Consider the following 230,686-nt stretch of genomic DNA (forward strand, 5'->3'; position numbering starts at 1 on the left):
TGAGCAAGTCTAGCTGTTCCTTGTCGAGCGTGACCTGGTTTTTCTTGCGGACTTTCGATTTATAAGCCACAGCAGTCTGCACCTCCCGTTCAACAGTAATAAGCGCCATTATTACCACTTCCCTTCATCTTATTCAATGATATTCGGAAAGTTGAATAGTTAGAATATCCAACTTTCTAACTTTCCAACTTTGAATTTAGTATAGCATAGAAATTTTATCTGGTAATAGTCAAAATTTGTCCGATTTTTAGTTGGAGACCGCGAATATGCCGGAGGGTGACATTTTGATATCGATCCCGATTTCCCCTTCCATTTCGCCGATCGGCTTAAGAGCTTACGATGTATGGATAGAGCCCGAAATCGGCAACGTAAATAGCTCTTGAGCTTAAGTCTAATAGCCTATGACGAAAGAATAATATAATATCTCCGCGCAAAACGACACAAAAACCGCGCACCATCAAGGCTTCACGGTTTTATCACTTATCAAAAATATTTATTTGCCGCCTTCGGATAATCCGCTGACAAGAGAATCGTATAACAGAAGCAGTTCTTTCGACGGACGAATGCCGAGTTCCCTCTTCATGAGCTTCACGTAGTCGGTGTATTGGGCGGTTAGCCCCTTCTTGTCTCCATCCTGCCCGTGCTTCTTCATTAGCAGCCCGACGACCGATTCGTCCAGCGGATTGCGGGCATGCAGCTTCAGCAGCAGCTTCGACGCGGCGGCCGTGTTCGGAAGGGCGAGGAGCGTCTCGGCCAGATTTCTGACGAAGGAAACGTACCGTTCTGCCAGCCGTTCCGTCTCGTGGATTGCCCATACGTACGCTTTACTTCCGAACAGGTCTCCCGTATAGAGCCTTTCGACGTTCAGTGCTTCTTCCACGTTGGCGGCGCCGATACTTCCCAGCTTCCCTGCTTGACGCTCGAATTCCTCGTAGTCGATGATGGCATCGTCCAGTTCCAGCGCGTAGCCGTCGTTCTCCGATCGGATCGCCTCCCGAAGCCCTATTGGCTCGAGCGACTTGCGCAGCTGATAGACGGTCGTATTCAAATATTTTTCGGCATTCGCGCTCGCCATCCCCGCGAAAATATCCGCGACCAGACGGGAGCGCGAAATCCGTCTGCCCCGGTTCAGTAACAAGTAGGCGAAGAGTTCGGCACTCTTGCTGGAAATCCACTTCACGCGTCCTGCTTTCGGACTGGGGCGACTCCCCGTTTCTTTCCATACAAAAACCCGACCTCATGAGATCGGGTTTATCATAATTTGGTGGAGGCGAACCGTGGATGGGCAAATCCACAATTCGCCGCCGCGTGTTGCTTAGATTGTTTGATGATATGGTCTAGCACTAACACTCGACGCTATCGATCGTTGCGGGTTAACTATTATTGCTTAGCTTCAACTAATTGTATTAGCCTTGTCAACGCACTTGAGTAAATCGAGTCATGTCTATGCACAAACCATACCTGCAAATCTCGGTACTCTTCAGGCAAGCGGTGGGAAGCGATTATGCCCTTCTCTTCCGCCTTGGCAATCGATGATCGTGGTAGCATAGACACACCGAGCCCAGCGGAAACCCCATCTAGAATAACTGCTAATGTGCCAAATTCCATAATCTGATATGTAGTCAGTCCAGTTCCTCTCAGTAAACTCTCCGCTTTTGCCCGATGCGTACATCCAACATCGAAAAACAACATCGGCTTCGAAAGCAACTCGTGCATGTCGCTTTTTCCCGGCTCCGAGATCAGCACCAACTCCTCTTCAAAAGCCGCGACATGTTCTATATCTGGATAGTCAATGGGTCCATAGACAAAAGCTCCATCAAGCTCGTAATCCAACACCTTTTGTAAGAGAGCATGTGTCACACCCGTAATGAGCGATAAATTAACATCCGGATATCGTGATTGATATTCGGCCAATAGAGGAGTCAGATGAATGGCCGCAGTCGTTTCAATGGAACCTATCCGAAGTGGCCCTGCAGCATGGTCCGAGTATTGTGTAGATTTCACAGCCTCGTCCATCAGAGTCAGTATTTTATCAGCATATCCCAGTAAATTCTCGCCAGCCGGAGTTAGCGTCATCCCTCGATTGGATCGCCGAAAAAGGGGGGTTTTCAACTGAGCCTCAAGATACTGAATTCGGGTCGTCACATTAGACTGTACATAGTTCAACATTTGCGCAGCCTTGGTTATGCTCCCCTCTCGAGCTACAGCTTGAAATATTCTTAAATCTCCGCTTTCCATTTCTATGTCACCTGCTTGGTATGATCATTTATGATACTCACATTCGGTTTTGTTCATTTTACTGTATGATTCCCACTCTGTACAATTCAAAATAGATTCATCGAAATACGAATTACTGGAGGAGTTAGGATGAAAGCGATCGTACATGCTGGGATGAACGGCTTGAATGGCTTGACATATGAAGACGTTATTGACAAACAGCCAGGTTTCGGCGAAGTAAAAGTAAGGCTGAAAACTGCAGGGTTGAATCATCGAGACTTATTTCTCATGGCGGATCGAACAAATAAGGATGCTCCCCTGATTATAGGTTCTGACGGCGCGGGTAGAATTGAAGCGGTAGGTGAAGGCGTAACAAACCTTACAGTAGGTACCGATGTAATCATTAATCCGTGTATCGGATGGGAAATCACCCAAAATGTCCCGACCGTTCCAGCCATAGTGGGTGGTCCTTCGGATGGTACATTCGCCGAGTCTATCATCATCCCTGCGCAAAATGCCGTCAGCAAACCAGCTTACTTGTCTTGGGAAGAAGCTGGAGTGTTGCCCTTATCTGCCTTGACGGCCTATCGGGCTTTGTTCACGAGAGGTCGCTTACAGCAAGGCGAACATATCCTTATTCCAGGTATTGGTGGCGGTGTGGCGACTTATGCCATGCTTATGGCTTCAGCGGCGGGTGCACGAGTCAGTGTCACATCACGCAGTGAAACAAAAAGGCAAGCTGCTCTTGCACATGGGGCAGATCATGCCTTTGACAGTCATAGTGATTGGAAGGAAAGTATGAAAGGAGAAACAGTGGATCTCATCCTGGACAGTATCGGGCCAGCGACGTTCCAACAGTACTTTGATATCATTAAGCCAAATGGCCGTATCGTGACGTTTGGAGCAAGCTCAGGAGATCGAATGGAAATAGCAGTACGATCCATATTTTACCCCCAAATCAGTATCATCGGCACCTCAATGGGAAGCAGTGAAGAGTTTATTGCTATGCTTCAATTTATGGAACTCCACTCGATACGCCCTATCATTGATAGTGTCTATCCTTTACAAGAAACCCTTCAAGCCTTTCAGCGAATGCAACAAGGGGAGCAATCTGGGAATATTGGAATAAGAATAGATTGAGACACATGCAATGTGGATAGGCCGGGAAATTGTTCCCCAATTCCTTGAATAAACGCTTCGTAGTTCAATCCCATAAAAGTAACGGCCTGTATCTCCGCATTCGTCGGGGTCAGCTTGCTCTTCGTTTCTCTACAAACAACAAAATCCACAACCTCTTGCGGTTGTGGATTTACATGGTGGAGGCGAACCGCGGCTGTGCAAAACAACAATTTGCGCTGCGTAATGTGGAGAATGTTAGGGGAGGTTACTTATATTTTCTTATATTTAAAAAATACTTAAATCCTGCTCTTCTTGGTGAAAACCGTAGGCGACATTTCTTCCCCTGCCAGCTTATTTCCACGTGTGACATATACCTCTTTATCGAGGATGACGTGATCCAGACAGGAGTCCTCTTCGATCACGCATTTCTGCATTAGAATGCTATTCCTAACAACCGCTCCTTTTCCGATTCGAACCCCACGGAACAAAATGCTGTTTTCCACAGTTCCCTCAATGACACAGCCATTAGCCACCTGCGAATTTGTTACATTGGCGCTGCGGGCATATCTGGCGGGTGGTTCGTCCTTGATTTTGGTATAAATCAACCCAGGCTCGTAGAAGAGGGAATTCCATACCGTGGGATTTAATAATTCTTTGCTGTACTTATAATAATTTTGGACAGAATTGATGATGGCGAGATATCCTTTGTATTCGTAGCCGTACACTTTCAATGCGTTCAGATTCCGGATAATCACATGCCGCACTAGATCGTAGTAATTTTGATTCACGCTTTTCTTGACCAAATCAATCAGCAGTTCTTTCTTAATAATGATCATTCGCATGTATACTTTGTTGCTTTTTTTCGTCTGCCGGTTCTCTGTCATACGTACAACCCGCTCATTCTCGTCTAAATCCAACGTAATGAGGTTAGCGAAATCCTCGCTGTCATCGTCCATTTCCTTGTAGATGACGGTGATATCCGCTTTTGTCCTTTGGTGATTCTCCACCGCTTCGGTATAGTTGATATTGCAAATCATGTGACTGCTTGAAACGACTACGAATTCTTCACTGCTGCGGGCAAAATATTCGAGAGAACCGTAAAAATTTTGCAAATCACCGTTAAAACCCGGGGCATGACTATTATTGGGAGGCAAAATGAACAGCCCCCGGTATTTTCTATCCAAATCCCATTCTTTACCGGAACCCAAATGATCGATGATGGAACGGTAATTGTTATGAGCGAGTACCGCTACATTGTTAATCCCTGAATTCACCATATTGGACAACACGAAGTCAATCAGGCGGTATCTGCCTCCAAAGGGTACAGTTGCAGTGGCCCGTGAGTATGTCAGTTCATGCAAGAGCGGCTGGTTAATGCTGAGATTGATGACGCCTAATACATTATTCATCGCAATCACTCCTATATCAATTGAGAAGAAATGACCATGTTCTCACCGATTAAGGTGATTTCCGCCGAATCTTCCGGGCTTCCGACATATGCGCCGTCTTCGATAACGGTACCCGAGCCGATTATGGCTTTATGGATAGTAACGTTCTCCCCAATTTGGGCATATGGCATAATGACCGAGTCTTTGATCAGACTGCCTTCACCGACATGAACACCGTAAAATAGAACGGAATGGTCAACTTCCCCAAATACCATACATCCTTCATTCACAAGGGAACCGGTAACTTTGCCGGTAGACGCGATATGATGCGGTGGCTTATTCGGGTTTTTCGCGTAAATCCGCCAATTATCATCATGAAGCGTAAACGGCGGATCCTCCATAAGCAGGTCCATATGCGCTTCCCATAGGCTCTCGACGGTTCCGACATCCTTCCAGTACCCGTTAAAACGGTAGGCAAAAAGCGAATTACAATTATCCAGCATCGATGGAATGATGTCTTTACCGAAGTCATTGCTTGATGCGGGATCTTGTGAATCAGCGATTAAGTATCTTTTTAATACATCCCAGGTAAAGATATAAATGCCCATGGACGCAAGATTGTTTTTCGGTTGCTTCGGTTTTTCCTCAAACTCAATAATCCGATCGTCTTTGTCCACATCCATGATGCCGAATCGACTGGCTTCTTGCATCGGCACTTCAATAACCGCAATGGTGGCGTCGGCTTTTGTTTCCTTGTGCTGCTGAAGCATGAGGGCGTAATTCATTTTGTATACATGGTCGCCGGAAATAACTAACACATATTCGGGATCATATTGCTCGAGATAATGAATATTCTGGTATATAGCGTGTGCCGTTCCTTTATACCAGCTGCCGCCTCTTTGTTCCATAAAAGGGGGAAGCACGGTGACCCCGCCGTTTTTTCGGTCCAAATCCCATGAACTACCAATTCCGATGTAGGAATTCAGTACCATCGGCTGGTACTGGGTCAGTACTCCAACCGTATGTATACCTGAATTACTGCAATTGCTCAAGGTAAAATCGATTATCCGGTATTTACCGCCGAAGGGTACAGCAGGCTTTGCCAGCTTTGTCGTCAGATGACTTAGTCTTTTACCCTCACCACCTGCAAGCAGCATAGCTACACACTCTTTTTTCTGCATTCGGCTCGCCCCTATCTCCTTAGAAATTTCCGTCGTTTACATCAGGTTTGCGAAATCAAAGGTAGAAGCCCCTCTGGATCCCTCTTCCCAAGAAGATGAATCCGCTTTCAAAAAACTGTTTAAACGCTAACTCACATCTAGTAAATAGAATATTCAGATAATTGATTCGATATGATATTCACCCCTCTACAATTTAGATAAATAATTGAATTGGTAATCTAAGCAAAGTTATGTAAGCGCATACATTATTGTAAAGATATGATACCTTGCTGGGATAGGGATGTCAACAACCGTTGGCGTTTTTTTAGGAGGGCAAAATGGTGTCCCCCTTACATGTAATAAAAGGCCATCGTCCCGATGAACGATGACCTTCTTAATGCTATGCTGCTATGTTCTTTATTATTGCTGCAGTTTAAACAATTTCCCTTCTCCAGGTGAGAAGGATACTGACATTTGCCCAGTGCCCGCCTGATAATTTGTAACAATCAATTGCCCGTTTGTCTTTGAAACTTCTTTAACGTTCGAATATCCCGTCGATATTGTGAATGCTGCGGTTTGTGCGCTGCTCGTATTCTTATTGACCACCATAATATACTTCTCACCCGCTTGGTTCTCGAAATAACCAATTAACAGCGGCAACGAGCTATTGTTCGGCTGCCAGAAGAACGAAGCGGGAAGCGCTGCAGCCATTGAAGGCAAGCTGCCTCCTGAGTGGTATACGGCAATCGATTTCAAATTCATTAATGTTCCACCCAATTGCTGAACGTCCGCATTAATGTTCTGCGCCCAAGTGTAAGAATTGTTCTTCGTGCCATTAGGCAATATGATGCCATTATTAAAGCTTTCTCCACCGCTTGATGCCGGCGTCCAATACGTGAAGTAAATATATCCTTTCGCGCCATAAGCCAAATTGGAGTATATCTGATATCTCATTTCGCTTTCAGAAGGTACTCGCCATACGCCATTCACTCCAACGGATTGAATATAGGACCAAAAGTCGATTCCACCTAGTAACGCCTGCCTGCGAATAACCTCCAGATTGGCGTAATAATCACTTCTGAACCCTCCATCGGCCATGTATGGATAGTGATCAAATACGAGAACGTCAGGTGCGGTATACATCCACCTGTACACATAGTCTTCGTAGCTCCCGCCTATAATGTTCTGATTGATCGTGAACCAGAAATCTGACGCAATTGCGCTCCCATTCAAATATGCCGTGCCGTCATTGTACCAATTGTCATTTGTATTGGAACGGATAACCCAACCTACGGAATTGTTCCCGCCGCCATTATGCGTCAGCTCCATATAGTAGGCTGTGCTTCCATTAACAGCCGCATTTAAATTAAATTGCGGCCATTCCGTCGATGGAGTCGTTAACGTATTTTGTGCAATTAACGTCGTTTTCGCAGGGGAATTCCATAGTTTAAGCGTTAATTCCTCCCCTGCGCTCCATGTGTTCTTGTCAATCCACCATTGCACGGTATTAATCATCGTTTGCCCAGGTTTAGTCGTGAAGGATTGGCCTAACGGGGATGAAGAGGTTACATATACGCCTGTTTGCTGATCCAAGCCAAGCTGGGTGGAGGAAGCATAGTTAGGAAATAAATTAACGAAGGCCATATGATTCGAGTCGCCTAACTTCATTCTACGGATGGTATCTTGGATTCTAGTCATTTGAAGCGCCGAAGGCTCATCCAACACATGGTAGCCCTGTAATGCCGAGTGAGTCTTATAGTGATTGGTAATATTGTCAATCACAGAATCAGCAGGCTTATTGCCATCATTATACGCTCTTTGCGAGAAACCAAAATCAAACCAGAAATCAACGGCCTGTGCCACGCCATTCTTGTACGCTTGCCCATCCGCGTAAACGTTGGACGAGCTTGTTACGACCCAGCCGACTTGAGACGGGCTGTTGCTTGTCAGTTCCACATAATAGGTGGAGTTTGACTGTATCGCGGTGTATAGCCCAAACGTCGGATAATACGTGGATACCGGACCTGTGATGGAATTCGATGCAATCGCATTATTCTTCGCTGGACTGTCGTAGAGAGTCAGCGTTAATGTCGTTCCGGCGGGCCAGTTCAGCTTATCAATATATAATGTAACGGTATTCAAACCCCATCCGCTGCCTGCAGGTGATTTGAACGTTTGGCCCAAGGAGGAAGAAGATGAGACAAATTGGCCGTGCCCGGTTAACGGCTGAGACAGCAGTTGATTCCGCCAGGCTAGCTGATTGTCATCTATAAGCATCGTAAGACCATTGCTAGCCGCGTAATTCAATGCCGGATCATTCGATGCAAAGTCGCTAACGCCATTCCCTCCCACTATGAAATTGGCATGCATAGCGGCTATATCCGCATAGCTCCCGTTCGACGTATTGGCAGGAGAAGGCGGCCAGAAAATACCAATTGGAAATGGCTGGATTGTCGGACTATACGCCATACCGCTATTGGAAGATCCTAAAACAAGAAACAAGGTCGCAAGCACGATCACAATTGCCTTTTTATACATACATAATCCCTCCGCGTTCATATTAAATATGATTACCGCAATATGGTATGCATTATTGACTGACTAGAAACGAATATTGGTCGGCTCAATCTAAAGAATGGCAGTTCGTTTATTCGGACAGCAATTTCAAAAAAGCTTGTTCATATACGGAATGGCCATAGTCGTTCGGATGATTGATGTTGTTCAGCAACAAGCTTTCGTACGACTTGCCTGCCTCAATTTCCTCCATCCATAAGCGATAGACATCGGCAACAGGCAGGTTGTACTCGCGACCTAGATTTCTTAATGCCTCTGCATACTCTCCGATTTCACCGCTGCTAAATTTCCATAAAGGATTTGGAGCACATGGCGTCACAAGAATGATATCGACCTCTAATTGCTCTTTGAGCGTGTCAATCATCTTCCGAATATTAGAGACGTACTCATGTACCGGCACATCATTACGATCAGGCAGCATACGATTCTGATCATTCATACCATACGCCAGCGTCACCAACTGCGGTTTCATTGGAACCACATCCCTAAGCAGTCTGTTCATTCCGTCTCTGCTCGTTTCGCCACCGATGGCTTTCATATGGTATTCGACACTACTGTTTAGGAATAGGCGCTGCAGATGTTGATAGAGTCGAAAGGAATAGGCGAAACGATGCTCACTCGCCTCAGCTCCAGTGCTGATACTATCACCGTATACCACATAAGAAATCTGTTCGCGCTGCTCATGACGAGCGCTGCATGCTGGCAGAATGGCAGCACAAGCTCCCGCCTTGCCATTGTCGGCTGGGGTTAGAGAGGCATACGAATAATCCGCATAGACCGTGTAAGGTTCATTGCTGAATTCAGACATTCCCGTCTGATCAAAGCGGTTCTTTCCATAGAAAATATGACTCGACCAATCCGGAATGCGGCTGTTCTCCGTTCTCCATACCGTCCCTTCTTGCCAGTCCACTCCATAATCGAGACCTTCCTCGAAATACGATAGGATCGGAATGCCATCCTGATCCAATCGTCTGCTATACAGCTTCAAGCTGCCACGCTGCACATTGCGGTAACGCAGGCTTTGTGACCTTTCCTTGAGCATCACAACCGCCTCACCGGTTTGATTGTACATAATCATCACCATCCCCTCCCAACTATTTCTTAATATTCTACTGTCGCGGTCCTATCGAGGAAAAACTTGATGACCCATGTCGCGGCCAAACCTACAAGGGCAAGCAGAACGCCGAAAGCAGAGGCTGATCCATACTGTCCGTCCGATACCATGTTGACGATTTGAAGCGCTGCCGTATTCGTCGAGAAGTTAGGGCCACCACTGGTCAACAGCTTGGATTGAAGGAAGATTGTGAACGCTCCACTAGTCCCAATAATAACAAGAGTGGAAATCGTCGGCCAGATCATCGGAACCACAACCTTTGTCAGCTCCTTTATCTTGGTAATGCCTTCTAACTCTCCCACTTCATATAGGTCATTAGGGATGCGCCCGATAGCTCCCAGAAGGATTGCCGCATTAAATCCAATTCCTGCCCAAACGCAGAAGAAGAAGACAGTGCCAAGCGCCGTTGCCGGATCGCCAAGCCAGGAACGCTGCAAACTCTCTAATCCCCCCGCCTCCAGAATCGCATTCACGACTCCGTTATTTGGACTTACCATAAAAGAGAAGACCATAGCGATAATGACGATTGATAGGATGGAAGGAAAGAAGTACACAATACGATAAAAGTTGTGAAACCTTATTTTTTTGGAAAATATATAGGCCACGTATAGCGCAAGTGGCAGCAATACTAGCACATTCAGCGGAATCCAAAGCAGCGTATTTCGCAGAGCATACTTAAAGGGCGCTTCTGTGAACACTTTTTCGATTATTGAAGAGAAATTGTCAAAGCCAACCCAATCGATAGCTCCGGTCGTGATATTCCACCGTTTGAATGCATAAACAATCGTACTGATATTCACATAAACAGTAAAAAGAAAATAATGCGCCACGGGATAGATCGTCATAGATAGAATAAATAACAATCGCATTCTCTTCGAGCGGTTAGACATCCATTGCAAAGTTATCCCCTTCTTTCGTTGAAGCTTGGAGAAGCCGGCTCAAGAGACCCTCGACCCAAATAGCAATCGATAGCCTCCTGACCTGCAGCCGACACCTGAAGTGAAGTCTTCTTTACTTCATGCCAACTTCTTTCTTGTACTCTTCCCACTTGTCTTTAGCAAATTTAAGGTCATCATTATACTGCTGCTCTGCTGTTTTGGATCCGAATACGATATTTCCGTAAGCATCGCCGGAAGGATACATTTTCATCTTGATGAACATCGGATTATTCGTATTAAATGTGAAAGGTTTATTATTCTGCATAATATCCATAACGCTTTGTGAGAATTCCGATACTTTCAAGCCTTCAAGCGAATAGTTAAATGGTCTGAAGTTGCCCGTTAATTCCGTGAATTTGCGATTCATTTCCTTAGATGAAGCAAAGATTATAAACTCTTTTGCCAACTCCTGCTCCTTTGCTTTCGCTGGCACGACTGTGATATCGCCAACCATGCTGAAAAACACGTCTTTTTCCTTAGCGTTGTCCACCGCCGGTACAGGCATCATCGCCATTCGGAAGCCTTCTGGCGTAGACGCTTTCATCTCGCTCTCCAGCCAATTCCCGTTCGGAATCATCGCGGCTTTGCCGTTAACGAACTCCATCTGTGCTTCGGTATGGTTTAGAGCTTCAGAGCCTTTCAGCGTCCACTTATTTTTGAATATCGCTTCGAACTGCTGCAGCGCCGCCAATCTTGCCGGATCCCCGTACACATCAGGAGAATCCACATTCAGCAGCTTTTCAAGGAATTCAGAGCCGCCCGCTTGAACCATCATCGGCTTCACGACAAAGTCCCAATAACCCACAACTTTGCCGGGATATACGATCGGTGCAATGCCTTTCGCCTTGATTTGTTCAGCTAGTACTGCGAACTCCTTCCAAGTGGACGGAACTTTCCAGCCATTCTCTTCAAACATGCCTTTGTTGTAGGCCATGCCAAGCAAACCATCGGACCAAGGAATGATGTAAGCTTTATCTTGGTAGAGCGCATATTGCCGTGCAGCGTCATTTAATGATTCTTTAATGGTAACGCCATCCAGGCCTTGCCCCTCGTATACATCCGTTAAATCAGACAAGAAGCCTCGAGCAGCCCACATTTGCCAGTTTGTATTGGTCAGGAAAGCCACATCCGGAAGGTTGGCTCCGGATTCAAAGCGTGGACCCATCTTCTCCATAATGCCGGGATCGCCCTCAAGCTCTACCGTCACGTTCTCATGCTTGGCTTCAAATTGCGTCTTTAATTCCTTGAACCAAGAATCGCCGAACCCTCCTTGGAAGAAAGCAACCTTCAGAACCTTCTTCTCGCCCTTCTTCTCAGTGTCACCCTTCTTCTCAGTATCACCCTTCCCTTCTACCGTCTGATTCACATTTGTTTTGCCATTACCGCTAGAATTAGAGCAAGCACTTACCAGCAGAACCAGTACAATCAATACTGCCGTCAATAAGGAAAATCCATTTCTTTTCACCGTTAACTTCATTGCGATACACCCCTTGTATAATTTTTTTTCATTTATATAAGAATCAATTTCATAATTAGGACAACAATTATGAAATTGATTCATAAAACAACAAGATCTAAACGCACTGGCGTGTACTCCTTTAGACTGCACAAGCCAGATCAGCAATTAGGAGCTTGTTGTCTTACTCCCGAAATTCAAGCCAGACGCCTTGACCAGGCAATAGCTGTAACTCCACCTTGCCGCCGGTCACCTCTTTATCCTCCAGCGCGCCGTTCTTCCACAATGTAACCTTCTTCACTTCAGACTTTAATTGAAGAGAGGTAGTACCGGACTCACGGTAGCTGGAATTGACGACCAATACGCTTCTTCGTCCATTCTCAGTGCTGAAGCAACCAATAATCGCAGGGTCACCCGATATGCTGGCTATCGGTTCGAAAGCCTGCATTGGATTCTCTATCAATGGCGGTTCGGATCCATAGTGGATCACGCCTTCCGACTTCAAATCGAGCAGCCTGGAACCTATATCCTGTACCTCCTTATTCAGCCGCTTCACTTCTTCGTAATGCTTTGTCTTATTACCTTCCAGATCGATCATGCCGCTGCCAAACGTTTCTCTTCCCGATTCGGGTGTCCAATACGTGAAGTATTGAATTCCCTTAGCTCCATAAGCCAAGCTTGTATATACCTGCCAGCGTATTTCCTCTTCGGTCGGGTCACGATGTGAGAGGTTAAACGATAATGTCTGGATGAACAGCCAGAATGGCACATTGTGCTCCACCGCCGCAGTCCTAATTTGCTCCAAATTATAGAAGTAGTCTTCTGTAATGCCCCCGGAAGCATCCTTGGTTTCGGTCAGAAACGGATAGTGATCATAAGACAACACTTCAGGCTTGAATTGCTCGAAATACTGCTGCACATACTCCGTATATGTCCCCCCCTTTTGTTCCAGTGAGGCGTATGTAGGAAAGAGATTTACATAGGCGAGTCCATTCGGAGCATACTTCTGATATTCTGCTTTCTTGGCCGACAATTCTTCATACTGATTTATAGAAGGCTCATCATAAAACACATGTCCCATGTAAGCAGGATGGCTAGTATAGGGAGCAATCATATCCTTTATTTGTCCGAGCTCCCCCTTGGATAACGCATTGATCTTAGGGTCACGTACCAGTACCTTCAACCCATTCGCATCTGCATAATCAAGGGATTTTCGAATCGCTTCTGATCCGCCCTCATACTCTCTGAATCCGATTATAAAATTGATGCCGGCCTCACTTATTTCCCGGTAACGCTCCATCGTGATTTGTTCCACTGGGGGAGATACCCACATCCCAATAGGAAACGCTTTCAAATCGGGTTCTATTTCTTCATGCTTTTTATCACTGCAAGATGTAATCATCATAGACACCACCACTACTAGTATTGGAATGAATCTTTTCCTCATCCTTTAAGTCCTCCTGTCGTTAATCCGCTGATCAAACGATCTTGAAGGAAGAAGTAGACGATCAAAATTGGAATTGTGGACAGCGTCAGTGCAGCGAATAATGTCGTCCAGTCAGCGGCATATTGTTGTTTGAGCACCAAGTCGTATAAGCCCACCGAAATCGTAAACAGTTTCTTATCCTGCAAAAAGATATAGGGTAGAAAATAATCGTTCCATATGCCAATCATCGTGACAAGCCCTACGGCAGCAATGCCCGGTTTAGCCATTGGAAGCATAATTCGGAAGAAAATTTGCCAGTCATTCGCTCCATCCATATAAGCCGCTTCCGCGTATTCCCAGGACACACCTTTGAAAAACCCGTATAGAATAATAAAGTTCATGCTCAGCCCGGCGGAATACAGAACTAGCAGGCCAATATGCGAATTAAACAAGCTTAAATCAATCATCAACTTATAGAGTGCCGCCAAAGATCCGACAGATGGGATTAAAAAGGTTGATACCGCAAAAAAGAAGATTATATTGCTGCCTGGAAATTTGTATTTGGCGACGACATACGAAGATGTTGCTGCGGATAACACCGCTAATGCGCTTCCTACTCCCGTTACATAAACACTATTAAGAAAGTAAGAACCTAACCCCGTCTCATTCCAAGCCTTCGAATAATTAGACCATCTCCACTGCTCGGGAAGCGACCAGATATTCTGGTAAAATTCAGGACCAGTCTTAAATGAGTTAAGGAACATCCAGACAAACGGGTAAATAATCGAAACTGCGTAGACCATAAATCCCAACTGGATCAGCGCCGTCCCCAGCTTAGATTTGAACTGCATGGTTGACCCCCTCTGAAGATATTGAACGCGGGTATTAAAGCGATTTCATATTTATTAATACCCGACCGCCGTACTTACATTTTAAACACTTTTTGTTTTTTAATTAATTAACTTAACTTAATAATAGGTCGGGTAACATAAAAAGTCAATCGTTTATTTTCAATTATTTGAACAGACTACTCACTTAATATGTTGGACATCACATGGTCCAATGCCACCGCAAATCCGCCATGTATTCCCGAATGTTCGCCGTGCTCGGCATATACAATCGTTGTTGTCAACGGTACCATTTTATTGACCAATTCTCTTAAAGGTTGAATAAACAAATATCCCAGTTTTTTAATATCTCCACCAATCACAATAAGCTCCAGATCGAGCAATAGACTCATATTGACCAGAACAACCGAAAGTGACTGAGCTAATTCCTTTGTTTTTCTCAAGCAATATGGATCCTGATCAGCTGCAGCCTTGCAGAAAGCTTCAAAAGTAACTTTTTCGAGATTGTTTTGGCAGTAATCTAATATTTTGCTGGTTTGACCATTTCGCAAATCTACTCTCACCTTATGCATTAAAGCATGAAGAGACAAATGAGAATCTAAATAATAATCCTTCAATCTGCTAGGCTCGTCAAAATCGGGGGTTCCGCATACCCAGTATCCAACTTCTCCCGCAGCTAATCGGCTGCCCTCATATAATTGCCCTTGAATGATTATCCCAGCACCAATACCGATATCCACATTGATTCCAAGCAAATTAGAGAACCCTCTACCTGCTCCATATCTGCTTTCCCCTATTATAAATAAATTCATGTCATTTATTACCATTACGGTAGTATTGAATTCTTTTTTCATTATTTGATGAATGTTAATCGTTTCCCATTCTTTAAAACGTGGTGCTGCCTGAAAATAACCTGTTTCTTTATTTAGTATGCCTGGTGTACCTATGCATACAGCCATTAGCTTCTCATTTGGAATTTTATTAATCTCTAGTAATTCCTTAATATTAGTGATGACTGCGACTAAATCATCGCTTGTGATATACTCCTCCAAAGTAAACATAATTTCACTCTCGGCAACAACATTCCCCTTCAAATTACCTAGTGCCAGTCGAATTCTCTCTCCTGCCAAATCCACTGAGACAATGTAACCGTAATTTTCATTAAAGCTTAACAGAATCGGTGGACGTCCACTGCCAACCAAATCACCCACTCCAACCTCTTTGAGTATCCCCTTGGACAACAACTGCTCTGCATTGGAAGATACACTTGGAGCGCTCAGCTTTAAAATTTTCGCTACGTCAGCTCGAGAGATTGGTTCCTGCCTTCTAACCAAATCAATGATAAGGTTTAGGTTGGTCGAACGGATTAGCTGTTGATTTCCCTTTATAATTTTCAAAATAAATGCCACACCCATCTTTTAATTAATTAATTGGTTTAATTAATATAATAACAAAAAAAAGCAGATTGTAAAATCATTTTCTCCTCTTACCCGATGTATTCGCTCCGTCAAAAATAAGTTTGACAAACAACGTATTAGTACCATATAGTACTAATATGTTAAAAAAAGCGAAGCCTTCTAACCGTGATACCGTAATGCGAATTGCAACAGCCCTCTTTCTAGAAAAGGGCTATCAAGTCACCAGCATGGATGAGATCGTTGCTGAAAGTAAAGTATCCAAAACCAATATTTATTATCACTTCAAAAGCAAGGAGGAGCTTTTAACCGCCATTGTCAATCAAATGATAGGCCATTACAATCAGATCATTGATGAGATTGTTTTAAAGACACATCTTTCGGTAACAGAACGGATAGGCGAATTTACTGTGCTGCTTTCCGAGCGCCAACCCAATTGTTTAGGCGGATGCCCATTTCTTACGATTTACGTCCAGACATCGCATGAATCCGATTCTGTTAGAGAGGTAATTGGACGCTTTTTCCAAAATCAAATCATTACGTTAGAGAACCTGCTCCAAGAAGGAATTGCCAAAAAAGAATTTAATGCTCATTTACCCGTCTCACAAATCGCTGCACTTATCGTATCCACTATTGAGGGCGGCTTATTCCTACAACATACCATAGAAGACTCCACACTATTGCCTAACATTCTACAAGCTTTGGCTTTCATGCTGAAGTAATTTTTTTGCTCATGTTTAGTACTACTTAGTACTATTAATACTTTAAATGAGGAGAATACACGACTATGAGTTCTATATTTATCACAGGTGGCAGCGGGTTTATCGGACGGCATGTTCTGGCGGCATTAGCGAAAGCAAATCATAAGCTGTATGTCCTAGTCCGATCCAAAGAAAAGCTAATCGAAACAATGAGGGGGATCGGATGGAACGACTTTTCATTGATAACGCCTTTACAAGGCGATCTCACCAAGCCTTCTCTTGGTTTAAATCCAACCGATTTGCAGCATTTGCTGAACGTAGACATCATCATTCATGCTGGCGGTCCAATGGATATTCTCTTAAAAGCAGAAGAAGCGCAACAAGTGTTTCTGAATGCCGCACACGAAATCGCCGGTCTTGCCAAAATGATTCACGATTCGAATCAATTAAAGCATTTTATCCACGTTGTCGGGTACAAGTCGCCTTATTCGGATCAGGATAACGACAGTAAGCAGCATAGCGATCATGATCATAAAGAACCTCCATACGAAAAAATGAAGTTTGATGCTGATCTCTTCATTCGGCAAACCCTGCGTACTTGGGGAATCCCCCTTTCTGTAGTTAATCCAAGTGTGGTCATAGGTGATTCTTATACGGGAATTACCGAACAACTTGGAGGATTAGGCATTTTGGTGGATGCCGTGCGTAGGAATCTTATGGCCCTAACTCCTGGCGGGAAGGATTACTGGCTTCCATTGGTACATGTCGACCATGTTGCGGCGCTTATTTCTGCATTAACGGAAGAAGAAAACCCAACAAACAATACCTACTTTTTATTGGACAACAAAATAAACAGTCCCAACATAATAGAGCTCATCCAACTTATTTCTAAGGAAGTTCGTGTAAACGGCCCTTTGGGTTCCGTTCCCTATCGTCTCATAAAAAAACTGCTAAACCTTGGCGTGGGCAGATTACTGCAGCTTCCTAAGGAGTCCTTGGATTTTATTGTAACAACAGAATTTCCGACAACATCCAAACTTGCCATAGAGAAAAAACATAACCTTAACCTATCTATATCCAAATCGACCTTGCCCTTTGTCATTTCGGATTTGGATTATCGGATTTCTCATGGAACAACTCATGCTGGAACAACTCATGCATCCCATCAATTTCAATTTAACAGAAGAGCAAACCTGGCCACGATAGAAAGCGAAGGGAAAGGAACTCCTATCCTTATTCTTCACGGCACCTTCAGCACATCATTTAATTTATTGCCGATGGCACAGCAATTATCCAAACTAGGCAATCCAATTTATCTCGTTGATCTTCCTGGATTTGGCCGTTCTCCCTTTCACCATAACCACTCCATCATGAAAGGTTTTGAACAATCAATCGTTGATTTGATACGCGGCTTAGAATCGAAAGTAATTATCGTGGGCCATTCGTTTGGGGGATATCTTGCGGCAAAAATGGCGGAAACCTTACAAGACCGCATTGAAAAAGTCATTCTGCTGCAACCCGTACTGCATCCTGTAAGTTCAGTTTATAAATCTTCTCTTTTGACTCGAACCATTTTGCGTTTCATGTCTAAGGCTGCATTGAAGAAAAATATGTTGAATGCAAAGAGCTTCAATAATCAAGAAGAAATTCCTGAGGATTATATCCTTTATATGTACAATGAATTGAAGTCTTCTCGTGTTAGAAAAACGACAGCTGAAGTCATGTCCGCGCTCTCCAAATCGAATAATATAAAGCTAAATCCGAGCAGTTGGGACTATGACAAAGTCTCCATTGTATGGGGAACAAAAGATACTAAATCCGATATCCCAAACCCGTTCAGAAATTTCAGTATTACTCACTTGCCCTATGCCCATCAGTTCCCAATTTCTCATCCTGAAGCTGCTGCGCACTGGATAAGTAAGTTGATTAACAAATAAACGAAAACTTGAAGTGCAGTAACAAAAATCCCGATCTCGTGAGGTCGGGATTTACATGGTGGAGGCGAACCATGGCTGCACCAAAGAACTCTAATCAATACTGAATATAGGCTCTAAGGCTGGATAAAGCATACTATATTTTTTATATTTTTTCTTATAATGAGAGGTGTTCTTCTCGTTTGGTACATATCGGATTGAATTTTGAAGTGAAAGCGAACTTTGACAAAATTCGAAATAGCTTTGTTCCCAACCTATATGAATAAAACCTAGTGCTGCAGCTCCCATAGAAGGAAGGTATTGTGAATCCTGCGGGACAATGACCTCCATGTCGAATACATCTGCAATGATTTGGTTCCAAATTACACTTTTGCTTCCTCCACCGATAAGAGTTAATCGATTGTTATCTACATCTGTGGAGATAAATTCCATTACCTGTCTCATACTCATTGCAACACCTTCTAAAACAGCACAACACATTTCTTCCTTAGTGGTGGTTGGTCGAATTCCTATATAACATCCAGTTGCATCTGTATTTTGAACAGGACAGCGCTCGCCGTTTAAATAGGGTAAGAAGAGGAGTTCACTTTTGCCACGATCACAAGACTTCATGAGATTATCCAGTTCTTCAAAAGCTAAATCATCATTTAATCTTAAACTATCGCCGAAGACTGACATCACCCATTTATGTGCATTCCCCGCATTCATAAGCGGAGCGATCACAATGTAAAGTTCCTTATCTACATGGGCAAGGTGGAATACACCTTCTGAAGCTTGAGAAACTTCCTTGGTTGGTGTTGCAACCCAACCTGTTGTGCCTAAATAAGCATACATTTCTCCTAAACAGGTAATACCGGCTCCCAACGTTGCTGCACCAGCATCTCCGATACCGCATAAAACTGGGGTTCCCACTATATATCCCGTTATTTGGGCAGCATGCTCAGTAACTAAACCAACGACTTCATCGGAGGGGCAAATAGCTGGGAGCTTACTCGATGCTATCTCATACCGATTAAGCCAATCCGTCTCCCATTGTCTCTGACTTAAATTCATTAATCCAGTCGTCGCTGCAGTCGTGGGATCCGTAACTAGTTTGCCAGTTAGCTGATATATGACATAATCTTTTGAACCTATTAATACCGTTGAAGTTTGATGGTAGTTGTCTGGCTCTTCTTCCTTTAGCCATACTATTTTTGGAAATGTTAGAGTACCATCCATATGATTTCCTGTTACATCCCGTATATGCGATATTCCCAAATCTTGTTTAATACGGTTTCCTTGCTTGGCAGCTCTCCCATCTGAATATAGAATAGCTGGCCGAACCGGATTTCCATTAAGATCTATGGGAATACAATCTTGCATTTGACCACTAAACGTAATCAAAGCGATGTCTTCTGCCAGAATCCCAGCAGATAACCATTCTTTAGTTATTGTTACAACAGCTTCTAACCATTGCGAAGGATCTTGCTCCATATGATGGTCAGTTTGAATTGTAGTCAAAGGTTTGTTTTTTTCTAAGATAGGCTTAGAACCATGAGAGACTAGCAGCCCCTTTACATTTGTTGTCCCAATATCAAAGGATGCAATATACTTATCAGCGCGGATCACCGAGAATCACGTCCCAGTCTTTGTAAGATTACAGCAGCTATTACAATCAGCCCCGTAATCACATCTTGCATAAATGTGGGCACTTCGAGAATCGTCAACCCGTTTGCCAAAACTCCAATTATTGCTGCCCCTACAAAAGTACCCCAAATATTAGGAATACCTTCTTTAAATGAAGTCATTCCTAGAAAAGCTGCCGCATAAGCAGGTAAAAACAATCCGTTTCCGCTTGTCGGTTGAGCTGACCCAAGCCGTGAAGCCATAAGGATTCCAGTTAAACATGCGAGTACCGTACATAACGCAAATGCCGTATTTTTGTTCCATTTTACGTTCACACCAGCTATTCGAGAAGCCGATTCATTGCCGCCTATGGCATAAAGTCTTCTACCAAAAGAGGTTTGAGACATGATGTACCAAAATATGATAGTTAATAGCACCATGATAATCGATAATAGCGGGATGCTGCCCCATTCCGTTTGACCGATATACCGGAAGGAATCGGGGATATTTTCGAACACAGTCGCACCACCCGTAAGCCAAAACGTAATTCCACCCAAAACAGTGCCCATGGCTAGTGTAGTAACAAACGACAATACTCGAAAACGAGTAACGAGCCAACCGTTCACATAACCTATCAGAAAAGAAATGGCTAGAGGTATGAGAAATGTACACCAAATAGGTAAACCCGAAACTGCAAGTTTCGCAGCCAGAACACCTCCGAAGCTAGCTACAGAACCGATCGAAAGATCAAATTCCCCAACTGACATAACCAAAGTTGCTCCTAATGCGATAATAACCAAAAATGAAATTTGCCTACTAATATTAATCATGTTTTCAAGCGTGGCGAATGAAGTGGGGCTAAGTATGCTGAAGCAAATTACAATAAGCACACCTGCCATTATAGTGCCGTATGTTTTTAACAAGCGACTCATATTAGCAGATGGACGATATAGACTTTTATCCATATGCAGGTTCACTTTCCTTTCCCTTGTTATAACAAATCTGTAGAATTTGGTCTGGAGTGACATCGTCATTGATGAATTCAGCTACAGTAACTCCATCGTGCAGCACATATATACGATCAGAAATATCCAATACATCTTTCAAATCAGAAGAAACATAAAGCACACAGCATTGTTTATCTGCCTGTTCTTTTAATAATCTGTGAATTTCATCACGGGTCATTACATCAACCGCTTGGGTAGGCTCATCACATAAAAAAAGGACGGGGTTAGATAGAAGCGCTTTCGCAAAAACGACCTTTTGCTGATTTCCCCCGCTTAGTTCATGAATAGGCTGTTCGGAGCTGCTCGCTTTGACGTTCATATATTCCATCCACTTGGCTACTTCTGATTTTTCTTTGCGATCTGTAATTTTCAGTCCATTTGAAAATTGTTTCAAAACAGGTAATGTCATGTTTTCGCGAATAGACATTCCCATAATTAAGGCATCGGATCTTCGCTCTTCTGGTATTAGAATCACACCGCTGTCTAATGAATGCCTCGGTGATAACTTATGAACTCGCTTATTTGATAGATGAACTTCTCCCTTTTCAATGGGTCTTGTCCCATAAATCGCCTCAAGTAATTCCGTTCGCCCTGAACCTGCAAGACCAAATAGTCCAACGATTTCGCCTTGTCTTACATTTAAGCTTGCTTTCTTTACTTTACCGTCTTTAGTTGCCACGTTCTCTACTTTCAAAACGCTAGAAGCACTTGAAGGTACAAATTTCTTCTCGATAATGGAGTTCTTCACTTCCGCGTTCGTCATAAGGCGTATGATCATTTCTTTATCTGCTTCGGATTTATTTACTGTACCTGCCAATTGTCCGTTACGTAGAACAGTAATTCTATCCGCTAACCGAAAAATTTCATCCATCCTGTGCGATACATAAACGATGGATGTACCCTGAGATGCAAGCTTGTGAATAAGCTGGAACAAAAGCTCCGATTCTTTATCTGTTAATGAGGCTGTTGGTTCATCTAATATGAGTAACCTACAATTCATCATCATAGCTCTCATGATCTCTAGCAATGTTTTCTCAGGAGGGGACATTTCCATAGCCGTTTTTCTTAAATCAATCTCGATTCCCAGATTCTCCTTGAGCTTTTCTGCTTTCTGTCTCATCTCACTCCATAAAATCCCTCTAGTCAGCTTTCTTTTCGGATAATCCGTACCAAGAAATAAATTTTCAAGACCCGTAAATGACGGGATCAGATGGCGATCTTGATGTACAACGTTAATGCCAAGCTCTCGCGCAGCCTTTGGACTCGAAATCATTTCTTGCTTTCCCGACCAAAAAATGCGGCCGCCATCTTGAGGATAAACACCCGTAATAATTTTAATAAAAGTAGATTTACCGGCGCCATTTTCTCCAACAAGTGCATGAATTTCACCAGGGTATATTTGCAGCGAGATTTTAGAGAGTGCATAATGCGGCCCAAACTTCTTTTCTAGTTCCTGTACTTCCAACAATGCCATGGGCGTACCTCCAAACTTTAAAGATAAAAGAGAAAGCGGCTGGGTAGCCGCTTTTCATTATTTACCTGCGTTTTCTTTTGTAATAAGAGAGGCTGGAGCGTAAAGCTCTGTTCCTTCCGCTGCTTTCCCTTGAAATACCAAATCGATCTGCTTAGCGACAATTTCAGACATACCAACGAAGTTTTGTTTTACCGTTGCAATTAACGGTGAGCCTTTTTTAATCATTTCTATGGCTTGGCTATTCCCATCAATTCCAGTTACTACAATATCTTTTCGTCCAGCAGCCTCAATTGCTTGAGCAGCACCAATAGCCGGTTCGTCCCAGCCTGTCCATACCGCGGTTATGGCACCATTATCTTTATTAGCCAAAAGCAGGCTCTCCATTTGTTTTCTGGAGTTTTCAATAGGTCCCGGAACGATTACCTGCTGCTCCGTTATCTTTTTAATATCGGTAGATTGTTTTAACATATCGTCAAGTTGAAGTGTTCTTTTTAAAACCCCAGGATGAGCACGATATGTTAACACAACTAAATTCCCTTTATTACCAATCGTTTTGAATAAATAATCCGAAATCAATTTCGACATTTCTACATTATCGCTAGTAGCATTCGTAACCATTCCAGTAATATATCCAGAATCGATACCAAATACAGGGATTTTATTCTCAGATGCTTTTTCAATCTGAGTTTTCACTTGATTAGGGTCTGTACTAACAAGAATGATGGCATCTGCTTTAGTAGAAATCACATCCTCCATGCGACTTGCTAGTTGACCCATATCCCCTTTAGTATCCACAACATTCGTTTTCCATCCACGATCTTTTGCTTGTTTTTTGAATGATTCAACCATTTCGTTGGTTGTAACAGAGGAGAGAAACGGAGTTAAAATAGCTACTGATTTGGTTGCAGCTTCTGATGTTGGTGAATCTGCCGATTTCCCTCCACAAGCGGCTAAGCTTGATATGAATACAATCGCAATCAAAACTGTGAATAATTTTTTCATCTGATTTTCTCCCTTTTCTTTTTATGAATTGATTATAAATTTATGGAGTTTTATGCGAGAAGTTCCATTCCAGAACCCGCTTACATTTACTAATAATCTGGTCTTCTCTTCTGCGATATTAGCCATAATCTAAATCCCTTCGCACACATGTTCATATCAGAATTATTTTATTTCCCAGTATAAAGCACGGATATTTATTTAGCAATTAAAGGTTTAATATATCCTTATACCTATTAGTAGCTTTCATTTCCAATAACGATCGCAAGACTGAGATTTTCCAATACGCATTCAATAGGTTATTAAGTCACCCATGTCCGAACTTGAGTTTACACAAAAAACGACATGATCGTACTTCTTCGTTAAATGATCTCATCAATTCCTTAGTCATGTAATCCTCCTTCTCAACGAGCAAGCAAACTCACGAGGCTCACATGCCTTTCTATAGGAGCCCTTCCACTGCATGGTAATCGCCTACCCTCGCAACACCATACATAAAAACACTGACCTTATGCGGTCAGTGTTCTTATGTTGGAGCGAATCGTGGCTGTGCAAAACCACAATTCACTGTTTGTTATAGGGAGCTAAGTCTGACGAATTACTATTCACTCACCGCTGGTTCTGCGAATAAATGCTGGTATCTCTCATAGTCCGCTTTTTTGCATTCCATCGTGAGCCGAGTTCCGTTCGGCTCATAGGAGGTTGCCTGAACATGTGCATTGGCATTGAAATAAGCGACTAAACGGCCTTCCGCGAAAGGAATGATGACCTCGCACTGCATATAACCTTGGAAGATCCTATCCTTCACAAGCGCAATCAGCTCATCCACCCCCGCCTCTTGCTTGACGGAGAGGTACACCTTGTCTCCATTCACATGCGGATATCGCTCGCTGGTAAGATCGGTCTTATTGTACGCATAGACCATCGGAATATGATCGGCGCCCAGTTCCTTGAGCGTCGTATTAGTCACTTCCATGAGCCGTTCGTACTCCTGATTGGAGTAGTCGACGACCTGTATTAGTAGGTCGGCTTCGGTGACCTCTTCAAGGGTTGAGCGGAACGCTTTGACCAGATAATGCGGCAGCTGGCTGACGAATCCTACTGTATCAGTGAGCAGAAAAGACTTATTATCTGGCAGTTCGATGCTGCGTACCGACGTCTCTAATGTGGCGAAGAGCATATCTTTAGCCAATACCTGTTTGTTCAAATCAGGCATATATTGATTCAGAATCCCATTCATGAGACTGGATTTACCCGCATTTGTGTACCCAACGAGACAAACAACAGGCACACCCGTTTTCAGGCGCTGTTTGCGCTGAACCTGACGCTGTGCAACGAGCTTCTCCAACTCGTTCTGCAGAGCGGAGATTCTATCCTCGATGCGCCGGCGGTCAAGCTCTAGCTTTGTTTCGCCCGTTCCTTTGTTTTTCATACCGGAGCCGCCGCCTTGACGACCAAGCGATTCACGTAGACCGACGAGCCGTGGCAGCATATATTGCAGCTGAGCCACTTCCACTTGCAACTGAGCCTCACGCGTTCGAGCTCGTTCAGCAAAGATATCTAGGATCAGAATCGTTCGATCGATAACCTTCTTCTGCAGCGCGCTTTCCAGATTGCGGATCTGCGATGGAGACAGCTCATCGTTGAAAATGACAGTCGATGCGTCGACCCCTTGCACAAGTGCGGACAGTTCTTCGACTTTGCCGGTGCCAAGGTAACGGGAGCCATTGATCTTTGCCGCCTTCTGGGTCAGTTCCCCGACCACCTCGATGTGGCATGCGTCCGCAAGATTGCGCAGCTCCTCCATGGAATAGGCAAAATCAGGCCGATCCTGTAAATTAACACCGACGATAACGGCTTTGTTGTTCGTTTGTTCCATATGAAAATTCCTCCTTCAAGTAAAACGATAGTGAATAAAGACAAAAAAACGCACTGGCGCTCTGGCCTGTGCGTTCGGTTTACGAATAGAGGAGTTTGGATAATACCCTAATGGAAGCCGAAGCTTACCGACTAGAGGCAAAGAGGTCATTTCGGTTAGCGACAAGAAAGAAACCCACCACGTTGGCGAGTAACAATTATATACGCTTCCGAAAGCTTTCTTCCTTAAAGGCAACATGAGACTTACATCCCGATTCATCTCGTAGTAAATTAATGCATATGGGTTACCTTTAATGGGGCAGACCTATCCTGAGTCCTCTGCACACAGGCAGAGACTTGGCGCTATTCAATTAGCCGCGCAAAGTTCTAACTCGGATGAAGTCTATCACACGTAACCCTCCGTTCCATTTTAAGTAAGCTCATTCTAACATACGGCATAGCAAAAATCCACAACCTCTTGTGGTTGTGGATTTACATGCTGGAGGCGTACCGTGCTGTGCAAAACCATTCACCGCGGCGCGATGATTCGGATATTTTCGCATGTTCCGTTTATGGTTTCGCGACGTATTGGTCACGATGACGCAGTCCACGATCATCCTGCCGACCCTGCGGTACTAAGTCGAGAAACTGGTACGTGATGTTCATCATGTCAATGCCGCGGGCATAGGTAGAGTATGTGTGAAATATATTTCCTTTTTCATCCCTGTAGAAAACGCTCACACCTTCCCTGTCCGTACTCATTGGATTCTGCAGTGTGTAGTTGTAAAATGCTTCCTTATTCGACGTTTTTTCTTCCATGAAAGATGCTTGAAAATCAAAATTAAAATCCGTATGTTGTGAAGAAAACCAAGGAAACGACCAACCCATTCGTTTTTTAAACGCTTCCAGCTTTTGCACCGGTGCGCGGGAAATACAGACGAAAGAGACATCACGGTGATTCAAATGTGGAATCATCCCACTGTAGTGATCTGCCCAGAAGGAACAATGTTTGCAGCCTTGATCCCAACTCGGATCGAACATGAAATGGTACACAACCAGCTGGCTTCTTCCGTCAAATAGGTCTGCAAGTGACATCTTGCCTTCAGATCCGTCAAACGTGTACGACTTGCTGACTGCTTCCCACGGCAGATCTCGCCTCTGCTGCGTGAGTTCATCCCTCAACTTCGTGAATTCCTTTTCTTTCCGTAGTAGTTCTTTCCGCGCTTCGATCCACTGGTCCCTTGGTAGGACTCTATGATTTTCCATAATAACACCTCATCTGTGCCATTTTACCATTTATTCTATCCGATATCGAAATCCGGTATGCTTCAGCTGCTTCCCGCTCCTTCAATAAGCAAAGAAAGAGACCATGAACAAATGACCCCAGTACCGTTAGCGCCACTCTCACCAGTGTGAGCAAGCTTCTCTCAGCATCTAAATAATGAGTCAGTAACTCGGTGAAATCATGACCTTTGGGGAAGAACTCCCGAAGGAGCCCGTTTTCTGGTATGTAAGTCTTAGTTACTTTACAACAGCAGCCAACTGGTTGTTACTTTACATCTACATAAAAGAATGAAAGTGCACCCTTAGAATTCATCGGTTAACCCAACTGGGCTTTGCCAAATGATTATTCTAAAAGGTGCACTCTTGTAGATTTAAAAATTGTACTTATGATTACATGTTGAAGGTAACCATAAAACGATTAATAATAGCTGCGGCTTCAGCACGTGATACAGCACCCGTTGGATCAAGAATGCCATTACCCTCACCAGAAAGTAAATGGTTGCTTACGGACCACTTCATCGCATCAACTGCCCAAGTTGAGATTTTGTTCGCATCTGTGAAAGCCACTAAGGATTGGTTAACGTTGACATTCAATTTGTTTGCTTTTGCATAATTGAAGATCATCTGAGCAAGTTGTTCACGAGTAATAGATTGATCTGGAGCAAAGTGAGTACGATCAACCCCATTGACGATGTTATTCTGGCTTGCCCAAGCTGCCGCATCACTGTAATAGGCATTCGCATTAACATCTTTGAATTGATTTGACCCTGCTTCAGGTTTACCAGCTAAGCGGTGCATAACAGTGACCAGCATACCACGAGTCATAGTTTCGTTCGGGCTGAACGTATTTGCCGCGGTCCCCGTGAACAACGCATGTTCCACAACATAGTTAATGGATGAAGCCGCCCAGTGATTCGAAATATCACTAAAAGTGACAGCAGGTTGAGCGGGCTCAGTCGGCTTAGTCGGCTCAGTTGGCTTACTTGGCTCAGTTGGCTTCTCCGGAAGTTTCTCGAAGGTCACAACAACTTGATCAGAAGATTTCAGACCCGTCAATTGAGTGAGCGCTCCCTTAGATATCCCATTGATCGTAACATCTTTAACCTGGTAACCTTTATCAGGTGTTATTGTAACATTACCATTTGAATCAGCAGCAGCAGTCCCTCCACTACCAGTGACGGATACATTCGGCTTGCTGGAGCTGTTGTCTGACGAGCTATTAGAAGGGTATGCTCTCACGATAAAGGTATAAGGTTTATCTATACTTTGATCGCCGCGAGATATCGTTGCAGTCAGTGTGATAGAAACATCCCCCATGCCAGAGGATGGACGTGTGACAATCGCGTTATTCTTGTCGATGCGAATGATATTCACATTACTGCTCTTCCATTCAATCCGGGTGCCATGCAGCCCTTCAGAAGGTAGGGGAATGTTAGACATAATCGCACTCGTATCACCAAGTGTTGAAGTTACATTAGCAATCGTATCGGTAACTGCCTGCTCGTCGCTGAGCGCCGCGACATTAACAAAGATCGGGTTGGAATAAAACCACAAGCCTGTATAGTTGCGGTCATTAATATTATTGAAGCGTTCCTCGTCGTTCTGTTCCGAGTTAAATGACTGATCTTGTAGTGGCTCGCCGTTAACTGTGAAGCCTGCGACGTCTGTACCAAGGTTCGTACCACGCAAACGATAATAACGGTTAGTATCCGCAGGCACCTTATAGGAGACAGTGTAATAGCCGTCGGCATCTGGTTGTCCCCAATCGTCTTTCGTAAAGCGTTTAATGACTTTCGTCGTGGCATTGGTTGTATTACTGGCATATTGACTTTCATCTATCTTGCCAGTCACTTCTCCAGAGATCAGATCGACATGATCGACCTTGACATCATTAGTGACTGATGTAACATGCGAGCTAATTGGTGCATAGTTGTTGTGCTCTGGGCTCTTGAAGCGAATACTTATCGTTGTAAGATCCCCTTCGGTCACTTGTAGGTTCTCGCCCATTTCAGCCTGATTGCCATTTCCAGTTGCTTTAAAATCAAGCGCATTGATGAGATCGCCATAAACGGCATAGGATTTACCTGAACGCATACCCTTTACAATATCTTTGAAGGTATTACCTTCAACCCAAGTATTGTTTCGCGAGTACTCGCTAGGCCAGTAACCACTTGAATAATTCCGATTGCTGCTCACCTTAAAATGAAAGTCGGAATTTGTGAAGTTCCAGAAGTGGCGGCCTTCACCAAGCATGGCATCCCACATTCCGCCGACCTTTGCGACCATGACGTCGGCTCCGCCGTATATGTCAACTAATTCCGACCTGTTCCCACCGGCCGCCATCTGGTTACCCGGCAACCCTTCCATACCAAACACAATTTCAGGAGCAAGATCGTTCATCTTGCGAATGTCTTCGATAGTGACAACACCCGTGCCGCCGTTATGTCTAGACGGATGGTTAAGCAATACATAACTCTCCGGGTAATTCGTTTTCAGCCACTCAATGGCTTTAAAGGTTTTATTTTTATCGGGTTTCAACGTATTCTTATCAGGCCTTGCTCCCCAAAGCTCTTCCTCATTTGAATGAAACATGCCTGGAGTTGTATCGTAGCTGTACAACCATTCGAATTGATGAATAGCTTCGATGGGCACTTTATTACTTTCGGAATCAATAATGCCGACAGAACCATGATCCAAACCCATCATGTCCCATTCAAAACCAGAATAAATGGATTTACCTTTGTATTTGCCAGCATCTTGGAGTGATGTAAACTTATCAAGTTGATCTTTAATCGCTTCCCAACGTGCAGTAGGCTTGTCTCTGCCATCTGGATCTCGCGGCGAATTGCGTAGATGATCAGATAGTACGATGAAATCAAAGGGATCACCGTACGTCAATGAAGTGACTGTTTCTGCAGGCTTATTGCCAAGATCCTCTCTAAACGCAGCATCGAGTACATTTTCCAATTTCATAAAAGATTCGGATGCATCACTTGATTGTATGGTATGTGTGTGGTACTCACCGGACATCCATTTCCCAGTTAAATTGGAGGAAGGTGTGTTCTCTGCTGCAGACACCGTCGCCGCACTCTGTGCGAGCATTAAAAAGGCGCAAGAGCTACAAATTAAAGACTTCAGCTTACTGTTCATGTAGTTGTAATTCCCTTCGAATGAAATATGGTATCGATTCCAGTATAGAGATGAAGTGTAAATTCACATGTTGAATATTTAAAGATATTTGTAAAAATTGAAAAATAGACCTCTTTTCTTCTAATGTCTATAGTCTACAATTCCAGGCACATGAAAAGCTCGGGCCGCGTGAGGTTGGGCTTTTCATGGTGTGAACAGTCTCGGTCTCCCCTCTCGAAAAGAGAGCATAAAAAAGAGAGACCTCCGTCTCTCTGTCGGTCAAGCCACATTTATCGTATTATCCCCCAGCCATGTTTGAAGAAGCGGCTCCGCGTCTACGCTCCAATTCCCGCTCAAGCCCCTCCAGTCCTTTTCTCATCGCCCAGTAATGGTTCGACCGAAATATCGGTTTCATCACCGGGGACAAAAATTTGAGCAGCGGTTTTTCCGCGTTCACATACCAATCGTATCGCAATTTCACATACTCGCCATCCTGCTCAAACATCCACGTGCCGTGTCCAGCCAAATCTCCCGAAGCCTTGAGCGACAAGGAATATGGCGCATTTTCAGCCGTTTTGCACGAGTTCCAGCGCAGCTTGTACGGCAGTTTGCCCTTCGTTAGAAGGGCGAACACTTCATTCCCCGTTTCCTTATCTCGGCCTGTCGTCTGAATATCCAGATACACTTCCGGCCACCACCGCTTGTAGTCCATGAAGTTCGAACAAACCTCGTACATTTCCCAAATGTCTCCCTTGATTCTCCACTCCGTTGGCATATAATACTCGTTTACACTCATGATATCCACCCGTTCCTTAGTTGATATTACATATTATCGCAAGGATAACGATCGATGCTCACAAAATGCTCCCAAGCGTTCGCTCCGCCAGCGCCCGAATGTCTTCCGCCGGGCCGACCCCGAGCTCCGACGAAATTCTTTTGGCGTATTGCTCATAATGGTTCTGAAACGAGCCGAATTCTCCGAGTTCCGCATAGAGCCTGAGAAGCTCCGCGGTGATTTCTTCGTCGAGCGGCGCAAAACCCAGATAGGTGAGCAACGTCTCCTTGGCGGCCTGGTCATCCCCGGCACCTCGGTAATATGCCGCGAGCATGCGGGCAAGAGAGGCCTGCTGCGCCGATACCTCGGCCGCAAGCCCCGAGCTCCATATGTAGTCCTTGCCTCCGAACAAGACTCCGCGGCAGTACCGGAATAGCTTCTCTCCCTCCGCCACATTCCGATCATCGATCGCCGGCGTCCGGCTCAAGAAATCGCGCAACCATTCCAAATCCGACAATTCCGAAGCGCCTGGAAAATGATACCCTTCGTTCGTATGCGTCAGATCGACCGCGATTCCCGCTTCCTTCAGTGCCTTCTTCAGCCGGTAAACCGTGTTGTGAAGATTGTGGAGGGCCCGGTCTTCGTCCAATTCCGGCCACAGCAAGTCGGCGAGCTGCCACTTGCCGGCAAGCCGGTTCGGATAGACGAGCAAGTAGGCGAATAGTTCTTCCGTCTTCCGTGTCTGCCAACTGACGAGCTTGCCGCCCTTCCCCCTCGTCTCGTACGTTCCCAAGCAGCGGACGGGCGGCGGATCCCCGACGGCAGGCGGCCGCAGCGAGGAGCGCAGCATGTGGTTCTTCATGAGCCGGGATACAACCCTCTCCAGCGAATCCGGCATAACCGGTTTGAGCAGGTAATCGACCGCGTTTACGCGGAACGCCTCTACCGCGTACCCCGGATAAGCGGTCGTGAACACGACCTGCAGTTCTTCATCTTGTGAACTTAGCCTACCCGCCAACTCGATCCCCCCCATCTTCGGCATCTCGACATCGAGAAAGACGGCGTCGGGCTTCAGCTCCCTGAATTTTACGAGCGCTTCGAGCGGGTCGGTAAAAGTCCCTGCTAATTCCAGTAACGGATGACGTCCAACCAATATCTCCATCAAATCAAGAATCGGTTTCTCATCTTCCACGATCATAACGCGAAGCATGCGATTTCAACCCCCTGCATCTTCAAACTGCAATTGTATGTAGCTCAAGCCAATCCGTGAACGGCGACGATTATTCCTTTGGCAGATTCTTTTTGGATTACTTTCCTTTCGTGACGATCAATTGGATTCCCCCACAAAGATGTCTTCGCCTTGCGTCGGTAAGAAGACGGTAACTCTCGTCCCCCGACCCAGCGCGGAATCTACCGCCAAGCTTGCTCCCTTAATCGAAGCAAGGCGCTTGCGTACGTTCGACATGCCGATACCGGCGTCGTCCGGTCGTTCGCCCGCCCGGATAAGGTAAAGCACGTCATCTGCCATGCCGATGCCGTCATCGACGATGTCGAACCGCAAATAGCCGTTTCCGTCCGACACCGTCAACGTTACGGTGCCGATTCCCTCTTTCTCGAACAAACCGTGTCGGATGGCATTCTCGACAAAAGGCTGGATCGTGAGCGAAGGAACGACGACGGCTTCGAGTCCGGGATCCGCATGCAGCTTGAAAATTAGACGATCGCCGAACCGAGCCTTCTCGATTTCAACATAAGCGTGGATAAGCTCCAGTTCTGTATGCAAAGGAACTTGCAGCATATATTGATCCCGCTCAAACACGAACCGCAAATAGCGGCTCAGCATGGAGAGCAAATGAGCAGCCTTCTCCCCGTTGGTATAGCAGTAAGAGATGATGCTGCTAATGGCGTTGTAGAGAAAATGCGGCTTGATCTGAGCCTGGAGAAACGCCGCTTCGTTCTTCACGGCTTGCTCCATCGCCGTTTTCATCAACAGCAAGGTCCGTACTCTCGCCACAAGCGTCTTCGCATCGAACGGCTTCACGATAAAGTCGTTTCCGCCTGCCTGGAAGCAAAGTTCGATATCATGCCGGGAATCTTTGACTGTGGCGAACAGGACGGGCAGTTCAAGCACCGAATGCGTCTCCCTCAAGGTCCGGCACAGATCGATGCCTGACATCTCCGGCATCATCACGTCTAAGATCATGAGATCGATCCTAGGGTGGTGTTGCAGCTTGCGGAGGGCCTCCTCGGCCGAGAATGCCGTCAGCACATTATAGTCGTCGCCCAGTAGATTCAACAGAACCCGAATGTTCGCCGGCTCATCGTCGACGACCAGGATCGTCTGATCGCGCCGGTCGTCTACGACATCCAACTTGGCGGTGAACGCCGCGATGCTATTTTCGGCTGCAACTGCGACTTCGGCGAAGGCGAGGGCGTCCCCCACCTCCCAGCCTGCGCTCGCAGCAGACGGCAGCGTGAACGTCATCTTCGTACCTACACCCGGTTCAGACCGCTCGACGAAAATCTTACCGCTCATCCGTTCCACCAGCTGTCGGCTGATATACAAGCCAAGCCCCATCCCTGTGTACCCGTCTTGCGGCATCGGACGCTCCGCTTGTTCGAAATAACCGAATATCGCCTCATGGCTTTCCTGGGGAATTCCGATTCCCGTATCTTCCACGGATACGATCACTTGGTTTTCCACCGTTATCGCGCTGATTGCAATCCTGCCTTTTTTCGTATGCTTGATCGCGTTATGGATAAGGTTATACAATACCTGGCGCACCCGGTTTTCGTCCGCGAGGACGAACGTTCCCGCCCCGATCCGATTGTCCCAGCGCACGTCTTTGCCCGATAGTTCGAATTCCAGCACCTGGAACGCAGTCTGCGCCGCCACGCGCAAATCGAGAACCGTTTCCGAAAGTCGCAGATCCCCATGTTTCACCCGGACGACGTCCAGCAGGTCGTTCACGAGCATCGAGAGCTTCGTCGAGGTGTCCTGGATGAGAGATAGCTCGCTGCGCTGCTTGTTCGTAAGGACGCCAGCCTTCCCATTCAGCAAGAAGGAGGCCATGTTCTGAATGCCATGGAGCGGCGTCTTGAGTTCATGCGACGTATGAGCCAGGAATTCGTCCTTCAACTTTTCCCGCAGCAGCAATTGCTCCGTCAGCCTCTCCGTGCTGTCTGTGGCGCGGGCGAGACGAAAAGCAAGCAGCGTATTCATGAACGCGATGACCGCGAGAAACGCAATCCGACGGCCAATGTCGGTCTCGACCCAACTGAGAGAATAGAAGGCTCCAAACAACGAAATCATCATAATGGACACAAGCATTCCGCCGAGTAATGCGGTTTCCTTGCGATCCAGTTGTCCGTCCGCTTTGACATAGAGCCGGATGGCACGACAGAGATAGAATAGAACCATCAGCGCGGAATAATACCAGGGCAGATCGCCTAGGACCGCATAGACCGTATAGGGGAGCGTGGCGACAGCCGCGAGATAAGCGGCAAGCGGCGTGAACAGCACCAGGAGCATCTTGCGCGACAGCAGCTTGCCATCCAAGTAGTGGAGGAAAGTGCCGAGTACCGCGAAATTTAACAATCCGCCAAAGTAAACGATATCCTTCGCCAACTCATAAGAAAATCCCGGGAAGAGCTGGAGCAGCAGCTTATCACCAATCATCGCAGCCAGGGATATAAGCGTGAGGAAGTAAAGGGCGCTGTAGAGGTAAGCCTTGTCCTTGAGCCTCATGACATAGATGCTCAAGTGATACCCGCCGAACAGCAGCAGGATGAACAGACCGGAAAGATCCACGCCGAACTCAATCCGTTCCTTACGAAGCAAGTCGTCCTGAAAGCCAAGCTGCAGGTCCTCGAAGCCCCCGGAGTTCTCATAGTTGTCATTTGCAACCTGAAGCACAATGTCCATCTCCCGGCCTTCCGCTCGGATGAACGTCGTGTACGGTTTGTTTTCCGTTACGTAGTCATCCGGATTATTAGTCGGATTGCCCCCGGTCCCGATCAACGCACCATCGGCGTAAAGCCGGTGCGCCCTATTAATGTTGTTCACCCGGATGCCGTAGCTGTCGCCGCTCTCCTTGAGCTTCACAATCAACCGATACGTACCGTATGGGCTTCGGCTCGCCTCGCCCAAAGATCTTCCGCTATACCAAGCATTCGGAATGTTGGCTGTGATCGTTCGGGCGTCGTCGGCTGCACCATTGCGAATATCATCTGGCGACAGCAGCTTGTTTGGATAAAACATCCACTCCCCGTCGAGATTGACGAAGCCTCTCCCTCCGAAATCCCATCCGCTTAAATCCAGCACGCCGTGCCGGGCCTCCGGGGCTGCCCGGTTCGGTACCGCATAATCGTATAACCCCACTAGGAGGACAAACGAAAGCAGAGGAATCAAAGTCAGGCCTGCAGCCCGGGAACTGAACCGCATTCCTTTTCGCAACCTTCGCTGCCATCTCCCCACCGCCGTCACATCCCGCTCTCTCTTTTTCGACAGCATAACCGCCCCCGCTCCCAAAATTCTCTTAAGGAGATTATGACAAAATTTCCTACAGCTCGCTATAGTAAAGTATCGCAGGGCGAGGCTCAAGGTACGATACGGACAAATGGTTCTAAAGCAAAAATCCAGAACCTCATGAGGTTGTGGATTTTCTGTAATAGAGTATTAGTTTATTAGATTTAAAATCTGTAACATCCGATATAAAAATAAAGCACTCTGAGCACGGTCCGCATTCATACCAGGAGCCAGTTGACCATCCGCTATACCGCTCGTAATACCTATCTTAATCGATACAGCGATCGCTTCTTTCGCCCATCCTTGAATTTTGTCATGATCGGCATAGGGGGAGAGAATTTTGTCGATATCTGCTGGGGATATCGTCTCCTTCCAGATGCCACTCGAACACATCGCATTGTAGATCATTTGAAGCATTTCCATTCTACTGATCTCTGCATTCGGTTTAAAACTTCCATCGGAGTAACCTCTGATGAGATGTGCTTTCACCGCAGCCCCAACGGATTGCGCGAACCAATCACTGGACTTTACATCTGTAAAGCTGTGCTGGTTATCACTATCGGGTATGACACCGAGCGCTCGCGTAAGCATCGTGATGAACTCAGCACGTGTCACTGTATCAGTTGGCTTAAAACTTCCATCTGCATATCCGTTCAGCACATATTTGGAAGACAGTGTATGAATAGCTTCTTTCGCATAACTGTTCTCAACATCGGGGAATTTTTTGCTATTCTCGACTACAGCATATACCGCATTATTCTTCCCATAGATTTGTGCCTGAAGGCTTCCATTCGAATCTTTCATAAATACTGCTGGCACAGGATAATATTTACCTGTTATCGGATCAATCATCACGCCGGCAAGATGATTAAACGCTACATTGCTAAATGAATTTGGCACGGTTAAGAAGTGTTTCGTATAAGAATCAAACTGATTCATGGTATGATCCGATCCATTTTTTTCGATTAAGCTCATTTTATAATCAATTGGCGTAGTAACAGACGATATTCCTAATTGACGCAAGAGCCCTTCGCTTACCAGACTCTTCTTTGACATACGTAACTTTACATGTGCGCCGGTTAACGGTACCCCAAATTGTTCAATCGATTTTTGAATAGCGCTGGCGGGGAAATGGAATTCCGTAAACTTTGATTGGATGACAAGTACCATAATCGGGTTTTTATCTAGAAGTTTTTGAAAGAGTTCCGCTTCAAAATCGAGCTCGAAATCATCCCATCCCTCTGAAGGGATTTGCAATACCAGCTGATTTTTATCGTTAGTTGATGGCAGATGATCCAACGCATCCAGAATAATGTTCGTAGCTACACCCGCTTGCGCAACCTTGCGCCCATTGGAGTCGGTAACTATAGTCGGGTTTACGGTTAGGCTACCATCAGGATTCTGTTGCACTGGTGATGGCTGTGTGGTGCCACCTGTATTACTGCCAGTACCGCCAGTGCCGCCACCTGTATCGGGTGAATAAGGATGAATCTCAACATCCGAAGCATAGGGAACAAATTGGTGATCCGAATTCAAATATCCTAACAATTGTCCCATCGCATTTTTTACACCAATCATGTATTGGTTGGCATATGGCGGGGAGTTATAGTCATCCAACGGCAGGAAATTAGACAAAGTATACGAGTATGCGCTAGCTCCGGTTGCTGGAATCTCCGCAATTCTACTTTCGTTACGTTCATTATCGCCATTAATCGTCTTTAAGTCAGGCATGATCACATAGCTTGATATCCCTGCCTCATTCGATGCAGCTTTCCACTTGATGGTCCCGCTCAGATTGTTTCCGGTTGAATCCGTGCTTTGCATAGTGGCATCTAAAGGCAGCATGGAATCCTTCCAAAGACTAATGAAATCCGGCGTGATATGCTCGGAGGTGCCGTCAAAGGTGTATAAACGAATTCCTAATGCGCCTGTTGGGATTATGCGACGTTTTGCCGATCATGTCGCCCAGCTTGTTCCCTTGGCCATCTTCGAAATAAAAACGATATTCCGTCAGCTGCGATGGTGTTAACGAGGGATTCCAGTAAAACGAACCGCCAATTTTCCCTGTCGGTGTCTCAGAATCCGGCCGATAAATAAAATCAGTCGGTTGTGTATCTGAAATAATATGAAGCGTATGGGTAACTTGGCTGCCGAATACATACACTTGGTTCTCTACAAGAGTTATTGGCATCTCGTCGGACGTGTCTTCCGTAATCTCTACATGATAGAGACCAGGGTACAAACGATCGAATACTGCAACTCCGTCCGCTGAGGTGATCGCTGTCATTTTATTTCTAAAATCATCATCAGGTACAATCGTAACGGTAACGTCGGCAGCGGGTGCGCTGTAAACAGAGCCGTAAACGGAGTTCGAAACAGATGGATCGGCAGACGCTGACGCATTCCACTCCTTAACCAGTACTTTTAACGTAACGGAACCCGGATGTACCGTGTAGCCTGCTGCGTTATTATCGTAGGTTACGGTATCCGACACACTATGATCGCCAGTATATTCAGTATGGATTTTTACGTTGTACGTTCCAGGCGGCAAATAACCATTCAGTGTATGGGTTACGCCAGTAACACCCTGCCCTGAGCCGTAACTTGTCGACTCGCTCAGACTAGCGGTGCTTCCTCCCTGCAGATACACATCGAAATAAATCTTGTCGAAATTCGACAAAGTCGGAATATCATACGTAAACTTTAATTGATCGTTATTAACAACTTGGATGGAAACGTTGCTCAATGGCTTTGGCCCTACTTCGTATGATGACGCCAATGGAATCATCGGCAAGGGGATTCTAGCATTATCTATATTGTAGCCGACACCCAAAAGTCCATACATTCGTGTGTTACGATCATAGTTCGATCCGCTTGCAACGACGGTCCCATCCTCATGGATGAAAAAGGAGTTGTTATAACCTGCATAAGCAGCTTTTACTTTGGACACGGTTGAGATCTTCTTGAATTCGGTTGCTTGCCAATAGATTTGAGGATCGGCCAGTTGTCCTTGCGTCGTATCGCCTATCCCCCATACAGAACCATCGCTCATTAGCGCAAGCGCATGGGAATTGCCGACACTTAACAATTTCACGCTTTTGCCATTCAAGGATGCCACCTGAACGGGCGTATAGGAATCACGGGTATCCCCTGTGCCCAATTGCCCACGGCTGTTTTGCCCCCAGGCAAAGACACCATTGGTCGTTAAGGCGTAAACAAATGCTGCATTCGGGTTAGATACGATTGCGGTTGCGCCAGTAATGCCGCTGACAACAGATGCAACGGAGGATGTTGTAGTTGTATTTTGCTGAAGATCTATAAGACCCCATTGATATACGGTTCCATCATCCTTCAAGGCATATGATGCCAGACGGCCTTTTGCAATTTCCTTAATACCGGTCAATACCGTGTCGTTCTCGTCAGTAACAACCGGTGAGGGCGTAGGATTCATAGATACTTGACTTCCTTGCCCCAGCTCTCCTTCAAAATAATTACTGCCCCATGTCATTACTTTTCCATCAGAAGTTAATGCCATAGCCATCGTTTGGCCTGCTGCAATCTGTTGGATGCCGCTCAGACCATTCACTAATGTCGGAGTGGAAATGGCGGAATTGTTGGGAGGCAGCATCCCCCATTCCCACACATTACCTTGGCTATCTAGAGCCAAGGTGTAATCCGATCCGGCGGCAATATCCGTGATCTTCGGCGAACCGCTAATCGTAACCTGGCCCGGATATTGGCGATCGGCGGAATCGCTCGTACCCAGCTGACTATGGTTATTTTTTCCCCATGTCCACACTGCTCCGTTGGCATCTAAAGCAACTGTAAAGCTCTCTGCTGAAACAACCTTAACCGGATTGACTCCTGCAGCACTCATCTGCGAAGCATCCGTTGTCGCGAACGAAATCGAAGGGGAAGGAAATAAAGATAGAATCATTGCAAGTAATGTTATAATCCGCAAGTACTTTAATTTCATAAAAACTCTCCTCATTTAAGAATTTAAATAGATTCGTCATCGATTCCAGGGTCAGAATAAACTGTACATGCGTTCCAGACTCCTTTTTCTTCATAATTGCAACAGCATAGTCATCTTGCATAGTCAGTCTATAAGATCGCTCTCCCAAAATTCTCACAAAAGGGATAACCGAGGGGAAGCCGGTTATAATCTGGACCTCGTATTCCAACTGGGACTCGAGTAACAGAATTACAGCTGGATGGCTGAGCATGAAAATAATTCACGGAGACCTTAATCCGGCATTCCCGATATGCACTGCTTACTTTAAACAAAGTAAACGGCTAAAATTTATTGAAGCCCGCTCTAGCCTCTGAAAATGGCTAAGCGGGCTTCAATGTATCATCGCTTGGGCGCGCCCCAAGGATGCCAAGTATGGAAACTATTTTTCTTTTTGTATGTTTTAATGTCGTAAGACTTTAGCTTAGGCATCGTATAGTGCACCGTTGCTATTCATTAATTTCACACTTTAAACTTCATAACGAGAGCTTCCAAGCTCCGAGAATCTTTACTAAGCAAGTCCGTAAGTGAAGCAACCTCCTGAACTAAAGAGTATTGCTTTGCAGTCATATCGTTCACTGCTTTAACTCCTGCAAGCGATTCTTCAGCTACAGTTGCCATTTCGGAAACAGATGCTGCAATTTCTTCCGAGCCTGCCGCCATTTGTTCGCTGACCGCAGAAACCTCGTGAACTTGCAAAGACACTTTCTGAGTGGACTTCAAAATGTTTTCAAAAGATTCGATTGCTTCTTCCATCTTCTTTTGGCCCGTCAATACTTCTCCCGTCACTTGCTGCATCGCATGTTCAGTTTCTTGAGAGTCTTTCACAATATCTTGCAGCAATCCGAATACTTGCCCTATTGAAGTAGAGGAATGCTCTGCTAATTTTCGGATTTCGCTGGCCACTACGGAGAAGCCTCTTCCCTGTTCGCCTGCTCGTGCCGCTTCGATTGAAGCATTTAACGCAAGCAAATTCGTTTGACTCGATATTTCCGTGATGGCGCTAACAATTTTCTCAATATGCGAAGAGCGTTCTTTCAAATTAGATACAATTTCTACTGTAGAACTTACAGAATCGCTAATTTGGGCCATCTGCTTGCTAACTTGCTGTATAAAGTTCACGCCGCTTACTGCCTCTTTCTCCGTCTCAGTTGCGGCGTTAGCAAGATCCTCGGCGGATTCAGCGACACGCTGCACACCTGTAGACATTTCATTGATTGCATGAGAAGCATCGAGTGTACTTTGCACGGATGTTGTCGCCCCTCGCTCAATACTGGCTCCCTGCCTCGTAATTCCCTCTGTCGCACTTGCAGTTTCTTTCGTATTTTCAACCAGTTTACTCGACGAACTCAATACACTACGGGAGGTATCACGGACATCTTTAATAATAGATTGCAGGGTTTCCAACATAGCATTTAAGGATTTCGAGATTTCTCCGATTTCATCCTTGCCGGAGTAATCCAGTCTTCCGGTAAGGTCACCCCCACTCTGCGCAAGTTCGGCGATTTTTTCATTGACTAACTTAAGCGGTTTCAACTTAACAAAAATAATAATAAATATTGCTAGTAATGCTGCAAATGTAATTATAAGCAAAAGCACAGTTACCGAAAGCATCAAGCTTGCTTTTTGCTTTGCAACATTTGCTTCATTTTCCGCTCTCGTGTTCATCTTTTTTTGAAACTGCTGCAGCGGCTCCATGATCGTCTTTTTGTTTGCATCGTAATTGCTGTCAAACATGAGTTCCCGGGCTTTGGTAAAATCTTTGCCTTCCACAGCTTTCATTGCCGCATTTTCCGTTTTGACAAGAGCATCCGAATTTTGTTTTGACTGTGATATTAGATCCAGCTCTTCTTTAGGCGCACCCAATTCAGTTAATCTCTCCACTACATGATCTCTCGTTTTGGTCTCGTTTACTTCCTTCCAATAGTTGTCATAGTGGTTTTTGTCTCCGAACTGCACGAAAATTCTTGCTTCGTTCGTTAAATAGTCTGAGGAGTTGGCTAAATCGATACCTAATTGCTTGAATTCTACTTGCCTTTTTACAACGACGCGTTCCTGAGCTACGCTCTTTTGAAGGTTATAAATACTAATTCCGTTCAGGACCGTCAGAAGAATAAAAACGCCACTCATCGTCTTAAGCCAGGTAGAAATCTTCATGATTAGCCCCACTCCTTTGTTATGAAAAAAGTCCTTATTTCATTATATCGGTTGACTTTATTCGACAAAAAATAGGTCTTTATGCCCATTTCATAAGATGTGATTTTGGAGCCTATTTACATTTCGTCGTCTTATTACTTCAGGGATAAATTGTCATAATTCACAGTTTTGATGTCGCCTAAGGTTGCTACTGAACATGAATAATTTACAATATTTTTTATAAATCAAGCAGGAAAGGAAACCATAATAAAAGAAAGAGGTAAAGAAATCAAATCATAGGAGGAAAATCATGGGCAGATTAGTTCATTTCGAGATTCATGTAGATGACATGGAGCGTGCCAAGAAGTTTTATGGAGAGATATTTGGATGGACATTCGAGGATTGGAGTACTTATGCTGGAATGCCCTATTTTGGAGCTGTGACGGGCAACGCAAATGAACCTGGAATCAACGGGGCTTTGATGCAACGTCAAGGTACCTCCCCAGAACCAGGTCAAGCTATGAATGGTTATGCATGTACAATGGGAGTGGAGGACTACGATTCTACTGAAGAAAAAATTGTGAGTCTTGGAGGCAAGATTGCATTACCAAAATACGCACTACCAGGAATGGCGTGGCAAGGGTATTACATTGACACTGAAGGAAATGTATTTGGCATTCATCAGCCAGATGAGAACGCAAAATAATTTTTCATTGCATAGACAAAAGCCCGACCTCACGCCTCACGCGGTCGGGCTTTTTATGGTGGAGGCGAGGGAAATAATACTTTTAGACGCCTATTTGCAGTATTCATAATAAATGCCCACACAACCTACACATGCTTACAATACTATAGCTCAGAAGATGCACTTGAGAAGAATACGAACGAGTGAATATTGATTGTAAATATCTATTTTCGACTAACCTATTTGCATGGTCTGTATGATTATGAGTAGGGAGAGTGTTATTCTTATGCTCTATACAGCTCTTGGAGATTCCATCACATTCGGTGAAAATGCCTCCTCTTTCGCAAAGGCTTATCCCCAATTAGCCATAACCAATTTAAATTCACACTCCCGCTCCCGCAGGGTTACTGGATATGTTTTAGCTCATCCGGGTTGGAGCAGTTCTGATCTATTAGATGCAGCGATATGGCGAGGTTCCTCAATAATTAGCCAATCTGATGTTGTTTCTGTTTGGATCGGCGGAGTAGATTTAGTAAATGCGGCACTCATTTCGCTTAAAAACCAGCAACCCATAAATTCAGTTCAACATACAATCAACTATAGTCGGAATCTACATGCCCTTTTCACTCAAATAAAAAGAGAAAGTGATGCCCGAATCATTTGCTGTACGCAATACAATCCATTCCCGAATAGCCCTCTTTCCGCTGAGTCGATAAACCGCTTAAATCATACGACGATCGAGATTGCCCAAAACTGTAATATCAATATCGCTCCCGTTCATACGTGGTTTGAAGGAAAGCAAGCAGACCTTATCTATGGATATCGAAAAGGAAAGATTGAAGATGCGTTGAGCGGATCTCTGCCTATTCATCCCAATGATCAGGGACATCGCGTTATCGCAAAGAGATTGACCCCCTACCTTTTCCCACGCAAATCTTCACGTTAAATCTAGATGAGAAAATGAAAATGGCACCAACCTATCTTAGGTTAGTGCCATTTTATTTCTAGTGCTCTGCCTTCAATATATATATACTGAACCCGATGCTTAACGGCTACAGCTTAAAAATGGTGCAAATTCGATTTCATTATAGTAGTAATACAGCAAAAATCCACAACCTCATGCGGTTGTGGATTTACATTTGGTGGAGGCGAACCATGGCTATGTAAAACCACAATTCGCCGAAGTGTGTTGCTACAATTGTTTGGTTATAAGCCACTATAACATAGCTTAATACTCCCAATCGATACTCTGGAGTTTCTTCAATAGATCATCCCCTAACGATTTATCCACCATATTAATAAAATATGCTCTTCCAAACAGATGATCCTTATAGTTGGATTTTCTTATTCCAGTTCTTAAAATATGATTTGAAACACCAAAACGTAAACAAAAATGAATCTCCTGGCTTAACTTACGTATGAACTCTTTTTTTACAGATACCTTATCGTTAACCACCAAGCCCGTAACTTCTTGCCGCTGACCACAATTTAAAATTTTCGTCTTATCATTATTAATTAAAAAACCCTGTTTTGAGATAATTTTATAAATTTGAGGCAAGACTTTAACAATCTCTTTTCCCCCGGAGAAAGTCATGTCATCTGCGTAACGAGTAAATCTTATTCCCAATGATTGGCAAAAATCAGCTAATTCTTGGTCTAGCTTTATGCAAACTAAGTTTGAAAGGTAAGGGCTTGTCGGAGCACCTTGAGGTAAGCAGTTATTAACTGTACATATTTTGGTAAAGAGTGTAGCTAGCTCTTTAGTATATCCAGCAACTCGAAATACTCTATGCACTTTTACCGCTGAAATACTATTGAAGAAGTTTTTCAAGTCTAGATTAACAACACATTCCTGCCCTATATGTATAGCTGCATTCTTGATTATAGAAGTTCCTGGAATGTATGCTGTTGCCCAATCAGAGACTCTAAGTGGTTTAAGAATATATAACTGAATCCATTTTTGCAACTCTTTTAAAATATTATTGGGAGCATGAATTTCTCTTTTCCGATTATTAATAATAAGTTCAAACTCCCGATAATAACCTGCTCTATTATTTAAAAAATCGTTTAATTGACTGCTTTTGAGTTCTGTTAGTACAAGAAAATGTATCTTATCAAAAATTATCGGGACGTGACTTTTTTCAAGCTTTCGGGCGTAGTTTATGCACAATTCTATGTAATCGTTAGAATTCCCTAGTTCTAACATACTCTTGCGAAGATTATCTGTATATTCACTCATTGTGCACGCTCATAATATCAAATTGACAATGCAATGGTTATTACATGATTTTAATAAAACATAAACTTTAGAGCCGTTAATATTTTGGAAGTCGACATCGTCCCCCAACTTACCTAATCAACCTATTGCATTGTCGATCTAATAATATCATAATTTCAAGTGGAAATCCCTAGGAATATATATTTCTGAAAAGTTGGAACCCATCTGTATATATTTGCGATTTTCTTCATTTAATAATTTGATAACAGATATATCTGAGAGATCATGTTGTAGTAAGAACTCTTTCCCTTTATTGGTGACTAAGTAACCACTAGAGCTCGTATACTCGATATAATCGTCCTTCCGTAAATTTTGTATAATTCCATCTAGTTCACGAAAATTCAATGATAGTAATGTTTGTAATGACTTATGGGCGTAGTCGGAGCCCTTTTCATGTAGATATATCAATACAATCATTTCTTTAATTTTCAGTTTTGGTGCTTTTTTTCGACTCATTTCGCCACGTTCATCCATTAATAAGCCTCTCTCTAATTTTATTAAAAATAAATTTTGCTAAATTATTTTTCTTGTTTCCTCTAGTCTTTATAGCCTCTAATGTAACGTCTGTATTATCTAGTGGAAGTTCGTCTCCCCTAATTGTCCGCGGGAAAATAGGGTGCCATGTTACTCTTGCTTCCTGTTCCCAAAATGTCGACAATGTATTATTGGGTGTATTATGAAAAAACGCTACCAGTCCCTCCGATTCTTGAAACCCCATTATATCGTCGTCACGTTTGGCAATTTTACTCTCATACTCTCGAACAACTTGTCTTGCTTTAATTCTATCTTGTTCCTTTTCAAAGAATCTACCTTTAGAAAAGGCTTTAGTTAATTCGTATCCATATAAACATTCAATTTCCATACCTAAATCATTACGCATCTTTTCAATTTTCTTTAGTCCTTTAGGATGAGCAACTAAACACAGTATATATATTTTTTTGTCTTTGATTTTATTAGAGAAATCATTAATCAGTGGATGCAAATAATCCCTCAGTGTTGTTCCAGTTCCAATAATATCATCCACTAGCACAATATTCGATATCTCCGATGTATTATATGTCTTAAGATAATCTCGTAGCTGAAATGCAATTCTTGTAGTTTTCACCTGATCACTGCAAACTTCCCTAAATATTGAAAAAAACTCGTTGGTTCCATTGTAAATAGGTCTTTTAGGGGTAATTGGAGCATAAATAGTAGACTCGTGCTCAATTTCGAGTGATGTGTATTGTTCGTATAATTTTGCAAATGTATCATGAACTTTCTGACGATTGAAATAATTAAAGTACTTCAGTAGTATTAAAAATGTTGTTCTATGCTGCTCATCAATTTCGCCGAGCCACTGAGTTACTTTCTCTGACAAACCCTGAAGTTTCTGATCCACTTTCAATGCATTCTCGGATAGGTTATTGATGTTTAAAAATTCTTTTAGATATTCCTCCACTTGTCTCCTCCAAACTTATTCATTATTAAGTCATTGTTCTATCAGTACAATTTAAGTAGATTAATTCACAACGACTAATGAATAAACGATTATATCTTTTATTATAAAGCTTTTTAATTTCCATTTTACAATAAAATACATCAAAATTTCTGGGGATAGTATTTTGACATCCGTTGTATAAACAGCACAAATCCACAACCTCATGCGGTTGTGGATTTACATTTGGTGGAGGCGAACCGTGGATGTGCAAAACCACAGTTCGCCGAAGTGTTATGATTAGGTTGTTCGAGAGATGACTGTCATCCTCTCTAAAGATGTGTCTTCCTCTCCGTAGGCACTTCGAACAATCAGCCAGAAACTAATTTAACGATTTTGAAAAACGATGCCTAGTTCTTTTAATTTAGATTTTATTTCAGCATCGATCTCTGCTGTTTTTCGATCAATTTCCCCTAGCTGCCGTTCGACAGTTTTAATGTCGATCATCTCTTCCTCTATATCCTTATCGATATACCTCGAAATATTCAAATTATAGTCGTTATCTCTCAACTCATCCAACGTAGCCAGATAGGAGTAATGTTCGATTTGTTTCTTGTTAATATAGGTATCGGCAATTTTATTAACATCCAAGTCCCTCAGTTGGTTCTGAGGTCTTCCACTCTCATAATCATGAGAAGCGTCAACAATCAGGATCTTCTCATTCGTTCCACGACTCTTTTTCATGACGAGTATACATACTGGAATTGTTGTACCATACATAAGGTTAGGGGGCAATCCAATAATCGCATCCACATAATTTTGGTTTTCAACGAGAAAACACCGTATTTTCCCTTCTGAGCCTCCTCTAAACAGTACTCCATGCGGTAATACGGCGGCTAGTGTACCCTCATAATCCAACTGATAAATCATATGCTGAACAAATGCAAGATCAGCCTTCGATTGGGGGGCCAACACACCATACGAACCAAAACGCTCATCATCTAAAAAATGCGGACCTGCACTCCATTTTGCGCTATAAGGGGGGTTAGCCACAACCGCCTCAAAACGTATGTCCATATGCCTAGGCTGCTCCAACGTATCATCGTTACGAATATCAAATCGATCAAACGTAACCCCGTGTAACAACATATTCATTCGGGCTAAATTATAAATCGTACTCATTTTTTCCTGACCGTAAAAATGTCCAACCTTCACTTCCTTCGCAATACTTAGAAGAAGCGAAGCAGAACCGCAAGTCGGATCATAAACATTCCTTAGTTCGTTTTTCCCTGTCGTTACTATTTTAGCAATGAGTGCAGAAACTTCCGGGGGGGTGTAGAATTCCCCTGCTTTCTTACCTGCGTTCGCTGCAAACCGAGAGATTAGAAATTCATAGGCCTCTCCAAAAAGTACCGGGCTTATACTGTCATCTGAGAATAGAATTTCGTGAATGGCTACCATAATGTCAGGGATAAAATTAGATTCCGATTTCACATGACGTTCTAATAGGGAAGCGGACATGTCCATATCAATAAATAGTTGCAGACTGTGCTCGCTGTCAGCCCCCATTATAGAGCGATTAAGACAATCAATGCCTGACTGAAAGCATTCGACATTGAATAAACTTTTCTTAATCTGACTAACCATGGTCGAGAATAAGAACTGAGGTTCAATAACGTATCCTAGAGCCGAAATAAGCTCTTCCCTTAAACCATCATGCATTTCCTCATCTTGCCACGCTTCCTCAAATGAACGTTTATCATGTCGCAGCAAATGACTAACTCGATCTTCAATATTCCGCGATAGGTATCCATAACATATAATTCCCAAGAAATAATCACGTATAGCTGATTCTTCCAAATATCCGCGCAAATAATCAAGCCGTGACCATAATCGATTAAGAAGTTCGAATCGCTGTGCAGAAATCATCTCAAACCCTCCTGCAGGTAAGACCACAATTGTTGATTAATACTTTTCTCTTCAAGGTAGATACGCTGCATCAATAATCTTTTTTTATTCAATAAACTTCTATATACATCTCCTATAATCTTCTGTTCCTTCAAAGAAGGTACCACCATAGGTAATGCCCGAAGTTTTTGAATTGAGAGCGCTGCCACGGTTGTTCCTTGCGTCGCTTCACTCAAATATTTTCGGCTCTCAGGAGATTCATTCAAATACCACTCCAGATAAGGAGCATATAATGCTTCATTCACTCTAATAATGGCAAAGTTCGACGGCACGAGTCTACCCATATATTCCAGTCTTACAGTTGCCGCACGGTGTGATATTAAGTTAAGAAGAACCATGTTCTCATCGGTTACAGGCAGTTCTTTTGCCTTGTTTTCCGATACAAGAATTTCTTGAGGTTTATCATGACTTCGATTTTCATTCCCCAAGCTTTCGTTCATTTCTTTCATCGAATAAAGCATTAGCATAACCGAACTTAAGCCCGGTGTAGCCTGTACACGGGATAAGTTAGCTCCTTGAACAACATTCCCGTAATCAGCGAGATTTAACAATCCCCCCCACCTCACAATAACTTAAACTTCAATCCTCTTGTATTCGTCAAAATGTTTAGCGATAAAAAGGTTGATATAGGTTTGGAAGTTTCTCTCCGTAAGAATGGATTGGCCTGTCCATTCATAAAGAGACAAGTTCTGAATGAAGGATTCCAGCAACCCCATCTTGTACAATCTAATAATCAGATTCCGTTGTTCACGTTTAGTCCTTGTGGTCGATCCGCTATTTTCCATTATTGTCCTTATTATTCCGAGTAACAGATCTGTAAGTTCTACCCCAATTTCCTCGCCTTTACGTTTGTAACTGCATTCTGAAACGAAGTAGGGTTCGCCCCTATAGAGGGCATGAGCGTTTAGTTGTTTCTTCAATGAGTTTGCTAAATCAAGCCGTTCATACTCATATGCATGTTCAATATACAGAGCTGCGTTCAACTGAGAGGATTTATCGTATTCTCTGAGCAATCCGTACATGATCCTCTCGGGGAATTTGGTATATACAGTATACTCTGTAATCTCGGCTTTTAATCCTGATCCAAACCGGATTGCGTCTGCTTCGATTTGGTTATAATGATAATGAAGAATATTTAATTGAGCGTACGGTGCAATTTGCACTGCCACCTGGAATAACTTGATGATACCATTGCGCATCTTGGCATCACCCGAATAATCAGTCCAATGAAATGAATATTCGTTATTCAACTCGTGCATCATAATTAATGCATCATTTTTATAAATATCCGTCGGGAAGCAAAGTGCGCCCATCAATTGGACTGCATTATTCTGTTTTCCACTTTCATCAAAGAAAATGGAAAGAGTCGTATTATTCGCGGCAGTTTCCATAGCTCAAACCTTCTCTCTGTACAAAAACGTTGGTTTATGGCATACTTAATTAACAATAAATATTATCCACAGGATTCACTCGCAGCGCCTGAGATTGCGCGTGATCCACTCTTCCAAAGGGAACTTGCACTGCTTGATGTGCACGTTCCCTTTTTGCTATTACAAATAATTACCTTATAGTCCCTATAATACACTTATATCAACAATAAATCAATTGCTATTTATTGCAATAGCAATTGATGTTGGATATACTCATTATAAGATCTACAATAAGCAACGAGACTAGTCTGAATTTGTCAAAATAATTAAAGGATTGGGTGAAGGGCAGGACGTAGGAAATCGGCTGCAATTGAAAGATTTGAAGGCCTAATATTGCCACGATGATGAGAAAAAATTGGCAGATTAGCGGATACTTAAAACATTTCACTAGTCAAGGCATTGGGCGAAGTAAAAGACTGCAGTTTTTGAGTATGTAGAAGTCATTCTTCGTTTGCAGGTCATAGAAAGCAAACACCCCGACCTCTTACCTCTTGCGGTCGGGGTTTTACATGGTGGAGGTGAGGGGAGTATCCAATTCCTGATTAAATTTACTGACGAAGAAAACTCGACGATGACGTTCTTATCGATAGAATGAGATGCCGTGCTCGTCCGCTTCGCTCCTGCGCGCGGAACATACCCCAATGTCCTCCTTCGGATCGGAGAGACTTCCCATTTCTTTCCGCACAAAAACCCGACCTCGTGCGGTCGGGTTTTTCGTGGTGCCAGCCTTTCCAAGAAAACCGACTATTGCATGTCGATTTTCCTTGGCGGCGGCGAGGGGGTATCCCATTCTTCATTGTAATGGCTGACGAAGTCGGTTCGCGGATGACGTTCTTAGAGGTAGAATGAGATGCCGTGCTCGTTGCTCTGCCCACAAAGTGAAGAGTTGCTCCGAAGCTTATTCCGAGTACTTTGCGGGGACCCCGAGAGACGCACCTGCGCGCGGAACGTACCCCATTGTCCTCCTTCGGACTGGATCGACTCCCCTCTTTTCCACGCAAAAAAGCCAGCCTCTTGCGGCTGGCTTTGACGATGGTGGAGGCGAGGGGATTTGAACCCCTGTCCGAAGACATCGCCACACAGGCTTCTACGGGTGTAGTCACAGTTTTGATGTCACCCGAGCATCGCCCCGTAACCGGCTATGCGTTGGGTCAGCCTGATTGTCTTCTTCAGCTCACCGCAGGCGGAGATGAGACAGCGTATTCCACTACTTGTTAGCCCCTATTCCAGTCACATGGACGATGCTGGGTAGAAGCACGCCAACAGTTTCTTAGGCTGCTAAAGCGTAGTTGTTTTGAGTTTTGCCGTTTAATAGGCTTTAGCGTTGATGAAGCGGACGCGTCCCCACTACCCGCAACCCGAGCTCGAACTATCCCCGTCGAATCCATAAACGCCCCCAATATCGCATAAACGGCCTATCGGATCATCCGTTTAGCAGGTAAGACGCTCATTCGACTTACAACCAACTACCTAACTTGCGCAGAAGGTTCTAAATGAATCGAGCACGTGTTGATTTAAAATCATTTGTTTCGTTACTGCTTCATTAGTATAACACATCAACAGCTGCGAATAACTAATGTCTTACTGGAAGCGCTGGCCTCGTTCTCCACATCTACCAGTAACATCTTGCACTAGCGAGCAACCTTTTGTTTCTCACGCAAAGCACGTTGGATATCACGCTGAGCATCTTTCTTAGCTGCAGTCTCACGTTTATCATACTGCTTCTTTCCTTTACCCAGTCCAATCAACAGTTTGGCATATCCATTCTTGATGTAAATCTTAAGTGGAACAATGGAATAGCCATCTTGCTTAGACAATCCGAGCAGCTTATGAATTTGGGTCTTATGCATCAAAAGCTTACGCGTTCGTGTGGGATCAGTAGGATTACTGCGGTTGCCTTGTTCAAAGGGGCTAATATGCATGTTATGGATGAAGATCTCACCATTCCGAATCGTTGCAAAAGCATCACCAATATTCGCTTTTCCCATTCGAACCGACTTAATTTCACTACCCATAAGCACCATACCAGCTTCAAATGTTTCTTCGATGAAATAGTCATGGGAAGCCTTCTTGTTCTGGGCAAGCTGTTTCCCTTCACTCTTCTTAACCATGCTAATCACCTCATATCCATCTGATAGTTGAACGCAACCTAACTTGCATCAGCGAACCTTGCCCTTAAAAGCAACAATGGACTCCTAACAAGTGCAGTCAGGAATCCATTGTAACAACTTTATTAAACGAAATCAAGATTTGGTAAAAGAGACCTCTGTAGTCTCTTCTCTACGTCTGTTTTTTCCTTACAAAAGCTGCCGTCGCGCTGCTGCTTTTCTTCTTCTTACGCGGCAGTGGGCTTCCATTCGATGGAGCAGCGGAATTTGCTGTATTCGTGGCACCGTTATCTGCTGGGTTCTTCTGGTCGGAACTGCTATTGCCTTTAGACTGACCACCTCGGCCCGATCCATTACGACTTGTACCTGAGGAGCTCCTGCGACCGCCGCCCGAACGACCGCGATCAGAGCCGCCACTTCTATTCCTGCTTTTGGAGTGATCTTGATCTTCTCCGTCATCAGTGGTTGTGCGGGTTCCGTTAATCGGCAGCCCCCACATATCTTTACGTACACGTGCCGGAGCAGCTGATTGTGCCTCACCGCCACCTGAACCCTCACTATCATTACCTAGTAAACGGTTCAGGTTAAAATCATCCTCAGGCTTCCAAGCGCGTGCATCACGCGTTTTGCGTTCACCAGAACCCGATTCGGCAGCACCATTCCCAACATTTGATGTAGCCGTATTACGACTAAGTGAATCACCATCTCTTCCGCGTGCTCCGCTTCTTTCACTGCCGCGGCCACGCGCGCCAGTTGCAATACGCTCGCCTCCAGCTGCGCTCGCTCCGCCCGCGCCCAGCGCGTCGCTTCCGCTGCGCTCGTCGACCGCTGCGCTGCCGCCCTTCGCGCCGCGCAAACCTTTCGCTCCGCGTCCGCCGCTTCGCTCACCGACCGCTGCGCCCACGCCGCGCTCGCCGCTCTTCGCTCCGCGCAAACCCTTCGCTCCGCGCCCGCCGCTGCGCTCGCCGCTCGCTCCACCCGCGCCGCGCTCGCTGCTCTTCGCGCCTTGCTTGCCGCCGCGCGCACCACGCGCTCCGCGCTCGCCACCGCGAGCCGCGGCTCCGCCGCTGCGCTCACGCCCGCTGCCGCCGCGGCCAGCCCCGCGTGGCTTCGCAAGACCGAGCTCGCGCCCACGCTCCGCACGTTCAGCGCTCTGCGCCTTCGTCTCCATGATCGCAAAGTCGATCGTATGCTCATCCATATTGACACGCTCGACGCGCACCCGAAGCTCATCGCCGATGCGATAAGCTTTGGACGTCCGCTCGCCGATCAGCAGCATATGCTGCTCATGGAAATGGTAATAATCATCCGTGAGCTCGCTCAAACGAATAAGTCCCTCGACCGTATTCTCCAGCTCGACGAAAATCCCAAAGCTCGTAACACTGCTAATAATACCGTCGAATTCCTCGCCGACTTTATCGAGCATGTACTCGCATTTCTTCAGCTTATCCGTATCTCGCTCCGCCTCGACGGCCACACGCTCGCGCTCGGACGACTGCTGCGCTATATCAGGCATCTTGGCCGCCAAGGCTTCCATACGCGCCTCTGGCAGCGTGCCGCCATGCTCAAACACCTCACGCATCACCCGGTGGATAACCAAATCCGGATAACGACGGATCGGCGATGTAAAGTGCGAATAGAACTCCGCTGCAAGTCCAAAATGTCCCGTGCTCTGCGCATCATACTTCGCCTGCTTCATGGATCGCAGCATAACCGTCGAGATAACGGTCTGCTCCTTCGACCCACGAATATCTTCAAGCAGCGTCTGCAGTGCTTTCGGGTGAATTTCGCTGCCACCCTTGCCTTTAATCGTATAGCCGAAATTCGCTGCAAACTGCACAAAATGCAACAGCTTCTCTTGATCTGGATTCTCATGAATCCGATATAAGAACGGCACCTTCAGCCAAAAGAAATGCTCCGCTACCGTTTCATTCGCCGCCAGCATGAACTCTTCAATAATTTGTTCCGCCACGGAACGTTCGCGTTTCACGATATCGATGGCTTTCCCTTCCGCATCGACGATCACTTTGGACTCCACGAAGTCAAAGTCTATCGCGCCCCGCTTCATGCGGTGCGAACGCAGACGCATTGCAAGCTCCTCCATCAGGTTGAACGTATCCACCAACTCGGCATAACGCTCCATAACTTCAGGATCTTTATCGGCTACGATTTTTCGAACGTTCGTGTAGGTCATACGTTCTTTGGTGCGAATGACACTCGTAAACACATCATGACGCACGCGTTTCAAGGTGGCCCCGTCAAACTCCATTTCACAGGACAATGTCAAACGATCCACCTGCGGATTGAGCGAGCAGATACCGTTAGACAAGCGGTGCGGCAGCATCGGAATAACCCGATCCACCAAATACACACTGCACCCGCGGCGATAAGCTTCCTGATCAAGCGCCGAATTCTCGCGTACATAGTAACCAACATCAGCAATATGCACACCAAGCACGTAATTGCCGTTCTCCAGACGCTCGATATTTACCGCATCATCGAGATCCTTCGCATCCTCGCCATCGATCGTTACGATGACTTTATTGCGCAGGTCGCGTCGTCCTTGACGAACGATCTCATCCTCCGTAATGGCATCCGGCGCTGCTTCCGCTTCCGCGATCACATCGTCAGGGAAGCTCTCCGGCAGCTGGTGCTTACGAATAATCGACAAGATATCGATACCTGGGTCATCCTTATGACCAAGGACTTCAATAATCTCGCCTTCTGCCGCAGCACGTCCTTCTGGGTAGGATACGATGCGTACAACAACCTTTTGTCCAGAGACTGCTCCCTTGAATTGATCCTTCGGTATGAAAATATCACGGTTGATCCGTTTATCATCAGGCAGCACGAATGCATAAGCTTCATGATGATCGAAGGTTCCCACAATCTGTGTAACTGCTCGCTGAACGACTCGAACAACCTCGCCCTCAAGTCGTCCGCCGGCGTCGCTTCTCGATGTCACTTTAACGAGCACCGTGTCCCCGTTCATCGAGCTCTTCAGATCATTTGCACTTATATACACATCCGGATGCTCTTTATCTTCCGGTAGTAAGAAAGCAAATCCCTTCGCATGCGCCTGAATGCGTCCGCGTATTAAATCCATTCGTTCCGGTACGCCATAACGATCGTTAGGCGTACGAAGAATTTCCCCCTCATCCTCAAGCGTATTCAATAGGATTAAGAATGCCTTGTAGGACTCAGCACCGCTGCTTCCAAACTGCTTGTCGAGCTCTTGATATGTCATTGGCTTATAAGCCGTCTCACGCATAAATTCGAGCAGTTGCTGCTCTGTTACCATTATCCTTCACCTCATGTACCGCGATGCCGTCCCAATATTCTGTATTGCAGCAGTCGGTTGATAGATTGCTATATACCATATAGTATACACGAAACGAACGAACACCATCCGCAGATGCCCTTTAAATTAGGGAAAATTTCGGACTTCCCCTTAACCAGCAGTAATATTATTCCAACTTCAATGGACATAAAAAAAAGCGGGACTAATCCCGCTCTTCATTCCAGACCTATTCGATTACGCTTTTACGAGGTATGCAACAATTAGTGCCGTTACGAAAAATCCAGTAGCGACGCCAACAGTCAGACGCTGCAAAAACAAATCCAATCCGCGAGCTTTCTGTTTACCGAATAAATGTTCAGCACCACCGGAAATAGCACCCGACAACCCAGCGCTCTTCCCTTTTTGAAGAAGAACAACAGAGATCAAGCCCAACGCGAAAATGATAAGCAAAATTTTAAATGCAATTGCCATAGTTCCACCTCCTGCACAAGGAGCAAGTTATTGTACGCCGCTGCCTTGCCAAGATAGGACAAGACCTAGAAACAGCATTCTCATTGTACCATAGGAAACACCCAATTACAAGCTATTCCCAGCTTACGCAAAACCATTCTTATGGAAGAAATCGAGGCTAATTTTCGCGCTCTCCAGCGATGAAGAAGCGAATTCCTCTTGTTCAACAACAAAATACTCAATTCCCACTTGCTCTGCAATAACCAGTACACTTTTCAGATCAACAACACCTTTACCTACCTCGGTATCACTGCGGCCTCTTCCAAAATCCTTAAAGTGAACGAGGGGTACTCTTCCTGCATAGCGTGTAACATAATCGATCGGCTTTTTACCGCCCATATGGATCCAGCCCAGATCAAATTCAGCAATCAAAAATTCAGAAGGTACACGCTCCAAAAGCAAATCAAGCGCAGGCTTCCCATTCACAAGCTTTAACTCAAAATCATGGTTATGATACCCATATTGAATTCCCGCCTGTTTAGCTTGTTTGCCTGCTTTTTCAAGGATCTTTGCCAATGACGTGATATCCTCATCAGTAGGATTCTCCTGAAGCGGTGCCCATGGCGTTACGATATATTTCAAACCCAGCTCTTGGGCATATTCGATTTGTTTCGCAAAATCAGATTCAAGCTTGTTAAGCTCTCTGAAGTTTAAGCCAATATGAGCGGATGGCGCTTCAATTCCTACATCTTCTAAAAGCGCTTTCAAATCTTTGGCAGGTGTGTCATAATATCCAGCAAACTCCACTGCTTTATAGCCTATCTCCGCTGCCTTACGAATCGTTCCTAGAAAATCTTTCTCTGTTAGATCACGAAGCGTATATAACTGCAGGGCAACAGTCGGTTTAGCCAAGCTCTTCACATCCTATTCGTTTTTTGTGCAGAAAACTTAAAAAGGGAAGAGTCACGAGTCTTGCGCCTCGTATCTCTTCCCTTATTATAACCAATACCCAAATGAGAACTACCTCACCATATGGGACATTCTTTTGTTAATTTGGTTTGCTTGTCCGTTTAGCTTGCTTGTCCGTTTAGCTTGCTTGTCCGTTTAGCATGATCGGTCAGCCCAGCTATCACATCTTACTTGCTGAAGTTTTTCAGGTTGTAGAATGCGCTTTTTCCTGCATAGATTGCTGTGGAGCCCAGTTGATCTTCGATACGAAGCAATTGGTTGTATTTTGCTACGCGATCCGTACGGGACGGAGCACCTGTTTTGATTTGACCCGCATTAGTAGCAACTGCGATGTCAGCAATTGTGCTATCTTCGGATTCACCGGAACGGTGGGAGATAACAGCTGTGTAACCAGCGCGTTTAGCCATTTCAATGGCATCAAATGTTTCAGTAAGTGAACCGATTTGGTTTACTTTGACAAGGATCGAGTTACCTACGCCTTTGTCGATACCATCAGAAAGACGCTCTGTGTTCGTTACGAACAGGTCATCACCAACGAGCTGTACTTTGCCGCCCAATTTCTCAGTAAGCAATTTCCAACCTTCCCAGTCATCTTCGGAACAACCATCTTCGATGGTGATGATTGGGTATTTATCTGCCCATGAAGCAAGCAGGTCTACGAACTCAGCGGAAGTAAACGATCTGCCTTCGCCTTCAAGGTGATATTTGCCGTCTTTGTAGAACTCAGTAGAAGCAACGTCCATACCAAGGAATACGTCAACGCCTGGTTTGTAGCCAGCACGCTCAATTGCGGAGATGATTGTTGTGATTGCTTCTTCGTTGGAACCAAGGTTAGGTGCGAAACCGCCTTCGTCGCCTACAGCTGTGTTCAGGCCTTTATCTTTCAGAACCGATTTCAGGTTGTGGAAGATTTCTGCTCCGATGCGAAGAGCTTCTTTGAAGCTTTCTGCGCCAACTGGAAGTACCATGAACTCTTGAACATCGATATTGTTATCGGCATGCTCTCCACCGTTAACGATGTTCATCATTGGTACTGGAAGCGTCTTAGCATTGAATCCGCCAAGGTAAGTGTAAAGTGGAACATCAAGCGCATCAGCAGCTGCACGTGCAGTTGCCATGGATACCGCTAGAATAGCGTTAGCGCCCAATTTGCCTTTGTTATGCGTTCCATCCAATTGAATCATTGTACGGTCGATTAGTACTTGATCAAGAGAATCAAGACCAATGATTTCTGGCGCGATAATGGAGTTTACATTGTCAACAGCTTGCAGAACACCTTTACCTAGGTAACGGCTTTTGTCGCCATCGCGAAGCTCAACTGCTTCATAGGCACCAGTGGATGCACCAGATGGTACGATTGCGCGGCCTTTGCCACCGGATTCCAAAATAACTTCTACTTCTACCGTCGGGTTACCGCGGGAGTCAAGCACTTCGCGTGCATAAACGTCAGTAATGATAGACATGAACGAAACACTCCTTTTATTATGGTTTTGTTTGAATTGAGGATCAGCATCAGCCGTTCCCATTTATATTCAGCTTCTAACGATAGCCGTCACAAGCGTCAATGATTCGTAGCCTGCAAATTATTCTTTAATGAGTGAGCTGCCTGTCATTTCGACAGGTTTGGTAAGCTCCATCAAGGCAAGAATGGTTGGTGCGATATCGGCAAGAACACCATCATCACGCAGTGCAGCGCCCTGCTTGGTTACGATGAATGGAACCGGATTTGTCGTATGAGCCGTGAATGGACGGCCATTCTCATCGATTACCATATCAGCATTACCATGGTCAGCCGTAATCAGACATACGCCGCCTTTGGCAAGTACAGCTTCCACTACTTTACCAAGACATTCATCAGTAGCTTCTACCGCTTTGATCGTAGGCAGCAGCATACCGGAATGTCCAACCATATCCGGGTTAGCAAAGTTCAAGATAATCGTATCCTGTGTACCCGCTTCAATTTCCTTCACAGCCGCAGCTGCTACTTCAGGCGCACTCATCTCAGGCTGCAAGTCATAAGTAGCAACCTTTGGTGAGCTAATCAGAATACGCGTCTCGCCAGGCAGTTCTTTATCACGTCCACCGCTGAAAAAGAACGTTACATGAGGATATTTCTCTGTCTCTGCGATCCGAAGCTGTTTCTTGCCGTTCTGCACAAGAACTTCACCCAGCGTGTTATCGAGATTCTTCGGTTTGTAAGCGACATAGCCGCCAACTGTTTCACTGAACAACGTCAGGCAGACATAATACAGATCCTTCGGTGCTTGAGGACCACGGTCAAAGCCTTGGAAATCCGTGTTTGTAAATACCTGCGACAGCTGAATGGAGCGGTCAGGACGGAAGTTGAAGAAAATAACAGCATCTTCGGATTCAACTAAACCAACAGGCTGACCATCTTCTTTCACGATGACCGTTGGCATAACGAACTCATCGAACACCGATTGCTTATAAGATTCAACAACAGCTTCCACTGGATCCTTATACTGTGGGCCTTCGCCATAAACCATGGCGCGATACGATTTCTCCGTACGCTCCCACCGTTTATCGCGGTCCATCGCATAATAACGACCTTGTACGGTAGCAATGTGACCTACACCAACCTCTGCAATCTTCGCCACAAGCTGCTCCAGATATCCCTTTGCACTATCAGGGGAAACGTCACGGCCATCAAGGAAGGCGTGAATATAAACCTCACTCAATTCTTCCTTCTTAGCTAGTTCAAGCAGAGCAAACAAGTGGGAGATGTGGCTATGAACGCCGCCATCTGACAGAAGACCATATAAATGCAGCTTCTTGCCATTGCTTTTGGCATGACGAACAGCACCAAGCAGTGTTTCATTATCAAAAAATTCTCCATCGCGAATGGACTTACTAATCCGCGTCAGATCCTGGTAGACAATCCGGCCAGCACCGATGTTCAAATGACCAACTTCGGAGTTGCCCATTTGACCTTCTGGCAAACCAACCGCTTCACCGCAAGCCGTTAAGGTTGTATGCGGATAGGCAGCCCAGTAACGGTCATAGTTCGGTTTGTTTGCTTGTGCAACCGCATTGCCTGTTACATCATTACGAAGACCAAAGCCGTCCAAGATAATAAGTGCTACTGGTTTTGGAGCTGACATTTACTTCGCCCCCCGGGCTAGCTCAATAAAGGAAGCAGCTTCCAAGCTTGCTCCGCCTACCAAAGCGCCGTCGATATTAGGTTGACCTAAGTATTCTGCTACATTATTCGGTTTTACGCTGCCGCCGTATTGAATACGAACCGCTTCAGCTGTTGCTGCATCATACAAGCCAGCCACTACGCTGCGAATGTAAGCAATAACGTCTTCTGCATCAGCAGATGTCGAAGATTTACCTGTACCAATAGCCCAGATCGGCTCGTATGCGATAACAACTTCAACTGCTTGTGCAGCGGATATGCCTTGGAAAGCTGCTTCTGTTTGCACTTTGCAAACATCCTTCGTTTGTTCCGCTTCGCGCTCTTCAAGCTTCTCGCCTACGCAAACAATCGGAGTCAAGCCATGCTTGAATGCAGCATGAACTTTCTTGTTAACGATTTCGTCGGATTCCGCGAAGTACGCACGGCGCTCCGAGTGACCGATAATAACATATTTCACGCCAAGATCCTTCAGCATGACGCCGCTGATTTCACCTGTGAACGCACCATTGTCTTCGAAGTGAAGATTTTGAGCGCCAATTGCAATTGTTGTTCCTTTAGCCGCTTCTACAAGCGCCGGCAGCGTCGTGTAAGGCGCACAAATAACAGCTTCAACGCCATCAACCTCTGCTTTGCCCTTCACGTCTGCGAAGAAAGCTGTCGCTTCGGAAACCGTTTTGAACATTTTCCAGTTACCTGCAATAATCGGTTTACGCATGATCGTTCCTCCTAAAACTTTGTGTAGCAAAGTTACTTCGTAAGCATAATCTTTAACTTTGTGAAGCAAAGTTACTTCGTAAGCATAATTTTAAACTTTGAGTAGCAACGCTACTTCATAAGTTTAACTTAAACATGGTGTCCAAGCAAAGCTGCTTCGTACCTATAAGCTTTACTTACTTATCGTTAAGTGCAACAACGCCCGGAAGCGCTTTGCCTTCCATGAATTCTAGGGATGCGCCGCCACCAGTAGAGATGTGGTCCATCTTGTCTGCAAGTCCGAATTTCTCAGCTGCTGCTGCAGAGTCGCCACCACCGATAACGGTGTAGCCAGAAGTTTCTGCACAAGCTTGTGCAACCGCACGTGTACCGTGTGAGAATGGCTCGATTTCGAATACGCCCATCGGTCCGTTCCATACAACCAACTTGGAGTTTTTGATAACATCCGCATAAAGCTCACGTGTTTTCGGTCCGATATCAATGCCTTCCCAATCTGCAGGGATGCCATCAACATTAACGATTTGCGTGTTTGCACTCGCGCTGAAATCATCCGAAATGACGATATCAACTGGAATAAGGAAGTTTTTGCCCAGCTTCTTCGCTTTCTCGATGAATTCAAGAGCCAGGTCAAGCTTACTGTTGTCGACCAAGGATTGACCGATTTCATGACCTTGCGCTTTGAAGAATGTATAGGACAAGCCGCCGCCAATAAGAATGTTATCTGCGATCTCGATCATTTTATTGATAACGTCGATTTTGTCCTTAACTTTGGATCCACCAACGATTGCTGTGAACGGGCGTTCTGGCTTCAGAAGCGCACGGCCAAGCACGTCAAGCTCTTTCTCCATCAATAAGCCGGATACAGCTGGGAGGAAGTGCGCAATGCCTTCTGTCGAAGCATGAGCACGGTGAGCTGCACCGAATGCATCATTAACGAACAAATCAGCAAGCTCGGCAAAAGCTTTTGCCAATGCTGGATCATTGTTCTCTTCGCCTTCATTGAAACGAACGTTCTCAAGCAGCAGCACGTCGCCTTCTTTCAAAGCTTCAACCTGTGCAGTTACAGCAGCGCCGATCACTTCATCTGCTTTCATTACTGGCTTGCCAAGCAGCTCAGAGAGACGCGCAGCAGCTTTAGTTAAGCGAAGCTCTTCAACAACTTGGCCTTTAGGACGACCCATGTGGCTAGCCAAAATAACCTTTGCACCATTCTCGATCAAATACTTGATCGTTGGCAAGGTTTCGCGAATACGAGTATCATCTGTAATTGCGCCGTTCTCCATCGGTACATTAAAGTCTACACGCACAAACACGCGTTTCCCGGATACTTCAACGTCACGTACACTCTTCTTATTCATTCATGTAGCCTCCCAGTGTAGACGACCTTCCAAGGTCCGAAGGTCTTCTTATATTCAAAGCTCTCCATGCTATCCATACCTACTATCCGGGCAATTCTTCAGCAATCGCCGCCAGTAGGTTTATATAAGTTAAGGGTCTCCGGGCATAAAGCGTACCCGCCACAAAGTGCCGCAAAGGAGCTACCACAAGTAGCTCCTTCGGGGGTATGGGGTGTTCAGAAAAAGGAACTCTCTAGACCAAATGAACAAAAGTTTAGCAGAGCATCTTTCCCGAAGCACCCGTCAAAAAACGAGGAGGTTATAGTAACCTCCCCTTTATTTACTTACAGGCCTTTTGAAGCAACGTAACCACAAAGGTCTACAACACGGTTCGAGTAGCCCCACTCGTTGTCGTACCAAGAAATAACTTTAACCATGTTACCTTCAACAACCATAGTCGACAAAGCGTCGATTGTGGAAGAAGCTGGGTCACCATTATAGTCGCTCGATACAAGCGGCTCTTCGGAGTAGTTAAGAATACCTTTCAAAGCACCTTCAGAAGCTTCTTTGAATGCAGCATTGATTTCTTCAACAGTAACGTTGGATTTCAATTCAGCTACAAGGTCAGTAACGGAAACGTTAGGTGTAGGAACACGCATAGCCATTCCGTTTAGTTTACCTTTAAGCTCAGGCAATACAAGGGATACCGCTTTTGCAGCGCCTGTGGATGAAGGAATGATGTTTTCTGCAGCAGCACGAGCACGGCGCAGATCTTTATGTGGAACGTCAAGTACGGATTGATCGTTTGTGTAGGAGTGAATAGTAGTCATCATTCCTTTTACGATTCCGAATTTGTCGTTAAGAACTTTTGCGAAAGGAGCAAGACAGTTTGTTGTACATGATGCATTGGAGATAATTGTGTGAGCAGAAGCATCATATTTATCTTCATTTACGCCCATAACGATTGTGATGTCTTCGTTAGTTGCTGGAGCGGAGATGATAACTTTTTTCGCTCCGCCTTTAAGGTGAAGCTCAGCTTTTTCTTTCGCTGTGAAGATACCTGTGGATTCGATAACGATTTCTACGCCTTCTTGTCCCCAAGGAAGATTCTCTGGGTTACGCTCAGCAAATACTTTAACTTCGCGTCCGTTTACTACCAAAGCGCCTTCTTTAGCTTCAACAGTTGCATCAAGAATACCATGAGTCGTGTCATATTTAAGCAGGTGAGCCAGCGTATTAGTGTCTGTCAAATCGTTAACAGCCACCACTTGTACGTTCGGGTTGTTCAGAGCTGCGCGGAATACGTTACGACCGATACGACCAAATCCATTAATACCAACTTTTACCATTTTATTCTTCCTCCTAGTCATGATATCTTCTTACATTTATCTCAAAACGGATTAAGCAGCGGCATAGAGCCACTAGCATCCGTCATGATCAACATTATGGTTACTGTTTTTCTTCCCTATCCATAATAGCAGCTAATTCCATAGCAGCAGCCTCATCTGTGACAAGCACGTCATCATGTCCGAATCTCATAACAGCAGCAATGGCTTCGGCTTTGTGCTGACCGCCTGCTATTGCAATAACCACTTCGGTTTCCATGATGTCTTCCAGCCTTAGACCGGCTGTCAGCATTTTACGTACAACGGCACCCTTCCGGTCAAAATAATATCCAAAGGATTCAGCCAGAGCACCTTCTGCTTTCATCGCTTCGATGACAGTTGCATCTACACGCCGCCTGCGTGCCATTACTATAGCGTCCCCGATCCCATGGATGACAATGCGGGCCTTTCGAATAACTTCCACGATTTCCCGAACATTAGGCTCCTGCATCAAGGAGGTATAAGCTTCCTCACCTAGATGATCCGGTACATGAAGCATCCGGTATTGTGCGCCTGTTCTTTTTGCCATCGTAGATGCAATCGTATTCGCCTGATAATCAAGACTCTCACCAAGACCGCCTCGTGCCGGGACAAACCAGTTGCCCTTAAGTGGCGTCTGTGAGGTCAATTGACTCGCAACCTGAGCGATCGTTGAACCACCTGTTACGGCTACTACATCATCTTTGCCCATTGCTTTACGCAAGGCCGTACAACCAGCTCTGCCGAGCTCTCGCTTAGAATGAAGTGAATTCTCCGAATCACCAGCGACGACTACGACCTGCTTCAGCCCAAAATGCTTACGTATCCGCTCTTCGAGTTCCGAGAGCCCAAACATGACTTTGTAATAAGGCTCCATGTCCTCGAGCAGTCGCTTTCCCGCTTCGCTGATCCGCATTCCGGCGGCATCAATGAGAAGAAGATCCTGCGACTTCAGAAAGTCTGTCTCTGCACGTAATACCCGCTCCGTCATATCTAGAGAAGCGGCAAGCGTTCGACGGCCAATCATATCCGAGAGCATAACCTGACGGAGAATAAGGTACCGTTTCCTCATAACTACAAGCATATCTGGCAAAAGCTGCTGTTGTATTTCGATGAGAGACTGCATCTTTCAACATCAACTCCCGCTGACGAACGAGCTATCATGCGTTGTGGACGTATTATGTCCCGCATGCGCTTTTTAAGTCCCACACTTATTGTACTCCAAACTTCAGATAGGAGCAAGTCAGCTTTTGTCAATGAAATCGCTTTCTGTCACGATTTACACAAATTTTTCTTTGTGAAGGCTCTTGCATTTATGATCTCCATCACATATACTTATCTTCGCTGTCACATGCGCCCGTGGTCCAATGGATATGACGCAAGCCTCCGAAGCCTGAGATCCAGGTTCAATTCCTGGCGGGCGCGCCATAATAACACAAATAACTGCTTCTATACATTCAGGACCATTCGATTACATCGAATGGTCCTTTATCTTTCTCCCCACGTAGTTTAGGCATATATCACGGCTCTTATTGCAGCTTATCTGTATAAAAAAGCCCTCGTCAGAACCCTTCACACCCTTCGTTTGACCATCTTTGACTTTTAAATTGCAATCCGTTATGATGGGTTTACAAGGCTCATTATTATTTAGGAGGGACTTACAATGGAAATGAATTTCGTACCTATGGTTATTGAGCAAAGCAACCGCGGAGAGCGGGCTTACGACATTTACTCCCGACTGCTGAAGGATCGGATTGTATTCCTTGGAACACCGGTTAATGATATGGTCGCAAATTCCATCATCGCTCAGTTCTTGTTCCTTGCAGCCGACGATCCCGAGAAAGACATCTCGCTTTATATTAACAGTCCTGGCGGTTCGGTTTCATCTGGTCTCGCCATTTTTGATACGATGCAATTCATTAAGCCGGATGTTTCGACAATCTGCGTAGGTATGGCAGCTTCCATGGGTGCTTTCTTACTTGCAGCAGGTGCGAAAGGCAAACGCCTCGCATTGCCCAACAGCGAAGTGATGATTCACCAACCGCTTGGCGGCGCACAAGGGCAGGCAAGCGATATCGAAATTCGTGCTAAACATATTATCAAAACACGTGATACTTTGAATAAAATTCTGGTAGAGCGTACCGGTCAATCTCTTGAGAAAATCGAACGCGACACAGACCGTGATTATTTCATGTCTGCTGCCGAAGCCCAAGCTTACGGGCTTGTAGATAAAGTGATTGAGAAACTGTAAACAAGAATAAGAACCGTCCAAAGAGCGCCAATCCGATCATCGGATTGGCGCTCTTTTTCAACTCTCCTCCACATCATCGCCTAGCTTTTACCATATATTTTACATAGTGTCAAGAACAATTCAGCAAGCTGAATCGCTAAGGACGGTCTCTTCATTTCATGTTAATATGTACTAAATGATTCCATATTCGCCGTCCCTTGGGTTGAAATTAAAAATTATTATAAATCTAAAAAAACGGAGTTGCACACGCATGAAACTATCGAATCCATTCGCAAGCGTGCGAAATTTCATTCGGTCCAGTGAACCCGGTACGGTATACACTTCATACGCGCCAACGTACGAATCATCATACAAGCAGCCAATGACTGCTTCTGACTCTAATAATTTGTTCCTACCCATGCAAGACAAGTCACTCCTACTGCGTCCCCTTAGCGATACTCATTTAGTTGAAGTATACAATGAGGCGGTTGCCATGCGACTTTCCGAAGAATTCATTTTGCTTATTAAGCAAGCCATTCAGCAGCGTGGTCTTTCCACTAACGACAATCAATCACCTCTCGCACAATAATAGCGGTAAGGAAAAAGGCATCCATTCCTCCTACTCAGGAGAATGGATGCCTTTTGTATTTTTATTGCATTTCGTACACAACCGTGATATCCGTTGACAATGTTATTTGTCCTGTCTCCACTGATGTATCCATGCCACCTGATTTATCAGGAGCAGCAGCTAAATTCCTCTGATTAAAGATCGGTGTGCTGCTGACACCATTTTGTGAAATCGTGATGACATCCTTCAATTGCTTTCCTGCAGCTTTAGCTAGTGCTTGCGCCTTAGCTTTTGCATTGGCCATAGCCTTATCCAGTGTTTGAAGCTCGTATTCATCCTGTTTCTCGGTATCAAATTGCACGCCATCTATCCGATTAGCACCTGACACTGATAGAGCATCAAGTAATTTGCCGATTCCGTCCAGATCACGTGTTTTAATCTGTAAGCTGTGTGTAGCTAGATAACCCTTTACTTTGCTTGTTCCATCCGTGTTATTGTACGTGTATTCCGGCTGTACATAGAAGCCTACTGTTTGCACATCCTTAGATGCCATCTTATAAGTATCAAAGAGAAGCTTCTTAATGCCTGCGAATTCGACAGCATTCTTGGATTGCGCTTCTTTAGCCGTAAGTGCACGAGTCTCAACAGCTACATTCACAATAGCTACATCTGGTGCAGCCTGCAGCTCACCTTTACCATTAACGGTGATGGTTGATTTTTGCTGCACATTACTTTCCCCCAATGCATAAACAGCATTCTTCCCACTTCCACCGACACCCGTCAAAGCACCCACGCCAATGGCAATTGCAAGTGCTGGCACAACAATTAACAAGTTACGACGACGTTCTATCCAACTTTTACTCATAGTCTCAACTCCCTTATGTTCTTGTCTACTATAACGTACCAGTTGCTGTAATTGTTGCATGTTAGTATAGGTCCTGAAAAAAGAAAAAACTCCCAACGGGAGCTTCTCTAAATAGGTAACCAGTTAGCGGATATTCTTCCTGTTATTGGTTTTCCAATTCTTCCTTGCTGACCAAATTGACTAAAGCGGTTACAGCTTGGTCGGCATCCGAACCTTCCGCACTGATCGTCACCTCTGTACCTGAACTAATGGCTAAGCTCATAATGCCCATAATCGATTTTGCATTTACTTTTTTATCGTCTTTCTCGACGAACACTTCGGAAGAAAACTTATTTGCTTCCTGAACAAAAAGTGCGGCCGGTCTTGCATGGAGACCCGTTTTCAGTCGAACGACAACCGGATGCCTAGTCATGGAAACCTTACCCCCTATAGGAAATTCAATCGTACGATTGACAGTACAAACTTTATTTTATTCCACTATTATACCACTTTTGTGAGAACTGCACTAGCCTTATGCTAACCGTTCCTCAACTTTTCCGCAAGTTGATCAATTTTTCTTAGCCGATGGTTGACCCCAGACTTGCTAACTTTACCCTTTAGCATCTCACCGACCTCAGTCAAATTCAGATCCGGATTCAAAAGTCGCACCTCTGCGACTTCTCGCAAACGGTCTGGAAGCGTCTCAAGGCCCACTTCGCGCTGAAGCAGTTTTATATTATCGATTTGGCGGACAGCGGCTCCAATCGTCTTATTCAGATTAGCCGTCTCACAGTTTACGATCCGGTTGACGGAATTCCGCATATCGCGCATGATTCGAACATCTTCAAATTTAAACAAAGCCTGATGGGCGCCAATGATACTTAAGAGCTCGATGATCTTCTCGCCCTCTTTCATGTAGAAGATAAAGCCTTTCTTCCTCTCAATGCAGCGGGCGTTCAGGTCGAAGCGATTGGCGAGATCCACAAGGGATTTGCAGTGCTCTTCGTACATCGTCGATATCTCCAAATGATAAGAGGAGCCTTCTGGATTATTAACAGAGCCGCCTGCCAAGAAGGCGCCGCGCAAATAGGAACGTTTGCAGCATGGCTTGCGGATCATATCTTTATCAATGCCCTGATTAAACATAAATCCTTCCGATACAATTCTAAGCTCGCTCAATATTTCCTGCACTTTGGCTGGAATGCGCACAATATAGACATTGTTTTTTTTAAGCCGCATTTTTTTACGAACGAGCAGCTCCGTATGCACATCGAACTGCTTCTTCAGAAGCGTGTAGATTCTCCGAGCAATCGCGGCATTTTCGGTAGAGATATCGAGAATGATTTTGCGGCTGGACACCGAAACAGAACCGTTCATTCGAATAAGGGCAGACAATTCTGCTTTTTCACAGCATACGTCCGCTTCAATGAGCGTCAATTCCTTTTTCGTTTGTCCCGCAAAAGACATTTACCCTCACCTCTTTCGTTCCATCCAGCTTTCTACAAGCTGATAAATATGATGGCTTAATCTCATGGCGTCGTGACGCAGAAACGTCCTAAACAGAACAAGTCGATCTGCTATTACTTTGTATCCGCGCCGAGTCACTTCGTCCAAATCCAAATGAACCGCTTTGGCACCGAGCTCAGCGTATTTCAATTGAACCTGAGGTGGAATTTCACCATCATTTACTATAACATAATCAAACAAGTGATGACCAATATGGTCATGAACCGCCGCAAGATGATCGCTAACGCTATAATTATCCGTTTCACCTGGCTGCGTCATCACGTTGCACACGAACATCTTAACCGCACTGGAATCGACAATACTCTGTGCAAGTTTCGGAACAAGTAGATTGGGAATAATACTCGTATATAAACTACCCGGTCCAATGAGAATAGCATCCGCTTCTTGGATCGCTTGAACGGCCTCATCTAGAGGCTCCACATCTGCGGGCTCAATAAATATACGCTTTATAGGCTGACCGGCCTTCGGAATATTGGATTCTCCTGAAACAATAGTCCCATCCATCATTTCTGCATGAAGGTTAATCGCCTGACCGGCTGCAGGTAGAACTCTCCCACGAACAGCCAGAACACGGCTTAACATCCTCACGCCTGAAACAAAGTCACCGGATATATCCGTCATGGCTGCAAGCATAAGATTACCCAAACTATGCCCCGCGAGTCCAGTACCCGCGTTGAAACGATACTGCAGCATATCCGATAACAGAGGCTCCACATCTGCAAGTGCAATCAAGACGTTACGAATATCACCTGGAGGCGGCATCTGAAGCTCGTTACGAAGAATACCGGAACTTCCACCATCATCCGCAACCGTTACAATTGCTGTAATATCAAGCGGTTTTTCCTTCAGTCCGCGCAGCATAACGGACAACCCTGTACCGCCGCCAATTACGACGATACGAGGCTGCTGCTCACTTCTCCGTTGTTCGCTCATCAGCTAACCTCAATTCCGATCGCGATCAGAATCGCGATGACTCACTCGAACGAACTCTGTATCACTGCTGCCAAGCATCCGGCCCAGATATTCAGCAATCGCGACCGATCGGTGCTTACCACCTGTACAGCCAATGCCGATTACCACTTGGCTTTTTCCCTCTTTCCGATAAAGAGGAATAAGGAATTGCAGCATATCAAGCAGCTTTGAGAGGAAGGTTTGCGTTTCTGGCCATTTCATTACATAATCATAGACATCTGGATCTTGGCCCGTATTTGGGCGCAAGTGGTCTATATAATGTGGATTTGGAAGAAAACGAACATCATAGATCAAATCTGCATCAATAGGAATCCCATATTTGAAGCCAAATGAAGTCACATTTACAGAAATCGTACTCAAATCGGTGTTGGTGAAACGAGACATGATACGTTCTTTAAGCTGACCTGGTTTGAGGCTGCTCGTATCAATAACCTGCGTAGCCCAGCCCTTCAAGTCCTCCAGCATACGTCGCTCCAGCCTAATGCCCTCAAGCGGAAGTCCCTCGGGTGCAAGTGGATGACGACGTCTGCTTTCTTTATAACGCTGAACGAGTACACTATCAGTTGCATCCAAAAAGAGAATTTCATAGCCGATCGTATAGTGATCCTTCATATAATTAAGAGACTCCGACAGCGCAGTAAAGAACTCACGTCCTCTGAGATCAATCACTAGCGCTACTTTACCGATCTTACCGTTCGATTGCTCGATGAGCTCAGCAAACTTCGGAATAAGAACCGGTGGCAAATTATCGACGCAGAAAAAACCGAAATCCTCTAAGCTTTGCACTGCAATCGTTTTACCCGCACCGGACATCCCCGTGATGATGACCAGCTTTGCCATTGCTGTTCCCGCATCCATCGCTTACCCTCCTTACCGACTGTAACCGCATAATCATGCGCTTCGGTTCTTATTAAACATGTCCCCGTAATCACAGAACTATCCGCACCCGGTTATCAGTAACAATCCAAGCTAAAAGCTATAAAAACCAATTATGAACGAATAATTAGGCCGGCTGCACCGACAATACCTGCGTTATTGCCAAGAATAGCGGGCACAATTTCGACGCCTTCTTGCGCAATTTCAGGAGTCATCTTTTGGAATACTTCACGAATCTGCTCGAACAGAAACTCACCAGCCTTGGAGACACCGCCGCCGATAATAAACCGTTGTGGATTCAATACAACAGCTACTGCAGCTAATGATTTACCTAGGTAAAAGGCTGCACGATTGACGATACGAATAGCAACTTCGTCGCCAGCTTTGGCTGCATCGAAGACTTCCTTCGCCATAATATTCGGCTCAAATGATAAGGATGTGCGATCACCGCGCTCTACTGCATCTTTTGCCATTCGGATGATGCCCGTTGCAGAAGAGACAGTTTCCAAACATCCCATTTTGCCACAACCACATTGGATGGCTTCGAGATCAGGTACGATCGACATATGTCCAAGCTCGCCTGCCATACCGCGTGATCCTTCAACAATCCTGCCATTTATAATTACACCGCCGCCTACTCCGGTACCTAGTGTATAGCATACACAGTCTGCAATACCACGACCTGCGCCTGCCCACGCTTCACCAAGTGCTGCGACGTTTGCATCATTATTGACGAGAACTTTCCTTCCCAGCTTTTCTTCCAAAATCGTTTTTAAAGGTACGTTGCGAAAATGTAAATTAGGTGAGAATTTCACGATTCCTTGAGCCATATCAATGAATCCCGCGATTCCAACACCAACACCTTCAACCTGCTCCCACTCAAAGGAGGATTGTTCCACGATCAGTTTTGCATAATCCGCTATATTTTGACATACCGCATCTGAACCATGTTCAACACCCGTCGGTCCTTCATACGTATGCAGCAATTCACCTTCGATGCTACAAATACCTACTTTAATTGCCGTACCGCCGATATCAACACCAATAACGATCTTCTCTGACATGAATGGGCCACCTCGTAATATGAAATTGGGGTGTTTCTGTTCCAACTATAAGCGAACGCTTCTAACTGGTCAAGGGAATAGAGACTTGCTGAACCTAGCTGCGCGTCCTTTATTTCCCCTAGTAATTACTCACTTTATGAATGCTATTACTAGCATAATCGTATTGTTATGGACTGACGCGAAGCGACGCTGCCCAGTACTCTGGACAGCGTCACCACTTGTCAATTACCTTAATCACTCTGCTTGCTGTTATAAAGTTTGACTCCAGTCATGAGTGGGATGACCTTCAATAAATTTCTCACAATCAAGGGCAGCCATACAACCACTGCCTGCTGCTGTAATGGCTTGACGATATTTATGATCCTGCACGTCTCCACAGGCAAATATACCTTCAATGTTCGTTTCCGAAGTTCCTGGCTTCACGATCAAGTAACCCGTTTCATCCGTTTCTAGTTGTCCGCCCAGGAATTTGGTATTCGGTGTATGACCGATCGCTACGAAAATTCCGTTCGTTTCGATGACTTCTTCTAGGCCTGTCTCGTTATTACGAACTTTAAGCCCAGTAACGCCGAGCGGACCCGCTACCACTTCAAGCGGTGTACGGCCAAGCGCCCAAGAGATTTTGCTATTCTCGCGCGCACGATCCTGCATAATTTTTGAAGCGCGCATCTCATCTCGACGATGAACAAGAACGACTTCGGAAGCAAAACGAGTAAGGAAGCTCGCTTCCTCCATAGCAGAGTCTCCTCCACCAACAACGATGATTTTTTTACCACGGAAGAAGAAACCATCACATGTTGCACATGTACTTACGCCACGTCCGATATTCTCACGTTCATTATCAATACCCAGATATTTGGCTGAAGCCCCAGTTGAGATAATAAGCGATTCAGCTTGCAGCTCACCTTGTCCTTCTACCTGTAGTGTAAAGGGACGTTTAGAGGTATCAACTGAATTTACCCAGCCTGTGCGGAACTCAGCGCCAAAGCGTTCTGCTTGTTTGCGCATATTAGCCATTAAATCAGGTCCCATAATGCCCTCTGGAAAACCTGGGAAGTTCTCAACTTCCGTCGTTGTTGTAAGCTGTCCACCTGGCTCTGGACCTTCGATAACAAGTGGGTTCATGTTCGCACGAGCTAAGTAAATGGCAGCTGTTAAGCCGGCAGGACCTGTTCCAATAATAATCGTTTTGTACATAATCGTTAGCTCCTTTACAGTACGTTTTCCCACTTACTCACGATGATCCGCAAGCGCCGGGAAAATCATTTTCATTTTTTCTTTAATTCCACATATCTCGTCAATACGTTTTGCGCATTTACTCACCGTTGCGATCGAAGTCCCATAACGCACGGCTACTTCATGATACGATATAGCGCGTCTATGCATTTTGGCAGTCAAATATTCGAGAGCAGCCGCCCAGCCTTCCACTTTGCCAAGCTTCGGAGCATCCGGGTAGATCCGCGATAGAAACTCAATCCAAAGTGTTAGTAGATCATGCTGCTGCACCAAATCGTAATGCTTATTCATTCGAACTAGCGCAGCTTCAAGGACGGCCTGCCACTTATCTTCCCATACCGGCAGCCGGGATGGCATGCGGCTATGTTCGATAATGGTTTCTTTTCCTTCCAGAATCGCCTTCAACGACTCATGAACACCGATAGAGCGAAGAACAAAGATGGCGATTCTCTTCAGATAATCATCCTCTTGCGGCTCTACGATAAACTCACGAAGCGCATCCTTTACTTCATTATCTGCAATCAAGCCAAGTGCCTGAATTACCTGCAGCTTCGTATGGCGATCTCCGTGACGAAGTGCCCAGAAGAAGGAAGAACGAACAAGTGGATCCCGTTTCATATGATCCGGCAGTGCATCCGTGGACTTCTCCCACAATTTGAACTGTTCCTCAAACGGAAGGTGGTAATGGTAGCTGGTCGGTGCAGGATTATTCCCACTGCGCATAAGCTCCAGCTGTTCCAAATAATAACCGGGAACATTAGATCCGGAATCCATCTTATTGGTCTGCTGCCACATCCGCTGTGCCTCATCATATCTGCCTATATTACAAGCCGCGACCGCTGTATAGTGATACAGACAAGGGTCATCTCGCAAAGTGCTATCTTTAAGCAAACGAACGAAGTGACGATGAGCCTCACCATGTTCCCCTAGAATTCCCATAGTCGTAGCTAATTTAAACACATGCTCCTGATGAAAAGGAACAGTCTTCGCAAGCAAAGCAACAAGAGGCTCCAATTGTTCTTTATCCCCGGAATGCTGATAAAAAATGGCCAAATTGCACAAGGCATGCAGATTCCCTGCTTCAATATCCAGTACTTCATAAATCGCGGTCATCGCTTTATCGAACATACCCATGTAGTAATAGGCCAAGGCCAGATTATTGCGAGCTGCAAGAAATTCACCGTTCTTCTCAACGATACTCTCTAACAGTCTCACCGCTTCTACGAACTTACCTTCTTCAAGCAAGCTACGAGCTTGATCATGCTCGAAGAATCCCTGTCTTGCCTTGATAAAAGCAAGCTTCGTCGGACGCTCCAGCTCGAAGTGAAGAAGCTCCAGCATTTCTTCTGCTTCCTCCAGAAACTGCCCATCGTTATCTTCCTCTAGGTAACGAACGAGCGAATCCTCCGCAGATTCATACTGTTCCATATTGGCAAAATTATTTGCCATATAAAAGTGACATTCCGTCATCTCTGAATCCAGTTCATCTACAATCGATCTTAGAATTCGATTTGATTCTTCATAATTACCCATTTCCGACAAAATGCCGGCCATATTGCAATGGTTGACCGGATTATCCGGTTCGTACTCGGCAGCACGCCGAAAATACTTTAGTGCCTTGTCATAATGATAGCGATCCAGCGAGCGCACGGCTCGCTCGAAGAAGAATGTCGCGTCCCATTGAATTGGTATTACTTTTGTTTTATGACTAGCAGCCGCAATTTTCTTTTCTTTCATCTGCAAGGCACCTCCCCGGTACATCAAAGTTGCTACGATTATACCATAGCACGGTCTATCCATAAACGAAAGAATATGTGGCAAATCGCGGACTTTCTGCGTAAACGGTTGCACGATCCATAACTGGATAGGCGGTTGTTGACGCAACGAAAGCCCGCGATTTCAGGTAAAATGCCATTAATTTCGGCCATATGTTGTTGAAGCGTACAATCTTTCTAGCGCTCCAAGTTTTTATCCTACACAGAATGTGCAGGATATAAAGCTTGCCTGGCAGCAGATTTATACGCCTGCATTTTTGAACAAAGTACTAATCGAGCCGCCTTGCATAATAATACGAGTCGCTTCAGCAAGCATAGGTGCTACCGATAGAACGGTAAAGCGATCCGAGTGCTTCTCAGGAAGCGAGATAGAGTCGGTAACGATTACCTCTTTAATATTCGGATGATCCAATCGCTGAAGGGCCGGACCAGAGAACAACGGGTGTGTAGCACAGACATAAACATCTTCTGCACCGCGCTCTTTAAGACCTTCCACAACATTTACAATCGTCGTGCCTGTATCAATCAAGTCCTCGATAATAATCGGCGTTTGTCCGGTTACATCACCAATAACATGAGTGATAATCGACTCATTGTGCGCTGGACGCTTCTTAATCATGATAGCAAACGGCGAATCTAGGTAATTAGCCAGTTTCTCCGCTGTAGAGGCTCGTCCGGCATCTGGTGAAACGACAACCGGGTTCTTAATATCTTTGGCTTTCAAATAGTCGCTGATCAAATCCAGCGCCGTCAAGTGATCGACAGGAATATTGAAGAAACCTTGGATAGCCGGTGCATGAAGATCAATCGTAATGACGCGGTTCGCGCCGACTGTCGTCAAAACATCCGCAAGCATTTTAGCCGAAATCGGTTCACGCGGAGCAGCTTTACGTTCTTGTCGAGCATACCCGTAATACGGCATGATAATGTTGACGGTTCGTGCAGAAGCACGCTTAGCTGCATCAATCATAACGAGCAATTCGACAAAATGATCGTTAATCGGATGGGAAAACGACTGCACGATGAAGACGTCACAATTTCGGATCGTTTCCTCGTAATGGACATAGATCTCGCCACTTTTGAAACGAGATAATTTAATCTTACCTAGCGGCAGATCCAGTTCTTCACTAATCTGCTGGGCAAGTTTGGGATTCGATGAACCCGAGAAAATACGTAGCTTGTCGCTAAACATGATACCCTCCTGAGCGATTAGAACACTAAAGTTTGCCTTGTTATGGCCGCTTGTTTCGACAACTTTCATTATACATGGATTCATGGATAATTCAAAAAACTTTCCTAAGCCAATTATCGTCATCAACTGGCGCAAATAGCTGGTTTCCGGCGTCTTTCAAGTGCTTACACGAGCTTCGTCCAAATTTTATGTCACCAATACGACACACCCTACTCTGTCATACGTTACTAGCAAGAAGACGTCTCAGTAAATCCATTTGAAATAACTGGAACACCGGATACCATACAGCAGCTAGAGCTGTATAACGTCATGAAACCGAGCACCACATTAGCGGGCTCGGTTCTGGTTTGAGACATTAAGACTGCTTTGATTTGTTGTGGCGGCGTCCAAGCTCCGTCATCAAGTCATCAAGTGGTAGCCCACGTTCACGAAGCAGTACCATCAAGTGGAAGATAAGATCGCTCGCCTCGCAGCGAAGCTCATCGTTATCTTGATTTTTAGCTGCAATGATGACTTCTGCTGATTCTTCGCCAACCTTTTTAAGAATTTTGTCGACACCCTTCTCGAATAAATAAGTGGTGTAGGCACCTTCTGGACGTTCTGCGTAACGCTGAGCGATAACAGCCTCCAGCTGGTTCAGCATCGCGAATCGATCACTGGAAAGTGTGGTACTCGCAGCGCTATTGTCGTTTGCTGCTGCGCCTGTAATTCCCTCAATTTGGTTAGAGAAACAGCTGTATGAGCCTGTGTGGCAAGCTACTCCAGTCTGTTCTGCACGAACGAGCAGTGTATCACCATCGCAGTCGTAATGCATGGAAACAATACGCTGGATGTGACCACTTGTTGCTCCTTTATGCCATAGCTCATTGCGCGAGCGGCTCCAGAACCATGTTTCACCCGTTTCTACTGATTTCGCAAGTGAATCTTGATTCATATAAGCCATCATCAGTACTTCCTTGCTAATTGCATCCTGAACAATGACAGGAACTAAACCTGCCTCATTCCATTTAATATCCGTGATCACTGTTTCCAAAATTTTGCTTGAGCTCATCGTATTTCGATTCCTTTCTGCCGCAGGTCTTCTTTCACGTCGCGGATCGTCAATTCTTTATAATGAAAAATCGTTGCTGCAAGTCCAGCGTCCGCATGTCCTTGCTCGAATACATCGTAAAAGTGCTCAACCTTACCAGCACCGCCTGATGCTATGACAGGTATGCCAAGCGCATCCGACACCGCTTTTGTCAGCTTAAGATCAAACCCATCCTTCGTTCCATCCGCATCCATGCTCGTAAGCAATATTTCTCCCGCTCCAAGCTGCTCTACTTCCTTCGCCCAAGCCAGTGCTTTCATGCCAGTCGCATTACGGCCCCCGTGAGTGAAGACTTCCCATTCGCCCCATGCCGGGTTGAATTTCGCGTCAATGGCTACGACAATACATTGTGAGCCGAACTTCCGTGCGCCATCTTTGACTAATGTAGGATTCTTAACGGCTGCGGTGTTAATGCCGATTTTGTCTGCACCAGCTCGCAGCAGCCGCTTCATATCATCTACATGCGAGATGCCCCCGCCAACTGTGAATGGAATCGTAATCTCTCCAGCTGTCCGTTTGACGACTTCAACCATCGTAGCACGACCTTCGATCGATGCCGATATATCAAGGAATACTAGTTCGTCTGCGCCTTCTTTATCATAAATAGCCGCAAGTTCGACAGGATCGCCTGCATCACGCAAATTGACGAAATTGACACCTTTCACAACTCGTCCATCCTTGACATCGAGACAAGGGATAATCCGTTTGGCTAGCATAGGGATGCCGCCCTCCTTCTACACAACTTTCTTACTACCTTGCGACGTCGCGAGCATTGGCAAGTGCCAAGAAATTACCTAACAGACTCATGCCAAGATCGCCGCTCTTCTCTGGATGGAACTGCATCCCATAGATGTTACCTCGACCTACAATCGCAGTAACTTGCTGATGGTAATCCGATGTAGAGAGCAGATCCTCCTTGCGCTCAGGCTTCGCATGAAAGGAATGGACAAAATAGACATGGCCTTCCTCGAGCCCTTTAAACAAAGGACTTTCCTGCAAAAAAGAGAGCTTATTCCAGCCCATATGAGGGACCTTATAATCACCTTTGAATCGGACGACTGTTCCAGGGAGAAGGCCTAGGCCTTGATGAGAGCCATATTCTTCGCTCTCGCTGAATAGCAGCTGCATCCCCAAGCAAATGCCCAGCAGCGGCTTTCCAGAGGCCGCATAATACTTCGTAACCTCTTCGAGTCCGGTGTTTTTCAAATTTTGCATCGCGTCGCCAAAAGCACCAACACCTGGCAAAATCGCACCGTCCGCCTCCATGATTTCTTTGGCATCTGCTGTTACGATTGCTTCGTAGCCTAGCCGTTCCACGGCCTTGCTAACGCTGTGGAGATTACCCATGCCATAGTCGATGATCGCGATCATCTTACAGCACTCCCTTCGTGGAAGGTACTCCTTGTACGCGCGGATCGATACTTGTCGCCTCATCTAGAGCGCGACCAAGTGCCTTGAATACCGCTTCAATCATATGATGGGTATTCACGCCGTAATGAACGATGACATGAAGCGTAATCCGAGCTTCTAGCGCAAGCTTCCAAAGAAATTCATGAACAAGCTCCGTCGAGAAGCTGCCCACCTGTGAGGAAGGATATTGCGCACGATACTCAAAATGCGGACGGTTACTAACATCAATAATAACCTGTGCTAGCGCTTCATCCATCGGAACAAATACAGAGGCATAACGCTTAATACCACGTTTATCGCCAAGTGCTTCTCGAATCGTTTGTCCCAGACAAATTCCGATGTCCTCGACCGTATGATGATCATCAATATCGACATCCCCGCGTGCTTCAACCGTCAGGTCGAATTGTCCGTGCTTCGCAAATAAATCCAACATATGATTCAGGAAAGGCACATCTGTCTCAATCTTCGCGCTGCCCGTACCATCGATGGCAAAAGCCAGCTTAATATCCGTTTCGTTCGTTTTGCGCGCCACTTCAGCTGCGCGATTAACGTGATCTGCCATGGTAACCCTTCTTTCCATAAAAATAATATCACCCGCAAGCAAGTCATTTCTGACGTGCTTGCTATTTATTTCTAGCCTCTAGCAAAGCTGCTCAGCTTCTAGAAGCTCCAATCTGCTGCTACTCTGCTTCTAGAAGCTTGCATCTGCTGCTATGATGCTTTTATTCCCGTTCTTGTTCCAGCCGGATCTCAATAGCGCGAGCATGCGCCTCAAGCCCTTCGTGGCGGGCAAGCGTCATTATTTTATCCCCGTTCGAGAATAAAGCTTCTTTGCTGTAGTAGATTAGACTCGATTTCTTCACGAAATCATCTACATTTACAGGCGATGAGAAGCGAGCCGTTCCATTCGTCGGCAGAATATGATTAGGACCGGCAAAATAATCACCTACCGGTTCTGAGCTGTAGGGGCCCACGAAGATGGCTCCAGCATTCTCAATTCGGCCAAGCATTGCCATTGGTTCTGCCACCATAATCTCGAGATGCTCTGGCGCCATTCGATTAATAACCGCTATGGCTTCCGCTGTCGACTGGGCAATCAAGACGGCTCCATAGTTATCGATAGATTGCCGAGCAATCGTCTCCCTAGGAAGCGTTGCTAGCTGTCGCTGTACTTCAGCGGAGACAGCCTCAGCCAGCTTCGTTGACGTCGTTACCAGAATAGCAGAAGCCATCTCATCATGCTCTGCTTGAGATAGAAGATCAGCAGCTATATAAGAAGGGTTAGCTGTCTCGTCCGCTAGAACAACGATTTCACTCGGTCCAGCGATGCTATCGATATCAACCGCACCAAAAACTAACCGTTTAGCTAACGCTACATAAATATTGCCGGGACCGCAGATTTTGTCTACCGGTGGAATGGATACTGTGCCATAAGCAAGCGCGGCAACAGCCTGTGCGCCTCCGACACGGTACATTTCCTTCACTCCCGCCTCAGCTGCAGCGACAAGAATGTAGGGATCAATCCCTGACTTGCCGCCTGTTGCAGGCGGTGTAACCATGACGATCTCTGGCACACCCGCTACTTGTGCAGGAATAACGTTCATCAGCACGGATGATGGATAAGCCGCTTTACCTCCTGGTACATACACGCCAACCCGCTTCAAAGGCCGAAGCAGCTGGCCCAGCATCGTTCCGTCAGGCTGAACATCTACCCAGGATTGGCGAAGCTGCTTCTCGTGAAACTTACGAATGTTCACGGCTGCTTCTCGAATGGCCGTCAAGAATGCATCGTCCACCTTCTCGTACGCAGCCTGAATCTCGGCATCAGTCACGCGCAGTGAAGCGGCGTCCAGCTTCATGCGGTCATGCTGCTCCGTATAGCGCAGCAATGCCGAGTCTCCCTCCGTACGGACCGCTTCAACGATCTGCCGGACCGCTTCATTTTGCTCCGGTGTCCCGTACTCTACCTCGCGGGTCAAACCAAACTCCTCCGCACGCAGCATTCGCATGCGCCTCGCCACCTTTCCTTCGCGCTGTACTCGTTATAATACGTCGCTATATTTCATACCTTGCTATACACTCGCTTTGGCAGCAATCGCATGCTGAAGCTTGTCACACAAGCTTTGAATCTCTTCGTTCTTCATCCGGTAGCTAACACGGTTGGCAATCAGCCGACTCGTAATACCGAAGATAGTCTCCATCTCTACGAGTCCGTTCTCACGCAATGTTTGACCGGTTTCAACCATATCCACTATACGATCGGCTAGACCAATAAGCGGCGCCAGTTCAATCGAGCCATTCAGCTTAATAACCTCTACCTGCTGCCCCAGCTCACGGAAATATTGTGAGGCCACACTCGGATATTTGGTCGCTACACGAGGATTAATAGCTGGCTTCCAGTCCGGCATCCCAATAACGGACATGCGGCATTTGGCGATACCTAGATCGAGGAGCTCATAGACATCCTTGTTCTCTTCCATAAGTACATCCTTGCCCACGATGCCGATATCCGCTACCCCATATTCAACATAAGTAGGCACATCAACCGGCTTAGCCATAATAAAAGACATGCCTACTTCCGGCAGTTCAATAATCAACTTGCGCGTATCATCAAAGTCAGTTGGAATCGGAACGCCTGCTTCACGAAACAGCTTCGATGCCACTTTGTAAATACGTCCCTTCGGCATAGCTACCTTCAGCAGCTCGCGACCAGACTGGTCCGGAGCATATAAACCGTTATCCAAGCTCATTACGCCGAACCTCCCTGTTCATGATGATTGGCGAAGAAAGTCAATAGTTTCGTAAAAGGTACCCCTTTATAAACAACAACTTTCCCCTTATCACCAGTCTCTCGCGCAATTACAACATCATTGGTAATAGCCGCAACCGCTGCACGTAGAACCCTGCGCTGCGCTTCTGTATCCATTTTCTCTGTTACGATTACAGCCGTTTCACTTACACGGAGCCGCTGTGCTTCTGCTAATGCCTCTGCACGGCCGCTGGCATCATAACCAATAAGAATCCGCTCGCGCTCAGGCTTATCACCCTCACCATCACCAATAAGCTCCAAGATACGTGTCGTCTTAATTGCAAAGCCTGTAGCAGGTGCTGGGCGGCCAAATTGCTTCAACAAATTATCATAGCGCCCGCCACTTGCAACTGGGAAGCCTAGATCGGCTGCGTAGCCTTCGAAAGTCATTCCCGTATAATATTTAAAGTCACCGATCATGGTTAGGTCGATCATCACATGCTCACATACACCGTAAGCCGTCAGCACATCCCACATCTCGCATAAATGGCGAATCGATGCCTGAGCGGTTTCGTCCTTGCTAAGCTGAAGCGCCTGGTCACAGATCTCCTGCCCGCCGCGCAGCCTAAGAATGCCTTCAAGCTCACGCTGAACGGGTTCTGAAAGGGATAGCTCACGCAGCTTTTCCCGATAGCCGACATAGTCTCGGCCAAGTAAGCAGCCCTTAAGCTCCTCTTGCGCTTCCGCGCGTCCTTCCAACGTTTCCCCGAATAGGCCATTCAAGAAGCCCACATGACCAATCGCAATCTTGAAGCGCTTAACGCCAGCCGCTTTCAGTGAAGCAATTGCCAAAGCTACAACCTCAGCATCTGCTTCAGCCGAAGCATCTCCTACAAGCTCAACGCCCGTTTGAAAAAATTCCGCCTCGCGTCCTGCTTCCTCTTCAATCGCGCGAAAGATATTCGAGTGATAAGAAAGCCGTATCGGGAATTCCGATTCTTGAAGCAGCGAAGATACAACACGCGCTATCGGCGCAGTCATATCAGAGCGAAGTACTAGCGTTGTACCCCGATTATTCAGCAATTTAAACAGCTTCTGATCCGACGTGGAGCTCGCCACGCCTACCGTATCGTAATACTCCATTGTAGGGGTCATAATTTGTTCATAGCCCCAAGAAGCCATACAATTAAGCACTTGATTCTCAATTTGACGCAGCTTCGTGACTGCGTGTGGCAAATAATCTTTCAAACCAATCGGTTTTTCGAATACTTTAGGTTTCGACATTATCATTTCACCTACACACTTTAGTTTGTTAACGTGTTACCATGTTACCATACTGCCAAAATAAAGGATTAGTCGTAATAATACCATGCGTATCTCTATTCGTCAATCCAATATATCGCTTTTTACTACTACTTCTACCCCTACCATGATCCTGCACCATTAAGCCTTCTATCGACCTAAATAAAAAGGGGAGGCCCCTTCCTCCGATACGCTGGAGTGGGCCTCCTTCTTCACTTCTTACGAATGATTTCCTTAATCGGGTTGCCACCAACAAATGCCCCTGCCGGAACATCCTTATGTACAATAGATCCTGCCGCAACGATCGCGCCATCCCCAATCGTCACACCAGGTAAAATGGTCGTATTCGCTCCAATCATCACATTCGCACCTATACGAACATCCCCTAGGCGATATTCATGAATTAAATACTCATGCGTCAGGATCGTCGTGTTATATCCAATGATAGAGTTATCCCCTACTTCAATACGCTCTGGGAAAAAAACATCTACCATGACCATAAGTGCAAACGCAGAATGAAACCCTACCTTCATCCCAAGAACGTGTCGGTAAATCCAATTTTTCACTGGCAAGGAAGGGCAATAGCGAGTCACTTGTATGAAAATAAAGTTTCGAACCGCCTTAAACCGACTTACCGTTCGATACATTTGCCAAAGAGCGTTAGGCCCTTCGACTGGATATCGCTCCACATTCCTCAAGCGTCCCTACTCCAATCCGACAATGGCGTACAAATCACGCATATCGTGAATAATATGACGCGCTCCACTCTCCCGAAGCTTTGCCTCACCCTTTAGCGACCAAGCAACTCCCACCGAGATTACACCTGCGGCTTCGGCAGACTCAATATCAACACCACTATCACCCACCATCAAGGTAGCTGCTGGATTAGCGCCTAGAGCATCAACGGCCTTCTGGACTGGTTCAGGATGAGGCTTCGCATGCGCAACATCTTCGATCGTCACAATAGCATTTGGCACGATATACTCGTACAAGCCCACATATCGCAGGCCGCGTTCTGTGGTCAGCCTCATTTTGGTCGTAACTATACCCAGTTGGATGCCCTCTGCTTGAAGTCTCGCCATAACCTCCTGTACATAAGGGAAGGCTTTCACATAATCATCATGAAGACGCAAATTTATTTCACGATACGCTGCAACGAGTTCCGTAACATCCTCTATACCTGAGAATAGCTGCATTTGGTCCGTCAGAGGCAGCCCCATGCTCGGAATGATATGCTCTCTTCCAAAATCCGAGGGGACTATACCCTTCAGCGCATGCATAAAGGATTGAATGATAAGCTCATTAGTGTCCATAATCGTGCCATCCAAATCAAACAGTACGGTTCTAATCTTCGTTGTCATCTTGCACTCTTACTCCTTCATTGATGAATCTGCGTCTTGAGGAGGATCAATCTTTGCACGAGCGGTTTCGCTTGTCTGAACGGCGGTCTTCTCTGGAGCTTGGACACCTGCAGGTAGTCCCGTTTTATAATTAATAATCGGGTCCGAATAATGCTCTTTAGCTGCTCCGTTCTTACGACGTACAATGATAAGTGTAACCGCCACAATAATAAGTACTACTGAGATGAGCTGCGAGATTCGAACGTTCCCTTCAGCTGGGTTCAAATAACCATGCTCGAATACGATCGTCATCGGCGACCACAGTCCATTCATCAATGACTCCACCCATGAAGCGCCTTGGAAAGCGAGACTATCCGTTCTCAGACCTTCGATGAAGAAACGGCCGATGGAGTACCAGATAAAATACGACAGCAATATTTCCCCCACACGTACAAAAGAACGGCGACGAAGCACGAGCAGTACAATTAAACCAACCAAATTCCATAACGATTCATATAAGAAAGTGGGGTGATGAAAAACCCCTTCAACATTCATTTGATTAACAATCCAGCTAGGAAGATGAAGCGTATTGCGCAGGAAACTCTCTTCAACAGGTCCGCCATAGGCTTCCTGATTGACGAAGTTACCCCATCGACCAATTAATTGGCCAACAATGAGACCGGGCGCGCAAATATCCGCAATTCGCCATAGGCTGTATCCCTTTATCCGAGAATAGATATAGCCACAAATAAAAGCACCGATCAAGGCACCATATATAGCTATGCCACCATTCCAAATTTTGAATACATCAACTAGATGGTCTTTATATTCATCCCATTTAAAAGCGACAAAGTATATTCTCGCTCCAATAATAGCTGATGGTACGCCAAACAGCACCAAATCCATAAAAAAGTCCGCCGACAACCCAAATCGCTTACCCTCCTGTACAGCAAGCAGCAATCCAAGGAGCGCGGCAGTCCCTAGGATGATTCCATACCAATGAACAGAAATTGGGCCTAGCGAGAATGCAATCGACTCTAAACGTAATCCATACATGTGTCAATGGCTCCTTTTATCAATATACACTCTTCCCTTGCAGCTGCTCGGGCTGAGCTCGGCTAGATTCGACCCTTAAGTTCAATTTATCTTCCAATAAAAAATCTTTGATCCCTTTATTTTCCACCAAATCTTGATCCCGTATCGTCAATCAAAATCATCCGAGTCATCTGCAATCGTTTCAGTCAGCTTATTCGTGAATTGCAGGGCAGCATTATAGCCCATCCGTTTGAGCCTGAAGTTCATCGCAGCAACCTCAATAATTACAGCCAAGTTTCGTCCAGGGCGAACAGGAACAGTCACAAGAGGTACATCCGTATCAATAATTCGCGTCGTCTCTTCATCAAGGCCAAGTCGATCATATTGCTTATCTGCCTGCCAATTTTCCAGCTTAATGACAACGCTAATCCGTTTCATGGTCCGAACCGCACCCGCACCGAATAAGGTCATAACATTGATAATACCTAGACCGCGAATTTCTAACAGATGACGAATAAGTTCAGGTGCACTTCCATGTAATTGTCCATCCGAGGTTTGGCGAATCTCAACCGCATCATCCGCAACAAGTCGATGACTGCGTTTGACAAGCTCTAGCGCTGTCTCACTCTTACCAATGCCGCTGCCCCCTGTAATGAGGATACCCACACCATAGATATCAACGAGAACGCCATGAATCGTCGCGGAAGGAGCAAGCTTACGCTCCAAAAAGTTCGTTATTCGGCTAAGAAAAATCGTCGTCGCTGCGTTACTGCGCAGCACCGGAATCTTCTTCAGGTTAGATTGGTCAACAAGCTCCTGTGGTGCTTCTAGACCACGCGTAATTATAAAACAAGGTGTCTCATCATCGCATAACCGCTCGATCCGATCTATTCGTTCCTCTTTGCTTAGCGTCTCCATGAAAGTAAGCTCTGTTTTTCCGAGAATCTGTACACGCTCTTTTGGATAATAATGAAAATATCCTGCCATCTCAAGACCTGGTCGTGATAAATCATCAACCGTAATATTCCGACGCAAACCATCTTCGCCGCTCAATATTTCAAGCTGAAACTGTCCGACAAGCTCGGACACCCTTACTTTTTTAGGCATTGCAAGGCCTCCTCCAAATCGTCATCAGCTATAATTTCCACTACTATCTTTCAATTTTTCCAATGTACTCATCGTATAGGAATTAAGCACCAAAATCAACGTCTCTGCCGATTCGTCTTCTATTTTGAAATTAAAAACAGCCGCCCAATGTACGGGCGGCTGTTACAAAAGGCTAGTGCCTATGAATTAAACTTCAAATACGTTCAGTTCGCTCTCTTTGTCGAAGATATGAACTTTGTTCATATCGAGGGCTAGCTTCACATTTGTACCTTCTTTAACACCTGAACGGCCATCAAGACGAGCGATAACTGTATCCTTGCCAAGACCGGTTAGGTACAAGTACATTTCATGTCCAAGGTTCTCCGAAACTTCAACGTGCGCGTTAACGATCGTTTGTGGTGAAGCTTCGTGGAATATTGGCTCTTCGTGGAAATCTTCCGGACGAATACCAAGAATGATTTCTTTGCCAACAAGACCTTTTTCGCGAAGTAGTTGTGCTTTACCCGCTGGTACAAGAACATCAACGTTATTTGCTTTGAATCGTACTACTCCACTTGTTTCAGACAGCGTACCTGTAATAAAGTTCATGGAAGGAGCACCGATGAAGCCTGCTACGAAAATGTTTACTGGGTGGTTGTAAAGCTCTTCCGGTGAAGCTGCTTGTTGAATGATACCGTCTTTCATAACGACGATACGGTCACCCATTGTCATTGCTTCGATTTGGTCATGCGTTACGTAAATAACAGTTGTTTCTAGACGTTTAGCAAGCTTGGAAATTTCAGCACGCATTTGTCCACGAAGTTTAGCATCCAAGTTGGAAAGCGGCTCATCCATTAAGAATACTTGCGGTTCACGAACGATCGCACGGCCTAGGGCAACACGCTGACGTTGACCACCGGACAACGCTTTAGGTTTACGGTCTAGCAAATGCTCAATATCAAGAATTTTAGCGGCTTCACGAACACGTTTGTCGATTTCCGCTTTTTTGAATTTACGAAGTTTAAGACCAAATGCCATATTTTGATATACGTTCATATGTGGGTACAAAGCGTAAGATTGGAATACCATTGCAATGTCGCGGTCTTTCGGAGCTACGTCATTAACAAGACGCTCACCGATGAACAGTTTACCCTCAGAGATTTCTTCCAAACCTGCGATCATACGTAGCGTTGTGGATTTACCGCAACCTGATGGACCGACAAGAACCAAAAATTCTTTGTCTTTAATGTCGAGGCTGAAATCTTTTACGGAAGCGAGATCAGTACCCGCGTATTTTTTGTAAACATGCTCTAAGCGTACACCTGCCATTTGTATTTCCCCCTATACGAATATTGTTCTTCTGCTTTACTTCTTAATACTATCTTATATTAGTGCTGCCTAGATGACTATGCACATACTTTACAAAAAAACTACTTCCTTTTCGTCACTTTGTACAATAGCAAAATAATTTTGACGAGTACCGCATCACGGAATTGTCGAACATCCAATTCGGTCTCCTGCTTTAGCTTATCAAGACGATATAATAACGTATTCCGATGGATATAAAGTTTTTTTGCTGTCTCACTCACGTTGCAATCCAACCCAAAAAACGTCTCAAGTGTCGTTAGAATTTCCGGCTCCAAAAACACATCCGTTCTCTTCAAAGCTTGTTCAACAAATCGAAGACGCTGCATCTCAGGAATGGTACTAAGCAGTCGTTCTAAATGAAGCAGCCAAGGCAAATGGATATTTGATCCGACATGGAACGCCCTTCCTAGCTGCACAGTTTCGCGAAGGAGCGCTGTTACACTAATAATTGAATTTACAGGTGAAATTGGTTGTGACACAGCCAAGTGGCAGTCACCGATCCATTCACTTGCTAACATTTCATGCAGACCTAAAGCGATTGACGCAAGACTTTCCTCAACTGATTCTTCTGATTCCTCATCTCGTTCCTCTAACTGAGCATCGTGAATAAGTGATTGAGGACCCAGAATAAGCCACTCTTGTTCCTTCAAAGGAATAATAATAACTTCCTCCGCTAGAAAGGTCTTCAGTAATTTCTCAAGTTCGCCATAGCTAGAGCGGCCTGATTCCGCTTGTTCACAGACGAGTAAAAATGGAATCATGCTTGAAAACAATCTTCCTTTAGTTCGAAGTCGATCAGGTAAGGATTGCTGAAGATCATTGGAGTCCAACTGCTCCGAAATCCAAGAACCCAATTCCCTTGCATATCTCTCACTTTCCGAATAGCCGTCATAACTCTCCACGCCTGCCGAACGCATTTGTGACAACGTCCATCCAATCAAACGAATTTCCATCTCTGTGAGCTGCCCACGTTCTACCTCAAGGACATTAACAGTATGTTGATCTCCATGCAGAGCAAACCAAAGCGGCCCGGTCGGTAACACAACATAATCACCTGTAGAAACCGTATTCAATTTCCTAGGTTCTACACCCGATATGCGTTTGATTTCATCCTTATGGAATTCCCACGTTTGAAGAGAAAGCTGAAGTTGACGGACCGGGCAATCAAGAACTGCTTGCAATTGCACCAACCATTTTGCTTCGCTCATCGTCTTGCCCCTATCCTGTCAGCGCTGAAACGCTGCTTTTTCTGTAAACAATGCTTAACTTGCAACTGTAAAATGATGTAGATCTTGTCTTCTTGTAGCACATTGTATCATACATTGTTTCTGATTTCAGCCTAGCAGCATCAACAGGACAATTGATAAATGTGGCCCCCCAGTATTTGAGGCACACGTTTCATTGTCAAAAGAAATCAAAAAAACCTATGGACAGTAGTGTCCATAGGTTTGAAATTTCACAAAATGGTGAGTCATGTAGGATTCGAACCTACGACACCCTGATTAAAAGTCAGGTGCTCTACCAACTGAGCTAATGACTCTGGTTGTGTAAAGAATGGTGGAGGGCGATGGATTCGAACCACCGAACTCGAAGAGAGCAGATTTACAGTCTGCCGTGTTTAGCCACTTCACTAGCCCTCCGGACAAAACACTCAAAAGACAATACTGTCTTTTGGGAAAATGGTGGCTCGGGACGGAATCGAACCGCCGACACGAGGATTTTCAGTCCTCTGCTCTACCGACTGAGCTACCGAGCCTTACAAATAATGGCGGAGCCGACGGGATTCGAACCCGCGGTCTCCTGCGTGACAGGCAGGCATGTTGGGCCACTACACCACGGCTCCGCAATTGTAATTATGGTGGAGGCTGACGGGATCGAACCGCCGACCCTCTGCTTGTAAGGCAGATGCTCTCCCAGCTGAGCTAAGCCTCCATATTAGGTTGGTAGCGGCGAAGGGATTCGAACCCCCGACCCTCCGGGTATGAACCGAATGCTCTAGCCAACTGAGCTACACCGCCACGAATTGCCCTGAAAAGCTTGTCCTTACAATGCCGGGCAGCAAGTAAGTCAGGTTAAAGGCGTCGCCAAACGCCGTGCCATTATATATTAATGAGCCGCACTTGTCGGCGATTTCAATATAATTACGCCCTGAAAACTGGATACGAACATTTGCGAAATGTTGTCTTAGCTTTGTTAACTGTTACACGTAAGTCCCGAAGCCTTGCTCTCACCTAGGGTGAGAAGCGGTAGGATAAGCCCTCGACCGATTAGTATTCGTCAGCTGCATGCATTGCTGCACTTCCACCTCGAACCTATCAACCTAGTCGTCTTCTAGGGGTCTTACGAATTGGGAAATCTCATCTTGAGGGGGGCTTCACGCTTAGATGCTTTCAGCGCTTATCCCGTCCGCACGTAGCTACCCAGCTATGCTCCTGGCGGAACAACTGGTACACCAGCGGTGCGTCCATCCCGGTCCTCTCGTACTAAGGACAGCTCCTCTCAAATTTCCTACGCCCACGACAGATAGGGACCGAACTGTCTCACGACGTTCTGAACCCAGCTCGCGTACCGCTTTAATGGGCGAACAGCCCAACCCTTGGGACCTACTTCAGCCCCAGGATGCGATGAGCCGACATCGAGGTGCCAAACCTCCCCGTCGATGTGGACTCTTGGGGGAGATAAGCCTGTTATCCCCAGGGTAGCTTTTATCCGTTGAGCGATGGCCCTTCCATGCGGTACCACCGGATCACTAAGCCCGACTTTCGTCCCTGCTCGACTTGTAGGTCTCGCAGTCAAGCTCCCTTATGCCTTTACACGCTACGAATGATTTCCAACCATTCTGAGGGAACCTTTGGGCGCCTCCGTTACTCTTTAGGAGGCGACCGCCCCAGTCAAACTGCCCACCTGACACGGTCCCTGTACCGGATTACGGTACCAGGTTAGAACTCCGATACGATCAGGGTGGTATCCCAACGGTGCCTCCACCGAAGCTGGCGCTCCGGTTTCTTAGGCTCCCACCTATCCTGTACAGATCGTACCAAAGTCCAATATCAAGCTGCAGTAAAGCTCCATGGGGTCTTTCCGTCTTGTCGCGGGTAACCTGCATCTTCACAGGTATTAAAATTTCACCGGATCTCTCGTTGAGACAGCGCCCAAGTCGTTACGCCATTCGTGCGGGTCAGAATTTACCTGACAAGGAATTTCGCTACCTTAGGACCGTTATAGTTACGGCCGCCGTTTACTGGGGCTTCAGTTCATAGCTTCGCCTTGCGGCTAACCACTCCCCTTAACCTTCCAGCACCGGGCAGGCGTCAGCCCGTATACTTCGCCTTACGGCTTCGCACAGACCTGTGTTTTTGCTAAACAGTCGCTTGGGCCTTTTCACTGCGGCCCCCTCGGGCTATTCACCCTACCGAGGCACCTCTTCTCCCGAAGTTACGAGGTCATTTTGCCGAGTTCCTTAACGAGAGTTCTTCCGAGCGCCTTAGCATACTCTGCTCGCCTACCTGTGTCGGTTTGCGGTACGGGCACCTTCACCTGGCTAGAGGCTTTTCTTGGCAGCGGGAACACATGACCTTCGGTACTATAATTTTCCCTCCCCATCACAGCTCAGCCTTATAGTGTGCGGATTTGCCTACACACAAGCCTTACTGCTTGGACGAGCTATTCCATCAGCTCGCGTCACTATCCTTCTGCGTCACCCCATTGCTCATAACGGCTTACGGTGGTACAGGAATATCAACCTGTTGTCCTTCGACTACGCCTTTCGGCCTCGCCTTAGGTCCCGACTTACCCTGAGCGGACGAGCCTTCCTCAGGAACCCTTAGGCTTTCGGCGGACAAGATTCTCACTTGTCTTTTCGTTACTCATACCGGCATTCTCACTTGAATACGGTCCACCAGTCCTTACGGTCTGACTTCAATCTATATTCAACGCTCCCCTACCACTGATACCAAAGGTATCAATCCATAGCTTCGGTGGTGTGTTTAGCCCCGTTACATTTTCGGCGCAGAGTCACTCGACCAGTGAGCTATTACGCACTCTTTAAATGGTGGCTGCTTCTAAGCCAACATCCTGGTTGTCTGTGCAACTCCACATCCTTTCCCACTTAACACACACTTGGGGACCTTAGCTGATGGTCTGGGCTGTTTCCCTCTTGACAATGGATCTTAGCACTCACTGTCTGACTCCCGGATATAAGTACATGGCATTCGGAGTTTGGCTGGACTTGGTAACCCTTGGCGGGCCCCGCACCCAATCAGTGCTCTACCTCCATGACTCTCAATTCCGAGGCTAGCCCTAAAGCTATTTCGGGGAGAACCAGCTATCTCCGAGTTCGATTGGAATTTCTCCGCTACCCCCACCTCATCCCCGCATTTTTCAACATGCGTGGGTTCGGGCCTCCAGTGCGTGTTACCGCACCTTCACCCTGGACAGGGGTAGATCACACGGTTTCGGGTCTACGTCCACATACTATGTCGCCCTATTCAGACTCGCTTTCGCTGCGGCTCCGGCTCTTCACCTTAACCTTGCATGGGAACGTAACTCGCCGGTTCATTCTACAAAAGGCACGCCATCACCCCTATAACGGGCTCTGACTTTTTGTAAGCGCACGGTTTCAGGTTCTTTTTCACTCCGCTTCCGCGGTGCTTTTCACCTTTCCCTCACGGTACTGCTTCACTATCGGTCGCTAGGGAGTATTTAGCCTTGGCAGATGGTCCTGCCGGATTCCCACGAGGTTTCACGTGTCTCGCGGTACTCGGGATCCGTCTCGGAGAGTGTCGACTTTCAACTACAGGGCTTTTACCTTCTTTGGCGGGCCTTTCCAGACCTCTTCGTTTAACCGGCACCTTTGTAACTCCATGTGAGACGTCCCACAACCCCAAGGAGCAAGCTCCTTGGTTTGGGCTAATCCGCGTTCGCTCGCCGCTACTGACGGAATCACTATTGTTTTCTCTTCCTCAGGGTACTTAGATGTTTCAGTTCCCCTGGTATGCCTCTGTATCACCTATGTATTCAGTGATAAGTAACTGTGCATTACCACAGCTGGGTTTCCCCATTCGGACATCCCCGGATCAAAGCCTGCTTACGGCTCCCCGAGGCATTTCGTTGTTCGCCACGTCCTTCATCGGCTCCTAGCGCCTAGGCATCCTCCGTGCGCTCTTACTAGCTTAACCAAATGCTCCGGTTTTGGCCTTTGTGCTCCCGTGGTACTGCGTACCAAAGTCGCTCAAACGCTCAAAACCTACGCTACAATAAACATTGTTAGTTTGAATGTCGCTCAAAACGAAGTTTTAAGTTCAAAACCAACTACAGTACTTATTGCCAGTTAACTCAGCTAAGAGTTTATTTCGCAAATTTCATATCCAGTTTTCAAGGTGCAATCACCTGTAAAGATTACAATTGAGAATCCAATTGTTTCTTATCGGCAAATTATACATTTCATTCAACATCGCGTAGTTCTGCTGCGATATTGGTGGAGCCAAGCGGGATCGAACCGCTGACCTCCTGCTTGCAAGGCAGGCGCTCTCCCAGCTGAGCTATGGCCCCATGTGAAGTTAAATGGTTGGCCTTAGTGGACTCGAACCACCGACCTCACCCTTATCAGGGGTGCGCTCTAACCAGCTGAGCTAAAGGCCATCGATCTTTAATTTCGATGAATGTTCCAACCTACAGAACCTTCACCTCAATGGCTTAACTTTGAAAGAGACTTGCTCTTTCAAAACTGAACATGAGCGATACCTGTCAAGTATCTAACCCTCTACGGGGCTAGGTAATTCCTTAGAAAGGAGGTGATCCAGCCGCACCTTCCGATACGGCTACCTTGTTACGACTTCACCCCAATCATCTACCCCACCTTCGGCGGCTGGCTCCCTTGCGGGTTACCCCACCGACTTCGGGTGTTGTAAACTCTCGTGGTGTGACGGGCGGTGTGTACAAGACCCGGGAACGTATTCACCGCGGCATGCTGATCCGCGATTACTAGCAATTCCGACTTCATGCAGGCGAGTTGCAGCCTGCAATCCGAACTGAGACCGGCTTTTAAGGATTCGCTCCACCTCGCGGTATCGCTGCCCGTTGTACCGGCCATTGTAGTACGTGTGTAGCCCAGCTCATAAGGGGCATGATGATTTGACGTCATCCCCACCTTCCTCCGGTTTGTCACCGGCAGTCACCTTAGAGTGCCCAGCTTAACCTGCTGGCAACTAAGATCAAGGGTTGCGCTCGTTGCGGGACTTAACCCAACATCTCACGACACGAGCTGACGACAACCATGCACCACCTGTCTCCGATGCTCCGAAGAGGGGCACTATCTCTAATGCTTACATCGGGATGTCAAGAGCTGGTAAGGTTCTTCGCGTTGCTTCGAATTAAACCACATACTCCACTGCTTGTGCGGGTCCCCGTCAATTCCTTTGAGTTTCACTCTTGCGAGCGTACTCCCCAGGCGGAATGCTTAATGTGTTAACTTCGGCACCAAGGGTATTGAAACCCCTAACACCTAGCATTCATCGTTTACGGCGTGGACTACCAGGGTATCTAATCCTGTTTGCTCCCCACGCTTTCGCGCCTCAGCGTCAGTTACAGCCCAGAAAGTCGCCTTCGCCACTGGTGTTCCTCCACATCTCTACGCATTTCACCGCTACACGTGGAATTCCACTTTCCTCTTCTGTACTCAAGCTTTGCAGTTTCCAGTGCGAATCGGAGTTGAGCTCCGAGATTAAACACTAGACTTACAAGGCCGCCTGCGCGCGCTTTACGCCCAATAATTCCGGACAACGCTTGCCCCCTACGTATTACCGCGGCTGCTGGCACGTAGTTAGCCGGGGCTTTCTTCTCAGGTACCGTCACACGAGGAGCAGTTACTCTCCTCGCTGTTCTTCCCTGGCAACAGAGCTTTACGATCCGAGAACCTTCATCACTCACGCGGCGTTGCTCCGTCAGACTTTCGTCCATTGCGGAAGATTCCCTACTGCTGCCTCCCGTAGGAGTCTGGGCCGTGTCTCAGTCCCAGTGTGGCCGATCACCCTCTCAGGTCGGCTACGCATCGTCGCCTTGGTGAGCCGTTACCTCACCAACTAGCTAATGCGCCGCAGGCCCATCTACAAGCGGCAGATTGCTCCGCCTTTCCCAATTCGGCCATGCAGCCAAATTGTGTATCCGGTATTAGCATTCGTTTCCGAATGTTATCCCGATCTTGTAGGCAGGTTGCCTACGTGTTACTCACCCGTCCGCCGCTAATTTAATCGGAAGCAAGCTTCCTCTTAAATCCGCTCGACTTGCATGTATTAGGCACGCCGCCAGCGTTCGTCCTGAGCCAGGATCAAACTCTCCATAATAGAAGTTCTTTGTCACCGAGGTGACTGAAACTCCAATGCTTCCATCCCGAAGGATTTCGGCGTTACAGAAGCTTAATTGCTCAAGCTTTTGCTAGCTTTTAAAACCTTTATGACAGGTCGCTCATTGTTCAGTTTTCAAAGAACAAATACCGTTTAATTACTGCTAAGTTACTGCTTGTTTATCGCCAATGTCTCAGCGGCGACTTGATTAATATATCACATCCGCCTAATCAATTGCAAGTGTTTTTTTAAAATTTGTTTTCTGTAATCGATTGAACCTCATGTGACGCGAGACCTAATTTAACATATAGATCCTACCAAGGTCAAGTGTATTCAAGATATTAGTACGATTCCTTCCCCCTTCTCTAGAATAGCACTCGCTGTAGACTCAGCACCAATGCAATACCTGGTAGTCCAAGGAGTACGACTGTACCTATCGTTGTTGGATTAAGGGGGACTTCGAATCCTTTCGTAATGCCGGAGTAGTTAAGTAAATATAACGCAACAGCAGCAGTTATAAGATGAAGCATGAATCGTGTTATCCACCGCCATGACAGTTTGTTCCTGAGCATAACAGCTGCAAGCATTGTCAATGACCCTATCAATAGAACTACCCAAATTAGCTTCATACAACATCCCCCCTTAAACGGCAGTTAATCATACTTGACCACTGCGAGGAATCTCCCTGCAGCACCTTCGCTTTGCGGAGCAGCATTTCGTATCGTTTTTCTGCTGCTTCGATGGCAAAGATCGCATAATCAATCTGATCTTTTCCAAGTGCATACTCGAAATGCCTTAAAGCGTTGTCCCAATCTCTTTTAGCTACAAGGATTTCATTATATAGATCGAGCATGTCCTTCAAATTATTACTATTGTCAGAGGCCTTCTTCTTACCGCCATACCTAAAGCTTCTCCACATTTAACTCACTCCTCCTCGGCTTGTCCTTTGCACGTACGCACCAAGAACATGTAGTACAAATTTATGAAAAACTCCGAGAAATAGAACGAATATATGAAGGAAAGACAGAAAAAGCCCTGCGGGTTAAAACCCACAGGGCTGATCAAATCTTATTAACTAAGCTCTCTTCTGCCTTCCAATGCTTTGGATAGAGTCACTTCATCAGCATACTCCAGGTCGCCACCAACCGGCAGTCCATGCGCTATACGCGTCACTTTAATACCGAAAGGCCTGACGAGTCTAGACAAGTACATCGCGGTTGCTTCGCCCTCAATATTCGGGTTCGTTGCCAGAATCATCTCCTGGATACGTTCATCACTAAGTCTTCTGAGAAGTTCAGCAATGCGAATTTCATCTGGCCCGATACCTTCCATTGGCGAGATCGCACCTTGAAGTACATGATATTGACCTTGGAACTCTTTTGTCCGTTCCATTGCTACTAAGTCTCGCGATTCCTGCACAACGCAGATAACGGAATTGTCCCTTGACTTATCCTGACAGATCCGGCAAGGATCAATGTCTGTGATGTTACAGCAAACGGAACAAAAGTGAAGGTTGCGTTTCACACTGACGAGCGCTTTAGCAAAATCGATAACGTCGTCCTCTTTCATCTTCAGCACGTGAAACGCAAGCCTCGCTGCCGTTTTGGGACCGATGCCCGGCAAGCGACTAAAGGCATCTATTAGTTTGGCTATCGGTTCAGGGTAATACAAGGCGCAACTCCTCTACATCAAACCATCAAGATGATATATGGCAATTCAATTACCATAATCGTTATAGTTAGGCTATACTCTTCCGTTCCCAGTCTCTAGAATAAGCCTGGAATTTTCATACCATTCGTATATTTGCCCATATCTTTATTAGCAACCTCATCCGCCTTGTTAATGGCATCATTAACAGCAGTTAGGATCAAATCCTGCAGCATTTCAATATCCTCCGGATCAACGGCTTCCGGCTTAATGACAATGCTTTGCACGTTCTTATGACCGTTAACAACAACAGTAACAACTCCGCCGCCAGCAGATCCCTCGATTGTTTTGGTACCCAGTTCTTCTTGTGCTTTAAGCATTTGCTCCTGCATTTTCTTTACTTGCTTCATCATTTGGTTCATGTTATTCATTGGTAAGTCACTCCTTGAATTTAGTTGGTTTTAGTTATCTTCTACAATGACGAGATCTTCCCCAAACAGCTTCACCGCTTCTTCAACCCATTCCGGCTGCGGCGGCGGGCCGCCTTGTCCGTCGGGAGTCAATGTTAACAGCTCGGCCGCAGGAGGCGGTCCAGCCTCTGCTGCTGTCTGCCATTCTTTAAGCATGACCGTAGCTATGTGCACCGGTCTAGCAAATACCTCCTGTAAAACAGCTTCGATGACTTCTCGATTTACCGGTTTCTCCGTTGTCTCACGATGAATGGCATTTTTGAAAGCCACTAGAATGGTGTTATCAGCCGCAGCTACGAGATCTCCGTTAACAAACCAAGCGTGCGTAGAAATGTTATGGCTCTTCACCCTTTGCAAGATGTCAGCCCATTTCATACGTATCTGCCCTGTTGCCGGACTCTCTCTGGCAGCCAAGAATGGATCAAGCTTCACAGTGGAACGAACGACTCCACTATTGCTCGCTCGAGTCCCACCTCCAGAGCCAAAGCCCGCAGCTCGTCCTCCACCTTTAGATCCGCTTGTTGTATCTGCTGCACTGGAACCCGCATCACCTTCTGCCCGAAGTCCATTACGCATCAACTGTTCGATTTTCTTCTCTAGTGAATCAATTCGCTGCTGCATTCGCTGCAAATCCCCTGAAGAAGCTTTGCTCGATGATGCCTCTTCAGTAAAATTCTGAGGTTGGGCAGCTGTCGCTAGCTCGGCAGTAGAATGGATACCGTCTTCGGGCAATGAGCATATTTTCATTAGAGCAATTTCTAAGATAGTCTGCGGTAACGAAACATGGCGGATCTCCAGCTGATATTGATTTAAAATATCAATCATTCGAAACAGCCGTTCTGAACTGAACGCTTCCGCAATGGAACGATATTTCTCATGATCGACAATACGTTCTGTCGAAGCCCGGCTTTGCGGCGCTAGCTTCAACACAAGCAAGTCTCGGAAATAGTATACTAAGTTCTCCAGACATTTGTCTGCACTCTTGCCTGCTTGCATGAGTCCTTCCACAAGTGGCAGAATCGCACCTGTATCACGCTCCCGGACAGCCTCCGCTAACTCTTCGAACTGTTCTGCAGCTAGACCACCTGTTACTTCTATAGCTTCATTCAGCGTTATGCGCTCACCACTATAAGCCGATACCTGCTCAAGCAAGCTTATTGCATCACGCATACCGCCATCTGACAGTCTGGCGATGTAAGCCAGAGCATCATCCTGTGCTTCAATGCCTTCTTCTGTACAGATCTTACGCAGTCGCTCCGTCTGTTCCGTTAAAGACACTTGCCTGAAATCAAAGCGCTGACAGCGCGAGATGATCGTTGCTGGTAGTTTATGCGGCTCTGTTGTCGCTAATATGAATATGACGTGACCAGGTGGTTCTTCGAGCGTTTTGAGTAAGGCATTAAACGCTTCTGTTGTCAGCATATGAACTTCATCAATAATATACACTTTATTACGCACTTCAGAAGGTGCATAGCGGACTTTGTCTCTTATATCACGTATTTCATCGATACCTCGATTAGAAGCGGCATCGATTTCGACAACATCCATGATTGTACCTGCCGTAATTCCACGGCAAGCCTGACATTCATTACATGGCTCAATGGCTGGACCGCGCTCGCAGTTAATCGCTTTTGCTAAAATCTTCGCTGCTGTCGTTTTCCCAGTTCCCCGAGGACCGTTGAATAAGTACGCATGGGATACACGCTGCTCACGTATGGCATTTTGCAGCGTCTGAACAATATGTTGTTGGCCGACCATATCCTGGAACGTCTGCGGACGCCAGGCTCTATATAATGCAATATGGGACACGAGGACCGTTCCTTTCGGCTCGTCTGACATCTATGGGGCTGACCCTGTTCTCTTATTATACACGATGACGTTCCCAAGAAGAAACTCGTTTATCCCCCTTTTAAAGGTTCAATACGTTTCTTTTCTCCGTATACGCCATCTAATTATAAACCATAATTAATCCTGAGTGGTATACAAGATGTCCTGTCAACAAGGAAGGATCGCGGTAAAGCATGCACCATTCTCCGTGGTAGTCGCACGAATTAGCCCTCCAAAATCATGCATAATCCGCTGGCAGACAGATAAGCCTAGGCCTGTTCCGTTCGTCTTGGTCGTTACAAACGGATCGAAGATCTTGTCCAGCATAGCATTGGGGATACCTGGTCCGGTATCCTCCATATCAATAAAGAGTTTCCGCCCTTCGCTTTCCTCGCTTATATGGCTTTTTACCGTCAATGTCCCTCCCTTGCTCATCGCTTCGATTCCGTTCTTGCAAATATTGAGGAATACTTGCTTCAGCAGCTCCCGATCAGCCATAACCAGTGGCAGCTTCGTCTCCATACCCCAGTTAACAGTAATCCCATTCAGAAGCGCTTCACTAGCTATCATAGGCATGATCTCACGCAGCACAGCATCCATATCGATCCACTCATTCTTCGTCTCCCGAGGCTTGCTCAGCATGAGGAATTCACCTACAAGATTATTAATTCGATCTAACTCAGTTAGCATGATTTCCGTATACTCAGTTTCTTTATTCATTCCGCGATCGATCGTCGTTTTGCGGAAAATTTGTAAAAATCCCCTGATAGCCGTGAGCGGGTTACGAATCTCATGAGCTGCACCAGCAGCCACTTGTCCAATCATCGAGAGTCTATCACTTCGCTGGACTTGTTTTTCCAAAGAACGAAGGTTGGTAACATCTTTGAAAATAATGTAGGCACCTTCCGTTTCGCCCGACGGACTATGCAGCAAGCCGATATCCATAAGCAGTTCTGTTTGCCCCTCCTGCAGAGCCCAGGTTAACGGATAATTACGTACGGGCTTCCCATTCGCTAATGATTCGCAAATGATCCTATATTCATTCGGAGCATTAATAAAGAACTTAACTATTGGCCCATTCATGATCATTGCCTTAGAAACGCCGAGCAACTGACAAGCAAGCGGGTTAATATCAATGACGTTCGTTTTATCGGAGTCAAGGAGAATAACGCCCATATAGTCATCATGGAATATCGTTTCACCAAACCGCTGAACGAGATTGGCGCCGCCTCGCGCCAGCTCTTCACTACGAATAAGTAATAAATAAACCTTACCGGCCCCTGTCTGAAGAGGAATGGGCATAACCGATACAGGCAGCCGATCTCCATCTGCTTTGTTAAGTAGAATGGCAAAAGACTCCTGTAAGCGTTGATCCAGCGTTCCCCTTGTATGGGCTGTCTCTAAACTAACTCCATTAAATAATGGACTATTCGTTAGTACTCGTAAGGGTTGCTGAAGAATTTCATAGATGACATAACCAGTTCCCTTCAGAAACAATTCGTTACATTGAATCATGATTGATCTCTCATCTATGGCAAGAATCATGGTGCCCGGAAGGTGTTCGGAATAAGCGTTAATTTGTTGAAGACTTAGCTGTACAGCTGATGCTGGTGGTATTTCGTACATAGCGATCTCCTCTTCATTAAAACCGTTCCTACTTCTTTCGCGCCAAAAATATAATAATCCTGCCAGAAATGAAAAAAACATCCAATTAGACTCTTCTCGGAGTCGTAATGGATGTTCATCTGTTGTTTATTAAGTTATAGTACCGTGCACCTATCTCCGATATATGCCACACAAGCGGAAACTTTAATTCCAGCTCAGGTCAGGCACTCCTCCGGCACATGAGCGTACCTGCTTATGGCTGCTTCCTTCCGGACCTGACCCGTTCACAAGCGCCCATTGCGGAGGACCCGTCCGTCAACACTGTTCATAAAGACCAGCCTCGCATGAACATAACCTCGAATAGGAATTCAACCTCGCTACAGCGGATTGCGAGTTACAGGGCACCGCTACCTCCCCGTCTAGCACGGCAGAAATAAGTATAGCTTTTTCTGCTGCAAAGTGCAACTGGATATATTTCACCGAATTGAATTCACATGAACCGTATATCTTGGCATGTTGTATCGAAGCGTTGAAATAGCCTTGGATCGAACTTTCGCTTCATCATAGCCCGGCTTCGGTTTAATGGTTACGTATAGATTGGGCCCTTGAAACATCATCGTAGCCTTAGCAATACCATCAACCTTTTTAAGCTGCTGCTGCGCGAACTTACCATCGGAATCATAATTCAAAAATTGTCCGTTACGGTTAGGCAGATGAGGGTTGCTGTTAGACAAACCCAAATATCCATCATTTCCGTATGAATTGGTATTGTAATTGTTCGTACTGTCTTTATTACCGCCACAGGCAGAAAGTGAGATTGCAGCAAGCACAGATAGTGCAGTCAAAAGGAGCTTCCTTCGCAATCGCTGTTGATTTATGTCCATAAAAAAACCTCCCTTAACCATTAGGATGGCTGTGGGAGGTTCTTGTATTCTGCCAATTTGTAGCAGAAAGGGTTTATTAAACTTAGATACCGTATTTCTTTTTGAATTTGTCGACGCGGCCGCCAGCATCTAGGAACTTTTGCTTACCCGTGTAGAATGGGTGGCATTGGGAGCAAACCTCTACGCGAAGGTTCTGTTTAATGGAACCAGACTCGAAAGTGTTGCCACAAGCGCAAGTAACCGTAGTGATGTGGTATGTCGGATGAATACCTTGTTTCATTGCGTTCACCTCTTTTTCTGCCCTGAATCAACATGTGGACTCAGAGTTAAATACATGCTATTTGAGTATATCATGTGTTGCCTAGCCGTTGCAATGTATTATTGTTATCTCACGGGCGTAGGCGGAACATGCGTGTAGGAACCAATAACAACATCTGGTACCTCGTCCGCAAAAATCTCCAGCATTTGCTTCATACCATATATCTCACCCTGTGCCTTTGGAATTAATGCCAAATAGCTCTCGGGATCAATGTTCAGATTGCGCATTTGAATAAAGCGCAGTCCTGTTCTTTTGACAAAACCGAGCATGGCTTCAATTTCTTCCTCACGATCTGAAACACCCGGGAAAATAAGATAATTAATAGAAGTGTATACACCTTTATCTGCTGCATACCGCATTGATTTCTCTACGTTAGCAAGCGTATAGCCACGCGGCTTGTAATAGGCATTATAATGGTCATCCAAAGCACTAATCGTACTTACCCGCATTAAGCTAAGGCCTGCATCAACAATACCGCGAATGTGATCCGTTAAGCCAGCATTCGTATTAATATTAATATGGCCGAGTGATGTCCTGCTGCGCACTTCACGCATCGCATCAATAATAATTTTGGCTTGTGTGGAGGGCTCGCCCTCACAACCTTGGCCGAAGCTAATGATCGAATCGGGCGCATTAAGATGCTCAAGCATGATCTCTACAAGCTCAGTCACAGTTGGTTTGAAATCCATTCGTGTCTGCGGTGCAGGAAACCCGCTGTCATCAGGCTGCTCAGAGATACATCCAAAGCAACCAGCATTACAGGAGAAGGAAACAGGGACTGCACCCTCCCAACGCTGTAGAAAGGTATTCGATGCGGTTAAGCACTCATACCCAAGCGCACAGTTAGAAAGATGTTTATATAACCGGTTCTCCGGATATTTGTTCAATAAGCGATCAACTTGAAGGTTCAGTTCCTTCGGGTCACAATTAAGCGGATTCCATCTCTCCGGATCATCGCTTTTGTGAGCCGCTACATAGAAACCATCCTCTTTCCAAACGACTGCAGAGTAACCGAATAACGGCAGCTTCTGTGTCTTATCCGTCTTGACATAACTTGGAATACAAAGACGGGTAAACCCTTGTGGCAATAAAGCGCCAACTGCCTGTACATCACCAGGTAGAGGCCGCATTTCGCCTGAGGCTGCATGTATACCAATCGGCCGAGTAAAAGGCAAACCCACCAACGTCGCCCCTTCAGGCAGTGGAATAAGCTCATCCTCCATCAGCTCGACGATCATATCGCCGCTTCGTCCAAGAGCAAGCCAATCCGGATGATCAAATAAGTTGCCTTGTTCATCTGCGTATACTAGATTCATAATGCTCCTCCTACAAGTTTTGCGTGAGCAAAACTACTTCGTAAGCATAAACTCAAGTTTTGCGTGAGCAAAACTACTTCGTAAGCATAAACTCAAGTTTTGCGTGAGCAAAACTACTTCGTAAGCATAAGCTTAAGTTTCGCGTGAGCAAAACCACCTCGTAAGCATAGCTCAAGTTTATGAGCAAAACCACTTCACAAGCATGACCTAAATTATGCGCACTACGCTCACTCTAAACGCCGCCTATGCTTACTTATGTTTTTACTGTTCCGTTCGGAACGGATGCTGTTGACCGAGTCGGGCGTCTACCTGCACTCGAACTTCCTGTACTTTGACTTCCATTACTTGTGGCATTCGTGCTTTGTGAGGATCTGCTTGCACTCGTGCTTTGTGAGGATCTGCTCGCACTCGTGCTTTGTGAGGATCTGCTTGCGCTTGTAGGCGCCTTCGGTGGTGGCGGCAAATCAAGCACAGCAAGGAATTCCTCGTTTGTTTTGGTGTCCCCAATTTTCTTCAAGAATCCATCCACAAACTCCATGGAATCGTTCATATTTTTACGAATCGCCCAAACTTTATCAAGCTCTTCCTTTGACAAAAGCATTTCTTCGCGTCGCGTACCGGATCTGCGAATATCGAGTGCCGGGAAGATACGACGTTCTGCCAGCTTACGATCAAGGTGAAGCTCCATATTGCCTGTACCTTTAAACTCTTCATAAATGATATCATCCATACGTGATCCTGTTTCAATTAATGCAGTGGCCAGTATCGTTAAGCTGCCACCCTCCTCAACATTACGCGCAGAACCAAAAAAACGTTTAGGGCGATGGAATGCTGCCGGATCAATACCACCACTGAGTGTCCGTCCTGATGCAGGCACAACCAGGTTATAAGCACGAGCAAGACGCGTTATGCTATCTAGCAAAATAACGACATCTTTCTTATGCTCCACAAGCCTTAGAGCGCGCTCAAGAACAAGCTCAGCTACTTTGATATGGTTCTCTGGCAGTTCATCAAACGTAGAAGCAACAACCTCACCTTTAACCGAACGAGACATGTCGGTTACTTCCTCTGGCCGCTCATCGATAAGAAGCACAAACAATTCAATCTCCGGATGATTCGTCGAAATACTATTCGCAATTTCCTTTAACAATAAGGTTTTACCTGCTTTGGGTGGTGCAACGATAAGACCCCGTTGACCAAGTCCGACAGGTGCTAATAGATCCATAATGCGTGTTGAGATTTTCGATGATTCCGTTTCTAGCTTAAGCTTCTTTTCGGGATAGAGAGGAGTAAGGGCAGGAAAGTGTAGACGTTCAGCAGCAGTTTCGGGGCTTTCTCCATTGACGGCGTTAACCTGTAACAAACCAAAATATCGTTCGTTTTCTTTGGGTGTGCGGCATTTTCCTGAAACAAGATCACCAGATCTTAGATCGAATTTGCGTATTTGTGAAGCTGAGATATAAATGTCTTCCTTACTTGGCAAATAATTAATCGGTCTGAGAAAGCCAAAGCCTTCAGGTAAAATCTCAAGTACACCTTGCATAAACATGAGGCCGCTCTGTTCGGCTTGCGCACGCAGAATGGCAAATATCAATTCTCTCTTCTTCAGCTGTCCATAATAGGGAATCTGATGTTGTTTGGCCAGCTTATAAAGCTCTGTGAGCTTCATCACTTCAAGATCCGTGATCTGAAGTTCGGACATATTATCACCACTTTTTTATCAATGTTCATTCGACCAACTTGTTCCATCATTGCCTGAATTGGCCCGATCTATTCTCGGGCCAATTCATTACTCTTTAAATTAACTAGATTTATTATTCCTGCTCCCGCCATACATCGGCGCCAAGCATCCTTAAATTGTCTACCAAGTTGTCATAGCCCCGATCTATGTACTCAACTCCGGTAATTTCTGTAACACCATCTGGTATGGTAAGTGCAGCCACAACAAGCGCAGCACCAGCACGCAAATCTGCTGCACGTACTTTGGCCGCAGTGAGCGGTCCGCCTTCGACGATAGCTGAACGACCTTCCACGCGAATGCTAGCACCCATACGAGTAAGCTCTGGCACATGCTTAAACCGGCTACTATATACATAATCGCTCAAAATACTAACCCCTTGCGCTTGAGTCAGCAGGCTGGTCATCGGGGATTGCAGATCCGTGGCAAAACCGGGGTAAACTAGTGCTTTTACATCAATAGCTTCATAGTGAGGTTGACCTACTATACGAATAGATTCATCCATTTCGTAGACGTGAACACCCATCTCTTGAAGCTTTGCAGTCATCGCTTCCATATGCTTTGGTATTACATTATCAATTAAAATATCACCGCGTGTTGCTGCTGCAGCAATCATGTATGTTCCTGCTTGTATACGGTCGGGAATAATGGAATGTCGGCATCCGTGAAGACTGTCGACTCCTTCAATACGAATCGTCTCCGTCCCGGCTCCTTTAATTTTCGCGCCCATTGCGTTAAGAAGAGTGGCTACATCTATAATTTCAGGCTCTTTTGCCGCGTTTTCGATAATTGTGGAGCCCTTTGCCCGAGAGGCAGCAAGCATGATATTAATGGTTGCACCGACACTGACGACATCAAGATAAATCTTGGCACCACGTAATTCTTTGGCCACGATTCGCACAGATCCATGGTCATTCGTTACTTGTGCACCAAGCGCTTCAAAACCTTTAATATGCTGATCAATCGGCCTTGGCTCAAAATTACAGCCACCAGGCAAGCCAATTGTTGCCTCGCCAAAACGACCCAGCATAGCACCCATCAAGTAGTAAGAGGCACGCAATAATTTCACTTTTCCATTTGGCATCGGGATCGACTTCATGGCAGATGGATCAATAACGATTGTATCGCCATTCCAAGTCACCGTTCCGCCAAGCTCTTGCAGAATATCACTATATACGGCGACATCACTCAAATGCGGCAAGTTATCTAACGTAACTGTCGACTCCGCCAAAATGGCTGCAGGCAGAAGAGCAACAGCGCTATTCTTTGCCCCGCTTATTTGCACGGTGCCGCGCAGTGGAATTCCACCGCGAATCATCAATTTTTCCATCAAAGTTTTATCCTCCCATTCGGAAGGGAACAAAGGAAAAACCGCTAGCAAGCCTGAAGGAAGATTCCTCACTTGGTAGTAACCAGGTGACGGCTCCATGCCACAAAGCAAGCGCTACATCTCCCGAGCATGCTCGGGTAAGGCAGCGCCGGCTTTGGTCAGAGCTTTACATGGCGGTTTATTACTTGTTCCGATTATTACGCTTGATTGCTGCTACCGAACAAACGGATTTTCTCTTGAACGACTGCTTGCATCGCTGCACGAGCAGGTACAAGATATTTACGTGGATCATATATGCTTGAGCTACCAGCAAGTACTTCACGAATTGTGTTCGTGCAAGCTACTTGGTTCTCTGTGTTCACGTTTATTTTACCTACGCCAGCTTCGATCGATAGACGAATCGCTTCGTCTGGAACGCCAGAACCGCCATGCAATACAACGGGTACTGGAATAGCTGATGCTACTTTTTGAATGATATCATAGTGGATTTTTGGTTCGCCTTTGTACATACCATGAGCAGTACCAACTGCGATTGCCAAGCAATCTACGCCTGTTTCTTCGTAGAAGCGAATAGCCTCTTCAGGCTTAGCCATCGATGCATTCTCTTCGTCTACACTGATGTCATCCTCAACGCCGCCAATTGTTCCAAGCTCACCCTCAACGGAAACGCCCATTGCATGTGCTGCTTTAACAACTTCTTTCGTAATAGCGATGTTCTCTTCTAGGCTGTAGTGCGATCCGTCAAACATAACGGAAGAGAAGCCTGCACGGATACATTTCATTGCAACTTCAAAGCTGCTGCCGTGATCAAGGTGAAGTGCGATTGGCAAACCGGATTTTTTCGCTGCTGCTTGAGCAATAGCTACTGTAAACTCGATTCCCATGTACTTCAGTGCGCCTTCAGAAACGCCAAAGATAAAAGGTGATTTCTCTGCGATTGCGGCCTCAACGATCGCTTGCGCGAACTCAAGGTTGTTCATATTGAACTGTCCGACCGCGAATTTGTTCGCTTTTGCTTTAGGCAAAAATTCGTTCATCGATACGAGTGGCATGGTTCTCTATTCCTCCTAAATTTTTACGAAGAAGTTAGTCTACCTTCGTAATCTCTACTTGTTTCCCGCGCAATGCCCGGACTAAACCTTCCACGAAGGAAGCCCCGTAATGCTTACGCCGAAAATTAATAACTCACGCTTCTGCTCTGTCATACTGTGCTATTATACCACATTCAAAAGTTGTTTGGTACAGGTCTTTAAAACCGCGTGATTGCGGGAAATAAACCCTTTTTCTCACAAGTAGAAACGGCTGTCGCTGTCCTCTGTAAGAGAAGCAAATTCTATAAAAATATCTGAAAAAGATAGGCGAATGTTGTACTTTCTGACAAAAAAACAGGGCCCTTGTTAGGACCCTGTTGCATACCAGTTATTCGACTCTCCGCCACGCAATTGTAGGTTTACAGCCATTCTCATCTCATCGATGTCGAAAGGTTTCGTAAAGTGCATCAATGCCCCATGATCGGTTGCTTCCTTAATCATGTCTAGCTCACCATAAGCAGTCATCATAATAACCTTAATCTCTTTATTAATCGCTTTGACATGCTTCAGAATTTCAAGCCCATCCATACCGGGGATTTTCATATCCAGTAGAACAAGGTCAGGCTCGTCCTGTCTTACAATCTCAAGCGCCAATTTACCGTTGGACGCTTGAAAAGTCTCATATCCCTCACTACTGAACACTTCCATTAGCAAGACACGAATACCGTTCTGATCATCAACGATTAACACTTTATTCTTATCCAACTTGAAGCCCTCCTAGGATACACGAGTCTCCGGAACAATTATCGGTCTAAATACCCATATACAAACAACTGGGTATCCTTCCCATATCCGTATACCTATTCGAGCCTCGTTATTCATTATCCTGCTTCTTGCTGGAAAAAAGTTAAAAATTTTCCTTTATATCTTGCTTTCTGCATTTTTTAGCGCCGCTCTTATGAAACCGCCGAATAGCTTTTGCGGCCTATTGGGACGCGAGGTGAATTCCGGATGGAATTGCACAGCCAAAAACCAAGGATGCTCTGGATATTCTACCATTTCAACGAGACGACCATCCGGTGATGTTCCGCTAATACGCAAGCCAGCAGCCTCGATCACTTCACGGTATTCATTATTGAACTCGTACCGGTGACGATGACGTTCGTAGATAAGCTCATCATCATACTCACGCTCAGCAAGCGAGCCAGGAACTAGCTTGCAAGGGTATAGACCTAGACGCATCGTTCCGCCCATATCCTCGATATCCTTCTGATCCGGCAGCAAATCAATGACCGGGAAAGGCGTAGATGGGTTAATCTCCGAGCTGTTCGCATCTTGAAGTCCAACAACGTTGCGAGCATATTCAATAACAGCAACCTGCATACCCAGACATATGCCGAAGAAAGGAATTCGTTTCTCACGCGCGTAACGGATTGCAGTGACCTTACCTTCGATACCACGATCGCCAAAGCCGCCTGGAACCAGAATGCCATCAATACCTTGCAGCCTGTCAGCTACATTCTCATCCGTCAGCTCTTCTGCACTGACCCAGCGCAGATTCACTTCTGCATCCGCATCAAACCCTGCATGACTTAGCGATTCTACGATACTAAGGTAAGCATCATGCAAAGCGACATATTTACCAACAATCGCAATTTCCGTTGTCCGGCTAAGCTGCTTCACACGTCTAACTAGATCTTCCCACTCCGTCATATCTGGTGGAGTTGTTGTCAGCTTCAGATGATTGACGACAATGTCGTCAAGTCCTTGCTCACGTAAATTAAGGGGCACTTCATAGAGAGTCGGCGCATCGCGGCATTCAACCACTGCATTAGCATCGATATCACAGAAGAGTGCAATCTTACGCTTCAAATCATCGGCAAGCGGGTATTCCGTACGGCAAACGATCACGTTTGGCTGGATTCCGATGCTTCTTAGTTCCTTCACACTATGTTGCGTCGGTTTTGTTTTCACTTCACCTGCTGCTTTAATATAAGGGATCAAGGTAACATGAATGTACATGACATTTTCCCGACCAATGTCACTCTTGATTTGACGAATCGCTTCGAGGAACGGCAAGCTCTCGATATCGCCAACTGTACCGCCGATTTCAGTAATAACGACATCCGCACCCGTTTCTTTTCCTGCACGGAAAACACGGTCTTTGATTTCATTCGTGATATGCGGAATAACCTGTACGGTACCGCCAAGATATTCACCACGACGCTCTTTGGTAATAACGGTAGAGTAAATTTTTCCTGTCGTAACATTACTATTCTTTGAAAGATTGATATCGATGAAGCGCTCATAATGGCCTAGATCGAGATCTGTTTCCGCGCCATCATCGGTTACGAAAACTTCACCATGCTGGTAAGGACTCATTGTTCCTGGGTCGACGTTAATATAAGGATCGAACTTCTGGATCGTTACTTTCAGTCCACGGTTCTTAAGCAACCGACCAAGGGAAGCAGCCGTTATCCCTTTACCAAGTGATGAAACAACACCGCCTGTTACAAAAATGTACTTAGTCACTGATAATACCCTCCACGCTAGTAGGTTAAAGTATAGGGTTGCCCAATTTAGAGAAAGCGGTTCATACGCTTATACTTTCCCAAAGTTAAAAAAAATGGCTTGTAAAAAAGAAAAAAGTGACACCCGTATACACGGGGCACTTTCGTTGATTGGCTATTTCCATACATGTCCGAACTTAAAGCCCATGCAATAGTTTACTCCGCAGGACTACCCCCTGTCAAGTGAACAAGACAGGAGGTTTATAGTCTGATTAATGGATTGGAATGCTGCTTGATTATCCGCGAGGACGTTCAAACAGACCATTCATTATTTAGTGTCTTCATCTTCATCATCGTCATCAAAATCATCGGAGGAATCTTCGTCGTCGCCATCAACCTCAGCTTCGCCTTCAATCGCTTCTCCCTCAAGTTCATCGTCGTCAATTAACACTTCCTCGTCAACCTCTGCTTCTTCCTCCGCTTCATCGAAGAGCTCTTGATCCTCATCGTATGTATCGAAGTCATCTTCATCGGCTGCGTAGGTTTCTTCTTCCTCGTCCGGATACGATTCCTCATCATCATCTTCATCATTGATGATACGCGTACGCTTGGCATTACCCACCGGATCCTCGTTCTTCTCAACTGGATACCAGCGCTTCAGTCCCCACATGTTACTGCCAACACAAGCGAACCGTCCGTCGATATTAATTTCTGTATATACTTGCGCAATCACTTGGTTGATTCCATCTTGGGACAAGCCCCGGATTTTTGCAATTTCAGCCATTAAGTCACGATAGTAGAACGGTGTATTGACCGCTTTCAGCAATTCAAACGCCAGATCAACCATCGGCATTTCCTTAATGCGCTCAGGGTCGATTTTTAAAGTAATCTCGCTGCTCATTACGGGACACTTCCTCTCATGCGAATCTGCTTAACCATCAAGCAATCCATTATCAACCTATAGTAAAACCTATTTCCATTAAAAAAGCAAGCTTGCTCTTTACGCAAAAAGAAACGGTGAACAAAAAGAAAAAGCGAAGAGAGATCCCCTCGCTTTGACTGTATCCTTCCGGATAAGGCTTTGCGGGCCGTTCCGGGGTTAGGAGTCGTTAACCGACTCTTAGTGTATAGTATGTCTTCGCACGGCGAATGACACGGTTTTGCGCCTAATTATGTGAAAAAAGGCCACTTGCTTATACAGCTAGATACGCTCGTTCATATAATACCTCAGCATGAACTGCTTGGAGGGGACGCCAAATTTGGACAGAACCGCAATTCTCCGATGTCTGCATAGCGCTATGTCGAGCCCAGAAACGAACAAGAAGCGCCAGATCGTCCGCTTCCAGCAGCGTAGCGATTACGAGCGATTTCTTCATGAATGGTCGAAAATGAACACGCCCCCCGCCTCCTCGCAGGCCGTCAGACATATGCCTTTAATTGAGGCTTTTTCGCTCCCAATGCTTAAAAAACCGTTATCGAACTTCCTACCAGGCAGTATTTGGTCAGAAGAGGATTCCCTCTTACATGTGCACGGTATGGTATTCAAATCAACTGCTCGTGAAAAAGGCATCCCTTGGGGTGTACAAGAAATTAAAGCACCTCAAGCATGGAGCTTAACGACCGGCCATCGCATTAAAGTCGGTGTCATTGATACGGGTGTCGATTTCAGTCACCCCGATTTGAGGTACTCCCTTGCTCGAGGGATTAATTTATTGAATCGCGCAGCTCTTCCACACGACGACAATGGTCACGGCACCCATATCGCGGGCACGATTGCTGCCGCTAATCAGCTGCGTGGAATGATCGGTGTTGCACCGCGGTCGATCATTTATCCAGTAAAAGCATTCGATAATAACGGGAGCGCCTTCGTATCTGATATCGTACTCGGTATCGAATGGTGCGTTCGTAATCGAGTGGACGTCATTAATATGAGCTTTGGTATGAAAACGCGCAGCAAATCGCTGCTAAATGCCGTCAACAATGCCTATAACGCTGGAATCATTATCATTGCCTCATCCGGAAATGACGGCAAGCGCAAATCAATCGATTATCCAGCTCGCTATCCGCAGACCATTGCTGTCGGTGCGACGAATCGCCTGCGCCGAGTTGCACCCTTTAGCAACCGCGGGCATTATATTGATATTTATGCGCCGGGTGATAAGATTTTATCTTCTTGGCTGCGCGGCAAGTACAATGAAATGAGCGGCACTTCCATGGCGACCTCCCATGTCAGCGGTGCTATTGCTTTGCTGCTGGCACATAGGCCGGGATTGTCACCCGGTGAAATCAAGTCCATTCTGAAGCGGTCGATGCTGCCGCTTCGAGGCACAAAAACTCCCCGAGTAACCGGGGAGCTGGATGTATTGCGTATGCTGCAGGCCGTGGACCGATAAGTTCACGGTCTACTGTTTGGCTAGAGTTGCAGACAAGCCACTATGCTTGAAGCTTGAACAACTTCCTATGATCGATTACATACGATCTGGCGCGGAGACGCCGACGAGCCGCAGTACATTGGCTATGGCCACGCGCACAGCACCTAGCAGTGCAAAGCGAGCTTGCGTCTGAGCAGCATCGTCAGTAATAACGCGATCTGCCTTGTAGTAGCTATGGAAGAGGGAAGCCAGCTCATATACGTAGCGAATTAAGCGATGCGGTGCATATTGCTCAGCAGCTTCTGCGATTTCCTGCGGCAGCTCCCCCATTTTCCGAAGGAGATCATATTCATGCTCGGTAGTTAGCTTGTTCAGATCAACAGATGTCAGAGGTACAAGCTTAATGCCCTGCTCCTCCGCTTGACGGAAAATGCTGCAAATCCGCGCATGCGCATATTGCACATAGAACACCGGATTCTCGTTCGATGTCGAAATCGCAAGATCCATATCGAAATCCAAATGTGAATCCATGCTCCGCATCGTGAAGAAATAGCGAATGGCGTCGAGTCCGACCTCTTCCATTAAGTCTTCCATCGTAACGGCTTTCCCTGTACGCTTGGACATTTTCATCTTCTCGCCATTCTGGAATAGGGAGACCATCTGCGCAATGAGCACGACGAGCTTCTTCGGATCATTACCAAGCGCCTCCATCGCCGCTTTAACACGGGGGATATAGCCATGGTGATCTGCGCCCCAAATGTTAATCATCCGGTCAAAGCCTCGGCCGTATTTGTCACGGTGATAGGCAATGTCAGGTGTCAAATAGGTGTAAGAACCGTCATTCTTCACGAGCACGCGGTTTTTGTCATCACCGAATGTTGTCGTGGATAACCAAGTTGCGCCCTCTTCTTCATACACATGACCGCTTGCGCGGAGTGCTTCGAGCCCCTGCTCCACTTGACCGCTCTCATAAAGTGCCGTCTCACTGTACCACACGTCAAATTCAACCCGGAACGCCTGAAGATCACGCTTGATCTTGTTCAGCTCCCGCTCCAAGCCGTACTCACGGAAATAGTTAAAACGCTCATCATCACTAAGCGACAGCAAGCGATCTCCCTCAGACTCAACAAGCGCTTTAGCAAAACCAACAATATCTACACCGTGGTACCCATCTTCTGGCATAGACACATCTTGACCAAGCTCTTGCTTGTAGCGCGCCTCGATGGAACGAGCCAAATTGGCGACCTGGTTACCTGCATCATTAATATAATATTCTCTTGTAACGTCATAGCCTGCAAAATCAAGCACATTACATAGGACATCACCCACAGCTGCTCCCCGAGCATGCCCCAAATGCAGGCTTCCCGTCGGATTGGCACTTACAAACTCCACCTGCACACGCTGATTATTCCCAACCTCGCTGCGGCCATAATCCGCTCCTTGCGTAATCACTTCTTCAATAACGGGATAAAGGTAGCTTCGATCTATACGGAAATTGATAAAACCCGGTCCGGCGATTTCAGCCGATTGAATGGATGCTTGCTCCGTATTCAAATGAGCAATAATAGCTTCAGCGATTTGGCGCGGATTCTTCTTCGCCAGCTTCGTCAGCTGCATCGCTGCATTCGTTGCTAGGTCTCCGTGTGCCTTCTCCTTGGGCACTTCCAATATAAAGACAGGAAGCTCCTCGCGGGCAGCAAGTCCCGCAGCAACAACTGCATCAGCAATTGCCTCTGTTACTTTCTGATTCAACTGTTCAATGACATTGGTTTTCATCCTTAGTCCTCCTGAAATGTAGTTGCATCCTCCGCGCGAAGACGGAGTATAAAATCATCGGTTTGCTGTTCTTCCACCCACAGCGTGTAGTGCCACTCCAGCAGCATAGGCAGCGAAGGCTTAGGCTGCTCCTCATTAGCGTCGTCTTCTGGCTGACCCCCGAACTGAACCCACAGCAGCTTCGTCTCAGTCTCCAGTCGAAACCGTGCATGTGGGGATTCATATTGACCCGATCGGCGCTCCCCTGGAGCAAACGTCTGCTCAGACACGACATCCCCGCGCCTTGTGATACTTAGCTCTCCAGCTCTCCAGCGGACAATCGTTCGAACCTTACTGCCTCCCTCATCCGTTTCTTCATAACGGACATAGATGGAACGATCCTTGCGAAACCATTCTCCGCTAAACACATTAGATTGCTTCTCTCCGTCGATCTCGCTCTCCAGCGTTACCCGAACCTTTATTCTGTCATCCATAGGGTAGTCTCCCGTCGGTAAGTCTTATGTCCCCACTATATACAGGAAAACCGCCAATATCAACGTTTACATTAACGTAATAGAGGGCTAGGCGACTTCTAATCTAGCCCTGAGGACTCTAACCATCATTCGCTTACACAGCTGCTTCGAGCGCTTGCAGAGCCCCCAGACAAGAAGAAACGGCTAACGCCTTCCTTGGCGGTGAAGCAAGTTTCTTCCCTCTGAAATATAAGCAAAGTATGGAGAAAACATATATTTTCTTATATTTGGACAAAAAAACCCCGTCTCAATAAAGAGACGGAGGTATATGTCCGCGGTACCACTCTTCTAGCATAATGATGAGTAGATGTGCGCCCTAAGCGGAGCAGCATTACGTCCATCGAGATGCCTCTTGAACACGGTAACGGAGTGACCGGACTGGCCTACGGCGGCTAACCGCTTTCGGGCAATCAACTCGTGGGCCCGCTTCCCTTACATCGCTGCACCGGCTTACACCATCCCGGCTCGCTATAGCATCGATCTGTAAGATACTGTCCCGTTCATCGTTTGTAGCGTTATTGTCCCTATTATAGGCAACCTGCGAAAAAATGCAAGCGAAATCGGCGAGTATATAAGAGCTTAAGTTACGAATTGAGGAAGGGCAGTAATATACGCCATGCTTCAATCCGGTCAGCTGTCGTACGCATCCGGTTATTGGGAATTGGGCTTGAGGAAGGCAGCTTCAGCAGCTGCAGGTCATTCCAAATCGGCTTTCCGCCAAAATGCTTCTTAAATGTGTCATACGCTTTATTGCCATTGAACGCAAGACATTCGATTGCGGGATAAAGAGCATGTAAACCTGCCAAATCATTGGGCTCAGCATTGCGTATATTAGCATCCAGACTGCCCTCTCTCTCACAAGAACCAATAACATCCCACAGAGCGACCCCTCGATCCTGAGCAAAAGCAATCCGTTTCTCGTATTCCGCATCAGGCGTCCGGCCAAGCAGTCCATACAGAATAGGCCAAAAATGATTACGAGGATGTCCATAATATTGATGCTTCTCCAAAGATGCCGTCCCCGGCATGCTTCCGAGCACAAGCACACGCGCATTAGCACGAATAATAGGAGGGAAAGAATGAACAAGCAAGTTAGGCACCTCCTACAAGTTTTATGAAGCTGAGCTTCCATCACCTTCACAACGACAACGACAACGACATGATAACGAGAACCTCCTCAGAAGGGCTTAAGTCTGTGGAGAAGCAGGCGGTCTGCCGTCGAACTTTTCGATTTTACGGCAAATATCATGCTGCCATTCGATATCACTTGTCATGGAAGCAACCAGTGAAAGATTATATAAATTCGCCAATTGGCGGCAGTACTGCGCGTTAACCTGTAAACAGTGCTCAAAATCCATCTCTTCATCGGCAGTCAAACGATGCCGGCTCTTCTTCGTCCAAAGCTCTGCGAGCCGCTCGTGAATTGGTAAAATCGCCATTGTTTTCTACCCCCTTCATTGTCATTATGACCAAAAAGAGTATAAACCAACGCAATTTCCCCCCAAAATTAGAAACAGAGCGCCTTTGATTCTCTCACGTTCTTCCTCACGTTCTTCCTCTGCATAAAAATCATCGCCTCTGGCATTCGCAATCAAAAAACGGACCATGCACGGTTATTGCCCGCATGGCCCGGTTGTTACACGAGAGAGATCTTTGATCTTTTACTTAATGAAGCCGAGCAGCATCTCACGAATGACTTTTGCCGCAACGATTTGCGTTTGTTCTGTCGGATCATAAGCCGGTGCTACCTCAACAAGGTCACAACCAACGATATTAACGCCAGAGCGCGCGATCGCATGTACAGCATCGATCAATTCCTTCGACGTGATGCCGCCTGCTTCCGCCGTACCTGTACCTGGAGCAGCAGAAGGATCTAGCACATCAATATCGATTGTCAGGTAGACAGGGCGTCCTTCGAGCTCTGGAAGCACCTTTTTCAAAGGCTCCAGTACTTCGAACGGATGGAAATTGATGTTCTCCTTCGCATACTCCCACTCTTCGCGTGAGCCGGAACGAATTCCGAATTGATACACATTCTTACCGCCAATCAGTCCTGCTGCCTTACGCAGCGGAGTTGAATGGGACAAAGGCTCGCCTTCGTACTGCTCACGAAGGTCAGCATGTGCATCAAAATGAATGATAGCCATATCCGGATATTTCTTATAAACCTCTTGGAAAATCGGCCAAGATACGAGATGCTCGCCGCCGAGTCCAACTGGCATTTTGCCATCATCTAGAATGCCGCGCACGAATTCACCGATAATATCAAGCGAACGCGCTGCATTCCCGAATGGCAGCAGTAGGTCGCCTGCATCAAAGTATTCGATATCTTCCAAGCTGCGGTCGAGATAAGGGCTGTACTCTTCGAGCCCGATGGATACCTCACGGATACGCGGCGGGCCAAAGCGCGAGCCCGGACGGAATGATACGGTAAAGTCCATCGGCATACCGTAGATAACAGCTTTGGATGATGAATAATCCTCAGAGCTGAGAATAAACACGTTACCGGAATATTTTTGATCAATTTTCATGGTTGAGCTTAGCCTCCTGTAACGGTTCTCTTATTTCACAAGATCTTCTACGAATTTAGGAAGAACGAATGCCGCTTTGTGAAGACGCGGGGAGTAATATTTGGTATCCAGCTCAGGAATCGAAGACTCGTCCACTAGAAGCGGATCATGCTTCTTGCTGCCCATTGTGAATGTCCATAGACCACTTGGGTAGGTAGGCACGTTCGCCCAGTAGACGCGTACAATCGGGAATACTTCCTTCACGTCGCGGTTAACGCTGGCAATAAGCTCGGAGTTGAACCAAGGGTTGTCCGTTTGAGCAACGAAGATGCCATCTTCCTTCAAAGCATCATAGATGCCTTGGTAGAAACCGCGTGTGAACAGGTTCACCGCTGGGCCAACTGGCTCTGTGGAATCAACCATAACAACGTCGTATTCGTTCTTGTGATCATGGATGTGCATGAAGCCATCATTCACGATAACTTCCACGCGCGGATCATCAAGACCGCCTGCAATGTTCGGCAGATACTTCTTGGAGTATTCAATAACTTTGCCGTCGATGTCGACAAGAACGGCTTTCTTCACTTGCGGGTGCTTCAGAATTTCGCGAATAACGCCGCCGTCACCGCCGCCAACAACCAGCACATGCTCTGGGTTCGGATGTGTATAAAGCGCAGGGTGCGCTACCATTTCATGATAGACGAACTCGTCTTTATCGGTTGTCATAACCATGCCATCAAGCACGAGCATCGTACCGAATTCTTCCGTTTCAATCATATCGAGCTTTTGAAATTCTGTTTGCTCGCTCACGTATGTTTCTTTGATCTTTGCCGTGATGCCGTAGCTGTCCGTTTGTTTCTCGGTGTACCACAATTCCATGGTTCATATCCCTGCTTTCGTTTATGTATAGTTGCTATTGATCATTAGGTCAGTGGTTCAATCTGTATTATAAGTTAACGGGGGGAAAATGCAACCTTTTGCAGGATCTACACGAAAAATTCACACGCCGCTTCTTAACCTTGAATAGGTTCGCCCACTATTTTCCATACTAGAGGAATAACAAGGCTGCAGGGTAAGGGGACTTCCAACATGAGAATACCTAAATGGCGGCAGAACGGCGCTAAACGCCGGCTGCCTTTTCGCGTAAGTGCTGAACTATGGATGCCTAAGCTCCGGCTGCTTAAACGACTGCTCATTTATACCGGGTCTGCCATGGCGATTATGTTCTTGACGATGTTCGGCTTTCTATTCTACCTGCGGATGCAGGCACTGCCTGTGTCTTCCATAAGTCAATCCTCACAAATGCTCGATTTGCAGGGCAATGTCATCGATTCATTTCACGCTGGTGAGAACCGTCAATCCGTTCCGCTTAAGGACATCTCGCCTTATTTAGTTGAAGCGACGCTGGCGATTGAGGATCAACGTTTCTATGATCATCTCGGCTTTGATATAAAGGGAATGGCGCGTGCTGTTATCGTCAACCTCGAGCATCTCTCCACCAAGCAAGGCGCGAGTACATTAACGCAGCAGCTTGCTCGCAATCTGTACTTGACGCATGAGCGGACATGGTCACGCAAGCTGAAAGAGGCCATGTATACCCTTCAGCTCGAAATGCATTACTCCAAGGATGAGATTCTATCCCTGTATCTGAATCAAATCTATTACGGTCACGGAGCCTACGGTGCAGAAGCAGCAGCCGAGCAATATTATGGCAAGCATGCCTCGCAGCTAACGCTCGCAGAGAGTGCGATGCTCGCAGGTATTCCGAAGGGGCCCAAATATTATTCACCCTATATGGATATGAAGAATGCGAAGGATCGGCAGAAGACGATTCTCTCTACGATGGCGGATCAAGGCATCATCCAGCGTAGAGATGCCGATGCAGCAGCGTTGGAATTACTGAAGTTCCAGCCGCTCGGTTCAAGTAAACAGGATGGTATTGCTCCATTCTTTCGTGATTATGTGCATAATATGGCTGTTGAAAAGCTCGGTATTGATGAACGGCTGCTGAGCGAGGGCGGCATTCGCATCTATACGACGCTCGATCCAAACACCCAACGAGCAGCCGAGCAAGCGGTTAACGAAGGTTTCCCTGGAGGATCAGAGCAGCAGGCCGCTCTCGTATCCATCGACCCTCGCACGGGATATATTAAAGCGATGGTAGGCGGACGGGATTACAAATCTAATCAGTTCAATCGCGTATTCGCACAGACTCGCCAACCCGGTTCTTCCTTCAAGCCAATCGTCTATATGACCGCGCTGCAGGGAGGAATTATGACACCTGTCTCCAAGTTCAAGAGCGAGCCGACAACCTTCACCTATGATGAAGGCCGACAAACTTACGCTCCAAATAACTACAATGACAAATACGTCAATGATTTCATTGATATGCGGCAAGCTATTGCAAGCTCCGATAATATCTATGCCGTGAACACGATTATGAAAGTCGGCCCCGATAAGGTCATTGAAATGGCGCGTAAGCTCGGGATTGAGAGTCCGATGAAGCCGCTCCCGTCGCTCGCGCTGGGAACCTTCCCTGTCAGCCCCTTCGAGATGGCATCGGCCTTCGGCACCTTTGCAAATGGCGGCAAGCATGTGGAGCCAACCGCTATATTACGTATCGAGGATAGTAAAGGGGCCATCCTTTATCAAGCACAGCCTGTCACAACGCAGGTTGTCGATCCGGCCTACGCTTATGTGCTTACCAGTCTTATGGAAAGCGTATTTGAAACTGGCGGTACAGGAAGTCGTGTATCAGCAATGATCAACCGACCAGTCGCAGGTAAAACAGGCACGACCGCAGCTGATGCTTGGCTCGTTGGCTACACACCTGAGCTGACGACAGCCGTTTGGGTCGGCTACGACAAAGGTCGCAAGCTAACCCAAGCCGAGGCGCACCGTGCTGCGCCGATCTTCGCTTCTTATATCGAGAAGGCTCTATCGGCCGTTCCGCCGAAGATTTTCCAAATTCCAGATGGTGTCGTCTCGGTGTATATTGATCCGAAGAGCGGCAAGCTTGCCGCTTCCACTTGTCCATCTAAGCGGCTTGAGTCGTTCGTTAGCGGTTCACAGCCAACTGAAGTCTGCGGTGAGCATAAAGACGCGCCGGCCGCAGCGGATGGAACTGGCGATGCGCAGAAGGAGCAATCCAGCACGTGGTGGAATCAGCTTCGACGGTGGTGGAGGAATTAATCAGCATTAGAGCATTAGGCTGCAACTTTAAAGAGGCCTTTCGCATGAACGGGGTTAACCGAGCGGGCGAAGGCCTCTTTGCTGAAGCGTTAGGAGCGTTCATCTCCATACCACAGCTCTTGAAATGTTGTGCTTGTCGACAGCAGCTGGTCGACGGTTCCTTCCGTCTCCACCCGACCATCCTTCATCACAATGATATGATCCGCATGAGCGAGCGCCGTTCTACGATGAGAAACAACGAGGCAGGTCGCTTCACCGCGCTCATGGAACAGCCGCTCCCATAGCTTTTGCTCCGTCTCCACATCCAGTGCGCTCGATAAATCATCGAATACGTAGAGCTCCGCATCACGAACGAGCATGCGGGCGGCTGCCGTCCGCTGTGCTTGCCCACCTGAGAGCTTCACACCACGCGGGCCGATTACCGTCTCCAGCCCATTGGACAAATGATCAACATCATATTCCATCACGGCGGCATGCAGCGCTTGCCTTAATCCCCCTGCGTCAGAAGGATGTCCAAGCAAAATATTATTGCGCAGCGTATCGCTGTACAAACGCGGAACCTGCGCCGTATAGGCGCTTTTCCCAGGCACAAAGAACGTACTTGGATCATCGACCAGTTGGCCATTCCAAGTTATCGCACCTTCATCCTTGGGGAGAAGACCCAGCAGCGTTCGGACTAATGTTGTCTTACCTGAGCCAACCGTTCCCGTCACGACGGTGAACGAGCCCCTCTTCAGGCTAAGCCGTACATCCTCAATACCTCTACCCGTATCCGGAAACCGATAGGACAGTCCAGTTACATCCAATTGCTGCAAAGGCTCGGTAGCGGCATTCCTCTGTGCTTCTTTGGCTTCTTCCTCTGCCGAGCGGTTGTTTTTCCCTAATTGAATGGAGTTCTTAAGAGTCAGCATCCCAGCGGGCGCACCTTGCAGCATCGTAGTCAAGCGACTAAGCGCAACGCTCATTTGCTTGAAATAAGTGAGAAATTTACCGAAGTTCGTAATAAACTGCGTGACAAAGGTGAGGTAGTAGACGAATAGGGCAAAATCGCCGACAGAGAAAGCGCCTGCTCGCATCTTCTGACCTGCAAGCAGCAGAATCAGACCAGTTCCGATATTAACCGAATTGGAGAAGACGGAGTCCAGCATCTCGCCCATTAGTCGATCTTTAATCATCGTCTTGCGGCGGTCCTCATTGAAATGCTTGAACCGCTCGATTACTCTCTCCTCAGCTCCCGCCACTTGAATCGCCTGCACATTGCTGAACATCTCACTGATTGCGCCCGTTACACGGGATGTTGATTCCCGACTGGCCGCCCGATACTTCTGAAGCTTGGATGTCGCCAGTTGGGCTGCAGTCACCACCACCACGAGCGGCAGAAATACAAGCAAGGTCATCTGCACATCGATTTTGATCAAAATATAGCTGGATACAGCAGCAAAGCAGGTCATGCCGAAAGCATCGACCGACCAGCTCGCAGCCTCCTCCGTCTGATCCACATCATCGCGAAAGTAACTGATCGCCTCACCTGGCGAGCAAGGAATTGCCCTTGCCCCAGGCTGCTTCAATATATGTCTCAGCAGGTTGCGTCTGAGCATCATCCCAATGCGGAATCGAAACTGAATATCGGTCACAAATCCGATATAGATCAAAGCTATTCGAGCTAACGCCGCTCCGATCAGTAGGGCAATAATCCCCCAAACGCCATTATGAAGAGCAGAGTCACCCGACAGCGCATCAAAGAATTGCTTCGTAATTAAACCTGGCGCAATGGGCGCTAGGTAAATAAGCGTCCACATGATCGCATTTAACCAATAGCGAAATGGACGATACATCGTCACCTGCCATAGAAACTGAAAAGTCGTCATGCCAGCACCTCCTCTAGCCCGGTTGCCAGCATACGGCTGAACCGGGATTCCGGGTCCGCCGTTAATTGTGTCCGTTTCCCGGATTCAACGACAAGCCCATTCTCCAATATCAAAATATAATCCGCACGCTGAACCGTTGCAAGGCGATGGGCAATAATAATGCAGGACCGATTGGTAAGCAGCTTCTCAATTGCTTTCTCGATTCGCTGCTCGGTCAGCGGATCAAGCCTGGAGGAGGCTTCATCCATAATGACAAGTCCTGGATTCGTTAAGAATACACGGGCAAAAGCAAGCAGCTGCGCCTCACCCGCAGACAAGCTGCTTCCTCCGGAAGCCAGCTTCGTATTCAGCCCATCAGGCAAGGAATTCAACCATTTCTCAAGTCCGAGCTCCCCCATCACCTCAATAATGCGAGCATCCGGTATAGAATCATCGTAGAAGGTCAGGTTATCCTTAACCGTACCCTCCATAATCTCAATACTTTGAGTAACCATCGCAACACGTTTTCTCAGCTGCTGGAGCGTTAAGTCACGAATGTCGGTGTTCCCAAGTGCAATCGCCCCGCTTTGCGGGTCATAGAAGCGAAGGAGCAGGCGAGCAAGCGTCGTCTTCCCGCTCCCCGTCCGCCCAAGCAGACCAAGCACCGCGCCTGGCTCCAGCTTGAACTTCAGCCCGTCAATTGTGGGTTGACCTTCTTGACCATCCTCATAGTGGAAGACGACATCTTGAAAATCAACACCAAGCGGTCCATCCGGAAGCAAAGCCCCAGGTCCATCGACAACAGCCGAGCGAATCTCGAAGAGCTCGCGGATACGAGAAATACTCGTATCTGCCTTTTGCAAATCTTCAATTTGTGTACGAATCTTCTCAATAGGCTTGGCTAGCAGTTCTGTATAAAAGAAAATAAGATACACCGTTCCGATTGAAATTCCGCTCGTCTTCCATAAATAAGCACTAATCGCAAATGCCATCGCATTGCCAAGTGCGAACACAAGAATGGTCGTACTCCACATCGAAGCAAAACCAAAAAAAGCTTTCATCCGAAGCGGAAGCATCCGGCGCAGCAGTACATAGAAGCGGCTCATGACATAATTCACGGCACCATTGGCGCGAATATCCTCAGTTCCTTCCACCTGTTCACCGATAAATCCGTAAAACTCCGCGTTCACCTGACGCCACTGTCCCCATAAAGGCGCCACGATTTTACGAATCTGCTGAATAACAAATACCGCAAAGAAAAGGAACACCATCATTCCCACGCCAATCAGCCAATTTTCCCGAAACAGCAGCACAATGATCCCGATCATCAGCAGTAGATTGCCGAATAAATGGATGATCATGCTCGAGAAGAAATTAGCAAGCGCATTCACGTCACCATCAACACGCTCTATAATGGCACCAGATGTGTGGGATTTATGAAAAGACATGTCCAGCGACAAGCAGTGTGCTGCCAAATCACCGCGCAGCGTATTAGTCGTCTTCCAGCCGATATTCTCGCTCAGATACGTGGCTACGACGGACACAACCTGCTGAATAAGCGAGAAGCCCATAAATAATCCCGCGGCGATATATAAAGGTGTCATATCGCCTTGCTTACCTGCCGTATCTATGAAATAGCGGATAATTTGTGGATTAATAAGCTGCATCCCAATGGAGACTAACAGCAATACCGTTAAGCCAATTAAAATCTTGCGCTGGGGAAGCAAATATTTGCCCAGCAATTCAAAATAATGTTTACGGGTGTTTTTTCTCTCCTGCTTCATTACCTGGTAATTCCTCCCATGTTTAGAACAAATGTTCTGGTTAGATGAATATACCATACGGCGCTTTATTCGAATAGTAGAACAAAGTAAATAGTTACGATTTGTCAGGAATAAGCTTCGCCAAATTCTCCATAATAGTGAAGTACACCTAACGAATGGAGGATACACCATGATCCATAATCTCGAAAGCAATTACAATTGCGCTAATGCCGGGGAAGATCTCCACCAGCTTAAAAATGAACTCGCTTCGCTTCGCAGTTCGGGCATCGAGGACGAGGAATCGCAGCAAACGATTAACCGTCTCGAGAACCAAATCTCTTTCATTCTGAATAAATGCGATATCAATCATTAACATGTATTCGAATGCATGCCAAAAAAACACCCTCATTACCCGGGTTTCCCGTGAATGGGGGTGTTTTGCCTCTGCTGCGTCTTGCTAGCAGACTTGCTTGCATAGTCGGAGGATTCGTGAATCTGATTGCAGCTAGTTTATTGCATACAAGAAACTCCAGAGAGACAGCTGCCTGTCTTTCTGGAGTTTCTGTTTATACCCATTTTATAGGATTATTTCAACGCTTCCTTCAGAACATCTGGAGAGCGATCCCACCATTCAGCGTTATGAACAACAAGCAGGCTCTTAAGCGCCGCTTTCTCTTCTGCGCTAAGCTCATCCAGCACATATCTACGTTTAATCGCGTAGTCGAGATTATTCACGTGCTGAGCAAGGATCTTCCAGCCCCGGCGCGCTTCGGTATCCACCAGCATCGGGCAAGCTGTTGCCCCCGCATAAAATGAACCTTCCTCGTTACGATCAACCGCCACCCAAACGATCCAGCAAAGCCTACCATTGGGAACATCCTCTTTATTCGTAGAGAATTTAATGCCCTTCTCCACCTTGCTCTTCGCATGCATCGCGCCTACATCTATATAAGCTTCGCCATTATCAATGATAACGCAGGATACCGCACTAAGATCAATAGTCCCTGCTCCGAAGCCTTTATGCTCCTTATTGCTGACCACATTGAGTGAAATCGACTTCTTCTCTTTCTTCACCGGGACTTCCGCCGCTTGATCCTGGCTTTGATTCTGCCCTTGTCCTTGATCCTGATCTGTCATCTTGTTCACTCCTAACTTCCTGTTTACTAGTGTAAATACGCATCTTTTCCGCCTGTCCACAACTTAATTCCATTTTAGCTAATAATCCGTGAATTGCAAACATATACATGCTTTAGATGCTTGTCAATGGGAGGTAATTGTTCCATGAAGTCACGTCAAACCAAACATTTACTGCTCTTTGCGCTTATCGCCGTGCTGCTTGGCGTGACGGCCCAGCTTGGGTTCGGGGATGCCTGGGTTTCGCAATATACATTCGCCTCCGCCCCCTCCGTCAAACCAGATACGTCGCCGAAGCCAGCAGCACCGCAAGGAACACAAGAGCCCGATTCCGTCATGCAGCCTAAGCCCGTAGAGCTCAGCAATCGCATCGCCGAGTACCACATCGATGTTCAGCTTCAAGAGGACACACATATGCTGCTGGGCGTTCAGACTATCACTTGGACAAACCCTGGTAAACAACAGGTGTCCGAGCTGTATTTTCACCTCTACCCCAATGCCTTTCAATCCATGAACTCCACGTTCATGCGTGAATCAGGCGGACAACTCAGGAACGACAAGGCGACTGAAGCCAGCATCGGCTATATGCGTATCCTGTCGCTGGAGACTACCGAAGGCGCCAGCTTGCTGCCAAGACTTCACTATGTACAGCCTGATGATGGGAATACGAATGATCTCACATTGGCCAAGCTCCGTCTACCTTACTCAGTCGCTCCTGGTACCAGCACGACGCTTAAGATGAAGTTCGAGGTAAAGCTGCCTGAGGTATTCGCACGCATGGGTTATTCCGGCAACTTTGTAATGGCTGGTCAATGGTTTCCCAAGCTCTGTGTATATGAGCAGGTCGGGACGCGTGGCAGAACAACGGAAGGCTGGAATGTTCATCAATATCATGGAAACTCCGAATTCTATAGCGACTTCGGCATTTATAGTGTGAAGATCAACGTTCCCACTTCCTATAAAGTGGCTGCGACTGGCTTCCAAACGAAACCAACAGTCATTGCCAGCGGAAGGAAGACGTATCAATTCTACGCAGATGATGTGCATGATTTTGCCTGGTCCGCTTCACCAGACTTTATCTATGCAGAGGAGCCCTTCTCCTCAGAGGGCGTTCCAGGCGTTCGGATCAAGCTCTATCTCGACCCCCTGCATGCCAAATTTAAAGATCGTTACATGCATGCTGCTAAATCCGCGTTGGCTAAATACGCGCAGTGGTACGGCAGCTATCCGTACTCCACTCTCTCCATTGTCGTCCCGCCAAAAGGCGGAAACGGCGCAGGGGGGATGGAATACCCGACACTTGTTACATCATTCGCTGCCGAGAACGACAAACCCGGGTACGATCTGGAGCGGACGGTCGTCCACGAGATCGGCCATCAATATTGGTACGGCATGGTCGCCTCCAATGAATTTGAAGAAGCCTGGCTGGACGAGGGATTCACCTCTTATTCAGAGGATAAGGTGATGGAAAGTGAATACGGTGTTGAGCCGAATTTACCGGTCGAGGCTAGCTATATGACAGATCCCGCACCACTCAAGCAGCTCTCCTGGAGCTATCACAATAACAATAACTATGCTGAAAATGTGTACATGCGCGCTAAGCTCGTCCTATTCGGTATTGAGAAGCAGGTTGGAGCTCCGACAATGCGTAAGATCATGCGAACTTATTTTCAAAAATATAAATTCAAGCATCCTTCCACTGCGGACTTCCAGCATATCGTGGAAAAGGTCACCAAAACGAAGTGGACCGACTACTTCAGCTCTTTCGTCTATGGCAATCAGATGGCTGACTACTCGGTTGAATCGATTCATCTGCAGCCCGTTAAGCAGAATGGGAGTACCCAGTATGAATCTACCGTACTCATCCGTAAGCAAGGCGGCAGCTTCGGCCCTGTAACGATCGTATTCCAATTCGCGGATGGTACGACTATGCCAAAGGTGTGGGACGGTCAAGAAGCACATATTCAATATAAGATCGTACATGCTTCCCCGCTCGTCTATGCGGTGGTCGATCCAAAGAACGCTAATATGCTCGATAACAAGCACATTAATAACTTCATGAAGGCCGAGCTGCCAGAGAAAACAAGGACACGCTGGAACATCGGAGTCACTAAAGTATTGGAGGGTATTTTCTCGGCTCTGGCTTGGTAGTGGGGTTAGGAATCGCAAAAACTAGCTTATGCTTCCGAAGTGTTTTTGCTCGCTGGGGAGCTTACTGGAAGTATCACAAAAACTAGCTTATGCTTCCGAAGTGGTTTTTGCTCGTTGGGAGCTTATCGGATGTATCGCAAAAACTAGCTTATGCTTCCGAAGTGTTTTTGCTCGCTGGGGAGCTTATCGTTTTACGTATCGCAAAAACTGCAGGAGGTGCAAAAAATGAAAATTCATTTGAAACAGGGCTGGCGGCTGACGATAAAGCATTTTTATATCATCATCTTCTTGTTCCTCTATGAACTTGTCTGGGGCTTCTTCCTGTATCGGTCAATTGATGGAATCATGGTGCCGTTGCTGAAAAGATACCCCGGTGGCTACGGTACAGAGGGTTCCGTCCAGCTCTTCCTGACCGAAGCTCAGTTTCGGCTGCTGAAGACGGATCTCATCCACCCCTATCTATGGCTATTCGCTGGATTGCTTGCCGCACGAATGTTGATTACGCCTTTTCTCAATGCCGGCTTGTTCCACTCCCTTTGTTACACGACCGACAATGAAGGTACACGATTCCTCCATGGTATCCGCGCCGCTTGGAAGCCAATCGCGCTGCTGTATGTCATCGAAATGGTGCTTGCGCTCACTCCTGGAATTTGGCTGCTGCCGCGAGCCCTGCACACCCTGCTTAACAGTGGTAATATGACTGAGCTTCTGCAGATGGCCGGTCCTTGGGCGGGCGCCTGGCTGGCATGGGCCATATTGCTCCACCTCCTTTTTCTTGCGATGCAGTTTGGCTCCGTCTATGGGAACGGCGCACTCCGCTCACTCTGGAGTGGAGTGCGGAACTTCCTTCCTTTTGCCGGAATATCTATTATCATGTGGGGGATTACTGCCCTGCTCAGTATGACGTTCGTATCCGTCTCGATGCTATGGGCCGGGCTTATTGCCCTCATCCTGCAGCAAAGCTACCCTTTCATCAAAACCATTATGAAGGTATGGACGGTCGCCTCCCAATACGATGTGTGGCAGTCCAAACGCACGTAGATATCGAAAACCAGAATCTCTCCGCTTCCGCTTAACTTTACAAATCTACTTCTTTTATTCCTATTCTCCCAATCAAAAAGCCAACTTCTTTCATTAAATGAAAGAGGATGGCTTTTTTGCACGTTTTTTGATGAGAGCCTTCTCATAATCAGACACACTTAGTGAATTCCTGCAACAGGTAAATCCATGAAATTTTATCTTTAGTAAGCCTGATTTCGCGGTCTTCTAAACGAATTGAACGCAAAAAAAGTTTCACTCTAAGAATTCTAATTTGTGAACAAATTGTGAAGTTGGCAGGAGAACTGTGGAAAAAGACGAATTAGTAGCAAGAATAAAAAAAATGCCGAATTCCCGTAAAAAGGAAACGGGGGAACCATCTTGGGTGAATTGATCCCGACGTTCGCTAACACGGACGCCAGAGGTGATCATAGGGAGCCTTCAACCGAACCCCACAGCTAACCTCGCAGGCACCGGAAGGAGTTTCCCGCTTTGAAGAAGATTTCTGCAGTATTGATCGGTCTAGCGATGTTACTTGTTTTCCAAGCTGGTAGCGTTTTCGCAGAATCCAAATTGGATGGCGTCGTTAATGATTTGATCGGAGCACCTTATGTAACAGCCGGCACGACCACAAAAGGATTTGATTGCTCTGGATTTACGATGTACGTGTTTAATAAACTCGGCGTCAGTATCCCGCACGCTTCCCGGTCGCAAGCAGGTCTAGGCAAGAAAGTCGCAAAGAGCGATTTGATTGCTGGTGATCTCGTATTTTTTAATACGAACGGCAAAGGTATTTCGCATGTAGGCATTTATGTTGGAGATGGCAAGTTTGCACATTCTTCTTCCAGCAAAGGCGTAACCATTAGTGCCCTCAGTGACTCCTACTACGTTAAACGCTATGTGACTGGGCGCCGCGTTATGAGCCAAGATACGTTTGAGAAATATGCAGATGACCCGTCTGACGAGACAGACGGCGGTAATGAGTCCGACTAAACCTGCTCGACATCGTTAGCGCGATGTACATAGGCCGTAGATGTTTGTCCTCTGGGACAAGTGTCTACGGCTTTTTCATTGGAGCAGGAAGCCTTTACCTTTGGAGGGAGCTCATATCTCGCCCACCAAAATGTCCGCCCGACTCGGACATCAACACTTGTCCCTAGCGCTGCGAACAGCTCATGAAGCTCGAATGCCGTGCCGCAGCCCTCACTGCGGCGGTCCGCAATTACAACCATAGCCCCCGTATGAAGCCGTTCATGCCAAGCTGCCAGAAAGGCAGACCGCTCATCTGGCGAAAGCTCTCCAAGGCAAAAGCAGGCAAGCCCCGCTTCGAATGAGCCAGAGGCATGGTCAAGCTCGGATGAGCGCACCATTTTGACTGCAGGCGTGGCAATTCGTGGTGTTCGTGGCCCTGAGACGCGAAGAACTTTCCTTCCTGCGAGCGTGTCGGTCACCTCGAACTCAACCCGCTTCCACTCGCTCCATCTCTTATCCAGGCTCTCCCGCCATCTCACCATAGCCCTACCTCCCGATGTATGCCCCAATGCTGCTTCGTTCTATACCTATGCCTCTCCACTCGCAAACTTTCCAGTAACAGGTATAATAAAACCATAAGTAGTTAACCATTTTTCTTAACTATGGACTTATTCAGCTTATCCCATTAATCTGACGCCTCATCTTACCTACAAAGGAGCTGTTGCTTGAATGTCTCAGCTTTCTCAGGCGTTAGCCGCCTTTCACCCGACACTTGCCGGCTGGTTCATACAGGCCTTTGGCGAGCCAACACCCGTCCAGGTTGAAGCATGGGCTTCGATTATGGACAATCAACATACTCTTATAGCCGCTCCTACGGGTTCCGGCAAGACCCTCGCTGCCCTGCTCCCCTGCTTGGATAAGATAGCTCGTGACAAAATAAAGCTCAAACAGTCATCCAATCTAAAAGCGACTCCCGGTGTCCGTGTGCTGTATGTCACGCCTCTGAAGGCACTGAACAATGATATTCAGCATCATTTGCTCGGATTTATCGACGCGATTGAGCGGCACTCCGCCAGCGAGCAATCCAAGCCTAGCGATGATGAATGGCCAGGCATTCGTTCTGCCGTAAGAACAGGGGATACCCCTTCCCATGAACGCGCGAGAATGATTAAGCGGCCGCCTGACGTGCTCGTCACAACACCAGAATCCCTATACCTTCTCCTTACCTCTGACAAGGGTCGAAGCATGCTGCATACGGTGGAGACAGTCATCATCGATGAGATTCATAGTCTAGCAGGGGATAAAAGAGGCGCCCATCTATCGCTCACACTAGAGCGACTATCCGCTCTTGCACGAAAGCCCGTTCAGCGTATCGGTGTATCTGCGACGCAAAAACCGCTCGAACGCGTCGCCTTATTCTTAGGTGGCTGGGAAAAGGATTCCTCATGCAGCAGCGGGCCAACTCCAATTACTCCAATTGATCAACAATATTCATCCGCTTCTGCCGAGGAAGCTTTATCTTCATCCATAAACTCTAATGTAACGCGATCCACTGCTTCACAGCCGCTTAACTCCGTGTCGCATCCGTTGGACTATATCCCGCGCCCGGTCCAGATCGTGGAGAGCGCAATGGTCAAGACGATACAAGTACGCGTCACCATGCCTGATCTTAGCCGACCAGCAATGACGCGCGATGGCGTCTGGGTGCCGATCATCGAGCGTCTCATGCAGCTCATGGACGGCTCACGTTCGGCACTTCTGTTCGTGAACAGCCGCCGTCTATGTGAGCGGCTTGTGCTGCGCCTAAATGAACATGCGGGCGGTGAAATGGCGCGCGCCCATCATGGCAGCTTATCGCGCGACCGCCGGCTTGAGGTCGAGCGGATGCTCAAGGCCGGCGACCTGCGCTGCTTGGTCGCCACTTCATCCCTTGAGCTTGGCATCGATGTTGGTCACATCGATGTAGTCATTCAAGTCGATTCGCCGAAGGCTGCTGCCGCAGGGATCCAACGTATCGGTCGCGCCGGTCACGCCGTGGGCGATGTCAGTCGCGGCTACATCGTCGCTAGGACACGCGGCGATCTGCCGGAATCTGCGGTATTATGCCGCAGTATCGCGCATCGCGATATTGAAGAAATTATGCTTTTGCATGAACCGCTCGACGTCCTGTCGCAGCAGGTCACATCCATTGTGGCTGCAGCTGAGGTAACAGTCGACGATCTATATGCGCTGCTTCTACGCAGCGAATGCTATCGTCACTTCCCTCGCGAACGATTGGAGGCGGCGCTGAAAGTACTGGCGGGCTTTTATCCTTTTGCCAAGCCTCTTCTGGAATGGGATCGCAAGAGCGGCCTTCTCTCCAAGCGTGCCAATACCGCCATGGCTGCAATTACAGGTGCTGGTACAATTCCGCAAAGCTCCGCCTATCCCGTTCATCATGCGCAAAGCCGCGTCCATCTAGGAGAGCTTGATGAAGAATATATTCAAGAAAGTCGCGTCGGTGATGTGTTCCAGCTTGGAACAAGCTCGTGGATGATAACCAGTATGGAGAATGACCGGGTATACGTGAATGAAGCCCCGAACCGCTTCAGCGAGATACCCTTCTGGCGTGCAGAGCCTGGCGGTCGCAGCTATGAGCTTGGTCGTAAGCTCGGACAATTCTTCCGTGATCTAGTCGTTAGGCTTCGCCTAGATAATGACGGCAATGATGCCCTTACTGATGACCAAAACAAACATAATGAGCAAAGAGTTGTAGATTGGCTCGACATGGAGTATGGACTAGACCTGCTTGCTGCGAAGGAGCTTATCGAGCTCATTCAAGCCCAACACCTTGCAATCGGGCTGCCCACCGATCAGCAAATCGTCATTGAGCATTACAGCGACCTCATGAATCAAAAGCATATTATCATCCACAATCCATTCGGTCGGCGCATCAATCGGACCTGGCTGCTCGCAATCGAGAGGCAATTTGAACGCGTACTCCCATATAAAATGTACGGTAACGCCAAAGACAATGGTATCGAGCTCGTTCTACCCGAATGGGATGCCTCTTGGCTGCAGACACTGTGGCATCTTACGCCAGAGAGTCTCCACTCGCTGCTTACGGAAGCTATCACGGGCTCACCGCTGCTTGCTGTTGCCTTTCGCCGCATAGCCGAGACCTCGCTGCTGCTCTCCCGCAGCTTCACGAGAACACCCATGTGGCAAAAGCGAATTCGATCGGAGGAGCTTCTTAAGCAGTCCCTGCCTTATGCGGAGAACTTCCCTTATCTGCATGAGGCAATGCGCGAGTGTCTGCATCTTTTCCTCGATGCGAGTGGTCTTAGACAACTGCTTGAAGCAATCGCCGCTGGTGAAGTCGAAATCATTGTGAAGGAGACCAAAACGCCTTCTCCTTTTGCCGTACAGTTCTTAGCCGATTATGCCAATATGCAGCTTTATGAAGGTGATGGGCTAAGCGAGAGTACACAGCTTCAGCTCATGAGTATGAGCAAATCCGCTGCAAGCGAGTTGTTTGGCGAGGATGCCGTGCGGCAGGCCATTGATCCGATCCTTGCACGCAGCGAAGCTGAACGCTTAGAAGTCGGAGACACTCTCCCTGCAACAGCGAATGAGCTGTATGCACTGCTCAAACGGCGAGGGGATCTGAGTGAAGACGAAATGAAGGGTATTGCCGGGGATGATGCGAGCCTGTGGCTCGCTGATTTGCAGCGGCAGGAGAGAGTTGTTCATCTTTCCGAACGATATTCGCAAAGATGGATATGCGCCGATGAACAGGAAATGTATGATACTTTTCCAGCGGAGGACCATGCAGTTGCATTCATTGCAGGCCGGTATGCTGATCATCGTCTATCTTTTACGGAGGAGGAACTGCGCAGTCGATATCCCGCTCTCTCATCGCTTGAAGCCGAGCGCATTATTGAGGGTCTTCTGGCTTGGGACCGAATTGAGCAGGCTCCCTTCGCGGCGAATGAGAAGGAACGCATTTGGACCAGCCGCAATGTCGCAAAGCGACTCATTCGTCTGACAATTGAGCAAGCGCGAAAGCAAGCAGAGCCCATCGAGCCCATTCGTTGGTGCGCCCATATGTCGCTGCTTCAACACACTCTCTCCGGCACGCAGCTCAGTGGCATCGATGGACTCCGTTTGATTATTGGCAAGCTGCAGGGCTTTTACTTACCCGCTTCTCATTGGGAGTCCATCATCTTCCCTGCCAGATTAATAGGCTATCGTAAGGAAGACCTCGATCTGCTTTGCGCTTCGGGCGAGGTCATCTGGCTTGGCCGCAAGGAAGAGAGCGAGAAGGAAGGCAAGATCGCCTTCTTTCTTGCCGATTCGAAGCTTCTCTATGCGCCCTATGTGAACCAGCAAGCAGATGAGAGCACATCCAAGCACCCTGCTTTGCTGGCTCTTTTGCGGGAAGGCGGTGCAAGCTTCTTAACCCGATTAAGCCGTGACTATGGCAAATTGCCCTCTGAGGTGCTTGCTGATCTGCTAGATCTCGTCTGGGAAGGCCGCGTCTCCAATGATCAATTCGCACCGCTGCGCCTGCAGCTGCTCACCAAAGGAAAGCAGCTGGCCAAGACGGGCTCTGGCCTTGGGCGCTGGTATTGGACGGGATCGCTTGAAGACAAGAGCAGCAGCGAGGATGACCGTTCCACTAACGACCGAACCGCAGGAGCGCCATCTTCCATAGCCGCCAGGTCGAACAAAACTGATCTGTCCGAGTCTGCCCTTCACTGGACACAGCATCTACTCGATAGCTATGACATTCTGTCAAAGGATTTGATCTCCCATCTATCACCATTCAGCTGGGATGAGCTGCTGCCCGTCCTCAAACAGCTGGAGCATTGGGGAGTCGTCACGAGAGGGTTATTCATTCGCGACGTTCCGACGCTCCAATTCGCCAGGCGCGAGCAGATTGCTGCCGTACGACAGCCTTTTCCTGGACAAGAGGGCGGAGCGGTAACAATAATTGCCGCGGTCGACCCCGCTAATCCATATGGACTGGCAATCGATTGGCCGTCAGCGCCTGGAGCATCCTTCTCGCGCAAGAGCGGCAATTATCTAGTCCTCTACCAAGGACAATGGCGATTATGGATCGAGAATAAAGGCCGTAAAATCGTGGAGATCGGCCCGGCCATTCCTATTGAAAATGCCGCTACTGCAGACCCCGATGACCAGAAGCGTCTCAAACAAATTTTCAGCACTGTACTCCGTCAACAGCATTTGAGCAAAATCAAAATCGAGCATTGGAACGGGGAACCTGTTGTTGAATCCACCGCAGCCTCTCCACTACTGGCAATAGGTGCTGAGCGAGATAATCGCAGCTTCGTCCTCTGGCCCAGTCAGCTGCAATAATCGGGTAACCATCGTAGACCGGTGATTTACATTGAAGCCGGAATCCGTCAAAGCTACTCGCATGAAATGCTTTTATAAGAAAGAACCTCCACTTCCACTTTGTCAGACATCACATGTGGTTTTGGAGGTTTTTTGTGCATCCTTAGAAACTCTCTATCCACAAGCTATTGACTAGCATCTCCTATCCATACTTTATATTTTACCAATTCTCCACATGAATAAAAGTCTCACTTAATCTTCCGCTAATAAATAAAAACTAACATAAAGATAAATCCCATATAGCAGGAAGGTCGTGTCATTAATGAAATTGAGAAAACGTATATCCGCTCGTTGGATCGCACCCGTGCTAGGACTAGCTCTTGTTATTCCATCTGTACTGCCAGTGCCAGTTTCGGCGGCCTCACTCAAGGCATCCGTTCAATCCGTGGAGTTCGTAGGTATGCCAGCACCTGCAACAACCCAAGACATGGCTAAAATCTATTCGTCTGCGTCCTTAAAAGTCACGTACTCCGACAATTCAGTCAAGCTATTCCCGCTTTCCTATACGACGATGTTCAAAACCACCGATTCCATTGGCGGCACTATCGCTGGTGTTTCGGTAGATGCAAAGGGAAAACCGATACTCGATACGAGTGTTCCGAATGATCCGAAGCCTTTCGTTTCTGACGGCCCTGATGCCAACAGCCTGTTCCAAGTACAAGGTGCAGCAGCAACTGGACTTGGCGGCAATCCTTTGTCAATGGTTACGCATTATGAATACATCACGACGAATAATGCCGGTAAATCGGCATACGGTCTCATTCCGGCCAGCATGAGCTACACAACGATTGATCAGAACAAAACAACTGGCGAGCTTCACCCAGTGACATTGTCCAAGATCGATTTCTCTAGTGTCGACGGGCTGTGGATTCCATGTAACGGATCACTTTCACCATGGAATACACACCTTGGCAGTGAAGAATATGAACCCGATGCCCGTGCCTTTGAAGCCGATCCGAAGCAAACCTACGTGAATCCGTTTGTCCAGAGCTACTATCAAGATCCGACAAAAGTCGGTAACCCTTACAGCTATAACTATATTGTAGAGGTTACAGCCCACCCCGATAATTCCACCTCAGTGGTTAAGCATTACAGCATGGGACGCTTCTCCCATGAGCTGAGTAAAGTGGCGCCTGACCAGAAAACGGTTTATTTCGGTGATGATGGTGGTAATACCATGCTGTTCATGTACGTGGCTGACCAAGCAAAGAATCTCTCTGCTGGTACGCTGTATGCAGGCAAATGGATTCAGAAGAGCGCAGACAATGGCGGATCGGCTGACTTGCAATGGTTCAAGCTTGGACATGCGACGGATAACGAAGTGAAATCCTATATTGATAAAGGTGTTAAATTCAGCGACCTGTTCCAATCCTCAGAGAAAGCCGCTGACGGATACACAGCCATTAAGTCGTATCCAACAGGCAAAGTGGAGTATTTGAAAGTGAAGTCTGGCATGGAGCAAGCCGCTGCTTTCCTCGAATCTCGCCGCTATGGCGCTATTCTTGGCGCAACAGCCGAATTTAACAAGATGGAGGGCGTTGCTCTAAACGCCAAGGACAAGAAGCTTTACGTGGCGATGTCTTACGTAGAGAAAGCGATGGAAAAAGACACGAAGGGTACCGATCCAAGCGATGATATCCAAGTGAACAAGCTCTCCGCCGGCGTAACCTATGAAGTATCTCTAACCGATGGGCAAAAAGATCGTGACGGGCAAGCGATCAACAGCCAGTATGTGCCTACTTTCATGAAAGGCCTTGTCTGGGGTGAGGACCTATCCGCTGCAGATAGCAAAGGTAATTCGGCTGCTGAAGATAAAGTTGCCAATCCAGATAACCTCTCCTATTCGGAGTCGCTTCGTACGCTCTTCATCGGTGAGGACAGCGGCAAACATGTCAATAACTTCGTATGGGCGTACAATACTGATACCAAGAAGCTATCGCGTATTCTAACGACACCTGCTGGCGCGGAAGCGACAGGCTTGCAGGCAGTCGATAATTTGAACGGGTTCAGTTACATTATGAGCAACCTGCAGCATCCGGGCGACGAGATGATTGTTGCAGAGAGCTTAAAGCCTGAAGTCGAAAAGTATATCAACCAAAATTTCGATAATAAGAAAGCAGGTATGGTTGGATATATTTCTGGTCTTCCAAGCCTTCAACAGCTGGAGCAAGCAGCGCCATCTATAACTCCGGATACGACATTAATCCCGCTCCGCGAAACGGCACAAGCGGCAGGTGCCAAGGTCGTATGGCATGGCATCAAGAAAGAAATCGTCATTTCTTATCACTCTCACACCCTTAAGGTGCTGGTCGGATCGATGATAGCGGATATCGATGGAACAATGGTTGATCTTCCCGCGCAAACGGTGCTCAAGAACGGCAAAGTTGTATTCTCTGCCAGTGTATTGCATAACTTCCTGAGTATGAATTAAAAACACCATCAAGGGGGACCGCTCAATTATATGGGCGGTCCTTCGGTTTATAAGTACATATGAAGCAAATCTGCGGCGGAATTAAGAAAAATCCCTTCAGAAATTTCAGAAGGGATTTATTCTTCTCTTGCTGTCTCCTGCATGAAATTGTTGTATGCATTGGTCAAGCGCTTGCGACCTCTACTGTTACCTCTTCCTTCACCGAATTAGCTGCATGCAGCAGCCAAGCTTCAACCGCCTTTGCATCCATAGGCTTACCGTAATAGTAGCCCTGCATAACACGACAGCCGCGCGACTTAAGGAAACCAATTTGTTCCTCAGTCTCTACGCCCTCGGCAATGACTTCAAGGTTCAACAAGTTCGCAATCGTAATAATCGTGCTAATGATCGCTTGCTTAGAGGGCAGGCCGCTTTGCCGGATAAAATTCTGATCAATCTTAAGCGCATCAATCGGCAATTCATCCAGACTTCCTAAGGAGGAATACCCGGTACCGAAATCGTCCATCGATACCCGTACACCAAGCTCCTTGAGCTTCCGAAGCTGCTGAATCGTATCCTTCAGGTCGTACATCGCGATAGACTCCGTTATCTCAAGCTCCAGATCACCTGGCTTAATCGCAAATGCTTTCAGTGCTTCTACAACCATCTCTGTAAGCTCTCCACTCTCGAAGACTCGTACAGACATATTGACAGAAACGCAAACATGCACGAGATTATGCAGCTGCCATTCCGCATTCTGTTTACATACTTCCCGAATCATCCAACGAGTCATCGCTACGATTAAACCCGTTTCTTCAGCAATCGGTATAAATTCAATAGGCATAATCGTACCCAGCTGGGGGTGATGCCAACGCATCAAAGCTTCCATGCCTGATACACAATTGCTCTCTGCATCCCACTTAGGTTGGTAGTAGATAACCAGCTCTTCATTGATTAGAGCTTTACGCAGATCTCGCTCCAGCTCCAGCTTACGGACGAGCAAACGGTCGGTTTCCTCATCGAAAAACTGGTATTGGTTCTTCCCTGCTTCCTTGGCGCGATACATGGCCATATCAGCAGCCTTCAAGAGTGCCGTTCTAGTCATTCCGTGATCTGGCGCCAAGCTTATTCCTATGCTGGAGGTCATATAAATTTCATTGCCCAACACCGAGTAAGGCTTCTTAATTACGGCAATGATCTCATCCGCAAGCTGAGCAGCCTCCTGCAGTCTCCCTTTCGAGGAAGCAATCAAGAACTCATCCCCACCTAGACGGAATACGGTCTGATCACCAGATATCGCAGCCTTTAACCGCAGTGCTACTTCTTTGATGAACAAATCTCCTGCATCATGACCAAGCGTATCATTAATCGTCTTAAACCGATCCAGATCAATAAACAACATAAAGCCGCTATCCTTGCCGGGGAAGGAGCGTTCAAAATATTTGGCCAGCTGATGGCGGTTTGGCAGCGTAGTCAGCGCATCGGTATAGGCCATACGTTCCAGCACATTACGATCGAAGAATATCGCCCCAGAAGAAACTGCCAGCATAACAAAGGTAACAATGGCTACACCTACGAGCAAAAAGGATTCCGATTGCACCATCTCGTTCAGCATTTGATTCGTATGTATCTTGTCCACCCGAAAAGAAGCGGCTTGCATCCCCATATAATGCGTCCCGCTTATGGCAAGCGCCATAACAGCCGCATAAAGGATCTTCAACCCTACATTTAAGTCCGTTATAGTCCGCTGCTGGCGAAACAAATATAACGCGATAAAAGAGGCGGCATACGCGATTAAAATAGAAAGACCAAAATAAAAATAATCATAGGAGATCTGAATAGGCGCTCTAATCGCCTGCATACCGATATAGTGCATAGCTAGAATGCCGCTTCCCATAAACAAGCTAGCTGAAGCAATTTGTCGAATACCTGCATCGATAATCGTTGTAACGCGAAAAGCAATGAGGGAAGCTACAATACTTGCAAGCATAGATACAACTGTAAGTAACGTATTATACTGCATCGCGGTTTCCAAGTGAAAGGCCATCATCCCCACAAAGTGCATCGACCATACACCTACACCCATCACACAGGAACCTACAAGAAGCCAGATCAGCTGGCTTTTACCAGAGACTCGCGAAATTTTATGGGCTAAGCTGAGTGCAGAATACGAAGCGGCCAATGCGATCAATAAAGAAAGCAGGACGATCACACCGCTATAATGCCCACTCATCTGTGCATACATAGAATTGATACTCTATCACCTTCTTGGTTGGTTTCATCTCGTTATAGAGTCGTAATACTTAATTATAGGTGAATAAGTTTCAAATATAAAGTCATCCTCGACCTATTTCGACATCTTGCTTTATCAGGATTTATTGGAACGCACCTAATATTCTGAACGTGAATGTAGATATTTTATCGTTCTCTCCGTCAATTTTATGGTACAGTTAATAGCGAATTTGATAGATAGGGAGAGATGAAAATAATGACCCGGCTAATCTTCTTGGGTTGTATCGCATATTTGGTCGTCGGCCTTGGTCAGATGGTCGTAGGATCTGTGATGGAGCCTATGGTGCATGCTTATGGTATTGAGTACGGCGATGGTGGACAACTCGTTATGAATCAGTTTCTTGGTGGTCTATTCGGAATCATATGCGCCCCTTGGTGCATGCAGCGATTTGGCAAAAAAACGGTACTGTTGACGGCTCTCGTGTTCTTGTCAGCAGCAGAACTCCTGTATACGTTTCTCCCGCCATGGGGCATCATGTTAACCATTGCGCCGATTGCTGGCATTGGATGCGGTCTGACGGAATCTGTCGTTGGTTACTTTATTATTAGCGCATCAGGCGAAAGAGCGAACACCGCCATGAGCCGCGTAGAGATTTTCTTTGGCGTGGGGGCGCTGCTCATTCCTTTTGCTGGATCTGCTCTAATAGAAGCTGGCTATTGGAAATTCTCATTCGGTATTGTCGGTATACTCGCAACGGCAACTGTTATTCTATGGGGACTATGTTGGCCTAACATCCTAGATCAACCCGCACAGCTTCCTCCTAAGGATAAGGAAGAAACCAAACATAAGCTTAGTGGTCCACCGAAATCGCGAACCATTATGATCCTTACAGCTTGTACGCTCTTTTTTGCGGTCTATGTCGGATTAGAGATGAGTTATGTTCACTATTTGCCATCACTTTTAGTGAAAGACAATGGCCTGGATGAATCCACAGCCACGCTTACAATAAGTCTCTTCTGGGCAGCCATGGTTATTGGACGGATGTTTGCTGGACAAATTGCCGACCGGATCGGTGGATCCAGCTACCTCTTCGCGACTTGTTTGATCACAGGTGTATTATTCATTCTAATGACGATTCTAACAGGAGTTGTGCCCATACTTATCCTTACTTTCTTAGCTGGACTGTCTATGTCAGGTATGTTTGCCATTGCACTAGTCTTCGCTAATCGGGCTGCACCAGGTAGGGCGGAACGAACGACAAGTCTTTTGATGGCATCTGGGGTTGTCGGCGGAGCCCTCCTGCCTAAGGGAACAGGCTGGCTCATTGATCAGCAAGGACCCGAGGCTGCACGTTGGTTATTCGCTGCTGCTGCTGTAGTTCTACTTGTTGCCATCCTATGGGCAGCTGCTGCTGCCCGGCGCCGCACTGTAAAGACTGTGGAATTAGGTATGTAATCACTAGCTGGTGGAAGTGTTCACCTGTATGCAGGAACCATGCCTTACAAGGAGTTATAATGTCATCATGTGGTGAAAAGCGAGCCGCGCGGTAAGCGCCAGCAAACGGAGGCTAGTTATTATGAATAACGAACGCCAAGTGGAGTCTGAAATTGTTGAACTTTATCAACAGCTCATCGGAGGTTGGAACGACCGCCTTGCAGATGGCATGTCGGGAGCATTCGCTGAGGACGGCGAGCTTATCGGATTCGATGGAATTCAGATCATCGGACGCGAAGCCATCGCTTCTCATCTTAGGCTTATCTTCTCCGAGCACGCCACCCCACCCTTTATCTATAAAATCAAAGAGATATGCTTGTTAGCACCTGAGGTCGCACTCTTGCGAGCTATAGTAGGCATGGCGCCTCCTGGAGAATCCGAGCTTGATCCTAAGCTCAATGCGCACCAGAGCCTTGTCGCCGTGAAGCATGATGGCTCGTGGCGTACAGCGCTATTTCAAAACACCCCTGCTCAGTTTCATGGAAGACCGGATTTGGTGAAACAAATGACCAAAGAGCTGCAATCGTAGCTCCTTTGGTCTTTTTTTATTTCCGTTGTTAGTGAAAATTAGATTGCAAATAGGAATAGATTGCTATATATTTGCTTTACGCAAACAAATAAAATGGAGGTACATGCATCATGGCTGATCCCAATGATATTCGGAATATCGCACAGAGCACTTTACAGCTTATTCAGGAATTCAAGAAGGCACAAGATATAAGATCTGATTTGGACCGGGTTTCTTTTGAAATTCTGATGCTGGTGAAAATGAAGGATCGTATCCGTCCTTCCGATCTTGCAGCCGAGCTTGACGTTAATCCCTCTTCCATTACAAGGCGGCTTCAGCCCTTGCTGCAAGCTGGATTAGTAGGGATATTAACAGATCCGGAGGACCTCCGCTCCAGCCTTATTAGCCTCACCGCTCAAGGAGATGAAGCGTTGAATCGATTTCTTGAGCGAAGCGTAGACGGCTTAGGTATTATTTTGAAAGAGTGGGGGGAGGAAGATATTCACGTACTTGCTCAAACTCTCGGACGCTACGCGGAATCGATGAAAGATTGGCGGCTTGCATACATGAAGAAGAACTCGTAAACAGCTTTTCTGTAGAAAAGAAAGGAAGATGACGAATGTCTCCTACTTTGCGTAACGGTTCACTTAAGGATAACCAATACGGAAATGCAAGTAACTTCAACGCCCGCATTTACCTGCACGCCAAATTCAGTACGAATGCTTACCCATGGCCATGCTGGATCTGGGACCAGTGGGGGAAGCTGGATCATGCTAATGTCCTCGAGCTTGGATGCGGAAGCGGACTAATATGGAAGGCCAATGGACCGCGTATTCCCGCCAACTGGACGATTACGCTCTCCGATTATTCGGAAGGGATGTTATCGGCTGCACAGGCTGGACTGGAACCACTGGGCTTCCCATTTCATTATGAGGCCATTGATGCCATTCATATTCCATACCCTGATGAATCCTTTGATCTCGTCATCGCTAATCATATGCTTTATCATCTTAACGACATGGATCGCAAGCGGGCTCTGGAGGAAATTCACCGCGTTCTGAAGCCTAGCGGCTTCCTATGCAGCTCAACAATTGGAATAGGCAATATGCGTGAGATGAAGGAGCTTGTTCATGCCTTCGACCCACAGTCCTGTTACGAGCGGGTACTTGGCGCAATAGAGTCGCGTTTCTCTCTGGACAACGGAGGGTCGCAGCTGCGGGAATTGTTCGAGAACGTAGAACTTCGTCGTTACGACAATAAATTGATCGTCACAGAACCAGATGCTCTCGTGAACTACTTACTCTCGGTCAACGGCTTAGAGGCAGACACCATCGTGCTGCATCCGGATAAAGCCTCCGCATTTCGACAATTCGTGGAGAGTTATTGGGTTGATGGATCATTCACAATCGCAACAGAATCCGGCCTATTCCTAAGCTATAAGAACCCTGTATAATGCCCAATAGAAGTGATCGGTAGAATAGCAGCCAATCCCAGGCAGGATAGCTAATGTTCTGCCTTTTTCTTTATTTTCCATTCACCCTGAGAAGGATTTAGATTATGTTTGGTTGATTTCGATCGTGCAATTTGGAGGGAATTTAACAATTGTTGTCGAATCTCATTCAGACACAATATATCTTCCAAGAATGGAAAAAGGTGATTATTATGCATGCTCCTCAACAAGCAGCGAAGAAACGGCGGTACCTTCCTGAAATTATCATCACTTGTATCATTCTTCTCATTCCTATAAGTGCTGTAACCTATTGCTTTATTCCTCGTTATTACACCTACATAGCACCCGGAGAAATTGTATCCGTACGAGATATTGGCGTACATGGCAGCGTACATTTTTGTTATGTACGGGAGGGCCTTGTTAGTAACTTATTTGAAAAATGGTCAGCCGAGCTAGCTTCACCCGATGCAGAATTTGAGCCAACTGATGCTTCTGCCGAAGAGGATTTTATCTCTATGGAGGAGACTGGGGCAGATGATCGCGATGATACGATCTACAATGCGCTAACCTCAGCTGCTGACCAAGCACAGACACCCGTATCCGATAGCGAACTAGAGCAAAGATGGGATACAATCATAGCAGAAGCCTCTAACTATTATGGCGATTCCTTAGGACTGATGCTTAGCATCGGCTTGGTTGAGGAAACGCAGCATCAGGATTTTTCCAAGAACGGCAAGTATATCATTGCCGGCACGGGGACCATTGAAGCGGATCATACGGTAGGTTCGGTCGGAGCTATTCGGACTAAGCTGCTGACAGCGGAGCAGTCTGATGCAGATTTCTTCTTCGTCCCAAAGGATAAGGACAACTTTCAATATGAAGGCTTGAGTAATGAAGAGGAAGCCGAGCAGGTTAAACAAGAGCTGGACCTGAAGCTTCAAGTGGTCCCTGTCGCAACGATAGAAGAAGCTCTTTATTTCCTGGCAGGCCTGAATTCCTCTCAGCAGAACTTGAATGATCATGCATAGCAACTCCATTAGTTATTCCTATTAGTTGGTTAGGTTCAACAGAAACGGCTTGAGCTCGTCATAAGCATGCTTCCAGCCCATCTTGGCGAAGAAGCGGAGTCCATCTAGACCTTTATAGTAATAAGCCCCTATTAATCTTTCTTGAAAATTGGGAAAGGGAATGCCCCTCTGTTCCTGCTAGTCACGGAATGCATCAATTCCTTTTTTCATTAACCAAGAGATGCTGATCCACCCTCTCTCTGTTCGTTTACGTGATCTCAATCGTTTCTTCACTGCCAACGCTGGGAGATGTCCCGACTGTGCGATTTAAGACTTCACATCAGTTGGCCGCTCTCCCCGCTTCAGCTCCCCAATTGTATAGCCGAAATCCATTTGAAGATGAGGATAGTCCTTGAAATTCTTCCAATCTCCGCCCCAAGTAAATCCAAGGCGCTTGGCAATTGCAACGACCTCCATCCAATCCGATTTCCCGTTATGATTCCCATCATATTTCAGATCCCAAACGACTTTTCCCTTTAGGGTACGAAGCGCAAAATCGATGGCTAAGCCGTAGTTATGATAAGAGTCTCCACCTTGGACGGTTGTCACGATCTGCCCCTTATCACTTCTTCCTTGCCGATATAAGGCATCCTGCTCCACCGTGCTGCGAAATCCATCTGTAATTAGGATGGTTATGCCGATCTTCTTCGTCTCTTGGATCAGAGTCATCTGCTTAGCGGCTACGATTGGATGTAACCCCGTTACAGGAGGGACATCGTGGTTCTTTATATGGGGCCAAATACGATTGAGTAAGGGGTTGTTTATAAGAAGTATGAACCCCACTGTTATGATAAGAGCAGCGACTAGCAGTCTTCTTCGTTTCGTTCTTTTGTTCCCACTCTGGACAGGGACGATAACATGCATATTAGTTTTAAGTCCTCCAATGGTTAGAGTTACTCTATCAGTATAGCTTTTTTCTGCTGAATCAAAACATAGAGTGCTTCTTCATATAGAAGAACGACGGATTGATATGGTTTTAACGAAAAACCCCGCTCCACATTTTGTAGTGAAGTCGGGGTTTCCAAACGGAAATATTCGATGTTTAAAGCATGCTACTTCTTGCTGTTCCTCATTGCCGCCAATACTTTCACATTTCCTTTGTCACCATCAATGAAATGCTGGTAATCCGCAGATTCTACCGGTACCAGCGCCAGCTTGCCCTCTGCGTTAAAATGAATGCCCCATCCATATTTCTTAGGGAGCATAGAAGCTCTGAGACAGGCCATCGGCTTCTGGAAGAATTCGTCCCGCACCTGCGTCCCTTTTGCAGCCAGTTCCTCTTCGGGAATTCCCTTATGCCGAACATGCACTTCAAACAGAACATCCTCTTGGGTATACGTATAAGGATGCTTGGATACTAATTCAAACTCTATACTCGGCTTCGTTCTCCCACTCTTCTTGTCCGGCGGCACGATCCCTCTATCTACTGGACAATCTGTTGAAACTGTAATGAAGGTATCGTAATAATTCCAGTTCATACTTATCCCTCCTATGTAGGTTCATATATGAATAGTTTACCCTGTTTTCCTGACAGTAACGATCCGAACAAATAGTACCCAAAGAGCCAGAGAAAGCTTTCTTCATCCTTTTGCAAAATACTTCTCCGTTGGAATCACAAACTTCCATGGTCCTCTAAGAACCACTCTTCACAGATTCCTTCATCTGCCCGCGGAGTGCGAGTGGTGGAATAATAGCAGCTGCACTGAGAATAAATCCGAATAAGAAGAGGTTACCCATACCAACAAAGAAGTTATCTGCCTTCGTAATGAACGCCCCCATAAGGGTGACGCCGACAGCGGTTCCGATGTTGCGAGCAAACATCTGCAAGGATGTAGAAATCCCCTTCTGATGCGGCTCCACAAGCTGCTGTGAGCCAATAATCGACACGGTAGAGAGCAATCCATACGCCAACCCGAACACGGTCATAACTAGAAAAATGTAACTGAGCGGCGTACTTTGTTTCAATATGAGCATTAATACCGCAGTAAAGACGAGAATGGAATTAGCTATGATAAGCAATCGCTTGTAACCATAACGGAGCACCCATTTGCCAGCTGGGACCGACAGAGCCATCCAGCCAGCAGCCACAAACAACAGGGCAACCCCGCTGATTAGCAGGGAATAGCCTTGGTTCTGCACGAACAGCGGTATGAAGCTGGAAGCGCCGAATAAAGCCGCATAAGAAAGGAATGACCCGGCCAGCATCCATGCAATCGGCCGATTACGCAGCAAGGACAGCGGCACGATTGGTGATGGATGCGACTTCTCATAGAAAAAGAAAGCAACAATAAGCGCCGCTCCGCCCACTGCGTATAGGATGATGTAGTGACTCACGATCGTCGTAGCTAGCAGTAGAGATACCCCGCCGGCAAAAAGCAGAGCGCCCAGAATGTCGATCGATGATTTTTTGGGCTGATAGACTTCCTTGTACGGAAGCAAGGCTAGGAATGAAATGAGGCAGATCGGAATATTCACGAAGAAAATCCAATGCCAATTCAAATATTCCACGAAAAAGGTGCCCAGCAGTGGAGCAAGTACCGCGGAGAGTCCCCACATTGCCGTGAAGAACGCTTGAATTTTGCCACGCTGCTCGACCGGGAACAAGTCACCCGCGAGAATGGCGGGGAAAGGTAGCATGATCCCCGCTCCGATTCCTTGAATGGCGCGATAAATAACAAGCTGCACCATCGTGTGGGAGAACCCGCAAAGCAAGGACCCACCCATGAAAAGCAGGATCCCAATCCCAAAAATGGTTTTACGGCCAAAAAGATCTGACATTCGCCCAGCTAGCGGTGACAGCACGGTAGAAGCTATCATGTAAGCTGTAAATACCCATGCATACAGCTCCCGCCCACCCAAATCCTTTACAATAATCGGCATTGTCGTATTGATAATCGTGGAATCCATAGAGGCAACAAGCATGGCAAGCACGATGCTTATCATAACGACTAATCGGTTGTTCATCGCTTTAATCCTCCGTCCGAGTAGCAATTCTTACGTTCTTTTTCTCGCTGTGATAATAAACCGCGCTGCATTCGTCCGAATGCCCTTCTCACTCTTATTCGCTTCAATAAACGACTGGAGTTTAATAAAGTCCGCTGCATCTATCCCAAAGTCAGGAATAATCGGTGTGTGCTTCAGCAGGAAGATTAAATCTTCGGCTGTTTGATAATATTCCGTCGTATTGTAATTTCTAACCCGTACATCGGTGAAGCCAGCAGTCGTTAATTCACGAACATACTGATCACGAAGTGTTCCATCTGACTTTCCATCATGTTGTCCTCTGCTAAATGACTGGGTGATGTTCAACTTGTCGCCTTCGCTTACCTGCTGCGTTAGGAATATACCGCCTGGTGATAATACCCTAGCGATCTCCTCCACGTTAAAGGGCGAATGACGACAGGTAACGATCTGGAAGAACGCCTTGGGAAAAGCAAGCTGCTCCGCATTCATTTGCATAAAACGAACATTAGAAGCCTGCAATCTCTCCAAATTACGTTGAGCCGTCGCAATCATTCCATCGGACTGATCGATTCCGACTACAAGCAAAGCAGCATCATGGAGCCCCAGTATAGCTTCACCGCCGCCTGTCCCAATATCAAGCAATAGGTTGAATCTGCTGCATACCTTTCGTACCTCTTTATAGAGGTCTGCCGCCTCACCCAGAACCCGACATTTCACCTTGCTGAAATCCCAGCCATTCCGCTCCCCAACTCTATTGTAAAAATCCTTATATTCCATTTCATTCATGGTAAAAATCCACCTTCCCATTCTTATTCGATGCTTCATTGTCTGCTGATCACGGGACAGACTTCTCCCGTAATAGCTGGTACGCGTTTTACCCAGCCCGACAATTAGCTACTTCGAACGAAATGGAACAGCATCCCTTCACCCCACTTGTAAAGAATACCCTTTATTGTATACGAGGATTATATCTTTGAATAGCAGACCAAACCAATTGTATGTATCACGGATAGCGAACCCGTCTCATTTTGGGGAATAAAGCCACAAAGGCTGGGATGCCTCCTCTTCAGGAAGATTCCCAGCCTTTGTAGATGATTTTGGTCAGTGACTCTCTATTACACGATACCTTGCGCCAACATTGCTTCTGCGACCCGAAGGAACCCCGCAATGTTCGCACCCGCTACTAAATTGCCTTCAGCACCGTATTCCCTTGCTGCATGAACGCTATGATCATATATATTTTGCATGATGACATGAAGCTTAGCATCCACTTCTTCAAAGCTCCAAGATAGTCTCATGTTGTTTTGAGCCATCTCTAGCGCCGATACAGCCACGCCACCAGCATTAGCTGCTTTGGCTGGCCCAAACAATACTTCATTGTTCAGGAAGACTTCTATCGCTTCTAAAGTCGAAGGCATGTTTGCGCCTTCGCTTATTGCTTTAACGCCATTGGCAACCAAAAGCTTGGCCGCATCCTCATCAATCTCGTTCTGCGTTGCACATGGCAGTGCGATATCGCAAGGAATGCTCCAAATACCTGTGCAACCTTCCGTATAAGTCGCTTGTGGATGCTCGATGATGTAATCGCTGATGCGTTTGCGCTCAACTTCTTTTAGACGTTTAACGGTATTGAGGTTGATACCGCTTGGATCATAAATATAACCGTTCGAGTCGCTGCATGCGACAACTTTCGCACCGAATTGTTGAGCCTTCTCAATCGCATAAATCGACACGTTGCCTGAACCAGACACCACAACGGTTGCGTTATTAAAGTTCGTGCCCTTCGATTTGAGCATCTCATTCGCAAAATACACGCAGCCGTAGCCAGTCGCTTCTTTCCTTGCGAGACTGCCTCCATAAACAATGCCTTTACCAGTCAATACGCCTGCTTCGAAGCCGCCTTGAAGGCGTTTGTACTGTCCGAACATATAACCGATTTCCCTAGCACCTACACCGATATCACCAGCTGGAACATCGGTATCAGGACCGATATATTTGGATAGCTCCGTCATGAAGCTTTGGGTAAAACGCATAATTTCGTTATCGGATTTGCCTTTTGGATTGAAATCGGATCCGCCTTTGCCGCCACCGATCGGTTGGCCAGTCAAAGCATTTTTGAAAATTTGTTCAAAGCCGAGGAATTTGATAATACTTGCATTAACGGAGGGGTGGAAGCGCAGACCGCCCTTGTATGGACCCAGTGCGCTGTTGAATTGTACGCGGAAACCACGGTTCACTTGAATTTTGCCACTGTCATCAACCCAAGGTATACGGAAAGTGACCATACGTTCTGGTTCTACAAGCCGCTCCAGGATACCATGCTTAATGTATTGTGGATGCTTTGCAAAAACAGGGACAAGAGAATCTAAAATCTCTTTGATGGCCTGGTGGAATTCCTTTTCATGCGGATTTCGTTTAATAACCGTCTCGTGGACGGATTGGACATATTCTTTAGCAAGGCTGTACTGCTGCTCTGAAATAGCTGTTAACATTTAAGCATAACACTCCTCTTTGTTTTATGAACTTGTAGTTTTGGTATAATAGCTTGCACTTTGTGTATATAAATACTAAACAATGTATGATTAATACGCAAATAAAAAATATTTGAGCGGGTAATTAATAAAACCGATCACCCAAGGATGAACGGCAAAAACCTGGTTATACAGGTTTGGCGTTCCTCCAAGGGTGATCGGTTGAAGACGAGCTATTTCGGCTAAACTAGCAATATAAACAACTATCTACAGCAATTCGCGGCGAAGCTCTTCCGCGGATTTAGGAGAAAGATGACCAAGTGGAATATCGAATACGGTTTTCGCTCCGCTCTGGCCTTCCTTGCTTAAGCGGTATGCCGCTCTTGCATAAGCTACCAGTACACTTGCTGTAAATTCAGGATTGCTCTCCAGCTTCAATCCGAATTCAACGATTTGCTTCGTTCCTGCGCCTGTAACACCGCTCCGGATAACAAATCCGCCATGCGGCATACCTTCATGCTCAGCCTTTAGTTCTTCTTCTGAGATGAAATTCACCTTCGTATCATAGTCGGCAAAATAGTTCGGCATAGTCACGATTGTTTCACGAATTTGCTCTTGATCTGCGCCTTCTTCAGCTACGATAAAGCATTCACGCAAATGTTTCTCACGCGTAGACAATTCTGGCGTTTCACCCGAGCGAATACGGTCGATGACCGCTTGAACAGGAACTGTATATTGAACGCCTGCTTTTACACCAGGAACACGGCGAATCGCATCGGAATGGCCTTGGCTGACGCCTTTGCCCCAGAACGTATAATCCTTACCTTCAGGAAGGATCGCTTCCGCAAGCAGACGGTTAAGGGAGAACAAACCCGGGTCCCAGCCCGTTGAGATTACGCTGAGCGTACCTGCTTGTTTAGCAGCAGCATTAACCTTATCATAGAACTCTGGAATCTTAGCATGCGTATCAAAACTATCCACTGTGTTGAACATGCTTGCAATAGCAGGCGTTTGTTCAGGAAGATCAGTAGCCGAACCTCCGCATAGAATCATGACATCAATGCTGCCCTTATGCTGTTCCGCTGTGGAAATATGCTCGAAACGAACGCCCTCTTGTCCAGCTTCTAGCTGTCCTGGCTCTCTTCTAGTAAATACAGCTACCAATTCCAAATCTGCGTTTTGCTCAATCGCCTTGCGAACGCCTTTACCCAAATTTCCGTAACCTACGATACCTACTTTGATCGTCATTGTGAGTCACTCCTAAACGTTTATAGTGAAACTTCTTGCGTATTTTCATACGGATGAACAATAGCTTTAAAACCGCAATCCCGAGAGACCTAAATAAAAGTATATCGATATAACATGAAATGTAAACTATAAATCTAATAAGTTGTCGATATTACTTGAAAAACAGCAAAAAGAGGAGAAAATAGAAGTTGTTTTTGAATCATTGGAATTGCTAAATCCACTCACAACTTTTACTCTCTAGCGGCTAATAGTTTCCGTTTCACCAAAAATTCGTTAAAATAAGAGTACTGTCTGCAAAAGGACGTCCAAAAAACTGTAATTGAACGAAGAAAGGAATGATCGAGATGATTATTAAACCTAGAACACGTGGTTTTATCTGTACGACTGCCCACCCTGAAGGATGTGCTGTCCAGGTTCAAGAGCAAGTAGAATACGTACAAGCACAGCCCGCTATTAAAGGCCCTAGCAATGTACTTGTCATTGGAGCATCCGCCGGATACGGACTAGCTTCACGCATCGTGGCGGCTTTTGGAGCAGGCGCTAATACAGTTGGTATTTACCGACAGGGCGAGCGCGGAGGAGGCAGACCCGCTTCAGCTGGCTGGTACAACTCGGCCGCATTTGAAATAGCCGCACAGAAAGCTGGGCTTACGTCCTACAGCCTTACCGGTGATGCCTTTACGGATGAGACCAAAGCACGCACAGTTGAGCTCATTCGCCGCGAGCTGGGACAGGTTGATTTGGTTGTCTACAGTGTAGCTTCCGCTCGCCGTACGAATCCTCAAACAGGTGTAGTCTCTAATTCGGTCCTTAAACCAATTGGTCAATCCTATACGAACAAAACCGTAAACTTCCATACTGGCGAAGTGAGCATGATTACCATCGATCCGGCAACAGAAGATGAGATACAGGAAACCGTCGAGGTGATGGGTGGAGATGATTGGCAGCAGTGGATGGACGCCTTGCAAAAGGGTGGCGTATTAGCCGATCATGCAACAACCGTCGCCTATTCATACATCGGCTCCAAAATTACACAAGCCATTTACCGGGAAGGAACAATCGGTCAGGCAAAGGATCATCTTGAAGCGACTGCGAAGAGCTTGAATGAGCAGCTGGGCGCTACTGGCGGCCGGGCCTATGTGACCGTAAGCAAGGCATTAGTCACTCAATCCAGCTCGGCTATTCCGGTTGTACCGCTTTACATCTCCGCCCTATACAAAGTCATGAAAGAAAAAGGGATCCATGAAGGCTGCATTGAACAAACCTACCGTTTATTCTCCGAACGTCTATATACTTCGGGTGGGGTAGCGGTTGATGAGAAAGGCCGCATCCGAATTGACGATTGGGAGCTGCGCGAGGATGTACAGGAGGAAGTTGCGAAGCTGTGGGCCGAAGTGACAACCGAGAACATCGCACAGTTAACGGATCTCGAAGGCTACCGCAAAGAATTCTTCCAGCTGTTCGGTTTTGAGATTGATGGTGTCGATTATGAGGCTGATGTGGATCCGAATGTCAACATTCCGAATGTGCATAACGAAACCGAATAAGAAGAAACGACTGACGCTTTCCTCTGGTAGCGGCGCAAGTTTCTTCCACAAAAATATCAGAAAAGGATAGACGAATTTGTATACCTTCTGATATTTTAAATAAATTAGGCCGGGTTTCCTGCTAAGCAGAGAACCCGGCCTTTCTATGTGCATGCAATAGCGATCGCTGCTATACCTTCACTTGCTGAATCGCTTCTCTCATCTCCGCCGTGTTGCTGCTCAGCTCTGTAGAAGCTTCATACACCTGCTTCATTAACGCCAGCTGCTGCCCTGTTAATTCTTGAATTTGCTGAGTCTCTATCGATACCTCACCTGCAATACTCGCCATACTGCTAACGGTAGCTGCAACCTCCTCAGAACCGGCTGAGAGCTCTTCGACAGTCGCGGATACCTCCATAATTTGCTGCGTCACAAGGCGAAAGGCGGCAACCGCATGGACGAAGGACCGCCCAGCATCCTCGGATAAACGACTGCCTTCCTGAATTTCCATTGCAGCATCGTCCATATGCTCACTAATTCTTCCCGCTTCCCTGCCGATATTACTCAGCAGCGCGGTGACCTGCTCAACCGCAGCAGTTGAACCTTCAGCCAGCTTCCTTACTTCAGCAGCGACCACCGTAAAGCCTCGCCCATGCTCACCAGCTCGAGCCGCTTCTATTGATGCATTCAGCGCAAGCAGCTTCGTCTGATCAGCAAAATCACGAATTCCCTGCAGCGTACCTTCAATCTCATTGGTGTAATCTTGTAGGAGCTTGGCAATGTTCAGCGTCTGCTGGGCGGAAGATGAAATATTATTCATCTGTCGACTCATATCATTGATAGTCTCCTTACCCGCTTCAGCTGTGTCTACCGCTTGAGCAGCAGCTTCCGAAACGGTAGCAGATGACTCTGAGATACGCATAATCCCCTGTGTCAGCTCCTCAAGAGCAACCGCATTATCCTGTGCACCTTGTGTCTGCGTATAAGTCCCTTCAAGAATATGCTGCACAGATTCACTAACGGTCTCGCTCATTACTAGCATATGGTTGGTGTGGCTTGCGAATGTCTCGGAAGAAATACTGAGTACATCCGAAGTCTTGGCGATTCTAGAAACAATATTGCCAACCCTATCATTGAGATGATTGGACATCAGGAGCGTCGCCTGATAAGCCGTACCAATCTCATCTATGGACTTGACGGGGTGAGCAAGGAGAATCTCATTGGCTTCACTAAGGTCACCAGAGGCCATTTTGCCTGCGCTAGCCGTAATGGTGCGCAGAGGTCGCAGAGCGTTAGCCACATACCACATAATTACGACAAGCGCTGCCAATGCAAGGACCAACATAAGGGCGTATAGAGGTATACTTTCCTTGATGACCTGCATCGTAAGATGATCAAGTACTGCAGCATCTGTATCGATGCCGAGTGCACCAACTAGCTTCCCATCTTTATCTTTCATTGGAACAAAGGCGGATATATAAGTCCCGTATTCCGGGTTAACAATCAAATCGGAGGACGCACGCTGCCCATCCAGGACAAGCTTGACTGCAGCGGAAGGCATGTCCGTTTTTTCATTAATTGGCGAGGCCAGTGAGTCCCCTTTGGGCCTGCCGTCAATCATAAGCAGAGGGTCTGAGGAGGGGGCGACTTTTACAAAATAAACAAATCGCGCGCCAATTGATAATCGGAATTGATTAAGCTCCTTCCGCAGTGTCCAGTACAGATCAGTTTCTTGCGGGTCTTTAAGGAAATCAGCATACTTGGCTGTATCTATTTGCTTCACGTAGCTCTCGGCAATACTCATATTATAGGTACTTATCGCACCTTCAACTGCCGATCTTGTGTTATGGAGCTGTATAAGGCTGTTGCCGACTACGATAAGGATAATAACCAACGCCATTACAAACAAAATACGTGCAATCAGCCTCTTTTTAATCCAAGTAATCATATTCCTAATCCCTCTCCTACTTGAGCTAGCCTCTTGTTAAATCCACTAAGAAGCAAATCTTGATTCGATCAATTTCGACAAATTCAACAAAAAACCTCTTTATTCCAGCGCCAAAACAGCCGAAAATCTTCCAATGTGCACGATGCAGCACAGCCTACCACCATAAAGGGAGGATTTTGGAAAATTATGTCGAACTTGTCCAGAAACATCTATGCAAAAGGGCGGGTTGAATGAAAAAAGTAGAGATTGTAGAAATCGGCAAGAAGAGCGCTTTTAAAACAACGATGTATATCATGATCATTCCCATGGCATTTATGATGCTGATCGGATTATTGCTCTTCGTCATCGGAATCGCATTGGGTAGTGGAACAACGGCTCTTATTGGACTGCCGTACTTAATAATGCCGGTATTCCTTATCTTCGTTTATGGAGGATTAAGTGCTCTTGCTGCATTAGTGTATAATCTGTTTGCCAAAAAATACGGTGGATTAGAATATACCTTAAAAGAAATCGATACTGAACCAGTAGACAATCGATACAAACCAACTCTTTAAACAGATCGGCCGGGTTCTAATTCTGCTCAGAATGACGAGTTTCTATGATACACTTAGTAGAAGAAAATATGCTGAGCAGCAAGGAGATCATCCATAATGAAACTAGTATCCTGGAATGTGAATGGTTTGCGGGCATGCGTAACCAAAGGATTTAACGATTATTTCAAAGAAACGGACGCCGATATATTTTGTGTGCAAGAAACCAAGCTCCAAGAAGGACAAATTAGCCTGGATTATGGCGAGGCGTATTCGCAGTATTGGAATTATGCGATCAAGAAGGGCTATTCGGGAACCGCTGTCTTCACTAGAATCAAGCCTCTTTCAGTACGATATGGGCTGGAAGAGGATTCGGAGGACGAGGGACGGATTCTAACACTAGAGTTTGATGGCTTCTATCTTGTTAATGTTTATACACCTAATGCAAGGCGAGATCTATCCAGACTTGCGCTTAGATTGGAATGGGAAGATCGGTTTCGCAACTACCTGCAGCAGCTGGATGCGAAGAAGCCCGTCATTATATGCGGTGATTTGAACGTTGCCCATCAGGAGATTGATCTGAAGCATCCGAAGCCCAACCTAGGCAATTCTGGGTTTACATTGGAAGAGAGAGGGAAGATGACTGACTTGCTGGCTGTGGGCTTCATTGATACCTTCCGCCATTTGTACCCGGAGCGAGCAGATGCCTATAGTTGGTGGTCTTATATGCCGAAGGTAAGAGAGCGGAATGTGGGATGGAGAATCGACTATTTCCTCATTTCCACAAGGCTGAGCCCTTCTTTGATTGATGCGCAAATCGATCATCATGTAATGGGCAGCGATCATTGTCCGGTTATTCTGAATATTGCAGAGACCTTATTCGCACAGCTCTAATGAATGATTTTATTAAAAAAGCCTGGTCCCATTAAAATAAAGGACCAGGCTTCTTATCATGATTCATTCATTCATTCATGAAATGGCATGCGAATCAACCACTTGATTATCCACTACAAATGCTTTTCAAACCACTCGCATGCTTCCTCCATCATAGCGCTAGTTACAAAATGTCCGACTCCATCATGCACGGATAGCTTCAGTCTATCTGGGCAATCCCGGTAAGCCGGCTTTAAAGTCTTGTATAAGTTGATCGTATATTTTTTGGGCTGTTCCACATCTATATCTCCGATGCTGATGAGTAAAGGTTTCGGGTAAAAGCTTGCCAGCTTATCATACGGATCTATGGATTGCACAAAGGCTGTTCTTAGCTTTGTGTGCTCCTCCGACTCCTTCAGTGCTTCGGCCCATCGCTCATAAGTGGAGCTTTCAAGCAGGACATCCTCCCACCGCTCTAAGAACGAAGCTAATCCGATTATAGGTACGGCCACTTGTACTCTCGGATCATTCGCAGCAATAAAGTAAACTGCATAGCCTCCCATAGATAAGCCGGTAACTCCTAATCGCTCAGTATTAACCTTGGGATCGTTCATAAAATGTAAAAGCAAGGCATCTATATCCTCGGTTGTCTTGGCGATCACTTCAAGCATATGAAGCCACGTATCTAATCCTGTATCCGGTGGATAAACGCTACTTTCCTTGATCAGAGAGTCCCTCTCATCCTGCTTCCTTTCTCCATGCCCCGCAGCGTCGAAAGCAACAAAATACATCCCTCGCTCCACTATTTTATGCCCGAACTCCAGTCCGTCCTTCTTACTCCCTCCATAGCCATGTATATAGATGACCAAAGGCAATCGACTAGCCGATTCCTCATAGATAGACAGAATCGGAATGCCCTGTACCACGAACTGTTCGGTAATTATTCTGTTCATACGAGCCACTCCTTCCCTATGGACTCCGATGATCTATTACCCATGCCGGAGGCATGAACGACTTACTGCTTGAATAGCTGCTTCTTCTGCCCCATTAGCAGCTTAAACTCCAGATCTAACACCTCATACTGGGAATCGCCAGGTGAGTACCTGCTTATTTCGCCAATTAAATAGGCCAGACGGTTCTCTATAATCATCTTCTGTTGCTGCTGGTCATGCTGCTGCTCCTTGCTGCCCTTCAGCGCCGCTTTCTTCTGAGCCTCTTTCTCCATAATCTCCTTGAAGCCGCTCTCGACTTTTTGAATCCTATCGTTCGTGAATATGAGCAGCTTGCTGCATATTTTCTCAAGGAAATACCTATCATGCGATACAACCATCAGCGTTCCGCTGTAAGAAGCCAATGTCTTCTCAAGCTGTTCTCGGCTTGCCAGATCCAGATGATTGGTCGGCTCATCAAGAATGAGCAGGTCCTGCTTCTGCAGCATTAATTGAGCAAGCTTCACCCTGGTTCTCTCTCCAAGGCTCAACTGTTTGATCGGCTTCTTCAGCATGGTGTCAGTGAAACCCATATTCGCAAGTAAATTACGAGCCTCAACAAATTGACTTCGAATAACCTGGGTCTCCTGAATAAGATCCAGAACGGTTCGCTCCGCAGCCAAATCCGTGACATCTTGCGTCAAGTAAGAGATCGCAGCAGCAGGACTTACCCACATTTGCCCCGAATCCACAGTCTGCTGTCCCATAATCATCCGTATAAGCGTTGTCTTACCGCAGCCATTAGGTCCAATTAATCCGATTTTCTCCCCCCGCTGAACATAAAAGGAGCTGTCACGGAAAAGCACTCTGTCTCCGTAGGCCTTACTAATCCGCTCGGCTTCTACAATACGCCTACCGCGCTTCTGAGGACGATCCCACTCAAATCGGACCCTTGCTTCTTCTTTGGGCTTCTCTACACCTTCCATTTCAATTTTCTCTAGTCGATGGATGCGAGATTTGATTTGTTTATCCATTGCCTTCGCCTTGCTTCTGTAAAACTCTTTGACGCCCCGCATTTCTGCCATCTTGCCGACCTTTCCGGCTTCACGGTGCGCCTTGTTCGACCAGTTCTTCAGCCGATCGATCTCTGCTTCAATCTTTTGCTCGTATTTCTGCTGCTCCGCATACTGATGGATCTGGCTTTGGTGCCTTCTGGCTTTTTCCTCACGATAGAACGTATAGTTCCCCGGGTAGCTGCTCAAAGCGCCATCATCAAGCTCGATAATTCGTTTCACCGTGTGATCGAGAAAATAACGATCGTGAGAAATAATAATTGTCGTGCCGCTATAGGTGTCTAGTTCCTTAATCAGCCACTCCACACCTTCGATATCCAACTGATTCGTAGGTTCATCTAGGAGGAGAATATCCGGTTTGGATGCCCAGATATGGGCAATCGCTAGCTTCGTTTTCTCCCCACCGCTTAATCCATCCAAACGGTCTGAATTCCATTCCTGAACCTTTTTCAATCCAAGATGACTGGTCAGCTCCAGCAGCTGATCTTTCACCGTTTCTTCGTCACTTGTAGTGACCATACTGGAAAACGCCTGAACCGTGTAGGAGGTGGATTGCAGCAGATAACCAATTCTTAACTGCTGCCGGTGATAGGTAAGACTACCTCCATCAGGCTGCAAGCTGCCAGAAATAATATTAGCAAATGTCGTCTTTCCCGCTCCATTCCTACCTACCAGACCCATTCGTTCTCCACTTGCGATATCCACATCAATATTCTTCAGAACGGATAGATCGCCAAAGCCTTTTGTAAGGCTGCGAGCGCTTATTAATGTCATACAATCACCACTTTGCGTTTATTTTACAAGCTGCAAGGGGGGCGTCGACATTCGAAGACAACAAAAAAACCGCAGGCTTCACCTGCGGCATTGGAATGCGGAAATTAGAAATAATATACCTCTTTAAGTTGCCAAGGGATTGGCAAAGAGGCATGTCATTCGTTGGCCGATAGCTTAATAAGTAGCAGCTAGTGAAAAAGTAAGAACGGCCTACGTGTCCTTGACGGAGTAGAGCGTTCCTTCCCACATCTCAACGAAAAAGGAGTATCCTCCTTTAGACATAATTATCCTATTCCGCTCCGCACGCAGGCAGAGCATCTCTGTCATCATATCGAATTCATGATTGACTCGGAATTAGGACCACATGATGTCTAAATTGGATACCTCCTAGAAATTCACAATTAAGGCCATTATAGCACGAATATGTAATTGTGCAACTGATCCTATATCCGCTTATCCTATATCCGCTGCAGAGGATTAGTGATGCCCCTTCAGAAAAGCAATGATTGCCGGTCCAACTTGCTCCGGCATTTCGGCATGAGGGTAATGACCCGCGCCTTCAACCATGAGTAAATCACCATGCAGATGCTCCTTCAGCCATGCCACCTCTTCCTCAGGCTTCGGGAAGTCTGGATCCTTCGTCCCCATAATGATCAGAGTGGGTGCCTTCACCGAATTGATGCGCGCTTCTGTCGCAGCTTGAGAACCAGCTAGCATCTTCTTCAGAGCAGTGAAGCGCCCTGATTCACGTAAATTAGCCTTAAGCGCACCGATATAAGTTGAGATATCTACAGGAGGCTTGGTTGGATATAGGGTTTTATAGTACATACTCCATACCGACTGCCCCCAAGGCCCGCCAGAACCTAATTTAATTATAAGCTTATCCATAAACGTCGACGGGTGGTCACGAACAAATGCATCGATAAGCACCTGACCCGCGATTAAATTCGGTGCTTCCGCTGCAGCCCAGACAGCTGCGCCTCCGGCCATTGAAGTGCCAATGATATAAGCCGACCCCGCATTCAGCTCAGCAGCGAGTGCAAGGATATCAGATCCGACGGCAGCAGCCGAGTAGTCTGACCAACCCACACTTGATTCCCCATGCCCACGCACATCCATTGTAACAACACGATAACCAGCAGCAGCCAACTGTGGGGTAAGGTAACGATACTCCTGACGCAAATCCCCCATAGAAGGGACACAAATAACAAGGGGACCGGGTGTGCCGCTGTCATCAAAGGCGATCTTACCATCCGGACGCTGCAAGAAGCGCGTTGGCAGCACTTCCTGCCCTTTCAAAGAGACACTATTGGGAAGAATACCAAGTGGTTTAGCCGTCCCATCGAGACGATCGAGCACAAAGGGAAGGAGGATATATAGAAATACGACTAAGAAAAGAAGGAGCGCTACAATAATTCTGAAAGCCTTCCGAGAAACCAAACGTCTCCATATTGAAACCGAATCAGTGAGTCCTGTTCGCTGCATGTTCATACAATCAACCAACCTCTCTCTTACTAAACTTTTACATAACCAATGGTTACTAACCTATGGTTATTTTATAACCATAGGTTCAATATTGTCAATGGTTTCCTTTCTAAAGAAATTATTTACCTGCTTCAATGCATGCTAAGCCTTTGTCCATGGTATACATTCCCCATTGGGGCAATACAAAAAGCCGACAACCTCCTGCAAGGGGGTTATCGGCCTCGAATAATTATTATTTATTTATGGTCATCAATGTTCTGATAATATCGCTCCCCGTTAACCGGGTTAAACCAGACCTGCTGCCGGATCCCAGTCGTTGGATCAATACAAATTTCATCGGTTTTCTGAAAATCGAAGGGTGGTTCAGCTGTAAGCTGCTTAAGGCGACCACGACGATAAATGATTGTGACAATAACCGATACTATTGCGATTAACGGAAAGAGGATGAAGTATATGCCCACGATTACGGACATATCCTACACCTTTTCAACAAAAACTGCTGTCCCGTAAGCAACGATCTCCGACATCGTCTGACCAATTTCACCGGAATCAAAGCGCATCATCACGATTGCATTAGCGCCCATGGCATGAGCATTCTGAGTCATACGATCGATCGCCGTCTTGCGCGCATCCTCAATCATTTCTGTATACTCCTTGATCTCTCCTCCGAATACACTGCGAATAGAAGCTGTAATATTACCTCCGAGTCCGCGGCTTCTGACCACAACTCCAAATGCGTGCCCCAACACGCGATCAATGCGATATCCCGAAATATTCTCAGTCGTAACAACCAACATAGTAATCCCTCCTAGACATTTATTGATTAAAATATAACATAGTTATCCTTGAAAGGCTTCCTCTTCTTACTAATCTTCTCAGCTATACGTGCATGCCAGTAAGGCCCAGCTTCTGCTTGTGTCAAACGCCCACCCCCATAATTCCAGTAAGGACCACAACTCTACCTTGTCTAGCGGGCATGTATCATGCTATATTTAACTTGAATTTTTTGGAAATATTGTATGCCATTAAACAAGAAAGTGTCCATCGGATTGGAGAAAATATATACGTTTTGTCTGGAATGCGGGCATGTACTATTGTAAAAAAAACATAACGGAGTGATTTCTTTTGCCTTGGCCGATGGTGCATTTTGCAATAGTAGAACGACTTTATAAGCATGAGCCTTCCCCTGAATTTATACTTGGGAGCCTTGCTCCCGATGCCATACACGTGCGAGAACAGGCAACAAGGGAAGATAAGAATAGAACCCATTTAGGTAACGCGGATGGTTCGATGCCCACCCTACTTACGTTCAGCAATTTTTGTGCAGCAAACCTGAATCAATCAGATGAGAAGGGCTGGAAGGAATTTGTCTTAGGGTATATCACCCATGTATACACTGATTTAAGATGGACCGAAACGGTATGGGAAGATTACACGAGGAAAATAAAACAGTCGATTGCTAGCCATGAACCTATAAAAGACAGATATAATCTCGAGGTATGCCAGATTGATTGTGACCTTTATAAAAAGGAAGAATGGACGGGGAAAATACTTTCTTTATTAAATGAATCTAGAGCGTATTCAATTGCAGATTTGCTTGATGATAACGAAATCAGTCTGTATAGAGATAGAACGATTCAATGGTTAAGAGATGACAACAATAATCCTCACATTCAACCTCTATACATAACAGTGGAATCCGTAACCGCATTTATAATTAGAACAACAGAGGAATTAGATCCGCTCATTAAAGAATGGGAGCATGTTTAGAATATCTAATCACTATAAACAACAGCAAAGGCCTGGAATCCTCGTAGTAGAGGGTTCTAGGCCTTTCACTCGACAATTTACTTCTTATTCTCTTCGCTTCGCTTGATTAGCATGTCAACGAACAAATCGATTTGTGACGTAATAGCAATCGGATCATAACGATAGAAGGTGTCAAAATCATTAAAAAAGACGTTGTTGTTTTTAACGGTTTTTACATTTTTCCAGATTCCAGACTCTTTCAGTTGTTTGAGCTTGTCACCCTTTTTCTCTGGATCGTAAGTTGTCAGGAACATATAATCGGCAGCGTAATCAGGCAATAACTCTAGCGATATCTCTAGCGATATCTGGGTTGTTTGATTTGTTGTCTTTAACTTATCAGGCATTTTCAGCTTTAATGCGTTATAGAGCGCTTGTCCACCCCGACCAGCATTGTCTCCGAAGATCCACAGTTCACCTTTGTCAGTAAGCTCATAAATACCAACAGTAGCGTTCTCGTCAATTATACCCTTTAGCTTCTCTCGACCTTCAAGAGCCTTCTTATCGAAATTCGCTAGAAACTCCTCCGCCTTATCCTTCGCTCCTACTATGTCTCCGAACAATCTCACGGTTTCATAAATATTAGTGGCTGTTCCGTAGGGGATCAAAAGAGTGGGAGCAATTTTGGACAAAGCATCATAGTTCGTATCGTACATGACGATTATCAAATCAGGCTTTAGAGCCAACGCTTTCTCGGGATCAACGGATGCTCCCACATCCTTCGCACCTTTAAGCAAATCCTTGATGAATGGATTGTCGAAGGCAGTCGGTTCAACACCCACTACAATCTGTAACTATTCTAAGCGGCTTGACTGGAATTTCAACGGTTCCCTTGTCAGTCTTATAACTGCGGAATTGCTGGGCGAAGGCTTCAGTATCTGTTGCTGCTGCATCTTTCGCTGGTGTTTGTTGATTTGCTTCTCCTGATTTCTCAGGTGCTTTATTGGTAGTTGCGGTATTAGATGCACCGCATCCAGTCACAATTACAGCTAGTACAATCATAAGAGCAACTACAATAAAGCTTGATTTTCTCTTAAACATGGTATCTTCATTAACTCCTCTATTAAATAAAATTTATTGATATTTATATTGATATTGATAATCATTATCAATAATATAATATAAGATTCTCACTGTCAACCGTCCTGAGGAACTTTGTGGGAAAGCGTGAGCGCCACCGGCTGCTGGAACAAGACTATAAACTGATAGCCGCTGAACTGCTTGTTCACTGCCTCATACACGAGGTTCTTCCACTCAGGGCCATTAACAACGCGCTTCCAGTGGAACCTACTCTGGAACAAAAGTAAACCCCCACCCTGAACCCAAGGTGGAGGCTATATGATGCATCACTTACTCATAAAAGCTGAAGAAGGAACTCAGAACGTTATTTGATAGCAAGAGGAATCACCATATTCCAAGTATGGTCGAATTCCCATGCTTTTTCTCCGGTGCCGGTAGCAGCAAACAAATGCGTGGGCTCGCCATCCTGAATTAATAAAAAGGGTCTTTCCAGATTGCACATTTCTTTCATGGTGCCGTCATCCCATTTGACGGTTCGAGAATAGGCTTTTGGATCCGGATGTATCGTCCAATTAAGGCAATCTGGGCTTGTTGCATATACACCAGCTCCCCATTCACCCGTCAATCCAGCACAATCATTTTTATAATCATCCTTAATTAACAGATGGAACTGTGAACCGTCATGCCATAAATAGGGGTCCTCGACATGCATGTCCGGGTCGGCAAAGTTCAGTATTGGCTCATCGGACAATCGGCGAAACGGTCCAGCCGGATTGTCAGCCACTGCAACCCCTAATTGCAGCGTTGAACCGGCATATTCCCTCGATTTGTATATCATGTAGGTTGTACCATCGGCTAAGATGGCAACCGTAGGATTCGTCGTCACTGTACAGTCCCATTTCCCGATACGAGGTTCCAGTAAAGGAGTATCTATACGCTCCCATGGGCCAAAGATGGATTTGGATGTCGCCAGGCCGATCCGCTTGTTATTCCATACCTCTGTCCCGCGCTCAGGGGAGACCGAATCTCCCGGCCCAGGAATCGGACCTCCGAAGGTCGTGCCCATATAATATAGATAATACATGCCATTCCAGTGTCGGACATGGGGGTTATGCTGATTCATGCCGTCAAAGTAAGTACGTTCCCGCCGTCCCAGCACCACCTCTTCAAATTGATAAGGACCCTCGGGCGTTGTGCTGGAAGCTCTGACAATCTCGCAATTAAACAACCAATTCAAGCCAAAGCCTAATTCCTTTTTCCAACGCGAGGCAAATAAATGGTAGCGTCCATCTTCTCCTCGAACGCATGATCCGCACCAAATATAATGATCTTCTTCATAGTACCCACCCTTAACGGGAGCTGGTAGCAGGCGGTCATATATTGGATTACTCATCTGATTGATCCACTCCTATGGTATAGTGTTATCCTCCGGTACTACTGAGCATGATGCCCGCCATACTCTAGTTCTGCAAGCGGATACATAAATCCTCTGTTTAGTTGACTAACACTTCCACTAGAACTAGAATAATTAGAACTAGAATGGTTACAACATTGCAGCAAATCGTGTCCGAATTACATCAGAAGAAACAATCTCGTTCTTCTGAAAGTTGAACAGCAAAGAGGCCACATGAGATGCGACCTCTTTGTGTTTTAGCATATGGAGGAATAGAATTAGAATTTAATTCTCGATAATGATACGATCTAATTTAACATTAACCGGGTTTGCAATTGTATCTCCCACCGGGCATTTGCTCTCCAAGAATCGTACAAATTCTTCAACCTTCTCTTTCGGTGAGTCGGTTTTGATTATGAACGTATACCGGATATCGGAGTAACCAGGACGGACATCGGATTTGTTGAAAAATCCATCAAGGTCAAGATCGCCTTCAACCTCAACGCGGAAATCGTCAAGTTTTACCTCAAACTTAGGTGCATAGACTCTGGCAACAATCGACTGACATGCGCCTAATGAAGCAAGTAGAACTTCGACCGGATTCATCCCAGTATCCGTTCCACCCAAACTCTTTGGCTCATCAATAATTAACTCAAATTGTCTGGAGTTAGTGATAACTTTAACTCCATCTTGTAAATGTGCAGTCGCTTTGAAGGTTTGAACAGCCATTGTTTAGTCTCCTTAAATCATATTTGTACGTTCACTATGTTCAATCTTTAAAACAAACTTAACAAGTAGGAATAATGTAAATTATACTATTGGAGATGAATGCCTGTCAATAAAAACCAAGTGAACAAAGGAAATCCAGCCCTTAGTTAATCTTAAGAATGGAGGAGAAGAATGGACAGTACTGTTAAAGCTGCTTTTAATGATGATATCGTTAAAGAAGCCTGTCGAAAATTCAGAGTAAAACAAGAAGAACTGCAATTCATCGGTGGCTTTCAAAACTTTGTTTATGAATATAAGAGGAATAATAAAGCATATATTCTACGATTCACCCACAGTTCCCTACGTACAACTGAAAGAGTAGAAGGCGAGCTAGAATGGATTCTTTACTTGTCAGACCATGGCGTAGCAGTTTCAAGACCGATCTATTCTGCCCAAAGCTGTCTGCTCGAGATTGTTCATTGCGGCAGCTCATTTTTCATTGTTACCTCATTTGAGAAAGCCCCCGGGATCCGATCGAATTATCCCGAGTGCTTGCATGACGTGGATCTGTTTGAGAACTGCGGCAGGCTTACCGGTCAAATACATAAACTTACTAAGGCTTATAAACCTGTTCATAGAAGGCATGAATGGAATCAAAACTACTATTTATTAAACGCAGCTCATTTCATCCCGCCTGCACAGACTTTGGTCATGGGAAGCTATAAAGGCCTTATCAAAAGTATAGAGAATCTCCCTCGAGACAATGAATCATACGGCCTCATTCATGGTGATATCAATGTTGGCAACTTTATGGTGAACGATGGTGCTATAACTTTGTTTGATTTTGATGAGGGTCAATATAGTTGGTATGTTGAGGATCTTGCCATTCAGCTCTATTACATGGTCTACGTGTATGGTGATGATAGTATCGAAGAGCGTAAACAGCAATGTCAGCTTTTTATGGAGCATTTCATGAGGGGATACATGAAGGAAAACACGATCTCGAATGATTGGTTGAAACGAATCCCTCTCTTCCTAAGACTTCGGGAGATTATTGTTTATACTGGCATGTACCGCAGTCTAGATATGTCCAACCTTGATGAATGGACACAGGATTTTTTAACTCAAAGTAAGGTGAGGATTGAGAATGGTATTTCCGTAATTGAGGGCTATTTTTAAGCTGCAATGATCGTGAAAAAATGTTCTTCACTCTATCTCTCTTAATTGATAATAAAGAAGACCATCACCATTACCTACCCATTCTGCGTTTTCAGGGATCGTCTGCTTTGTTCGGCTTCCATCCTTTAAATTAACAGTGAAATACTCATGATTATTCGTTATCCAATTATACTTATCCATCCATACTTTATCCGGCGACAGAGCCACTGCCATATATACAGAGCCTTCATGCCCCATAAGTTTGATCCGCTTGCCTGTATGCACGTTCAATAGCTCGAAGCTATTTACGTGACGATCCTTAGGACCGTCGTTCGGATAGACAAGCAACCATCCGTATCCTATAACGGAATCCATATTCAGTTGCTGTAAATCCAGCTTCGTTTGAAGACCCGTTTTTATATCCAATAGATACCCGTTGTTGTTGGTACCGCTATTAGACTGAACAAGCAAAGTATCCGCATCGATGAAGGAGACATGTGTTTGATCAAATAATGCTATCGGCAATTCCGTTTGTTTACCCATTGTATCGTTTGAGAGATCCACTGCCATGACTTTTTTCGAATTCTCTTCAGTAATAGCAATAATAGCCTGACTTTTGTATGGGTTAACCAAAAAGAGTGATAAATGTTGTTGATCATGCTGAGGACTCCAAATTACTTGATCCAAATGATGTTTCAAGTCAAAAGCATGCAGTTTATTGTTACTATAATCCATATACAGGAGAGATGAAGTGTCTGCCAACCAACCAAATTCCATATAAGATAATTCGGTTGCATGGCCCTGTCGATCAACAAGCGTGAGAATACTAGTACTCTCCTCATCATACACCTCTTCTTTCCCAATAAAATAATTGCCATCTGGGGAAGGTATTAAGCTCGAATATTCAGCCATGCTTGTGAATAACGGTTTGAACTGACCGGTTCTGGAATCAAAAATGTCGTATTGGGCAGCCTCATCCTTAACATGAACGATCAAATAATTCCACCAATTGCTAATATGACGGCCATTACGATCGATATTCGTTAGATCGATCTTGTAATCTTCTTGTGCCTTTACACGAATTTGAAGCTCCTTATCGCTCTTCCATTCCACGTAATGCGGATTCTTTCCTAATTGGTCATGTAAAACCTTTTCTACTTTTCCTCGATTGACTGAATCGGAAAAAACAATTGAATATTGCTGCACTTTTCCTTTCAGAGCTTTACGGTCCAAATCACTATTATGAAAATAAATCGGCACCGAAGGATCAGTCGCAGAATTGAGATCATAAGTGAATATGTCGGCGTACCGGAGTGTAAATTCCTTGGTTAACCCTTCTGCTTGAAGTCGAATAACTAAATCCTCGCGCGGTGCGTTTTGCAAAGTGAAATGAATATAATTTCCACTCTCATAAACTTCCAACTTAGCAGCTACTGGTTGGCGCGATGCAGAGGTCAGGACGGTGGAGTGACGAATAAGGTCAGTATATTCAGCGTATTTGAATGCAGGCATATTTATCAGAAATGTAACCTGGTCTTCCCCGCTGCTAAAGAAAAGATATTCATTCGGTGCATATTGATGCGAATCATTGAATTCTTTAAACACCTGCTGTTCTTTGGCTTCTTGAATCTCAACCGTCGTCATCTCCGGTACACTTAATGCTTCGATAAGCCGCGTACGGTGAAGCGTTACCGTTTGCTTGTTTTGATTCCAACTTCCCAGCCAAGGTGTCAGCTCATTAAAATAATGAAGCGAGATATACAGTCTATTATTCTTTATGAGGGAACGACCATAATCCCCTTCATAGTTTACAGTAGAAATCGAATAGGACTCCATCCCGATTTGGGGTTTTTTATCCTTCTCGAATAACAGAATTTTATCTTCACTCCAAATGACTTTGTAACCCATGTAGCTAAACACAGCTCTGGCGGGCAAGTAAACATCGCCGTAATCGACAATCGGCCTTGGCTGCATATTAATTGGAAGCCCATCCTCGAATAGCTGTACTGTCGGGTTTGCAGCCTCTTTACTGAATGCCGTACCTGGAAAACTTGCTGCTCCTATTAAAATCAAAAGAGCAAGAACGAGCCTCAGCGGTCTATACATATGTTATCCCCAATACTGTATAATTTTTCTATCATTATAGCAGCTGTGAAATTTTTCTGTTCGTTTTTTTCAATACGATCTCTCCACCCGGCGAGTCATACATCTTTGAGCTATAATTCTGCCGCCACGCGATTTGGGAGTAGAAGCCTCGAAATAGCGCCCAGACTGCTGAATGAACTGACGCAAATAAAGAAGCGGCACCCGCACATTATGTGGGAAATGCCGCTTCTCTTTTCTACCTTCCTCGCCTAGCCCTTGTTTGTCTTAGCTGTCTTATTAATTGAGGAACTTCATAAGACTGAGAAGATTGTAAATCATTGTTGCAGTTTCTGCACGTGTAGCAAAACCTTGCGGATCTAAGTTCCCTTGGGTATTGCCGTTAATAATTTTAAGTTCAACAAGTGCTGCAACAGAAGATTTAGCATATTCAGAAATAGAAGTACGATCACGGAATTTATCAAGAACGGATAGGCTCGGTTTCACATCTTTATTCAGATAAGTAAGCACACGGCCGAGAATAATAGCTTCTTCTTCACGGGTGATTTTTTGGTCAGCTTTAAAGCTACCGTCTACGTAACCGCTGATAAATCCACGGGAAGACATTGCACCTACAACACCAGCATACCATGCCTCTTTGCTAACATCTGAGAACTTTATTGCGCTAGAATCAGCATTCAAGCCCAGACCCTTCGCAATTATAAAGGCAAATTCTGCACGAGTTACATCACCATTTGGCTTGAACGTACCATCTTCATATCCATTGATAATCTTTTTGTTAGCCAAAATCTTGATTTTGTCTTTTGCCCAAGAGGTGCCAATGTCAGAAAGTGTGCTAGTGTGCTCAATGATTGTATAAGTGGAGTTGTGATCTGCTTTAAGAGTTGCTACCGACTTACCATCAATTGTAGTGAAAATAGTAGGTACAGGTGTTACAGAACCATCCGAATTAATGACGACGCCTACGGCATTCGTCGAATCTACGGATTTATTCAAATTAAATGAACGGTTGATATAAGTTCCTCGGAAATCATTGAAATCATAGGTCTTATTCGGAGTTACAACTGAAATAGAAAAGCTTACGACAGAAGCAACAAGGGTGCCACCCGCATTCGTAATCTGTTCCTGCACAGTAGCTGAAGGTACGATTTCAATGGATATTTGAAGTTCTGCATCCTTAGCGACTGCATCCGAAAGTCCAAGAGCTTTCACTATAGCAGATGTATCAGCCAATGCAGCAGGGATCTCATAGGTTACACCATTGCTTTGAATCACTACTTTCGACTGTACATCTTTCTGTTTCAAATCAGCAAGAAGTCCAGGTGTCAAAGAAACAACAGATTTACCCTTCGTATTTGCTACAGGAATAATAACAGCTTTGGCATCGGTACTATTCATTTGTTTAAGGAGATCCGCTTGTTTAACTTTAGTTATGGTATCTCCTGTGCTATTGGTAGAAGTTTCTACAGGAGCTACTATAAAGCTAGTGCCTAGTGATTCAATTAACGATTTTGTTGCACTTGTCATTTCAAAAGCGGGAGTCGGTGGTGTGTAAACTGGAATAACTGTGGGCTCTATGCCCTTAACAGTCAAAGTAAATGCAGCTGTATCCTTTTCTACACCCTTCGTAACAGTAGCTGTCAAAGTAACAACTGCATCTGCACCTGTAGGTCTATTAACCACTCCCGCATTTGAAATGACTGTAGGATTATTCGAAGACCAGGTAACGGCTGAACCGTGTGCACCGTTAGTGTCCAGAGTCAGATTACCCGTTACGTGACTAACGGAGTCACCCGCTGCATACCCCACTACGATATGGCTTTTAGCGTATGTAACAGCTTCAAGGTCAGTCTCGGCCTTTGGCAAAATTTTAATATGAAAAGATTTCGTGTCAACAGCAGCACCTTTCGTAAGAGTGGCTGTCAAAACAACATCGGCCGGACCATCAGCAAAATTAGGACGTGTCACCTTGCCATCAGTACCAAGATACGTTGTGTTAGAAGAGCCCCATTTAATCGATACATCATTAGGAGTACCGGGAGGAAGCTGTAGATCTTGCGTCACCGAAGATTCTGAGTCGCCGCTAGCATAGGTTGGATAGAGCGCTGCTTTTTCTGTGTTTATACGTTCTGAATCAATACCGATTACAGAAACAGTAAACGATACTTCTTTGGATTTTCCGTTTTTGGTAACCGTAGCTGTCAAAGTGACAGGCGTAGTGGCTGATTGTCTGATAACAGTTCCAGCAGGAGTAGTAATGCCATCAGTAGTAGTAATAGTAGTAGTAATAATAGCTGGATTACTTGAAGACCAAGAAATGATGGTTCCATTTATTTCATCCAACAGTCGGAGTAATATGCGCCCTTTAACATAACCTTCTGATTCATCTGTATCATATATGGGAGTCAAGCCTGCTGCTGTATTAGCTACGGCTTCGGAATCTGTTATAACCACAGTAGGCTTAGTTCCAATTACAGTAACAGCAAACGTTTGCGTACCTGAAGCTGAACCCTTGGTAATCGTAGCTGTGAGAGTTACGATCGTGTTATTGGTCGGTCTTTTGACTATACCATTATTTTCAATAAAGTCAGTATTATCAGAAGACCAAGAAATCGAGGTTCCATTTACATCGGAAACTGGAAGTCTCATGTTGCCGGTTACCCACCCTAAACTATCATCTGCATCGTATAAGGGAGCTAAAATTTCTTTGGTTTCTGCAACGCTTTCAGCATCAGTAGCTGTACCATTGTACTGCGCTTTGGCAAAAAAGCCGGCTGCGTCTGAACCAGAGATGGTGATAAGACTGTGCTTCCCAATTACACTGGACGTAAGTCTAAACGTATTTGTAGAAGATATCTCGGTGGCAGTTATTTCGTTACCTGTATCTGCAAGCAGTGAAGCATTTATTGTATCCACAACTTCCTGGATACTATTCAGGCTCTTATCCAGAGTAATGGTTGCCGTATGTCCGGATCCATCACCGATAGTAAACGTTTTGGCATTGCCCCCCGAATAATCGAAATTTGAAATGGGCTGACTTATTGCCTCTGCTGCAGTACCATCCACCGCAATTGCAAAGACCATTCCGCTAAAACTGGAGAATATTAATGTTAGTGCGATCAAACTGGACAAAGCTCTTAAAGCTCTTCTTCGTATTGCACTCATGTTGGTAGCTCCTCGTATAAGTTGATATGAAAAGGATTAGAGAGATTCCCTTTTCTACTTATTCAAGTATAGCATGCTGCATTTTAATATTTCATTCACTTTATTACAAATATTTACGATTATTTTGCCTTACCGCAAGATAGAAAGTGATGATACCCCATGTATCATAAAAAGAGCCACTGCCAGCAATACTGGGCGGCTCTCTTGTTGACTTTACTTTGATTCAACGGTGAACTTGCTCTTCATTCTCAATACGCCGATCCCTTTACAACGAAACTTTTTAACTTACGACTCCATACCGATTTCCGTCAGGGTCTATTAGTGAAAATCCTCGTATGCCATCAAAATCATTAACATTCCCGGTATTGGCTCCATTTTGCTTTAGCATTCGGTGCACGTTTCCACATCTTTTGTGTCGAAGTTAAAATACTGCTCTGGCTATCGGAATCCCTTTGGAAAGATATTTATCATTCGGGTGTTACCCTTATATACGACATGATAGTGCGATACATCGACTGATCCTCCAAAAACCGGAATGGGAGAATCATCGGTTTATAGTTTGCTTCAATGATCCAGATTGCTCTACTGCTATCTATGCCGAAATCAAAACCTACTTTTGTAAGCGTGGGATTCCCTCGACTTAATCGTTCGACCGCTCTTATTGCGACCTCTTCGATTTCGGCGAGTAAATTCTCGGAGGGAATCTCAGATTGCTTAAGCGCTGTTGAGACAGGCAGGATACGGCTAGATACATTCGTAATAAAATAACCCTTCGTCGCCACCTTAGCATATGTTCCCGTAACTTGCCACGCCGAATCTTGTTTGCGTTGCACCATAACACGAATGTCGAATGGATGGCCGTCGATTTGAGCCAATCGTATTCGGCGTTGGACCACGTATTTACGTTGGCCAGTTTCCTTCTTTATGCGAGCGTAGAGTTGCTTTCGGCCTTGCACGGTTACTATTCGCTTTTTGACATGGATGTCAAACCGACTTTTTCCTTTATCCGATAATAAAATCACACCTCTACCGAAGCTTCCATTGCAAGGTTTAAGCACCACATCTTTATATTTTAGCTGTAACATTCTTAACGTTTCATTGTTTAGCATCTGAGTCTCGGGCAGATATTCGGCTAGTTGAATCGAGTCTTTCAGCGTTTGATATTGTCTCCACTTGTCTCTCTTTGCCGCCAATTGCAAATTCCTCCTACAAGCGGATTAAGACCCCCTTTATCTGACATTAACTCTGACACATATAAATCGTGCTTCTGCTCCCCCCACAACATTAGCAGTCACGGTTGTGTTCCCACAGCAGATACCTGAGATGGAGATGGATCTTTTCGTAGATTGACACCTTGCAATTCTTTCATCATCCGAAAAGCATATGCGTACAACTTCTCCCTGGGTTAAACCAAGATCGTTTGCGGATAAATTTCGAGTGGAATTAACCCGAACTTCAATGTTGATTTCTGAGCTGCACATTATCCCCATATATTGGCCTCCTACACCATAGTCACTACCTAAATTAGCTAGTACTTATTTATATTCCTTTAAGTTAAGGGTTGACCAAGTCAAGAGTCATAGAGATAAAGCCCCTTTATTGCCCGGAGGTTCCAAGCAAGTCGAGGCACATAAATAATTGCTTCGACTCGGATAGTTATAGACGATATAAAGACTTATCTTCATATTTTTGATGGGTTAGGTAGAGGATGTAAGCAAGTAACAGCTGTTTCGAATGAAGACGGGGATTTGATTGTCGGAGAATGGTTCAATGGAAGAATGGGTACTCTTCGCGGCGATCGGATTTAAAAGAATCGACTTTAGATACTAAACATGGTTAGAGGTTCCTCGATAATCTTTATGCATTATCGAGAAACCCTGGCCATTTGTATTGTGTACAGTATGCCTGAATGACCTCACCAACCAAAGCCTCTTCTTGTGGTTTACCCGGTTCAGAATTGGTCATCACTACAATACCACTTTGTAGGCGAGGGTATGCAGCCAGCATACACTGAAAACCAACTCCCCATCCTTTGGAGACCAGATAGGGTTCTCCATCATCAGCTTTTGGGAGAAAGACTCCCAGGCCTACTGTTTTATTGCACCCATAGCCTGTAAGCATCATCCGGGCTATATCTGGCTGCAGAATAGAAGTAGTATCGCCATTCCAAGCTTTAATGACCTCATTCGTTAGTATTGCTAGTTCTGTCGGTGTAGACCATAAACCGGCCCCGGACAAATTGGGATAATGAGCTCGCTTCCCTTCTACAATACGACCTAATTTATTATGCCCTGCCACAGCTCCCTCTCTTGCCTTGAAATCAGTCTCTCCTGCCCCATATTGAATAGAGCCATCCCAGAAAAATGTTCGACTTAAACCTAAGGGTGCCATGACAAGTCGTTCCATAACAGTGGCAAAAGACTCTCCCGTTACATCCTCAATAAGCTGCTCTACAACACTATAGCCAGCATCTGAGTATGAAAATTGACTCTCCGGTACGCATGTAACTTGAATAGGCTGCGAGATGTACCTAGTTTGTCCGGAAAGTAACTCTTTTGGAGTTGGGAATGAGTCCTGCTTTTGATAGACGTCAAAACTGCCCTTGGGATCAACGAAGCCTGCCTGATGTGCCAACAAACTGCGCAGTGTCACCTTCTTTAACTCTGTGTATGGATTGTCTGGAATACGCCATGAGACTAAATAGCGGTTGACATCCTCATCTAGGTCTAGTACACCTTCTTGAACTAGACGAAGTATGCCAATAGCAGTGATCATTTTGCTTATTGAGCATGCATGGAAGAGACTATCCGCTGAAACTTTCTGTTCCGTTTCAGCTTCCATTACCCCGTAACCCTCACGGTATTCCATTTGACCCTGATGGAACACAGCAATTCCGATTCCAGGAACTGAATAATGACGCATCCTTACTTCGAGTTCGAACGGCAGTCTTGTTTCTTTCTTCATTAAGAAGCTCCTTTACTTACAAAGCAAATATGGAACATGTGTTCTTAATTTAGTATAGCAAAACAAAACAATAAAATAAAAGATTGAAATTCCAAAAGATCTGGCACCTATCATGCCCCCATATTAATTGGAGTTGTCTCCTCTTTTTACGATTGGAGTTTCCCAGCCATCATAGTTCCCACCGACTTTCATAGCTGTCCTAATCAAATCGGTTGTTACTTTATAGATCGTATCGAGATCAACGGCACTGAACTTAGAAATAGATAATTGATACGGATATTCTGTTTCCTCTTCATTCATGCATTCCTCTACAATTTTGAGATATGCGCTATAGGAAACAAAAGAAAGAAGACCACCGAATGATCGGCAATCTTCTCTTGAGACTCTGAAAAAATTAATTCATCGATTTAGTCAAAGTGATGGACCAGTCTGAACTTTTGAAGTTTACATCCCTTCTAAACTGCAAATATACCTATTTACTAATAAAGCTTAACTGCTGCAGCATTCGTTTCAAGGCAACAACAGCATTTGCTCTTGTGACAGGTAATGCAGGCTCGAACTTTCCATCCATCCCGCTTTCCATTATCCCGCGCTCGAGCATGTCCTTGATATCTTCTGCTGCCCATTTTGGTATTGATGTCGAATCCTTTAATGTATCGGTGTTGATCGCCTTTTTATCCGTATTTTCCAAATTCCCATTCTCTCTTACATATTTTATAGCTCTACCAATCATAACCGCCATCTCTTGGCGGGTAATGATTCCGTCAGGAGCAAATCTACCCTTGGGGTCTCCAGTAATCAAACCAGTTTGAGCGGCTACACTAACGGTACGGGCATACCATGCCTTTTGTTCCACGTCTATGAAACGTAAGGAACTGGTTTGTGGGATCGCTAAGCCGAGTGACCGTACTAATAAAGCAGCAAATTCTGCTCGAGTAACCTTCTTATCCGGATTAAATTCGGTGTCGGTAATGCCAAGAACAATCTTTTTGGATGCCATGATCTCGATATCGTTCTTCGCCCAATGTCCATCCATATCCTTGAAGGATTTGAAAGAACTCGCAACGGTATAAATGCTGTTATGCGGGGCCTTGATATCAAGAATCGTTTTTTCCCCTTCCTTGCGTACGAACGCAGGGACGAAACCAGAAGTCTTCGTTTCTGCATCATAGACAAGAGCTGTGATATGACTAGCGTCGTCCTTTGTATTCAAAGTAAACGATCGGGTAACATAGATTCCATTAAAATCGGTCATTTCCTTGGAGATCCCTTGCTTATCCAATGTGATCGCAAAGTTGATAGAATCTGTCAATGCTTTGAACCCCTCTACCACCAACTGTTTCCGGATTAAGTCACTTAAGGATGAGTCTATTTTCTCTATTACTAGTTTTATCCGAATAGAGTCTAGATTGACATCACTTCCCCATGCTTTTATCAGGTTGTCCCCGTTTAAGGCTTGTACCGGCAATTCATAGGTAATATCACTAGACTGAACCACAATAATCGCCTTTGAAGCTATTTTATTGGCTTGAATAAAAGTGCTTGCTGGCAATTCAACAGTCAGGCTATGGTCAAGCCCCCCAACTGGAATAATTATCTTCGGAACAACAGTCCCTCCATGTTCTTTCTCGTACAGATTCACGCCTTTCTGTGCATCCAGGAACGCTTGCTGTAATTTATCTGGATCGGGCTTGAAAAAGATCTCCGTATTCCCTTTTGAATCTACTCCTTTTGTCACAGATAAATCATTCGGGTCTAGCGTAACTGTAGGTTCGATAGTAGGCGTAGGTGTAACGACAACCATACCGCCTCCGCCGCCTCCGCCAGGGATGAATCCACCTCCACCGCCAGTAGAACCTCCACCTCCGTTAGAACCGCCGCCTGTCGTAATAGGACAAGCGTTTATCGTCACGTTTGCCGCTGCCGCAGCCACTGCCGGCTGCTCTGCTATTGATTGACTTCTTGCAATAGTCGGGGAGCTCTGCTTAAGCGAATATGTCACTATGGTTGTACCACCATTTTCGCGATAAGCAACTAGTAATTCGTCTGACTTATACCCCGGTAAAATATTAAAAGCTGTATAAGGCATAGCAATCTGCTTTTCAAGTGCAAAAGTTGCATAGTTATAGATTCTAAGCGTTTGTCCACTCAGCGTATAAAACTTCGTCAAATCATCGGAGAACACAATACTGTTAAATGCTTCAATGGTGCGTACATATATCATATCGTTTGCTTTAACAGGTGCACTTGTGAATATAGTACCCGCCCCGTTAAAGAGATACTTATTATCCGGTGATATTTGCAAGAATGTCGACATTGGATAATCCCCATGATAGGGGGAGTCGTATCCTCCGATGATCGATTTGGGGTCTGTGAATTGGCCCGAGCTATTCAAGTTATATGCACTAATGTCCCTCGGTGAACTATCAGTATCAATAGAATATATCCGATTTGGGCTGCTATATTGTAAATAAGATCTCTGACGGATAGTTACATTATCAATCAGAGATTTGGTTATAGAAGAGAAGGAAGTGAAATTCGTCCATTGGCCGGAACCCGATGAAACGTATATAATCCCGTTTGCATCTACGACGATATCAAATGGATCAATCGGAACGTTAAATTGATCCATCTTCTGTAGTGTCTCTTCGTTTAGGATCGCGATACTTCCTGTTTGGTCTTTCTTCCACCAGTCATAGCTGTGAGGTTGATCGACTAACGCCACATATAGCTTCCCTCCGGATACATAAACCCTTTCCGGTTGGCGATCAAGTGTAATGGTTTTCGTAGCACCCGTTTCAATATTCGCCGCGACGACCTCATAGCTATTTCCGAAAATCGCATAGATAACCGGTTTTGTCGGGTGCTTTATTATTTGCTTGGTGCTGTTATTAATCTGTACCCAGCCTGCTCCAGCTGATGGCTTGGAACTATTCGTTCTATTAATGACTTCCAGCTTACTGAAAGAAGGAATGATGTTCCCACTTAAATCGGTGACCTCACCAACATAGGGGGAGGGAACATAGGAGACATTGACCCTATCTGCCTGAGAAACTTCTTTACTCAATGTCAATAAAACCCTTCGACCAACAGAGGTTATACTATCTACCTGTACAACCGCATTGTTGACTTCAACTTTAAAAGTGGAGATAGATGCACCATATGCACCTTGAATATATTCATTAAAGGTTAACGCCAATTGCTTTCCCTTAATCCTCGCGGTGCTTATTACAGGCTGTACGGTATCATCCGTCAAGAAATAGCCCATCGTTGAATCCGGTCGAATTCCATAGCCGTTGGTACCTTTTAAGTTAGTTACCGTTAGTTTGTAACCATTTTGGGATACAAGAGCCGAAGTCGTTAGATAGACGATATTCGACTTCTGGCAATCCACCTCAACCTTCGTAATCTGTGGATTCGAGTAGCTGGAAATCAAGGATTCCAGCTTGTAATTGGCAGCATTCCCAAGTGTTGAAAAATCCATCGGATGATCAAATACGACCGCGACCACCGTACTCTGAAGGGATACAGCACCTAGAACCTTAGGACTTGAGGAATCCTTAACGGCTGTGACTATCCACTGTTGAGTTGTGCCGTTCTCTGCAGTAACCGTATACGTAACCGGTTGACTCAGATTAGCGGTTGCGCCGCTGGCAGGAGAAACGGTAGCACCTTTCGATAGCTCGATAGAGGGCTGAACGGACGTGACATCATCCGCAGCTTCAACGTAAAGTGTCACCTTATGCTGAATAGAATCAATGATAGCCGGGCCCGTCAGTACGTCGGCGTTAAAACCAACAATATCATTTAGGGACTCTGGGTCAGCTATCTTACCTTGAACCGTCCACGTTTGTGGCTGTCCATTCTGAGAAGTAATAGTGTACGTAACCGGCGATGCGAAATTCTGAGGAACACTCGTCCCAGGACTTATTGTCGCGCCGGGTGAAATCCCAATGTGAGGGATTAATTCATTTAATTTTGTTCCATACTTTACCTTAAAAGTAACCGTATGTGCCAAAACATTAATATCAGGCTTTCCTTCCATCCCTGAAACGCTTAAGGAGACGATATTATTCTCATTATTCGTATAAGGCAGCCCAACTGTAGCCCATGAGTCTTTGACAACCGCAATAATCGCATTCTTCTGCTCATCGGGAAGAACTAAATCACCTGCCGCTAATACAAAGGAATCCCTTGCCGCTTCAAATCCGGATGTAGGAGTTAGGTAGGAAGTCAAAGCACCATAAGTAATTTGTCCAAGCAACGCACGCCCTTGTCCCTGTAATGCAGGCAATGCATCGATACCCTTTGCAATTAAATAAGCAGCATGATTTGGAATTCCGCTATTCAAATGAACGCCGCCATTGTCATGTTCGGCATCCTCAGCAAGATTCACATAGCCTGACATCGAGGATGGCTGCGACGGCATTCCCCGATCGGGTCTCTCCAAATCGCGAAGCACGCCATTGCCGCCCGCAATTCCTGTATCTTCACCGATTGCCCAATCCTGCGAGTCGAATACAGCTGCCATAATGTCGGAGATGGATTCATTCAGCGCACCGGATTGGCCGGAATACTCAAGGTTGGCCGAGTACTCCGTTACCGCATGCGTCAATTCATGCGCAATTACGTCGTTCGCGCAAGTTAAACACTCAAACTGCTGTTTTCCGTCCCCGTAAACGATCTCATGCCCGTCCCAGAATGCGTTGTCGATCGCACCTGCATTTACGACAGAGATAATCGACATTCCCTTGCCATCCAAACTGTTCCGGTTATAACGCTCAGCATAGAAATCGTATACTTGGCCGGCGAAATAATGAGCATCGACAGCTTCAGAATCGGCAAAGGTTGTCGTCGAAGAGCCGATTGGGAAGAACGGATTCTCATCGTCGTAAGTTTCGATTACACCTGTTTCCGAGCCGTTCTCAATGCGATACATCGGCTTTGTTTTATCCGTTAGATAGAACATATCTTGATTTTTCGTGATATTGATAATCCTAGGGGTACCGTAATATCCACTGCCCGTACCAGTCGCACTTCCTGCCGAAGCAGCCTGCTCCATACGGCTAAATTTTTTGAGAACGGCCCCAGTATGGGCGTCAACAAATCCGATCCAACGGTCTAAAGTCGGTTGAATATACTCCAAATCTATGCGGTATGCGAGATAATAGTTTCCGTTGAAAGGGTAAACCATTAACTCTGTTTTGGGCTTTTCTAGTTCTCGAGATGCGAATTGTCCGCCAAGTGTAATTGAGTACCCGGCCTCCTTTTCGACATCCAGCTGAAATGTGCTCGCTGCTTGGGCAGCATCAATCGTTGGCTGAATATCAATTGAAATGCCATCAAGCTCTGTTGAAGAGTCATTCGTAATTGCGTACATCTGCATATTCGTACCTACGTGTGCAGTTATATACTTCCCGTATACGGGTAATCCTTGATATTGTTGCTGCAGTAAATAATGTTGTTTGCCCAGATCATCACTCGTTTTCTTTACAAGCTTGAGCTTGTTTTGTGTTGGAACAAGGCCATGAGCTTGGCGGTTTGAAGAAAAATAGTTAATAACATCCGAATCCGACTGTATCGGACCGGAAAGCTTCCCCTGCAGCATGCGTGGAGCTTCTACAGAATTCAGCAAATCTTCCGCTACTAATGTGTTATTAATTGAACTGCTTAAATTGTTGAATTCTGAAGCTGATACCGGTGCTACTAAACTGGATAACATAATTATTGTTGCCAAAATTAATGAAAAATACGACTTCAGACGTGTCGATGGCACCCTAGCTTCCCCCTTAAAATATAAAATAAATAATATATTGGAAAAAATTCCCCACCTCTCAATATAGTATATTCCCTTTCCTATGACAATGAATTTTCAATAGATTAATAATTAGCTGCTGATTATTTGTGGGTAAAACATAAAGACCAAAAAAATCCATCAAAACCACATTTTTTGTGGCTTTGATGGATTTGTAATGGAGAATGCGGGATTATGCTTAACCCACTTTTGGAACAGGCCTGCATGACTAAGCAACGGTTACTGATCAGGCATTCCTAAAGAAGCCCCTTCAACGTTACCCATTGATCCAATAATCGATAAACTGTTGTCTTTCCGTTTCGTCATCTTTAGATTTCTCCCACCACCATACGCCCGAACCAGCAACTTTTGCCCCTGCTGCAATGGCATCATTTACGGCAATAGAGTGGTTCATGGAGTTCTCATAGATGGGATGATAGATATCAATGTCATCCACTCCGACAGCGAGCGGTATTAATTCGCAATTCGTGGAGCTTAACGCATTGCTGATTCGAATTGTATTTTCTTTAATAGCCAACTGGTAGGAAGCCGCATCCGTAGTAAAAGGATTTGCCGGCCACGGGTCACCTGGCTCATCTGCACCTGTGTCATAATCCATCATGATGATCATATCCAGCAGCGCACCGTATTGCGACAATTCACTATCCGGCATATATTGCGGGAATGGGTTTCCACAGATGGAGAGATGCTTGCCAGGGCCGATGGCTGCCCGCACTTTGACAATTAAAGCTCGATAGTCATTGGCTGATGCACCCGATCTCAGCGGTTCAAAATCGATGTTGATGCCATCTAAGGCAAAAGTTTCGACAAAATACTTAGCTTTGGCCGCTATTTTGTCTTGCATGGTTGCTTTGTCAACGGCTGGAGTGTGTAAGACACCTTTTCTATCGGTCCAAGGTAAATTCTGTATATGCATAAAACTGTTCCCGCTTAAAGCACCGATTAATTTAATATCCGGGTTAGTCGCTCTCGACACGGTCACCCAATGTTGAAGCTCTGCGTATGCGGCGGGATCAAGCGTTCCGTCTATCGCCCCTCCGTCGATTGTATCCTCAAAGGTGGCCGTATTGGCAACTCGATCGAAAAATCCTACGTCTATCATTTGATATTTAATTTGATAAGAAGTCATTTTATTGACCGTCTGCTGAATAAAGAGATCTGTTCGAGGGAACATCACCCATTCAGGATTCAAGAACGTAACATTATTCGTCCGATAAGCAGGCGGCTGCGCCCATGCTTGAACTTCACTATAGTGATTATTCGGATTAAATTGCCCATTTTGTTTGGTGCCTCCATTGGAGTAGACCCTTAAATACCGTGCCTTAACGGTAGCGAATTGAATGGCTTTACCGCCGCTCGTTTCCGCATATTCCAAGTCCGTGCCTGTTCCCAAAGCCGCGGAATTATCCGTATCATTATTATAAACAGTCGTAGACGTGGTGAATGTGGAATCATTGGATAACTGAACGATAACGTCATGGTAGGTTCTACCGTCCCCGTAGTAATGCCAGAGGTTAACGGTATTGATATCGTAGCTTGTGCCAAAGTCAATTTGGATATAGTTCAACCCGGGTCCTGCGTCTGTTATTTGATCCAGATTATCTGTAATACCATCTGTAGCGTAGCCAGCACCATCTAAGGTAACATTTGAAGTTAGGCTTTTCTCGAAAGCTACATTTTTCGGTTTAACCGGTGATGATATGGGTACTACCGGAGTTGCGGGTCTTGTCGCAGACGTCCATGCTTCTACTTCAACATAATGGTTATACGCACTTAGACCTCCATTTTTTTTCGTACTGCCATTGGAGTAAATTCTTAAATATCTCGCATTAACCGCAGGAACGGCAATTGCTTTTCCTTCCTCGGATTCTGCGTATTCAGCGTCTGTGCCTGTACCTAAACCCGCAGAACCGTCTGCATCATTATTGAAAACCGTTGTGGACGCAGCAAACGTGGCATCATTAGATAGCTGAACAATGACATCGTGATAGGTTCTGCCATCACCAAAGTAATGCCAGAGGTAAATGGAATTGATCGTATGGCTTGCACCAAAATCAATTTGGATATATTTCAACCCGGATTCAGCCTCGGTTAATAGATCGGTGTTTTCTATTTTTCCGTCAGTCGCAAATGTACTGTCCATTAGAACGGCATTGGAAGTCAGTTCTTTCCCGACAGCTACGTTAACAGGAATTTGCGGTTTGGGCGGATTTGAAGGCGTCGATGGCGTTGAAATGATAGGTGACTCAGTCGATATTACTTTAGGGTTTGTCTCGAAAGTTGAGCCTTTACCCCCATCGTTTACGGTGGCTTTATCTACGACACCAAGGCCGAGTACCTTCACGATTGCATCAAGCACCAATGCTGTAATTTTTGCGTCTTTCCCCAAGTTGAGGGAGTTGTCTTTAGCATTCTTCTGGAAATGAAGATTATTTATCGAGCCTTTGGGCACTTCAATAGCGATGGATTGGGCAAATACGTCAACGTTTTCGAATGTTCCGAGTAACGTTACCTTTGAATTGGCTGGCAATTCTTTAGCTATTTCAATATTCGCAAAACCGCTTCCGGTGACATTAGATTCTTCTAGGGTTACCGAACAGAGAAGCGTAATTTGCTTAACCGATGTAGAGCCTTCCGCAACGATACGGACTACTCCGTCTTTTTTGTCCACAATGATCGTAAGTAACACGGAGTCCTTGATGTGAATGGAGTGATCGCCTCCGCCCTTAACGGTAGTCGTTCCGTTAACGGTGACATGGTTAAGGGTTGCATCACCGCTGCCAATTCCTTCAGACAAAATGAGGTTCCCTGTAACTGTTACGTTCTGCAGGGTAACTCCTGTGGCACTGATGACCACGTCCCCGTCGATGGTATCCATGCCGGAAACAGGACCGTAAGTACCCGCTTTGTCATATAACGTCGCACTTGAAGTCTCTTTTGCACGAAAAGCTCGGCTTAAGGATACAACGGCTTCCGCTCTAGTGATCATTCCCTCGGGGCGATAGGTGCCATCGCCATACCCTTTTATCAAGTCTTTGGCTGCGACGGCGGCTACTCCAGGTTTACTCCATGTCGCTATTTTCTCCGAATCCTTATAATTGTTTAGAATCTCAAGCTGAGCAGTCGTCGTTTCAAGCTTGAGCAGTTTGTATATGATTTGCGCCGCTTCTTGACGGCTGATTGTTTGGCTTGGACGAATAGTATTGTCCGTATACCCGCTTATATAGCCTGCCTTCAAGGCTTTGCCGATCTCAGCGTAATCCCAACTGGAGCTATCTACATCCTTAAAATTGAGTGTTGCCGCTTCAACAAATCCGAATGACCGATTTATCATCGTCATAAATTCAGCACGAGTCACTGATCTGTCCGGCTTGTAGCTACCATCCGGAAAGGCACTAATATAACCTTTGGAAATCCAATCCGTTAACTGCTGCTCAGCCCAATGGCCGCTAATATCCGTTGTTTTAGCACCAAATGCCGTTCCGTAGGAGAAAACCGTTGATAAAAGAATGATAAAACAGAGTGAGAAAGAAGTTGTTTTTTTCAATAGCATAAGCAAAACCTCCGTTTGGTTAACCTTTTATGTTGATAACGTTTTCAAATTAATTTAATTGTACACTGACCTTATTTATTATTTATAAAGGGGCTTTCCAATAGGCCTACAAAGACCTATAGGAAAGCCCCGCTGCTTTGATGAATAGACTAGTTACCTTTCATTTTCTTCACATTTCCCTGCCATTTTTCGGTCATGAAAGCTTGCAGCTTGCTATAACCCATAGCTTGTGCGTCTGATTCGGCTTTGTCCAGAATGGACAGCACATCCGCTTCGCTCTTGGCTACCAGCGCTTTTGCCCGTACCTCTTTGAAGAGATCGTCAAGCTGTTTCCAGACGATGCCTTCCTCGGAGTCCGGCTGCGGATCCAGATTAATAAATTCCGTGGCATCCGATTGCGTTTTCCACGTAATCTTAGTCTGCTGCTCCGTTGCCCAACTTCGTTTGTCTTCCGGCAGTGACATTTCAAATTTCGCTTTGGACGAATCGACATAGACAGTGTTTCCAGCCCATTGGAAATCAGTGATTGCGGCCATTAGCTTATCTCGGCCTTCGCTGTCAGACGTATATTTATCTGTGAATTTCGGAGCGCCATCCGCATCAAAACCATCCCAATACAATCCTGGAGGACCCCACATGCCCACGCTTTGTCCCTCAGGTCCAGTAAACCAATCCAGAAAAGCGAAAATCGCTTCAGGGTCTTTAGCAGCCTTAGTAATAACACTAACATTCCAGCCAAGCTGGTTAAACGTACCCGGCCATATTTTATTTTTGTCCAAACCAGACTTATGGATTGGCCAAATCATGAAATATCCCGCTTCAGGATCCGCCTTCTTCAAATTGGCATTCCCTGGATCACCATACTTAGTAGGACTGGCTCCGGCAAAGACAGCAACCCGGCCATTCAGCACCTTCTCTTTCACTTGATCGGCTGTTTGGTTCATAGCATCCTGTGTCATTAATTTCTCGCGGAACAGTTTATTGGAATATTGCATGGATTCGCGGAAAACCGGATCCGTGAAGATCGATGTTAAAGTGTTATCCTTAGGTACTCCACGAATGCCGAGGTATTTGACCGAATAATTCTCGCCGAAAGCAGAGAACAATACGTCCAAACCGTCCCCTTGTGCACCTAAGCCAACTTCAAACGGAACGACATTCTTATATTTCTCTTTCACCAATTTCAGGTAGTTGTAGAGATCATCGGTCGTTTCCAGAGCAGGTGAGCCCAGATCCTTGTAAATTTTCTTGTTGATGACATAACCGGCGTTTCCGTTTGGTCGGCTAGTATACCAGTTCGGGAATTGGTATAGCTTGCCGTCATCGGATCGGAGCATGTTAATGCCAGCATCCCCCAGCCATTTTTTTAAGTTAGGGTATTTATCTAGGTAATCGTCGAGCGGCACGAGCATATCGGCTTCACGGAGCTTCTCGACATCCGGACCACGTTCCATCCACATGACATCAGGCAGTTCATTGGACGCGATCATCATATTATATTTGGTTGCGGCATCACCACCGGATTGTACCGGGGTAATATTCACCTTCTTGTTCTCTTTAATCCATTTGGTTGCCAAATCGTCTCCCCATGGTGGCATTGTGTACCAGTCATAGTTGCCATAGAAGGAAAATTCCACAGGTTTGGATCCCAAAACAAACTGGCTTTCACTTGGCTTAGCAGTCTCTTCTGGTTGCGTGTTTGTAGTGTTTGTAGTGTTATTAGCGGTGTTCTTTGTTTTTTCTCCATTGTCCGATGAACATCCGGTCAACGCCGCAACGGCCGTCAGCATTACAATACCCGAAATCAATAACAGCTTCTTCATGCTCTAAATCCCCTCTCTCATATTCGAAATTACTTTTCTATGTTCATAAGCCCTAAGGCTTTAAACACCGCATTGTTAGCCTCGGCTATTCTTTCATGGAACCGATTAAGACGCCTTTGACAAAATACTTCTGCACGAATGGATACACCATGACGATCGGCAAGGTAGCAACCATCATCGTAGCCATCGACAGTGATTTGGAAGTTACACTTTTCATGCGGTCCGCGGCGCTTTGTGCGGCGGAATCGAGCTGCGCCATTTGTTCGGACATGATATTGGCGTTGAGAATTTGCTTGAGCATCGTTTGAATAGGAAGCAATTTTTCATTCGTAATGTAAATGCTGGGTGTAAACCAATCGTTCCAATGGTAAATGGCGGTGAAAAGCGACAAGGTGGCGATAACAGGTCCCGACAGCGGAAGAACAATCCGAAGGAAGGTACCCCAATTGCCGCAGCCGTCGATCTTGGCCGACTCATCTAGCCCTGGGGGCAAACCCATGAAGAAAGTTCGGAATATGATCATGTTCCACACACTGATGAGGCCTGGAATGACCATTACCCAAAACGAATTCGTCAATCCAACCGCTCTGATCAGCATATAAGAGGGAATCAATCCACCGCTGAAATATAAGGTAACGAGACCGATAATCATGTAAAGCTTGCGCCCCACCAGCTCGCGTTTAGTCATCCCATAAGCAAAAACTGCTGTACAAAGAATAGATGCGAACGTGCCTATTACCGTTCTTGTAATTGAGACAAGGAAGGCATGCGTAATCCGATGATCTTGAAAAACGATATCGTAGTTTTCCAGCGTAAAAGCGCGCGGCCAGAAAGTGACTCCACCTAGGGAAGTATCAAATCCGCTATTAAATGAAATGACAAATGAATTCCAAAAAGGATAAAAGGTGACGAACGCAAGCAATGTGAGAATCATATAAATCGACACGGACATAATTCGATCGCCTAAATTGTTTTTCATCGACAACCCCCGCTTCTTCGTTCTACCACAAGCTGTTTCCTGACCTGCGGGCAATAAGATTGGCCATAGTCAGCAAACCGATGCTGATAATCGCTTTATACAACCCGACAGCCGTCGCATAAGAAAATCTCGAGCTTTTGATCCCGACCCGAAACACATAGGTATCCAGAACATCAGAGACATCTCTTAAAGCCGGATTAGTAGCGAGCAGCAAGATATCTTCAAAACCAGCCGTAAGGAGATTGCCGACCGCCAATATCATGAAGATAATAATAACGGGCATAATCGCAGGAATGGTAATCAGAAATATTTGCTTTAACTTGCTGGCACCATCAATAGATGCCGCTTCATACATATCGGGGTTCACCCCTGCTATCGCTGCCAAATAGATGATCGAAGCAAATCCGATTTCTTTCCAGACATTCGAGCTGATCAAGATTCCCCAGAAATAGTCCGATGTCGAAAGCCAATTGATTGGCTCTCTGATTAGATGGAGCGCTTGAAGCAAAATGTTAACGCTTCCGTTATCAGTAGAAAGCATAGACATTGTGAATCCGGCGACAATAACCCATGACATGAAATGAGGTAAGTAACTTAGCGTTTGCACGATCCGCTTGAAGGCCACTTTCCGTACTTCATTGAGCATTAGGGCGAGAAGGATCGGCGCCGGAAAACCCACGACGAGTTTCAACAGGCTGATCACTATGGTATTACGCATGACGGTCCAAAAATCCGGCGAGTCAAAAAACATTCGAAAATGTTTGAACCCTACCCAGGGACTGTGCCAAAAACCTTTAAAAATGTTATAGTCCTGAAAAGCCATCAACGTCCCGTACATCGGGATATAGCTGAAGATAAAGATAAATAAGATCGCTGGAACAACCATCATCTGAATATCCCATTGCTTAATTAATCGCTTGATCAAATGTACTCCCCCCGTTGAAAGTAAGCGTTTTCCAAAATTCCACTCTGTTTTGATTTCTAGCTTTATTTTACCTAATATATTTTATTTTGTACAGTGTCCTTATTAATTTATTTGTAGCTAAATGTTTTCATTACACCCTCCGCATTGCACGTTTCATACAACATTCTCAGCTAACCGCTACCCCGGAGAATTTCCGAGCGAATGCCTTCATACTTTCGTCACCAGAAGAACAAATGAGGACGACGGAGCTCTCCTCCGGCAGCTCATCAGCATCATAAGGATTTCGCAGCACTAAGCACACATGAGGCTTCGAATTGGCGCACAACCGAGCAATCGACAGCTGGTTTTTGAATACATGGGCATTCCGCGTTACTTGGAGAATGGCATCGGCCTGCTTAATTTTTCTTTCCACCTCAAGATGTTCGGCTTCCGTGGGATTCATGGAAGTATACATGGTCTCCAATTGAATACCTCTGTCCTTCAAATAGGTTTCCAGCTTGAACTGTTTGTCGAAAGTCGTGTCCGCTTGAGTAAGCTGTTCCAACTCAGGCACAATTAAGATGTACTTTGGGTAATTTAAAGGAAGAAGCTGCGAAGGATCCCGCTGTACGACAATGGATGCTTCAGCGATTTGGGCTGCATGCGACTCCCATAAGGACCGGGGAATAACATTTGCTTCCGCTCGATATTGCTTCATCGTATTTTGTAATTTGAGGATGCGTTTGACGGATTGATCAATACGCTCTTCCGAAATCACACCCGATTGTACCGCGGTCAGGATGCCCAAGCATACTTTCTCTTGGAAGTCCCGCGTATGGCACATGATAATCTGATCGTTCCCAGCCAATACCGCGAGCACACCGATTTCTGCGGGATCGAAATTGTTCTTGATCGCCTGCATTTCGATATCGTCCGTGCAGATGACACCTTCGAATCCCAGCTTTTCTCTTAATAGATGAGTAATAAAAAAAGGGGAGAGGGAAGCCGGCAGCTCGAGCGATTCCGGAATATTCGGGAATACGATGTGAGCGGTCATAATCGCCCCGACCCCCGCTTCAATTGCGGCAAAGAAGGGTTGTAAGGCTTGCTCGTATAATTGCTCCAGAGTCAAATCGCAGGTGGGCAGCTCGACATGCGAATCGGCATCCACATCCCCATGACCCGGAAAATGCTTAGCGGTTGATACGATCCCGGACTCTCTCATCCCCCTGATGAAGGACACGCCGTACGCGGCTACTTGCTTGGGATCTTCGCCGAAAGAGCGTATACCGATGACGGGGTTCAGCGGATTCGAATTAACATCCAGCACCGGAGCCCAATCTAACATGAAGCCTAGTTCGTGCAGCTGGCTGCCAATTAATCTACCGCTCGCATAAGCGAGTTCAGGGTCGTTCGCCAGCCCAATCGCTCGATTGCCGGGAACATCCGGATAAAATTCCGTAAAATTCGCGAGGGAACCGCCCTCTTCATCGATTGCAATCACGAATGGTTCCTGTGCCTGATGATTCGTTTGGGCCCAATGGTTCAGATCGGCTATGATTTTCTTTAACTGAATTTCATTCTCGATATTATGCGGGAAAAGTCCGAGTCCACCGTAGTGGATACTGGCCAATGTCTCTTTGACTTCCTCGTTTACTTGTTTCGTGGGCATCCCGACTACGCACATCAGCCCCACCTTTTCTTCCAAGGATAGTGCCTTCATGTATATTCCCCTTCCAAATCATTAGGTGAAAGATATCAAAAATATTTAATTGGTACACTTTACAAATTAAATATACAACCAACTCGAAACACTGTCAAATAAAAAATTGGAGCTGTTCCCAAGATCATTACCGACCTTAGGAACAGCCCCAATTCTATTAAAAATAATCCTCGAATACTTTGTGCAGCATGAGTGTAGACGCCCCAATGATGAAGTTTCTCTCCTCAAATGTCGCGGGCACCACTCTGTTCTGTTCAAAGGGCAACGGAAACGGAAACGACGAAAGCCCCTTCTTCAATTGATTCATGAACTTGTTCGAATGACACATCCAGCCGTGCAGCACGATAAGCTCAGGACTGAGGAAGTTTATGAATACCGATAATGTATTCACGAGCAAGACGCATACTTGAGAGATCACTTCTTCCCCAAGCTCTTCCCCTGCTTCGTACCTCTCAAGCAATTCATCGAATGTCTGTGGAACATTGTCAGAATTATTTTGCCGCGCCTTTTCCTGAGACCTTGCCAAAACGGCAGGCTCCGTAAGCACCATGGCGATACATCCGTTCTGACCGCACTCTTCACACCGCTGACCATCAGGGTCAATCAGCATGTGTCCGATCTCACCCGCTAAGCCCTTGTACCCGGAATAGACTTTTCCATCAATAACCAACCCCAAACCAATGCCCGAATCCATGGATAAGAATAACAAATTATCCGTTCTAGTGTTACCTACGAAATACTCAGCAAAAGCGGCTGCCTTCAAATCGTTAACCACAACGACTGGATAATCGAACTCTCTTCGGAGCATTCTCTTGATTTCCAGGTCTTTGATTCTAAGAAACGTAGACTTGACGATGACCTCTCCCTGATCGTCGATAACCCCAGGAGTAGAGATGGCAATGCCTTTTACCTGCAAAGGGTCTTTGACAATTTTGGATGTCAGCAGGCGATTTATAGAGGCGATCATGAACTCCAGAACCTCTGCATTTCCTTTTACAACCGGCTCGGTAAATTCATAAACGATCTCATTTCTAAAGTTTAATAGAGCTCCTCGAAAATAATTGTTTCCGAGTGCAATGCCAATGATATATCCTTTGTCGCGGCTAATCTCTAATGCGATCGCTCTTCGGCCCGCACCCGGTGAAGATTTCTCACCAACTTCGTCGATTAGACCCTGTTGGATCAATTCATCGACCAAGGAGGACACAGTAGTTGCGCTCAATTTCGATTTCTGGGCTATTTCAGCTCGGGATAGGCTTCCTTCCCTAAGCAGCATGTGAAGAATAAGGGAACAATTAATTTTTTTCATTAGTTGTAAATTGCCTTTTTGAGCCACCATACTTTTCATTTTCCTCTCAAGATAAAAAATTATTCAGCCTTTCCATTACATCTGCAAAGATCATCATAATTAATCAGGACTCTTTAATAATATCCACAAACTCTCAAAAACTCAAGCTTGCCCAATCGCAGGTATTTGGACTTACCTGCAATTTTGGGGGTTGACAAAGAAAAGAAATATGAATTACTTTAATAATTAGTACAGTGTACTTATTTATTATAGCAATACATTGAATCCATTAAAAGGAGGAAATTTATGAAGAAAGTATCGTTTCGGCCCATCCTCATTGCGACAATAGCTGTCGTGCTCTGTTCTTCCGGTTTAATTGGGGCACAGAGGGCGAACGCAGCAGCCCAGAATGTTGCCGCGGGCAAAACGCCGACATCAAACGCTGCCCTGATCAATGCGTCTCTTGCTACCGATGGAGCCAGTAACAACAGCAATTCGTTTGCCGAAGCGGGAACGGGAAAGAAATACATCCAGATTGATTTCGGTGGAAACTACTATTTGAACAAAATTTTGCTCTGGCATTACTACGCGGACAGCCGGACGTACAAAGATGTCGTCGTTAAATTATCAGAAAGTGCAACGTTCAGCAGCGCCACCACAGTATTCAACAATGATGTCGACAATAGCTCTGGACAGGGCGCCGGTTCTGATGCTGAATACGCAGAGACCGCAGCCGGCAAAACCATTACGTTTAATCCGGTTAAGGCAAGATACCTCCGCATCTATTCTAATGGCAGCAACATCAACACCTACAACCATTACGTAGAAGCTCAGGCATGGACCATTGACAACTCCTATCGTGCGAACAATGTCACCTTTACCAACCCGGAATGGGTGATGACGCCCCAAACGGATGCGTTCATCCAAGATGTAGTCAACAAAATGAACGCCTACAAAATCAAATATCAAATGATCGACGTCGGCTTTTTTGACAGGGATTCCGAAACCGGTCAATACGATGATATAAATGGTCAGCCCATCGACGGAACGATGAGTTGGTATGCCTATGACGAACTCGAAAACTGGGTGAACAAATCTAGGCAGTACGCCCCCGACATGAAACTGATCGGAGTCGTTAACGGAAATAAGTCGCTGCATGTTCAAGGCTTGCCGTATACGGATAAAAACAATGTCCTGCATACACCTGCGGTTTCCAAAGCCACCATGCAAGATAATATCGCGGCGCATTGCGCATTCCTTGTCAATTATTACGGTCTTGACGGAATCAACTTGGACTTTGAACCTGTTAGCGCAGGTGCGGCCAGTACCGATTATAGACAATTAATTCAAAAGGTAAGAACAGCCATAGGTCCTAATAAGCATCTTTCGATCGATGGCAATCCTTTCGCTGCCTATATGCCGGACAATGAAATTGCCCAATTCGGTGCAATGCTGGATATGATCGTGATGATGGACTATGATACGGCAGATTTAAACGTTCCTGCCTATCCTGCAAACCCCTCTTCCACGAATGCAACAAACTATAAACTCGCAATTAAAGAGAACACCAAGCGGATCAGCAGCGCACTACCTGCTTCCTGTGCTTTCATACCGCTGGGCCCTGGTGATTACGGCTTTACAGACGTTCACAAGTCTTACGAGAACGCGCAAAACCATTCTGTTGCCGTCAATGATGCGATTATGGAAGGCGCAAGAGTCGCAGGGTCTGGCGTATGGTGGTTTAGTGCTTCCATGAATAATGCTACCGAAACACAACAATTTAATGACTTTTGGATTAATGGAACCCCATAACTCAAGATAGATTTCAGAGGAGGCACTTCAATTGAATTATCAGCCTAGCAATCAGCGATACGATAACATGAAGTACAATAGATGCGGCAAAAGCGGACTGAAGCTTCCAGCCATTTCACTTGGCCTGTGGCATAATTTCGGAGACGGCTATGTTTTTAACAACAGTCGGGAAATGGTCCGCCGCGCTTTTGATCTGGGGATCACCCACTTCGACGTAGCCAACAACTACGGCTGGCCAGGGGGATCTTCAGAAGAAACCCTCGGTAAAATATTAAAGCTGGACTTCGCTTCTCATCGTGATGAAACGATCATCTCTACAAAAGCAGGATGGGACATGTGGCCAGGGCCTTATGGGGATGAGGGCTCCAAAAAATACTTGGTGGCAAGCCTCGATCAAAGCTTAAAACGCCTAGGACTTGATTACGTCGATATTTACTATCATCATAGACCGGATCCTAACACGCCGATCGAAGAAACGATGGGTGCGCTCGATTTGCTTGTTCGTCAAGGAAAAGCCTTATACGTGGGCATCTCTTCTTATGACGAAGCAGAATCCAAGGCAGCGATAGACGCATTAAATAAACTTGGAACGCCTTGTTTAATTCATCAGCCTTCTTACTCCATGCTTGATCGGACGGTTGAAGACGGGTTGCTTGACTTACTTGCGGATGAGGGAGTCGGAAGCATTGCGTTCTTCCCACTGGCGCAAGGACTCCTCACGAACAAGTACCTGTCTGGGATCCCTGCCGATTCAAGAGCTGGAAGCGGCATCAGATTCCTTAAGCCTGAGCATATCACGGCGGACATCTTGAATAAGACGCAGCAATTGAACGATATTGCTGCATCAAGAGAGCAATCCTTGGCTCAAATGGCTATCGCTTGGGTTCTGCGCGGCAACCGCGTTACCTCTGCGCTGGTTGGCGCAAGCAGGGTAAGCCAGATTGAAGAGAACGTGGCAGCACTGAATAATCTGGACTTTACTTCAAGCGAATTGGCAGCTATTGATCAAATCTTAAAAGCCAATTAATAAAATCACTACTTAGATCTCCCTTCTCCAGGGAGGTTTTTTATTGCTTATATATGAAGAAAACTTTGCCGATAACGAGAGAAAGGGTAAGAAAAAAGCGTAAACCGCTACCCTATGGTGAGCGATTTACACTTAACTTTTATTAAACTTCCTTATTTAAGAATTGCTTCAGTACCGTGATTACGAGTTCATGATCTTCTTCTTGCGAGAGCCCGGCTACCGTGATGGTTCCAATAAACCCTGCATTCTCGACAACAATTGGAAAAGCGCCTCCGTTGGCCGCATACTCCATAGGATCCAACAATGCAAATTCTTGCATCGTCATGTTCAATAATTTCATCCGCGTCCCTATTAAATAGGAGCTTTGGGAAAATTGATTGACCACCCGATTCTTTCTTCGAATCCAACTGTCGGCATCTTTTGTAGAATTCGGCAAAGTCGCACGGAATAGCTGCAGATCACCTCTAGATATGTCGATTGTGACAGGCAGATTTTGCTGTAATGCCACCTCGACGAGTTTTGCACCCACTTGCAATGCTGTCTCATTCGTAAAACTGTCAAATTTTAGGATGGCTTCTTCTCTTTTTAGCTGCTCCAATAACGCTTTTGTATCTTCCATAAAACCCCTCTTTCTAGTGATAATATTTAATACGTACACTGTACAAAATATTACCAATTCATACGGCTTTCGTCAATTATTATCTTTCATCCCTCCTATCTTCATTTTTAATTCCTATTTATTGCTGTACCAACATCAGTGGATATTTCTTCTAAAATCTTTCTTTGTCGCTTTAAGTGGCTTTTCGTTAAGTGCAAATAATACCTGGGTGATATTTTGAATGGTTTGATTAATAATGCCTGATGTATATAATATCCATTCGTTCTATTGCACTTCGGTAGTGGAAATTATTAAGGGTCTTCGAGCGGTTGTATGAAAGCTATTTCCGAGAGATAGATATAATTAAAATAACCATTCAATGTCCAGGCTTCCGGATAAAATCTTAATGGATCCGTTCAGAAGTTCATTTACGACTTCTTCAAGCTTAGCTATGCTTCTAATTGGGAAAAGAGACAATATCTTCACTAACCGACAGATCCCCTATAGCAGGTGAGATACTTTCAAAAATGGTATGTCTATTGTATTAAACAATTACATTGCGACCAATGAATTTTAGAAGGAATTGTATCCATATACGAAGAATTTATTAAAATAGTAAAATAATATGTAAATTAGGAGCAAAAAAGTGAAAAAGAAACGATTAATTCTAGTGGTTTGTTTAATGCTTTTCATTTTTCCCATTTCAACCTATGCTAATGATTCTAACGCCGTGAGTACCGCTTCCGACAAACCTGCTCCTGCTATTGAAGTATTTATCGATCATGCCAAGGTATTTTTTAATGTACAGCCGATTATGGATGGTGGGACAACACTTGTTGAATTCAGACCTGTTTTTGAAAAGCTGGGCTTGCGGGTCAAGTGGGATTCAGCGACTCAAACGGTTTATGGGACAAAGGATAAACTCAAGATTTCCTTATTGATTGGTAGCAAGATCGCAACGATCAATGGTGAAGATAAGACTTTATTACAGGCACCTCGAATGATTAACGGGCATACGTTCATTCCTTTACGTTTTATAGGAGAAGCCACTGAAAAGCAGGTGGTTTGGGATGTGAACGCGCGTCAGATTCAAATTTCATCGACTATTTTCTCAGATATCTTTGATGTGCTTAAAGTCGCAGACGGAACAAAGCTCAGGTACGAAGGAGATTTAATGGACGGGAAGAAGAATGGGGCTGGGAAGCTATTTTACCTCAATAAGCTCTGGTATGATGGGCAGTTTATAAACGACACTTTGGACGGTCAAGGCAAGCTCTATGATAATTCCGGAAGCCTCCTTAGATATGAAGGGCAATTTAAGAATAGTAAGATGGATGGGCAAGGCATTCGTTATACAAATGAGGGCACAAGGCTTTATGAGGGACAATGGAGCGTGGGGCATTATGACGGATTTGGTATCTTATACAATGGATCAGTGAAAGTCTATGACGGTCATTTTCTTCAAGACCAGTATGATGGTGAAGGCAAGCTATATAACGTTTCCGGTACCTTAAAGTATGAAGGAAACTTTAAATCCGGTGTGCCAAACGGTACTGGAATCTTACATTTCTCCGATAGCAGCCGGTATGAAGGAGATATTAAGAATGGCAAAATGGAGGGTGTTGGAGTTTACTACACCTCGGCTAATGTCATAGAAATGAAAGGGCAGTTTATTGATAATCAATATTTAATGGATATCAACAATCCCGTACCTGAACCCGTATTGGGACATGGTTTAGAAAATGGAAAGAATATAGAGCTGAATTACACCGATGGCTATTCCTATTTGAAGACATGGGCTTTGGATCCTGTACTCAGTCATAAAATTGCCTATGGCTTTGATCCAAATATTCAGAGCATTGATTATTACCCGGATGGTTATCCAGAAATTGATAAACCAGATAAAGCTCGGTATCTATTATTAACCCTATACAGATATCCGAAGTCCGGCTACAAGCTAAGCTCTCTTGGTCAGATTAAACTATTAGAAAATAAGGAATGGTTAATCACTTACACATTGGCAACAAACCCTATACCTAAGGATGAGGCTCACAAAGCAAAGTACGAGGAATTCGAGCTAGCCTTATCCTACATGAAACAGGTCATCGCAAGCGTTAAGCAAATTGATTAACGTTAGCAGTCACAACCGGAATGAACAAAGAGGTTTACGAGAAGATCACAGTTTAAAGTGCTAACTAAAGAGCCTGAGTACCTATAACAAGGTGCTTCCAGGCCCTTTATTTGTTTGTTCAGGACCTTGATGAATAAAGCTGCAGCCGAGGCCGATTAATCCAATATAAAACCGCTGGTCAAATTGGCTACTGTACCCGTCATCGCACCGGCTTGTTCCGAAGCCATGAAAACCGCCGTGTCAGCTACATTGGCAAGCGTGGGAAGCCGCTTCAGCAGTGTACCTGCTGCTGCACCCGCCATCAGCTCCTCGTTTGTGACGCCATTAAGCTCAGCGACGGAGCGGAAGACGTTCCGAGTGTGGGAGCCCATCGCCTCCGCTTCGGGTATCATATGGGATCTGAGGCAGATGACGCGGATACCGTTTGGTGCAAGCTCTCCTGCCAAATGGCGAGAGAACGCTTCAACCCCCGCGCATGCAACGCTGTGTCCCATGTACCCCGGTCCCGGCATTTGCGAGACTGGCGTCGAAAGTGTGAGAATGACGCCCGAGCTTTTCCTTGCCATGTGTCTGGCTGCTGCCTTCGCCGTAATGAAATTGGTTTGAGTGTAGACGGTAATAGGGAGCGCGTAATCCTCGAGGGACAATTCCGAAATTGGTGTTCCCTGAACATGATAAATGCCTATAGCGTTCAGAGCGATGTCAATGCTACCCGCCTTTGCAACAACGGCATCGGCATGCTCCTCTACCGCTCGCTCGTCAAGAGCATCGACTTGGGCAATTTCGGCCACGCCTCCCGCGGCTGAGATTTCACTTGCGATAGCATCAAGTTTAGTAAGCGTGCGACCTGCCAGGAATACTTTTGCCCCTTCGCGTGCGAAAGCACGAGCAACTGCACCGCCAATTGCTCCTCCGACGAGATTATGAAACGACGTGAACGGTGAAGTATGTGAATACAAAGCTGCTTACATCGGATCTCTTAACAACCTAAAGAGGGCAGCGACAAACCTGCCCATCGGCAACCTGCCACAGCCCCCAAACCCATATCCGACTCGGCGGACAGGATGCTTGCTACTTTTATTCTTCAGCCAAAGCGGGTGGTTTCGCCAGGATCTCGGACTCGTACAATTGATATGCGTTTTCTATCCCCATAATGACATTCTTTATCTTCATGTAGCCTCTAGTATAGGTCTCCGAGTCCCTGATTTCTTCCCACATAAAGTGGTAAGGCCGCAGATCTTCCGTCTCGCACATGACAAAATCCGTATAGGTCTCGCCGGGTAGCGCCTCTGCATCGAAAAAACGAACCTTTACATCCTTGTCGTATTTAAGGGTAATGTGCCTTAACTCCATAGCTTTCTCTTGGCGAACCTCCCGTGATAGGGCTAGCCAGGAAGGGTAAAATTCCAGCAAAACGATCATCATATACTTCAACTAATCCACTCCTCATCCCTACAAAATGATTTGTTGCCCGCCTGTGCTTCCAAAGAGGAAAGGCCGTCTTGTTATAGCCCATGCTTCATGATCCGATATGCCACCCGTTAGCCTCATCTTATTTCTCCCCCATCGCTGAAACTTATATTAGCTTAGAAGGAGAGGTTTCTCATTAACATAGGTTAATTTCTGGTTTGATTGACGATTCGGCTCAAGGAGACGGGGCTAATTCCTAAATAGGAGGCAATGTGATATTGGGGGATTCGCTGTTCTAATCCAGGATACCTTGTTCTAAAGGCTTGAAGCCGCTCTGCTGCACTTAAATAAAGCAGTTGGCGTTCCCGTTCTTCTTTCTTCAAATAAAGTTGTTCCACACTTTTACGGACAAACCTTTCCCAATTATGGCTTCGATCCATCAGCTCTTGCAACAAAGCGTACGATATTTCGATGACTACCGAATCCTCTAATGCCTGCAGGGAGAAGTAGGAGGGTTCCCCGCTAATCATTGCGCCGTAGGAAGTAACAAAATCATTAGCTAGCGAGAAGCTTTTAATAAATTCTTTTCCGTCAGCAAGCGTGTAAAATAATCGAAACAACCCTTCTGTGCAAAAGTAAGCGTACTGTACCCGCTCCTCGGCTCTCACCAGGTACGTGCCCTGATTAATTAGCTTTAGTTGCGTTCGCTCAATAAAAAGATCCCACTCCGCATTAGTAACTGACGACGCATGCAGCATCCTTTTTATGGACTCATATTCCTCTTTATACGCTCTCATGAAATCACTCCAATCGCGGTCCACGGTCCGATTCGTGATTACTTACTGCCATACAGCCCAAAGATGGCTACAAATCCCGCCTCCCGGCAAACTGTCTCAGCCCTCAAATCCGCGTACGACGCTGCCTCTCGCCTCTTGCTCCTCACTCATCGCAGCTCACTTTCAGAAGCTAGATTACAATATGTTCCATGATATAAACTTTCACTTGGTCGGTACATTGTCGGATGTACTTATTGTCATCGAATAACTTACTCAACATAACCCCGCCTTCGATTAGAGCGATTACCACACTGCATGCTTCTTCCATATCGATATCGCTGCGAAATTCATTTCGAGTGATACCATCCTCCATAATTTTCACCAGAGCCGTCATCATTTCTTTCATTGCAAGCTGAGCCCTTTGCTTTAAAAGCGGGTGACCATCATCGTTCACTGCGGTATTAAGAATGGGGCATCCGCCCTCACATTCATCCTGTTCAACCAGCCTTATATAAACTTCACAGATCGCCAGCATTTTATCTGTTGGAGTAGACCTCTTTGCCAGCTCCTCAGCCAGCAGATTTTTTACTTGTGTAAACGTATAATCAAATGCAGCAATTGCAATTTCGTCCTTACTTTCAAAATGATTATAGATACCGCCCTTGCGAATATTGCTCCTTTCGATAATCTCGGACAGCGAAGTACCTGTGTACCCTTTTTTATTAAATAAACCAGCGGACTGCCGTATAATATGCTCTTTCGTGACTTGTCCTTTACGCATATCCAACCCTCATTTCAAAAAGTACCAATTGGTCTTAAAATAGCACACTCTCTTGTTAAGTTCAACTCCTAAGAAAACGCATCATAACATCCACTTTGAAAAATAAGCTTGATCAAAAAATAGATATGTGCTAATTTAAAACAGACCGGTCGGTACTTTAAATGGAGGAGATGTACTTGTATGGCAATTTCAATTCAACACATTCGCAATGCTACATCAGTGGTAACTATGAATGGCAAAAAAATACTTGTCGATCCTATGTTAAGTGACGTAGGCGATCTTCCCCCGGTTCCTTTCACTCGGACATTTCGTAGAAATCCGCTAACCCCTCTGCCTGTTCCGCTGCAATTCTTTGCGGACATGGATGCAATACTCTTGACACATCGGCATTTTGATCACTTGGATAAAAAGGCTATCTCCGTTCTGAACAAGAACATACCTGTATTTTGCCAACCTGAAGATCAAGCTTTCTTACAAGCCGCCGATTTCTTCAAGGTACAAGCGATTCATGATTCATTTGAATGGTGTGGAATTCAGCTGAAAAGGATTAAAGGGCAGCATGCCCAAGGTTTAGCCGCCAAACTGCTAGGCCCGGTATCCGGATTCATTATGGGCACTCCAGCAGACGGCTCGATTTACATTGTCGGAGACTGCATTTATACACCTGCTATTGAAAAAGTATTCCGAGAGTCAAAGCCGGATATTGCGATCTTGAATACGCCGCGCGCGCAGATGCTATTAGGGACGATTATCACAATGACAGCCGAAGATATCGTTCGTGTTGCGCAATTATCGCCAGCCACGAAGATCATTGCCGTTCATATGGATGCGATTAGCCATTGTACTTTCAAGCGTCAGCAGCTCAGAGCATTTCTGAAGGATCGAAGCTTGGAGCATGCTGCTATTGTTCCTGATGATGGAGAGGTTATTTCGTTCTAGCTCAAGGTTCGAACAAAAAAGCCTCTACCCCACCGAATGAAAAGTGGACTTAGAGGCAAGCATGATCTATGGTATCAATACGATTTTCCCAGTACTCCTTCTGCTTTCCAGAAGTCGGTGCGCCTCGGCACCATCCTTCAGCGCGAAGAGCTTTAGCTCTTCCATGAAAAGTGTACCTTGACGGATTGCTTCAAACAAAGCTGCGGACCGCTCAACTCGGTTTCCATGTGTCGTAACATGATTCCAAAGATCACCTCCTGTTAATGTTTTGGATGTATCCATCAGCATGCGCGGATCAATGTACGGGGGGTCCCCGCCAGCCATCCCGTAGAAAACGACGGTCCCTTTCGTCTTTGTGGCCGCGAAGCTATCCATTAACGTAGCTCCAACGGAATCGTAAGCGGCATCGACTCCCATACTTCCCCGGGTCCAACGAAGGACGTCATTTACCCAATCTCCGTCATAAAGGAATACCTCGTCCGCTCCTGCTTTCAAGGCTACTTCCCGCTTTGCCGAAGAGGAGGTGACTCCCACCACGCGTGCTCCTTTACTTTTGCAGAGCTGCGTCAAGAGTTGTCCTACACCTCCCGCAGCAGCATGAACAAGAATATCATCGCCAGGCTTTATCACGTAACTGTCGTTCACCAGGTAATGAGCTGTCATCCCTTGCAGCAAAATACCTGCCGCTTGCTCGAAAGCAATATCCGCCGGTAATGGAATAACACGGTCCGTCGGTACGACAACCAACTCTGCGTTGGCAAAGGGGACATCGGCAAAAGTGACGCGATCTCCGATTTGAATATGACTAACATCGGCTGCTACCTGCTCGACGACCCCGGCCCCCTCATAACCTAAAATAAAGGGCGGTCGTCCGGCTAAATGATAGTTCCCTCGTCTCCTATATATATCGGCAAAATTCAAGCCAATCGCTCTCATTTTCACACGTACACTTCCCGGTTCTAGCCGTGGTTCCGGGATGTCCACGTACCGCAGCACTTCCGGCCCTCCGAATTGTTCAAATAGTAATGCTTTCATCCTGTATCCTCCAGCTCACTAAACTTTCCAGCCCCAAAATTGTAGCATATTCATGGAACTGTTCCTAATCGAAACGAGAACTTCTGTATGGATTGGCTATTTTACACAAGCTATGTCTCATTTAGGGGCAGTGCTATCGCGTCAAAATAAATAGAGAACGCAACTATTCTGGAAATACCAGATGTCGCGTTCTTTTTCATTTCACCGATATTTGATTAATGACCAATAAGACAGGATTTCAAGCTAGCTTATGTTACAGTTCTTGTGTCAACAGTTGGACAGCTTCCTTCAATTGCACATCAATATCATGAGGCGTGTAGCCTAACCAAGTATCCATGTTAATAGCGTATACATGGTTGTTCTTGACGGCGGTAAGGTTCTTCCATATGGAGATTTTCTTGATATCGTCGAAACGGTTACTCGTTTCCTTTCCCTCAAGTAAGGTTACGAACACGTAATCCGCGTCGTAATTTGGGAGCACCTCTAGGGAAATCGGAAGTGCCCATAAATTCGGATCCTTGTCGATTTCCTCCTCTTCTGCAATGCAATAAGCATCAACACAAAAATGCCACCACCGTTGAGAGCATTCTCACTGGTAGCGGCATTTGTTTGATTAACTTCAGACAGGTTAAAGTGTCAAATCAGAAGATCCTCTGTGCAGATAATACGTTTGCAAATTGTGCTGTAATCAATTGAGGCCTTGTAATAGCTGAGCCTACAACAACAAAATGCGCACCGTTTTCTCGCGCTTGTCGTGCTTCCTCCGGCGTGCTAATACCGCCTTCTGCTACAATCGGAACGGTTAGAGTCTCAGATAGCCGATATACGAGTTCAAGGTTTGGGAGCTTAGTTACGCTGTACGGGGTATAACCAGACAACGTGGTAGAGATGTAATCCGCTCCGAACCTAGCAGCATCAATTCCCTCTTCATAGGTGGAAATATCTGCCATAATCGGAATGCCACACTTTTTCAGTTCCGCAATTGTCTCTTCCAATGTACGTCCGTCTGGACGCGGACGACTCGTAGCATCCAATGCAACGATAGCTGCGCCTGCCTCATACATGGCAATCGCATCTTCCACTGTAGGTGTTATGTAAATGTCAAAGCCATCATAGTCCTTCTTCCAAAGACCAATGATCGGCAAATTTATTTCGCTGCTAATTGCGCGAACATCCTCCGGGCTATTTGACCGAATACCCACTGCACCACCTTCCTGTGCAGCCCTTGCCATAGCAACCATATGTTGTGAACCGTGAAGCGGCTCATGCGATAATGCCTGACAGGAAACGACCAATCCATGCTTAAGATTATTAATAGTCATTATTTCACTGTCCCTTTCTTCTATATATACGGAATGAGTATACAGCTAATTCTTTATATTTAAACAGGAATTTCTTCCTTCTTTTGCATATCCGAAATCTTTACAGCAAGCCCCTCATGTAGTCTCGAATGCTCGGCAGCAAATGCCATCAGGTGGCTTTGCAGTGATGCGGTTGCAGACGTTAAGCCATGGGATGGATTGCTGTCAAACTGGCGAACATCACGCAGGAACGAGCTCACCATGCGTTCATCACCGCCTCCGTGACCGTCTCCTTCGACATTGCAGCGAACCTCAAGCTGTTCTCCAGTAACATAGCGGTATAACGTAAAGGCTCCCTTATCCATATCTCCAATGATTTCACCCTGCGTTCCCATAATTTGAACCCGGCGTGTACCGCTTTGTGTCAGCCCTGACATGATGAACGATGCGTTCGCTCCATTCGCGAATGCCATATTAACCACCTGATGGTCAACGACATTGTTATCGCAGCGATATACACAACGTCCAAACGGCCCTTCTTTAAGAGCCTTTAAGATACCCTCTTGCGACAAATCATTCGTCATATAACGCGCCCAAGGGTGATGCGGAGGCTGTATATACATTTTCATTGCCGAGAAAGCACATTCCTTCTCGACCGCGCAGCCATCGATGCAGCGTTCCGCCGAGCCTTCCGGGGCATTCTCCGCCCTGAAATGTAGCAAAGAGCCGTATGAGCTTACGTTTGTACACGGCTGTTTCATCAGCCATGAGATGATGTCCAGATCATGACAGGATTTGGCCAGAATCATCGGACTCGTCTCCTCTGAATTGCGCCAATTCCCGCGTACATAACTATGCGTCATATGGGGATAGCCGACGTTCTCGGTTAATTGAATCGTTCCCACGGTTCCGAGCTCGCCATCCTCTATATATTTTTTGATTCCCGACCAGAAAGGAGAATAACGAAGAACATGCGTGACTACAAGAAGCCGCTGAAATCGATGTGAGGCCTGCTCCAACTGGATGCATTCCTCCAAAGAAGGAGACATCGGCTTCTCAAGCATGACGTGATAACCCAGCTCCATCGCTTTCATCGCCGGTATATAATGCATCCGATCCAGTGTACAGATGATCATCACATCTGCAATACGGCCTTGACCAAATACTTCTTCCCAAGAATCGTAAACCTGCGCCGGGTCGATTTGATGAATCTCTGCAAATCGTTTTCTCCGCTCATCGTCTGGTTCAGCTACTGCAATAATTTTTAATTCATTCGGAAATTTCTCTGCGTAGGGTCCATAAATGTATCTCCCCCTGCTTCCAGCGCCCAGTAATACGGCCGTTAATTTTCTCAAGACTTTTCCTCCTCTTGTACCTTCTCTACTTCAATTGTAAAGGAACAGCTCGGGAGGAAAAAGAGATCGTTGTTTACTATTCATATACATTTATTGACCTTGCATTTGCGACTGGCAGCGTGCCATACGGAAATCCTGCGGCGTCATTTCGTTCTGCTTCTTGAAAAAGCGAATAAAAGCAAGCGCTGAGTTATACCCTAGCCCAGCAGCGATTTCATTCACTTTCATCGAAGTGTTCAGCAGCATGTCTTTTGCAATTAGATTCTTGTAGTCGTTCACATATTTCGATAATGAGACGCCCGTAATTCGCTTATAGAGTCTGGACAAATAGGATGGATTCAAGCTCACGTAATCTGCCAGAGCTGTTAAGGAAATATCGGTAGATACATGCTCCTCAATATAGCGATGTACTTTGTTAACAACCTCTGTCGGCAATTGTGTACCTCGCAGTGTATTCCATTCAAAAAAGCAGTCGGCCATTTGCCAATAATATTGAATCAGCTCCGGCCATGAAGTCGAATCCCCATATCGATATAACTTATCCAAATCCAACTGTGTATTTATATAATCCCGAATGTCCCGGTTTTTGTGAATATAGAACAGAAACACCGCCGAAAGGGAATGATACAATTCAATCTTCCGCTCATTAGGGGTTCCCGGATCATTCCAAATAGCCGTGAGCTCGACATAGAGTTTGTTAAATTGATCCCTATGATTATTCTCGAGAAAGCTCATGAGCAATTGAACCCGGGCATGATAAAAGCTATCGAGATAGTTTCCGGCTTTATCTCTCATCTCTTTTTTCTGAATGTCCTTATCGGTCATAATAACCTCATTAAATATTCCATGCCCTTGTACCAAACCGTATTTGATGGAATGAAACCGATCCGATAGGTTATTCCATAGGGCCGCCTCACTTCCGAGAAGGAAAGAAACTGAAAGCCCGAGCAATTTCTTGCATGTTCCTTGAATGTTTTCCAGAATACCGCTCGTATAACGATGGGCTCTAATCCAATCCAAGCTGCTGGAATCAGCGGACAATTCATCAGTGGCTTTCGGTTGAATCATCCATACGATCTTTGTCAGCTCGAATACAACGGAATAGCTTCTTACCTGCGTTGACAAATACTCGTCGCAAATATTTTGCAGCGCGTAGGTCAACAACGCTTTATCCGTCGTGGTGAACATCTCTTTCCAGGTATCTATCCTGCCAATAAGTAAATAAACCGGCATTGCAGCATCAAGTGGAATATCGATTTCTTTGAAGGCCTGCCTTAACTGGCTCTCCATTGCCTGCTTGCCTTGGAAGAGTTCCCACATATACTCTTTTTGCAACGAGGGCAATGCCAATCTCATTTTGGATTGAGCTCTCGCAATCATCTGTACTTGATCCTGTTCTTCTTCAATTTTCTCCATGGCTCGTTCCACAGACTGAATAATTTTCTCGTCGCTTTCGACCTTCAGAATATAATCAAAACCACCGTGAGTAAGGGCGTTCTTTGCATATTGGAAATCATTATAGCCTGTTAGAAAAATAACTTTGCAGGCAGGCCACTGTGACTTGATTTCCTGCAGCAGCTCGATCCCTTCAATTCCAGGCATCTTAATATCGGAAACCACGATATCAATGCGATGAAGAGACAACACCTCCAAAGCTTCTTCTCCTGAATAAGCTTTCATCACTTCGAGCTGCAAATATTCAGTCTGCTCGAATAGCTCAAGAAGACCGTCAACGATGACGGGTAGGTCATCGACAATAAGCAGTCTGTACATGTTGATTCCCCCCTCTAGCTCACACTCAGTTTGATTCTGACCTGCAATCCGCCTAATTCAGATCGTGACACCGTAATGCCATATTCCTCTCCGTAGCGCAGTTGAATTCTGCGATGCACATTCATAAGTCCTGTCGTTTCCTCAATCCGATTCGTTGAATGGCGCAGCTTCTTCCGAAGAAGCTCAATTTCTTCATCCGTAATGCTCTCTCCGTTATCTTCAACATACATGGAGAATACATTCTCCTCTTGCTTACTATGAACCCATAGCTCGCCAGGTTTAAGCATATTGCCTAACGCATGCTTATACGCATTCTCGATAATCGGCTGCAGAATCAACCTTGGAACGTGAGTAGCGGGAACATCTCCTTCAAACAAAACTTCTATTCGTTCCCCGTAACAGATCGATTGCATCTCTACATAAGTGCGAGAATGCTCCACCTCGAGCTCAAAGAGAATGTCATCCTCATCGTTACGAGTAATGAACTGAAAGTATTGTCCAATATATAAACAAAATTGATAAGCCTTCTCCTTCTGACTCTCAGATTTAATCAATCGGCACAGTACAAAAAAACAATTATATAAAAAATGAGGATTAATCTGCGATTGCAGTCGTTTCAGCTCCGAGCGCTGATTCCGAATTTGCTGCTCGTAATTTTCCTCGATTAATGTTTTCAAGGATCGCACAGTATCATTAAAGGCTTGGTATAAATAACCGAACTCATCAGCTCCGCGGTCGATCACTATCGGTTCGAGCCTGTTCTGCTGAACACGACGGAAGGAATGTACCAGCTTCATCAAAGGTCGATAAATAAATCGCAATAAAAAATAAGTAAAGAACAGCACGATACAAACAGCAAGTGCACAAGCCCACCAGAATAAGGCTCGATACATCTGCAATGAACCCAAAACCATCTCTTCAGGTATACAAGTGATCGAATAGGAATTCCAAAGACTAGAAAATTTATATACGGAAAGAAACCGCTTACCATTAAAAATAATGGTTTCGTAACCTTCATCAGACTTCGATTCCCGCTTTTCTAATGCAAAAGCTTTCATTTGTTCCAACAAAGCTGGTTCCATACCACTTTCAATGTCCCAACCACGTTCCAAATTAATCAAAGCGCTCTGTCCACCACGCGTACCGCCAATTTGTGTTAATGTTTCTTTGATCTTAGTCGTGGATAACTCCACCCCTACAATATATAAAGGATTTTTGGCTGTATTACTTGGATATTGCATCGTAATAAACAAGCGATCTTTCCAGTAAATGAACGGTTCTTCATACAACTTCTCATTATGCTGCATCGATGAATATTCAAGTTCATTCAAGTTGGTTTCATAATTATTGCTTAGAATCGTACGCTCGATTAATGGAATATAGGCCTTTGCTTCCTTAATAAATGGACTTGAATCTTTCATGAGCTCCAGCCGTCGCTGGATATCCAATATTTTGCGTGACCGCTCATAGGAGCTCATATCCGTACCTGTTATTGCAATTTCCATCATATCTTTATCCATCACATAGTTTGGTAAATAACGGCTTATCCGATCTGCTTCCTTGTCCAGCGAGTCCATATAGAACCGTGTCGTATTCAGAACCGACTCTGAGATTTCGCTGCGAACATTGTCCGAGCCTTTCTCATTAATCATCCATGTAACTGCCATCAGCGGCAACAAGGCCGCCAGAAAGGCAGCCATTATTTTCTTGAATATAGAGGAATCATGTAAAAAGAATAAGCTCTTCATCGTTTGTTCTCCTGTATTAATTAATAGAGCACTCCGATACTATCCCTTCACACTTCCCATTACTATTCCTTTTATAAAAAATCTCTGTAAGAATGGATAGACAATAAGAATCGGAAATGCCGCAACGAAAATTTGCGCCGCTCGGCTTGTGCGATCCGACAGCTTGAGCATCAATTCGGCATTCTCCGCTTTAATAAAGCGGAAATCCATCTTGATAATCACAGTCTGCAGAAACGTTTGCAGCGGATAATTCTCAGTATGATTCATATACAGCATACCGTCAAACCAACTATTCCAATGTCCCACCATCGTTAGGAGTCCCGTCGTTGCCAAGGCTGGCAGGGATAGTGGTACATATATTCTCCATAATGTAGTAAAATGACCTGCGCCGTCCATACGGGAGGCTTCTTCGAGTTCTTTAGGCAAATTACGATAGAAGTTAAGCAGTAGGATGACATTGAACACTGGAATCGCTGTTGGTAATATTAAAGCCCATAGAGTGTCTATCATTCCAAGTGATTTCACAGTCAGATAGGAAGGGATAAGACCTCCGCTGAACAAAATCGTAAATACGAATAGCCAAGCATAAAAGGTTCTCAACCGAAATTGACGAGGATCTTTGGATAGTGGATATGCCGTTATAATCATCAACAACATACTAAGAGATGTTCCTAGAACAACACGTTGGATCGATACCCAGAATGCACGTAAATACTCCGGTTTTCCAAATACGTTATCATAAGCAGCAGTTGTAAAATCAATTGGCCACAGGGCAACTTTACCGGCTGCTGCCGAAGCTCCTGAGCTGAATGAAATCGCCAAAATATGAATAATAGGCATTAGGCATAAGAAGGATACAAGCGCCAGACAAGTAAAGTTGCACACTACAAATATTCTTCTACCTAATGATCTGTTTCTAGTCACGGTATGTCTCCCTTCTGAATTACGAACGCATCATTAGAAAATGCGGTAATTCGCTGCACGATAGGCTAAGATATAAGAAAGAGAAATGAATATAAAAGATACGATAGATTTCAATAAACCTACAGCCGTAGCGAAACCGAATTGAGCCTGCTGCACACCCATACGATAGACAAAGGTGTCTATAATATCCGCTCTTTCATAGACCGGCGGGCTATACAAGTTAAAGATTTGTTCAAATCCAGCATTGAGTACATTCCCAATATTAAGCGTAAACATAAGCACGATGATCGGCATCATTCCAGGTAGCGTTACATGAAAGGTCTGTTTGATTCGTCCTGCGCCGTCAATTTCTGCTGCCTCGTAAAGCGATGGGTTGATGCCAGTTAGCGCAGCCAGATAGACAATCGTACCAAATCCAAACTCCTTCCACACATCCGATACGACCATCACATACGGAAACCAATCATTGCTTCCCAAGAAAAAAATAGGCTTTATACCGATTAAACCAAGCAACTGATTGAAAATACCAGAGGATGGAGACAATACATCAACTAAAATCCCGCTTAGCAGAACCCATGATAGAAAGTGTGGCAAGTAAACGAGCGTCTGGAACGTCCGTTTTATCCATTCTTTCCGCAGCTCATTAAGTAATATCGCAATCGTGATAGGTACAATCGTTCCAGCAATAATTTTCATCACAGCAATATAAACGGTATTGAAGAAAATGCGCCCGATATCCGGATAATCGATCATTAATTGAAAGTTCTTCAAACCAATCAAGGGTGAGCCGAACATGCCTTTATTCGGTATATATTTCTGAAAAGCCATGATGATGCCTGCCATCGGGACATAGCAAAAAATCAAAACCAACAGTATTCCCGGAAGAAGCATCAGGTGAAGAGGCCACTCCCTCTTCCACATCCGTGTGAGTACATTCATGCCATACACCTCTTTTGTTTAACTAAAGAATGGATCCAAAGTGGTTAATAAAAAGAGGGATTGTTACACCCAATCCCTCGATCTATCCGCTTTGCGATTATTTATGATCAGCGAACAACTCATTCACCTCTTTAGTAATTTCATCTCCACCAAGCTTTTTCCATTCTTCTACGAATTTATCGAACTCATCAACGGATACTTGATTCATCATAATTTTGAAGAAGACTTCATCCCGCTTCTTGAGCAAAATTTCCTGTCTGTCCACCATTGTCGGTGTTGGTGCACCATAAAATTTATTTTGTAGATATTGTTTGTTCTTCTGGATTGGCGGAACAAGTGAATAGACACCTTTGGGACCTGATATCAGATATTCCCACCACATGCTAGTATCCCCGTCAACATATTTCATCGCACGCTCATACCGTGTTCTTTGATCCTTCGTCTGCAGTATACTTTGATCTTTGTTTTCAATCGCTTTTGGCAGTATTTCACCGTTGTTGTCCAATTGTTTACCTACACGAAGTGGACTAAGCAGCCAGTAATTATTGCCTTTCTCTACTAGACCTTTACCGAACTCATATACTTTTTGTTCATTTGTTGGATGATTATCTACAGCAATCCATTGGTTCAGCAATTTAATAACGCCTTCCGGATGTTTCGCTTTCTTAGAGATGACATAATATTGATCAACACCGAGTCCAATTTGCGATAATGCTGGATCGCTATCTACTGTTGGAATCGGGAATGCTCCCCACTCCTGTACAACTTTTCCATCCTTGACTGCACCTTTAACGAGCTGAGCTGGTGTCCAAGATGCACCATATACCATACCAATACTGTTGTCATAAATCAGTTCTGCCTCTTTTTCTACATCTTTAACAGCGAATTCAGGATCAAGCAATCCCTTTTTGAACATATCCTGAAGTGCACCAAGTGCTACCTTCACTTGCGGCTGAATATCACTATTGACCAAACCGCCTTTGCCATCATCAATCCAAATATTTCCATATGCATGGTATCCATTGAGGAAAGCTTGTAATCCTGTAACCCCTGTTCCAGAGTTAAATGGATCCTTGCTCACTGCAAGTCCGTACGATTTGCTCGTACCGCCAGGATTCTTGGTTTTAAAAGCTTCAGCAATCGTCATAACATCTGCCATCGTCTTCGGTTCTGGCAAATTCAACTTCTTCAGCCAGTCCGTACGTACATATAGGAACTGATAGCTGTACGGATTATAAGAGCTAGGAATACCCATGAGCTTATTGTCGAACATCGCAGTCTTCATCTGCATGCCGCCATCCATCATCAAGAACTTCTTCGTTTCATCTGTCGCATTCTCGTCATACACTTTCGTCAGATCCATGATCATACCCGCTTCGGTCAGCTCTTTCAATTGTGTCGCATTAACCAAGAGGAAATCTGGAAGATCATCAGATGCAATTGTGATTTTTACTTTTTCATTGAATTGACTGGTATCCGCTATCCACTTATTCGTAATCTTAACGCCAATATCTTTCTCATATGCATCATAAATGGCGTTTTTTGCAAAGCTCTCACCTTCATCAAACTTCAAATATTGATCACTTGGTGAAACTGTCGAAACTTCAATTACTTCATTTCCTTGATTAGATGCCTTATCTGGCTGCTTGACTGGATCCTTCGTGTTAATACTTGTTTGATTACCCGTGTTATTCCCACATGCGGTAATAGCCAAACAAAGAATCAATGCACCGATCGTAAGTACCCTTCTTTTCATCTTCATACTACCCCTCCACATTGTCTTAATATAATAGCTGCTTTGATGAAGCTTCCCTTCATAGTTCTAGTATAGGAAGGAGAGCGATCTTCATCCATATACTAGTCTTTACTTTCGTATACACCTCTTGACTACACGAGTGCCAGCTTGAACAGATTTAGATTGTAACCCCCGAGCCAGTGTTGAGAATACATACAGAATAATGGAAATATGTGTTACCTGTAGATTCGATAAATCAGATCAGCAAAAGCATAAAGAACCCGCTTCCCTATTATCTTAGGAGGCGGGTTCTTTAAAATAACGTTTTCGAAGGTAACTCTTATTAGAGGAACCATTTCTACAATGGCACATACATTTCGTATTGCTCAAGGGGCTGTTTTTCGAAGCCTAATTTTCTGAAAAAGCCTTCAAGAGAGGCATTGTTTGACAGGCAGACGGTCACTTTCTCAACCTTTTGTTTATGTGCTGCTTTATGGAGCAAAGAGCTTCCGAGCCCTTGGTTACGATACTTGGGATCAACCCATAGGAAGTTAACTTTACCCTGTGGGCTCATGGCGATCAGGGAGACTTGCCGATGATTGGCGTCATACGCACATAGAAAAGCTTCCTGTGTACTGGCAGCATAATAAGGCGTATCACTTTGCCAATTGATATGACAGTCGGGAAAAGCATTCCGAAAGGTTTCTAGTGTGTCAAATGTGATTTCTTCCATAGTATAAGGAAGGGTAGGAGAAACAGGTGGTATGGACGACACCATACAAGTGTAGTATTTCAGAGTATATACGGATTGGTAGCCATGCCTTTCGTAGAATTTAACAGCCCTATCATTATCCTTTATGACTTCGAGGAAAAGTTGTTTGCACTGAGCCGTCAATGCTATATTTTTATGCATTTCAACCAACTTATAGCTAATGCCTTGACCACGATAAGCAGGGGCCACACAAAGAGTGCCGCAGCGCATTGTCTTTAATCTGTCGAATTGCCGGATACCTCCGAGAATCAAACCAATTGGACAATCTTGATCCAATGCGATAAAGGAATGATCCAGTGTATTACCCTCAGGGCCAAAAAAACGCGCTACGAAAGTGTCCTGGTCCATCTTTAAGGGAACGAGATAATCCGAAAAGCCCAGCGTAAAAGCTTCAAAAATTTGGGTCATGGTTACGTTAGTGCATATTCTATAAGTGATCATCTTTGGTAAGCTCCTTATACCTTAGATAGCCTTTATCTTTGGGTGATCGGTGTGTCCGGCGAAAAATGTAGGGTTGTATGGCATAACATGCGGCCGCTTCTCATACATCTATAGTGAACAACCAAGAATCAGCATACCTCTGTCAGACAGTTGCACCAGAAAAGGTAGGGAAACCCCATTAAGGAGGCTGTTTCTAAATGAAGGTGCTTAACATTATCAGTCTGATTCTGATCATCCTCGGTGGCTTGAATTGGCTATCCGTGGGCTTATTCAAGTACGACGTCGTCAGTGAAATCTTTGGGGGAACGGAAGAAGTCGGATCGCGGATCGTGTATATCGTCGTCGGTGTCGCCGCGCTGTACGCTCTCGCACTTTTCTCGAAAGTAGCCAGCGAAGACTAAAGAAAAAACAACAGTAGCCACGGGACACGTCTGCCGGACGTGTCCCGCGGTTTTGTGTTGCGTCGCGTCTTGGTTGCTTCTCGTATCCTGTCCAGTCGATACTATGGTCGTCAAGCTACGAAAGATCAAATTAAACTAAACATCGATGACTTTAAAGGGTCTCACTATCAAGCATGACATCACCATTGGGGTTCAAATACCACTTGCCGTCGGAAGTTTTGACTAAAGACAAGAGAATGTAACTTCGAAAATGAAGTTCCTCACCATTCTCCTTATCTCTAATCGTAAGAACTACATAAACGGTCGCTTTATTCGGCTCATAAGAAACGATTGTAGATTTATCCGTTTCGTATTCAATATCTTGTTTGAGAAATCTGTACTTAAGAAGGAGCAGCAGCTCCTCCCTGCTCGAAATGCCAAGACCAAGCGGTGCATCAGGATTTAGCATCGCCACCAGCGCTTCGGCATTTTCCTCATTCTTTGCTTTTATGCTAGCCTCCAACAGGGCAACGATGGCTGACTTATCTACCTCGGGCACACTCGCTTCCTTTTGCGAAAGAGATTTGAAATCGAGATATTCGGTTACAGATTGGATGTCGCGAATTACCCAATGGTCTCCATCTTCGCGATCCATTTTAATTATTTCATGCTCGATACGGTCCAGCAGTTCGTCCCCGCTTTTCCGAATTGTCACGTCCGCGGATACTGTTACGTACGTTCCCCAAGATTGCAATTCAAAGCCCGTTATCGACGAAGCGCCGCCGGTCGTTTGGAAGTGCGTTGTAATGATCGATTGGATGGTTCTTAGATCCGCTTTCTTCGGCTTTCCCCACGGGGCCTCATACACTTTGACGATCTTCGTGTCCGAATAAAAGTCCGCACCTAAATAACTAGTTGCGTGAAACAATTGGTTCATGACTAGCGTATTGGCTCCGGAAACGATGATCATTGGTGCCTCCAGATCGTACACGAATCGCTTTCCGTCTACGTACGTCGCTCCCGTCTTCAGATCAATCATAAATGAGGCGTCTTCCGAATCGGCGTTGATCACCTTTTTGACGGCGTCGTACTTGACTTTAAAACCCAACGCCTGGACGACGCTACGAAACTCGATGTACACTCTCCCCCCTCGTATGACAGGAGCGGCGGTCGGCCGAATTTCTTTGTCCTGAACGAAGACCCGTATCGGCTTCACGACTGGCTTCGTCGCTGCGGATACCGAAGTCAAAGACATTAGCATTATTGCAATAACCAACGGCAGGATTAAAGCACTTTTAACTTTCAAAATTTTCATCCTCCCTCTTATCACTCCAAGAATAAAATGACATTCCCTATTAGCATTCGATTACCAACATCAATTTTCCTTCAAAATTTTCCTTTTACGTCTCGGACGTTCCTTTTGACGAAGGATACCGCTTTGTAATATGGCCATAGCTTTAGGCAGTTGTTTGCAACATGTGACTATTATTTTGTAGTCAATATTAATTGTTCCGCTTTCCAGTGCAATTCCCATACATTGCATGTTTGATTGGCCAATATAATACAGGTTGCATCTATCTCCGGGTAGTAAGCAAACATTGCCGCCACACCCGCATTTGAACCCTCTTTGGACATTCGAATAAGGTTACCCTCATTATTATAGATAAAATGAAAACCATAGCCATTTATGATTTTCCCCCATTCAAATTTCTGTTCTATTTTAGAATGAGGTTTCATAATTTCCTTTGTCATCTCTCTCGATAAAAGCTTTCCATCTACCAGTGCCCGCATAAATATATCAAGGTCACCAACAGTAGTATAGGCACCTCCATCAGAAGTGCCAATCGGAGGAAATGAATAAATATTCTTACGCCATACAACTTCATTGTTCTCGTTAGTAATGGCGGCATATCCTTCAGCTACAGGAGCATCACCATCATCTTTTGAGGTAAATGACGTGTTCTGCATACCGCAAGTGTTAAATATGTTTTGAACGACATAATTTCGATAGTTTTCATGGGTTACTTCTTCGATTACAAGTCCAAGCAGCACAAATGCGCAGTTATTATAGCTGACGTTAGTTCCCGCCTTGAATTTTGGTTCCTTATACGCAAATTGCGGAATAAAATCGGCACAATTTCTTATTGAATAATTGGGCTTGCTTATAAACAAATCTTCGTAGCTCTCTCCCTCTTCTTCATCCGCATCATCTGCAATACCGGATGTATGAGTGAGTAAATGAGCTATAGTAACGTCAGTGGGTATTTTGGTGTCAGCTAGGTCTATGATATCCCTAATCCGGTCATCTAGTTTTATCTTTTCCTTATCCACAAGCTGTAAAATCGCTACTGCTGTAAACAACTTCGTGACAGACGCTGTATCAAACATAGTATTAATATGATTAGACACTTTGAATCCCTTATGGGCCAAGCCATACGCACGAGCAAATATGATTTTATCGCTTTTTTTAACAAGTCCTGCACCGAAAAAATTATGTTCCTCATAGTATTGATCAAATAATGAAACCAGGTCTTTATCCATCTCTCGTCCCCCCTTAATCATACAGCTCCTTTATTTTACCATTTATGCACAACTTGTTTGGTTAAAAAATTACTATAACTATACTGACTTTGACTGCTTTCTTCCGGTTCTTGTTTACATCCTGTTTGCAGGAAAGCCCAAAGAGGGCTGTGACAGGTCACCGCTCAGCAACCTGTCACAGCCCCTAAACCCGCGTGGGACGCGATCTCTCGCTTATGCTCCTCTCCCGTCGCAATCGGATTGTCCGCATAAGAAATCCAATGCCCCAGCTGTCGCTTGCGGAGTTTCCTTATACCGCTCCTGCGCCGATCAACACATGAGCAAGATCCGTCATATTATTCGAGTTCGCTAAATATAGAAGACGATCCTTCTGTGCCTGAGTAAGTGGATCAAGGTTAGCTTTAAGGTCTACGACTAAGGTTTTAAGCTTTTCCATTTGCTCGGGACTAGGACTCCATGTTGTTATTAAATAGGCAGATATAATTAACTTCTGCCTAGCAGTTGGATCAGGCGCACTAGGTGCATGATAAAATGAAATATTGCTTTCCGTTTGATCTAGGTACACCATTTTCACAGTCTCACCATCTGGATCTGCACCATGAGAAAGCATCCAATCTAGCCAATCGGAACCCGTTCTAAAATCAGAATACGTATAGTACGCATCTGCATTATCCGCCATGAGGCCTCTCTCATACAGTAACTCCGCCAGTTCAAATGATGGTTCAGAATTATATTTGTACATCGCTTTTTTCTTTGTTGGATCGTATACATACGTTGTCAATTGTAAATACGCGAGTCCAACATAAGAGTACCCGAACATCGTTGCTGGCAAGCTCTTTACATCTACTTTGCCTTTATCCAGCATTAGCTTTACGATATCAATTCGTCGAAGGTTAATCGCCCGTTCAAAGTAGTTAAACGGCTGAAGGACATTTGTAACCCTCTCAATCGCAGCACTAGCCCACTCTGTACCTTTTTGATTATACATGACGTTGTCCAGTGCCCACTCCGGGTTAATTCTCTTATTCTTTAGCAGCTGTTGGAAATTAGATAGGTCATCTGTTTGCAAAGCTTTTTCCATCTCGAGGCCATAATCAACAATTGATAAAGTTGCTATTTTCCCATCCCAGATTGACTGAATATTTGAATCTAAGAGCCCTATTGTTTTTGCAGAGATGTACCTACTACCATTTATAATCGTTGGCTTGTGAGGTAATGTTACCTGCGTATCACCAATCTTTGCTTTTAATGATTCGAAGGTTAACACAGAGGTTGTCGTATATTTCTTTACTGTAATTATCTGCATATCCTTACTAAAAGTTACGCTAAACCCAAGAGACCAAAGCAAGTTTAACGGTACGAATACACTTCCATTGACTACTACTGGAGGCGTAACCGTCTGTACCTTTTGACCATTAAGTATTAGTAAGATCGATGTTTGAGGTGATTTCGTTGAGGCTGCACTCACAGGAGTTGTTGCAATAAATAAAAATAACATACTTGTAAAAATAATTAGCCCTTTGCGAAACATGTAATAGACCTCTCCCTTATACCATAGTGTATTAACATTCCTTATTTTTCTATATTTATCTTATCATATATTGTAAAAAATTTCCGTTACTTAAGATACTGTTCACTACGGTTTTCCTTAATCGCCTCTTAGTTAATCTATAGTTTTTTTAAGCAAAATATCTTCCGAGTGCATGTTTTACCCCCCTTTCAAATACAGACGATAAAAAATAATAATTCCGTGCAAGCATGTGAATATTATTCGTGCAAAATATCAATTCTTCTTTGACATCCCCTGCTTTCCCGGGTTCTTGTTTTCAAAATTTTGAACGAAAAGCCCAAAAAGGGCTGCAACAGGTCACTTACTGGTCACTTAGTCTGAAGCTATGAGCACTTACCGACCATCGTCAAATAGGCGTATGACGATGACTTCAAATTCGACCATGTCGTATGAACTCTAATGCTGTTCGGAGCCGGCGGTTATTAATTCGAAGTTACCGCATAATACTGCGCTTGCGCGTACCAAAGCTCGTGGTACTTACCACCTGCTTTGGAAACAAGCTCTTCATGGCTGCCTCTTTGAATCAGTTTACCTTCGTGGAAGACGGCGATATCATCGCAGAAGCGGCAGCTTGATAAGCGGTGCGAGATATAGATTGCCGTTTTGTTGCCAACGATTTCGTTAAATTTGGAATAAATTTCATACTCGGCAATCGGGTCGAGTGCGGCAGTCGGCTCATCAAGAATGATAAACGGCGCTTCTTTGTAAAGCGCACGAGCCAGTGCAATTTTCTGTGCTTCACCACCGGAGATTTCAACGCCATTTTCGTCAAAATCCTTGTATAGGCAGGTTTCCGTTCCATCAGGCATCTCGTTGTATCGTTCGCCGAAGCCCGCTTCTGCCAGGAATGCTTCAACCTTTGCCTTGTCGTAATCGACTTTGGCTGCAACATTCTGCCCTAAGCTGAATGAAAACAGCTTGAAGTCTTGGAAAACAACCGAGAAGATGGACATATACTCGTCATAGTTATACTTCTTAATGTTAATGCCGTTGAGCAGAATTTCGCCTTCAGTCGGGTCGTACAGGCGGCAAAGAAGCTTGATTAAGGTCGTTTTCCCACTTCCGTTCATACCAACCACAGCGAGTCGCTCGCCAATTTTAAGCTTTAACGATACATCACGGAGCGTATAATTTTCCGACGACGGATATTTGAACGACACTTTTCGAAACTCGATTTCGTAATCGTTGTCACCGTCATGACAGAGCGCCCGCTTTTCGACGGGGAGCGTACCCTGGTACATTTGTGAGGGGATGTCGAGAAAATCAAAAAAGACCTTCATACTTTCATTATTCGCACGCATCATGGCAAGCTGATTCATAAAGCTTGTAAAAGCGCCGGTGAACTCATTTATACTTCCCACATACCTGATAATAGAGCCGATACCGAACAATCCCGCCAATGCTTTTAATCCGACAAAGAGATAGATAAGAGTAGTGATTATGACTGTAGAAGTCGTTGTAATACCCGAATACTTCATCTGATTGTTAGACAGCTTGCTAAGTGTAACGTTAGCGCCACCGAACAAAGCCATAGATTCACTTTCAATTAATCCCTTCTGATTATAAATCCGAATATCCTTTCCTGCGTGATAGGAAGAGAGATAGCTGTTAATATAGTATCCGAATATCCGGTTGAACGGGATGACCTCATTCATTATACGATGCATCTTTTTGGTGACGGTTGCATTCGCATACATACTGATAATAACATTCGCAAGAATACATACTCCTAAAATAAGCGAAAAGATCGGCGATGCCACAAAGCTATATATGCCCGACAATTCATTGCCACCGCTCAGCGTAAATAATGAAAAGGTTAGTGCCACCGAAAAAATAATAACAAACAGGCATTTGATAAGCTCTTGGAACGAAGTAACCAGCAGCCAGATTCCTCCGTTGCTCATATTGCGGATATCTTTAATCTTTTCTCTCAAACGGTGTGTTTCCGGATTTTCGATACTTGTATAATCCATATCGATAATTTTTTGACTCAATACCATTTCATATTTGTGGTTAAGCTCCTCCTTCAAGATCTGAATGAATCTATTCATCAATCTGATAAGCAGAGCAACTATTAAATTTAATGATATCGTAATCCCAGCGTACTCCATTAAAAGCTGAAAGGTTTCTCCGTCGTTTATTCCATCAATAATAAGTGCAGACATATAGATATTTATAAAGGGGGTGATCGCTTCAAAAATCCCGCGAATAACAAGATGAGTAAGCAGCCACGGACGAATTCTATGAATTTCTTTCAACCCTTTGAAGATATAGAATATATCATCTCTCAAGCGTTTCATACTTCCACAACCTCCTTATAATAGTGACTTTGGAGATTGAACATATCGGCGTATTTGCCTCCAAGTTTCATAAGTTCGTCATGGCAGCCTTCCTCGATAATTTCACCATGCTCAAGGAAGAGAATCTTGTCGCAAAAGCGAGTGCTTGATAATCGATGTGAGATAAATACCGAGGTTGCGCCCGATGTCAATTCGTTGTATTTCAAATACATTTCATTTTCTGCAATCGGATCAAGTGCGGCGGTAGGCTCATCCAGAATGATGATATTGCCTCCTTTATACAAGGCCCTTGCTAGCGCAAGCTTTTGTTTTTCCCCACCGGATAAATCAGTTGCATGTTCATGAATGCTTTTTAGAAGTAATGTGTTTTCCTTCTCAGGCAGCATTTGCACCTTTTCATAAAGCCCCGAAAGCTTTAACACCTGCTTAAGTCGTTCTCTGTCTATATGCTTCTCCTCGCAAAGAGCAATATTTTTCGCAATAGAAATCGGCATTAGACTGATATCCTGAAAAACAACGGATAACAGCTTATAATATTCGTCACGGTTATACTCCGCTATGGTTACATTTCCTACCCTAATCTCCCCATCGGTCGGACGATATAGTCCGCAAAGTAGCTTAACAAGCGTCGTTTTACCAGCACCGTTGATCCCGACCAGCGCGATCTTTTCACCTTGCTTTACCGTAAAGTTCAAGTGCTTCAAGGTGGTATTTTCACTATTGGGATAGCTAAAGGAAACATGATCAAATACAATCTCTGGTGAGTTTAATGGTAATTCCGCCCCTTTTCCTCGATTGAAATGATCGGGTAAATCTAGAAATTCACGCAAATCGCAAAATCCGAGGCTTGTAGCTTGCAGCTCATTGTAGGATTCAATTAAACCGAGGAGCCAATTGGAGTATTGTGAAATAAGCGCAAAGTATAACACGAATTCCGCTGCCGTAATCCCGTTCTGAGTAGTTTGGTAGATTAAAAATCCGTATGCCGCACCATCTCTGATAAATGTCATGACTGCTGAAAAAAAATCGATAGCAAAGCCGCGTTTCTCGGTCTTCTTGCTCCACACCATTCGATCCGCTAGTAACCCTGCGAATACATTCTTAAACCAGCCGGACATACCGTATAGACGCATATCCTTCGCAACCTCAAAATCGCCAGCTTTATTACTAATGTATCCGAGCTTCCGATCAATCGGCACCCAATGATCTTTATTCTTATGCACCCAGTAATTGTTTGCCTTATTAACATAATAATTGGCTATGGTCATTCCGCAGAGCAACAGTACAATCCACGGGCTAAGTGTGAAAATCAAAGCCGAGTAAGTGACAAGACCAATAGAATTGGAGCAGATATTGACGAATTGACTGAAAATTTGCTGTGTTCCGCCGCCGTTATTGGTAAGCGTATTTATTGCTTTTTGCATTTTTGTTTGCCCGTCAGGGCTTTCGATGTTGTCATAGTCTGTATCCATTATTTTATGATTGCTCAAATTTAAGTATAAAAAACGGTTACCGTAAGCTCTCCATTCGATCTTTGTGCTGACAAAGTTATTCAGCAAGTGAAGTGACAATATCGCAGCAGAAATACACAATACATAAGTAATCAAGGTTCCCGCAGACGAACCATTCGACACAAGCTCCACAACATATTTGGATAAATAGGTTGCAAGCAGCGGCAACAGCACGACAATAGGGATACGGATTAAGGTCGCAAAAAACAGTGTTTTGTCCATCTGCCACGATTTTTGGAGCAAAAATATAATATTACTGGGCAAAGAATATAAGGGCTTTACCTTTTCCTTATTCTTATTCTTATTCTTCATTCAACGCACCTCCTTGCCGTTAGGATAGCATGTCATGAGAAATGACTATGAATTATTGCACGAGTGGTCAACATACGAGCACGAATGGTTAAAGCGGAAGCATAACCTCCGTTGCGAACACGCCTTCTTCGTTCTGGCGGTTAACATAACCGTTATATTTATCCGTGATCCGATCCACCCGCATCAGCCCGAAGCCGTGAGTGGCGCTGTCTTTGGTCGAGAGGAATGTTTTACCGCTCTTGATCACTTCTCCACCGACGGAATTTGAGACAGAAATATATAATTGTTCTTTCAAAATTCCGATATAGACGCGGATAAAGCGGTCTGACCGAGTCGTTTGTTTCAGGCACGCCTCCATGGCATTATCCAGCAGGTTCCCGATAATAATACAAAGGTCGATCTCAGAGATTCGAAGCTTGCTAGGCACGGTAGCCTTGGTATTGACGGATATGTTTTTGGTCGCAATAAGCGAAAGCTTGCTGTTAAGGATCGCATCAATCATGACATTGCCTGTCTGGATGACCGTATCGACTGCAGAAAGATCGGTATCCAGATTACTTAAATATTCGTCAAGTTCGTCGGTCTGGCCAAGTGCAAGATGCGCCTTCATCGTCTGGATGTGGTTATGGTAATCATGCCGCCAACCGCGCATTTGCTTGTATATATTCTGCACCTCGTCATAATGCTTGGTGATGAGGTCATTCTGATATTCGGAAATTCGGCGATCAAGCATTCGTCCAAATAGAAAATTCCCAAGCCCCATCATCATTCCACCTTGAAAAATTTGATAAACGCTTGATTCACCTCGTCATACGAGCGGCGTGAAAGTGGTATTGCCATGCCATTGTCGAGAATGACATCGGTTTTGGTGATGCGCTTTATGTATTTCAACCCAACGATGTAGGATCGGTGGCAGCGGATGAAACTATCACCCAGCATGTTCAGGATCTCGGAGATAGATTGCTTCGCATCGTATGGATCCGCAGTCGTCGTAATCAAGACAGAATGTGCAGCCGCCTCGACGCAAATAATGCTACTAACGGGAATACGCACACTTTCGCCGCCGATGTTCAGCATGATTGCACGTTCGATTTTGTTTAGATTTTTGCTAGCCTTGTCCAGCACAGCAAACAGCTTCACTTCACTCACGGGCTTCATCAGATAATGCAGAGCCGACACCTCGTAGCCCTGCGCGATGAAATCAGGAAAGCCTGTAATAAACACGATTTGCACCGATTCGTTGTCATGGCGAATATGCTGCGCAAGCTCCACACCGTTCATTCCACCCATCTCAATGTCGAGCAGAAGAATGTCAAAGCTCTTGTTTTCGGCATACCGAAAAAGAAACGCTTCAGCAGATTCAAAGGTATCCATTACCGCTATTCGCCCATTCGCCGCCGCCCATTTGTTTACGAGCATAGACAGATATTTGACTTCAATCTGCTCGTCGTCGCAGATTGCGATATGGTAGGTCATGGCTTGTCCTCCGCCCGGGATAAAAATCTCGCGTTCGAGATTATATCGCTGATTGTCATTTCCGATTCGTATATATTACGAGGAATATTATAGCAAATACACCGATGAAGACGATATACAGCGAGATCATATAGGGGTTCCTCGGGAGCTCTAGTAACTTTAGACCTTAAAATATTGTTCTACAAGAAGATTTCCCTCATCTAAACGTTCCAGCTCAACCACATTCAGCTTATGTTTGGCATAGACCTTTTTCCAGAACTGAACGGCTGGTGTATTGCTCTTCAACTGAGCACAGCAATATCTGCCGGGGTACAATTCTAAGAACTTGGAAGCCACTGCTGTACCTGTTCCTCTTCTTCTATATCTTCTTAAGATAAAAAATGAATTCAAGACATAGTCAGCATGTTCAGGATTGGAATAGGGGCCACTTTGAATAAGAATGAAACCTATGATCTCCCCTTCTGCTTGTATGAAAAACGGCGTCAATCCCTCTTTCTCAAAAAATAAATCTAGAACGTCAAACCGATGCAGCCCGGATGAATCTATTTTGATATCATCCGCATATTCGGAGAGATCATGAAGGAAAAGCGTCATTAGATTTTCCAACACATTTTTTTGCTCGATAGATACTTTATTAATCACGATTTCCATTCTTTAATCCCCTTTTATCTAATTATTCCTCAGATTCTATTGCCATGATACTATAAAAAGGGTAACACAATTTCTCCCATTATGATGAACCATTCTTGCTATTTTTTCGGAAAGACGGGCCATAGCAGATGAACAAAAGTATGTTGAAGGTGATTGAAGATGTTCCATTTATGTGGCTTCTTTCGGCCTTCGGGGCCTATGATAATCATACTTAACGGCAAGTTTTTATCATTCCGAATGAACCTTTTTAGCAAAATGAGCCAATATCCGTTGTAAGACCCGAATGGAGGCCGGCCCTATGATGGACTTAGACTTAAACCCGTGGCTTATCCGGATGAGCCAGGGCGATGAACATGCATTTCAAGTCGTTTACGAATCAACGCGCGTTCATGCTTACAGATTGATCGGTTATCTCGCTCCCGACAAGCAAGATATTGGAGATATTATGAGCGAAGTCTATTTCGAACTGTATAGAAGTCTGCATAAGTATGATTCGGAACAAAATTTCGCTCCATGGTTTAACGGTTTGATCGTCAGGCAAGTACGAAGCTGGAAGCGAAAGGGATGGCGCCTTTATCGCATCGCGGAAAAGTTGAGATCCAACACTTCCAAATCTTCCGGTAATGCTGCAGAGTTGCGATTGATGGCTCTGAGCGATCGATTGGACTTGCTTCCGATCCTGCAGACCCTATCGCTCAAATTTAAGGAGGTTGTCGTCCTCCGTTACTATCAGGATTGCTCCCTCGAGGAAATTGCCGAATTGTTGAAGATTCCGTTAGGCACAGTAAAATCTAGGCATCATCATGCGCTTAAGCATTTACGCCGTCGACTCGATCAAAAGGGTTTGCGAAAGGAGGGTGATGGCTTTGTCTATTGAGCGTCAATTGGTCAAGGAGTTCGAACAAGACTCCCAGAATAGGAAGTGCCCTCCCGATCTGGATACCCGAATTACGGCGGAATACAGGCAGCAGGTGATGCAACAAAGGGGAAAGCCATTCATGCCGAGAAAATGGAAAATGCCGAAAGTCGTCTTGATTGCCATAATCGTAATGATCGTATGCGGATTCGCATACACGGGTAGTAAATTACTGTTTACAGATAAGAACGGGAATGCCACTGTTAACGTTCATAGCAACCAACAACTGAAATTAGAGAAAGATGCCCTGGAGAGAGTGCGCCTTACGTTAAAGGAAGTCAAATCCCAGCTGGGACCCGGCGAGACTGCAGTCGTATATGTATCCGATTTCGACTTCTATGGCAGTTGGTTAGGCGCGTTTAATCCCGTTACCCTATCCGAGATTGAACAATGGAAAACAAAATTAAAGGAGCACGAAGTAGAGGAAAAGCTTCCTGATTCGCTCCTGGGATCGTTTGATTTCGTGGAAGGAATGGAAGGCGATCCGTTCTTCCCAGCCCTTGGCACCGATGCCATAAGTGTATGGGAGGGCATGAAAGCGGAGAGCAAGAAGACGGGGAGTAAGACTTTGTGGCGCAAAACAATCGGTTCATCCATCAAGCCGACATCTCCCTATACTTCAGTATTCCGAAATTCAAATCAAGATTCGATATATTTGACGTGGGATATTGTGAACGGTCCTACAGTTAAATTCGAGATGATGACCCCGCCCAATACTTCCTATGAGGAACTTGACATCAATGGGCTTAAGGCACACTATACGAAAGATGAACAATCCCTGTACGGAGACAGCAACATCAATCAAGACGTGATGTGGATTAAAGAAAGTGGAGGGAAGACTATTGTATATCACGTAAGGTCAGATTCTCTTGATATGACCAAAGAACAATTGGTTGAAGCTGCAAAGAGCTTGTTATAAGCATTCAGATTTGGGGGTTGTAACAGGCTATGATCAATTGACCTGTTGCAGCCCTTTTTGCGCCTCTTTGCAATCAACGGCGTTATTCTCGCTAGGCTCTGTATTCAAAATCAATACACTGCTTTGTGCCTTTAGTGTTTCAGTGAAAGGTATTGAACGGGCAGGATACTTAAATTGCACTGGGATCGAATGATTACAAAATATTCTTGTAATGAAAACAATCATTTGTTATCTTTGTTTTTAGGAGAATTACGGAAGGAGATTCAAACTCTATGCCAGCAGCTTTGTAATGGATACGTATCATGAGGCATTCTTTCTTTTGGGTATTTTTTAACCAAGGGATTAGTTTGTCCATTTGATCCATTACAAGGATGCAACGTATGGAGTGTTATAAGCCATCGATGCAGTTACCTACGTGGTGTCTGCATTTTTTTGAGCTCATTTTCTCCTATAACCTCACTATTTTGTTTCCTTCCACACTGAGGAGGAACTAATATGAATCTAGGAATAGAATCGTCCGGTTATTCAACAATTTGCAACTATCAGAAAAATGAATTACTAAGAAAAAGTTTCAATGAATTAGCAATTAAGGTATTTGGTATTGATTTTGAAGACTGGTACCAACAGGGGTACTGGGATGAGAATTACGTTTGCCACTCAATTGTTAAAGATAAAAAAGTAATTTCTAACGTTTCGATAAGTAAAATGAACTTGATGATAAGCGGGGAAAACAAAAGTGCAATTCAAATAGGGACTGTCATGACGCACCCCGATTTTAGAGGAAAAGGATTATCAAGGCAATTAATGAATCACGTATTAGAAACCTATCAAGATGAGTGTGAAGTTTTTTATTTGTTTGCGAACGACAGCGTTCACCACTTTTATCCTAAATTCGGATTCATTGCGATGTCCGAATCTCACTTTAGCATGAAAGTTTCTTCCCACTCACTTGTTGATAACGGACTTCGAAAGCTCAATTGTGCCTATAAAAAAGATCAAGAACTTCTTAAAAGAATCCTTCAATCGCGCTCGCCAATTTCGAATCAATTTGGGATTAGTAATAACCAAGGTATTTTCATGTTCTATGCCCTGAATGTTTTTCCAGACGATATTTACTTTTTTGAAGAGTATGACGCTATTATTGTCTATCAGAATGAAGGGGATATTCTTCAATTGTATGATGTAGTGAGTCAACACAAAGTCGATTTTACTGATTTACTCTCTCATATCAGCAACATTAATACCGAAACGATCCATTTTCATTTCACTCCGGATCGATTTGCAGAAAAAGTGAATTATGAACCAAAGAAACAGAGTGACTTACTATTTATCAAGTCAAAGAATGATTGGAACATGAAAACCGCATTCTGTGCTCCTATGTTGTCGCATGCCTAGGAATATTAAACGTACGACAAAAGGCTACCGAGATCTCGGTAGCCTTTTCAACTAGTCATAATTCTACAGGAACAGAACAAGAGCAGGAAGTCCTCCAATGAGGGGATCCGGCTCTTCTTCACGTTGTCAAAAACCATAAGGAGGCTTAATTGGTTCGACCTTCTCCGTATGTGTTTTCACTGACCGCATATTGTCTCCGTGTTGACTTCGGGTACTTTGGATACATAGCGATGGAACTTAAAGAGCCATGTGCCATGTACGCCCAGCCCTTGTACGACGGGACTTCTCGGCTGTTACTCGGGTCCGGTGCCGATGGGGGCGTCAGGGTAGGAAATCCAATCGCTCCAGCTGTCGGATTTACCATGAGAATGCTCGGAACTCGTACGATATTGCTAAACTATTGACCACTTCATCTTTTCATACAGGAATGTTACTAGTTCGCTGATCTGCATTCGTTGCTGTTCCATCGAATCCCTGAAACGCACCGTGACTTGACCATCCGTTTCCGATTCAAAGTCATACGTAATACAGAAAGGAGTACCTATTTCATCATGACGGCGGTACCGTTTTCCGATTGATCCTGTATCGTCGTAGTCCATCATGAAATGCTGCGCCAAATTGTGGAAAATTGTTTGAGCACCGTCCGACAGTTTTTTAGAAAGGGGAAATACAGCCGCCTTATAAGGTGCTAGTGCGGGATGAAAGTGAAATACGTTACGCCGATCTCCTCCCTCTAGCTCTTGTTCCTCATATGCATCAATCAGGAATGCAAGTGTGACACGATCAGCTCCCAGCGAAGGCTCAATACAGTAAGGAATGAAACGTTCATTTGAATTCGGGTCTAAATAGGTGAAGTCCTCACCGGAATGCTCCATATGCTGTTTCAAGTCATAGTCCGTTCGATCCGCAATACCCCATAATTCTCCCCAGCCAAACGGAAATTTATATTCAATATCGGTTGTCGCATTGCTGTAGTGTGAGAGTTCATCTTCAGAATGATCTCGAAGGCGTATAGATTCTTCCTTCATACCAAGGGCGAGGAGCCAGTCGCGGCAATAGTTGCGCCAATACATAAACCACTCCATATCTTCGCCTGGTTTACAGAAAAACTCTAGTTCCATCTGCTCGAACTCACGGGTTCGGAATGTGAAGTTCCCCGGGGTGATTTCATTTCGAAAGCTTTTTCCTATCTGTCCGATGCCAAAGGGAAGTTTTTTGCGCATCGTGCGCTGAACATTTTTGAAATTGACGAAAATGCCTTGTGCCGTTTCGGGACGAAGATAAATCTCATTTGCGCTCGAGGCAGTAACACCTTGGTGTGTTTTAAACATGAGATTAAACTGGCGAATGTCCGTATAATCAAAAGCGCCGCAATCCGGACAAACAATATGATGTTCCGTTATTAAATGCATCATTTGATCGAACGACAATCCGTCGACAACCAGCTCAATGCCCTTGTCGGCCAGCGCGTTTTCGATGATTTTATCTGCCCGGTGACGGGATTTGCACTGTTTGCAATCAACCATAGGGTCATTGAAATTACCGACATGGCCCGAAGCTACCCATGCCTGAGGATTCATCAAAATTGCCGCATCAAGACCGACATTATAAGGTTGCTGTTGGATGAACATTTTCCACCAAGCTCGTTTCACATTATTTTTGAGCTCTACGCCTAAAGGACCATAATCCCAAGTATTTGCGAGCCCCCCGTATATTTCCGAACCCCCGAACACAAATCCCCTATGTTTCGCAATTCCAACAATCTGATCCATTGTCACCTTACTCATCACTCATCTTCTCCTCTTTGGATATCGATTCAGCAATGTCCGGGAAAGTAAAAAAGCTCTCGTCCCCGAACAAGCAAATAGCCTGTCCGGGGACGAGAGCTTGAGCTCCCGCGGTTCCACCCCAGTTGGCATACAATAATGTATGCCCACCTTATTATTATTGGCTCAGGATTGCCTTTTCTATGGCGGTTTGTCTGAGCTCACACTATCCCCAGATCGCTGAATTCAAATGATGCCACATACTATTAGTCCGTCATAGCCCTAAGTATTTTTACTATTTATGGTAACAAAAATAAATTCCTGAGTCAATGTAAAACGGGGTATCCCCTGTGGCTGGTTTAATGCGAACGGAACGCCAACAAAAGGCCAGGTAAAGTGAGGTAGCACCTGGAAGGGTGGATGGGCCGAGGAAGGCTGCAACATTGTTGTTTGCAGCCTGTTGGCGGTTATTTACAACAAAATGATATGATTCAGGCTTCCTTCGGTCATTATTTTTTGACAACTGCTACCCATAATTCATTTTTGTTTTCTTCTGGCGGCAAATAACACTCAATGGCGGGCAAATAAGCAAGGTCATAGCCTGAGGCCGGAATCCACTCTGTGTACAAGCGTTTCCATATCTCCCCGATACCTTCTGGCCCTCCTTCCGCTTCGAATACTGCAAATGAATGCCATCATTCATTGATTACAGAAACAAAAAGAAGGGCATTCTACTAAATAAAAAGTAGACTCTTCTTTTTTTGTTGGTTAATAATAAGATCGATACATAATTGGTTAATGAAAAACATAAATCATTAAGGTAATGATATTGAATAAACATAAATTGTAGTTTAGAATGGAGGTAAGGAAAGGGTGAATATTATGAGTTTAGCTATTTATGATGCTACCAAAACCCAAATTCAAACGGCGTTCGAACACAAAAATGAACCTATCCTCGAAAAAGAAACACATTTCATCTTTGACAAACTACTCACAGTTTTTATTACTATGTCTTCCGATAAAGTGAAGTCTATAAAGATGGATGCTAACGTTTTGTCCATTATTAAACCTGCATACTTGTTTTCTCCCGAACATCACGCTAACTTATTGAACTGGCTTGCTCGTTTAATCGATATTAAAATGCCTTTATCTGATCTAGATTTCGGTAAGTTAAAAATTGATTTTGAGCATTGGTACTACGAACTAGGTGGAACAGAAATTCAATTTGAATATCATGATTCCTATTTACTTACTCCAGCAGAAGCCGCCGATGCTCTTGGTGTCTCTACTGTAACTATTCACAAATACGCAAAACAAGGTATGGAAATGGTAGAGAACAGTAAACACAAGAAATATCCTAAATATGTTGTCGAAATCATGAAAAATGCAAACTACTCGTTTTTGATGCGTATCAATTATCAAAATCAAAAAATACGTAATCAAACACCCAAAGAACGTCTAAAGGAAGTCAACGCAGCAATAACAGAATTTCAAGTACTGTATGGAACAATGCATTGCAAGGATCAGTTTGGGGAATATGATGACAGCATGGATGATCCAACCGATTATTACCGTTGGAAAGATCTCGAAGAAGAGCAAGCTGAGTTGTTCAAGTTGATTGGGGGCAGAAACTCTCAGTGACTCAACAAAGAACCCTTCCCACTCAACTTTTACCAGCTAATTTGGGAAACATTTTTAGAAAATATGAGAAATGGATTGAAGTGTACCAAAATTTTCGCGATAAAAATTCTGCACACGGCGATTTTTTCAAATCCCCGAAGCGAATTGAAATCATTTTCCCTTTAAAAGAACATCCTGTTCATGGTATTACGGGATTACATGTAATTGAAAGATACGATGATCATGGTTATGTGAGAGAATATCAGTACATGTGGAAAGTTATTGTACCAAAAATAGGCGTTCAGCTCAATCATATTTCCTCTTGGGGAAATGAACCACATAACGCCCCAGGCACAAATCCAAAGTTTATTACAGATACTGAACCTCACCACCATCATCATGTTCCTGGAGATCGTAGCCAAAGAAAAGAAAATTGGGATGTACATACACTTGAGCAGGCATTTGAATTTATCATCCCTTTTCTTGAATTAGGTGATCCATACCCAGTAAGCAACTCTTAATGAGATGCTTTCTTTTTTGCTATTGGTAAAAAATAAACCGTCACCAATTATACTTTTGTTGACCTTTCGTTGATTCTGTAATGCTAATAGAATTATTGTTGATTCATTTTGATCATAAGATATGGTAACCGTGGCAAGTAACTTGTAGAAGATAGCTCTCGCGCTCTTCGTTTTATACATCGTATGGGAGCATGGATCGATCCAACCAGCTCTGTAAATATTTTCACCGCACCTTGGTTGATTCTGTGTTGATTCCGAACACGCCAAAAACACCACCGAAGAAATTGAGCTTCATGGCGGTGTTTTCGTCATTTACATACTGCTATTCACCTTCAGCCTCCACTCTCCCCCCCACCGCCACCACATTTTCCTCATTCGAAATCCAGTCGCTCCAGCTTCTTATCCCCCCACGAACCCCTATGCTCGAATAGTTCCAAAACAAAAAAGTAGGGGTTCGGAGCAGCGCGGCGGGAATGTTTCGGAGGATATGCCAGCGCCCATGTATAACGACCTCCCTTGGCTACGCTTGGGAGGACTTAGGGAGCAAGAAGCCCGTGGAGGACGGGTCTGACAAAACAATATGGTTTGAGCCAAGGCTAGTCATACCCCTGTGGCTGGGTCAAGCCGAACGGATCGCCGACAAAAAGCCAAGTGAAGCAAGGTGGCACCCCAAAGGGTGGATGGGCTGGGTTGTGGACGGAGCTTGTTTGCAAGTTGTTGAATGGTTGTTGGCAAGCCGCTTGCAAGCCGGTCTACATTGAACTATCGTACCCGTTAACAACTAAGGGGCTACCATGTGGTTTACCATGTGGTAGCCCCTTAGTTTCCTGTTATTCAACTAGTTCTTTCTAAGTTTGTAATAATTGTATTTCCTATTTTCAATCTCAATTTCGTTTTGAAATTCAAAACCACATTTTTGTATCACTTTATTCGATGGAAGGTTACGTAGCTGAGCGATAGCAATGAGTTCCTCGACATTGGTATTATCAAACAAATACTTAATTAATCCTTTTGCGGCTTGAGTCGAGTAACCCTTGTTCCTGTGGTCGGTTGAGATGCCATAAAAAATCTCTCTATTTGGCGGTGATACTTTATCTAATATTCCTGTACCGCAAACACCGATAAACTCACCAGAATCTTTGGATATTATACCCAATCGCAAACGTAGTTCTCCAATATCTCCATCTTTTAATACAGCATTTAAAAATCGTTTATTATCTGGTATTTCGTAGTTTTTGATCCAGTCTTCCCTTTGTTCTTTGGATACATTCCAATCCATTAAAAATTCATAAAAGTGAGGTTGCCAGGTAATGTTCTGTAGTTCGTCTAGATCCTCAACCTGATACTCCCTCAAAATTATATCTCTACACTCAATTGTAAAGATGTTTTTGCTCATATCTTGTGAATTGCTCATTGATATCCTCCTATTTTATAGAAGGAATACAAAGCAGTTAATGGGAAGGCATATCACAAAAATGCAGGAAACCACAAGGATTCACCACATCATGTGATTAAAGACACACTATGCTTTGTATCCTTGTAATAGTGAAAATTCATATACATATCAACCATTACAAAGTTACTGGCATAGTGTTAATCCACCTTCCAAATATATCCTAACAAATTGTAGCAAAATCTAAGATTATATTCAATGAAAAACAAAGAATCGTTCAACTAATCTACCCGTTGGCGTAAAGGTGTTTCTTCAAATATGTTGAAAGTTCCTTGTCCGCTTGGATTTCCAGATTTTATAATTATGATATATGAAAGGTTCATTGCCGCCAACCTTTGGTGGCTTTTTTGCACTCAGTGTTTGAGAGGAGCGATTTATATGCCCACGGCAACAGCAACTCGCGAACGATTAACTTCCGCCGCGATTACCTTAAATTACCATTTTGTTGACTCCATGTTGAATGAGTACTTTTGGCTGTTGAGTTGTCGACTTGGGTTGATCGATTCCATATGACAGCCCGCACACAAAGGCCGGCAACTGCTTCAAGCGCGGTAACTGCATACATGGCAACGAGCAGATGCTCGATTCGAAGCCTCATGAAAGTCTTTTCATTGGGTCAGCGTTGACTCCTTGTTGACTTTGGAACCTCTGAGCCCAACGAAAAGAAGTACATCGCCACATAAGCGATGTACCCCGAGTCACATACTATATGTCCGCTTAAGCCTTCTCTTCGTCCCCCACCGCAACCAGATTCCCGCTATCAGAACTCCAATCGCTCCAGCGGTCGTATGTCCCATGCCCTTTCGATCTCAGCAACATTCGAGTCTCTACTCAGTATCAAAATAATTGATGATTCCTTTGGTCAGAGTTATTCTTTACGATCAGGCATCAGGTCCATCATGCCGCTCGTATGACAGTGTGGACATGTAACATAGCGAGCATTGCGCTATCGAAACATGTGACGACATTGTCGGACTTCCAACTGGATGTTCGTTTCCAAAGACTCACGCCCTGACTACTGCACCTGTAAAGACTCTATCCTAGGAAAATGGGTGCTGCCTCTGAATTGCTGGGCTCCTCGAACATCGTATCCATAACCTTAACATTGGAACCATCAGCATCTCTCATATGTGTGCTGCTTAAGCCTTTAAAGACCAGTATGCAGAGGGTTAAGAAGATGACGTATAAGATCAACGAAATAAAGCTTGATGCGAACAGTAGGGCTCCAGAGACTTCGTCGGCACGCGCCACTACTCGGTTTAAGATATTAGTGGCAATCATAAAAATAAGCAGGGGAATGGATAGGCCTTGAATCCATTGGCCAGTCTTCCGAAGAGCAGCTGTCCGCTGATAATGGCTGCCGATCAGTTGGTAGGTAGAGGGAAGGCCGTAGAAGCTATAGAACGGAATCATCATGCAAGCAAGGGCTGACCCGGGTGTACGCGGGTATTGAAGGTACAGCCGATTTAGGTCCATATGTACTCTATAAACCCAAATTAAGTAAATAGTCATAATGATATAATAAAGTACAACCGAAACAATATCGACGAAACCATAAATAGAATAGAAATATTTGATGAATAAATCCGCGTCAATCATGTATACCGAAGAGCAGATGAGATCGACGGCTGCCATCGCCACAAGCGCGTATAGCAAAAATTTAAGTACAAACGAGATGAGTTCAGATTTCAATTTCAACGTATCTTCACGCTCCGATTCAGAGTTAGGGTAGTTGCTTCAAGTAGGAGATCGCTTCTTCCAAGGTGGATACCGGAACAACTTGAAGACGTAAATGTAGATCCTTAGCGACTTGCTTCGCCTCTTCTTCATTGCTGAGTCCTTCATACA

The 230,686-nt window shown here is 45.4% G+C and carries 183 protein-coding genes, 9 tRNA genes, 2 rRNA genes, 2 other RNA genes, 2 pseudogenes, 1 riboswitch and 1 other annotated feature (2 of these 200 only partly in view); of the genes and pseudogenes, 38 read left to right on the top strand and 160 right to left on the bottom strand.

Translation table 11 applies throughout. The annotated features are described in order from the left end of the window. The 3 genes from EKN16_RS21850 to EKN16_RS21860 form a co-directional block, all read right to left on the bottom strand. On the bottom strand, window positions 1-118 hold the start of the coding sequence (locus EKN16_RS21850; protein WP_125662169.1) for an AbrB/MazE/SpoVT family DNA-binding domain-containing protein. 269 nt of this gene lie to the left of the window's left edge; the window shows 118 of its 387 coding nt (coding positions 1-118); its start codon is at window positions 116-118; its stop codon lies beyond the left edge, outside the window. Window positions 119-493: 375 nt separating this feature from the next. Beyond that, entirely contained in the window at window positions 494-1,180 is a 687-nt protein-coding gene (locus tag EKN16_RS21855) for an AfsR/SARP family transcriptional regulator (protein ID WP_125662172.1), read from the bottom strand. A gap of 200 nt (window positions 1,181-1,380) precedes the next feature. Continuing rightward, window positions 1,381-2,238: a LysR family transcriptional regulator gene (locus EKN16_RS21860; protein WP_125662175.1), complete on the bottom strand. Its 858-nt coding sequence runs from the start codon at window positions 2,236-2,238 to the stop codon at window positions 1,381-1,383. Between the two features lie 129 nt (window positions 2,239-2,367). On the opposite strand from EKN16_RS21860, the gene EKN16_RS21865 reads away from it, so the two are divergent. Continuing rightward, window positions 2,368-3,357 carry a zinc-binding dehydrogenase gene (locus EKN16_RS21865; RefSeq protein WP_125662178.1) on the top strand — a complete coding sequence of 330 codons (990 nt, stop codon included), beginning with the start codon at window positions 2,368-2,370 and terminating at the stop codon, window positions 3,355-3,357. 275 nt (window positions 3,358-3,632) lie between these two features. On the opposite strand, the gene glgD is transcribed toward EKN16_RS21865, so the two are convergent. The 9 genes from glgD to EKN16_RS21910 form a co-directional block, all read right to left on the bottom strand. Beyond that, window positions 3,633-4,745: a glucose-1-phosphate adenylyltransferase subunit GlgD gene (gene glgD / locus EKN16_RS21870; RefSeq protein WP_125662181.1), complete on the bottom strand. Its 1,113-nt coding sequence runs from the start codon at window positions 4,743-4,745 to the stop codon at window positions 3,633-3,635. Window positions 4,746-4,756: 11 nt separating this feature from the next. Continuing rightward, on the bottom strand, window positions 4,757-5,905 hold the full coding sequence (locus tag EKN16_RS21875) for a glucose-1-phosphate adenylyltransferase (RefSeq protein ID WP_125662184.1): 1,149 nt from the start codon (window positions 5,903-5,905) through the stop codon (window positions 4,757-4,759). 399 nt (window positions 5,906-6,304) lie between these two features. Next, window positions 6,305-8,422 carry a beta-galactosidase gene (locus EKN16_RS21880; RefSeq protein ID WP_164522938.1) on the bottom strand — a complete coding sequence of 706 codons (2,118 nt, stop codon included), beginning with the start codon at window positions 8,420-8,422 and terminating at the stop codon, window positions 6,305-6,307. A 109-nt stretch (window positions 8,423-8,531) separates the two neighbouring features. Continuing rightward, window positions 8,532-9,536, bottom strand: a complete 1,005-nt coding sequence (locus EKN16_RS21885) for an SGNH/GDSL hydrolase family protein (RefSeq protein WP_164522939.1) — start codon at window positions 9,534-9,536, stop codon at window positions 8,532-8,534. Window positions 9,537-9,559: 23 nt separating this feature from the next. Then, the gene (locus EKN16_RS21890; protein ID WP_164522940.1) at window positions 9,560-10,417 is read right to left on the bottom strand and encodes a carbohydrate ABC transporter permease; all 858 of its coding nucleotides are present in this window, start codon (window positions 10,415-10,417) and stop codon (window positions 9,560-9,562) included. Window positions 10,418-10,583: 166 nt separating this feature from the next. Continuing rightward, the gene (locus tag EKN16_RS21895; protein WP_164522941.1) at window positions 10,584-11,987 is read right to left on the bottom strand and encodes an extracellular solute-binding protein; all 1,404 of its coding nucleotides are present in this window, start codon (window positions 11,985-11,987) and stop codon (window positions 10,584-10,586) included. Window positions 11,988-12,150: 163 nt separating this feature from the next. Then, window positions 12,151-13,413, bottom strand: a complete 1,263-nt coding sequence (locus EKN16_RS21900) for a beta-galactosidase (RefSeq protein ID WP_125662199.1) — start codon at window positions 13,411-13,413, stop codon at window positions 12,151-12,153. Further along, the gene (locus EKN16_RS21905; protein ID WP_125662202.1) at window positions 13,410-14,243 is read right to left on the bottom strand and encodes a carbohydrate ABC transporter permease; all 834 of its coding nucleotides are present in this window, start codon (window positions 14,241-14,243) and stop codon (window positions 13,410-13,412) included. Before EKN16_RS21905 ends, EKN16_RS21900 begins: the two co-directional genes overlap by 4 nt. Window positions 14,244-14,419: 176 nt before the next feature. Continuing rightward, window positions 14,420-15,637: an ROK family protein gene (locus EKN16_RS21910; protein WP_164522942.1), complete on the bottom strand. Its 1,218-nt coding sequence runs from the start codon at window positions 15,635-15,637 to the stop codon at window positions 14,420-14,422. 158 nt (window positions 15,638-15,795) lie between these two features. Between EKN16_RS21910 and EKN16_RS21915 the strand changes: the two genes are divergently transcribed. Next, the gene (locus EKN16_RS21915; protein WP_125662208.1) at window positions 15,796-16,377 is read left to right on the top strand and encodes a TetR/AcrR family transcriptional regulator; all 582 of its coding nucleotides are present in this window, start codon (window positions 15,796-15,798) and stop codon (window positions 16,375-16,377) included. A 65-nt stretch (window positions 16,378-16,442) separates the two neighbouring features. Then, window positions 16,443-18,293: an alpha/beta fold hydrolase gene (locus EKN16_RS21920; RefSeq protein WP_125662211.1), complete on the top strand. Its 1,851-nt coding sequence runs from the start codon at window positions 16,443-16,445 to the stop codon at window positions 18,291-18,293. Window positions 18,294-18,383: 90 nt separating this feature from the next. On the opposite strand, the gene EKN16_RS21925 is transcribed toward EKN16_RS21920, so the two are convergent. The 13 genes from EKN16_RS21925 to EKN16_RS21985 all read right to left on the bottom strand — a co-directional run bounded on the left by EKN16_RS21925 (window position 18,384) and on the right by EKN16_RS21985 (window position 41,117). Next, a complete protein-coding gene (locus EKN16_RS21925; protein WP_232015931.1) occupies window positions 18,384-19,898 on the bottom strand; it encodes a xylulokinase in 1,515 nt (504 codons plus the stop codon). Beyond that, the gene (locus EKN16_RS21930; protein ID WP_197719104.1) at window positions 19,895-20,860 is read right to left on the bottom strand and encodes an ABC transporter permease; all 966 of its coding nucleotides are present in this window, start codon (window positions 20,858-20,860) and stop codon (window positions 19,895-19,897) included. Before EKN16_RS21930 ends, EKN16_RS21925 begins: the two co-directional genes overlap by 4 nt. Next, on the bottom strand, window positions 20,853-22,376 hold the full coding sequence (locus EKN16_RS21935) for a sugar ABC transporter ATP-binding protein (RefSeq protein WP_125662214.1): 1,524 nt from the start codon (window positions 22,374-22,376) through the stop codon (window positions 20,853-20,855). The genes EKN16_RS21930 and EKN16_RS21935 overlap by 8 nt, the downstream gene beginning before the upstream one ends. Before the next feature lie 57 nt (window positions 22,377-22,433). After that, a complete protein-coding gene (locus EKN16_RS21940; protein WP_125662217.1) occupies window positions 22,434-23,378 on the bottom strand; it encodes a sugar ABC transporter substrate-binding protein in 945 nt (314 codons plus the stop codon). A 598-nt stretch (window positions 23,379-23,976) separates the two neighbouring features. Beyond that, window positions 23,977-25,254, bottom strand: coding sequence for a GTPase HflX (gene hflX, locus EKN16_RS21945; protein ID WP_125662220.1), 1,278 nt, complete (start codon window positions 25,252-25,254; stop codon window positions 23,977-23,979). 548 nt (window positions 25,255-25,802) lie between these two features. Continuing rightward, window positions 25,803-26,498: a DUF899 domain-containing protein gene (locus EKN16_RS21950; protein WP_125662223.1), complete on the bottom strand. Its 696-nt coding sequence runs from the start codon at window positions 26,496-26,498 to the stop codon at window positions 25,803-25,805. Between the two features lie 408 nt (window positions 26,499-26,906). Beyond that, window positions 26,907-29,618 carry an S-layer homology domain-containing protein gene (locus EKN16_RS21955; RefSeq protein WP_179955558.1) on the bottom strand — a complete coding sequence of 904 codons (2,712 nt, stop codon included), beginning with the start codon at window positions 29,616-29,618 and terminating at the stop codon, window positions 26,907-26,909. Window positions 29,619-29,943: 325 nt separating this feature from the next. Beyond that, window positions 29,944-30,441: an SRPBCC family protein gene (locus EKN16_RS21960; RefSeq protein ID WP_125662229.1), complete on the bottom strand. Its 498-nt coding sequence runs from the start codon at window positions 30,439-30,441 to the stop codon at window positions 29,944-29,946. A gap of 58 nt (window positions 30,442-30,499) precedes the next feature. Beyond that, window positions 30,500-31,630: a response regulator gene (locus EKN16_RS21965; protein ID WP_125662231.1), complete on the bottom strand. Its 1,131-nt coding sequence runs from the start codon at window positions 31,628-31,630 to the stop codon at window positions 30,500-30,502. A 117-nt stretch (window positions 31,631-31,747) separates the two neighbouring features. After that, window positions 31,748-34,933 (bottom strand): ATP-binding protein, encoded by a 3,186-nt coding sequence (locus tag EKN16_RS21970; protein ID WP_125662234.1) that lies wholly within the window; start codon window positions 34,931-34,933, stop codon window positions 31,748-31,750. Between the two features lie 165 nt (window positions 34,934-35,098). Then, window positions 35,099-36,793 carry an S-layer homology domain-containing protein gene (locus tag EKN16_RS21975; protein WP_125662237.1) on the bottom strand — a complete coding sequence of 565 codons (1,695 nt, stop codon included), beginning with the start codon at window positions 36,791-36,793 and terminating at the stop codon, window positions 35,099-35,101. A gap of 52 nt (window positions 36,794-36,845) precedes the next feature. Then, a complete protein-coding gene (locus tag EKN16_RS21980) occupies window positions 36,846-38,924 on the bottom strand; it encodes an RCC1 domain-containing protein (RefSeq protein WP_164522944.1) in 2,079 nt (692 codons plus the stop codon). 498 nt (window positions 38,925-39,422) lie between these two features. Continuing rightward, on the bottom strand, window positions 39,423-41,117 hold the full coding sequence (locus EKN16_RS21985) for a methyl-accepting chemotaxis protein (protein ID WP_125662244.1): 1,695 nt from the start codon (window positions 41,115-41,117) through the stop codon (window positions 39,423-39,425). A gap of 289 nt (window positions 41,118-41,406) precedes the next feature. On the opposite strand from EKN16_RS21985, the gene EKN16_RS21990 reads away from it, so the two are divergent. After that, window positions 41,407-41,802, top strand: coding sequence for a VOC family protein (locus EKN16_RS21990; protein ID WP_125662247.1), 396 nt, complete (start codon window positions 41,407-41,409; stop codon window positions 41,800-41,802). 265 nt (window positions 41,803-42,067) lie between these two features. Further along, entirely contained in the window at window positions 42,068-42,727 is a 660-nt protein-coding gene (locus EKN16_RS21995) for an SGNH/GDSL hydrolase family protein (RefSeq protein WP_125662250.1), read from the top strand. Between the two features lie 282 nt (window positions 42,728-43,009). On the opposite strand, the gene EKN16_RS22000 is transcribed toward EKN16_RS21995, so the two are convergent. From EKN16_RS22000 to EKN16_RS22080, 17 genes are all read right to left on the bottom strand, one after another. Beyond that, on the bottom strand, window positions 43,010-44,020 hold the full coding sequence (locus EKN16_RS22000; RefSeq protein ID WP_125662253.1) for a reverse transcriptase family protein: 1,011 nt from the start codon (window positions 44,018-44,020) through the stop codon (window positions 43,010-43,012). A gap of 147 nt (window positions 44,021-44,167) precedes the next feature. Beyond that, window positions 44,168-44,533 carry a hypothetical protein gene (locus EKN16_RS22005; protein ID WP_125662256.1) on the bottom strand — a complete coding sequence of 122 codons (366 nt, stop codon included), beginning with the start codon at window positions 44,531-44,533 and terminating at the stop codon, window positions 44,168-44,170. Further along, window positions 44,526-45,500 (bottom strand): phosphoribosyltransferase, encoded by a 975-nt coding sequence (locus tag EKN16_RS22010; RefSeq protein ID WP_125662259.1) that lies wholly within the window; start codon window positions 45,498-45,500, stop codon window positions 44,526-44,528. The genes EKN16_RS22005 and EKN16_RS22010 overlap by 8 nt, the downstream gene beginning before the upstream one ends. Before the next feature lie 363 nt (window positions 45,501-45,863). Further along, on the bottom strand, window positions 45,864-47,405 hold the full coding sequence (locus EKN16_RS22015) for a type I restriction-modification system subunit M (protein WP_125662262.1): 1,542 nt from the start codon (window positions 47,403-47,405) through the stop codon (window positions 45,864-45,866). Continuing rightward, window positions 47,402-47,893, bottom strand: a complete 492-nt coding sequence (locus EKN16_RS22020) for a restriction endonuclease subunit S domain-containing protein (RefSeq protein ID WP_125662265.1) — start codon at window positions 47,891-47,893, stop codon at window positions 47,402-47,404. The genes EKN16_RS22015 and EKN16_RS22020 overlap by 4 nt, the downstream gene beginning before the upstream one ends. Before the next feature lie 123 nt (window positions 47,894-48,016). Further along, window positions 48,017-48,835, bottom strand: coding sequence for a DUF3800 domain-containing protein (locus EKN16_RS22025; protein ID WP_125662268.1), 819 nt, complete (start codon window positions 48,833-48,835; stop codon window positions 48,017-48,019). A 1,072-nt stretch (window positions 48,836-49,907) separates the two neighbouring features. Beyond that, window positions 49,908-50,272: a transfer-messenger RNA gene (gene ssrA / locus EKN16_RS22030) on the bottom strand. 233 nt (window positions 50,273-50,505) lie between these two features. Next, window positions 50,506-50,985 carry an SsrA-binding protein SmpB gene (gene smpB, locus EKN16_RS22035; RefSeq protein WP_125662271.1) on the bottom strand — a complete coding sequence of 160 codons (480 nt, stop codon included), beginning with the start codon at window positions 50,983-50,985 and terminating at the stop codon, window positions 50,506-50,508. Between the two features lie 169 nt (window positions 50,986-51,154). After that, window positions 51,155-54,283: a ribonuclease R gene (rnr, locus tag EKN16_RS22040; RefSeq protein WP_125662274.1), complete on the bottom strand. Its 3,129-nt coding sequence runs from the start codon at window positions 54,281-54,283 to the stop codon at window positions 51,155-51,157. A gap of 234 nt (window positions 54,284-54,517) precedes the next feature. After that, a complete protein-coding gene (gene secG, locus EKN16_RS22045; protein ID WP_125662277.1) occupies window positions 54,518-54,754 on the bottom strand; it encodes a preprotein translocase subunit SecG in 237 nt (78 codons plus the stop codon). Between the two features lie 123 nt (window positions 54,755-54,877). Beyond that, window positions 54,878-55,645 (bottom strand): sugar phosphate isomerase/epimerase family protein, encoded by a 768-nt coding sequence (locus EKN16_RS22050; RefSeq protein WP_125662280.1) that lies wholly within the window; start codon window positions 55,643-55,645, stop codon window positions 54,878-54,880. A 224-nt stretch (window positions 55,646-55,869) separates the two neighbouring features. After that, window positions 55,870-57,165 carry a phosphopyruvate hydratase gene (eno, locus tag EKN16_RS22055; protein WP_125662283.1) on the bottom strand — a complete coding sequence of 432 codons (1,296 nt, stop codon included), beginning with the start codon at window positions 57,163-57,165 and terminating at the stop codon, window positions 55,870-55,872. A gap of 120 nt (window positions 57,166-57,285) precedes the next feature. Next, window positions 57,286-58,824: a 2,3-bisphosphoglycerate-independent phosphoglycerate mutase gene (gpmI, locus tag EKN16_RS22060; protein ID WP_125662286.1), complete on the bottom strand. Its 1,539-nt coding sequence runs from the start codon at window positions 58,822-58,824 to the stop codon at window positions 57,286-57,288. Continuing rightward, window positions 58,825-59,577: a triose-phosphate isomerase gene (gene tpiA / locus EKN16_RS22065; protein WP_125662289.1), complete on the bottom strand. Its 753-nt coding sequence runs from the start codon at window positions 59,575-59,577 to the stop codon at window positions 58,825-58,827. Between the two features lie 175 nt (window positions 59,578-59,752). Then, window positions 59,753-60,934, bottom strand: a complete 1,182-nt coding sequence (locus tag EKN16_RS22070) for a phosphoglycerate kinase (protein WP_125662292.1) — start codon at window positions 60,932-60,934, stop codon at window positions 59,753-59,755. Between the two features lie 323 nt (window positions 60,935-61,257). After that, entirely contained in the window at window positions 61,258-62,262 is a 1,005-nt protein-coding gene (gene gap / locus EKN16_RS22075; protein WP_125662295.1) for a type I glyceraldehyde-3-phosphate dehydrogenase, read from the bottom strand. Between the two features lie 100 nt (window positions 62,263-62,362). Further along, entirely contained in the window at window positions 62,363-63,403 is a 1,041-nt protein-coding gene (locus EKN16_RS22080; RefSeq protein ID WP_125662298.1) for a sugar-binding transcriptional regulator, read from the bottom strand. Between the two features lie 227 nt (window positions 63,404-63,630). On the opposite strand from EKN16_RS22080, the gene EKN16_RS22085 reads away from it, so the two are divergent. The 3 genes from EKN16_RS22085 (at window position 63,631) to sda (ending at window position 65,096) form a co-directional block, all read left to right on the top strand. Continuing rightward, window positions 63,631-63,705: transfer RNA gene (locus tag EKN16_RS22085), tRNA-Arg, on the top strand. A 241-nt stretch (window positions 63,706-63,946) separates the two neighbouring features. Then, window positions 63,947-64,528 carry an ATP-dependent Clp endopeptidase proteolytic subunit ClpP gene (gene clpP / locus EKN16_RS22090; RefSeq protein ID WP_179955638.1) on the top strand — a complete coding sequence of 194 codons (582 nt, stop codon included), beginning with the start codon at window positions 63,947-63,949 and terminating at the stop codon, window positions 64,526-64,528. 250 nt (window positions 64,529-64,778) lie between these two features. Continuing rightward, a complete protein-coding gene (sda, locus tag EKN16_RS22095) occupies window positions 64,779-65,096 on the top strand; it encodes a sporulation histidine kinase inhibitor Sda (RefSeq protein ID WP_164522945.1) in 318 nt (105 codons plus the stop codon). 61 nt (window positions 65,097-65,157) lie between these two features. Here the strand turns inward: sda and EKN16_RS22100 are convergent, their stop codons facing one another. From EKN16_RS22100 to EKN16_RS33185, 49 genes are all read right to left on the bottom strand, one after another. After that, on the bottom strand, window positions 65,158-65,940 hold the full coding sequence (locus EKN16_RS22100; protein WP_164522946.1) for an SIMPL domain-containing protein: 783 nt from the start codon (window positions 65,938-65,940) through the stop codon (window positions 65,158-65,160). 142 nt (window positions 65,941-66,082) lie between these two features. Next, window positions 66,083-66,352 (bottom strand): HPr family phosphocarrier protein, encoded by a 270-nt coding sequence (locus EKN16_RS22105; protein ID WP_090583454.1) that lies wholly within the window; start codon window positions 66,350-66,352, stop codon window positions 66,083-66,085. 104 nt (window positions 66,353-66,456) lie between these two features. Next, window positions 66,457-67,386, bottom strand: coding sequence for a DNA-binding protein WhiA (gene whiA / locus EKN16_RS22110; RefSeq protein ID WP_125662310.1), 930 nt, complete (start codon window positions 67,384-67,386; stop codon window positions 66,457-66,459). 6 nt (window positions 67,387-67,392) lie between these two features. After that, window positions 67,393-68,379 (bottom strand): gluconeogenesis factor YvcK family protein, encoded by a 987-nt coding sequence (locus EKN16_RS22115; RefSeq protein WP_125662313.1) that lies wholly within the window; start codon window positions 68,377-68,379, stop codon window positions 67,393-67,395. Window positions 68,380-68,388: 9 nt separating this feature from the next. After that, window positions 68,389-69,276 carry an RNase adapter RapZ gene (rapZ, locus tag EKN16_RS22120; RefSeq protein ID WP_125662316.1) on the bottom strand — a complete coding sequence of 296 codons (888 nt, stop codon included), beginning with the start codon at window positions 69,274-69,276 and terminating at the stop codon, window positions 68,389-68,391. Between the two features lie 131 nt (window positions 69,277-69,407). Then, a complete protein-coding gene (locus EKN16_RS22125) occupies window positions 69,408-70,358 on the bottom strand; it encodes an ROK family glucokinase (RefSeq protein ID WP_125662319.1) in 951 nt (316 codons plus the stop codon). Window positions 70,359-70,607: 249 nt separating this feature from the next. Beyond that, a complete protein-coding gene (gene trxB, locus EKN16_RS22130) occupies window positions 70,608-71,555 on the bottom strand; it encodes a thioredoxin-disulfide reductase (RefSeq protein ID WP_125666529.1) in 948 nt (315 codons plus the stop codon). Between the two features lie 33 nt (window positions 71,556-71,588). Next, the gene (locus EKN16_RS22135; protein WP_125662321.1) at window positions 71,589-73,331 is read right to left on the bottom strand and encodes a tetratricopeptide repeat protein; all 1,743 of its coding nucleotides are present in this window, start codon (window positions 73,329-73,331) and stop codon (window positions 71,589-71,591) included. Between the two features lie 279 nt (window positions 73,332-73,610). Further along, window positions 73,611-74,561 carry a ribose-phosphate diphosphokinase gene (locus tag EKN16_RS22140; protein ID WP_125666531.1) on the bottom strand — a complete coding sequence of 317 codons (951 nt, stop codon included), beginning with the start codon at window positions 74,559-74,561 and terminating at the stop codon, window positions 73,611-73,613. Window positions 74,562-74,916: 355 nt separating this feature from the next. Next, window positions 74,917-75,612: a bifunctional phosphoribosyl-AMP cyclohydrolase/phosphoribosyl-ATP diphosphatase HisIE gene (gene hisIE / locus EKN16_RS22145; protein ID WP_125662324.1), complete on the bottom strand. Its 696-nt coding sequence runs from the start codon at window positions 75,610-75,612 to the stop codon at window positions 74,917-74,919. Further along, the gene (gene hisF, locus EKN16_RS22150; RefSeq protein WP_125662327.1) at window positions 75,609-76,367 is read right to left on the bottom strand and encodes an imidazole glycerol phosphate synthase subunit HisF; all 759 of its coding nucleotides are present in this window, start codon (window positions 76,365-76,367) and stop codon (window positions 75,609-75,611) included. Before hisF ends, hisIE begins: the two co-directional genes overlap by 4 nt. Window positions 76,368-76,401: 34 nt before the next feature. Then, window positions 76,402-77,022 (bottom strand): imidazole glycerol phosphate synthase subunit HisH, encoded by a 621-nt coding sequence (gene hisH / locus EKN16_RS22155; RefSeq protein ID WP_125662331.1) that lies wholly within the window; start codon window positions 77,020-77,022, stop codon window positions 76,402-76,404. Window position 77,023: 1 nt separating this feature from the next. Next, complete coding sequence (gene hisB / locus EKN16_RS22160; protein WP_125662334.1) at window positions 77,024-77,623, bottom strand: imidazoleglycerol-phosphate dehydratase HisB; 600 nt, start codon at window positions 77,621-77,623, stop codon at window positions 77,024-77,026. Window positions 77,624-77,783: 160 nt separating this feature from the next. Then, a complete protein-coding gene (gene hisD, locus EKN16_RS22165; RefSeq protein WP_125662337.1) occupies window positions 77,784-79,070 on the bottom strand; it encodes a histidinol dehydrogenase in 1,287 nt (428 codons plus the stop codon). 63 nt (window positions 79,071-79,133) lie between these two features. Next, window positions 79,134-79,811, bottom strand: a complete 678-nt coding sequence (hisG, locus tag EKN16_RS22170) for an ATP phosphoribosyltransferase (RefSeq protein WP_125662340.1) — start codon at window positions 79,809-79,811, stop codon at window positions 79,134-79,136. Further along, window positions 79,811-81,094: an ATP phosphoribosyltransferase regulatory subunit gene (locus EKN16_RS22175; protein WP_125662343.1), complete on the bottom strand. Its 1,284-nt coding sequence runs from the start codon at window positions 81,092-81,094 to the stop codon at window positions 79,811-79,813. The genes hisG and EKN16_RS22175 overlap by 1 nt, the downstream gene beginning before the upstream one ends. Before the next feature lie 230 nt (window positions 81,095-81,324). Beyond that, window positions 81,325-81,810: an acyltransferase gene (locus tag EKN16_RS22180; RefSeq protein WP_164522947.1), complete on the bottom strand. Its 486-nt coding sequence runs from the start codon at window positions 81,808-81,810 to the stop codon at window positions 81,325-81,327. A 6-nt stretch (window positions 81,811-81,816) separates the two neighbouring features. Continuing rightward, on the bottom strand, window positions 81,817-82,473 hold the full coding sequence (ppaX, locus tag EKN16_RS22185; protein ID WP_125662346.1) for a pyrophosphatase PpaX: 657 nt from the start codon (window positions 82,471-82,473) through the stop codon (window positions 81,817-81,819). Between the two features lie 9 nt (window positions 82,474-82,482). Continuing rightward, window positions 82,483-83,508: a prolipoprotein diacylglyceryl transferase gene (gene lgt, locus EKN16_RS22190; protein WP_125662349.1), complete on the bottom strand. Its 1,026-nt coding sequence runs from the start codon at window positions 83,506-83,508 to the stop codon at window positions 82,483-82,485. Window positions 83,509-83,655: 147 nt separating this feature from the next. Beyond that, the gene (gene hprK / locus EKN16_RS22195; protein ID WP_125662352.1) at window positions 83,656-84,594 is read right to left on the bottom strand and encodes an HPr(Ser) kinase/phosphatase; all 939 of its coding nucleotides are present in this window, start codon (window positions 84,592-84,594) and stop codon (window positions 83,656-83,658) included. A 186-nt stretch (window positions 84,595-84,780) separates the two neighbouring features. After that, complete coding sequence (locus EKN16_RS22200) at window positions 84,781-85,902, bottom strand: ABC transporter ATP-binding protein (RefSeq protein WP_125662355.1); 1,122 nt, start codon at window positions 85,900-85,902, stop codon at window positions 84,781-84,783. Between the two features lie 101 nt (window positions 85,903-86,003). Beyond that, on the bottom strand, window positions 86,004-87,149 hold the full coding sequence (locus EKN16_RS22205; protein WP_125662358.1) for a PucR family transcriptional regulator: 1,146 nt from the start codon (window positions 87,147-87,149) through the stop codon (window positions 86,004-86,006). Between the two features lie 256 nt (window positions 87,150-87,405). Beyond that, window positions 87,406-87,481, bottom strand: a tRNA-Lys gene (locus tag EKN16_RS22210). A 15-nt stretch (window positions 87,482-87,496) separates the two neighbouring features. After that, window positions 87,497-87,581, bottom strand: a tRNA-Tyr gene (locus tag EKN16_RS22215). Window positions 87,582-87,621: 40 nt separating this feature from the next. After that, window positions 87,622-87,697, bottom strand: a tRNA-Phe gene (locus EKN16_RS22220). A gap of 10 nt (window positions 87,698-87,707) precedes the next feature. Next, window positions 87,708-87,784: transfer RNA gene (locus EKN16_RS22225), tRNA-Asp, on the bottom strand. Window positions 87,785-87,797: 13 nt separating this feature from the next. Continuing rightward, window positions 87,798-87,873: transfer RNA gene (locus EKN16_RS22230), tRNA-Val, on the bottom strand. 9 nt (window positions 87,874-87,882) lie between these two features. Continuing rightward, window positions 87,883-87,959: transfer RNA gene (locus tag EKN16_RS22235), tRNA-Met, on the bottom strand. Window positions 87,960-88,188: 229 nt separating this feature from the next. Then, a 23S ribosomal RNA gene (locus EKN16_RS22240) occupies window positions 88,189-91,118 on the bottom strand. 297 nt (window positions 91,119-91,415) lie between these two features. Continuing rightward, a tRNA-Ala gene (locus tag EKN16_RS22245) sits at window positions 91,416-91,491 on the bottom strand. A 13-nt stretch (window positions 91,492-91,504) separates the two neighbouring features. Then, window positions 91,505-91,581: transfer RNA gene (locus EKN16_RS22250), tRNA-Ile, on the bottom strand. 145 nt (window positions 91,582-91,726) lie between these two features. Continuing rightward, window positions 91,727-93,281 (bottom strand): 16S ribosomal RNA (locus EKN16_RS22255). Together the 16S and 23S rRNA genes with 8 tRNA genes alongside form the textbook arrangement of a ribosomal RNA operon. A 365-nt stretch (window positions 93,282-93,646) precedes the next feature. Next, a complete protein-coding gene (locus EKN16_RS22260; RefSeq protein ID WP_125662361.1) occupies window positions 93,647-93,910 on the bottom strand; it encodes a pro-sigmaK processing inhibitor BofA family protein in 264 nt (87 codons plus the stop codon). Continuing rightward, window positions 93,907-94,200 carry a DUF2508 family protein gene (locus EKN16_RS22265; RefSeq protein WP_125662364.1) on the bottom strand — a complete coding sequence of 98 codons (294 nt, stop codon included), beginning with the start codon at window positions 94,198-94,200 and terminating at the stop codon, window positions 93,907-93,909. Before EKN16_RS22265 ends, EKN16_RS22260 begins: the two co-directional genes overlap by 4 nt. A 152-nt stretch (window positions 94,201-94,352) precedes the next feature. Beyond that, a complete protein-coding gene (recR, locus tag EKN16_RS22270; RefSeq protein WP_125662366.1) occupies window positions 94,353-94,952 on the bottom strand; it encodes a recombination mediator RecR in 600 nt (199 codons plus the stop codon). A gap of 95 nt (window positions 94,953-95,047) precedes the next feature. Beyond that, a complete protein-coding gene (locus tag EKN16_RS22275; protein ID WP_125662370.1) occupies window positions 95,048-95,359 on the bottom strand; it encodes a YbaB/EbfC family nucleoid-associated protein in 312 nt (103 codons plus the stop codon). A gap of 30 nt (window positions 95,360-95,389) precedes the next feature. Beyond that, entirely contained in the window at window positions 95,390-97,207 is a 1,818-nt protein-coding gene (gene dnaX, locus EKN16_RS22280) for a DNA polymerase III subunit gamma/tau (RefSeq protein ID WP_125666535.1), read from the bottom strand. A 186-nt stretch (window positions 97,208-97,393) separates the two neighbouring features. After that, complete coding sequence (locus tag EKN16_RS22285; RefSeq protein WP_232015933.1) at window positions 97,394-98,851, bottom strand: ATP-binding protein; 1,458 nt, start codon at window positions 98,849-98,851, stop codon at window positions 97,394-97,396. Window positions 98,852-98,993: 142 nt separating this feature from the next. Further along, an RNA gene (gene ffs, locus EKN16_RS22290) (signal recognition particle sRNA large type) lies at window positions 98,994-99,258 on the bottom strand. A 48-nt stretch (window positions 99,259-99,306) separates the two neighbouring features. Then, the gene (locus tag EKN16_RS22295) at window positions 99,307-99,714 is read right to left on the bottom strand and encodes a hypothetical protein (RefSeq protein ID WP_125662373.1); all 408 of its coding nucleotides are present in this window, start codon (window positions 99,712-99,714) and stop codon (window positions 99,307-99,309) included. Between the two features lie 82 nt (window positions 99,715-99,796). Next, window positions 99,797-99,994, bottom strand: coding sequence for a 50S ribosomal protein L31 (gene rpmE, locus EKN16_RS22300; RefSeq protein ID WP_125662376.1), 198 nt, complete (start codon window positions 99,992-99,994; stop codon window positions 99,797-99,799). A gap of 104 nt (window positions 99,995-100,098) precedes the next feature. After that, window positions 100,099-101,349, bottom strand: coding sequence for a radical SAM family protein (locus tag EKN16_RS22305; protein ID WP_125662380.1), 1,251 nt, complete (start codon window positions 101,347-101,349; stop codon window positions 100,099-100,101). 253 nt (window positions 101,350-101,602) lie between these two features. After that, complete coding sequence (rho, locus tag EKN16_RS22310) at window positions 101,603-103,051, bottom strand: transcription termination factor Rho (RefSeq protein WP_125662383.1); 1,449 nt, start codon at window positions 103,049-103,051, stop codon at window positions 101,603-101,605. A 112-nt stretch (window positions 103,052-103,163) separates the two neighbouring features. Beyond that, window positions 103,164-104,417 (bottom strand): UDP-N-acetylglucosamine 1-carboxyvinyltransferase, encoded by a 1,254-nt coding sequence (locus tag EKN16_RS22315; RefSeq protein WP_125666538.1) that lies wholly within the window; start codon window positions 104,415-104,417, stop codon window positions 103,164-103,166. A gap of 197 nt (window positions 104,418-104,614) precedes the next feature. Then, entirely contained in the window at window positions 104,615-105,469 is an 855-nt protein-coding gene (fba, locus tag EKN16_RS22320; RefSeq protein WP_125662386.1) for a class II fructose-1,6-bisphosphate aldolase, read from the bottom strand. A gap of 345 nt (window positions 105,470-105,814) precedes the next feature. Further along, window positions 105,815-106,213, bottom strand: coding sequence for a response regulator (locus EKN16_RS22325; protein ID WP_125662388.1), 399 nt, complete (start codon window positions 106,211-106,213; stop codon window positions 105,815-105,817). Between the two features lie 156 nt (window positions 106,214-106,369). Beyond that, window positions 106,370-107,980 (bottom strand): CTP synthase, encoded by a 1,611-nt coding sequence (locus EKN16_RS22330; RefSeq protein WP_125662391.1) that lies wholly within the window; start codon window positions 107,978-107,980, stop codon window positions 106,370-106,372. Window positions 107,981-108,286: 306 nt separating this feature from the next. After that, entirely contained in the window at window positions 108,287-108,859 is a 573-nt protein-coding gene (gene rpoE, locus EKN16_RS22335) for a DNA-directed RNA polymerase subunit delta (protein WP_125662394.1), read from the bottom strand. A gap of 292 nt (window positions 108,860-109,151) precedes the next feature. Further along, window positions 109,152-109,334 (bottom strand): hypothetical protein, encoded by a 183-nt coding sequence (locus EKN16_RS33185; RefSeq protein ID WP_221226857.1) that lies wholly within the window; start codon window positions 109,332-109,334, stop codon window positions 109,152-109,154. Between EKN16_RS33185 and EKN16_RS22340 the strand changes: the two genes are divergently transcribed. Continuing rightward, window positions 109,257-110,351, top strand: coding sequence for a S8 family peptidase (locus EKN16_RS22340; RefSeq protein WP_125666540.1), 1,095 nt, complete (start codon window positions 109,257-109,259; stop codon window positions 110,349-110,351). The two genes, EKN16_RS33185 and EKN16_RS22340, sit on opposite strands and share 78 nt — an antisense overlap. Before the next feature lie 75 nt (window positions 110,352-110,426). Here EKN16_RS22340 and argS read toward each other — a convergent pair whose 3' ends face one another. The 6 genes from argS to speE form a co-directional block, all read right to left on the bottom strand. Further along, window positions 110,427-112,106, bottom strand: a complete 1,680-nt coding sequence (argS, locus tag EKN16_RS22345) for an arginine--tRNA ligase (RefSeq protein ID WP_125662396.1) — start codon at window positions 112,104-112,106, stop codon at window positions 110,427-110,429. A gap of 2 nt (window positions 112,107-112,108) precedes the next feature. Next, window positions 112,109-112,579, bottom strand: coding sequence for a YwiB family protein (locus EKN16_RS22350; RefSeq protein WP_125662399.1), 471 nt, complete (start codon window positions 112,577-112,579; stop codon window positions 112,109-112,111). 290 nt (window positions 112,580-112,869) lie between these two features. Next, window positions 112,870-113,131 (bottom strand) — a binding site (T-box leader). Between the two features lie 71 nt (window positions 113,132-113,202). After that, window positions 113,203-113,709, bottom strand: coding sequence for a DNA-deoxyinosine glycosylase (locus EKN16_RS22355; RefSeq protein ID WP_221226851.1), 507 nt, complete (start codon window positions 113,707-113,709; stop codon window positions 113,203-113,205). 96 nt (window positions 113,710-113,805) lie between these two features. Continuing rightward, window positions 113,806-114,057: a DUF7667 family protein gene (locus EKN16_RS22360; RefSeq protein ID WP_179955559.1), complete on the bottom strand. Its 252-nt coding sequence runs from the start codon at window positions 114,055-114,057 to the stop codon at window positions 113,806-113,808. A gap of 222 nt (window positions 114,058-114,279) precedes the next feature. Further along, entirely contained in the window at window positions 114,280-115,149 is an 870-nt protein-coding gene (speB, locus tag EKN16_RS22365) for an agmatinase (protein ID WP_125662404.1), read from the bottom strand. Window positions 115,150-115,179: 30 nt separating this feature from the next. Beyond that, complete coding sequence (speE, locus tag EKN16_RS22370) at window positions 115,180-116,007, bottom strand: polyamine aminopropyltransferase (RefSeq protein ID WP_125662407.1); 828 nt, start codon at window positions 116,005-116,007, stop codon at window positions 115,180-115,182. Window positions 116,008-116,217: 210 nt separating this feature from the next. On the opposite strand from speE, the gene EKN16_RS22375 reads away from it, so the two are divergent. Beyond that, complete coding sequence (locus tag EKN16_RS22375; protein WP_125662410.1) at window positions 116,218-118,320, top strand: transglycosylase domain-containing protein; 2,103 nt, start codon at window positions 116,218-116,220, stop codon at window positions 118,318-118,320. 89 nt (window positions 118,321-118,409) lie between these two features. On the opposite strand, the gene EKN16_RS22380 is transcribed toward EKN16_RS22375, so the two are convergent. Both EKN16_RS22380 and EKN16_RS22385 read right to left on the bottom strand, forming a co-directional pair. After that, window positions 118,410-120,188, bottom strand: coding sequence for an ABC transporter ATP-binding protein (locus tag EKN16_RS22380; RefSeq protein ID WP_125662413.1), 1,779 nt, complete (start codon window positions 120,186-120,188; stop codon window positions 118,410-118,412). Further along, window positions 120,185-121,951, bottom strand: coding sequence for an ABC transporter ATP-binding protein (locus EKN16_RS22385; protein WP_125662416.1), 1,767 nt, complete (start codon window positions 121,949-121,951; stop codon window positions 120,185-120,187). Before EKN16_RS22385 ends, EKN16_RS22380 begins: the two co-directional genes overlap by 4 nt. Window positions 121,952-122,120: 169 nt before the next feature. Between EKN16_RS22385 and EKN16_RS33190 the strand changes: the two genes are divergently transcribed. Next, entirely contained in the window at window positions 122,121-122,303 is a 183-nt protein-coding gene (locus EKN16_RS33190) for a DUF2524 domain-containing protein (protein WP_125662419.1), read from the top strand. 212 nt (window positions 122,304-122,515) lie between these two features. Here EKN16_RS33190 and EKN16_RS22395 read toward each other — a convergent pair whose 3' ends face one another. Then, window positions 122,516-123,067 (bottom strand): YwhD family protein, encoded by a 552-nt coding sequence (locus EKN16_RS22395; RefSeq protein WP_125662422.1) that lies wholly within the window; start codon window positions 123,065-123,067, stop codon window positions 122,516-122,518. A 144-nt stretch (window positions 123,068-123,211) separates the two neighbouring features. Here EKN16_RS22395 and EKN16_RS22400 point away from each other — a divergent pair, with 144 nt between their 5' ends. From EKN16_RS22400 to EKN16_RS22410, 3 genes are all read left to right on the top strand, one after another. Further along, a complete protein-coding gene (locus EKN16_RS22400; protein WP_125662425.1) occupies window positions 123,212-125,215 on the top strand; it encodes a M1 family metallopeptidase in 2,004 nt (667 codons plus the stop codon). 225 nt (window positions 125,216-125,440) lie between these two features. Next, entirely contained in the window at window positions 125,441-126,256 is an 816-nt protein-coding gene (locus EKN16_RS22405; RefSeq protein ID WP_125662428.1) for a hypothetical protein, read from the top strand. 331 nt (window positions 126,257-126,587) lie between these two features. Further along, a riboswitch (cyclic di-AMP (ydaO/yuaA leader) is annotated at window positions 126,588-126,741 on the top strand. 4 nt (window positions 126,742-126,745) lie between these two features. Beyond that, window positions 126,746-127,246: a C40 family peptidase gene (locus tag EKN16_RS22410; RefSeq protein WP_232015935.1), complete on the top strand. Its 501-nt coding sequence runs from the start codon at window positions 126,746-126,748 to the stop codon at window positions 127,244-127,246. Here EKN16_RS22410 and EKN16_RS22415 read toward each other — a convergent pair. Next, entirely contained in the window at window positions 127,243-127,767 is a 525-nt protein-coding gene (locus EKN16_RS22415) for a hypothetical protein (protein ID WP_125662431.1), read from the bottom strand. The genes EKN16_RS22410 and EKN16_RS22415 overlap by 4 nt on opposite strands. 187 nt (window positions 127,768-127,954) lie before the next feature. On the opposite strand from EKN16_RS22415, the gene EKN16_RS22420 reads away from it, so the two are divergent. Then, complete coding sequence (locus tag EKN16_RS22420; RefSeq protein ID WP_125662435.1) at window positions 127,955-132,586, top strand: DEAD/DEAH box helicase; 4,632 nt, start codon at window positions 127,955-127,957, stop codon at window positions 132,584-132,586. Between the two features lie 301 nt (window positions 132,587-132,887). Then, window positions 132,888-135,056 carry an alkaline phosphatase PhoX gene (locus tag EKN16_RS22425; RefSeq protein ID WP_125662438.1) on the top strand — a complete coding sequence of 723 codons (2,169 nt, stop codon included), beginning with the start codon at window positions 132,888-132,890 and terminating at the stop codon, window positions 135,054-135,056. Between the two features lie 163 nt (window positions 135,057-135,219). On the opposite strand, the gene EKN16_RS22430 is transcribed toward EKN16_RS22425, so the two are convergent. Further along, window positions 135,220-137,280: a putative bifunctional diguanylate cyclase/phosphodiesterase gene (locus EKN16_RS22430; RefSeq protein WP_232015936.1), complete on the bottom strand. Its 2,061-nt coding sequence runs from the start codon at window positions 137,278-137,280 to the stop codon at window positions 135,220-135,222. 243 nt (window positions 137,281-137,523) lie between these two features. Here EKN16_RS22430 and EKN16_RS22435 point away from each other — a divergent pair, with 243 nt between their 5' ends. The 5 genes from EKN16_RS22435 to EKN16_RS22455 all read left to right on the top strand — a co-directional run bounded on the left by EKN16_RS22435 (window position 137,524) and on the right by EKN16_RS22455 (window position 141,748). Further along, window positions 137,524-138,723 carry an MFS transporter gene (locus tag EKN16_RS22435; protein ID WP_232015938.1) on the top strand — a complete coding sequence of 400 codons (1,200 nt, stop codon included), beginning with the start codon at window positions 137,524-137,526 and terminating at the stop codon, window positions 138,721-138,723. Between the two features lie 121 nt (window positions 138,724-138,844). Then, entirely contained in the window at window positions 138,845-139,291 is a 447-nt protein-coding gene (locus tag EKN16_RS22440; RefSeq protein WP_125662444.1) for an SgcJ/EcaC family oxidoreductase, read from the top strand. Between the two features lie 110 nt (window positions 139,292-139,401). Next, a complete protein-coding gene (locus tag EKN16_RS22445; protein WP_125662447.1) occupies window positions 139,402-139,854 on the top strand; it encodes a MarR family winged helix-turn-helix transcriptional regulator in 453 nt (150 codons plus the stop codon). A gap of 35 nt (window positions 139,855-139,889) precedes the next feature. Further along, window positions 139,890-140,723 (top strand): class I SAM-dependent methyltransferase, encoded by an 834-nt coding sequence (locus EKN16_RS22450; protein ID WP_125662449.1) that lies wholly within the window; start codon window positions 139,890-139,892, stop codon window positions 140,721-140,723. 149 nt (window positions 140,724-140,872) lie between these two features. Next, complete coding sequence (locus tag EKN16_RS22455; protein WP_125662452.1) at window positions 140,873-141,748, top strand: hypothetical protein; 876 nt, start codon at window positions 140,873-140,875, stop codon at window positions 141,746-141,748. A 306-nt stretch (window positions 141,749-142,054) separates the two neighbouring features. Here EKN16_RS22455 and EKN16_RS33540 read toward each other — a convergent pair whose 3' ends face one another. The 6 genes from EKN16_RS33540 to EKN16_RS22485 all read right to left on the bottom strand — a co-directional run bounded on the left by EKN16_RS33540 (window position 142,055) and on the right by EKN16_RS22485 (window position 148,470). Further along, a complete protein-coding gene (locus tag EKN16_RS33540; RefSeq protein WP_125662455.1) occupies window positions 142,055-142,651 on the bottom strand; it encodes a M15 family metallopeptidase in 597 nt (198 codons plus the stop codon). A gap of 188 nt (window positions 142,652-142,839) precedes the next feature. After that, window positions 142,840-143,265, bottom strand: a complete 426-nt coding sequence (locus tag EKN16_RS22465; RefSeq protein WP_125662457.1) for a DUF6157 family protein — start codon at window positions 143,263-143,265, stop codon at window positions 142,840-142,842. 154 nt (window positions 143,266-143,419) lie between these two features. Continuing rightward, window positions 143,420-144,751 (bottom strand): MFS transporter, encoded by a 1,332-nt coding sequence (locus tag EKN16_RS22470; RefSeq protein WP_125662460.1) that lies wholly within the window; start codon window positions 144,749-144,751, stop codon window positions 143,420-143,422. Between the two features lie 30 nt (window positions 144,752-144,781). Then, window positions 144,782-145,537, bottom strand: a complete 756-nt coding sequence (locus tag EKN16_RS22475) for a class I SAM-dependent methyltransferase (RefSeq protein WP_125662462.1) — start codon at window positions 145,535-145,537, stop codon at window positions 144,782-144,784. 329 nt (window positions 145,538-145,866) lie between these two features. After that, entirely contained in the window at window positions 145,867-147,243 is a 1,377-nt protein-coding gene (gdhA, locus tag EKN16_RS22480) for an NADP-specific glutamate dehydrogenase (protein WP_125662464.1), read from the bottom strand. A gap of 246 nt (window positions 147,244-147,489) precedes the next feature. Then, on the bottom strand, window positions 147,490-148,470 hold the full coding sequence (locus EKN16_RS22485) for a diaminopimelate dehydrogenase (RefSeq protein WP_125662466.1): 981 nt from the start codon (window positions 148,468-148,470) through the stop codon (window positions 147,490-147,492). Between the two features lie 344 nt (window positions 148,471-148,814). Here EKN16_RS22485 and fabV point away from each other — a divergent pair, with 344 nt between their 5' ends. Continuing rightward, window positions 148,815-150,017 (top strand): enoyl-ACP reductase FabV, encoded by a 1,203-nt coding sequence (fabV, locus tag EKN16_RS22490; protein ID WP_125666547.1) that lies wholly within the window; start codon window positions 148,815-148,817, stop codon window positions 150,015-150,017. Between the two features lie 169 nt (window positions 150,018-150,186). On the opposite strand, the gene EKN16_RS22495 is transcribed toward fabV, so the two are convergent. Continuing rightward, on the bottom strand, window positions 150,187-151,944 hold the full coding sequence (locus EKN16_RS22495) for a methyl-accepting chemotaxis protein (RefSeq protein WP_125662468.1): 1,758 nt from the start codon (window positions 151,942-151,944) through the stop codon (window positions 150,187-150,189). Window positions 151,945-152,174: 230 nt separating this feature from the next. Here EKN16_RS22495 and EKN16_RS22500 point away from each other — a divergent pair, with 230 nt between their 5' ends. Next, on the top strand, window positions 152,175-152,498 hold the full coding sequence (locus EKN16_RS22500) for a hypothetical protein (protein WP_125662471.1): 324 nt from the start codon (window positions 152,175-152,177) through the stop codon (window positions 152,496-152,498). 96 nt (window positions 152,499-152,594) lie between these two features. After that, window positions 152,595-153,368, top strand: a complete 774-nt coding sequence (locus EKN16_RS22505; protein ID WP_125662474.1) for an exodeoxyribonuclease III — start codon at window positions 152,595-152,597, stop codon at window positions 153,366-153,368. Between the two features lie 113 nt (window positions 153,369-153,481). On the opposite strand, the gene EKN16_RS22510 is transcribed toward EKN16_RS22505, so the two are convergent. The 5 genes from EKN16_RS22510 to EKN16_RS22530 all read right to left on the bottom strand — a co-directional run bounded on the left by EKN16_RS22510 (window position 153,482) and on the right by EKN16_RS22530 (window position 158,405). Beyond that, complete coding sequence (locus EKN16_RS22510) at window positions 153,482-154,300, bottom strand: alpha/beta hydrolase family protein (RefSeq protein ID WP_125662477.1); 819 nt, start codon at window positions 154,298-154,300, stop codon at window positions 153,482-153,484. 62 nt (window positions 154,301-154,362) lie between these two features. After that, window positions 154,363-156,123 carry a ribosomal protection-like ABC-F family protein gene (abc-f, locus tag EKN16_RS22515; protein WP_125662480.1) on the bottom strand — a complete coding sequence of 587 codons (1,761 nt, stop codon included), beginning with the start codon at window positions 156,121-156,123 and terminating at the stop codon, window positions 154,363-154,365. 477 nt (window positions 156,124-156,600) lie between these two features. After that, on the bottom strand, window positions 156,601-157,608 hold the full coding sequence (locus EKN16_RS22520) for an alpha/beta fold hydrolase (protein ID WP_232015940.1): 1,008 nt from the start codon (window positions 157,606-157,608) through the stop codon (window positions 156,601-156,603). A gap of 236 nt (window positions 157,609-157,844) precedes the next feature. Continuing rightward, window positions 157,845-158,081: a hypothetical protein gene (locus tag EKN16_RS22525; RefSeq protein WP_125662487.1), complete on the bottom strand. Its 237-nt coding sequence runs from the start codon at window positions 158,079-158,081 to the stop codon at window positions 157,845-157,847. A 3-nt stretch (window positions 158,082-158,084) separates the two neighbouring features. Beyond that, window positions 158,085-158,405 carry a heavy metal-binding domain-containing protein gene (locus tag EKN16_RS22530; RefSeq protein ID WP_125662490.1) on the bottom strand — a complete coding sequence of 107 codons (321 nt, stop codon included), beginning with the start codon at window positions 158,403-158,405 and terminating at the stop codon, window positions 158,085-158,087. A gap of 340 nt (window positions 158,406-158,745) precedes the next feature. On the opposite strand from EKN16_RS22530, the gene EKN16_RS22535 reads away from it, so the two are divergent. Then, entirely contained in the window at window positions 158,746-159,378 is a 633-nt protein-coding gene (locus tag EKN16_RS22535; RefSeq protein WP_232015942.1) for a hypothetical protein, read from the top strand. A gap of 77 nt (window positions 159,379-159,455) precedes the next feature. On the opposite strand, the pseudogene EKN16_RS22540 reads toward EKN16_RS22535, so the two are convergent. The 4 genes and pseudogenes from EKN16_RS22540 to EKN16_RS22550 all read right to left on the bottom strand — a co-directional run bounded on the left by EKN16_RS22540 (window position 159,456) and on the right by EKN16_RS22550 (window position 162,556). Further along, a pseudogene (locus EKN16_RS22540) lies at window positions 159,456-160,455 on the bottom strand (ABC transporter substrate-binding protein). A 95-nt stretch (window positions 160,456-160,550) separates the two neighbouring features. After that, the gene (locus EKN16_RS32425; protein WP_164522948.1) at window positions 160,551-160,715 is read right to left on the bottom strand and encodes a hypothetical protein; all 165 of its coding nucleotides are present in this window, start codon (window positions 160,713-160,715) and stop codon (window positions 160,551-160,553) included. A gap of 83 nt (window positions 160,716-160,798) precedes the next feature. Beyond that, a complete protein-coding gene (locus tag EKN16_RS22545; RefSeq protein ID WP_125662496.1) occupies window positions 160,799-161,827 on the bottom strand; it encodes a glycoside hydrolase family protein in 1,029 nt (342 codons plus the stop codon). Window positions 161,828-162,112: 285 nt separating this feature from the next. Then, window positions 162,113-162,556: an OsmC family protein gene (locus EKN16_RS22550; RefSeq protein WP_125662500.1), complete on the bottom strand. Its 444-nt coding sequence runs from the start codon at window positions 162,554-162,556 to the stop codon at window positions 162,113-162,115. A gap of 171 nt (window positions 162,557-162,727) precedes the next feature. On the opposite strand from EKN16_RS22550, the gene EKN16_RS22555 reads away from it, so the two are divergent. Then, window positions 162,728-163,714, top strand: a complete 987-nt coding sequence (locus EKN16_RS22555) for a phosphotransferase enzyme family protein (RefSeq protein WP_125662503.1) — start codon at window positions 162,728-162,730, stop codon at window positions 163,712-163,714. A 27-nt stretch (window positions 163,715-163,741) separates the two neighbouring features. Here the strand turns inward: EKN16_RS22555 and EKN16_RS22560 are convergent, their stop codons facing one another. The 12 genes from EKN16_RS22560 to EKN16_RS22615 form a co-directional block, all read right to left on the bottom strand. Further along, the gene (locus EKN16_RS22560) at window positions 163,742-165,799 is read right to left on the bottom strand and encodes a stalk domain-containing protein (protein ID WP_125662506.1); all 2,058 of its coding nucleotides are present in this window, start codon (window positions 165,797-165,799) and stop codon (window positions 163,742-163,744) included. A gap of 276 nt (window positions 165,800-166,075) precedes the next feature. After that, entirely contained in the window at window positions 166,076-168,961 is a 2,886-nt protein-coding gene (locus EKN16_RS22565; RefSeq protein WP_125662508.1) for an S-layer homology domain-containing protein, read from the bottom strand. A gap of 467 nt (window positions 168,962-169,428) precedes the next feature. After that, window positions 169,429-170,154: a YheC/YheD family protein gene (locus EKN16_RS22570; protein WP_164522949.1), complete on the bottom strand. Its 726-nt coding sequence runs from the start codon at window positions 170,152-170,154 to the stop codon at window positions 169,429-169,431. Between the two features lie 664 nt (window positions 170,155-170,818). After that, the gene (locus EKN16_RS22575; protein ID WP_125662515.1) at window positions 170,819-171,925 is read right to left on the bottom strand and encodes a serine hydrolase domain-containing protein; all 1,107 of its coding nucleotides are present in this window, start codon (window positions 171,923-171,925) and stop codon (window positions 170,819-170,821) included. A 123-nt stretch (window positions 171,926-172,048) separates the two neighbouring features. Then, complete coding sequence (locus tag EKN16_RS22580) at window positions 172,049-172,225, bottom strand: ribonuclease E inhibitor RraB (RefSeq protein WP_125662518.1); 177 nt, start codon at window positions 172,223-172,225, stop codon at window positions 172,049-172,051. A gap of 172 nt (window positions 172,226-172,397) precedes the next feature. Further along, the gene (locus EKN16_RS22585) at window positions 172,398-177,701 is read right to left on the bottom strand and encodes an SGBP N-terminal domain-containing protein (RefSeq protein WP_125662521.1); all 5,304 of its coding nucleotides are present in this window, start codon (window positions 177,699-177,701) and stop codon (window positions 172,398-172,400) included. 295 nt (window positions 177,702-177,996) lie between these two features. Beyond that, the gene (locus EKN16_RS22590) at window positions 177,997-181,293 is read right to left on the bottom strand and encodes an S-layer homology domain-containing protein (RefSeq protein ID WP_125662524.1); all 3,297 of its coding nucleotides are present in this window, start codon (window positions 181,291-181,293) and stop codon (window positions 177,997-177,999) included. A 149-nt stretch (window positions 181,294-181,442) separates the two neighbouring features. Beyond that, entirely contained in the window at window positions 181,443-183,116 is a 1,674-nt protein-coding gene (locus tag EKN16_RS22595; protein WP_125662527.1) for an extracellular solute-binding protein, read from the bottom strand. 85 nt (window positions 183,117-183,201) lie between these two features. Then, on the bottom strand, window positions 183,202-184,095 hold the full coding sequence (locus EKN16_RS22600) for a carbohydrate ABC transporter permease (protein WP_125662531.1): 894 nt from the start codon (window positions 184,093-184,095) through the stop codon (window positions 183,202-183,204). 22 nt (window positions 184,096-184,117) lie between these two features. Continuing rightward, window positions 184,118-184,984 carry an ABC transporter permease gene (locus EKN16_RS22605; protein WP_125666549.1) on the bottom strand — a complete coding sequence of 289 codons (867 nt, stop codon included), beginning with the start codon at window positions 184,982-184,984 and terminating at the stop codon, window positions 184,118-184,120. Window positions 184,985-185,186: 202 nt separating this feature from the next. Next, window positions 185,187-186,722, bottom strand: coding sequence for a beta-N-acetylhexosaminidase (nagZ, locus tag EKN16_RS22610; RefSeq protein WP_125662534.1), 1,536 nt, complete (start codon window positions 186,720-186,722; stop codon window positions 185,187-185,189). A 157-nt stretch (window positions 186,723-186,879) separates the two neighbouring features. Then, window positions 186,880-188,031: an ROK family transcriptional regulator gene (locus tag EKN16_RS22615; RefSeq protein ID WP_232015945.1), complete on the bottom strand. Its 1,152-nt coding sequence runs from the start codon at window positions 188,029-188,031 to the stop codon at window positions 186,880-186,882. Window positions 188,032-188,316: 285 nt separating this feature from the next. Between EKN16_RS22615 and EKN16_RS22620 the strand changes: the two genes are divergently transcribed. Beyond that, entirely contained in the window at window positions 188,317-189,822 is a 1,506-nt protein-coding gene (locus EKN16_RS22620; protein WP_125662540.1) for a glycoside hydrolase family 18 protein, read from the top strand. A 31-nt stretch (window positions 189,823-189,853) separates the two neighbouring features. After that, window positions 189,854-190,849, top strand: coding sequence for an L-glyceraldehyde 3-phosphate reductase (gene mgrA, locus EKN16_RS22625; RefSeq protein ID WP_125662543.1), 996 nt, complete (start codon window positions 189,854-189,856; stop codon window positions 190,847-190,849). Window positions 190,850-190,991: 142 nt separating this feature from the next. On the opposite strand, the gene EKN16_RS22630 is transcribed toward mgrA, so the two are convergent. Further along, window positions 190,992-191,468: a heme-degrading domain-containing protein gene (locus EKN16_RS22630; protein ID WP_125662546.1), complete on the bottom strand. Its 477-nt coding sequence runs from the start codon at window positions 191,466-191,468 to the stop codon at window positions 190,992-190,994. A 625-nt stretch (window positions 191,469-192,093) separates the two neighbouring features. Here EKN16_RS22630 and EKN16_RS22635 point away from each other — a divergent pair. Continuing rightward, a complete protein-coding gene (locus tag EKN16_RS22635) occupies window positions 192,094-193,578 on the top strand; it encodes a stalk domain-containing protein (RefSeq protein ID WP_125662549.1) in 1,485 nt (494 codons plus the stop codon). A gap of 155 nt (window positions 193,579-193,733) precedes the next feature. Here EKN16_RS22635 and EKN16_RS22640 read toward each other — a convergent pair whose 3' ends face one another. The 4 genes from EKN16_RS22640 to EKN16_RS22655 all read right to left on the bottom strand — a co-directional run bounded on the left by EKN16_RS22640 (window position 193,734) and on the right by EKN16_RS22655 (window position 196,545). Next, complete coding sequence (locus EKN16_RS22640) at window positions 193,734-194,537, bottom strand: SDR family NAD(P)-dependent oxidoreductase (RefSeq protein WP_125662552.1); 804 nt, start codon at window positions 194,535-194,537, stop codon at window positions 193,734-193,736. A gap of 118 nt (window positions 194,538-194,655) precedes the next feature. Continuing rightward, complete coding sequence (locus EKN16_RS22645) at window positions 194,656-195,012, bottom strand: darcynin family protein (protein WP_125662554.1); 357 nt, start codon at window positions 195,010-195,012, stop codon at window positions 194,656-194,658. A 182-nt stretch (window positions 195,013-195,194) separates the two neighbouring features. Next, window positions 195,195-195,785, bottom strand: a complete 591-nt coding sequence (locus EKN16_RS22650; RefSeq protein WP_125662557.1) for a Crp/Fnr family transcriptional regulator — start codon at window positions 195,783-195,785, stop codon at window positions 195,195-195,197. A gap of 169 nt (window positions 195,786-195,954) precedes the next feature. After that, window positions 195,955-196,545: a TetR/AcrR family transcriptional regulator gene (locus EKN16_RS22655; RefSeq protein WP_125662560.1), complete on the bottom strand. Its 591-nt coding sequence runs from the start codon at window positions 196,543-196,545 to the stop codon at window positions 195,955-195,957. 180 nt (window positions 196,546-196,725) lie between these two features. On the opposite strand from EKN16_RS22655, the gene EKN16_RS22660 reads away from it, so the two are divergent. Next, complete coding sequence (locus EKN16_RS22660) at window positions 196,726-197,484, top strand: MBL fold metallo-hydrolase (protein ID WP_125662563.1); 759 nt, start codon at window positions 196,726-196,728, stop codon at window positions 197,482-197,484. Between the two features lie 66 nt (window positions 197,485-197,550). Here EKN16_RS22660 and EKN16_RS22665 read toward each other — a convergent pair whose 3' ends face one another. From EKN16_RS22665 to EKN16_RS22710, 10 genes are all read right to left on the bottom strand, one after another. Then, window positions 197,551-198,519, bottom strand: coding sequence for a quinone oxidoreductase family protein (locus EKN16_RS22665; protein ID WP_125662566.1), 969 nt, complete (start codon window positions 198,517-198,519; stop codon window positions 197,551-197,553). A 253-nt stretch (window positions 198,520-198,772) separates the two neighbouring features. After that, window positions 198,773-199,063 (bottom strand): ABC transporter substrate-binding protein, encoded by a 291-nt coding sequence (locus tag EKN16_RS22670; protein WP_125662568.1) that lies wholly within the window; start codon window positions 199,061-199,063, stop codon window positions 198,773-198,775. Between the two features lie 97 nt (window positions 199,064-199,160). Then, the gene (locus tag EKN16_RS22675; RefSeq protein ID WP_125662571.1) at window positions 199,161-199,841 is read right to left on the bottom strand and encodes an N-acetylmannosamine-6-phosphate 2-epimerase; all 681 of its coding nucleotides are present in this window, start codon (window positions 199,839-199,841) and stop codon (window positions 199,161-199,163) included. Between the two features lie 59 nt (window positions 199,842-199,900). Continuing rightward, window positions 199,901-201,175, bottom strand: coding sequence for a Gfo/Idh/MocA family protein (locus EKN16_RS22680; protein ID WP_125662574.1), 1,275 nt, complete (start codon window positions 201,173-201,175; stop codon window positions 199,901-199,903). Between the two features lie 90 nt (window positions 201,176-201,265). Next, window positions 201,266-202,948, bottom strand: coding sequence for a response regulator (locus tag EKN16_RS22685; RefSeq protein WP_125662577.1), 1,683 nt, complete (start codon window positions 202,946-202,948; stop codon window positions 201,266-201,268). 14 nt (window positions 202,949-202,962) lie between these two features. Further along, window positions 202,963-204,696, bottom strand: a complete 1,734-nt coding sequence (locus tag EKN16_RS22690; protein WP_125662579.1) for a sensor histidine kinase — start codon at window positions 204,694-204,696, stop codon at window positions 202,963-202,965. Between the two features lie 39 nt (window positions 204,697-204,735). After that, the gene (locus EKN16_RS22695; protein ID WP_125662582.1) at window positions 204,736-205,620 is read right to left on the bottom strand and encodes a carbohydrate ABC transporter permease; all 885 of its coding nucleotides are present in this window, start codon (window positions 205,618-205,620) and stop codon (window positions 204,736-204,738) included. A gap of 33 nt (window positions 205,621-205,653) precedes the next feature. Next, window positions 205,654-206,559, bottom strand: a complete 906-nt coding sequence (locus EKN16_RS22700) for an ABC transporter permease (RefSeq protein WP_179955561.1) — start codon at window positions 206,557-206,559, stop codon at window positions 205,654-205,656. 97 nt (window positions 206,560-206,656) lie between these two features. Beyond that, the gene (locus tag EKN16_RS22705) at window positions 206,657-208,321 is read right to left on the bottom strand and encodes an extracellular solute-binding protein (protein WP_125662585.1); all 1,665 of its coding nucleotides are present in this window, start codon (window positions 208,319-208,321) and stop codon (window positions 206,657-206,659) included. A 331-nt stretch (window positions 208,322-208,652) separates the two neighbouring features. Then, a complete protein-coding gene (locus EKN16_RS22710; protein WP_125662588.1) occupies window positions 208,653-209,507 on the bottom strand; it encodes a GNAT family N-acetyltransferase in 855 nt (284 codons plus the stop codon). Window positions 209,508-209,704: 197 nt separating this feature from the next. On the opposite strand from EKN16_RS22710, the gene EKN16_RS22715 reads away from it, so the two are divergent. Then, a complete protein-coding gene (locus tag EKN16_RS22715) occupies window positions 209,705-209,908 on the top strand; it encodes a DUF378 domain-containing protein (protein ID WP_125662591.1) in 204 nt (67 codons plus the stop codon). A 151-nt stretch (window positions 209,909-210,059) separates the two neighbouring features. On the opposite strand, the gene EKN16_RS22720 is transcribed toward EKN16_RS22715, so the two are convergent. The 8 genes from EKN16_RS22720 to EKN16_RS22755 form a co-directional block, all read right to left on the bottom strand. Then, on the bottom strand, window positions 210,060-211,193 hold the full coding sequence (locus EKN16_RS22720; RefSeq protein ID WP_164522950.1) for a stalk domain-containing protein: 1,134 nt from the start codon (window positions 211,191-211,193) through the stop codon (window positions 210,060-210,062). Window positions 211,194-211,372: 179 nt separating this feature from the next. Beyond that, a complete protein-coding gene (locus EKN16_RS22725) occupies window positions 211,373-212,428 on the bottom strand; it encodes a serine hydrolase domain-containing protein (protein ID WP_125662598.1) in 1,056 nt (351 codons plus the stop codon). Window positions 212,429-212,717: 289 nt separating this feature from the next. Next, window positions 212,718-213,959, bottom strand: coding sequence for a stalk domain-containing protein (locus EKN16_RS22730; protein WP_125662601.1), 1,242 nt, complete (start codon window positions 213,957-213,959; stop codon window positions 212,718-212,720). 461 nt (window positions 213,960-214,420) lie between these two features. Next, window positions 214,421-216,298, bottom strand: coding sequence for an ABC transporter ATP-binding protein (locus EKN16_RS22735; RefSeq protein ID WP_125662604.1), 1,878 nt, complete (start codon window positions 216,296-216,298; stop codon window positions 214,421-214,423). Next, entirely contained in the window at window positions 216,295-218,121 is a 1,827-nt protein-coding gene (locus tag EKN16_RS22740) for an ABC transporter ATP-binding protein (RefSeq protein WP_125662607.1), read from the bottom strand. The genes EKN16_RS22735 and EKN16_RS22740 overlap by 4 nt, the downstream gene beginning before the upstream one ends. 88 nt (window positions 218,122-218,209) lie before the next feature. Continuing rightward, entirely contained in the window at window positions 218,210-218,890 is a 681-nt protein-coding gene (locus EKN16_RS22745; protein ID WP_197719105.1) for a sensor histidine kinase, read from the bottom strand. Then, window positions 218,887-219,597, bottom strand: coding sequence for a LytR/AlgR family response regulator transcription factor (locus tag EKN16_RS22750; RefSeq protein WP_125662610.1), 711 nt, complete (start codon window positions 219,595-219,597; stop codon window positions 218,887-218,889). The genes EKN16_RS22745 and EKN16_RS22750 overlap by 4 nt, the downstream gene beginning before the upstream one ends. A 159-nt stretch (window positions 219,598-219,756) precedes the next feature. Then, the gene (locus EKN16_RS22755; protein WP_125662613.1) at window positions 219,757-220,248 is read right to left on the bottom strand and encodes a GNAT family N-acetyltransferase; all 492 of its coding nucleotides are present in this window, start codon (window positions 220,246-220,248) and stop codon (window positions 219,757-219,759) included. Between the two features lie 298 nt (window positions 220,249-220,546). On the opposite strand from EKN16_RS22755, the gene EKN16_RS22760 reads away from it, so the two are divergent. The 4 genes from EKN16_RS22760 (at window position 220,547) to EKN16_RS22775 (ending at window position 223,882) form a co-directional block, all read left to right on the top strand. Next, window positions 220,547-221,125, top strand: coding sequence for a sigma-70 family RNA polymerase sigma factor (locus EKN16_RS22760; protein ID WP_125662616.1), 579 nt, complete (start codon window positions 220,547-220,549; stop codon window positions 221,123-221,125). After that, a complete protein-coding gene (locus tag EKN16_RS22765) occupies window positions 221,115-222,083 on the top strand; it encodes a hypothetical protein (protein ID WP_125662619.1) in 969 nt (322 codons plus the stop codon). The genes EKN16_RS22760 and EKN16_RS22765 overlap by 11 nt, the downstream gene beginning before the upstream one ends. A gap of 495 nt (window positions 222,084-222,578) precedes the next feature. Next, window positions 222,579-223,478, top strand: coding sequence for a GNAT family N-acetyltransferase (locus EKN16_RS22770; protein ID WP_125662622.1), 900 nt, complete (start codon window positions 222,579-222,581; stop codon window positions 223,476-223,478). 149 nt (window positions 223,479-223,627) lie between these two features. Further along, entirely contained in the window at window positions 223,628-223,882 is a 255-nt protein-coding gene (locus EKN16_RS22775) for a hypothetical protein (RefSeq protein WP_125662625.1), read from the top strand. Here the strand turns inward: EKN16_RS22775 and EKN16_RS22780 are convergent. The 3 genes and pseudogenes from EKN16_RS22780 to EKN16_RS22785 all read right to left on the bottom strand — a co-directional run. After that, window positions 223,871-225,265 (bottom strand): glycine--tRNA ligase, encoded by a 1,395-nt coding sequence (locus tag EKN16_RS22780; protein ID WP_125662628.1) that lies wholly within the window; start codon window positions 225,263-225,265, stop codon window positions 223,871-223,873. The genes EKN16_RS22775 and EKN16_RS22780 overlap by 12 nt on opposite strands. Continuing rightward, a complete protein-coding gene (locus EKN16_RS32430) occupies window positions 225,258-225,401 on the bottom strand; it encodes a hypothetical protein (protein ID WP_164522951.1) in 144 nt (47 codons plus the stop codon). The genes EKN16_RS22780 and EKN16_RS32430 overlap by 8 nt, the downstream gene beginning before the upstream one ends. 352 nt (window positions 225,402-225,753) lie before the next feature. After that, a pseudogene (locus tag EKN16_RS22785) lies at window positions 225,754-225,924 on the bottom strand (GyrI-like domain-containing protein); the annotation flags it as partial. A 202-nt stretch (window positions 225,925-226,126) separates the two neighbouring features. On the opposite strand from EKN16_RS22785, the gene EKN16_RS22790 reads away from it, so the two are divergent. The 3 genes from EKN16_RS22790 (at window position 226,127) to EKN16_RS22800 (ending at window position 228,146) form a co-directional block, all read left to right on the top strand. Continuing rightward, window positions 226,127-226,885: a MerR family transcriptional regulator gene (locus tag EKN16_RS22790; protein WP_164523112.1), complete on the top strand. Its 759-nt coding sequence runs from the start codon at window positions 226,127-226,129 to the stop codon at window positions 226,883-226,885. Next, on the top strand, window positions 226,882-227,385 hold the full coding sequence (locus EKN16_RS22795; protein WP_125662634.1) for a toxin-antitoxin system TumE family protein: 504 nt from the start codon (window positions 226,882-226,884) through the stop codon (window positions 227,383-227,385). The genes EKN16_RS22790 and EKN16_RS22795 overlap by 4 nt, the downstream gene beginning before the upstream one ends. Before the next feature lie 554 nt (window positions 227,386-227,939). Next, window positions 227,940-228,146, top strand: a complete 207-nt coding sequence (locus EKN16_RS22800; protein WP_125662637.1) for a hypothetical protein — start codon at window positions 227,940-227,942, stop codon at window positions 228,144-228,146. A gap of 77 nt (window positions 228,147-228,223) precedes the next feature. Here EKN16_RS22800 and EKN16_RS22805 read toward each other — a convergent pair whose 3' ends face one another. The 4 genes from EKN16_RS22805 to EKN16_RS22815 form a co-directional block, all read right to left on the bottom strand. Further along, entirely contained in the window at window positions 228,224-228,799 is a 576-nt protein-coding gene (locus EKN16_RS22805) for a GNAT family N-acetyltransferase (RefSeq protein ID WP_232015948.1), read from the bottom strand. Window positions 228,800-229,262: 463 nt separating this feature from the next. After that, window positions 229,263-229,436 carry a hypothetical protein gene (locus tag EKN16_RS32435; protein WP_164522952.1) on the bottom strand — a complete coding sequence of 58 codons (174 nt, stop codon included), beginning with the start codon at window positions 229,434-229,436 and terminating at the stop codon, window positions 229,263-229,265. A 437-nt stretch (window positions 229,437-229,873) separates the two neighbouring features. Further along, a complete protein-coding gene (locus EKN16_RS22810; RefSeq protein ID WP_125662640.1) occupies window positions 229,874-230,536 on the bottom strand; it encodes a hypothetical protein in 663 nt (220 codons plus the stop codon). A 25-nt stretch (window positions 230,537-230,561) separates the two neighbouring features. Then, window positions 230,562-230,686, bottom strand: partial view of a hypothetical protein gene (locus EKN16_RS22815; RefSeq protein WP_183530817.1) — the end only. The gene runs 625 nt beyond the window's last position; the window shows 125 of its 750 coding nt (coding positions 626-750); its start codon lies off the right edge, out of view — the gene reads right to left on this strand; the stop codon is at window positions 230,562-230,564.

This window comes from Paenibacillus baekrokdamisoli (genome assembly GCF_003945345.1).
GTDB lineage: Bacteria > Bacillota > Bacilli > Paenibacillales > Paenibacillaceae > Paenibacillus_Z > Paenibacillus_Z baekrokdamisoli.

Excerpts from the sequence above, each read along its gene's own strand:
- EKN16_RS21860 (WP_125662175.1), bottom strand. The coding sequence starts at position 2,238 with ATGGAAAGCGGAGATTTAAGAATATTTCAAGCTGTAGCTCGAGAGGGG.
- EKN16_RS21865 (WP_125662178.1), top strand. The coding sequence starts at position 2,368 with ATGAAAGCGATCGTACATGCTGGGATGAACGGCTTGAATGGCTTGACA.
- glgD (WP_125662181.1), bottom strand. The coding sequence starts at position 4,745 with ATGAATAATGTATTAGGCGTCATCAATCTCAGCATTAACCAGCCGCTC.
- EKN16_RS21875 (WP_125662184.1), bottom strand. The coding sequence starts at position 5,905 with ATGCAGAAAAAAGAGTGTGTAGCTATGCTGCTTGCAGGTGGTGAGGGT.
- EKN16_RS21880 (WP_164522938.1), bottom strand. The coding sequence starts at position 8,422 with ATGTATAAAAAGGCAATTGTGATCGTGCTTGCGACCTTGTTTCTTGTT.
- EKN16_RS21885 (WP_164522939.1), bottom strand. The coding sequence starts at position 9,536 with ATGATTATGTACAATCAAACCGGTGAGGCGGTTGTGATGCTCAAGGAA.
- EKN16_RS21890 (WP_164522940.1), bottom strand. The coding sequence starts at position 10,417 with ATGACGATCTATCCCGTGGCGCATTATTTTCTTTTTACTGTTTATGTG.
- EKN16_RS21895 (WP_164522941.1), bottom strand. The coding sequence starts at position 11,987 with ATGAAGTTAACGGTGAAAAGAAATGGATTTTCCTTATTGACGGCAGTA.
- EKN16_RS21900 (WP_125662199.1), bottom strand. The coding sequence starts at position 13,413 with ATGAGGAAAAGATTCATTCCAATACTAGTAGTGGTGGTGTCTATGATG.
- EKN16_RS21905 (WP_125662202.1), bottom strand. The coding sequence starts at position 14,243 with ATGCAGTTCAAATCTAAGCTGGGGACGGCGCTGATCCAGTTGGGATTT.
- EKN16_RS21915 (WP_125662208.1), top strand. The coding sequence starts at position 15,796 with ATGTTAAAAAAAGCGAAGCCTTCTAACCGTGATACCGTAATGCGAATT.
- EKN16_RS21920 (WP_125662211.1), top strand. The coding sequence starts at position 16,443 with ATGAGTTCTATATTTATCACAGGTGGCAGCGGGTTTATCGGACGGCAT.
- EKN16_RS21930 (WP_197719104.1), bottom strand. The coding sequence starts at position 20,860 with ATGGATAAAAGTCTATATCGTCCATCTGCTAATATGAGTCGCTTGTTA.
- EKN16_RS21935 (WP_125662214.1), bottom strand. The coding sequence starts at position 22,376 with ATGGCATTGTTGGAAGTACAGGAACTAGAAAAGAAGTTTGGGCCGCAT.
- EKN16_RS21940 (WP_125662217.1), bottom strand. The coding sequence starts at position 23,378 with ATGAAAAAATTATTCACAGTTTTGATTGCGATTGTATTCATATCAAGC.
- hflX (WP_125662220.1), bottom strand. The coding sequence starts at position 25,254 with ATGGAACAAACGAACAACAAAGCCGTTATCGTCGGTGTTAATTTACAG.
- EKN16_RS21950 (WP_125662223.1), bottom strand. The coding sequence starts at position 26,498 with ATGGAAAATCATAGAGTCCTACCAAGGGACCAGTGGATCGAAGCGCGG.
- EKN16_RS21955 (WP_179955558.1), bottom strand. The coding sequence starts at position 29,618 with ATGCTCGCACAGAGTGCGGCGACGGTGTCTGCAGCAGAGAACACACCT.
- EKN16_RS21960 (WP_125662229.1), bottom strand. The coding sequence starts at position 30,441 with ATGAGTGTAAACGAGTATTATATGCCAACGGAGTGGAGAATCAAGGGA.
- EKN16_RS21965 (WP_125662231.1), bottom strand. The coding sequence starts at position 31,630 with ATGCTTCGCGTTATGATCGTGGAAGATGAGAAACCGATTCTTGATTTG.
- EKN16_RS21970 (WP_125662234.1), bottom strand. The coding sequence starts at position 34,933 with ATGCTGTCGAAAAAGAGAGAGCGGGATGTGACGGCGGTGGGGAGATGG.
- EKN16_RS21975 (WP_125662237.1), bottom strand. The coding sequence starts at position 36,793 with ATGCTGCCTTTAGATGCCACTATGCAAAGCACGGATTCAACCGGAAAC.
- EKN16_RS21980 (WP_164522944.1), bottom strand. The coding sequence starts at position 38,924 with ATGAAATTAAAGTACTTGCGGATTATAACATTACTTGCAATGATTCTA.
- EKN16_RS21985 (WP_125662244.1), bottom strand. The coding sequence starts at position 41,117 with ATGAAGATTTCTACCTGGCTTAAGACGATGAGTGGCGTTTTTATTCTT.
- EKN16_RS21990 (WP_125662247.1), top strand. The coding sequence starts at position 41,407 with ATGGGCAGATTAGTTCATTTCGAGATTCATGTAGATGACATGGAGCGT.
- EKN16_RS21995 (WP_125662250.1), top strand. The coding sequence starts at position 42,068 with ATGCTCTATACAGCTCTTGGAGATTCCATCACATTCGGTGAAAATGCC.
- EKN16_RS22000 (WP_125662253.1), bottom strand. The coding sequence starts at position 44,020 with ATGAGTGAATATACAGATAATCTTCGCAAGAGTATGTTAGAACTAGGG.
- EKN16_RS22005 (WP_125662256.1), bottom strand. The coding sequence starts at position 44,533 with ATGGATGAACGTGGCGAAATGAGTCGAAAAAAAGCACCAAAACTGAAA.
- EKN16_RS22015 (WP_125662262.1), bottom strand. The coding sequence starts at position 47,405 with ATGATTTCTGCACAGCGATTCGAACTTCTTAATCGATTATGGTCACGG.
- EKN16_RS22020 (WP_125662265.1), bottom strand. The coding sequence starts at position 47,893 with ATGAAAGAAATGAACGAAAGCTTGGGGAATGAAAATCGAAGTCATGAT.
- EKN16_RS22025 (WP_125662268.1), bottom strand. The coding sequence starts at position 48,835 with ATGGAAACTGCCGCGAATAATACGACTCTTTCCATTTTCTTTGATGAA.
- smpB (WP_125662271.1), bottom strand. The coding sequence starts at position 50,985 with ATGGTTAAGAAGAGTGAAGGGAAACAGCTTGCCCAGAACAAGAAGGCT.
- rnr (WP_125662274.1), bottom strand. The coding sequence starts at position 54,283 with ATGGTAACAGAGCAGCAACTGCTCGAATTTATGCGTGAGACGGCTTAT.
- secG (WP_125662277.1), bottom strand. The coding sequence starts at position 54,754 with ATGGCAATTGCATTTAAAATTTTGCTTATCATTTTCGCGTTGGGCTTG.
- eno (WP_125662283.1), bottom strand. The coding sequence starts at position 57,165 with ATGTCTATCATTACTGACGTTTATGCACGCGAAGTGCTTGACTCCCGC.
- gpmI (WP_125662286.1), bottom strand. The coding sequence starts at position 58,824 with ATGTCAGCTCCAAAACCAGTAGCACTTATTATCTTGGACGGCTTTGGT.
- tpiA (WP_125662289.1), bottom strand. The coding sequence starts at position 59,577 with ATGCGTAAACCGATTATTGCAGGTAACTGGAAAATGTTCAAAACGGTT.
- EKN16_RS22070 (WP_125662292.1), bottom strand. The coding sequence starts at position 60,934 with ATGAATAAGAAGAGTGTACGTGACGTTGAAGTATCCGGGAAACGCGTG.
- gap (WP_125662295.1), bottom strand. The coding sequence starts at position 62,262 with ATGGTAAAAGTTGGTATTAATGGATTTGGTCGTATCGGTCGTAACGTA.
- EKN16_RS22080 (WP_125662298.1), bottom strand. The coding sequence starts at position 63,403 with ATGCAGTCTCTCATCGAAATACAACAGCAGCTTTTGCCAGATATGCTT.
- clpP (WP_179955638.1), top strand. The coding sequence starts at position 63,947 with ATGAATTTCGTACCTATGGTTATTGAGCAAAGCAACCGCGGAGAGCGG.
- sda (WP_164522945.1), top strand. The coding sequence starts at position 64,779 with ATGAAACTATCGAATCCATTCGCAAGCGTGCGAAATTTCATTCGGTCC.
- EKN16_RS22100 (WP_164522946.1), bottom strand. The coding sequence starts at position 65,940 with ATGAGTAAAAGTTGGATAGAACGTCGTCGTAACTTGTTAATTGTTGTG.
- EKN16_RS22105 (WP_090583454.1), bottom strand. The coding sequence starts at position 66,352 with ATGACTAGGCATCCGGTTGTCGTTCGACTGAAAACGGGTCTCCATGCA.
- whiA (WP_125662310.1), bottom strand. The coding sequence starts at position 67,386 with ATGTCTTTTGCGGGACAAACGAAAAAGGAATTGACGCTCATTGAAGCG.
- EKN16_RS22115 (WP_125662313.1), bottom strand. The coding sequence starts at position 68,379 with ATGAGCGAACAACGGAGAAGTGAGCAGCAGCCTCGTATCGTCGTAATT.
- rapZ (WP_125662316.1), bottom strand. The coding sequence starts at position 69,276 with ATGGATGCGGGAACAGCAATGGCAAAGCTGGTCATCATCACGGGGATG.
- EKN16_RS22125 (WP_125662319.1), bottom strand. The coding sequence starts at position 70,358 with ATGTCAGAGAAGATCGTTATTGGTGTTGATATCGGCGGTACGGCAATT.
- trxB (WP_125666529.1), bottom strand. The coding sequence starts at position 71,555 with ATGTACAAAACGATTATTATTGGAACAGGTCCTGCCGGCTTAACAGCT.
- EKN16_RS22135 (WP_125662321.1), bottom strand. The coding sequence starts at position 73,331 with ATGAAAGAAAAGAAAATTGCGGCTGCTAGTCATAAAACAAAAGTAATA.
- EKN16_RS22140 (WP_125666531.1), bottom strand. The coding sequence starts at position 74,561 with ATGTTTAGCGACAAGCTACGTATTTTCTCGGGTTCATCGAATCCCAAA.
- hisIE (WP_125662324.1), bottom strand. The coding sequence starts at position 75,612 with ATGAGCTCAAGCAAAATTTTGGAAACAGTGATCACGGATATTAAATGG.
- hisF (WP_125662327.1), bottom strand. The coding sequence starts at position 76,367 with ATGCTAGCCAAACGGATTATCCCTTGTCTCGATGTCAAGGATGGACGA.
- hisH (WP_125662331.1), bottom strand. The coding sequence starts at position 77,022 with ATGATCGCGATCATCGACTATGGCATGGGTAATCTCCACAGCGTTAGC.
- hisB (WP_125662334.1), bottom strand. The coding sequence starts at position 77,623 with ATGGCAGATCACGTTAATCGCGCAGCTGAAGTGGCGCGCAAAACGAAC.
- hisD (WP_125662337.1), bottom strand. The coding sequence starts at position 79,070 with ATGCGAATGCTGCGTGCGGAGGAGTTTGGTTTGACCCGCGAGGTAGAG.
- hisG (WP_125662340.1), bottom strand. The coding sequence starts at position 79,811 with ATGAGCTTGGATAACGGTTTATATGCTCCGGACCAGTCTGGTCGCGAG.
- EKN16_RS22175 (WP_125662343.1), bottom strand. The coding sequence starts at position 81,094 with ATGTCGAAACCTAAAGTATTCGAAAAACCGATTGGTTTGAAAGATTAT.
- ppaX (WP_125662346.1), bottom strand. The coding sequence starts at position 82,473 with ATGACAACGAAGATTAGAACCGTACTGTTTGATTTGGATGGCACGATT.
- lgt (WP_125662349.1), bottom strand. The coding sequence starts at position 83,508 with ATGTATGGATTACGTTTAGAGTCGATTGCATTCTCGCTAGGCCCAATT.
- hprK (WP_125662352.1), bottom strand. The coding sequence starts at position 84,594 with ATGCCTAAAAAAGTAAGGGTGTCCGAGCTTGTCGGACAGTTTCAGCTT.
- EKN16_RS22200 (WP_125662355.1), bottom strand. The coding sequence starts at position 85,902 with ATGGCAGGTGTACGCTTAGAGCATGTTTACAAAAAATACGCGGGTACT.
- EKN16_RS22205 (WP_125662358.1), bottom strand. The coding sequence starts at position 87,149 with ATGAGCGAAGCAAAATGGTTGGTGCAATTGCAAGCAGTTCTTGATTGC.
- EKN16_RS22260 (WP_125662361.1), bottom strand. The coding sequence starts at position 93,910 with ATGAAGCTAATTTGGGTAGTTCTATTGATAGGGTCATTGACAATGCTT.
- EKN16_RS22265 (WP_125662364.1), bottom strand. The coding sequence starts at position 94,200 with ATGTGGAGAAGCTTTAGGTATGGCGGTAAGAAGAAGGCCTCTGACAAT.
- EKN16_RS22275 (WP_125662370.1), bottom strand. The coding sequence starts at position 95,359 with ATGAATAACATGAACCAAATGATGAAGCAAGTAAAGAAAATGCAGGAG.
- EKN16_RS22285 (WP_232015933.1), bottom strand. The coding sequence starts at position 98,851 with ATGTACGAAATACCACCAGCATCAGCTGTACAGCTAAGTCTTCAACAA.
- EKN16_RS22295 (WP_125662373.1), bottom strand. The coding sequence starts at position 99,714 with ATGGACATAAATCAACAGCGATTGCGAAGGAAGCTCCTTTTGACTGCA.
- rpmE (WP_125662376.1), bottom strand. The coding sequence starts at position 99,994 with ATGAAACAAGGTATTCATCCGACATACCACATCACTACGGTTACTTGC.
- EKN16_RS22305 (WP_125662380.1), bottom strand. The coding sequence starts at position 101,349 with ATGAATCTAGTATACGCAGATGAACAAGGCAACTTATTTGATCATCCG.
- rho (WP_125662383.1), bottom strand. The coding sequence starts at position 103,051 with ATGTCCGAACTTCAGATCACGGATCTTGAAGTGATGAAGCTCACAGAG.
- EKN16_RS22315 (WP_125666538.1), bottom strand. The coding sequence starts at position 104,417 with ATGGAAAAATTGATGATTCGCGGTGGAATTCCACTGCGCGGCACCGTG.
- fba (WP_125662386.1), bottom strand. The coding sequence starts at position 105,469 with ATGCCACTCGTATCGATGAACGAATTTTTGCCTAAAGCAAAAGCGAAC.
- rpoE (WP_125662394.1), bottom strand. The coding sequence starts at position 108,859 with ATGAGCAGCGAGATTACTTTAAAAATCGACCCTGAGCGCATTAAGGAA.
- EKN16_RS22340 (WP_125666540.1), top strand. The coding sequence starts at position 109,257 with ATGTCGAGCCCAGAAACGAACAAGAAGCGCCAGATCGTCCGCTTCCAG.
- EKN16_RS33185 (WP_221226857.1), bottom strand. The coding sequence starts at position 109,334 with ATGAAGAAATCGCTCGTAATCGCTACGCTGCTGGAAGCGGACGATCTG.
- argS (WP_125662396.1), bottom strand. The coding sequence starts at position 112,106 with ATGAAAACCAATGTCATTGAACAGTTGAATCAGAAAGTAACAGAGGCA.
- EKN16_RS22350 (WP_125662399.1), bottom strand. The coding sequence starts at position 112,579 with ATGGATGACAGAATAAAGGTTCGGGTAACGCTGGAGAGCGAGATCGAC.
- EKN16_RS22360 (WP_179955559.1), bottom strand. The coding sequence starts at position 114,057 with ATGGCGATTTTACCAATTCACGAGCGGCTCGCAGAGCTTTGGACGAAG.
- speB (WP_125662404.1), bottom strand. The coding sequence starts at position 115,149 with ATGAAAATTGATCAAAAATATTCCGGTAACGTGTTTATTCTCAGCTCT.
- speE (WP_125662407.1), bottom strand. The coding sequence starts at position 116,007 with ATGGAATTGTGGTACACCGAGAAACAAACGGACAGCTACGGCATCACG.
- EKN16_RS22375 (WP_125662410.1), top strand. The coding sequence starts at position 116,218 with ATGAGAATACCTAAATGGCGGCAGAACGGCGCTAAACGCCGGCTGCCT.
- EKN16_RS22380 (WP_125662413.1), bottom strand. The coding sequence starts at position 120,188 with ATGACGACTTTTCAGTTTCTATGGCAGGTGACGATGTATCGTCCATTT.
- EKN16_RS22385 (WP_125662416.1), bottom strand. The coding sequence starts at position 121,951 with ATGAAGCAGGAGAGAAAAAACACCCGTAAACATTATTTTGAATTGCTG.
- EKN16_RS33190 (WP_125662419.1), top strand. The coding sequence starts at position 122,121 with ATGATCCATAATCTCGAAAGCAATTACAATTGCGCTAATGCCGGGGAA.
- EKN16_RS22395 (WP_125662422.1), bottom strand. The coding sequence starts at position 123,067 with ATGACAGATCAGGATCAAGGACAAGGGCAGAATCAAAGCCAGGATCAA.
- EKN16_RS22400 (WP_125662425.1), top strand. The coding sequence starts at position 123,212 with ATGAAGTCACGTCAAACCAAACATTTACTGCTCTTTGCGCTTATCGCC.
- EKN16_RS22405 (WP_125662428.1), top strand. The coding sequence starts at position 125,441 with ATGAAAATTCATTTGAAACAGGGCTGGCGGCTGACGATAAAGCATTTT.
- EKN16_RS22415 (WP_125662431.1), bottom strand. The coding sequence starts at position 127,767 with ATGGTGAGATGGCGGGAGAGCCTGGATAAGAGATGGAGCGAGTGGAAG.
- EKN16_RS22420 (WP_125662435.1), top strand. The coding sequence starts at position 127,955 with ATGTCTCAGCTTTCTCAGGCGTTAGCCGCCTTTCACCCGACACTTGCC.
- EKN16_RS22425 (WP_125662438.1), top strand. The coding sequence starts at position 132,888 with ATGAAATTGAGAAAACGTATATCCGCTCGTTGGATCGCACCCGTGCTA.
- EKN16_RS22430 (WP_232015936.1), bottom strand. The coding sequence starts at position 137,280 with ATGTATGCACAGATGAGTGGGCATTATAGCGGTGTGATCGTCCTGCTT.
- EKN16_RS22435 (WP_232015938.1), top strand. The coding sequence starts at position 137,524 with ATGACCCGGCTAATCTTCTTGGGTTGTATCGCATATTTGGTCGTCGGC.
- EKN16_RS22440 (WP_125662444.1), top strand. The coding sequence starts at position 138,845 with ATGAATAACGAACGCCAAGTGGAGTCTGAAATTGTTGAACTTTATCAA.
- EKN16_RS22445 (WP_125662447.1), top strand. The coding sequence starts at position 139,402 with ATGGCTGATCCCAATGATATTCGGAATATCGCACAGAGCACTTTACAG.
- EKN16_RS22450 (WP_125662449.1), top strand. The coding sequence starts at position 139,890 with ATGTCTCCTACTTTGCGTAACGGTTCACTTAAGGATAACCAATACGGA.
- EKN16_RS33540 (WP_125662455.1), bottom strand. The coding sequence starts at position 142,651 with ATGCATGTTATCGTCCCTGTCCAGAGTGGGAACAAAAGAACGAAACGA.
- EKN16_RS22465 (WP_125662457.1), bottom strand. The coding sequence starts at position 143,265 with ATGAACTGGAATTATTACGATACCTTCATTACAGTTTCAACAGATTGT.
- EKN16_RS22470 (WP_125662460.1), bottom strand. The coding sequence starts at position 144,751 with ATGAACAACCGATTAGTCGTTATGATAAGCATCGTGCTTGCCATGCTT.
- EKN16_RS22475 (WP_125662462.1), bottom strand. The coding sequence starts at position 145,537 with ATGAATGAAATGGAATATAAGGATTTTTACAATAGAGTTGGGGAGCGG.
- gdhA (WP_125662464.1), bottom strand. The coding sequence starts at position 147,243 with ATGTTAACAGCTATTTCAGAGCAGCAGTACAGCCTTGCTAAAGAATAT.
- EKN16_RS22485 (WP_125662466.1), bottom strand. The coding sequence starts at position 148,470 with ATGACGATCAAAGTAGGTATCGTAGGTTACGGAAATTTGGGTAAAGGC.
- fabV (WP_125666547.1), top strand. The coding sequence starts at position 148,815 with ATGATTATTAAACCTAGAACACGTGGTTTTATCTGTACGACTGCCCAC.
- EKN16_RS22495 (WP_125662468.1), bottom strand. The coding sequence starts at position 151,944 with ATGATTACTTGGATTAAAAAGAGGCTGATTGCACGTATTTTGTTTGTA.
- EKN16_RS22500 (WP_125662471.1), top strand. The coding sequence starts at position 152,175 with ATGAAAAAAGTAGAGATTGTAGAAATCGGCAAGAAGAGCGCTTTTAAA.
- EKN16_RS22505 (WP_125662474.1), top strand. The coding sequence starts at position 152,595 with ATGAAACTAGTATCCTGGAATGTGAATGGTTTGCGGGCATGCGTAACC.
- EKN16_RS22510 (WP_125662477.1), bottom strand. The coding sequence starts at position 154,300 with ATGAACAGAATAATTACCGAACAGTTCGTGGTACAGGGCATTCCGATT.
- abc-f (WP_125662480.1), bottom strand. The coding sequence starts at position 156,123 with ATGACATTAATAAGCGCTCGCAGCCTTACAAAAGGCTTTGGCGATCTA.
- EKN16_RS22520 (WP_232015940.1), bottom strand. The coding sequence starts at position 157,608 with ATGCAGCGAACAGGACTCACTGATTCGGTTTCAATATGGAGACGTTTG.
- EKN16_RS22525 (WP_125662487.1), bottom strand. The coding sequence starts at position 158,081 with ATGTCCGTAATCGTGGGCATATACTTCATCCTCTTTCCGTTAATCGCA.
- EKN16_RS22530 (WP_125662490.1), bottom strand. The coding sequence starts at position 158,405 with ATGTTGGTTGTTACGACTGAGAATATTTCGGGATATCGCATTGATCGC.
- EKN16_RS22535 (WP_232015942.1), top strand. The coding sequence starts at position 158,746 with ATGGTGCATTTTGCAATAGTAGAACGACTTTATAAGCATGAGCCTTCC.
- EKN16_RS22545 (WP_125662496.1), bottom strand. The coding sequence starts at position 161,827 with ATGAGTAATCCAATATATGACCGCCTGCTACCAGCTCCCGTTAAGGGT.
- EKN16_RS22550 (WP_125662500.1), bottom strand. The coding sequence starts at position 162,556 with ATGGCTGTTCAAACCTTCAAAGCGACTGCACATTTACAAGATGGAGTT.
- EKN16_RS22555 (WP_125662503.1), top strand. The coding sequence starts at position 162,728 with ATGGACAGTACTGTTAAAGCTGCTTTTAATGATGATATCGTTAAAGAA.
- EKN16_RS22560 (WP_125662506.1), bottom strand. The coding sequence starts at position 165,799 with ATGTATAGACCGCTGAGGCTCGTTCTTGCTCTTTTGATTTTAATAGGA.
- EKN16_RS22565 (WP_125662508.1), bottom strand. The coding sequence starts at position 168,961 with ATGAGTGCAATACGAAGAAGAGCTTTAAGAGCTTTGTCCAGTTTGATC.
- EKN16_RS22575 (WP_125662515.1), bottom strand. The coding sequence starts at position 171,925 with ATGAAGAAAGAAACAAGACTGCCGTTCGAACTCGAAGTAAGGATGCGT.
- EKN16_RS22580 (WP_125662518.1), bottom strand. The coding sequence starts at position 172,225 with ATGAATGAAGAGGAAACAGAATATCCGTATCAATTATCTATTTCTAAG.
- EKN16_RS22590 (WP_125662524.1), bottom strand. The coding sequence starts at position 181,293 with ATGCTATTGAAAAAAACAACTTCTTTCTCACTCTGTTTTATCATTCTT.
- EKN16_RS22595 (WP_125662527.1), bottom strand. The coding sequence starts at position 183,116 with ATGAAGAAGCTGTTATTGATTTCGGGTATTGTAATGCTGACGGCCGTT.
- EKN16_RS22600 (WP_125662531.1), bottom strand. The coding sequence starts at position 184,095 with ATGAAAAACAATTTAGGCGATCGAATTATGTCCGTGTCGATTTATATG.
- EKN16_RS22605 (WP_125666549.1), bottom strand. The coding sequence starts at position 184,984 with ATGATGGTTGTTCCAGCGATCTTATTTATCTTTATCTTCAGCTATATC.
- nagZ (WP_125662534.1), bottom strand. The coding sequence starts at position 186,722 with ATGAAGGCACTATCCTTGGAAGAAAAGGTGGGGCTGATGTGCGTAGTC.
- EKN16_RS22615 (WP_232015945.1), bottom strand. The coding sequence starts at position 188,031 with ATGAAAAAAATTAATTGTTCCCTTATTCTTCACATGCTGCTTAGGGAA.
- EKN16_RS22620 (WP_125662540.1), top strand. The coding sequence starts at position 188,317 with ATGAAGAAAGTATCGTTTCGGCCCATCCTCATTGCGACAATAGCTGTC.
- EKN16_RS22630 (WP_125662546.1), bottom strand. The coding sequence starts at position 191,468 with ATGGAAGATACAAAAGCGTTATTGGAGCAGCTAAAAAGAGAAGAAGCC.
- EKN16_RS22650 (WP_125662557.1), bottom strand. The coding sequence starts at position 195,785 with ATGAGAGCGTATAAAGAGGAATATGAGTCCATAAAAAGGATGCTGCAT.
- EKN16_RS22655 (WP_125662560.1), bottom strand. The coding sequence starts at position 196,545 with ATGCGTAAAGGACAAGTCACGAAAGAGCATATTATACGGCAGTCCGCT.
- EKN16_RS22660 (WP_125662563.1), top strand. The coding sequence starts at position 196,726 with ATGGCAATTTCAATTCAACACATTCGCAATGCTACATCAGTGGTAACT.
- EKN16_RS22665 (WP_125662566.1), bottom strand. The coding sequence starts at position 198,519 with ATGAAAGCATTACTATTTGAACAATTCGGAGGGCCGGAAGTGCTGCGG.
- EKN16_RS22675 (WP_125662571.1), bottom strand. The coding sequence starts at position 199,841 with ATGACTATTAATAATCTTAAGCATGGATTGGTCGTTTCCTGTCAGGCA.
- EKN16_RS22685 (WP_125662577.1), bottom strand. The coding sequence starts at position 202,948 with ATGTACAGACTGCTTATTGTCGATGACCTACCCGTCATCGTTGACGGT.
- EKN16_RS22690 (WP_125662579.1), bottom strand. The coding sequence starts at position 204,696 with ATGAAGAGCTTATTCTTTTTACATGATTCCTCTATATTCAAGAAAATA.
- EKN16_RS22700 (WP_179955561.1), bottom strand. The coding sequence starts at position 206,559 with ATGAATGTACTCACACGGATGTGGAAGAGGGAGTGGCCTCTTCACCTG.
- EKN16_RS22705 (WP_125662585.1), bottom strand. The coding sequence starts at position 208,321 with ATGAAGATGAAAAGAAGGGTACTTACGATCGGTGCATTGATTCTTTGT.
- EKN16_RS22710 (WP_125662588.1), bottom strand. The coding sequence starts at position 209,507 with ATGATCACTTATAGAATATGCACTAACGTAACCATGACCCAAATTTTT.
- EKN16_RS22715 (WP_125662591.1), top strand. The coding sequence starts at position 209,705 with ATGAAGGTGCTTAACATTATCAGTCTGATTCTGATCATCCTCGGTGGC.
- EKN16_RS22725 (WP_125662598.1), bottom strand. The coding sequence starts at position 212,428 with ATGGATAAAGACCTGGTTTCATTATTTGATCAATACTATGAGGAACAT.
- EKN16_RS22730 (WP_125662601.1), bottom strand. The coding sequence starts at position 213,959 with ATGTTTCGCAAAGGGCTAATTATTTTTACAAGTATGTTATTTTTATTT.
- EKN16_RS22735 (WP_125662604.1), bottom strand. The coding sequence starts at position 216,298 with ATGAAACGCTTGAGAGATGATATATTCTATATCTTCAAAGGGTTGAAA.
- EKN16_RS22740 (WP_125662607.1), bottom strand. The coding sequence starts at position 218,121 with ATGAAGAATAAGAATAAGAATAAGGAAAAGGTAAAGCCCTTATATTCT.
- EKN16_RS22745 (WP_197719105.1), bottom strand. The coding sequence starts at position 218,890 with ATGATGATGGGGCTTGGGAATTTTCTATTTGGACGAATGCTTGATCGC.
- EKN16_RS22750 (WP_125662610.1), bottom strand. The coding sequence starts at position 219,597 with ATGACCTACCATATCGCAATCTGCGACGACGAGCAGATTGAAGTCAAA.
- EKN16_RS22755 (WP_125662613.1), bottom strand. The coding sequence starts at position 220,248 with ATGGAAATCGTGATTAATAAAGTATCTATCGAGCAAAAAAATGTGTTG.
- EKN16_RS22760 (WP_125662616.1), top strand. The coding sequence starts at position 220,547 with ATGATGGACTTAGACTTAAACCCGTGGCTTATCCGGATGAGCCAGGGC.
- EKN16_RS22770 (WP_125662622.1), top strand. The coding sequence starts at position 222,579 with ATGAATCTAGGAATAGAATCGTCCGGTTATTCAACAATTTGCAACTAT.
- EKN16_RS22780 (WP_125662628.1), bottom strand. The coding sequence starts at position 225,265 with ATGAGTAAGGTGACAATGGATCAGATTGTTGGAATTGCGAAACATAGG.
- EKN16_RS22790 (WP_164523112.1), top strand. The coding sequence starts at position 226,127 with ATGAGTTTAGCTATTTATGATGCTACCAAAACCCAAATTCAAACGGCG.
- EKN16_RS22805 (WP_232015948.1), bottom strand. The coding sequence starts at position 228,799 with ATGAGCAATTCACAAGATATGAGCAAAAACATCTTTACAATTGAGTGT.
- EKN16_RS32435 (WP_164522952.1), bottom strand. The coding sequence starts at position 229,436 with ATGAGGCTTCGAATCGAGCATCTGCTCGTTGCCATGTATGCAGTTACC.